This is a genomic window from uncultured Porphyromonas sp., from assembly GCF_900541275.1.
In the GTDB taxonomy this organism is placed as follows: domain Bacteria; phylum Bacteroidota; class Bacteroidia; order Bacteroidales; family Porphyromonadaceae; genus Porphyromonas_A.
In genome coordinates this window covers 1-171,375 of record NZ_UQJH01000002.1, presented here as the reverse complement: position 1 = coordinate 171,375, position 171,375 = coordinate 1, and the positions used below count along the sequence as shown (strand labels likewise).

Genomic DNA, 171,375 nt, shown 5'->3' with positions numbered 1-171,375 from the left:
CAAAGGTAATCTCTTTTTCCTCCCCCTCCCAGCACATCAAAATGCGAATTAGCCCTTTTGTGGCTCAGGGCGACAAAAAAGGGGTATATTTGTCCGTAGATTGAGACCTGCCGTAACTCCGACTATCAAACCAATACTTCAATACACCGTAACGATGAGTAGTAACTCTCTAAGCCACAAGATCGCTGACAATATCCGGATCCTTGCCCTCTCCATGGTAGAGAAGGCCTCATCCGGCCACCCCGGAGGAGCCATGGGTGGCGCCGACTTCGCCGCTGTGCTCTTCTCTGAGTACCTCCGGTATGACCCGGAGGACCCGGCGTGGATCGCCAGGGATCGCTTTTTCCTCGACCCCGGTCACCTCTCCTCCATGCTCTATAGCGTGCTGGCGATGCAAGGCTTCTTTACCACTGAGGAGCTACAGCGCTTCCGCCAGTGGGGCAGCCCGACACCGGGACACCCGGAGCTGGATATCAAGCGAGGGATAGAGAATGGCTCCGGCCCGCTCGGGCAGGGGCATACGATGGCGGTGGGTGCTGCCATCGCGGCAAAGAAGATGGGCGCCCACTTCGATGAGGCGCTGATGCAGCAGCGGATCTACGCCTTCATCTCTGACGGAGGTATCCAGGAGGAGATCTCGCAGGGGGCCGGTCGTCTCGCCGGGCACCTGGGGCTGGATAACCTGATCATGTTTTACGACGCCAATGAGGTGCAGCTCTCCACCCGCGTCGATGAGGTGGACAGTGAGGACGTGGCGATGAAGTACCGCGCCTGGGGCTGGGAGATATTTGACATCAATGGCAATGACCCGGATGAGATCCGTCGCGCTCTCGATGGTGCTATAGCGGTCAAGGGCAAGCCGTCGCTCATCATCGGTCACACGCTGATGGCTAAGGGGGCGATCGATAAGGAGGGCGGTCGCTCGCTTGAGGATCAGGTGTCTACCCATGGTCAGCCGCTCTCCAAGGCCGGTGCCGATGTCCGTCGTACCATTGCCGGTCTCGGTGGTGACCCGGACGATCCTTTCGTCATCTTCCCGGAGGTGCAGGAGTGCTTTGCCAAGCGGCGCGAGACGCTCATTGAGGATAAGAAGGAGTGGCAGGCACGCTTCGACAGCTGGCGTAAGGCTAAGCCTGAGGCCGCAGAGGAGCTGGAGCGGTGGCTTGACCCTGAGGTGAAGGGCGTAGACTGGTCGCAGATCGAGCAGGCACCGGACAAGGCGACCCGCAATGCTTCGGCAACCGTCCTCGGGCATCTTGCCGAGCTGGTACCCAATATGATCGTCTCCAGCGCAGACCTCTCCAACTCCGACAAGACGGATGGTTTCCTCAAGAAAACCACCCCCATCACACGGGACAACTACGATGGCCAATTCATCAATATGGGCGTCTCCGAGCTGACGATGGCGGTGGTGAGCATGGGGCTGATGCTGCATGGGGGGCTGATCGCCGCCTGTGGCACCTTCTTCGTCTTCAGCGACTATATGAAGCCGGCGATCCGCCTCTGCGCGCTGATGGAGCTGCCGGTAAAGTTTGTCTGGACCCACGATGCCTTCCGTGTCGGTGAGGATGGTCCGACCCACCAGCCGATCGAGCAGGAGGCGCAGATCCGCCTGATGGAGAAGCTGCGCAATCACTCCGGCAATAATGCGATGCTGGTGCTCCGTCCTGCCGACGTGGAGGAGACCACTGTCGCGTGGAAGATGGCTCTGGAGAATACGAAGAGCCCGACGGCGCTGATCTTCTCCCGCCAGAATATCAAGAACCTCCCCGAGAACGACTACACCAAGAGCCTCCGCGTCGAGCGAGGCGGCTACACCGTCATCGAGCGTAAGGCTCCAGAGGCGGTGCTGATCGCCTCCGGATCAGAGGTGAGTACGCTGGTCGCCGGTGCCGAGTTGCTTCGCGAGCGAGGCATCGAGGTCAATGTCGCCTCCATACCGAGTGAGGGACTCTTCCGTCGTCAGCCGGAGACCTATCAGGAGAGCGTGCTGCTCCCCGGCGTACCGCGCTATGGACTGACTGCCGGGCTGCCGGTCACCCTCGAGGGGATGATCTCCCACAGCGAGGGCCGGATCCACGGGATGGCGTCCTTTGGCTTCTCCGCCCCCTACACGGTGCTGGATGAGAAATTTGGCTACACGGCTGAGACGGTCTGCCGTGAGGTAATGGAGCTATTGGGAAAGAAGTAAACTATGATAACAGGAGTACATAAGATAGGTCTGGCCAGTGATCACGCCGGATACTATATCAAGATAGCGGTGAGGGACTTCCTCGCAAAGTGGGCTCCCGAGGTGGAGCTGACCGACTATGGGACGGACAGCGGGTCTGCCAGCTGCGACTATCCCGACTTTGCCCACAAGCTGGGCGATGCCCTCGACAGGGGCGAGGTGGATATGGGCGTCGGTGTCTGCGGCTCCGGTGAGGGGATCCAGATGGCGCTCAATAAGCACCACTCCGTCCGTGCGGGACTTGCCTGGATGCCGGAGATCGCATCGCTAATCCGGCAGCATAATAACGCCAATGTGCTGGTGCTGCCGGGACGCTTTGTGCCGGTGCAGGAGGCGCAGGAGATGGCGGAGATATTCTTCAGCACTGACTTCGAGGGCGGTCGCCATGAGCGTCGGGTCCGGAAGATAGCGATAGACTATGGAGAGACTCTATCCTGACTTCGAGCATCGGGATGCTGATACCCTTGTCGCTCGGGTGCGGGAGGATCTAGCGACCTATCGGGAGGAGCTGGAGGAGATCCGCTCCGTACCGATAGAGTCTGCCACCTTTGGCAATACCGTGCTGGCTCTGGAGCAGGCCGGTAGGGCGCTGGACGTGTCGTCGGCCACCTTCTACAACCTCCTCAGCTGCGATGCGGACGATCGCCTCATGGAGCTGTCGGAGGAGCTGACGGAGGAGCTGACCGATGTCGCCAATGAGATCTCTCTCGATCCCGACATTGCCGCCAAGGTGAAGAAGATCTACGAGGCACCACAGGATGCGCTCTCTCGGATCGACAAGAGGCTCCTCCTCCGTACCTACGAGTCCTACCGGGACAATGGGTCGATGCTGCCGGAGAGCAGCCGACAGGAGCTGAAGGGGCTCCGTAAGGAGCTGAGCTTGGCTACACTCCGATTTGGGCAAAACGTCCTGCGGGAGCAGAATGCCTATCGTCTCTCAGTCCTCGATGGTGAGTCTCTCCAGCGATTGCCCTCCTCAGCTCTGGAGCAGGCACGTAAGAGAGCGAAAGAGGAGGGTGTAGAGGGCTGGATCTTTGACCTAAGTATGCCGTCCTACAGTGCGCTGATGCGCTTCTGCAGCAATCGGGAGACCCGCAAGCAGATATACCTCGACCGCGGTACGCTCTGCTACGACACCTCGAGAGAGACGAGCAACATCGCCACGATATACGACATCGTCCGACTGCGGCACTCCATCGCAAAGCTCCTCGGTCACGAGACCTATGCTGATCTGGTACTCTCCAAGAAGATGGCAAAAACGCCCGAGGCGGTCTATCAGATGCTTAACAAGCTACGCGATGCCTACCTCGCCAAGGCGCATGAAGAGGTGGAGACGATAGCCAACCAGGCGGAGCGAAGGGATCAAATCTCAAAGCTGGAGCCGTGGGACTGGAGCTTCTATGCGGAGCTCTATCGCCAGAGGGCGCTGAAGTACGATGAGGAGCAGACGAGACCTTACTTCGAGCTGTCGTCCGTGGCGGAGGCGATGTTTGGCCTCGCCGGCAAGCTCTACGGGGTAGAGCTCCACCGCAATCCCGAGCTTCCGGTCTACCACCCCGATGTGGAGGCATACGATGTGCTGCGTGAGGGACAGCTGCTGGGGACACTTCTCCTTGACTACTTCCCTCGTAAGGGCAAGCGGTCCGGTGCCTGGATGACCAATTATGTGGAGGAGTATGAGGGGGTACGCCCGGTGATCAGCTTGGTGACCAACTTTACCCCGCCCAGCGACGATAAACCCTCGCTCCTCACCTTCGACGAGACGACGACGCTCTTCCACGAGTTTGGCCACGCCCTTCATGGGCTACTGACGACCGTGAAGTACGCCTCTCTCAGCGGGACCAATGTGGAGCACGACTTTGTGGAGCTGCCGTCGCAGATGAATGAGAACTGGATGCGCCAGCGCGACTTCGTGAAGTCCTTTGCGAAGCACTATGAGACCGGTGAGGTGATCGGGGACGACCTGCTTGATGCGATCGAGCGGAATGCGCTCTTCCTCGATGGCTATGGCTGTATACGTCAGCTCACCTTTGGCTACTTAGATATGAAGTGGCACGCCACCGACCCGGAGACCCTGCCCACCGACATTGAGGCGGTGGAGGCTGAGGCTCGCAAGGGGCTAGAGCTGCTCCCGCATGCAGCGGGGACGGCGATGAGTCCTTCCTTTACCCATATCTTCAGTGGTGGCTACGCTGCCGGATACTATGGGTATAAGTGGAGCGAGATCTTGGACGCAGATGCCTTTGAGGAATTCATTCATAATGGTCTCACCGACCGCGCCACGGCCGATCGCTTCCGGGAGAATATTCTCGAGAGGGGCGACTCGGAGGATCCGGCAGAGCTGTACCGAGCCTTTAAGGGTCGGGATGCAACGGTAGATGCGCTGCTTCGTCGCTCTCACCTGATCCAGTGATTCGCCCAAGGCGATCAGGATTACTTGAAAATCATGAAGGAATGCCCCTGCTCGTCAGGGGCATTCCTTTTATCCGTACAAGTCGGAGGGCAAGTACAGACTCCGGTATGGAGGCTTTTACCCAAAGTCCTGAGCCGGGCTAAGCGGGCTGTGATAAAATGACTACCTTTGCAGTGTCCTTCCGGGCGAAGCAAAGGTGCATCCGGAGGGCTGGTGTTTCCCATCTAATATAGTGCACAAGTTGTCTATGGCTATTCATTATTACTCAGAGGGCGAGGCGGTCCCCCCATTTCTCCGTCGAGAGGTGGGCGCTTGGATCACGTCTGTGGCCGAAGGCTATGGCAAGACCATAGGTGAGCTCAATTATCAATTCTGCAACAATGAGCAGATGCTCGAGATGAATAGCAAGTTCCTCGATCATCACTACTACACGGACATCATCACCTTCCCAAGTGGAGACGATGACGAGGTGCTGGTGGCGGACATACTGATCTCGCTCGATCAGGTCCGGCTCAATGCAGCAGAGCTTGGGGTCACGCCCGGGAGCGAGTTGCTCCGGGTGATGATCCATGGGGTACTCCACCTCTGCGGTCAGGACGATGTGACACTTGAGCTGGAGACGGAGATGCACCACGCCGAGGACCGCGCCCTTGCCCAGCTGCCTGAGAGGGTCTGGCGAGATATCCCGGCATCGGAGGCGTGGATGAGCGTCCGGTGAGCAAGGGGAAGGAATAAGGAAGAAGAAGTAGAGGGAGCATCTTGTTGTCGAGCTTAAGTGTAGAGATTCACTCTGCCTGGCCCGCCTTCGATGGGTATGAGGCGGCGCAGTACGTCGACTCGGCGCCGGACTATACCGACACCTTGCTGGCGATGACGCTGGTGCTGGTGGCGCTATCCCTACTGCTCTACCATATGCTTCTGAAGCCTCGAGGCAGAGGGCGTGCTATGCTGCTGCTCACTGCTCCGCCGAGGGCGATCCCGAGAGTGCGGGAGATGTTGCCGTCTGTAGGCTTTTTCGTCACGGGGTTGCTGGAGAGCCTCCTTTTGGTGGCTCTGCTGGTGACGCTCCTGCTACCGGAGACGAGTGGGGTCGCCTCGCTGTCAGTCACAGGCTTTTGGCTCAGCGTGGGGAGGGTCGCTCTCTGGCTGGCACTTCTTTTTATCATAGCCACCATAGCGCAGGCCTGGATGGTCTACACCTTCTGCCACTCCGACCAGATCTCGCTCTGGTGGGCGGACTACCTGATCCTGATGATCGTCGCTGCCAATACGCTCCTCCTGCCGCTCCTCCTGCGACTCTTCACGCCCCTGAGTACTACCGCTCTCGTGATCCTCTCGGTCGGTCTTTATGTGGTCTCGCGAATACTCTTGTGCTACAGAGAGATACAGATATTCAGTCACCTGAGACATTATCCCCTGCATATTATTTTGTACCTTTGCGCTTGCGAAATAGGCCCCTTGCTCTTTGGGCTCAAGGTCGCCTCCCTAAGTGTGAATCAGTAGCATATCACAAATGTCCACAAAGACACGTAAAGTTCTTGTTCCACAACCCGAGCCTCCTAAGAAAAACTCGCCCTACTATCAGCTGGCGGAGGAGTATGGGCTGGAGTTGGTATTCAAGCCACTCTTCCATTTTGAGACCCTGACGGCTCGACAATTTCGTGATCAGAAGGTAGATATCCTCAAGCATACGGCGGTGATCCTCACCTCAAGGACCATCACGACACACTTCTTCAAGCTGGTGAGCGACCTGCGCTGCACGCTGCCTGAGGACTTTAAGTATTTCTGCGCCTCGGAGCGTGTCGCTCTTTTCCTGCAGAAGTTTATCACCGTCCGTAAGCGGAAGATCTTTTTCCCCGAGAAGAATGGCTCCTCATCGGACTTCCAGACCATTATCAGCAAGCACGACAAGGAGAAGTATCTCGTGCCGGAGATAGAGGAGCGGGAGTCGGAGGTCGTCGCTATGCTGGCGGATACAAAGGTGAAGGTGAATGCCTGCGACGTCTGCCGGATCATTTACGCTGAGCTGACGCCGGAGGAGATTGACTCCTTTGATTTCCTACTTTTCTTTAGTCCCAATGGCCTCTCTGCCATTAAGGCTGCCTACCCCGAGTATCAGCAGGGGAAGCAGATCGTCGGCTGTCTCGGCGAGGGCACGCGTGATGACCTTGAGCAAGCGGGGCTGCAGGTGCACATCAGCGCTCCGACACGCGAGTACCCGAGTATGACTGCAGCCTTAGAGCATTATCTCCAGGAGGAGAAGAAGGGGGCAAAGTAATCCCATGAAGCAGTATGGGCTGACGAAGAGCGAGCGGCTCTATCTGAGGGAGGAGATCGGCGCACTCTTTGAGAGTCGGAGGCGCTTTGTCTGCTACCCGTACCGCGTCGTCTGGCGCTTCGAGGAGCCCTCGGAGGAGCCACTCAAGGTCCTTATCTCCGTCCCCAAGCGGCTGATCCGCCATGCGGTGGACCGCAATACGATCAAGCGTCGCACCCGAGAGGCGTGGCGACTGCAGAAGGGCCCCCTGAGGGCGCTTGCAGAGGAGCGTCAGGGTACACTGCTGGTCGGTCTGCTCTACATTGGTGATCACGTATCCCGCTCGGAGCGACTCTCTGCAGCTGTATCGAAGTCCATCGGACGGCTCTGCGAGGAGATGAAGAATGGTTCTGCCCTATGAGTCTCAAGTCTGTCATACAGAGCATCGGTGCCTTCGTCGGCAAGTTGCTGATCCTGCCGATCCGCTTCTACCAGAAGTATATCAGCCCTCACACGCCACCCGCCTGTCGCTTCACTCCCACTTGTAGCCAGTATGCGATCGAGGCGATCCGGAAGCATGGTCCGATCAAGGGTCTACTCTTGGCCATCTGGCGCTTGCTGCGGTGCAATCCCTGGGGCGGCAGTGGCTATGATCCGGTGCCATGAGACTCCTTGACTTCCACACCCACCTACCTAATATAGAGCGCTACCGCGGTGACTCCTCAGTCATCGCGGTTCGCTCGCTTATGCCGGACGAGGAGCTCGACGATCGATCGGACCTCTTCACTGTCGGGATCCACCCGATGGATAAGCAGCGGTACGCCGACCCGGATGGTCTGCTCCTCAGGCGGATCGATGAGCTGGGCGAGCGCTTCCTCGGCATCGGAGAGTGTGGATGGGATCGTCGATCGCAGCGCTCTATGGAGGAGCAGACCGCCCTCGTGCGATGCCATATAGCCCTTGCAGATCGGCTCTGCTGTCCCCTTATCCTACACGTGGTAGGCGGGTGGCACCTCCTGCTGCGAGAGCGGCGATCACACCCGGAGGGGGTCTGGGTGGTGCACGGATTTAGGGGCAAGCCCGCACTCCTGCGACAGCTGGAGGAGGCGCAGATACAGGTCAGCCTCCATCCCTTATACCGCTGGGATGAGGTGCCAAAACGGCCTTTTTTTATAGAGACCGATGAGAGCGACCTCCCGCTCCGGGAGATCTATAGTCGAGTGGCGAAGCAGCTCGGCGAGCCGTTAGCAGAGCTCAGTCAGAGGATCCTCTCCTCATACAGTAGGCTTCTGACCTCAGATAGGTGACACCGCATCGTCAGGCTCATCTCTCCCTCACCTCTGCCTGTAGTCTCGGAGGATAAGGTCAGCGGTGGCAGCGGGAGTCTCCGCGGGTGTGATCCGCGTAATGGTCAGCCCGCGCCGCTCCATACCTCGGATCCAAGTCATCTGTCGCTTGGCAAACTGGTGTATCGCCACCTCCAGGCACTGCTCCATCTCATCGTAGGTGAGCTTACCGGTGACGTAGTCGGTGACGTAGCGATACTCCAGTCCGTAGTAGGTGAGCTGCTCGGGGCGAAGGTGCTTCAGAAGCCCCTCCACCTCCTCCACCATCCCCTCACGAAGTCTCTTCCTGAGCCGCTCCGAGATCCGCCCTCGACGGGTCTCTCGAGAGATGTCGAGGCAGTAGATCGGCCCCTCTAATGGGGGACGGTCGAGGTATCGCTCACCATGGTCGCGGAAGTAGAGCGCCACCTCTATGGCCCGCTCCATTCGTCGTCTATTCTCCGGATCCTTCAGGTCCTCCAGTGCACCCAGCTGCTCCGCCCTCTCGCGAAGGGCATCGAGGCTCAGACGGCTTAGCTCCTCCCTCAGCACCTCATCCCGGGGGACATCGGGCAGGTGGTACCCTCGGAGTGCAGCCTCTATGTAGAGGCCTGAGCCTCCGCAGAGGATCCGTGGGGTACCCTCCGGCAGGGACTGCCATACCCGGTCAAAGTCCTCCAGGTACTGATAGAGGCTGTAGTGGTCACCCGCCTCGGCAATGTCGATGAGGTAGTAGGGGACCTGGTCCCCATCCACCACATAGTCCTCCAGATCCTTCCCCGTCCCGAGATCCATACCCCGATAGACCTGGCGAGAGTCGCCACTGAGCACCACCCCGCCCACTCGGTGAGCAAGGTGTGCCGCCACCGGGGTCTTCCCGGAGGCTGTCGGACCGATGATCGTCAGCAGCTCAGCCACTGAGTCGCTTACTTGCTTAGCGAGGCGAGTAGGCTGTCGGGGTACGTCCCGTCCTCGTGGAGGCGAGCAAATTTCTTGACCACCCCGGGACGATCCTCAGCGTAGGTGACGCCAAACCACCGTGCCGGCGTATCCAGCACCTTGCAGGTCGCCTTTCCCTCGTGTACGAGGTCATTCACCACCGTGGGGATATAAAATTCAGCCTTCGGCTTCTCTAAGTTGGCATCGAGGAACTTCCGGAACGCCTCCTGGCTGTGAGCGAAGTAGTCGGGTGTGAAGCCCCACATATTCATCGATACCGGGGTATTCTCCTCCAGCTCGACCTCCGTCCCACTCTCGTCCTTGAAGCTTATCCGTCCCTCATCATTGCGCCCGATGCTGGTCCGCTCCACCACCTCAGCGAGGTAGCCGCGGTCATCTGTGACACAGACACCGCGAGATACGGTGCCGCTCTCACTGAGGGTATTGCCACAGCGGTAGCCCACCATGGCATACTCACCCTCCTTCCCCTCCACGCTGCGGAGGAAGTCTGCCAGCGCCTCGAAGCTCTCACGACCATAGAAGTCGTCCGCATTGATCACCGCAAAGGGCTCGTGGATCACCTCCTCACCCATCATCACGGCATGGTTGGTACCCCAGGGCTTAGTCCGCTCCTCGGGGACCTTGTAGGAGTAGGGGATCTTGTCCACGCTCTGGAAGACCAGCTCTACCGGGATCAGCCGGTCGTACTTGGAGACGATCTTCTCCCTAAACGCCTGCTCGAAGTCCCTGCGGATGACGAAGACCACCTTGCCAAATCCTGCTTGGATGGCGTCATAGATAGAGTAGTCCATAATGGTCTCCCCGTGGGGGCCGAGACCGTCGATCTGCTTCAGACCTCCATAGCGGGAGCCCATGCCGGCAGCGAGTACAAATAATGTCGGTTTCATTGATAAGAGTTTTACCTGATTGATACTTTTCTTTCCCCCAAAGGTACCCATTTCCCCGCAAGCCACCCCCGTGCTCGCCATCGCTTCCGCATCCGGTCTTTATAGAAATCTCTCGCATCCGTGAGTGATCCACTCTCTTCTTAGCCCGCTCCTTAGGAAACCCTGTGGGCGAGTATGCCTCTGTATGACGGGCTTCATAGGGTTACCTTGGACGCATCACCTCTGGACTCTCAAGCTCTCCCTTTTTGGAGAAAGCGATAAAGTGGTACCTTTAGTGTCATAAGGGCAGGTATCAATAGGAGACCTTGCCCAAACCACAGTAGAAAAGAATTCGTATGGACACGTCAATAGGCGAAGAGAGAGCCCGCAGAACCGCTCAGTGGGAAGAGAAGCACGGAAAGAAGCTCAAAGAGCTGAGCCGAAACGAGTGGATCGAAGCAATGATGGAAATCGGAGCAATGACCCGACAAGAGGCAGAGGACTACTTGAATTATTTGATAATGAATAGGTAGGAAAGACCTCTGCTCCCAAAGCAGAGGATCTAATCTCCTTAGGGACGGAAGCGACGACCAACGAAAGGGCAGAAGCCTATCCAAGTTCGCAATAAAGACCATTTTGCAAAGGTCTTCTGACAGATAGAGGAGCGTCCCTGATGATCGGCTGATCATCGGGGGCGCTCTTGTGTATAAGGGGGATTACTTGCCGAGCGTCAGCCCATCGCCTTGCTTGTAGAGAGGCGGGAGGTCGACAGAGAGCTTGCCGGAGACAGGGCGCTCGCCTGTCAGCGCCCGACCCATGGCGCGCATCCCTTCCGGCCGGGTGTCGTAGGCAAAGCCGACAGCGGTCGCAGCCTTCATCGCCTCCATATAGTCGAGCGCAGCGTAGGGGGAGGTGTGGAAAAGGAGGACGCTCTTCGTCTCAGCGAGGAGCTTTGTCAGGTCCTTGCCGGGAGCGAAGCCCTTCCAAGTGACGGCGACCACTACCCTGTCGTACGAGCGGAGCTTGTCGAGGATGGTCCGGCGGGCGGCGGGGCCGGTGGAGCGACGGATCGTGTATCCATCGGTGTGAGCGACGCGGTTGATCGTGGAGCGAAGGAGCTCGGCTGAGTCGTCACCATAGGTGAGGAGGGCGACACGGTCCTCCTTATCGAGCGGGAGGATGCCTTGCTCACTCTTTACCAGAGTCATCGCCCCCTCGTAGATCCGCTCAAGGAGCTCCCGGGAAGCACTTGGGCGGAGGTCAGCATCGAGGTGCTTCGTCTCCAGTGGCTCACGGCTGTCGGCACCGAGGAGGTGCTTCCAGACGAGTACCTTGCGACAGCGACGGGTGATCTCCGCCTGGGAGAGGATCCCCTTATCGACCGCTGCGGTCACGTCGTCGAGTGCCTGGAAGGGGTCTGTCGGTGCCACGAGGATATCGGCACCGGCGAGGATCGTGGTGACGTAGACGCCCAGCTCTCCGGCGCCATTGACGATCCCCTTCATCCCCAGACCATCGGTAAAGATCAGTCCGCCGAAGCCCATCTCGTGCTGAAGCAGGTCGGTGACGACGGCAGGGATGGCACTGGTCGCCCTTACTCCCGTGCCGAGCGCAGGGACGCTGAGGTGCCCCACCATCATACCCCCGTAGCCCTCACGGATGTAGGCGCGGAAGGGGGCCAGCTCCACTTGCTCCAGCTGCGCTCGGCTGCGACTGATCACCGGGAGGGTCTTGTGGGAGTCGGTGGAGGTGTCTCCATGGCCGGGGAAGTGCTTTGCTGTGGAGAGGAGCCCATTATCCTCAAGTCCCTTGGCGTAGGCAAGACCCATACGTATCACGAGGTCGGGCGAGGAGCCGAGACTTCTGTTGCCGATGACAGGGTTGGCGGGGTTGCTATTGACGTCAAGGACGGGGGCAAAGTTAACGTGTATGCCTATGCGTCGAGCCTCGTCCGCTGTTGCCCGACCATACTCATAAGCTAGTCGAGGGTCGTCGGTGGCGCCGAGGAGCATATTGCGGGGCCACTTCATCGAGTCGGAGAGGCGCATTGAGAGTCCCCACTCGCCATCCATGGCCACCAGCATCGGGACGCGTGCCTCACGGCGCATCCAGTTGGCGAGCCGGACCACATTCTTGGGGCTCCCCTTCTGCCAAAGGACGCAGCCAAACTCCCCCTCCACCACCTGTCTGTGCCAGTTGTCGAGCCCGGCCTTATCCACCCTAGGCCACGTCATCGGCATGATCAGCTGGGCCGCCTGCTGTCGGGGTGAGAGGGTTGCGAGGACGCTGTCGGCCCACGCCTCTGCGGCTGCCTTACGCTCCACGTCTCTCATCATCCTCGGCTCGACGACCTGAGCGCTTGCCATCAGTGGCAGCAGCATCGCCACCACTCCATATAGTATTGCTTTCTTTCTCATCGGTATAGATTATCAAAATGTGCTGCAATTGAAGCGGCCGTCGGGGTAGAGGAGGTAGTGGGCACGCATGGCAATGTAGTCATGGAGGTCCGCCTGCCAGCTCTCTCGGATCACCTCGGGTGAGACGCCCGACTCCAGCTGTCGGCGGAGCGTGGGACCTCCCGCGAGGAGGTCAAAGAACTTCGGTTTGGTGATCAGACGGACGCCGGCAGCCTTGCTGCGGGCGGCGATGTCGGTGAGGATCTCCACATTGATCCCCGGCTCGATGGTATAGTCCGTGAGGTCGGGTCCGTAGCACACTTTCCCCTCGTGCTTAGGAGAGTGCGCCCCGGCAATGCTCTGTGGGGTAAAGGTGTGGCAGCCCATCCGCCGGTCGGGGTAGCCGGTCTGCTCAAAGGGCTGCTCCGTGCCGCGTCCCTCGCTCCAGCAGGTCCCCTCGATGAAGCAGAGGGTGGGGTAGAGCAGCAGGGCGCGGTCGCTCCGGAGGTTGGGGCTCGGACGGACGGGCAGGCTGTAGGGGTCGCCGTGCTTCCACCCGAGGAGGGTGACGATGGTCAGGTCTGCGGTGAGCCCCTTGCCGAGCCAGCCCTCGCCATTGATCATCTGCCCCAGTTCGCCCATGGTGAGACCATGGACGGCGGGGATGGGGAGCATCCCGACGAAGGAGCGGTACTTCATATCCCTTAGCACAGGACCATCGACCGCATCGTGGGGATTGGGGCGGTCGAGGATGATGATCGGCGTGCCGGTCTCGGCGCAGGTCTGCAGGACGTAGTAGAGGGTGCTGATGTAGGTAAAGAAGCGTACCCCTACGTCCTGCAGGTCAACGAGGATCACATCCAGCCCGGAGAAGTCCTCAGCGGTCGGCTTGCGGTGCTTGCCGTAGAGGGAGATGACCGGCAGGCCTGAGACCGGGTCCGTGGCGGAGTCAACCTTTGCCCCCGCATCGGCCATGGCGCGGAAGCCATGCTCGGGGGAGAAGAGGCGCTTCACCTTGACCTCGTGAGCTATCAGGGCATCGAGGAGAAAGGTGTGGGCTGAGTCTGTCTGCACAGCCGCCTGATTGGCGACCAGTCCCACGCTCCTCCCCTCGGTGAGGCGGACGATCTCGTCCATTCGGTCGGCACCCACCTGCAGCTGTGCAGAGGCAGAGAGCGCGGGGAGTAGAAGCAGCAGGGCGAGGGCGATGGATTGTCTTACTGTCATAGGTGGGGAGAAATCATTTAGCCGTAGGTGCAAAGGCTTGGTCCATATGAGAGATTTCTAATACCGATATTAGCTCCGTCTAATATCGGTAAAAGGATTTTCTTTTAGCGGTATTAGATTTCTCTAATACCGATATTAGCTCCGTCTGTCTTCTCCTGAAATTAGTTGACATGGTCGAGGGTTGTTTTCCTTTTCATCATCACTTGGCATACTTGTCCATAACGGCGCGGACCGAGCCCGCCTCGAGGAGCTCCGCCTGAGCCCGGTCGTGGGACCAGCTGTAGTAGTCCATCAGCATGCGGGTACCACGCTCGACTAATTTCTTATTACTCAGCTGCATGTCGACCATGCGATTGCCCTCCACGCGACCCATATGGATCATGAGGGAGGTGGAGATCAGATTGAGCACCATCTTCTGCGCCGTACCGCTCTTCATGCGGGAGCTGCCGGTGACGTACTCCGGCCCGACGATGGTGACGATGGGGTGCTTGGCGGTGAGGGCGATGGGAGAGCCGGGGTTGGAGGTGATGCCTCCGGTGACCAGTCCCCTGCGATTGGCCTCCCTGAGTCCGCCGAGGACGTAGGGGGTGGTGCCGCTGGCAGCGATGCCGATGACGGAGTCGTCCTCCCCGATGTCGTAGGCGGACATATCTGCCCAGGCTTGGTCAGCGATGTCCTCCGCATTCTCCACCGGGTGGCGGAGGGCGTAGTCGCCACCTGCGATCAGTCCGATGAAGAGCGTCGGTGGCATACCGTAGGTGGGCGGGATCTCGGAGGCATCGAGGACACCGAGACGCCCGCTGGTGCCGGCACCGATGTAGAAGACCCGCCCGCCTCGCTCCATACGTGGCAGGATGTCGTCTACGAGGTCGGCGATGGCGGGGATCACCTCCTCGACTGCGTCAGCGACCTTGTGGTCCTCACGATTGATGTCCGTGAGCAGCTCGAGCGTACTCTTCTCCTCTAAGTGGTCGTAGAGGGAGGCGGACTCGGTGATATTGGTGAAGTCGGTACTCATCTCTTGATCGTGTGATAGCGGACCAGACCCTCCATCGGTGCGGAGAGGATCTGACCCAGATGTATGCCCTCAGCCTCTGCTGCCTCCTTGAGGACCGCGTGGAAGTTGTGTGCAATGGAGCCGACGAAGTGTACCGGCGTGGTCTCCCAGCCGTCGTAGAGCTTCACATTTCTCCTAAAGAAGGAGCGGAAGCACTCCAGCGCCATAGACCGCACCTCCGGCACATCGATCTGCTTGCGGATGAAGGGGGCGAGTGAGGCGAGGAAGCGACTGGGCTGCGACTCCTTGTAGACCCGCTCGAGGACGGTGGCTGTGGTGATCTCAGGGTAGGTCTCCTCGAAGTCTCTCACGACGCTCTCCGGGAGTAGCCCCTTGAGGAGGTCGGCAATGAAGTGCTTACCGAGGACCGCCCCGCTGCCCTCGTCACCGAGGATGTAGCCGAGCGGAGGGACGTTGGATACGATCGTCTCGCCGTCGTAGCGACAGGAGTTGGCGCCGGTGCCGAGGATGCAGGCGATGCCCGGCTCGTGACCGCAGAGGGCGCGGGCGGCACCGAGCATATCTGTCATCACCGTCACCTCGCCCACCAGGAGACTGCCGATAGCCTGGCGGATCATCGGTTGCTTCTCATCCCTCGCACCGGAGCCGTAGAAGTAGATCCTCGTGAAGCAGTCCACGGGGAGCATCGGCAGGAGCTGTGTCCGGATCTCGTCACGGATCTCTTCCTGGGTGACGAAGTAGGGATTGAGCCCCTTGGTGTAGGCGTGTGCCACCACCTCTCCCGTCAGGTCATCCATAGCGGTCCACTCCGTCTTGGTGGAGCCACTGTCAGCGATAAGTATCATAGCTTGACGAATGTCTTTTTCTTGTATAGCATATAGGCGATCGGCCAATTGATCCCTAAGGATACCAGAGAGTAGGTGAGAGAGGCGAGGAGCGCATTGGCGCCAAAAGGGCGGAAGAAGGCGAGGATCCGTCCCTTGACCTGCTCCGTACTCATGCCTTCGCTGCCTTATGGCTACAGATTAGCAGCCCCAGCATCGTGAAGAGGGCGTTGATGATCAGGATCTCGTAGCTGAAGTGGTAGCCGCCGAACCACTCTACAGAGTGTCTGTCGAGGATGTAGCAGAGGATCGGCGACAGGATCACCACGATGGGGATCAGTCGGTCGCGCACCCGTCGCCCGGAGATGATGCCGAAGGTGAAGAGTCCCAGCAGCGGTCCGTAGGTGTAGCTGGCGAGGACGTAGACGGCATTGATCACCGAGGTATTATTGAGTATCTCGAAGGCGATGATGCAGAGACCCATCAGCAGCGCCATCCCCACGTGGACCCACTTGCGGGTCTTCTCGAGACGCTTTTCCTCTTTTTCCTTGGCCCCCAGGATGTCGATGGTGAAGGAGGTGGTGAGTGCGGTCAGCGCTGAGCCGGCTGCGGGGAAGGCTGCCGCCACGAGGCCGATGATGAAGAGGATCCCGACGATCTCAGGGAAGAAGTCTCCCGTCGCGAGGAAGGGGAAGACCTGGTCACTGCTCTCCGGTAGCCGGATGCCCATCTGCTCCGCGTAGGTGTAGAGCAGCACTCCGAGCATGAGGAAGAGGGCGATGACGAAGAATTGGAAGACCGAGCTGACGATCATATTTCGTCGCGCCTCCGTGTCGCTCTTGCAGCTTAGGTTGCGCTGCATCATATCCTGGTCCAGCCCGGTCGTCGCCACCATAGTGAAGGCACCGGCGAGGAATTGCTTCCAGAAGAAACGCTTGTCATTGATGTCATCGAAGAAGAATACCTGCGACATACGGCTCTCCCGGATCGTCGTCACCACACCGCCGAAGTCGAGACCCAGCCCCTTGGCGATGAATACGATCGAGAGAACTACCGAGGCGACGAGGCAGATCGTCTTGAGCACATCAACGCTGACGATGCTCTTGACCCCACCAAAGAAGGTGTAGATCCAGACAAAGAGGACCGTCATCAGGACATTGAGGAGGAAGGGTAGCCCCAGCGGGTCAAAGACCAGTAGCTGCATCGTCAGTACAACGAGGAAGATACGCACCGAGGCACCGAGCATCTTGGAGACAAAGAAGAGCCATGCACCGGTCTTGTAGCTCGTCATCCCGAAGCGATCCCGCAGGTACTCGTAGATGGAGAAGAGCTTGATGCGGTAGAAGAGTGGCACCAGGACAAAGGCGATCAGCGCCTGTCCCACGATGAAGCCAAGCGCCATCTGCAGGTAGGCCATACTGCTACTGGAGACCATCCCCGGGACGGAGACAAAGGTGACGCCACTGATGCCTGAGCCGATCATCGCTATCGCGACGATCATCCAGTTATTGGACCGGTTCCCAATGAAAAATCCCGCATTGTCCGCCTCGTGCCCCGCCCTATAGGAGACGAGGAACATAAGGAGGAAGTAGCCCAGTGTCAGACCAAGTACTAAGTAAGGTGACATAGTGTGGTGGCTTGAGGTTGGTGTCGATCTCTCCCCGAGTGGTGCCCGAGTGACGATCGGTGGTGTACTATTAGTGAGGACCTATGCTATTGGTCCAACGAACAGATCCCTATGGCGAAGGTCTGCTCTGTCGACTTGCCGATACAGTCGCCCTGCGACCTCTGTCTGATAAATCAAGTATAGCGGCTTATCCGGGTGCTAAGGTAGCTAGAGTTTTTGAATTGCAAATACTAAAATAATATTCTTGTCCGAGCGACCGAGAAGTTTCCGGCTTTATCAAATTGTTCCGAGGTTTGTAGGTATTTTCGGAATGGTCTAGGCTGGTTAGACTGAGAAACCTACAGCACTTGAATGAGAAGGGTGTGTGTTTTCACCCCAGGCTCATCGGATAAAAGGGTTGGGCAATGATTATTTGCTACATTTGTGGGAGATGTGGGGCGGGTCACTAATGTAATACAGTGTAGATACTACTATGGAGATAGCAATCATAGGTACCGGCTACGTCGGTCTGGTGACGGGGACCTGCTTTGCAGAGATGGGGGTTCACGTCCACTGCGTCGATACGGATGCCACTAAGATAGAGCGCCTCAGGGGTGGCGAGATCCCGATCTATGAGCCGGGGCTGGACGAGATGGTTCGTCGCAATACAGAGGAGGGACGTCTTTCCTTCCACACCGATCTCGCGGAGTGTGTCGATGACGTGGAGATCGTCTTCATCGCTGTCGGTACGCCTCCCACGGCGAGCGGGGATGCGGATCTGAAGTATGTCCGTGCCGTCGCTCAGCAGCTGGGGCAGCTGATCCGTAAGGATATGCTCGTGGTGACGAAGAGCACCGTGCCGGTAGGGACCAGCCCCAGGGTGATGGCCGAGATCCGGAAGGGGCTGGAGGCGCGCGGCTTGACCGATCTCAGGGTCGAGGTGGCTAATAATCCGGAGTTCCTCAAGGAGGGCAATGCGATCAAGGACTTTATGAGTCCCGACCGAGTCGTGATAGGTCTGGAGAGTGACTGGGCGAAGGAGTTGCTGACGAGACTTTATCGCCCCTTCTTGATCCGAAACTTCAGGGTCCTCTTTATGGACATACCAAGCTCGGAGCTGACAAAATATGCGAGCAATGCGATGCTGGCCACGAGGATCAGCTTTATGAATCAGCTTGCCAACCTTGCCGATAAGCTGGGTGCCGATGTGGATATGATCCGTCAGGGGATGGGTGCCGACCACAGGATCGGCTCTGCCTTCCTCTACGCCGGTAGCGGCTATGGAGGCTCCTGCTTCCCTAAGGATGTGCAGGCGCTTGCTAAGACCGGAGAGGAAGAGGGGGTCCCGATGACCATCGTCGAAGAGGTGCATCGGGTCAATGAAGCTCAGAAGAGGATCCCCTACGAGAAACTCACCCGCCTGATCGGTAGCGACCTGAGGGGTAAGCGGATCGCCGTCTGGGGGCTGGCCTTTAAGCCCGAGACGGACGATATGAGGGAGGCGACCTCTATCGTGGTGATCGGTCAGCTCATCGAGGCTGGGGCGGAAGTGGTCGCCTGCGACCCTATTGCGATCGAGACAGCTAAGCGAGTGCTCCCGGACGGGGTGCAGTACACAAAGGATCTCTATCGGTCGGTCGAGGGGGCGGATGCGCTGCTGCTCTTGACGGAGTGGAAGATCTTCCGACTCCCCAATTGGTCCCGGATCAAGGAGCTGATGAGGGGAGACGTGGTGATCGACGGACGTAATATCTACGATGCCTCCGAGATAAAGAGACTGGGTCTCCGGTACGATGGCATCGGTAGGAGGTAAACTATGCACGCCTATATATAATGAGTGAGATGATCATCCGAAGCATCCTGGACACGGACCTCTATAAGTTTACGACCGGGTATGCGTATATGAAGCTTTTCCCTAGAGCGTGGGGAAGGTTTGAGTTCGTCGACCGCAACGACCTGGTCTATCCTGAAGGCTTCGCTGAGAGCCTGCGGCAGGAGATCGTACGGATGAGTGAGCTGCGACTGACTCGTGAGGAGGCGGACTTCCTCCGACAGGAGTGCCCCTACCTGCCACCCCTTTATATAGATTACCTCAAGGGCTACACCTACGACCCTGAGGAGGTGACGATCGAGCAGGATGCTGAGGGACACCTCCACATATCGGCTGAGGGGTTGCTCTATCGCATCACGCTCTGGGAGACGCCGATCCTCGCTATGGTATCGGAGCTCTACTACCGGGAGACCGGTCAGCATCCCGACCTGGAGCTGACGCGCTCCAAGGCGCTCGAGAAGGCTCAAGCCATGCAGGAGCACGGGCTGCAGGTGAGTCTCTTCGGCATGCGGCGACGCTTCAGCAGCGAGGTGGAGGATCTGGTGACACGGATCCTCTGTGAGCATGGGGGGAAGTACTTCTTTGGCACCAGCAATGTCTACTACGCAATGAAGCACGGCATACGCGTCACCGGGACCCATCCGCACGAGTGGGTGCAGTTTCACGCGGCGATCTATGGCTACAAGATGGCCAATTATATGGCTATGGAGGACTGGATCGATGTCTATGACGGAGACCTCGGCACGGTGCTCACCGACACCTTCACGACCGACGTTTTTCTCCAAAACTTCTCGAAGAAGCATGCTGCCCTCTTTACCTCCCTCCGTCAGGACAGCGGTGACCCTCAGACCTTCACTGACAAGGTGCTGGCGAAGTATCGGGAGTTGCGGATAGATCCTAAGACGAAGTATCTCGTCTTCTCCGACGCCCTCGACGTGGATAAGGCTGCGACGATCAAGGAGTACTGTGGTGGCAAGATCAGGGCCACCTTCGGGATAGGGACCAACCTGACTAACGATGTTGGTCACGGGATCAAGCCGATGAATATCGTGATGAAGCTCTTTGCCTGCAAGCTCGACGAGAAGATGCCGTGGCAGGACACCATCAAGCTCTCCGACTCGGTCGGAAAGCATACCGGTGAGCCGGAGGAGATCGATCTGGCCATGCGAGTACTACGTATCGAGGAATAAGAGAAAATGAACATAGATAAGGAAATTGACCAGCTGGTCGACATCATAGGAGATGAGGTGAAGCAGCTTGCCGCTCGCGAGCCACACGGCCTCTACGAGCCGATCCGGTACATCCTCTCGCAAGGAGGGAAGCGTCTCAGACCGCTCCTCGCGCTACTGACGTACCGCGCCTTCCGTCCCGAGGGCACCGTGGAGGAGGTGGCACCGGTGATGAGGGCTGTGGAGACCTTCCACAACTTCACCCTCATCCACGATGACATTATGGACGACGCCCCGATGCGTCGCGGAGAGCCCACGGTCTATAAGAAGTGGGGCGCCAATGTAGGGATCCTCTCCGGTGATGCGATGCTGGTGGAGGCATACCGCTGCTTGGAGTCGATCCACCCGGAGTACCTGAGTCAGATCTTCTCACTCTTCAATACAATGGCCGATGCGATCTGTCGCGGGCAGCAGTATGACCTCGAGTTTGAGACCACGCTGCTTTCTGCACTATCTATATGGAGCTACCTCCGGATGATCAGCCTCAAGACCTCGGCCCTCTTCCGCGGAAGTATGGTGATGGGGGCGACCGTCGCCGGCGCCTCGGTCGAGGATCGGGAGCATATCGCCCGTGTAGCGGAGCTGATGGGGCTCGCCTTCCAGATCATGGACGACTACCTCGATGTCTACGGCGAGGCGAAGTTTGGCAAGCGCAAGGGGGGCGACATTATAGATAGGAAAAAGACTTGGCTCCTACTTCGCCTCTACGAGTGCGACCCGAAGCGCGCGGAGGAGGCGCTTGCCATTGAGAGTGAAGCGGATCGTATAGCGTCTGTGACCAACCTCTACGAGCAGTGGAATATCCACGCTGAAGCGCTGAAGCAGGTCGACCAGTACTCTGAGGCTGCTCTCGAGGAGCTGCGCGCCCTCTCTGTCGATACCTCAGCACTCGAGCATATTATCTCCACGCTGACCGGGAGAGCCGTCTGATGTATCCGCTCGTCGATACGCACGCTCACCTCTACTCAGAGGAGTTTGACGACGATCGCCCTGAGGTGATCCGTCGCTGTCGGGAGGCGGGTCTCGCTGCGGTCCTGCTTCCCAATACCTCACGCGAGTATATCGCTCGCCTGAGGGAGATGGTGTCTCTGGCCCCGCACCTCTTCGTCCCCATGATCGGTCTTGAGCCCACCGATGTGGGCGAGGACTGGGAGGAGCAGCTAGGTGCGCTCGAGAGGGAGCTACGGACAAGCCCAGGGTACTACCGGGGCATCGGTGAGATCGGGCTGGACTACTACTGGAGCATAGAGTGGAGGGAGCAGATGATCGAAGCCTTCCGCCGCCAGGTGGAGTGGGCGAGGGAGCTCAACCTGCCGATGAGTATGCACACGCGTGCTGCCGTGCCGGAGGCTGTGGAGCTCCTGCGGGAGTGGGGGCTTGAGGGGCTGCGGGGTGTCTTCCACTCCTTCTCCGAGTCAGAGGAGGATCTAGAGGCGATCCTGAGCCTCGGGGAGCGATTTATGGTGGGGATCAATGGCATCGTCACCTTCCGTAACTCCCGACTTCGAGAGGTGATCAAGGGTCGCCTGCCGCTCACTCGCCTCGTCGTGGAGACCGACAGCCCTTATCTCTCCCCCGAGCCAAGGAGAGGACGACGAAATGAGTCGTCTCACATCATCCATACTGTGAGGTGCTTAGCCGATATATACGATGTGAGCGAGGAAGAAATGCGGCATCAGCTTTTTGTCAATTCTCGTAAAATGTTTAATTTAGCACCTGTAATCGCCGATCCATAGGGCGAGTCAGGTCGAAGGACAAACTTTTTCGCCAAAAGCGCCCACTTTTTGGTGTGGTTGGAGGATTTAAGGTAGATTTGTACGATCGTTGAGTGATCGAGTAGCTCGGACAGTGGTCCGGAGCGTGCAGTCCGAGAGGGATAAATCACTGGAGGGGAGGAGATCATATATAATAATGGAGAGATGCTCGAGTGGCTGAAGAGGCACGCCTGGAAAGCGTGTAAACGTCAAAAGCGTTTCGAGGGTTCGAATCCCTCTCTCTCCGCAAAAGGGGGTATCCTTGCTACAGAATTAGGCAGAGGAGACTAACCGAAAGTACCTCGTCAGGGCTGAATGTAAGCGAAACCACCTAAAGATATTGTTTTACCAAAAATCACTAATCTTAAAAAGAACTTACAATGAAAAGATTTCTAGTAAGCATCGCCTTGGCCGGTCTTATGACGGTGGGGTTTGCCGGTGCATCTTTTGCACAGGACGAGGCTACGACAGAGCCTGCGGTTACCGAGCAGGCAGCTCCCGCTGTAACTGAGGCTGAGACTCCCGCTACGGAAGTACCTGTGGCTGCTGAGAGTGAGGGTTTCCACCAGGCACTTAAGACTAAGTTTATCGAGGGTGGTCCTGGCTTTATGGCCATTATCTCTCTCGTTATGATCCTCGGTCTGGCATTCTGCCTCGAGCGTATCATCTACCTGAATCTTGCCGATACCAATAGCAAGAAGCTCCTCGATGAGATCCGTGCCGCCCTCGATCGTGGTGACGTCAATGGCGCCCTCGCTATCGCTCGTGACACTCGTGGTCCTATCGCCTCTATCGCTTACCAGTCCCTCCTCCGTATCGACCAGGGTCCTGAGGCTGTAGAGCGCGCTATCACCGCCTATGGTGGTGTACAGGCCAGCCTCCTCGAGAAGAACATGTCTTGGATCACCCTCTTCATCGCCCTCGCACCGTCACTCGGATTCTTCGGAACGGTGATCGGTCTTGTACAGGCCTTCGATACGATCGAGCAGGTCGGTGATATCAGCCCTACGGTCGTTGCCGGTGGTATGAAGGTCGCCCTGATCACCACCATCTACGGTCTTATCGTAGCGATGATCCTCCAGGTGCTTTACAACTATATCCTCTCTCGCTATGAGAGCATCCTGAGTGATATGGAGGACGCCTCCATCACCCTCGTGGATTACATGATCGATTTCACAAGCAAGCGCGGAGTACAGCATCGTATCTAAACCATCATGGCAGTAAAGAAAATTCGTAAAATATCGAGCACTGTCCTGATCGTTCTGGCTCTCATCGGCGTCGTGGCCTTTGGCATGACCGTCTTCGGCGGTTACGTCGACCCCAATGCTGAGTACCCCGAGCCCATCTACACCAATGTACTCCTCTACACGGTGTATGGTATGACCGCTCTTGCCGTACTGGCAATGATTGTCTTCGGAATCATCGGATTTGCTCAGTCCTTTAAGACCAATCCTAAGGCAGCCCTCGGCGGCCTCGGTGCGCTTGTGGGACTGATAGTGCTCATGGTCATTACCTACTTCGTGGGTAGTGATGCTCCACTTCACGTGGGTGTGGATGCTCAGCAATTCAACACCCCGTCTTGGCTGAAGCTGGCTGATATGTGCATGTTTACCATCTATGCACTCATTGTGATTAACGTCCTCGCACTGGTCGTGACCTCGTTCATGTCTGCAGGACCCAAGCAGCACGCATCAGCATCTGAGAAGAAGGCTTAAGTAACATCGTAAAAGAACAATACTATGGCAGGAAAATCAAAGAAGGTGCCCGGCATCAATGGGTCCTCGACTGCGGATATTTCTTTTATCATGCTACTTTTCTTCCTTCTGACCACCTCTATGGGATCAGATAAGGGTATCGCTCGTCAGCTGCCCCCTGCACCCACCGAGGATCAGCAGGACGTCATGATCGACGTCAATAGGCGTAACATGCTGCGCGTACTGGTGAATAGTAATGGTCAGATCCTTGCCAATGGCGAGGTGATGACGATCGATCAGCTCAAGCAGAAGGTGAAGGACTTCGTGCTTAATCCCACGAACGACCCGACCCTCCCCGAGCTGACTCCGGAGGAATTCCCCTACATCGGCCAGCAGATGGTGACGAAGAATCACGTCATCTCTCTGACCAATAACGTGGATACCAAGTACTCCGACTATATCGCAGTGCAAAACATCCTCACTAAGGCTTATAACGAGCTGCGTGAAGAGTTGGCGCAGAAGCAATGGAACAAGTCCTTTGAGGATCTTCCCAAGGAGTACCAGGAGGTACTCGTGGATCGCTTCCCGCAGAAGATCTCTGAGGCTGAACCACGTGAGTACGGCTCGCAGAAGAAATAATCTTGAGCAGAACTAAAGAAGTAGTATGAGTAGATTTACCAAAAAAGGTGAGAAAGAAGTTCCTGAGCTGAACACTATGTCGCTCCCGGACCTGATCTTCTCTCTGCTGTTCTTCTTCATGATCGTCACCACCGCACGTGAGGTGACTCTGAAGGTACAGCTGCGTCTTCCCAAGGCTACCGAACTTACCAAGCTCGAGAGAAAGTCTTTGGCCACCTTCCTCTACATGGGGGTTCCGCTGAAGCAGTACCAAGCCAAGTATGGTACGGAGGCTGCTATCCAGCTTAATGATAAGTTTGCATCGCCTAATGATATCTTTGACTTCATCGCACAGGAGAAGAACTCCATGTCTGAGGCTGACGCCCAGTACATGACGACGATCCTGAAGATCGATGGAGACACAAAGATGGGTATCGTAACAGAAGTCAAGCAGAAGTTGCGTGAAGCTAACGCACTTAAGATATTCTACTCCAGTGTACCTGATACTGAGCTAGCTCAGTAAGGGCATATGGAGCCGCCGGAGCCAGTCTTCGGTCAGATAATTAGTCTTACTGCAGGGATCTCTCTTCGCCGAGAGGTCCCTGCTTTTTTTGTGATATGTTTTTGGCGATCCACGCAGGACTTTGATTTGTGCGGACTGAGACAATTCTAATACCGATATTAGAGATCACTAATATCGGTATTAGTTTTCTCCCACTCTCCTAGTGATTATAGCAGGGATTATGGGTGACGCAGTAGACCTTTACATCTAAGCAATACACTCCCGAGAGGGCTGACGCTTTTGAGCCTTACATAAGTCATTCAACTCATTGTGAAGAGTGGTGAACGATGCACCCCGACATGGGTGCTCGCTTTTTAGCCACTGGTCGAGGGGCGTAGCCCCGAAGACCCGTGGACCGGGTATCGCAAGCAATCTGCGACCCCGCTAGGGCGTTGCACTATCAAGCTCGCCCGGGGAATGCGACGCCCAGAGGGGGGCGCTGGGAAAGGTAATTTCTGCTCGGCGACCCGCAAGGGGTCGAGGGGATTAAGGCGGGTATTGGCACATCGGTCACCGCTTCGCGGATGATTGATGCCTATGGAGCGAGCACCCTTCGGGTGCCTCAGGGATAAGCCCTCTTCGGTACATGATTAACCTAATGCTCAAATGCATCACCCCTGTACACGCCCGAGAGGGTAGCTTTATTCCCGCTTCTTCTTAAAGAGCTAAATGATTTCCGTACCTCTCAGATGCCCCAGGCCTGTCGGTGAACTTATACAGATCGGTATCTTTTTGCAGCAGTGGAGCCTGGTATAGGACTTTATGATAGAGGATAGGGCACAAAAAAAGAGGGGACCACGCTCACGCGTAGTCCCGCTCGGAAAAACTTGTTTAATGAAATTAACGCATCTGATAAACAAAACCTTTATCCTGTAGGCCCGGCATGCAGGCCTGATTACACACTTCTCCTTTTAAGCTGGGCGGAGAACCCAATATGTAGTACCTACAACATTACTGCTGCTCTGTCCTCCTGTGATGGATGCAGTGGGGAATGGTTTAATCGTGTGCCATTGATTTTTCGACAAACGTCGAGCGCCCCACCATCTCTTGGAGTGGCAGGGCGCTCGACTGTCTTATGCAGTACCTCTACTTAGCTCAGTCCCAGGGATTGTCTCAGCTTGCGTCGGTGGTTGCCCCAGATTTTCTGCAGGGTGGTCGGCTCGAGGTGCTCGTCGTGGTCGTTGACTAAGAGCGACACTAAGTGCGAGAGCTCGGAGACGACGATCTCCATACGCACATAGCTATCCGGGTGGTCATTCCAGTTCCACTGGATATACTTCCCCTTCTCCAGGTCTGTCACGGTGGCGGTGCGGTCGTCGCCAGTCTCGTCCCAGAAGACATGGATGCTCCTCAGTGAGACGTCTACTCGGGGTGCCATCCACTCCGAGAGCCCTCTGGAGGTGGAGATCTGGTTCCATACACTCTGAGGAGAGGCGTTGTCCAGGTCTATCTCTATCTTGTAGCCCTCTCCATGTGTGGTCCTTGCCATAGCGTTGTATTCTTAGTCCTACTTACTTGTGCAATATAGTCATTTCTTCTTACCCGTGGAGCATATTTTCCGACTTTCATCTCCCAATGGATCGATTTGTGGGTGCAAATTGTCGCTCCGGAACCGCGTAGATTGTAAAGTATTAAGTAAATTTGCTTCGTTACTATAAGCACAATAATACGAGAACTATGATAAGGAGTAAGGACGCCAATCAGCCTGTATGGAGAGATATCACTGCACTCTCCGATCTGCCACAATCCCTGCAGCAGCTGGAGGAGCTCGCCAACAATCTCTGGTGGGTCTGGAATGCCCCCGCCCGTCACCTTTTCCGGGAGCTGGACCCCTTGGTTTGGTACCACTCTAAGGGAAACCCGGTGCACGTGCTCCACACCCTCTCGCAGAGCCGCATCGAGGAGCTGACGAAGGATAATGACTTCCTAGGGAGACTTGCCAAGGTCTATGACAGCTTCAGAGCCTATATGGATCAGCCGATGCGGGACGACCTCCCCTCTGTCGCCTACTTCTGCATGGAGTATGGGATCACCAATATCCTCAAGATCTACTCCGGTGGTCTCGGGATCCTGGCCGGCGACTACATCAAGGAGGCGAGTGACTTCGGCGCCAATATGGTGGGTGTCGGCTTCCTCTATCGCTACGGCTACTTTGACCAAAAGATCACCGCTGACGGACAGCAGGTGGCTGAGTATAAGGCACAGGACTTTGAGGACCTGCCCCTCACGCTGGTGCGTGACGACAATGGCGCTCCCCTGATGCTTCGTGTGCCCTTTAATGGCTACGAGGTGTCTGCTCAGATCTGGCGCGTGGACGTGGGGCGGGTGAAGCTCTACCTGATGGATACCGACATTGCTGAGAACTCTGAGTGGGATCGACAGATCACCCATCAGCTCTATGGCGGTGACTGGGAGAATCGTATGAAGCAGGAGTATATGCTCGGCATCGGTGGTGTCCAGATGCTTCGTCTCCTAGGCATCGAGACCGATGTCTACCATGCCAATGAGGGTCACGCTGCCTTTATGGGGCTGGAGCGTATGGCGCATATGGTAGAGGGCGGTCTCGACTTCGATCAGGCGCTGGAGCTGGTACGCTCCTCCAGTCTCTACACCTGCCACACCCCGGTACCTGCCGGTCACGACTACTTCGATGAGGCACTCTTCACGAAGTATTTGGGTCACTATGCCGATAAGCTCCACATTTCTCATCAGGAGTTGGTTGACCTAGGACGAGAGACCCCCGGATCGCATGAGAAATTCTCCATGAGCGTCCTCGCTCTAAATACTTGCCAGGAGGCTAATGGCGTCAGCAAGTTGCATGGTCAGGTCTCCCGGGAGATGTTTGCCCCCGTCTGGAAGGGATACCTCCCCGAGGAGCTCCACGTAGGCTACGTGACCAATGGCGTCCACCTGCCTACCTGGATGGCGTCCCCGTGGGCTGACCTTATGGAGAAGAGCGTTGGCGAGGGTATCCTTAGGGATCAGGATAGTCTCGAGCTGTGGGACAAGGTCTGGCAGACCCCCGACAAGGATGTATGGGAGAGGAGGCTGGAGCTCAAGAGTCGCCTCATTGACTACCTCCGTCGTCGCTACGAGGCACATATGGGTGACTTCAATCAGGACCCCACCATGCTGATGAGTTTCCTTGAGACACTTACCCCGAAGACGCTTCTTATCGGCTTTGGTCGTCGCTTTGCCACCTACAAGAGAGCGCACCTCCTCTTTACAGACCTCGAGCGCCTCTCCAAGATCGTCAATGACCCCGATCACCCGGTGATCTTTATCTTCACCGGTAAGGCGCACCCGGCTGACGGAGGCGGGCAGGGGCTGATCCGACATATCTTCCAGATCTCCAAGCGGCCCGAGTTCCTCGGCAAGATCCTCTTTGTCGACAATTACGACATCCGGGTGTCGCAATTCCTCATCCCGGGCGTAGACATCTGGCTCAATACCCCCACGCGACCGCTCGAGGCATCAGGTACGTCAGGTATGAAGGCATTGATGAATGGCGTGCTCAACTTCTCCGTCCTCGATGGCTGGTGGTATGAGGGCTACATCAAGGGGGGAGGCTGGTCGCTCACCGAGAAGATCACCTTCTCCGACACCAATCTCCAGGACAAACTTGACGCCGCCACCATCTATCGTATGCTGGAGGAGGAGATCATCCCGCTCTACTACGACAATGATAAGGAGCAGTCCTACTCAGAGGGCTGGATCCATGCTATCAAGACGGCCACCTCTCAGATACTGCCCCGCTTCACGATGCGGCGTATGATCCGGAATTACTTTGACCGCTTTTACACTAAGCTCGGCGAGCGCAGTGCCATGCTCCGAGCCGACGACTACCTGCAGCTCGGTCAGCTCCTCGACTGGGAGCGCCAAGTGGAGCAGTCGTGGTCTCACCTGGAGGTGGTCGACACCCAGCTGAGCAAGGACGATGGTACGCAGGTAGGCAACTTTACTGTGGGCGGAACCGCTCGCGTGAGTGTTACGGTAGACCTACACGATCTGCGTAGCGACCTTGATGTCGAGCTGATCATCGCTCGCGAGGACACCAAGACGAAGAAGCTTCACCTCGCCAGCAAGCAGACCTTCCACCTCGTCTCCGAGGAGGGGTCTCGCCGGCGGTATGAGCTGAGGGTGGATATTGACCTCCCCGGCACCTATAAGGTAGCCACTCGCATCACCCCGACGCATGAGCTGCTGGCGCACCCTATGGCTCTGGGATATATGAAGTGGGTCACCCTCTTCTGACGCACGCCACTACTGCACTGATAGCAGGATGAAGATCCACCACGAGGGCACGACCTTCTTAGTCGCTGCGGGGATATTCCTCGGCTTCCTCTGTCTCTACGTCTACTTAGTCGTGGAGCAGCGGTGGCCCTTTTGGCTCGCTGTCGTGGTGAGTGTGGTGCTGCTGGGTATCGCCTTCAATTTTTACCGCTCCCCACATCGCATCCATGGTAAGCCGACGGACGGGCTGGTGCTCGCCTCGGCGGATGGGCACATCGTGGCGATCGAGGAAGTGGACGAGCCGGAGGTATTGGGCGGTAAGTGCCTGATGATCTCCACCTTTATGTCCCTCTTCAACGTTCATGCTCAGTGGGTGCCGGTAGCGGGCGAGGTGACCTATGTGCGTCACCACCGGGGCAATGTCTACGCCGCCTATGTCCCTAAGAGCAGTACGGAGAACGAGCGCTCCACCGTCGAGATCGTCACTTCAGAGGGACACCACATCGTGGTTCGCCAGATCGCTGGGGCGATGGCTCGTCGCATAGAGACCTATCTCAGAGAGGGGGAGAGGTGTGAGATCGATGATCAGCTGGGCTTTATCAAGCTCGGCTCCCGCGTCGACATCTTCCTCCCCATCGGGAGTAAGCCCCTCGTGGACCTTGACGAACCGGTCACCGGCAATGTCACCATACTGGCGGAGCTGCCTCCGCGCACGTCGTGTAAGTAAATAGAATCTATGGCAAAGCCGATCTATAAATACCTCCCCAACCTCCTCACGCTCTCCAACGGGCTCTTCGGGGCGCTCTCCATCGTGATGTACCTCACGGTCTCGCTCCAGGCAGCGCTCTGCTGCATAGCTGTGAGCCTGATCGCAGACGTGCTCGACGGGATGACCGCACGGCTACTCCACGCCACGTCGGACATAGGGGGCGACCTCGACTCCCTCTCTGATGTCATCTCCTTCGGTGCTGCGCCGGCGATCTTGCTGACGCTGGTGCTCCGAGAGCTGGGCTGGGGTGTCGCCTGCTGGGCACCGCTGCTGGTCGTGCCCGCCTCGATCTACCGTCTGGCGAAGTTCAATAACGACCCTCGTCAGACCACCTCCTTCATCGGCCTTGCCACCACCGGCAACGCTGTGATGCTGGCTCCGCTGGCGCTCTTCTTCGAGGGGCATGGCATCGCCCCCACACCGCTCTCCCAGACCCTCTTTGTCCTCTTTATGGTCGTGGATGCCTGGTTGCTGGTGTGCGAGGTACCTTTCTTTGGACTGAAGCAGCTCTCCAAGGGCTGGCGAGCCAATATCGGTCTGATAATCGTCGTCATTGCTGCAATTGTGGCGCTGATCCTCTGCGGCATTGAGGGGATCGCCTGGGCGATGATGCTTTACATTTTGCTTAACTTAATCACGTGGCTGACGCATAAGTCAGGCGCAAAATCAACAAACCAATGAAGATAAACGATAAGTCCTACGTCCGCGTACAGTATAAGCTCACCGAGGTCGCTCCTGATGGCTCTGAGACATTTGTCGAGGAGACGACGGAGGATCGCCCTATGGACTATGTCCATGGTCTCGGGATCCTGCTGCCTGACTTTGAGAAAGAGCTAAGCGGCCTCGATGATGGGGATGCCTTTGACTTCACACTCGAGCCTGAGGCTGCCTATGGTCCCTTCCAGGAGCAGCTCCTGATGGATCTCAACAAGTCCATCTTCCAAGATCCGGAGGGAAACTTCGATAGCGGCTTTGTACAGGTGGGGCGCTACGTCCCTATGCGCACCGCTGATGGTCAGACTGTCAATGGACTGGTGCTCGACATCACGGATGATAAAGTGAGGATGGACTTCAATCACCCGCTCTCCGGCAAGACGCTCCACTTTGTCGGCCACGTACAGGAGGCTCACCCCGCCACGGATCAGGAGCTCAAGCGCTTCGAGCAGCTCCTCCATGGTGGATGCTGCTGTGGCTCTGACGATGAGGAGTGCTGTGGTCATCATCACGACGAAACGTGCCACCATGGGCGTGGCAACGACTGTCTCTGTCACAAGTCCCACTAAGCTTTTAGCTCAAAACCAAAAGCGCTGAGGTCTCTCCGCTCTTGTGGAGGGACCTCAGCGCTTTTGCACTACTATTTACTCAAAGGAGAAGACCTCGTGGAAGGCGTCCAGCAGAGCCGCTTTTGCCTCCTCCATAGGGACCTCGTGCCCCAGCTCACGAGCCAGACTGGTGACGCCTCGATCGCTGAAGCCACAGGGGTTGATCCAGTGGTAGGCATCCTCGTGGGTATTGACGTTGAAGGCGATCCCGTGCATAGTGACGAAGCGGCTGGCGCGCACGCCAAGGGCACAGACCTTGCGGGGGTAGCTGTCTGTATGCAGCCAGACGCCGGGTGCGTCGTCCATCAGCTCACCGGCGAGACCATACCGACGAAGTACGGTGCATGCCACCTCCTCGAGAGCAGCGACGTAGCGCCTGACGCCGAGGTGGAGCTGCTCGAGGTCGAGGATAGGGTAGACGGTCCACTGCCCCGGACCATGGTATGTGGCGTCGCCACCGCGATTGGTCCGGACGAGGTCGATACCTGCCCGGCGGATCTGCTCCTCGGGGTAGAGGAGACTCTCCTCCTTAGCATTAAGCCCAAGGGTGATGACCGGCTTGTGCTCGTTGAAGATCAGATACTGTCTCGGCACTTCACCGCGATGCTTTGCCTCGATCGCTTGGTCGAAGAGCTCTCGCTGCTGATGGTAGGAGCCAGCGTAGCTGATGCCGGAGGGATTGATGATGACTTGTAGATCGGTCATGGGTGGGATTACCATTTTTTAGGGATATACTTCTCACACAGCATGGAGGCGGGGCAGTAGTTACAGCCACTCGCATCGCCGGCCTCTACGGCAAAGCTGAAGTCATCGTCGAGGATCAGTCTCACCGCCTCTCGCAGCCACTCCTTTACGCTTGAGTTCACATTTGTCCGGTAGTCGCTGATCACGACCGGGTTCGGATCTTTTCCCTTGGGAAGCTTCAGTGTGATGATGCCATCATTAATGTCGGGCGCACCGGGCTTGAGGATCATCGGGCGGATGTTAAGGTTTTTATCTGACAAGAACCGGTTGAGCTCGCCCGACGTGAGTATCACGTCGCAGTAGTACAGGAGCTGGATGACTGCGCCGTTGATTTCCTTAGCCTGCTTGAGGCACTCGCTCAGATTATCCGACTCTGTAGGCCACTTAGATAGATCGCACTCGGTCTTGTCCCGCCCGGTCTTGTAGTCAATGATATTGACGGTGCCGTCCTGCACGTCTATGCGGTCGATGATGAGCTTGAAGTTTGCTCCCTCATAAGTAGTCTCTATCTCTATCTCACCGCCGACATAGGTGATGGAACCGCCTGTCTCAACCCGCTCGAGATCCGCCTTCACCATCCGCTCGACAAGGATCTTTGTCATCTCAACCTGGTTGTCGTTGTAGTCACTCGCCTGAAACTTGAGGTGGAGTTCCTTGGCACTTTCGTCTACAGCCTCGTCTATCGCATTGCTATTCAGGATTTCGGTGAGACTAATAAGCGAGAGACCATCCGTAATTCCCTCCTTCTCCTTATAGAGCAATTGCATCGCAGTGTGGAATAGGGTGCCGCTGTCTCTCTTGTCGAGGACACCGGACAGGTTCTCATCGTCCTTGATCCCCTCAATGGCGGTGTAGTAGAAGCGTCTCGGGCAGGTGTGGAAGTCCTTCATCCGTGAGGCCGAGAGGCGCTTTACCTTCTCTGTAGGCGTTTTGGCGCTTATGCTAGCCCTGTACCGGCTGACCAGCGTCTTGTCCTCAATGAGGTTGCCGCCAGTCTCTGCTCTGGTGAGGGGAAAAGAGGCCTCCGCTTCGTACATAGGCACGTGGTAGACGTCCCTGAGGAGCTGCACGTAGCGTGACGGCTCTCCCACGGAAGAGTCTCCGGTGCGTGAGTCGTAGAGGAAGACGACGCGCTTGGCGCGCGACATAAGGCGGAAGAAATTGTAGGCTCTTGTCTGCTCCTGCAGATCGGTCGTCGGGAGGTGGTACGCTGTCCGGAGAGAGAATGGGATGGTCGTATCGAGCCGGGTGGCAGTGGGGAGGATGCCCTCAGCTGCATCGGGGATGATGACAGTGTCGAAGTCAAGCCCGCGTGTCTCTAACAGCCCCATCACCTGTACGCCTCCCAGTGGCATGCCGCTGAAGGGGATCCTCGCCTGAGAGATCGTGGTGCGGAGGAGATCCACCACTACGGGGAAGGAGAAGGGGCTCGGACTGCTCTCGGCGTGGCGCTTATGGTAGCCCCTCTGAGAGGTGAGCTGTGGCCGGATGAGGTATCGACGGATGTACTTGATCATCCCCTGCTCGGGATCCTCATCCTCCTCTGTGGTTGCGCTCTCCGTGACGAGGAGCTCGAGGAGGTGGTCCACCTGCTCCGTCAGCGCAACCCCCGCGGGATAGCAAACCTTGTCAGCGGTGAGAGTCTCTGGTTCGCTGAAAATAGTCAGCAGTATATCCCGCGTGCGGTTCTTATCAGGAAAGTGCTTTTTGATCAGGTTCCGAAGTTCGCGGGTGCCGATGAAGTAGCTCTTCTCGTCGATCAGCTGATCCATCAGCTGTCGGCGTGCTTCTACCATCTTCTTATCGGAGAAAAACTTGGAGAGGGCGGTCAGCATGAGGATCTCGCATACCTCAGTGAGGCGGTACCGTTGCCCCCGCGTGTAGTAGTTGCTCCAGTACTTAAGCAGCAGGCTCAGCATCGCTGCGACGGGGATGCCCTTGATGGGGTAGCCCATGGTGACATTGATCTTGTCGATCCCCTTCGGCATATTGCTCAGGAGTGGTAAGAGGAGACTCTCATCGGGAAGGACGATTGCCGTCCGCAGTGGTTCGTGCGGGTCATAGAGTGGGGCGCTCTCGTCCGACTTGCTCAGTGACTGCACGATCTTTTTCCAGCCGTCCTCTTGCTTGTCTCTCTCTATCAGCTTGCGGATCGCTCCGGTCTGGGCGACAGCCGAGGCGGTAGATATGAGTGCGGTGCGGAGGTCGCGGGCCTGATCAGGGATGTCAAAATCAATGTGGTAGGCCCCTTCGGTCGGAGCGGGGTACTCCGAGGTATTCTGCTTGACAAAAGAACCGGCGAGTCCGGGAGAATTCACGATCGGGTCGGTGAAATAGTCCCAGTAGAAGATTGCCTTACCGGAGTCTCTGAAGTGGTCGAGGATCCTGTACATGGCGGGCGTCTGAGCATTGAGTCCCACAAAGACGGTGATCATCCCGTCGTCGGTGAGACTGAGCTTCCCCTTCTTGATCTGCCGGACCGCCTCCCGGAGCATCATCCCCTCGTAGGCGAGCCCCTCCTTCTTCAGCAGGCTCTTGGCACGACTGTAGATCCTGGGAAGCTTGATCCAGAAGTCGAGGAATCTTTTCTTCATCTCCTCCGACTTCTTCGTCTCCTTCTCCTCGGTCACCGTTTCCGTCTCGATCCCGCTCCAGTCGGCATCCTTGTCGTAGATCAGCTTGCTGACCGCACTCCACTGCCGGCGGGAGAGGAAGGTGGAGAGCTCCTCAGTGAGCACCTTGTGGTTGCGCAGGTTCTCTAAGAAGCTGCTGACCTTGATGAGGTGCTTGTCGATGTCGTCAAAGTCACGGAGCAGAGCCTGCCCCAAGTCGTAAAAGTCCTCAAAGGAGCGCTCCTCCGGTCCGAGACCCATCACCTCGAGGTAGGCGAGGTAGATCTTGTGGATCACCAGCAGTTCGTTATTGGGATCCTCCCCCCCGGAGAGGTGCAGCCTACGCTTGATGAGGCTATTCATCGTAGTACACTCCGGCAGCAGTAGCGGTCTCGCATTAGGGCACTGCTCCAGATAGTGGCAGAGGAAGATCCCCGCTCTCTGATTGTGAAAGATGAAGCGGTATTGATGCAGTGGAGTGGCACCGGGTTGCGAGGTTAGGCTGTGGAAGTGCTCAGCAATCTGCTGGAGGAAAGGCTTTGCCATAGTGTACTGCGTGAGGAGATGAGTGATGCTAAAGGAGCCCTCCTCCTCCATCGACTGATGAAGAGAGGAGGGCTCTCTGATGTAAAGTGCAGCAGTGGACTGCTTATCTCTTACGCTTGGTGATGGCGTTGTAGATAGCGATCAGGATGATGGCACCGATGACAGCTACGACGAGCTGTCCCCAGAAGCCACTTCCCTCAGCGACGCCAATGAGGCTGAATACCCAACCTCCGACGACACCTCCGATGAGACCGAGGATCGTATTCCAGATGATCCCCTTGGCGCCTCCGGGCATGATCCAGGAAGCGAGCAGACCGGCGACGAGACCGATGATAAGTGAATAAATGAGTCCCATAATGTTCTTTCTTTTTTGAGTTAGTGAAATGTATTAATGAGGTGAATTATTAGGTCTAAAAAAGGAGAAGTGAACCGCTCCATAGTGGCGCATCTCGATAAAGTCGGGATCGTCGCTGAAGTCCACCTCCTTGGGATGCTCCTGTACATAGAGTCCTCCCTCGGCGAGGATGTGCGCCTCCCGGATCAGTTGGGGCAACTCCGGTAGCTGCGCTAAGTCGTAGGGCGGATCCGCTACGATGACCTGATAGCTCGGCACCTCCGATGGCTCCTTGACGGCAAGTCGTCTGAGCCACTTGAGTACGTCGTAGTGAATGACCTTATACCCCGGGTCGCCCAGTGTCTCTGCCGTCTGGCGGATAAAGGCGGCATGCGCCTCATCGCGATCGATCGCGGTCACGCTATGAGCCCCTCTCGAGAGCATCTCGAAGCCGAGGCTGCCGGTGCCGGCAAAGAGGTCAAGCGCATCGCTCTCCTCCCAGTCGACGTAGTTGGCAAGGATGTTAAATAAATTCTCCTTCGCCATATCGGTTGTGGGGCGAGCCTTAAAGGTGCGAGGCACCTCAAAGCGTCGGCGACCGTATTTCCCGCTGATTATGCGCATATCAGAGCGAGACGGATGATCGGGGAGTGGATGTCTGCCAGCTCCTCGGGGTGGGCGCAGAGGGATCCATAGTCATTGACCCTCACGTTGGCCACCGCACCTCTCAAGAGTTGTGTGGCGGAGTCTATCTCGTCTGACTCCTCCCCAAAGATCAGGAGGTGATCCTGCTCCTTGTCGAGGCGGAAGTGCTCCCACACTGACGTGATGTAGTAGAGTAGGTCCACGCGGTCGGCTATGGTGTAGCGATTAGCGAGGCGAAGGCGCCCCGACTCGCAGTAGCAGAGATCCGTGTGCCCCTCTGAGACCAGTGCCAAGAGGGTCCGCGGGTAGCGCCGACGGCTGTAGGTCGCCCCTGCGAGTGCAAGAGCTGCGACGGGATGAGCGTAGGACGGACTCTGCAGAGCGCTCTGGCACTCGTCAAATGTCTCCTCCGTGGTGGTAAAGATCAGGTCTATCCCCAGATCACTGATCGTGGTACTCTGCAGGCAGTGTCCCTCAGGGAGATCAGCAAGCCAGTGCCGGGGTGACACGCCTCCGCTGGTGAAGTCTCTCGGCACCAGCGTGTAGCTCCCTCCCTCATCGATGTAGAGAGTGGTGGAGCCAAAGGGGCGAGCAAGCTCCCTCCGGCGGAGGAAGTCCTCTGCCGCCTCCTTGCCTCGTACGAGGATGTGGCTCCGGACCAGAGGACGATCGCCACTCTCAGCGATCACCCCCTCGAGCCCATTATCGCTAAGGGTAATGAGGAGTGAGCTCCGCTTGATGTCTGACTCTGTTAGGTCACGACCGGTGTGTCGGTCTCTGATCTGATCCATAGGGTGGGATAGTAGGCAAGAGAGCCGATCTCACACGGTCGGTACCGGTACAGATCGGCTCTCAGATTCATTCAGTAAGTAGCTGGGTCTATAGGTACTCAGTCCTCGTGGATTACTCCCAGTTACCTGCGTTATTATTGATCTCAGTCAGTGAGCCGACCTTCATGCCGGGATACTTCCCCATCTTCGTCTGGCGGTCCACTGCGTTATTCAGCTCCGTTCCATCGAGGTCGCCGAGGTAAGCGGCAAAGGGTGCGCTCGCCTGGAAGACGTTAATCGCATACTGATGACCCTCCGGACCGGTGATGATCGAGGCGGTGTCCATCTGGAAGTACTCACCGGTATTGGGGATCTTGCCGAAGGTGCTGAGGTCTACCTGACGCTCACCAAATACGGTAGTCAGCGCCGGAGCGATCACGGTGTCACGGGAGAAGACTACGGTCTCGCCATTGATATTCCTGACCAGTCTCTGCTCCTTGGCCTTCGTCCAGTCACCGGTCTTCTTGGCCTGAGCGACGATAGCAAGTGCATCCTGCTCGGTCATACCATCCTCGAGCTGCTTCTCGCTGAGCTCCAGCTGACGACGCACGGTCTTCACCTGACCATTCTGGAGCCAATTGATCAGCTCGTCAAAGGAGGGCGTGTGATGACCATTGGATGACTTGTAAGCCACCTGAGCCGTGCGGACGTCCTTGAGACGCTCGATGATGCGGAGCTCACGCTGAGTCTTCGTGTTCTTGAAGCGGATCGGGGTCTCTACCCTGGCGTAGCACACGTAGGCAAGAGCCAGTACTGCTGCGACAAGAAGGATCTTGAAGAGATTTTTCATAAGATGAAATATTGTGGTTGTTTTATGTCTAAAAGAAAACGTCCGAGAGGCCAGCACGTGGCACCTCACTGACAAAAGTAGCAAAGTTTATTGATATGACCCACATTGTAGCGTACAAATTTTTTCCCCGAGTCGCCTGCTGTGTCCTAAAGTAGCTGCTAATCTGCCTATTATACGGCGAAGCTCGCTGGGATGCCGTGCAGTCTCTCTGATCTATCGGTGACCCGCCAGGGGTGGTGGGTATCTCCACAACTCTACCTATTATTAGTGCTGTCCGGCAGGGTGTGTACTCTTGGTTGTGGTACCACAATGGACTGACTTCGGAAATGAAGTCAGCCCTTTCTTCATCCCCCGGACAGACTTTTATGGGACAGCATTGAAGTCTAATACCGATATTAGTGATCTCCTTTACCGGTATTAGTCGCGCCTAATATCGGTAAAAGAAAAACCTCAGATGAGACAGACCGGAGCACACTGATCTCAGGCGTTTCTCAAAGGCACGCCAACCCAATGTAAAAAGCGAGACCTTAGGACTCTTTTGGCTCAAGACCTCGGCACCAACTACTCCCACAATGACTTGACAGCGAGGAAAGATTGCACTGACCTGAGTAGAGGACTGACCTCGGCTGCTGAGTGGGGAGGGCTAATTCGCATTGTTTTCGGTGTGCTGAGAGGGGGATAGAGAATGAGGGAGTGGGCAGGAGTGGAGGGCGAGGAGCAGTTTTCTTACTCCTCTTACCTCATCCTATCCGCCCAGAAGGGAGGCTCCTGGATAGAGCGGCCGGTGTCGCCAGAGCACCGGCTCACGCTGGAGATAGACTGCATCCGCCACTACCTGCAGAGCAGGGTGGTGGCTGTGGGAAGACGGTACAAAATAGTACCTTTGTTGTGGCTTGAGCCGGTATGGCTCGTAGACTACGTTTGGCAACAAGAATTATTAGGATAGTAAAGAAAGACATGAGTAAGCTCGTTGGTAACCTTATACCTCGCACCTTCTTCATCACCAAGGGGAGTGGGGAGTCAGACCTTGAGATGCATGCGGGGTCTTATCATATGGCACTGCATGATGCCGGTATCTGTGACTTCAATATCATGACCTACTCTTCCGTCATCCCGGCCACGGCGGTCCTTACCACGATGGATGAGATCGACCTGCCTCCCTTTGGGTCCGAGATGAAGACGATCATGGCTGTTTCGCACGGGACGCAGGACGAGTTTGTCTCCGCAGGCGTCGTTTACTCGTGGATGTACAGCGATGAGAATTTTGACAACAAGGTGGGCGGTCTCGTCTGCGAGGTGAGTGGTCGCTACCTGATCGAGGAGCTGGAGAGCCGTCTCACCCGTGTGATCACCGATCTGCATGACAAGACCTACTCGCAGTACTTCCTCGGTGAGCTCAATTTCGTCACTGAGGGCATCACCATCGAGAAGCGGTATGGCACGGCTCTCGCCGGGCTCTGCTTCATCGACTTCGAGCAGCCTGAGATCAAGGAGGCTAAGTAACTCTCCGCATACTTTTATCGATCGAGGCTGCCGGAGCTCACGAAGAGGGGGTGTCGGCGGGCTCGATTCTTTATTTTACACATACCTGATATGTCGTACTTTAGTCAATTGACACAGCGCCGCCGGAGCATACGTAAGTATCGCGCTGAGGAGATCGATCCTGATCTCCTGACTGATATCGTGGAGTGTGCCCTCCGGGCGCCTACGTCGCGGAATAGTCGCAGTGTACGGCTCATCGTCGTAGATGATCCCGAGACGATCCGCTCACTGAGTGGCATAAGGGAGCATGGCTCCGCCTTCGTGGCCGGTGCCTCCGTGGTGATCGCTGTCTGTGCGGATACGGCCGAGACGCGTCGCCCGCTCGCTGATACAGCGATAGCGGCCTCTTACCTACAGCTGGCTGCCACCTCCAATGACCTCGGCAGCTGCTGGTGCCACGTGGAGGATACTCCCGGGGCTGTCGATGAGACGGCTCAGGAGACTGTCCACAGGCTGTTGGATTTGCCGGAGTCCTACCTCTGCCACTGTCTCATCGCCCTCGGTGTCCCTGAGGATGCCGATCAGCTGGAGCCGGTGGAGCGCTCCCTGCCGTGGGAGCATGTCTTTGTCGGGCGTTACTCGACCGATGAGGCAGAGGAGTGACTGCCGTGGCGACGTCTCGAGATAGCCATACCTTTGCGATCATGGGGAGCGGCAATGTCGCTTCTCATCTCGCCCCCTCGCTTACTCGGGCAGAATGGCGCTGCCGAGCGGTATGGAGCCGCTCTCCGGAGCATGCTGACGAGCTAGCATCACAGGTGGGGGCGGAGAGCACCTCTGATAGGGCTCTCTTTGCTCACCTGCTGCAGGGAGATCCCTCTGTGGAGCTGCTTCTCCTCTGTGTGAGCGATGATGGACTCGCCGAGGTGGCGGAGAGCCTCCCGCCCGACCTCCCAGCTACGGTGGTCCACACCTCGGGAAGCACACCGATGAGCGTGCTCTCCAAGCTGCGCTCGTATGGGGTCCTCTACCCGCTCCAGACGTTCTCTAGGTCGAGGACGCTGGATATGTCTCGTGTCCCCCTTCTCCTGGAGTGGAGCGATCCAGAGGCTGAGGATCGCCTCAGGACCCTTGCGGATGCTCTCGGGAGCGCGGATGTGCGTCACGTGACCTCCGAGGAGCGCGGTAGGCTCCACCTGGCGGCCTGCTTTGGCTGCAACTTTGTCAATCACCTGCTGGTGGTGGCGCAGGATCTCCTCCGGGGGACCCCACTATCGCTTAGCGATATGCGTCCACTCATCGAGGAGACGATCTCCAAGGCGCTGACGGCAGACGATCCGGTGGCACTGCAGACCGGTCCCGCAGTGCGCCACGATAAGTCCACACTACAGAGGCATGTGGCTCTACTGAGGAACGATCCGCGCCTGACCACAATCTATCAACTGATGACCGAATCCATCCAAGAGAGAGCAGAGAAATCATGAGCAGATTTTCCCAAGACCTATCCGGCTACAAGGCTGTGGTCTTTGATATCGATGGGGTCCTCTCGGGGAGGACCGTGGCGATGAATGATCGGGGTGAACTGATCCGCACGACCAATGTCCACGACGGCTATGCAATGAGACTGGCCGCTCGGGCCGGTATCGTCCTTGGCATCATCACGGGGGGGCATGGAGATGAGATCCGAAACCGCTTTGAGCCCATAGGCGTGAAGTACATCTACGAGCGGTGCCACCGTAAGGCGGAGAAGCTGATGGAGCTCTGCCAGACCGCTCAGATAGAGCCGTCGGAGGTGATCTACTGCGGTGATGACCTGATCGACATACCTGCGATGCGACTGGCAGGCTACAGCGTGGCTCCCGCCGATGCGGCAGAGGATGTGCTGATGGTGGCGGATCACGTCTGTGCCGTCGCCGGTGGTCAGGGCGTGGCGCGTGAGGTGCTGGAGGAGATGCTACGCGCTCGGGGAGAGTGGGGCATCGTCACGGACTTACCCACCTTTTGACCCCCCTCATACCCTATGAGACACCTGATACTTGGGTCGGCCTCTCCGAGGCGCAGGGAGTTGCTGGAGCGCTTGGGCATCAAGGACCTGGAGATCCGCCCTGCCAATATCGATGAGCCCCACCCGGAGGAGGTAGCTCCTCAGGATATGGCTCTCTTCCTTGCCCGACGTAAGTCCGATGCCCTTCAACCCAGGCTGTCAGCGGGTGACCTCCTGCTTACGGCAGACACTGTCGTGCTGCTGGATGATGAGATACTGGATAAGCCGGTCTCAGAGGAGGATGCGCGTGACCACCTCCGTCGCCTCTCCGGTCGATCACACCGTGTCATCACCGGTATCGTGCTTACCGACGGCACTCAGGTCGTAGAGCGGAGTGTGGAGACGGAGGTCTCCTTTGCCCCGCTGACCGAGGAGGCGATCACCTACTACATCAGCCACTGCCACGTGATGGATAAGGCGGGGGGCTACGGCATCCAGGACTGGATCGGACTCGCCGCTGTCGAGCGGATCAATGGATCATATACTAATGTGATGGGACTGCCTACAGCTGAGGTCTATAGCGCACTGTCCCACTTCTTGTAACATACGATATGGGAAAAATCTACAACACTCTGACCGCCCTCTTTATGCTCCTCGCAGTGGGAGCTGTCGTCCTCTACTTCGCCATACCGCAGGATAAGACATGGTTCTTCATCGTCGGTGGTGTCGCTATTGTCCTTCGTCTCGGACAGTATGTCTGGAAGCTGACCCATCCCGTGAAGCACCGGAGGCACACCGACTTCTGAGACCTCTACCTCGGAGGGACCCATAAGCAAGCATCACCCGCTCCTCGATCCTGAGGGGCGGGTGATGCTATATGAGGGGAGGCCGGTTAGTGCTTGCCGATACAGAAGAGGATATGCTCGATCTCCTTGTCCATGACTGGCACGGGGAGGCAGTAGTACCGGGAGAAGGCGGGATTGAGCGCCACAAGGTACATACTCTTCACCTCTATGCCATATCCCACTCGGAGAATGTGTCGGTAGAGGTTTTGCTGCAGACAGCCGATCACGTAGGGCGTGCTGTAGAGGTGCTCCAGCCCATTGAGTCCGGGTGAGTGGGGGTTGTAGGTATTGGGCACAAAGTCGTAGCCATCCTCCTTGCCCATCCTGCGGCTCCGCTTCCAGTCGAAGAGGACGAAGTCGCCATTGTAGTCCTGAGCCAGCAGGTCAAGGGTCCCGGCGAGATTATAGTCCCGCTCGAAGATCTGCCACTCGGTGCGGTAGGGGGTGGGGCGAACCTCATCGAAGAACTGCTCAAAGGCTCTCATCTCGCTCTCGATCGAGAGGTGCTGCTTACTCTTGTCGTCCAGCGTGATATCAAAGGAGTGCTCCACCGGCTGCTTGAGGAGGCTCCGCTCGATCTGCTCGTGCATAAAGGTCCCGAGGTGACGCGCCAGGAGGCCATTATGCTCCCACAGATCCAGCTGCTCCTGGACTGTCGTCCCGAGAGTTCGAGACTTATACTCAGCCCAGGAGCGGACGTTGAAGGGAGGGAAAAAAGAGGAGATGAGATTGGTTACCGAGTGGAGCTTCTCGCCTGTGTCCGCATAGGTGTACTCGTGGCTTGCAGGGTCAAAGAGTATTTTGTCATCCATTGGAGAGGCGTTCAGAGCGTTAAAGTCCGCAGGATAGTTTCTTTCGATCATAGTGTCTCGCTGAAGTGGGTCTTGGGGTGAGTCGAAAAAGGCATCCGACCGAGTCACCCTCGGGGCAAATTTAAGACTATTGCCATTCACTGCCAAGTCTTTTGACATTTTATCACCATTTCTGCAGGTCAATCGGGTTACAGCGGTTAATTGGTAACTTTGTGCCCTTGAGATGGGAAATGATATGGAACAGAGATTGTGCAGGCTGTTGTTGGCCTGTTTGGCGATGATGCCAATGGTAGGGGAGGTGACGGCACAGACGGCGGACACTTCCTGCCGACCGGTGAGGGAGTGGCTGAAGAGTAAACGGCAGAAGGCTAAGGAAGAGGCTGAGAAGCAGCCACAAGTGACGAAGAGTAAGGAGGAGCAGGCCTACGATGACTTAGTGAGTGAGGCAAGGGTGGACTCCGGGCTGGTCGTGACGATAGAGAAGGATGGGGACCTCTATTTCGAGGTGCCTGACAGCCTGCTGGGTCGTCCTCTCCTCTTCACCAGCCGCATCTCTCGCACGTCGGACCCCACAGCTGCGGTGGCGGGACAGATGATGATCACTCCTTTCATTGCCCAACTGGAGGCGAAGGGGGAGGATGAGATCCAGATGAAAATGGTTCCCACGACCCACTATGTGGATGAGGAGGATCCGATCAAGGTTTCTTTTGATCGCAATTTCGCTGCCCCTGTGGCAAGGGTCTTTGAAGTGGAGGCGAAGACGGATCACTCAAGGGTGATCGATGTGACGTCGCTATTCCTCGATGGGGAGTCCCTCTTTGAGAGCGAGGATCCACTTTCACCACCTCTTGGTGGATCTGTGAGCGGGGGATCGTACATTACCGGGGTGCGCGCCTTTGAGCGGAATGTGGAGGTGAAGAGTGTCGCTGCGTATGGGGGTGGCAGACACTTCACCACGCTTGAGATCCATCGATCGATGGTTCTACTGCCTGATCGCCCGATGAGATCCCGTCGTGCAGACAGCAGGGTCGGGTACTTCTCCTCAGGCAGGAGCCACTACTCCTCCGATAAGGATCGTATTGAGCAGTATGAGATCATCCACCGCTGGAGGCTGGAGCCGTCGGACAGTATCGCTTATGCTCGTGGTGAGGTGGTCGATCCAGTGGAGCCGATCACCTTCTACATCGACTCCGCTTTCCCGCCCAAGTGGCGTCAGGCTATCCTGGACGGCATATGCGACTGGGAGAGCGCCTTCCGGGCTGCAGGCTTCAGCAATGCCATCCGTGCCAGGATGTACCCTTCCAAGGAGGAGATGCCGGACTTTGATCCCGATGATCTGCGCTTCTCGTGCATCAAGTATGCCACCTCCCATGTCGCCAATGCGATGGGCCCCTCCTATGTCGATCCGCGGAGTGGGGAGATTCTCTGTGCGGATGTGATCTGGTACCACAATATCACCTCTCTGCTCTACTACTGGCGGCTGGTCCAGACCGGTGCCGTAGACCCTCGGGTGCGTGCGGATAAGCTACCGGACAGCCTGATGTGCGAGGCGATGAGGTATGTGGCGGCTCACGAGGTGGGGCATACGCTGGGGCTGGAGCATAATATGGGCGCCTCCTCAGCTTACTCCGTGGAGCAGCTGAGAGATCCCGCTTTTACCCAAAAGTATGGTACCACACCATCGATTATGGACTACGCGCGCTTCAATTATGTCGCACAGCCCGGAGACTTGGAGCGAGGCGTGCGCTTGGTGCCTCCGCTCCTCGGCCCCTACGACACCTATGCCATCGAGTGGGGCTATCGCCGCTATCCTCAGGAGCGTGAGGCAACGGCTCTCGCTGCACTGATCAGGAGCCATGCCGGGGACCGAAAGTATATGTATGGTCCGCAGCAGGATATGACTGTCGATCCCACGGCTCAGACGGAGGATCTCTCCGGTGATCAGATCGCTGCCAATACGCTCGGGGTGAAGAATCTGAGGTACATCACTCAACACTTCGAGGAGTGGCTCGGGGAGCCCGGCAAGTCCTCTGAGGACCTTAGGGCGGTCTATGACGCGATCATCGAGCAGATGCTTCGCTACCTCCGTCACGTCACGCCTATAGTGGGCGGACGGATCTACTACGATGAGCGACAGGGGGAGGGGCGTATGCCGCTCACCTACCTCCCTAAGGAGCGTCAGCAGGAAGCGCTGCGGTGGACCTTCGGTCAGCTGCGAGGGATGAGGGAGTGGCTCTTCACGCCCTACCTCGCACAGCGTTTCGATCGCTCCAATAGCTATAACCCCTATAAGAGTGAGCCCTTCTTCTTCTCCCTTGTCCTCAATGACCTCACTATAGGCTATCGGCTGAAGGGGATCATTGATGGCAGTGAGGCTCCCAAGGGCGGCTCCGACTATACCATCGAAGCGTATCTCAGTGACTACGTGGATGAACTGCTCCGCGAGGGGGGAGGTGGTCGTGCGCTGAGTCGCTCGGAGCAGAGTCTCCAGCGCACAGCGATAGAGATGCTGACCGGCTACGTCGAGTCCTCGGATCACTTTGGTGGAGATCATCTCGCTGCTGCAGAGCGATCGTGGGCAGACTCCCTCCCGTGTGAGACCTCTGCCGCTCGCTATAATTCGATGACCCCATTCGTCAAGAGTGAGGAGGTCGCCCCTTATATCCGTGTCGCCCTCGCCCGGATCCGCTCGGCATACCGCCTCCGTGCCTCTCAGACAACGGATGCGGCCACCAGAGCCTACTACGCCGGCTGGGAGGTGGCGCTCTCTCGACTCCTCGACAAGAAATAGCCTTATGAAGGAGGATAGAGTCAGGGGTCACTTGGCGATGCTGGTGGCGACCATAGCCTTTGGGCTCAATGGTCCTTTCTCCAATGCTCTCCTCATCGACGGCACTCTGTCGCCGTGGCTCCATATGGCGTGCCGCTTCGGGACAGCATGCATCCTCTTTTGGCTCACCTCTCTCGTCGTGCCTGCGGGGCGTCGTGTGGAGGCTCGTGATGCTTGGCTCCTCATCGGGGCGTCTCTCACGGGTGTGCTGGGCAATCAGGGACTCTTCGCCTTTGCCATCTCCATGACCACGCCGCTACGACAGTCGCTGATGACGACGATGGGACCGATCTTTACCATGCTGCTGGCTGCACTCTTCCTCAAGGAGCCAGTGACGTGGAAGAAGGTCCTCGGTGTCCTTGTCGGGCTGAGTGGGGTGCTGCTCCTAATGCTATCCAAGGGCGGTGATGCCGGCAGCGGTACTCGTGCGATCGTAGGGCAGATGATCGCCCTGCTCGCCACCTTTAGCTACACCCTTTACTTGACCGTATTCAAACGACTGATCGATAAGTACTCTCCGCTGGAGCTGATGAAGTGGCTCTTCCTCATCTCCTTCCTGATCGTGCTGCCCTTCAGCATCGGTCCCGCCATAGAGATGCCATGGCGGGAGATGAATGGCACCTTCTACTTCCAACTCGGCTTCATTGTCCTCGCCGCCACAGTGATGGCTTACCTGCTGGTGCCCTACGCCCAGCAGCGCCTTCGTCCCACCGTCATTGCCGTCTATAACTACGGCAATCCGGTCATCGCTACGACGGCCGGATTGCTGATGGGACTGGAGACCTTTACGGTCACCAAGATGGTTGCGGGTGTGCTGGTGATCCTCGGCGTCGTCATTGTGACGCAGAGCAAGTCCCGCCGCGACCTCAAGCGAGGTCGGTAGTGTCGCTATCGCTTATTCTGCTTCATGTTGGGGTTGATCCTCATAACTACCTGCGGGATAGGCAGCGTAAAGCGAGGATCATCTGCCGTGATTGACTCGGTCTGACCATCACCGGTATTGTGAGTTACGGTGACTGCTCGCTTGGGGTCCTTCGCGAAGCGTCGGAGATCGATGAAGCGGAACATTCCTCGGAGCGCAAACTCGCGTCTCCGCTCCAGAAGCACCTCATCAAGCACTTTCTCCCGATCCATTCCCGCCGCAGTCATCGGTTCATAGCCCTCGATGCGATTGGCGCGCAGCTTATTGAGCAACTCCATGGCGCGATCGACTGAGCCGATGCGAGCCTCGCACTCCGCTGCCGTGAGGTACATCTCGGATGAAGAGATGCCGATATTCTCTCTGAATCCGGATATGTAGATTCGTGTCGTGGGAGACTCAAAAGGCGTCCCCCAATAGTTGTCCACAAAATAGACTAAGCAGCGCTTGTCATGCTCCTCGTCGTAGATGCTGATGAGGTTATCAGAAGTCAGGACGCTGCCTGAGTTGCCAAAGGCATAAGAAGCATTTCGGATCAGGATAGCCTCTGGATCGTTGAGAGACTCGGGCATATCTGTTCGCCCAATAAAGCCATATGGGTCGAGGACGGAGATGGTCTTAAAGTCTAGGAGCGCATCATTGGACTTAAGTGCTTCATTGGCATAGGAGAGTGCCTTCTCGTAATCTCCGATGATCAGATAAGCCCTAGCTAGGATGCCGGCGCAGCCTCCACGAGACATTCGGTACTTGGACGGCTTGGCAACCTCGGGCAGGAGAGGAAGGGCGTCGGTGAGGTCGGTTAGGATTAGGTCATAGCACTCCTGTAGGGTGGCCCGCTTAAGGTCGCCTTGCATGATGTCAGCATGTAGGATCAGAGGGACTCCACTCTGATCAACTGTTGCTGTCTTCTTATCATACTGTGGGGAGTAGCAATTGACGAGGCATAGGTACTCGAGTGCGCGGCCCGCCTTTGCCTCTGCGATAACATTAGCCCTATGCTCCTCAGTTGCTTCCGTAGCTTCTGGGGAGCAGTCTATCACCGTATTGTAATAGTCAATGTTCTTGTAGCTACTGGTCCAGTAGTAGTCCTCCTCTGCATCAGAGAAGACATTCCCATGACTCAGCTTGTAGAGGGTCTGTGTGGAGTGCTCTACCATCGGCAGAGAGGGTGCGTCACCGAGAAAACCGGGGTCATCAAGGAGAAAGGCATCATCCGTCATAAAGGAGGGGAAGGTGGCTCCCGTCTTCATCAGCTCCGGATAATTGAGCAGATTCTCGTAGTCGGTGAGCGTCTTCGGATAGAGCGCATCCTTGGGTCGGATGCTCAGGAAGTTGTCGCAGGAGGAGCATCCTAGCGCGACAAGGAGGGCGGCGAGTAATATCTTATATGTGACTTTCATGGCTGTAGAAAAGAAGGATTAGAAATTGATCGTCGTCCCAAGTGAGATGGTCAGGGGTGAGGGGATTCCTCGCATACCCCATCCATAGGAGTACAAGCCCATGCTCTCAGCGTTGTAGCCGCGTCGATTGAATGAGATAGTCCCAAGGTTCTGCAGCTGTAGCACAAGGCTTGCTGTCGACAGTCCAAGCGTCTCGATCCGATCCTTGGGGAGCGTGTAGGAGAGACTGAGGTCCTGTACCTTGAGGTAATCTCCGGGAAAGACATGCAGGTTAGATGCACACCAAGCGTGAATTACAGCCGTGTCCCTTAGCGGCTTGCCGGTGATGACCGGTGTCATCGTCGGATCTTTCTCGTCCCCAGGCTTCTGCCAGTAGTTGAGATACTCCCTCGGGAGATTGGACCCGGAGGATCCGCCATCGTAGGGAGCGGTGACAGCGCGCAGGACATTACCGCCGCTGTAGTAGAGCATCAGCGATAGTGCGAAGCCTCTCCACTCGATGCGGTTGGTAAGCGATCCTGTCCGGGTCGGCATCCTATTGCCGGAGAAGACGAGGTCGTCCATAGTTATGTCAGAGACCTTCGCAGTCACCTTTCTCTCCCCGCTGCTTGGGTCGGTATGGTAGTAGATTGGCTTACCAGTTTCTGGGCTCAGCCCCGCAGATGGGTAACTGAAGACCGACAGGTATGGATACCCGACGGTGATGGCATTGCCCTGGGTGTAGGAGAAGGTAGTGCGATTGGACTCCTCGACGTTGAGCAGCTTATTTTTATTGACTCCGAGGACAAGAGTAGGCGAGTAGGTGAACTCTCCGAATCGGAAGGCTCCCGAGAGAGTCAGCTCGACACCCCTATTCTCCATCGCTCCGTAATTGAGCAGCAGTTTGTCCCAGCCGAGCGTCGGGTCAGCCGTGCGATCCGCCATCAGGTCAGTGGTGTGGCGGTTGTAGAAGTCGAGACTTCCCCAGAGACGATTCTGAAAGAGACCGAAGTCGATGCCGACATTTGTCGTCGCCGTCTTCTCCCAACGGAGGTTGGGATTTGGAGGGTTATTGATCATGGAGAATTGTCCCTTATTGGTGGGGTTGTAGGTCGGCGAGGAGAGGGTGAGGAAGGGGCCTGCATCCTTAGGAACATTACCTCCGATCCCGTAGGTGAGTCGGAAGACCAGGTTGCTGAGCCAGTCGGATGTGGATTGCATGAAGTCCTCCTTATTGATATGCCACATACCGCCCACCGACCAGAGCGGACGGTACTGGTTGCGCGGGTCAGTGCCAAAGAGATTGGACTGATCCACACGAATACTCCCCGTTAGGTCATACTTCCCCGCATAGGAGTAGGAAGCATTGCCGTAGAAGGAGACAAATCGGTCCTCGCGCTCGTAGAGGTAATTGTCGGTGTGGTAGTCGTAGCTGTAGTAGTTGCTGAGGGCGTAGGTGCCATAAAGCTCGGCGAGGAGGTTGTAGTCTACCGGCATAAAGCCAAGAGTATTGGGATCAAATCCGAAGTGACTCACTGAGGTGCTCATCTCCTTGAGGGCTCGGATCTCTGATCCTGCCAGAGCGGTGAGATAGTGATCCCCCTGCTCGAGTGTATAGTCCAGCTGACCACGGAGGGTATAGGCGCGCCCGTCGCCTCTCACCTGAACCATCTTGCCACCCTTAGGGATGTTATAGACGATCTCGCCGGAGGTCTGATCCTTCGTGGCTGCGTTCACGATTTCGGACATTGCTCCGTAGGAGTTGGGGTCATGCGTCTGCTCACTCTTGTCCTGACTGAAGTCCCCCGAGTAGCGGAGCGAGAGATTGAGTCCGGTGAGCAGGTTTACTGTCAGCCCCGCATTGATCCGATAGTAGCTGTCGTGAGTGGTAGAGAGCTCCAGCCCCTCGTTGCGTAGTGGGGAGTAGTGGAGGTCGTAGAGCCCCTCGTCGACGAGACGCTTCAGCTCTGCTTCTGAGCGCTGTCCGGGTATGTTGAGTGGGGTGCAATTTGCATCCCAGAGCATCGTGTAGGAGGGCAACGTACGATAGTATCTGTAGAAGTTTCCGACGCCGATGTCCTGTCTGCTATCGCTGTAGGATCCTGTCAGTCCGAGGTCGATGGAGAAGCGATCCGAGAGAGTGATGTCATCACGCATGGTGAAGCCATAGCGACGGGATGAGGAAAACTTGTCTGTCGGATTGTTGCCCACGTAATTAGCGGTAACAATGTATCGGTTGTTTGCTGAGCCTCCCGACAGTGCCAGATTGTGCTGGTGTTCGATACCTGTGCGGAGGTAGAAGTCCTCCAGCTGGCTTCTATTATCCAGCTGGGCATAGCGATCCAGAGTGCCATGAAGCTCCTCCTCTGAGATTTCTCCATGTCTGTACCTGAGGATTGTGAGCTGGATAGGAGAGGTGTAGTACTTGTAGTCTGCCGGGGGGATGATCTCCAGCGGGAATCTCTGCTGCACAGCGAGGGTGTGATCAAGCATCTCCCGAGTGTCCATCAGGTTGAGCGCACTCATCCGCGGCTTGGTGACGAAGCGGACCGAGCCATTGTAGGAAAAGGAGGGCTTCGACTCCTTACTACCCTGCTTAGTCGAGATGACGATCACGCCGTTAGCCGCACGAGCACCGTAGATGGAGGAGGCTGCAGCATCCTTCAGCACGGTGATGTTCTGCACCATAGAGGGATTGATTGCAGATAGGTCTCCCTCGAAGGGCATCCCATTTACGACGATAAGGGGCCGGGTATTCCCTCTGAGGGTGGAGATACCGCGGAGGGTCAGTCCCTTGTCCGTACTCACCAGTCCTGCCACTTGACCATTGAGACGGTCGATCAGGTTGACGTCCAGCTTCTCTTGCAGTGCCTTCGGCTCTATGACGGAGAAGGATCCCGTCGCGCGCTCCTTGGAGAGCGTCTGGTAGCCGGTGACCACCACTTCACCGAGCAGCTCGACGTCATCCTTGAGTCGGACCTTCACGGAAGTATTGGAGGGAGACACAGTGACCTCCTGGGCGACCATACCGATGTATGAGATCTGGAGTGTCAGGGGGCGCGAGTAGGGGATGTGGAGGGTAAAGGCTCCATTGACATCGCTGTAGCAGGCGATCTTGTGATCCTCCTTAGCGATGATGGTCACACCGGGGAGTGGCTGGTCGGTCTGATCTGTGACGAGACCGGTCACCTTGTATCCTTCGGCTTGCTCTCCAGCTATATCCTCTGCGACTGCACTCGGTAGAGGCAGGGCCAGGAGCAGTAGGAGCGCAGTCAGTAACGTGCTGTGTAGGTACTTCATAAAAGGATATCTGTGGCTTAGTGAGTGAACTGTAGGGCTGCCTCGACGGCATCGTATATGGCATCTCCTCGGAGATCACGGTGGAGTATCTTCCCCTCCGGATCGAGGAGCAGGATCTGAGGTATGCCGCGGATGTTATAGACTTTATTCGTGGGGCTGATCGCCTCTCTGTCGAGGAGGATCTGCGGCCAGTTGACCTTGTCCTCCTGTATCGCATGGAGCCACGGCTCGCGCTCCACATCCTCTGACACCCCGAGTACGGTGAAGAGATCCCCTGCAAAGGTCTCATAGACTCGTCTCACGCTGGGGGTCTCTGCACGGCACCAGGTGCAGGTGCTGCTCCAAAAGTCGACCAGGACAAACTTCCCCCTGAGGTCGCTCAGCGTGATCCTATCTCCCTCCGGCGTGGTGCCCGAGATCTCAGGAGCCTCGACGCCAACTGCACTCTGAGAGGAGTGATCCAGCATGGCGACGGCATTGCGGTACATGTCGCTCTCCTGCGTGGCAGGGTCGAAGTGTCCCAGCTCCTCACGGACCGAATTGATCTCATCGATCGTATTCAGAGAGAGACGTGGTAGGCGATTGGTGTAGAAAAGGTAGAGCCCGAAGAGATCGGTCGGCAGTTCGCTGCTCATCACGCTGTCGATGTAGGCCTGACGATCCTCCTCACTCTTGTAGAAGTAGGGGTCGGTCTTCTCCTTGATCTGCCGCATCGTCTCGTCATCGTCAAGGTTACGGACGCGATTAAATTCGTTCTCCAGCGAGTCCATCAGCTGCCTGTTGGCTGCTCTACTCATACCATCGGCATAGGTCTGATAGCGCTCGGCAAGGTCCGTCCCCTCTGCGTGGATGGTAAGGAAACGAGAGGGACTGACCCCCACGGTGACCTTATTGACACCGGGCTCCAAGAAGGCGTAGAGAATAGTATTATTATAGCTCTCGTCTGTCATCGGTACTAGTGCATAGAGTGCCGGCGGAAGCGTGTCGGATCGCATCTCGAAGCCTCCGTCCGTAGAGACTGACAGAGTATCTATCGGCTCGATGTAGTCGTACTGCTGGTCGAGGACCCGACCCAGGATGATCAGCGATACTGGCAGGTTATCCTCTACACTTCCACGGAGGACCAGGTCGGTCTCTGTCCGGGGAGCACATCCCGCAAGGAGAAGAAGTGCTGCCGTCAGGAGTAATCTCTTATTAGCTGGCATAGGAGTAATGAGTTAGGGTGTGATTTTTTTTAATTATGAATGGTCAAAACTACGAAAAAAGATTAATTGAATAGACGCATGTGGGAACTGGCTTTTACCTGAATTTCGTGGTGTGAACTAATACCGGTATTAGGCATCACTATTACCGGTATTAGTCATCACTATTAGCGGTAATAGATTTGACTGATAGACCGGGGGGGCTTTGTGCTGATCCTCAGACTGTCTCCATAGGGCGATTTATCGGTCTGCTTTTGTGCGGAAAAGGGGTACATTTGGGGAAATGAAATGTAAGAGACGATCGATATGACTAAGACTGAGGAACTGGTGGCAAAGCAAAGGGAGTACTTCCGGTCGGGAGTGACTCTCCCCTGCCGCTTTCGCTGTGAGATGCTGGACCGCCTGTATCATGTGATACGGATGAGTGAGTCGGAGATTGAGGCTGCGCTGCAGGCGGATCTGGGGAAGAACCGCTTCGAGGCTTATACCACGGAGGTCGGTTTCGCCCTGAGCGAGATCAGTTACCTGCGACGCCACCTCCCTCGGATGATGCGTCCGCGGAGGGTCTGCACCGACCTCTCCAATCTCCCCGGTCGGAGTCGGATCGTCCCGGAGCCGTATGGCAACGTGCTGGTGATGAGTCCGTGGAATTACCCCTTCCAGCTGAGTATCTCGCCCCTCGCCGGTGCTATCGCTGCGGGGAATACGGTGGTGCTCAAGCCCTCTAATTACTCCATAAATACCTCCCGGCTGCTCAGCCGACTCGTCCGAGAGACCTTCCCTCCCGAGTATATCACGGTGGTGGAGGGCGACCGGTATGTCAATCAAGACCTGCTGGATGCCCGCTTTGACTACATCTTCTTCACCGGATCAACTCGTGTGGGGCGGGTGGTGATGGCGAAGGCGGCGGCTCACCTGACGCCCGTCTCGCTGGAGCTGGGCGGTAAGAGCCCCTGCATCATCGACCCGACGGCTAAGCTGGACCTTGCGGCTCGGCGCATTGCCTGGGGGAAGTGCCTCAATAGCGGTCAGACCTGTGTCGCTCCGGACTATACACTGGTCCATCGGTCGGTCGTGGAGCCCTTCATCAGCGCCCTGAAGCGCGCCTTTGTCATGCAGGTGGGCGAGCATGCGGAGCTTAATCCGGACTATCCGCGGATCATCAATCGGAAGAAATTTGACCGGCTCCGCGACATGATTACTGCGTCTGATGTCCTGTGGGGTGGGGCAGTGTCGGAGGAGACGCTCCGGATCGCTCCCTGCATCGTGCGGGGTGACTGGGACTGTGCTGCGATGGGGGAGGAGATCTTCGGTCCCATCTTCCCTATTCTGATCTACGATAGTCTCGATGAGGTGATCCGTGAGGTGACCGATCGTCCCCGTCCGCTGGCACTTTACCTCTTTACTGAGGATCGGAGGGTGGAGCGAGAGGTGATCTCGCGGATTCCCTTCGGTGGGGGCTGCGTCAATGACACGATTATGCACCTCGCCTCGTCTCAGATGCCCTTCGGTGGAGTGGGGGAGAGCGGTATGGGCGGCTACCATGGGCGCTTCTCCTTCGAGACCTTCTCTCACCGGAAGAGCATCCTCCGCAAGGCTACCTGGCTGGATCTGCCGATCCGTTATGGTCGAAATCTCGAGCGGGATCTCCGGCTAGTGCGGCTGATGTTGCGGTAGTCTGACTTTTTGTCAGACCACTATTTTGGGTACCTTTGGACTTGACAAAGAGTGACCCAATATGAATAATAGCATACCCAAGGAGGAGATCCGCCGAGCTAAGCAGCGGCAGCAGATCGTCGGCGACTGTCCGGCGCTCAATCGTGCTGTCGAGGTGGCTCTCCTCATTGCTCCGACCGATGTCAGCGTCCTCGTGGGAGGAGAGAGCGGTGTCGGGAAGGAGGCGTTCCCCAAGATCATCCACCAGAATAGCCTCCGCAAGCACGGACCCTATGTGGCGGTCAATTGTGGAGCGATCCCGGAGGGGACGATAGACTCCGAGCTCTTTGGACACAAGAAAGGCTCCTTTACCGACGCGGTGACGGAGCGTCAGGGCTACTTCGAGGTGGCCGATGGGGGGACAATCTTCCTCGACGAGGTGGGCGAGTTGCCTATGGCGACACAGGCGCGTCTCTTGAGGGTGCTGGAGAGTGGCGAATTCATGAAGGTGGGCTCATCCGACGTCCAGCGCACCGACATCCGCGTCGTGGCGGCGACGAATGTCAATCTCCAGGAGGCGGTCAAGCGGGGCGACTTCCGTCAGGACCTGCTCTATCGACTCAATACCGTCACGATCGACCTGCCGCCCCTCCGGGATCGGGGTCGCGATGTGATCCTGCTCTTCAAGAAATTTGCTGCCGACTTTGCCGAAAAGTATCATATGCCCCCGATCCGTCTCGAGGAGGAGGCGGAGCAGCTCCTGCTGAGCTACGACTGGCCGGGGAATATCCGCCAGCTGCGCAACGTGGTGGAGCGTCTCAGCGTGATCGCCCCGGATCGGATGATCAGCCGCGAGGTGCTGCAGGACAATCTCCCGCATAATGCCGAGGTGCGCCATCCCGCACTAGTCTCTCCCACGATCGGCTATGAGTCGATGATGGATGAGCCGGCCGGGAGCAGTGCCGGGATGGGGGCGATTATGTCGATGCTCCGGGACGTCAAGGGGAGCGTGGGAGAGCTGACACAGCTCTTCTACCGGTTCCTCCAGACACAGGTCCGTCGCGAGCCTGTCGGCAGCCTGATGATGCCCGACCGGACTGCAGAGGTACCGGTGCAGGACCTGATGCACTCTTCTTCTCCCTCCTCATCCCCGTCTCAGGAGGTGCGAGGCGGTGACCTGCAGGCAGACTTCGAAGAGCTGACCAGCACCGAGGGGAAGATGCTCACTCTCGAGGAGATGAGCCAGAGGTATATCGACTTTGTCCTTGAGAAGAATAAGGGCTCCCGCAAGCAGACGGCGGAGGACCTCGATATCTCTGAGCGCACACTCTACCGCAAGCTCAATAAGCAGTGATGAAAAAGTCTATCCTCATATCGCTCCTCCTCATGCTCCTCCTTGCGGGCTGCCATGTCAAGTACTCGCTCAATGGTGCCAGCATCGACTACACGAAGATCAAGACGGTCTCCATCACAGACTTTCAGAACCTCGCCCCTACTGTCTATCCACCCCTTGCGCAGCGCTTCACGGAGGACCTGAAGGATCGCTTCCAGAGGCAGACGCGCCTACGTGACGTACCGACTAATGGCGACCTGAGCATCGAGGGAGAGATCGTCGGCTACGACCTCTCGGCGGAGGCGGTCCAGGAGAATGCCTTTGCCGCCAAGACTCGCCTCACCCTCCGGATCAACGTCCGCTTTACGAATAAGGTGAATGAGGAGGAGAATTTTGAGCGAGAGTTTACCTCCTTTGGCACCTTCGACAGCTCGCAGATGTTTGTCGACGTGCAGGATCAGCTTTGCGAGGAGCTGACCAAGGATATCATCAATCAGATCTTCAATGCTACCGTGGAGAATTGGTAGCCCCTATGGATAAAGCCCGACTATGACCTACGACGATCTCTCCCGTGCCCTTGCTGACCCGATGACGCTGACGGCGTACCACCTCGATGACCTCCTCGAGCTGAGCCGGCAATACCCCTTCTGCGAGGCACTCCATCGGCTGCTCCTCATCGACCTCTACCGTAGCGAGGATGTGCGCTTCCCCGCTGAACTGAAGCGCCGACTGATGTACCTGCACGACCCTTTCTCCCTCCTCTTGTCACTGGATGCTACCTCCGGAGGACCGCAGTCCCACTCTTACGACCTGATTGACCGCTTTGTTCGGAGCTATCGTCCTGAGGAGTCCGCTGTCTCCGATGAGACGACGGCTGCGACCCCCTCAGCCAAGTCACCGACTAAGACCGGGCGGACGAAGCGAGAGACTGAGGCTCAGATCGTCCAGGACTTCCTCGATGAGGGACCCGAGGCGGAGAAGATCCGCATCCGTCCCGACAGTAAGGAGGACGATGTGGCCCTCCCTCCCGAGGACGAGGATAATGGTCCACTCCCGGGTGAGGAGCTCTTCACGGAGAAGCTGGCCATGATGTACGCCTCCCAGGAGCGCTACTCCGAGGCGATGACGATCCTTAAGACCTTGAATTTGAAATATCCAGAAAAAAGTGGTTACTTTGCCGAGCGAATTGGTCAGCTTGAGCAACGTCGTAAGGGACTCGTGGCGGACTGATTTATTTGGATTTAATATGAGATCAGGGACGTGAGGTCCCTGCATACGAGTAAGTTTTTAAGAGAGGAAAATGTTTACGTTCCTTAATGTTTTAGGCGTTCTTGCAGCTATCCTGCTGATCTTCGTGGTCACCATACAGGATAGTAAGGGTGGCGGTCTCGCAAGTGGCTTCTCCAGTGCCAATAATGTGATGGGCGTCCGTCGCTCCACAGATATGATCGAGAAGGTCACCTGGTGGCTGGCTGGCATTATGTGCCTGCTCTGCGTCGTTGGAGCCAAGTGGACCCCCACCGTTCAGCACGCCATCAATAAGCAGGAGAGTGTCATCAATGACTATGTCGACCAGGCCACTATCCCTGCTCCCGCTGATGCACAGCCCTTCGGTGGCAACGCCGTAACACCCGCAGAGACGCCCGCTGCACCCGCAGAGGCACCTGCTACACCTGCTGAGCCTGCTACTCCCGCAGAGTAAAGGCTTCAAGTAGTGTCACCACTCCTGAGTAGCTCGCGAGAGTGATCAGAAGGTCTGAGTCAGCAGATTATCCGGCTGAAGGATTGCTATTTTGCCTAAAGAGTGGTACCTTTGCACCCTGAAACTTAAGTACACGAATACAATAATATAGAGACAAGATATTATGTCACGAGTATGTCAACTGACCGGCAAAAAGGCGATCAAGGGCAATAGCGTGTCTCACTCCCACCGCAGTGAGAGGAGGACATTCAATGCCAACCTTTTTAACCGCAAGTTTTACTGGCCCGAGGAGGACTGCTGGGTACACCTACGTGTCTCCGCCAAGGGTCTCCGCCTGATCAATAAGGTGGGTCTGGATGCTGCGCTCCGTAGTGCTGCATCGAAGGGATATCTGGACGACTTCATCATTACCGATAAGGCCTGATACTCTACGAGAGGATTTTGGACCACTACCCCTCACTTGTGATGCTGCGTGAGGCACTGTCCGTGAGAGTCCTTCCCTGATTTTTTGTAACCGCATAGATAGATCAATCACGATATGGCCAAGAGAAAGAAAGCCAAGAGAGCTAAAGGGAACCGTGTCCAGGTGATCCTGGAGTGCACGGAGATGAAAGAGAGTGGTCTGCCCGGTACATCACGCTACATCACTACGAAGAATAAGCGTAATACCACCGAGCGCCTTGAGCTGATGAAGTACAATCCCATCCTCAAGCGCATGACCCTACACAAGGAGATTAAGTAATCCTCAGATCGACTAGTACATTATGGCAAAGAAAGCGATATCAACCCTCCATGCCAGTGACGGCCGTACTTACTCCAAGGTAGTGAAGATGGTAAAGTCCCCCAAGACGGGTGCTTATGTCTTCTCGGAGCAGATGGTCCCCAACGAGATGGTCCAGGAGGCCCTTAAGGCAAAGTGACTTAGAGCTGACCCTCAGTCAGCCTATAGATAACAAAGCGAGCGCTAGCAGAGTCTTTTCTCTACTTGCGCTTGTTTTTTTTGCTCTCTGAGGATGGATCTAGCAGGAGTGATGCATTTGAGGGGTACTGAGTGACTCAGAAAACCATTTAGCTCATTGAGAAGATGCGGAGACGAAGTGTCCCTTGCGGTTCGCACCACCAGTCTATCAAAGTCCGCTCCTAAGAGTCTTTTCCTACAGCGCGAAGTATCCGATAGAGGATCTAGAACGCTCGTGGCTAGAGAAGCAGAGGCTGCCCTCTATCACCCCGGTGAGCGACGATCATCTCACTTGTCCGGAAGGTTCAGCAACACAAATATAGCACCCCTCCGGGCGGAGTTGTCTCACAGAGTCTTTTCGGGTCTCTTTCTGGCCAAAATTGAGTCTTCTGCGGTCTTCGCCACATAGTGAACCGGACGGCGAGATCGAACCCGGCTTGAGTGACCACTTCTTAACTGTAGCACTCAAGTGCGTCACCCCTGATGGATCTAGTACTGAGGAAGCTTCGTTTACCCTACTGCGGGCACATCAGATTCAATTGTCACTCACGAAAGGACGTTCTCTCTCGAACCACTTCTGATCGGATACTAAGCGGCGATCATAAAGAAGCGTATATTATCGGATCAGGAGGCTGTTGTTTTTCTACGTAGTACTCTAATGAACGTGAAGAGGTATAAAGACTCCAGACGATGTCCACATTGTGGACATCGCCAGTCTATACAGACATGCATGCCCTACCTTATACATGCATATGGTTACGCGATCAAGTGTGAAAAATGCGGCTGCGACCTCGTGCCGGACTATTACCCTATTCCCTTCCCTGTCGGTTTTTTTACTGGATTCGCAACCGTCGTCGTCGTCGCCAGCTTTTGCCTCTATATTCTGCATTGGTCATTACTAACGTCGGCAGTAGTGTCGATGGCGGTTCTGTTGATTCCTCTCCTTTTAGCGTGCTACATAGTCCTCCAGAGGATCACATTCAAGAAATTGTAACTCCCAAACTAAGAATCAGTGCAGCTGTCAGACTAAGTCTCAGACCTTTCGTCCCTTTCACTGACTGGCGAGGCGTCAGAGGTCGATGGTCAGGCCGTCGTAGGCGGGGGCGATGCCGGAAGGACAGAGGGCGGAGATCTCCTCGTGGGTGCCGAAGTCGTGGTCGATGTGGGTGAGGTAGGTCTGCTCCGGGCCGATGCGGCGGATCACCTGCAGTGCCTCATCGAAGCTTAGGTGCGAGGGGTGCTCGCGGATCCGCAGGGCGTTGATCACCAGTGTGCGGACGCCCCTGAGGATCTCGTAGCTCTCCTCGGGCAGGGTCTTGCAGTCGGTGATGTAAGCGAGGTCTCCGATGCGGTAGCCGAGGATCGGGAGCTGTCCGTGGAGCACGGTGAAGGGCAGCACATCTGCATAACGATCGTCCGCCACAGGCTCCCCCGGGGTGAGCGGGTGGAGCTCCAGCGTAGGCGAACCTGGATACTTCTTCGGTCCGAAGGAGTAAGGCATCACCCGGTGAAGCGTATCGATCACTCGCGGGAGGGCAAAGATGGGGAAGGTGTGGTGGTGATTGGAGAAAGCCCTCACATCGTCCATCCCACCGATGTGGTCGTAGTGCTCGTGTGTGATGAAGATTGCATCCAGGTGATCCAGATCCTCACGAAGCCCCTGCTGCCGGAAGTCCGGACCCACGTCGATCATGATCAGTCGTCCGCCCGATCGGAGGAGAACGGCAGAGCGCAGTCGCTTGTCATGCGGATCGGCAGACCGGCAGACCGGACAGCGGCACCCGAGCTGAGGCACCCCGCGAGAGGTACCGGTGCCGAGGAAGGTGAGCGTACTCTTCTCCATATCTCTCTACTCCTCTATCATCTGCTTCACCGAGCGCATCAGTATGCTTCGGACATACCGCACCTCGGGGCGTATCTCTATCCCAAAGCGCTCATTCACCTTAGCAATGATCAGGTCAGCGAGCCGTCTGATGTCCGCGGACTCGCCGTGGCTGTGATTGATCAGCACGAGGGGCTGCTTGTCGTAGGTCCCCACCTTCTCATTTCGATACCCCTTCATCCCCACCTGCTGGATCAGCCAGGCAGCGGGAATCTTGTGTCGGGTGCCGTCCTCACTGTCGTAGTGTGGCACATCGGGGTACTCGCTCTGCAGCTCCTCCAGCTTCGCTGTGGTGACAAAGGGGTTCATAAAGAATGATCCCGCATTGGGCAGCTCGGCTGGGTCGGGGAGCTTCGACTGGCGAATGGCGATCACCTCCTCTGCGACACGGGCGGGGGTAAGACCCTGCTCCTCTCTCAGGCCGCTGAGCCCCTTGTACTCCAGCCGGGGCTTGGGGACCTTGGAGAGCGTCAGCTCGATCGCCGTGACGACGGCAGAGACCATACTCTCCTCCTTGAAGATCGAGTGGCGATAGCTGTACTTCGCCTCCGTAGCGGGGAGGTCGTGTGCGGAGCCGTCCCTTAGGTCGATATAGTGGATCGTGTCGAGTACGTCACAGATCTCTGCGCCGTAAGCACCGATGTTCTGCACCGCTGCGGCACCGCTGTCGCCCGGGATGAGGGCAAGGTTCTCGATTCCCCACCAGCCCTTCGTCGTCGTCTCCGTGACCAGTGCGTGCCACCTCTTCCCCGCCTCCACACGGAGCCGGACAGTCTTGTCGTCCTCTGAGACGATCGCGACATCGGACCCGGTATAGCGGAGGACGGCGCCCTTGAAGTCGCCATTGAAGAGGAGGTTGCTCCCCCCTCCGATGGTGATAAAGGGGATGGTCCGGAAGTACTCGTCCCGAGCCAGTGTCCGGACATCTTCCTCACTCTCCAGGGTGATGAAGAAAGCGGCTCGGACATCGAGACCGAAGGTATTGTGCTCCTTGAGCGGTTGATCCTGGGTGATGCGCATAATTAGACTATAGTGATGTATATCTTCCTCAAAGGTACCCAAATTCTTTGCCGTCGTTGCTATCCGGAGCTGTCGGCTGGGGATTGAGTGCAAAGTGCTACCTTTGCGGGATAAAACTCCTTTATTTTTGTCTTGACAATATAACTTGCTTTTCGGGAATGGGTGTCCTAAGGATACGCAATAGGTGGGTCGCTATGCTGGCTCACACCGGTCTGGCAGTGGTGCTGATGACACTCTGCAGGCTGCTTTACTACTTCTTCAATAAGAGTCTTTTCAGCTTCATCGCGATGCCACATCTGCTGACGCTCCTTGCCGGAGGGCTTCACTACGATGTGGCAGTGATCCTCTACGGCTGTATCATCTACTATCTGATGATGATAGCGGGAGCGCTTCTGCCACCACGAGTGGAGCAGCGTCGCTGGTGGCAGGTGGTGAGGGCGGTCGGCTTCCTTCTGCCGATGGGCCTGATGCTGGTGATGAATGTCTGCGACACAGGTTACTATCCCTATATCCTGAGCCGTGCCTCAAGGCACCTCTTCTACGAGTTTGGCGAGGAGGATATGGTTGGTCTTGCGGGAGGCTTCATGGTCCAGTTTTGGCCACTCACCTTGGCATTCTTCGCCCTGATGTCTCTGCTGGTCTACGGCTTTCTCCATTTCTCCTTTGCCCCCGTGGTCGAGCAAAAAAGGAGTCCGCTGGTGCGCCGGATAGCAGGTGCTCTCGTCGCTGTCGGACTCATAGTGGTCGGGATGCGCGGCACCCTCCGATCCCATGAGCGACCACTCAGTGAGACGATAGCCGACAGATACATCGAGGACTATCGGGAGGTGGCGCTGGTGCTGAATACCCCTTACTCGCTCTCCCGGAGCTCCGGTGCGCGCTTCGTCCGGTACCGGTTTTACGACCCGACTGAGCTTAGGCGGATCTTTGACCCCGTCTATCAGGCTGAGCCACTCGAGCCGGGAGATACTCTCTTCGGATCGTTACGGGGATACAATGTGATGATCGTCCTGATGGAGAGCATGGGGAGGGAGTACATCGGTGCGCTCAATACGGACATCCCCGGCTACGAGAGCTACACCCCGTTCCTCGACTCGCTCATCCCTCATACGCTCTACGCAAAGTACGGCTATGCCAATGGGAAGCGCTCCGTCGAGTCTTTCCCATCGATCTATGCATCGCTCCCTACCTTTGGCGCCACTTTTAATGATAAGGAGTTCCAGATGAATAGCTATCAGCAGTGTCACGCCTTTACGTCGGGGCTGCCGCTGATGCTGAGGGATGAGGGGTATGACCTGAAGTTTTACCACGGTGACGAGCCGGGGGCGATGGGCTTCTATGACTTCCTCCACCGGATGGGGCTTGAGCGCCAGTACACGGCGGAGGACTTCCGTCAGGAGGTGCCGGATGCCGATCGGTACTTCATGAAGTCGTGGGGCGTCTTTGACGATCCCTTTGAGCAGGCGATGGCGCGGGACATGAAGCGCTCCCTCAGAGAGCCCTTCGGAGCCTTCTTCTTCTCCCTCACCAATCACCACCCCTTCCAGCTCCCTCGGGGGTACGAGAAGAGGTATAAGCCGGGCACGCTCCCGATCCACCGCACAGCGCAGTATGCCGATGAGGCGCTGCGAGACTTCTTCGACTCCATCAAGGATGAGCCGTGGTACGATCATACGATCTTCGTCATCACGGGCGACCACACCAATCAGAGTGACCGCCCCGAGTACGACTGCCCTGCAGGCAGGTCGATGGTGCCGATCTGCTTCTATGTCCCCGACGGATCCCTCCGGGGTGAGATCTCCGATCGCGTTGTCCAGCATCTCGACATCTATCCCACACTGCTCTATCTGCTGGGGATAGACCGAGCGATCTACTCCTATGGTCACAATATCTTTGATGACCGGGTGGATCACTATGCACTCAATAACTTCTTTGACCGGTACTTCCTCTTCACAAAGGAGCTGACCGTGGTGATGCGGCGGGATGGGGAGGTCTCTCTCGAGGCCCCTCGCGCACCGGTGCAGACGGATCATCCCGACCCAACACTGCCGAGCGACTCCATCCGGGATCACTACAGCCACCTACTGAGAGCGATTGCGCAGGACTATAGCGAGCGGCTCTTCTCCTCGGGCTTTGTGCTGAACGACTCTGACGCCACTGAGGCGAGCGCACAGCATTAGTTCCCCCCTTCGTAAGGCTGAAGTCTAATACCGATATTAGATCGATCTAATATCGGTATTAGACTTCACTAATATCGGTATTAGGTATCCGCTTGTAGGACTGGGCTCTAATGCGCTTGGTCTGAGGTGGTGGATAGGTGGGCTATTTGTCGTATCTTTGTGATCAGTGGTGTGGCATCGTTGCCGGCTTGCCGGGAGCTGTCGCCGCCCTGTCTTTTACCCTATTAAGAGCCTTGTATGAGCGAGATAGTAGAACCAGTAAAAAGCGGCGAGGAGAAGTCGCTCAACTTTATACAGCAGATCGTGGAGCGTGACCTCAGGGAGGGACTCCACAACGGACGCATCCAGACCCGCTTCCCACCGGAGCCCAATGGCTACCTCCACATCGGCCACGCCAAGGCGGTTTGTATGGACTTCGGCATCGCCGAGAAGTATGGCGGTGTCTGCAACATCCGCTTCGATGACACTAATCCCGTCAAGGAGGATCAAGAATATGTCGATGCGATCCTGCGGGATATTGAGTGGCTGGGCTTCCACTGGGGCAGCGTCTACCACGCCAGTGACTACTTCGATAAGCTCTATGACTTTGCCGTCGATCTGATCAAGCGGGGCCTCGCCTACGTCGATGAGCAGACGTCCGAACAGATCGCTGCTCAGAAGGGGACGCTCACTGAGCCCGGGACAGCCAGCCCTTACCGGGATCGCCCGGTGGAGGAGAATCTCCGGCTCTTCGAGGAGATGCGTCACGGTAAGCACGCCGAGGGGTCGATGACCCTCCGGGCGAAGATTGATATGGCTCACCCCAACCTCCTCTTCCGCGACCCGATCATCTACCGCATCATCAAGAAGCCGCACGCTCGCACCGGGACGGACTGGTCGGTCTACCCGATGTACGATTTTGCACATGGGCAGAGTGACTACTTCGAGGGAGTGACCCACTCGATCTGTACGCTCGAGTTTGTCCCCCACCGCCCACTTTACGATTACTTCATTGACCTCCTCAAGCCTGAGGATAGTGAGTATCGACCTCGCCAGTATGAGTTTAATAGGCTCAATCTCACCCACACGGTGATGAGTAAGCGGAAGCTACTGGAGCTGGTGCAGCGCGGTCTCGTCCACGGCTGGGATGACCCCCGGATGCCCACCCTCGTCGGTATGCGCCGGAGGGGCTACACCCCTCAGAGCATCCGAAACTTCATCGGGGCCATCGGCTACACGAAGTACGATGGCACCATCGAGGAGGAGCACCTGGAGCACTATGTCCGGGAGGATCTGAATAAGGTAGCCACCCGTGCCGCTGTGGTCCTCGACCCGATCAAGCTGGTGATTACCAATTACCCCGAGGGAGAGACGGAGGAGATGGAGTGCGTCAATAATCCGGAGGACCCGGATGCCGGCACCCACACACAGACCTTCGGTCGAGAGCTCTGGATTGAGCGGGAGGACTTTATGGAGGATGCACCCAAGAAGTACTTCCGTCTCACGCCCGGGCGCGAGACTCGACTCCGCTCCGCCTACATCGTCACCTGCACCGGCTGCGAGAAGGACTCCACCGGACAGGTCACCACGGTCTATGCCGAGTATGACCCGGATAGCAAGACCGGTGGTGCCACAGCCGATCGCAAGGTGAAGGGGACCATCCACTGGGTCTATGCTGCCGGGGCGCAGCCGGTAGAGGTCCGTATGTACGACCACCTCTTCTCTGCCGAGGATCCGATGGCGGAGGAGTACGAGGACATCAGCGAGCTGATCAATCCTCAGAGCGAGACGATCCTTTACCCATGCTATGCTGAGAAGTTTATCACAGAGGCTCAGGTGGAGGACCACTACCAATTTGTCCGCAAGGGCTACTTCACTAAGGACAAGGACAGCACAGACGAGCTGCCGGTATTCAATCAGACTGTCTCCCTCCGCGACTCGTGGAAGAAGATGGTCAGTAACGACAAAGCCAATAAGTAATAGGTCATGCTAATGAGTACGCAACCCCATACCCGGTCCCATCAGTGGCAGATCCTGAGTTCCCTCTGCCTGCTCTTCCTCGCTCCGCTCACGATGCTCGCCCAGAGCCGCAAGAATGTGGTGGATGAGGTGGCCTGGGTCGTGGGTGATGAGCCGATCCTGCTCTCCGACATTGAGCGACAGAGGATGTACTACGAGAGTATGGGGCAGCCCTTCCAGGGTGATCCGCGCTGCATCATCCCCGAGCAGATGGCGATCTCAAAGCTCTTCCTCAATCAAGCTAAGATCGACAGCATCGAGCCCAATCAGCAGATGATCAATGCCAATGTCAATCAGTGGCTGGAGCAGGTGACTAATCAGCTGGGGAGCAAGGAGAAGCTCGAGGAGTACCTCGGTCAGAAGTACTCTCAGATACGGGAGGAGCGCCGTAAGGTGGTGGCTGAGCAGTACACCGTTATGCAGATGCAGCAGAAGATTGTCGGAGAGGTGATGGTCGCCCCATCGGAGGTCAATCGCTTCTATGAGCAGATCAATAAGGACTCCCTTCCCTTTGTCCCCACGACGGTGGAGGTGCAGATCCTTACCCTTCAGCCCAAGATCTCTATCAAGGAGATCGATGCGGTAAAGCAGCGGTTGGTCGACTTCACGGAGCAGGTCAATAGCGGTAAGTCGGACTTTGAGACCCTGGCTCGTCTCTACTCCAAGGACAATGAGACAGCCCTTAGGGGTGGTGAGATCGGCTTTGTCGGTCGTGCGGAGCTGGAGCCGGAGTTTGCTAACGTCGCCTTTAGCCTCAATGACCCAAAGAAAGTGTCACGCATCGTGGAGACGAAGCGTGGCTACCACATCATCCAGCTGATTGAGAAGCGGGGCGACCTGATCAACGTGCGTCACATTATGCTGAGTCCGGAGGTCAATCAGGAGGAGCTCCTCGCAACCAATAGCCGGATGGACTCCATCGCCGGCATCATCACGAGGGACAGTGTCCCCTTTGCCACTGCTGCGCTCTACTACTCCTCGGATGAGGATACCCGGCTGAGTAACGGACAGATGGTGAACGCCAATCAGCAGAGCTCTCTCTTCGGTACCTCTCGCTTCCAGATGTCCGACCTGCCTCAGGAGATGTCCCCGCTCGTATCGGAGCTTGGCGAGGGAGAGATCACCAAGCCTTTTACTATGACGGATAAGAATAACCACCTCGTGGTGGCGATAGCCCGCCTCAAGAGCCGTAAGCCGGGTCACCGCGCCAATGTCGTCGACGACTATCAGGTGATCAAGGATATGGTGGAGGGAAAGAAGCGCGAGGAGCTGCTCGATGAGTGGATCCGCGAGAAGCAGAAGACCACCTACGTCAGCATCGCACCCGCCTATCGGCAGTGCACCTTTCAGTACCCCGGCTGGGTACTCCGTGAGGGCACGGAGAAGGAGTAAGCTTGTCCCAATACTGCAAGAGTAGTCTCGTATGAACGAAGGTGACCCTCGTCATCCCATTCTCATAGCTCTGGCACTGACGATCCTGTCGGTGGCTGGGCTTCTGGCTACTCAGGCTCGGCCATCGGCTCCCGGGACTGCCGGCTTGCTCTCCTCCCTGCAGACGACGCCCCCCGATACGACCGGCAAGGAGCGGATCATCATTGAGCACGTGGACCTGTGGCGCTTCGATAAGGAGGTCAACCCCGATGCGCAGATCCTGACGGGGAACGTTGTCTTCAAGCACGACAACGCACTGATGTACTGTGACAGTGCGCTCCTCTATAGGGAGACCAATCGATTTGAGGCTTTTGGCAACGTCCACATCCACCAGGCTCAGGATACGGTCGATATCTACTGCAACTACCTTGACTACGACGGCTATACGAAGCTGGCACGACTCCGAGAGCTGGTACAGATGGAGCAGGGTGAGAATACCCTCCTCACTGATAGCCTGGACTACGATCGTATGTCGGGGATCGCTTACTACTTTGACTACGGCTCGGTCGCCGACAGCCTCAATGTCCTCTCGAGCGTCTACGCGGAGTACTCCACGGTGGATAAGACTGCGGTCTTCTACAACGATGTCGTGCTACAGAATGACAACTTCACCCTCTACTCCGATACGCTGCACTACGACACCAATACCAAGATCGCTACCATCCTCGGTCCCACAACGATCGAGGGCGACAGCGGCATCATCTACGCTACACGCGGCACCTACCGGACGGAGGAGGACGTGGCGACACTCCTTGATCGGGCCGAGATAGTCTCCGGCAGCCGATGGATGACGGGTGACTCTCTCATCTACGACCGCCCCGCACACTTTGCCGACCTCTATGGTAGCGTCATCCTCAGGGATACGGCTGAGAGTATGGAGCTGAGGGGCAATCATGTGATGTACAACGACTCTACCGAGTGCGGTGAGGCGATAGACCATGCGTATATCTACGAGTACTCCGACTCCGACCACCTCTTTACCGGTGCGGATAGGATGCAGCTGATCAAGGTCGACTCCGTCAATAATATCGCTAAGGGGATAGGCAATGTCCGTACCTGGCGCAGAGATGCACAGGCTGTCGCTGACTCGATGGTCTACCTCACTCAGGACTCGGTGATGAAGATGTATGGTCGCCCCTTCGTCTGGAGCGGTCTCTCACAGGTCACCGGTGACTCGATCCGCCTTTTTATGAAAAATGGCTCCGTCGAGCGTGCCCTGATCGGAGAGAATGCCTATATGTCCCAGCATCTGCGGAAAAAGTACTACAATCAGATGCGAGGACGAGAGGTGGAGGCCTACTTCCACGAGGGCGAGATGGACTCCGTATGGACGCGAGGCAATGCGGAGACGATCTACTTCAGTGAGAATAAGGACTCCATCCAGACCGAGCAGACGCACACGCAGAGTAGCGAGATACTGACGCAACTGGAGAATCGAGAGGTGGTGCGGATCCTCCTCCTTGGACAGACAAAGGGACGCACGAAGCCGATCTTCCTCGTCGAGGAGAGCGATCTGGTCTATCCCGACTTCGTCTGGTTCCCCGAGGGGCGCCCGGTCGACTCGCTGGATATCTTCCGTCGCACCCCGACACCGGGCGAGAGTGGAGGCGACTTGGTGCCGCGCCCACCGACGACAGGTCTCCTGCAGGACCTCCCGACGCCTAAGGAGGAGAAGCCTCAGCAGGCTGTGCAGACCTCGCTCCCATCGGACTCGCTCGTGACAGCGCTGACCGACTCGATCATACGGACGATGGCGGACACCACCGGCATATCGATCGACTCGATCAGGAGTCACGTGATGGACTCCCTTGCTGTCTCTCTGCCACAGGCGGGTCGTGAGATCCTGCAAGGTGCAGCCGACAGCACCCTCAGGGCCATCTCCGGACAGCGGGTCACCGAGTTCCTTGACGGGAGACAGCGCCCCGCCGAGGTGACCGACTCCCTCCGTCGCATGGGTACCGCTCAGCTCGACTCACTCGGACTGACACGTAAGGCTGTGACCGATGAGGCAGAGACCAAGGCGCGTGAGGTGATCACAGGGCTCAAGAGAGAGCGACAGGCCACGATCCGCAAGGAGGACGAGGCGACACAACCTAAGAAGAAGTGACCGTACTATGGGATGGGGAAGTTTTTTTAAGTCTAAGAAGCCAAGAGGATTCAGGTACACCTACCTCACCTTTGACCCTAAAAAGAAGGAGCTGGAGCGCAAGATCCGGCTCTCCAAGCATAGGGTCGACCCGGAGGCGAATCCCCTCACGGAGGAGGACTTGAAGGAAAACCTCAGAGGACGCTTACGGCGCAACTCCGAGCGTCTTGCCAAGTATGGCGACCCGGAGGACTTCTCGGAGAGTATCAGTAAGAAGAATAGGCAACTTGTCTTTGTCCTCGCTATCCTCTTTGCCTTTACCTACTGGATCTTCGAGAGCTTAGGCATCACCACCTGGGCTGACTTCGCACAGCTTTTCATCTTCTGGTAAGCCATCGCGTGGATAGCAGAGTACATCTATTACCGGATAATATTGCCAATCAGATCGCTGCCGGTGAGGTGATCCAGCGTCCCGCTTCTGTCGTCAAGGAGCTGGTCGAGAATGCCATTGACGCCGGAGCCACCGACATCCAAATCATCATCAAGGATGCCGGCAAGACCCTGATCCAGATCATCGACAACGGATCCGGTATGGGAGCCGTCGATGCCAGGATGGCCTTTGAGCGGCATGCGACGAGCAAGATCCGCGAGGCGGCCGACCTCTTCTCCATCGTCACTATGGGCTTCCGAGGAGAGGCACTCCCCTCCATCGCTGCGGTGGCACACGTGTCCCTCCAGACGCGTATGGAAGATACGGAGCAGGGGACGAAGCTCGAGATAGAGGGCTCTAAGGTGATCTCTCAAGAGCCGATCGCCTGCCCCGTGGGGTCCAATTTCCAGATCCGCCATCTCTTCTTCAATGTCCCTGCGCGGCGGAAGTTCCTCAAGGCGGATACGACCGAATTTGCCCACATCCTCACCGAGCTGCAGAATATTGCCGCTGTACGGCACCGGGTCGCCTTTACCCTTGTCCACAATGACAAGATCCAGCTCCAGCTCTCTGCAGCACCGCAGAAGCAGCGGCTACTCGACCTCTTTGGCAGCCGGCTCTCCAAGCACCTCCTCCCGCTCCATATCGAGACGCCCTTAGTCACCATCGAGGGCTTTGTGACGGAGACGAGGTATACCCGCAAGCGCGGAGCCTGTCAGTACTTCTTCGTCAACGATCGCTTCATGCGGCACCCCTACTTCCACCGGATGGTACTCAATGCCTATGGCGAGATGATACCTAAGGGGGAGAAGCCGGAGTACTTCCTCTTCCTCTCCTGCGACCCCGGCTCCATAGACGTCAATATCTCGCCCACAAAGACGGAGGTCAAGTTTGAGGCCGAAAATGATATCGGCACCATCCTCTTCTCCGCCATCCGTGAGGTGCTGATGAAGGGGGCAGCCATGCCTACGCTCGACTTCGACGAGGATCGTATGGAGATCCCCGTCGCTGATACCAGCAGACGCGATGCCCCCGAGCCACCCACGTCGGGCAATTTCTTCGAGGTGGGGAGTAGGCTCAATGACAGCGACGAACTGATGCTGACGCCCAAGATCGGTGACACCTTCCCTGCCGTGGGGGGGGAGACGGCTATGCCCGATATAGCAGACTGGGATAGCTTCTACGAGGACTTCCAGAAGAGTCGTGAGGACATGCCGAGGCAGGTTCCTCTCTCCGATAGGGAGGATCCTGTGCAGACTATGCCCTCCTCGCTCACAGAGGAGAAGTCCGAGCTGAGATCCGGGTACGATGTCCCACCGCTCGTCTATGGCGATTATGGCGTCGCTCTACGCCCGGAGGGTATCACCGTGGTCAGCCTCTCCCGGGCAAGGGAGAGGGTCCTCTTCGAGCAGTATATGACCTCCTTTAGGAGCGGGCATGTGGTCTCATCGCGCCTGCTCTTCCCGGCACTCCTTGAGCTCTCTTCCGAGGACACTGCTCTCCTGAGGGAGTACCGTCAGGATCTGACCGGGATAGGCTTTGACATCTCCGATATGGGGCAAAATGCGATCGGCATCAACGCTGTGCCCGAAGGTCTACCCGCAGGCGGAGAGGAGGAGATCCTCCATGAGCTCCTCCGTGAGTGCGAGCAGACCGGTCGCTCCGGTGGGGAGGTCTTGTCGAATAGACTTGTCCGGACCATCACCACCTCGCGCCTACGGTCCCTCCCACGCCAGATGACCCCGGCGCAGGCGCAGCAGCTCCTCGAGCAGCTCTTTGCTCTCCCAGAGTATCGGGTCACACCCTCGGGTCGGCAGATCCTCTTCTTCCTCACCCCTCGAGAGCTCGCCAAGCACCTTCCCTGATACAAAAAAAGAAGTCCCACCTCACATCGTGAGGCGGGACTTCTTTTTCTCTCAGACTGATATCTCCCAGCTGTATCAGTTACTTAGCCACTCTACCCGCAGGTCGGAGAGGGAGCCGGTGAAGTGGCCAGTTCGCTCCAGCGGGAAGACCAGTGTCTGTACCCAGTAGCGAGGTCCCTTGAGCTCACGGTCTTCCGGATGTACGATGATGCCGAGCGTCTCCTGCAGCCGACCATCGATGTAGAGTCGGGTCTCCCGATTGGTCCCCTCTATCGTCACCTCAGTCTCGCGACCTATCGGCAGGCGGTAGTCCCAGTGGTATCGGTAGCCGTCCCGCTCAAAGCCCAGCAGCCCCTCCTCCGGGGTGGATAGGTAGACCACTGCATCCTTAGAGGAAAAGAGGACCGTACCGCGGGGATTTTCTCCTGGGGTGATGCGGAAGGAGACCCGGTAGTCGTACCCAATCTCCGTGATCGGCAGACCAAGCGGGAAGTCCACCTTGGGCGATGAGACGAAGTAGGAGCGCCTGTCTTTCTCCGGTCTCGCAAGCAGGTTTACTCCAGGTGCCTCAGATAGACTTCGACGCTTTCGGTCAAAGGCGTCGTAGGGCACAGTGCTACTACGTCCTTGCCAGGTCTTAGCTGCAATGGTCTGCACGGCGGGGAAGATCCGGTGGTAGACATCCTGCTGGCTGATACCGTTTCCGCAATGGTCGTTCCAGACGGCAAACATCCCTCCCTTGATCTGCGGGTGGTGCTCCTCCAGCGTCTCGCTATTCATCGTTGCCGGGGTCCACTCCCTATAGAGTTTCTCAATATCAAGGTAGTCGTAGTAATAGCCGGCTGCCGGCACGATATAGACCCACCGGTCCGGCATGCTCACCACGTCGTACCCCATGTCGATCATCTCTCTTGCGAGCGAGTAGTCCATACTCCAGCAGTAGAGTAGGACGTCGTCCACCTTCACTGGCGTCTCGCCTCGCGCATGGGTGAGCGATCCCCAGACGGCGGCGCGCTTCCCATACGACTCCACCTTGCGGATGTAGCGGTCGGTGAAGGCTCTGAATTGCTCCACCACCTTCTGATCCTTATTGCTGTACTCATCCGTCCCTATATGGACGTAGGGGGAGATGAAGGTGGGGTCGGCCGGGTCCAGATACTCTTCGAGCAAATCATCCAGCACCCGATAGGTGTCGGGACTGAAGAGGTCCATATGATCCGCGCCATACTCCTTGCTCCCTATTGACGGCATATAGTGGGTAAAGGCGAGCGTATGCGCCGGCACATCGATCTCCGGGATGATCGTCACCCCGAGCGATGCCGCCTCCAGCTGCAGCTGCTTGAAGTCGGCCTTGCTGTAGTGCCCATCCGTTGCTGTCAGCCCCGGATGGGTCTCGCTCTCGAGGCGGAAGGCAGCGTAGGTCTTGTCCCAGTCGTCACCGTAGAATTTCTTGAAGCCATTGTCGTTGAGATGAATGTGGAAGGCATTCATCTTGTAGTACGCCATCAGCTTGACGGTGGCGCGGAGGAAGTCGAGGGAGAAAAACTTTCGTCCCACATCCAGCATCATGCCGCGTATCGGGTAGTCCGGGTAGTCCTCTATCACGCCGCAGGAGAGCTTCTGCCCCTGCTCGAGCAGCTGGAGCAGCGTCCGCGTCGCCCAGTAGAGTCCCTGACGGGAGTTGCCCGTGAGAGTGATGTGATCCGGTAGGATCTCTATCCGATAGGCTTCGCTCCCCTTGTCGGAGAGTAGGGTGGGGCGGATCGCAAGGGAGATGGTTCCTGTGGATCCTGCCTTGACGGTGTCGCCTAGTAGCTCTCGGAGGTCCTGCCTAAGCAAAACGGCGACCTCCGCCGCCTCCTCCCCCTCGGGGGTGAGACGACAGAGGTCACTGTAGTGGAAGGATTCCTCCGCCCCGCTCCAACTCTTGACCTCAGGGATGGTAAAGGGCTTGTTGCTCTGAGCGAGCCCCCGCACCGGGCTGAGGAGGATAGAGAGAAGGAAGGGGATTAGGAGTCCATACTTCATTTAGAGTGCTGCGATAGCCTGATCGTAATTGGGCTCGTGGGTGATCTCCTCCACCTGCTCGGTGTAGAGCACCTTTCCCTCCTCGTCAAGGACGACGACGCAGCGAGACATCAGCCCCTTCAGTGCACCGGAGGTCAGCAGGCAGCCGTAGTCCTTGCCGAAGTCCGGGCTCTTGAAGGTGGAGAGCGTCACGACGTTCTCCAGACCCTCAGCACCGCAGAAGCGTCCCTGCGCAAAGGGAAGGTCAGCACTGATGCAGAGGACGACGGTATTGTCGAGCGAGGAAGCCTTCTTATTGAAGGTCCTGACGCTCTGAGCGCAGACGCCCGTATCGATCGATGGGAAGATATTCAGCACGACCCGCTTGCCCTCATAGTCGGATAGCTTTGCATCTGATAGGTCGCCCTTCGTCAGGCAGAAGTCAGGTGCCTTGCTGCCCACCTCAGGCAGCTTACCGATCGTCTCTACAGTCTTTCCCGAAAACTTTACTTTAGCCATAGTTTCTTGTGATTGTTGTTATGTGATGTGTGAAAAAATAGATTAGTCTCTTACTCGCTCCTGCGGATCGTCAGTGATCCACCGGCGCTATTGCCTGCATACTCCGGGGCGTAGAAGCTCTGCACCTCGGCAGGACCGTAGCTGAAGTGTCCCGCCACGTTGGCGGTCGCCTCCAGCTCGATCACGTGCTTCCCCCTCTGGAGGTAGTCGATGAAGATGTAGTCCGCCGTCTCTCGTCGGCTGTATCCGTACCACGTGCGGTCCGACATACCGTAGCCGGCAAAGTCATAGCCCGGCTCGGCGCCTGCCGCCCGGTCATCCCGTATCGTCACGAGGCTCAGGTCCTGCTTCGTCTCGATCAGGTAGCGCACCACCAGCTGCTCGCCGGCTACCGCCTCTCGCTCATCTGTCAGTCGGACGAGTGACGACTTGCCGTCGATGATACGCCGGGCGTAGACCTCCTTGCCGATCGTCAGCTTCTCACCTGTGGGTGTCGCTTTTGCCGCCGGCTCCGTCACCCGATACCGGATGCCACCGAAGGCAAAGTCTGTCGTCACCCCCTCCCACCGGATCACCGTCTTGGTCTCCGGCTTCGGCAGGCCGAGGACGATGTGTCCCGTCGCCTTATCGAGTGCCGTGGGGCGGTAGGTCACCTCTCCGAGATGGAGCGTCGCATCGGGCGCAAAGCGCGTCGGCGTCACCGTGCGCAGCAGAGGCTCCACCGCCTCCAGCGTCATCGGGTTGCGCCACAGCGTCCCCTGCTTGAGGCTCAGCATAAAGCGTGTCACCTCCGGAGAGAGTGCCTCGTCCTGCTGATCGTGGTGGAGGAAGAGGGTCAGCGCCAGCAGCTCAGCATCGCTCTGAGTGTAGCTGCTTCGGTCGCGGATGAAGTCCCGCACCTCGCTGTACGCCGCCTTGGTGTCAAAGGCACGCGAGTACTCCCCAAAGTTGAGCAGGTATGAGGTCGATGCCGTCCGGTAGTTCTCTCGAGCGCCCTTCACCTGCTTCTCGAGCAGCTTCTTCACCTCTCCGGAGAGGGAGGGGGCCTTCCGTCCCAGCTTATGGACCAGTAGGCGATACTCCATCGCAGCCTTGTAGTAGCTTCGCTCCTTGGAGAGCTGACCCTGCAGGTACTTCAGCGACTGGTCGATCGCATCATCCAGCTTTGCTGACCGGGTGGGGGTAAAGGCAAGATTCTCCAGGACCACATGGGTCAGCCAGGGAGAGGGCTCCGGCAGTAGGGCATCGTAGCGGAAGCCGCCAGTGGGGAAGGTAAAGGCAAGGATCCTCTTCTCCAGCCCTCCAAGCAAGTCGCTCATCCGCTCCTCACTCAGGAGCAGATCGTAGAAGTCTGCCAGTGTCCTCGGGTCGGCCTGCCTATTGAAGGATGACCTCGGCTCCGACTCCCGATCACGTATCGCTGCCCGCAGTTGGGTGCGAGACATAGAGAGACTCCGCTTCAGCTCCGGTGTAGAGGCGATCAGCGCCCTCAGGCGACTATAGACCGCATACTTCGTGCTAGCCTCGAGGAGAGAGAGCTCCTCTGCCGGTGCCTCTGTAGCGTAGGTGTCGGCGAGGGTGGTGAGGAGGAGGTGGATCGGGGAGAAGTAGATCTCCGCCACAGCCTGGCTCCCACCGAGGTCCGCCTTGGGCAGTGTCAGGCTCACCTGCGACTGCTTATAGGACGAGAAGGGGACCGCCACCGTATACTCCGCCAGGTCGCTCCGGAGAGGGATCACCCGCTCCAGCGCATCGGTATAGTGCGCCCCCGCTGCCGTGGCACGCAATATCAGCGAGTCGCCATCGGTACGCTTCGCCTCCACGACGAAGGGCATCGTGCCTGTCTGACCACCGGCCACCGACAGCTCCGCCTCGGATAGCTGCGCCTGACCCTCCGTGACGGTTGCACGGATGGTTGCGGGCGACTGCTCCGCATTCTGCACCCGAGCGAGTCCCTCCAGCCGGTCGCCCCATCTCAGGTATCGGGGCAAGGACAGCTCTACGGAGAGCGGGGCAAAGACGCTGAAGCTATGATCCTCCAGCAGCTCCTCCTCAAAGTCGGGGGCAAAGGAGTAGACCTTCAGGACATACTCCGTCTGGGTATCGGGCAGCTTAAAGTCCAGCTGTACCTGTCCCTCCCTGTCGCTCCTAAGGAGCGCACTGAAGTAGGCGGTCTCAGCAAAGTTTTGCCGCAGCCTCGGCTGCCCGTCTGATCCGGCACCCTCAGCCACAATCACCACCTCATCATTGACGACGTTGCTCTGCTTCATCATCGCCCTCGGGGATGCCACTGCACTCTCCATCAGGACAGCGCCATACAGATTGCCATCCAAGGCTTGGTACAATACCGGTGAGTCGCCGATCTTGCTCCAGTGCTGCTCGTTGCCCGAGGCCTCGGTGAGGGCCTTGTCAAAGACCGCCACAAGTACCGGCACCTCAGAGAGCGGCTTGCCCGCGCGACTCACGATGGTAAAGCGTCGAGAGAAATCCGCTCCCGGCACAAAGCGACCCTCTCCCTCCTTCATCTCCAGTCCATCGGTGTGGGTCTTCTCCTTATCACCCGACTCCTCACTATACTCTGTCAGGTCAATGCGTGCGGAGGACTCCTCCCCTCTGTAGTAGGCGGAGAGTACCACGGATAGCGTCCCCTCCATCGGGCGTAGGCGATAGAGCTTACCCGGCTCCACGGGGAGGAACTGGTGTACGCTCTCTTTCCCCTCCCGGACCATCAGCAGAGAGAGCGTCCCGCCATGGCTCGAGCCGTAGAGGATCTCTCCCTCCTTCGTCATAGTGGCAAAGAGGGGCACCTCGCCCTGGAGCCGGTCATCGGTCGGGCTGTAGAGGTAGAGTGGGTCGCTCTCGTCCCTCACCACCTGACCCCAGTAGTCGGTCGTCTCTATCCTCAGTCGGTAGCTCCCGCTGGGCAGACTTGCCAGGCTCAGCTTCCGCTTCCCCTTCATCGGTAGCTCGATCGGCTCTCCGACCTGCTTCCCCTTCGCATCGATCCAGGTGGCCGTGAGCTGATACCTCGACAGGTCCCCCAGCCTCATCCGCTGGTATGGCTGGCTCTCAGTGCTCAGCGTCAGGTCGAGGCGATTGAGTCTATGCTTACCGCCCAGAAGTAGGTTTGCCGACAGGGGGAGGTTGGTCGTATCCTTCTCCATCGCCAGAGACTCGTCCGTCACATCCCCTATCGCGTCAGCGGCAGAGAGTGTGATCGGGTGATTCCAGTAGTAGCCACCCGTTGCGGACTTCGTCAGAGGCTCGGTCTCCAGCATGAAGTGTCCGTCCGAGCCGCTCCGACCCGTCATCCGCTTGCCGTCCACATCGTACTGCAGCGTCAGTCGTGCCGCCACGGGGTGACCATTCAGGTCCTCTGTCCGACCATAGATCCGCATCGGTCGACCGGAGACATAGCCGGTCGGTATGCTGTCAATGGTGAGCGACAGGTGCATCAGCTTATAATCCTCGACTCGTAGAGACTCATCGCCATAGGGCGTGTCGAGGGTAAAGTCAGATAGGTGCTCGTCCTTGGGGAGGGTAAAAGTGGCCTCCGCCACCCCACGATCGTCGGTGGTGATCGTCTGTGTCTCGATCACCTCCTCCACGCCATCCCTCAGGGCGACCAGCTTCACCTGCTGAAGTGTGTTCGGCTCAGCCTTCACCACCTCCCCCTTGCGGGTAACGGTGACGATGCCGACCTTCACCATCTGCCCCCTCTTGTAGATCGGTCTATCGGTGTAGAAGTGTGTCTCTGCCTGTCTCTTCGGATTAGCTGTCCCGGCAGGCCACTTTTGCGCCCCGTAAATGGTGAAGAACCGCTCCTCAAGCATTCGGGGATCCTTGACGCTGATGAAGAGGTATCCCCCTCTCGGCGGGGTCTGGCGAACCACCACCTCGCCCCCTTCATCGGTGTAGAGGGTGGCGATGGGGCGTCTCCGCTCATCACCGCGGAAGACCTTCACCTCCACGCCGGAGACCGGACTGCCGTCTTGTCGGTCAAGGGCGTAGATGATCGGATCGTACTGATCCACCGTGATCTTGTCCAGTAGAGCATTGCCCTGACGGACCACCCCCTCGCGATCGTTGTAGAGTGCCAGCTTGTAGTACCCCACTCTCGGCAGGCGGAGGGATACCTTGTCGCTGATCCAGCGCGCCTTCCCCGCCGGAGCTGTATAGGATGCCAGCTTCGTCGCACGACCATTTCGGATCTGTTGCTCCACCTTACGGTCACTGCTGATGAGGTAGAGGTCGAGCGCCTGTCGCGTCGGACCCTCTATCTCGATGGTCGCCTCCCCCGTGTGGAGGTCGATGTAGGTCACATCACCGATGGAGGGGCTGTGATCAAAGAGCTGCTTGCCCATCTCCCTCAGCCGCTTCTCGTAGGGGTTCCCCGATATTGAAGGCTCTATCCTAAGGTACTCAGCGTAGAGCTTATCCTCCTCTCGGAGCCACTCCTCGGTCTTGCGCTCCGACCTGAGGGGCTCGAGCAGGCGTGAGCTCTGCTCCCGGAGGTCCAGCATCCGGACCACCGGCTGCTCGGGGCGACCGGCAAAGCGCTCTATATAGGCCGGGTAGATATTCTCCTCCGACCGTCTTGCTTCCCACTCCAGCATGGAGAGGGCTTGGTCGCTATAGCCTGCCTTCAGAGCTTGCCCCAGCTCCCGGAGGTGAAGCTCGCGGAGGGCATCGAAGCCCTTGTCCGCCAACTGCTCCATTAGCTCAGCGAGGAGAGAGTACCCGTTTCCCTCGGAGGGCACACCCAGGCACCAGCGGCGGACCTGCCACTGATAGCGGAGTCCGCTCAGATCGGTGGTGGCGCGCCACAGCTCCCGACGCTCCAGTTCGCGAGAGATCATCCGGACCAGCTCCTTCTCAGTCCGCTCCTTACTCCAGAGGAGTGTGTCGGGCGACTCGTCGGAGGTGTCGTACTCCTCAATGGTGCGACCGGCATTGGCTGCCAGCCGACTTAGGTGATCGAGGAGAGAGAGCATCTCCTCCTCGGGGATCTTCTGTTCCTCTGCCATGGCTACTTTATCTATGGATCGGTGGCCAGCGATACCGGTCCCGGTCAGCAGACCTGCACCGACAAGTGCCGGCAGCAGCAGTGCTGCGAGTCGGGTCCAGAGGGCCGTATGAGTGATATGCTTCATGGTATATTATTTATGATTTTTTCTTGATCTGATAAACTTCCTCCCTCGCCTGTGCCACCCTAGAGGGTGTTGCTCCCGCCTCTACCGCACGGGCGAAGTCTCTCTCTGCCTCCTCTTCCTCCCCATAGAGCAGCCAGATCTCCCCCCTTAGGAGATACTCCTCCGCACCGATATGCTCGCCGCTGCGGCGTATGATCTCCCGCACATCGGCAAGGGCGTCCGACTTACGCCCCTGACGCATCAGGAGCCGAGCCCTCGCCCGGTAGGCCGGTGCCATCACCGGCTGCTGCTCGATTAGGTAGCTCAGCAGCTTCTCCGCCTCGAGAGGGCGTCCCTCCCTCTCATACACCTCGGCGAGCTTCACCCGCGGGAGGTAGGCATCTGGGTTGTGAGCAAGGATCCGCTTCAGGTCCTCCTCGGCGGCACTCCAGAGTCTCAGCTTCTCGTAGGTGAGTACCCGTTTGTATCGGTAGATCTCGCTGGAGGGTGTCGTAGAGACAAGCTCGTCATAGTCAGTGAGGGCGCTCTGCAGTTGCCCCAGGTCGCTGAGCAGGTCTGCCCGTCGCTCCCTCAGCTCCGGCACAGCCGGCTGACGGCTCAGCGCCTCGGAGAGGAGCTCCAGAGCCTCTATGGAGTCGCCCCGCGCTACTACCAGCTCAGCCAGATTGCCGAGGAGGAGGAAGTTCCCCTCCGCCTCCGGACTCAGCTCCAGAGCCTGCCTAAGCATCAGCTCAGCGCTGTCCGGTTTGCCTGCCTCGTAGTAGTCAAAGTAGCGCTCAACGCAGCCGGCATACGCCTCTCCCCCCTCCTTATCCGACTGAGCGGAAGCAAGAAGCAGGGGCATCAGGGCTACGATAATCGTTGCTAAGGGTCTGGCGAGGACATTCATTGGTGTACTTCTTCCATGCTTTTGATTATGAAAGGTACCCATTTTTCCCCACCTGACCAATCCCGATTGTTAAAGAATGTGGAGACCTCAGCTCCGTAGATTATTGGGGAAAAAAGAAGAGACGACTCGTCCTGCCTCCTCAGTGCAGGGGGAGACTCCGCAGTCTCACCATACTTGGCCGAACCTGGATGACAATGGCGGATATCCGTAGGACGCGAAAGGAACCGTATACGAGTCGTCTCAGTAAAGTTTCTTGCTGCAAAGATACGACAATCCCAAGACCTCATTGTCTCTTGTCTGCACCATCTGGAGGGGTGACGCATTTGAGTTGTACAGAAGCCACTCAACTCATTCCGAAGAATAGGAAACGAAGCACCTGCAAGGGTGTCGCACCATCAAGCCTTCACACCGATTGCGTCACCCCCTGCCCGATCAGCCCGCACCGCAGTGAAATCTCTAATATCGGTATTAGGTCGAGCGCCTATCCACCGGGCATTGGACACCCCTCCCTTATGGGCTCTCCGCAGCAAAGGTAATAGATAGTGGATGAGGAGGTAGTTAGAGCCTATGGGAATTTTGTAACCTCCGACACTATCTGTTGATTACTCTCTCATCACGTCAGCAGTGGGACAAGTCAAGGGAGCTCAGCGGGCTCATACCGAGGTTTAATGATGCTCTGTGTAGAACAATAGTTAAAGGTGTGGCATATATCGTTAGTCAAATCTGCAGACAGACCGAGTGGATATTTAACTTGTGCTTAGCTTAGCGTCTACGACCAATTGTAACTTCATGCAGGAAAGCAGTGATGACCTAACACCGGTATATGGAATGCCTCACAAGACAACTCAGTCTCTGCCTCGATCACCAGTCGCCCTCCTCTGTCAGGGAGTGACTAAATAATCTTCCTTGTGGGTGAAAGAAGCAGAGAGACGGTACACCCACTTGGATGTACCGTCTCTCAATGAGTGCAGAGTAGTTCCTACTCGCTTACTTACTTGTTATATGTAGGATAGGTGCTGGTAATCGGCCACCCCGGGTTCTGATAGAGGTTGCTCTGGGCGGGGTCTCCCGTGGGAGAGCAGAGCTCCATCTCCCTCACCGAGAAGGGCGAGAGGTAGTAGACGGGATAGAAGGTGTATCCCTCATAGAAGGGGTTATTCGCCTTGATCACCTGGTAGGGGCGGTGATACTTGCTCAGCTCCTTGGAGGAGATATTGGCCTTGTCACTTCCATCGGCAAGTACCTTGGAGGTGGTGCGCTCTTTGGTCTTCTTGTCTACGTTCCAGTAGATATCCCAGTTCCACATCTCGGTCCAGAAGTTGACCCCCTCGATCTGATAGTTTGTCACCTGATCCATGGCAGACCAGCGCACGAGATCATCCCAGCGGTGACCCTCACCGGCAAACTCGCTACGGCGCTCACGGCGGATGCTGTAGAGGGTGGCATCGATCGGCTTTCCTGCGGAGAAGGCACCCCAGTCGTAGGAGTCACGATTGACGTTTGCCTCGTAAGCCATGTCTGTGGCATCGATCGTAACACTGATTGGTGCAGTGATGCCGGCACGGGCGCGGAGTGCAGTCCAGTAGGCCTTCGCCGTGTCGTCGATCCTGTGGGTGAGCTCATAAGAGGCCTCCATATAGATGAGGTATGCCTCGCTGAGCCGCAGAGTGACGGCACCGGTCTGACCGCCCTGGAGAGCGTCCGGGCTGTAGCTGAAGAACTTCCGCGGGTGATATCCGGTCACGTCACGATTTTGCGCCACCTCAAGCATAAAGGGAGCCTTACCGGTCTTACTGGGAGTCACTATAGTGCCCATATCACCCGTGCCAAGTCTGATGGGCGTGGTCTCACCGGCAACGAAGAGCTGGAGTCGCTCATCACGATCCGTCCTAGCCTTATCGACTGTCACATCACCATGGTAGCCGGAAGCAGGGCTGTAGATGGGCAGACCGTTCTTCATCAGGAAGCTCTCCACGAGACCGCGTGTCCACCCCATACCGGCACCTGTGGCTACCATCTGGCTCACGTCGTGTGTGATGTCGTACTTCTTGCTGTACTCACGCCAAAGCATCACCTCGGATACCTTAGAGAGGTTGTTGCTTCCAAACATCTCGAAGTAGGGATTCCACCCCGAGGTCTGACCGGCATCAGGATCGATCTTGTGACTGCTCGCCGTCAGGGAGAAGTGGCTTTCCGCTGCCGCCTTAGCAGCGTTCATTGCCTCAGTAAGGAAGAACTTGACCTCTGCTTCCTGGTCAAAGGTCTTACCCTTATTCCACTCCTTATCCTTACCCGGCCATGTGGCATCACCAGGTACGCGTCCGGTCCCGCGGTGATAGCGCTCAAACGTTCCCTCGTAGAGGGCAATGCGTGCTTTCAGCAGCTGTGCCACGGGCTTTGAGATCCGCTGATTGCCTGGAGTCTGATCCTTTAGCATGGGGATCGCCTTATCTATCTCCTTTAAGATAAAGCGCGCCACCTCGTTACGAGGCTGTCTCTTAGAGAGGCCGACAAGATCAGCCGTGTCGTCAATATAGTCTGTGAGGATCGGGTAGTCCCCGAAGGCCACCAGCTTGTCGTAATAGAGGAGTGCGCGGATCACATAAGTCTCTGCGAGGTAACTCTTGGCGAGATCCTCCTCACCGGTGTAGACACCGTCTTTCAGGCGCTTCTCCACTTGGGCGCAAAACCAATTGCAGTTACGGATGTTCTCGAAGCCGATGCCACCGGTTGAGGGGACCTGCCATCTGTCCTTGACGAAGACATTGCTCCCATTGACTCCGGCTTGATTGTCCGTGCCATTATCGAAGCTGCCAATACCCATATTCCATCTCCCATGAGAGGCGAAGACGGCGGGGTAGTAATTGATGGGAAATGTCCCTACCTGCTCAGCAGTCTGGTAGAATGTATCAGACCCGACCTGGTCAAGTGGCTTCCTGTCAAGGAAGTCGCAGGAGGTCGCGACGAGGCATACCATCGCAACGGCTGATGCTATCTTTATATAGTGATTCATAGGATTCATTCTTGATTAGAAGTTGAGATTGAGTCCGACGGAGACGGTCCTCATAAGGGGATAGAGCTTACCGGGACCCCAGTCGCCGCCAAGTCCCTCCGGGTCGTAGATCTTGGTCATCTTGGTAAAGGTGACGAGGTTGTCTGCCGAGACATAGACTCTGGCGCGAGACATACTAAGCTTGGAGCTGATGCTCTCCGGCAGGGTGTAGCCGAGCTGGATATTCTTGATGCGCATATAGGAAGCATCCTGGAGGTAGCGTGTATTGGGCTTGAAATTCTTCCACCCATCGCCAAATAGGGGTCTCGGGTAATAGCCACCGGGGTTGGCGCCAAGCGAGCTACCCTCAGGACGCCAGTAGTCGAGATGCTCAGTAAAGGCAACACTCTGCCACATACCGGTGTTGGCTCCAATGGAGTAGACGGAGCCGTCCCACCAATCTCTCTTACCGACACCCTGCAGGAAGATGCGGAAGTCTATTCCCTTCCATGCAACGTCAGCGTTGATTCCGAAGCGGAAGTGGGGCATGCTGTTACCGATGATGGACAGATCCCCATGGTCATCAGCGGTGTTTTTCCCATCGTTGATCAGCCCCTTCTGAGACGCGATGATCTTGCCATTCTCATCCACGGGGTCTACCTTATTGATGTACATCACATCGCCGGCACCCCAGTTGCCACCCCAGCTCGGACGATTGTCAGCAAGATGCTTGTCCATCTCCTCCTGAGTCTGAGCCAGTCCCTTCACCTCGTAGCCCCAGATGTCGCCATTGACGCGACCGGCATACCAGGTGTTGAGCGACTTAGTCGGATTATTGAACCTCGTAATCGTCTGCTTGTCGTCCGAGAGGACAAAGCGGAGACCATAGTTGCCATCCTTGAAGTGGTCTCTCCAGCGAAGCTCCAGCTCCCATCCCTGAGACCTCATGTCAGCGTTGTTGATTTTAGGCATCTGGGCTCCGAGAATGGAGGGTTGCTCCGGTGCCGGGGCAACCATATCCTTGGTGTCACGTACGAAGTAGTCAAAGCTACCCTGCAGACGGTTGTCAAGTACGGCAAAGTCGAGACCGACATTCCAATTCTGGATCCGCTCCCAAGTGAGAGCACCGGAGACCAGACCGGGAGCGTTGGAGGTATTCATGCGATTGCCCTGGACAAGCCAAGCCGAGTTGGCCACCCCGGTGGGCATGCTTTGGAACCATGGGTAAAGGGCTTTCGTATTGGTGTTGCCAAGCGCACCCCAAGACCCACGAAGCTTCAGCTGCCCCACATACTTCTGCGCCTCAGCAAAGAAAGCCTCGTTGGCAATGTTCCATCCGAGTGAGAAGGAGGGGAAGGTTGCCCAGGTTTTGTCTCCGATGAAGCGGGAGGAGCCGTCCCGTCGGATTGAGATCTCTGCCAGGTATCGGGAGTCGTAGGCGTAATTGACGCGGCCGAAGAATCCCATGGTGGCCCAGTGATTGTATCCGCCCCAGACCCCCGGCTTATCGTAGCTAGAGGTATTGATCGTGGGGACATCCGGCGAGATCAGGTTTTGAGTATCGATCCCGAGATCACGGTTCTTGCTAAGCTCCATATCGAGACCACCGAGGACCTTCATCTCCGACTTTCCTACGGTAAAGTTGTACTCCGTGTAGAATCGACCATTAAAGTAATCTCTCTTCCACCCACTCTCCGACACCGCACTTTTGCCACGGTCATCAGCGTCTTGATTCCACTTCGATAGCGTGGGGCGATTGTCCATGTCGTAGTAGTAGACGGGCAGTTTATCCCAGTGGGTAAATCCGGTCTCGGTATTGTAGTTACCCTCAAGTCGGATGATCCAGCCGTCCAGTGGCTTGATCTCAGCCACCAGCTGCTGGTAGAGTGCATCCTTGGTCTCCTTATGGAGTCCTCCGGTCTCCATCTGGATGATCTCGTTGTAGGGGACAAGGTGTCCATGAGGATCGTAGACAGGGTTGGTCGGCCAGCGACGTGCGATGTTATGGAAGAAGAGACCGGTCATATAGGACGGGCGAGAGTAGTCGCTGCGAGACCACTTGGTGCTGTAGGTGAGATTGAGCCAGGAGTAGACGTCTACGCTGACCCTGCCATTGAGGTTGTATCTCTTGAAGGTGTCACGCCCATGACGGATTAGTCCATTCTGGTCGAGAAGTGAGCCACTGAGGTAGTAATTGACACTCTTGGATCCTCCGGTGAGGGAGACATTGTGCTCCTGAGAGGGGACGTTGGTACGGTACATTTCGGCAAACCAGTTGGTATTGCACCAGCTGCCTGTGTACATAGACCAAGGCTCATTAGCGGCATAGCCGTTCCAGCGTGTACCCCAAGCTTCTTCACCGGTGAGTGTACCATCCTGGAAGCCCTTGATGAGTCTGAGCATCTCGTCGTTGAAGGCCGGACCTTGACCGGAGTTGGAGGAGGCATCATTCCAATATTGCGCAAAGGTGTACGAGTCCATCTGCTGGGGTACCTGTGTGGCCGTGGAGAAGCGGACATTACCATTGTAGCTAACACGAGCTTTCCCCTCTTTACCACTCTTGGTGGTGACAAGGATCACACCGAATGCAGCGCGGGATCCATAGATGGCAGAGGAGGAGGCATCCTTGAGCACAGAGATGCTCTCGATATCGTTGGGAGAGAGAGCGTAGAGGTTCCCCTCAGTTCCGTCGATAAGTACCAATGGACTAGAGCTTGACCCATCACCAATGGTGCCTGCACCTCTGATGTTTAGGCTCATCCCTCCATTAAGCTCACCACCGGCGTTGGTGGTGCCGAGGTTAAGACCCGGGACTGCACCTTGCAGTGCCTGAGCAACGTTGGCTACAGGTCTGGCCTCTAGTGTTTTTCCGTCGAGTGCGGATACAGACCCGGTCAGGTTGACTTTCTTCTGCGTACCGTAGCCGACGACGACGACCTCGTCGAGGAGCTCGGAGTCCTCAACGAGGACGATATTTAGGTGCAGAGGATTATTCTGCCCCCCCCCGTTTTTCAGGGTAATCTCCTGCGTCTTCATGCCGACGAAGGAGACGCGGAGTGTCGCACCTGCAGGCACGGCGGGGATGGTGAAGTTGCCGTCCAGGTCAGCGGTGGCTCCCTTACCGGGGACGCCGACGACTGCCACGTTGGCACCGATGACCGGCTCCCCTGTGGTGTCCTTGACGGTACCGGTGACGGTGACCGTCTGGGCCTGGGCAACAGTGGTGAAGAGTAAGACCAGCAGCGAGGCAATGCTTGCCAGCCTTAGTGATCTGATAACATTCATGCTGTCACTTGTGATTATAAAAGGTTCGTGGTCAAGAGCTTCGACACCTTACCGGTGCAGTCGTCGCTCATGCGTAACTCTCGAGGAGCGGGGTAGAGGAGTATGGCTTTACCTCCTGCTCACGTAGCAAAGATAATAAATTATTAAATGTTTTGCGATGGTTTTGTGAATCACTGTTAGGGTCGGCATATCAGAGGGTGCTATCAGGGGTGACGCTCTTGAGCTATACTGCAAAGAAGTGATAATACCTGTCGCATTGCAATCCCGTCGATCAATCCCTCTTGATGCTCCCGACTGTCGATCCCGTAGGGGCGTAGTCCCTGAGGGATCATCGCTCCATAGCCCCAAGCCGAGGCACGAAGTGTTGAAGAGTGCGGGAGAGGACGCCTTCTCTTAATCTACGACCCCGCCAGGGTGTCGCACTTACCAGTTAGGCAAGCAACTTGTGTGGCACCCCGGCAGGGGTGCTCGCTCCATAGGCATCGGTCATCCGCGAAGCGGTGACCGATGTGCCGAGATCCACCTCTATCCCCCTCGACCCCTTGCGGGTCGCCGAGCAGGATCCCCCTCCCCGCAACCCCGCCAGGGTGTCGCAACTTAAGCCTGCTATCAAGCCCAAAGCGTCACCCCTTACACTTGGTCAAAAGCTTGACCTTGGTGTCCTGTATCTGAGCGGAAAGGGAGAGGTGTGTCTTCTTAGTCAAAAAAATGAAGAAGAGACTCTCCGAGCGTGAGGGCGGGCAATTCCTCATACTGCCTCCGGAGGCAGTTGCTGACTCCGGAGAGGATGGCGCCCTTTCCATCCGTACGCCCGGATCGTCTCTTCATCCCAAAGGTATAAAAAGTCTGATGCGCAACCATAGCCCCACTCAAGAGAACCCAACTCTCTGACACCTCCCGGCATCGGAGCTCTCCCGGGGATCGTCAGTTGAGTGTAACCTTTCCCAAGTAGTGTTTGTCTTGGTCATGTCTATGGGGGAAGGTGTCCTCGGGGATGCGTATGGCGGTGCCTGATGGATTTCTAATGCTGCCACCAATAGACCTGGAGACGACATCCTGGGACTGCTGACTGTTTCTTGTGAATCCCTTCTGCGTCTCTCCCACCCAAACATTGCCCTTCCATCGGGGGCGCTTTCGGATAATTCTTTTACCGATATTAGAGAAGTCTAATACCGGTAAAAGAATTCTCTAATATCGGTATTAGACAACTCTAATATCGGTATTAGATCGAGGGGTCCGCATCGCGCTGATAGACATACCTTTGCAAGGCGCTCGTAATTGGGATGGTGCGTGACACATATTCCACGGGTCGTCGGAGTTGGGACCCCTTGGCTATCTGGTAATTACGCGGACATCTGTGACGGGTGCTTCTTAGCCTAGCTCTTCGCGGTCATCCGAAGGGGTTTCTGTATGATCCTCATGCACCACCCCGACGACATCTGGAGGTGAAATGTCTAAATAAATGGATAGCTTTGGCTATATATGGGTACCCCACTGTGATAGAACTAATCTGTAGAGATGTCTTATGAGAGACTTTGCCGCAATAGACTTTGAGACCGCCAATAGTGAGCGGTCATCCATATGCGCCGTCGGGGTCGTTGTGGTCCGAGGGGGCGAGATCGTCGACTCCTTTTACTCTCTCGTGCAGCCGGAGCCTAATTACTACAGCTACTGGTGCTCTCAGGTGCATGGCCTGTGTCACCGCGATACGGACGAGGCTGAGGTCTTCCCCTACGTGTGGTCGCAGGTGGAGCCTCTGATAGAGGGCCTGCCCCTGGTGGCTCACAACAGACCCTTCGACGAGAGTTGCCTGAGGGCTGCCTTTCGGACCTATCGTATGGAGTATCCGGACTATGACTTTTACGACACCCTCTGTGTCGCTCGGCGTGTGCTCCCCTGCTTGGAGGACCACCAGCTGCAGACTGTGGCTGAGGCGTGTGGGTATCACCTGAGAAATCATCACCACGCCCTGGCTGATGCGGAGGCGTGTGCCTGGATAGCAAGAGAGATACTGTGACGCTGCCTGTCGATCGATAGAGACTGTTGCACGAAGGCGATCTGCTGCGTTGCTTTCGGAATTCGGTCTCGGTCACGTACGTGAGTACGCTCCCTTCGACCTCATCCTCAGCGCCTTGCATCTCATCCTTCGTGCAAAGTCTCAGCACATTTGAAACAAATGTGCGAGAATGGCACTTCGTGCAACATTCTCCGGTAATTGTCGGTCGGAGGGAATGAAAAAAGGGCTGACCCCGTATCACGGAGTCAGCCCTTGCTTCATTTCTTGCCCTGAAGGCCTACAGCTCGAGGGTGATGCTGCCGTAGACGCCTATGCCGGGGCTGTAGTAGTGGCTCCAGCGCTGGATCTTCTGATTGAGGAGATTCTCCACCGTGAGTGAGAGCCCAAGGTTCTTCAGCACCTTGTAGGAGACCTGAGCATCAAGCTTGGTGGTGAAGGGTAGGGTGTAGACCATCTCCTCTCCCTCACGGACAATGTCCCTCGGGAGTAGCTGCTGCATCTTGATCCCTCCCAAGCCGAGGAAATTGGCACTCAGTGTCAGGTCCTTGATCGGGCTGTAGGTGAGGTCTGCCGTCAGCTCGAGAGCGGGTCTGCCGAGGATGCTCTCCATCAGCTCGTGATCAGGCTTAGAGCTCTCCTCCTCTGTGAGTGCCGGGCGGGCAAAGTGATTGTACTTCACACCGAGCGAACCGCTAATCCCCTCCGCTCCCTTATAGCGGGCACCGAGGCTGAAGTAGCCGTGACGGACCGAACCGAGATTGCGAAGGTCAAAGAGTGCCACCTCGGCATAGGGCTCTCCCTCATAGCCCTCCGGTGTGGGGGTGGAGGCGCTCTTACTTGCGAAGTCGTAGAAGTCTCTGTAGTCGGCATACCCGCCCCTGAGGTCGAGGGCAAAGCCGTTCCAAGAGCCCAGCTCCAGCCCGAGGGAGACATCGTAGGTCGAGGACTCGATGCCGCGCGAGATGCTCATCGGATCGGCATACCTATTTATCCGGTAGAGGTCGCGCATCGAGAGCATCGTCATGCCTCCGGTGGCGGAGAGTAGGAGCGAGGCTTTGTCGTGCATCCGCCAGCGGAGCAGCACATCGGGGGTGATGAGTAGTTGCTTGGCACCCATAGTGGGGAGCTGCACCTTTACCCCCGCCCGCACCTGGAGCGATGGGATGATGTAGTCAAAGTGTGGGATGAGGGTGATGATCTGTGACGCCTTGCCTCCTGCCACCTCCTTGTCGAGGGAGAAGCGATTGATCTCGTAGCCGGCATTGACGCCAAACCTGAAGTCATTGATCTTAGCACCGTAGGTGAGGCTCCCCATCACTCCGGCGTGGAGGGCATCGCCCCGCCCGGATATGTAGACCCCGATCGGCTCACCCTCGCGATGGGCGTTGACGTCGGCATTGCGATTGCCGTAGTCGATCGTAGCGCTCAGGCTGTACTCCCAAGTGGAGAGGGCGCTGAGGGGTGCCGGTGAGAGGGAGACGCTAAGTCCCGTGCCATAGTAGCTCATCAGCTCGGGCTTCTCGGGAGTGGCGGTGATGAAGTGGTACGGCAGCTCGCCTGACTTCACTGAGCTCAGCAGGTGTCCGTAGAGTGAGTGGGCGTGCCCAAAGCCGAACCCCTCGATCTCCAGCATTCGGTCGCTCTCGGGTAGTTTCTGAGAGTATCTCACCAGCCCCTCCGTGTCGTGGGTCTCATTGATCGGAGCAGCATCGAGCTTGCCCATCTCCCCCGTGGCGTGCCGCGAGGTGTGGTCGAGGGCTACGGTGATCGTCCCGTAGTCTCCTACCCTGAAGTGTGCACCGATATTGCCTCCCGCCTTGACCGGGTAACCGCCAAAGAGGCGGGCGTAGAAGTGGTGACTCCCGTACTCCGGGAGGAGTAGATTATCGCTCGGGGTGAAGAGACGGGGCCTTGCCTTCATACTCAGGCTGTAGCTATTTCGGGCAAAGTCCAGCGGATGGAGCTGGCGGGGAGTTTGATTAGCGAGGGGATTGAAAAACTCCTTCCTTGCCTGACCGGTCTCCGGTATGTAGGCTCTCTGCAGGGTCATAGACCGGCGGAGCGTATCTGCCGGGGTCTGGGCGCTCAGACCGAGGAGCATTGACGAAGCTGCGAGCGTGACTAAGAGTTGTCTGATCTTCATATGTAGTGGTAGGATCTTTCTTTAGGTAAAAATGAGTGCGGTGAAGTCAGAGGCGTGAGAGACGCTCATCGATCTGATTGATGATGCCGTCCTGCTGCTCCTTGTACCCGGATCGCAGGCTCTCGAGGTATGTCTTGGCTGTGCTCTTGTCGCCCAGACGGACATAGCTGTCACTCAGGAGGAGGATGGCTCGTGCAAGCCAGTAGCGGCTGTCGGACTGTCCGCCGACTACCTTCTCCATCCGGTCGCGGACCGTTTGGAACTGGCCCTGCTCAAAGAGCTCCTCAGCCACCAGCACGCGGGCTGCCGTCGTCTGGGCAGAGGTGGGCAGCTGAAGCACCGCCCGTGCATAGAGCCGCGCCATGTCCTTCTTCCCCACTTGGTCGTACCGTGTGGCGGCTGCCGTCATCACCTCGGAGCGGGTCTGTGGTGTGAGGTCCCACTTGCTCCGAGAGACATCATCGGCAAGGGCGAGGAGGAAGTCGTAGCTCTTGCTCTTCTGCGCGTGGGCCGCTGCAGCGGAGATGTAGCGGCTGCGGTCGGCCTGTGTGCTGCTCTCGTTGGCGAGCTGGAGGGCGACCTCGGCTGCCCGGGCGGAGTTGTCCCTTCGCTCATAATTCTCCAGAAGTAGCAGCCGCACATCGTGGCTCATCGTGGGCTCGAGCTGCATCGCTGCGAGACGCTCAAGGATCGGTGTAGCCTCCTTGTGCCGTTTATTGGAGGAGAGGATTAGCGCCTTGCTGTAGAGGGCCTTGTCGAGGTACGCTCCGGCGGGGAAGCGGGTCAGATAGTCGTCAAGTGCCTTGACCGCCTCAGCGGGCTTGCCCTCGGAGACGATCTTGTCAGCCGCAAGGTAGGTCATCTCGTCCATCTCGCGGTCGGAGATCGCTCCAGAGCCACCGATGGAGCGGACTAAGCTATTGTACTCATCCACGCGATTGAGCTGGATGCTGAGTGCCTTAAGGTTCTGCAGTGCAGTCTTGGCCGCATCGGACTTGGGGTAGCTGCGGATCACCGCCACATAGGCATCCGCTGCCTCGGAGAAGCTCTCCTCACTCATATAGGTGAGAGCCTTCTGCACTGCGGCAGAGGGGGCCAGCTCGTGACGGGGGTAATTGGTCACCACGCGGTCGTACGCCTGTCGGGCGAGGGACTGTCTGTCGAGCATACTATAGGTCTGTCCCAGCTCGTAGAAGCCCTCCGGAAGGAGCGAGGAGTAGGGGAAGGTCTGCTGCATGCGGGAGAGGAGGTTGATCTTGCCCTCGTAGTCCTTCTGTAGCCCGAGGACAATACCGCGGTGGAGGAAGCCGTAGTCTGACTCCGCTCCGCCGGCTCGCGCTGCCTGGTCGTAGTAGTCGGCTGCCTCGCTGAGTCGGCGCTCCTGTACAGAGATGTCGCCGAGGCGATTGAGTACAGCAGTGCGCTCATTGGTCGACGGGGTGGACTGAGAGAGGTAGGACCGGAAGGCGCTCTTCGCCTGGTCGTAGCTCTTATTATTGAAGTAGGCGTAGCCTAAGGTGTAGTAAGCCTGAGGATTGAGCTTAAGGCTCTCGGGACGATTGTCGAGATAGGCACGGGTATCGCTGATCGCGCCGGTGTAGTCTCCCTTGCGGTATGCCGCCTCTCCACGCCAGAGGTAAGCCTCTGCGACGCTCTCCGGGTCTTCATTCTTCCCGATGATACGCCCGTACTGCTCGGTTGCCTTACGGAGGTCACCGCCCGCGAGAGACTGATTGGCCTCACCGAGCTTCACCTTCTCCCTCACCCTCCTCAGCTCAGGAGGAAGCGGGCTGATAGTGGAGATCTCCCGCAGTACATCGGCTCGCTTGGGGTCATTGAGGAAGGCGTCACTGAGGTAGGTGATCACCTTGGGGCGGTAGGCTCCGGTGGGATAACGCCTGAGATAGGAGGCGAAACGCTTCGTGCCGGCGCCGAGACGTCCCTGATGCCCGGCATAGGCAGCGAGGGCGCCATTGAACTGTGCATCCTCAGTCAGAGGGGCGTAGACGTCGATCTCAGCCGCCCGGTCAAAGGACGCAAGTGCACTGCTGCTCTTTCCGCTGCTCAGATTAGTGAGCCCGAGGTAGTAGTGCGAGAGCTGAGACATAAAGTCGGGTGTGCCGTCATCGACCCGCGTGAGGTAGCCGATGGCCTCGGTCTCGTGGCCCAGCTCGTAGAGGTTTTTCCCGAGGACAAGTAGGTCAATCCGCCCCGGTTGCTCTGCCTGCCTCATATACTGTCGCAGGTAGTCGGTGGAGAGGTCGATACGCCCGGTCATCGCTGCGGCAAGGCCTGCGGTATGGAGGAGGGAGTGACGGGCACTGCTCTCGGAGGCATCCCTCTTGAGCCCCCTCTGTGCCAGTGTCAGAGCCCCCTCAAAGTCCTCCTGCGAGAGACGTGACTCAGCCACATAGGCGAGTGCCTCGGTGCCGTAGGTGGTATTGCTGTAGAGTCCCGAGAGTAGCCTCTCTCCCTCGCTCACCCGGTCGGCCTTGAGGAGGAGGTAGCCACCATAGAAGGCTGCGGCGTTGTGGAAGTCTCGGGAGTAAGTCAGCGGGAGGAAGAGCTTGAGTGCCGCCTCCTCGGAGCCGGTCTTCATCAGAGAGTAGGCGTGGTAGTAGTCGATCGCCTGCGCTCTCTCCTCCGGCAGGGCAGACACGTCTGCTCGCTCCAGCCAGTAGACGGCACCGGAGTAGTCTCCCCGCACGTAGTACCACTCGCCGAGCCGGCTCTGAGCATAGGGCAAGAGGGCGCTGTGAGGATGCTGCTCGATGAAGTGGAGGAGCTTAAGGTCCGCCTCCTCAGCGCCCATACAGCTGCGGGCAATGGCATCGAGGTAAAGGGCCTCCTCGCCCATGATGGGCATACTCCAGGTCTCCTTGTATAGCGGTGCCAGGCTCTCCACCACACCGGTGTAGGCCTGTAGCGACATCGCCTGACGGGCGTGTAGGAGGTGCGTCAGCGGTGAGGTGGGCTCCTGACCAACGACCGTGGCAGAGAGGCCGAGGGCTGCCGTGACTAAGGCTAGTATTTTCTTATCCATAGGATCGGAAATGTCTCTTGAGATATAAGTTCTCTCAAAGGTACCAAATTCTCCAAGAGCAAGGGGAAGGCAGGCGATGATGCTCTGGGTGGCGCAGGTGAATAGCACAGAAGCCCTTCAACTTATTAGTGAAGAGTGAAGAACGAAGCACCCCTTGCGGGTGCCCGCTCCTTAGCCACGAGGACCCGTGGGTCAGGCATCACACACGATCCCGAGACCCCGCAAGGGTGTCGCACCGGTTGCCTGACTCCCTGATAAGTGCGACACCCTACCGGGGTTGTATATCTTTCTTGGCATCCTCTCCCGCGGTCTTCGGCTCTTCGCGCCCTCGACATGCGGACTAAGGAGCGAAGATCCCGCAGGGGGGGAGCCTTAGAGTGGTCATCGCTCTTTAAGCGTACATTGAGCCACGAGGTGGCGAGGACCGCAGATGACGCAATTTTGGTCAGGAAGAGACAGATAGAGACATATAGAGACAATCCCTCCCCGCGGGGGTGTTATATTTGCACCGCTGAAGCTTCCGGATAAGTGAGGTGATCGTTGCTCAGGTGGGGTAGTGGGGCGGCCTCTGCTTCTCCTGCTACGTGCATTCTACATCCTCTGCCGGGTATTTCAAGCCGTAGGAGGAGACCCTTAGGAGCGCACTTTGATAGGCTGATGGTGCAAATCGCAGGGGGCGCTTCGTCTCCGCATCTTCACAAAAAAAGAAAGGCAGCTGCGAGAGTGATCTCACAGCTGCCTTAGCTAGTCTGTCTGCCTATGTGGGCAGATCTATCTATTACTCGCCGTAGTAGGGACGGATGTCGACACGGCGGGCATCAGGGTACTGAACGGATGTCTCCTTGATCGTGTCCTCGCCTGAGGGTATGATGTGGAGGTACTCGTCAGCGATCCCCTTAGTCCGGAGGTAGTCGGCAGCGGCATTGACGCGGCGACCGGAGAGACGGTTGTTGTAGCGCATGTTACCCTCGGGAGAGGCGTATCCTCTGAGCTCTACAGCCATCTTATTCTCCTTGATCCAGCCGGCGACGTTGTCGAGCACGACCTTCGCCTTCGCGTCCAGCTTGGAGCTATCAAAGGCGTAGAAGACCTGGCTCAGGAAGTGGTCCCAAGAGTCAGCCTTGGCACCAGGTGCGAGCGGAATCGTACTCTGCTGACCGTTAGCGCCCGGGAGGACAGCTGTCGTGCTATTGCCGGGAGTGGTACCCGGAGCAGCACCTCCGGTGAGGAGGGAGGCGAGGTCACCATTGCCGAGGAGGTAATTCACCAGCGCGGGGTCAAGCTTCCCGCCGTTTTGCTGAGCGAGAGTGATCAGGAGGAGGGTCTCGAGGCGGTCCATCCGCTCCTCGTAGTCCTTGGTGTAGACGTTCCTCAGGGCCGACTCAAGAAGCTTATTCTTCAGAGTCTCGACCTTGAAGTCGTTAAGCACCTCCGCCTCCGTGAGCTTACGCTGAGAGTCGGCTCGGCTGGCTACGATCATCTTGGTGATGAGCTCCTCAGCCTGCTTGGACGTGATGGGGAGGAGGGCGTTGTCGTCCACCTTATCCCAGTCCTTGATGCCTAAAGCACCGGCATAATCCTCGGAGGACAGGACAGGAGCATCTGCTCTCGTCACGTCTACTGTGTCTGCCGGAGCGACCTGAGTGGTCTGAGCCACTGCAGGGACTGCGGTGGCAAGACCAATGGTCAGCAGAAGTGTGGTAGTCATCTTATTCATATCTAAATGGATCTACTCTTATTGATAAAACGAAAGAGGGGATTTCTTTAGAAGATGAATCGATAGCCTACAGCGATCTGGTTATTCTTGAAAAGACTGCGTGCGGTGTAGTCAACGAACATCTCGCCATTGGTGCCGAGATTGATATTGGTACCGGCGATGATATTGGTGCCAAAGTTGGTACCAAGACCGTGCTGGAAGATGCCAACGCCGAGACCTACATAGGGAGTAAAGCGGCTCTTGATGTCGATATTGTAGACAAAGTTGCCGGCGAGATCAAAGGAGGTACCTCCCTGGCGGAAGCCAAACATGATCTCAGGCACGAAGTCAAAAGAGCTGTCGCTGATCTGCATGTAACCACGCATACCGAGTGCCCAAGAGGTGGACTCACCGAGGCTGACGCCGGTGACGGCAGCGAGGCGGTTGAGCTTCAGCCAGCCGCCATTGGGGTGCATAGCTACGGGGCGCTCAGAGGGAGCTACGTCGTAGGAGCCACGGGGAGCGGGCTGCGGAGCATTGTATCCGGTGCCGGGAGCGATGATCGTCGTGGAGGGAGCCACGCTACCATTGTTGTCGCTGCGGGCATCACGCTCAAGTGAGCCTACGCGAGCCTGGAGGTCCTTAATGGCACGGTCGTCAGAAGTTACGGTCGTAGTCGTGGTGGAGGTAGAGGTGCCGGCACTCTGAGTGGCGAGGGCGCGGAGGATCACGTCGGTCTCGTCTGCGGTGTAGAGGGAGGCACGCTTGCTCTCCTCCTCGTGGATGCGAGCCATGATGCGATCAACCATCTCCTCAAACTCCTTCTTGGTCATCATCTTATTCTGGAGCCTCTCCACATCGGCGCGGTTCACTCTTGAGCGATCACTGCGGAGCTCATTGGTGCGCTCGTTGTAGGCCACGGTCTCAGTGTCGTCCATGAGCTCACTCTGGAGCACGGGGTCGCCAAGGTTAATGCGGAGACCAGCGGTGTAGCCGATATTGACAGCAATATCCTCGGGGGTGCTCACGCTCTCGACCTTCTGGTCATTGGCGGTCATCAGGAGCGCATCAGCGTTACCGAAGAGGGCAAACCAGCGAGAGATCGGGATCTCGATACCTGCACCGAGCATACCGAAGAGGTCGTGAGACTTGAAGTTCTCCTTAGCCTGCTCCTTGTCCTTAGACTCGATCAGGTTGTTGCGGTCGAGGTAGCCGGCACCGAAGCGGAGATAGGGGACGATACCACGCGGGTAATTGAGACGTGCGATGAAGTTGGCACCGTACATCTTCAGGTCCTTATTGAAGTCGAAGCTCAGCTTATTGGGCTCCTTGGTGGCCTGGTAGTAGAAGGCACGGAGACCAACGAGAGAGGAGAAGTCAACACCTGCGCTTCCACCGAGGAACCACTGATCGCTCAGACCGGTCTTGTTGCGGAAGTCCACGTACTGTACGCCGGGCTCAAGGACAAACTTCATGCCGCGGAAGCCGTCGCTGAAGAGGCTTGCATAGCGACCACCCAGCTGGTGGGTGCCGGGGGCAGCATTGCCACCGAGGTAGAAGTCGAAGGAGGCAAGGGCAGACCAGTTGCCATACTTCTTCTTGTCCAGGTCCTTCATATCACCGTAGTGGTTGATGAAGGAGTTGTTGGCGTTCATATTGAAGCCCAGGTTACGAGCCTCCATAGAGAATGCCATACGATCGGTGATGCGGAGCTTGACACCGGCACCGAGGGTGTAGTAGAGCTGCTTGTCCTTGACCTTAGCCTCCTCGATGATCGCATCCTTATTCTCTACCTTGAAGGGATTGTAGTCGAGCACCTGGACACCGGCACCTGCAGTAAGGTAGGGAGTTACGGCGGAATTGCCGAGGAGATTGACCTTAGCCTCACCACCTACGCGGGAGATGGTCATATCCATACCCTCGAGCTTCTGGAGGGCCTCCTCATTGAGGGGATTCCAGTCCTTGTCCTGGAGGGCATTCTTGAGGTTGATGGACTGCTCGTAATTAGCACGGATCTCGAAGAAGGGACCGAATCCGAAGCCTACACGGGCTCCGACGAAGGGTGAGTTCTTGAGGGCGATGTTGGAGTTCCACCAATTGTATGAGGCGTATGGAGATACCATAACGCTCACATCGCGAACCTGTGCATTGGCATTACTGCCTGCAAGGGCAGAAGCCATAAGACCCGCCACAGCGAGTACCAGTTTCTTTGATTTCATAAGTGTTAAACGATGAACTTAGTATAAGTTGTATAAATATGATGCCATTCCAAATGAGGACCCGCATAGTAGTCCACACGCAAAGGTAATCAAATATTACTGCTAATTAAAATTATATTACATCCCTAAGTATTATTGTATCCCTCGCCTGAGTTTTTGTCAGGGTGGACATCCTCTCGGGTCGGGATTAAGAGATAAAGTGGTATTCCGTAGGATTTCTTTACATATATAATAACGACGCCCCTCCCGGACCCGAGCAAGGGTCTGAGAGGGGCGTGAGTGTCTTAAGTGGATCTCAGAGGGCAGCTCGATCAGATTCGGTCAAGGACCATATCGATGAGACCGTCCAGCGTATCCTTGTAGGACGTATTCATATCCTGCTTCTTTCGCCCTGCGATGATGGTGCAGACGGTGAGGCAGCGGTGACCAAGGATGGTCCCGATGCCGGCAAGGGCAGCGCCCTCCATCTCGAAGTTGGTGATCTTGTGTCCGCTGTACTCAAAGTCCATGATCTTGCGATTGAGGTCGGGGTCAAGTGGCTGAGAGCGCACCTTCCTCCCCTGGGGAACGTAAAAGCCGTTAGCCGAGATGGTGACCCCGTGGATGATGTCGGTTCCATCGGTGATCTGGCGGAAGAGACTGTCGTCATTCCGGACCACATAGGGCTTAAGGCCGGTGAGCTTCCAGTCAAGCCCCTTCAGCAGCGCCTCCTCGAAGTCCCTGTCGCAGACCTTCCCCTCATCGGCGTAGAAGTGGAGCACGCCGTCGAAGCCAATGGAGTACTCCGAGGCTACGTAAGCGCCGACCGGGTCCTCCTCCTGGAGTCCGCCGGAGGTACCTACCCGGACGATCGTGAGGGACTTGTGCTCCGGCTTCACCTCCCTCTTCTTGAGATCGATATTGGCGAGCGCATCGAGCTCATTCATCACGATCTCGATATTATCCCCTCCGATGCCGTGGGAGAGGACGGTGATGCGCTTGCCCTTGTAGCTGCCGGTGATGGTGTGAAACTCTCGGCTACTCACCTCGCACTCCTTGGAGTCAAAGCGAGAGGCAATCATATCGACGCGTCCGGGATCACCGCAGACGACGATCTTATCTGAGAGCTGCTCGGGGCGGAGGTGGAGGTGAAAGATAGAGCCATCCTCATTGACGATCAGCTCGGAGTCGGGTATTCTATTGGTAGTAGTCATGTGTTATTGGGTTAGGATTAGTTCGTCTTATTCTTTCCATCCTTCTCTCCGCTCTTGCGCGTCACATCCTCGGATGGTGCGGAGAAAGGCTTAGCGATATTCTCTCTCATAGAGGTGTCGGCCTGGATGTTGCGCATCTGGTAGTAGTCCATGACGCCGAGGTTGCCACTCCGGAAGGCCTCAGCCATCGCCAGTGGCACCTCTGCCTCGGCCTCTATCACACGGGCACGAGCCTCCTGCGCCTTCGCCTTCATCTCCTGCTCGGTGGCCACCGCCATAGCGCGTCGCTCCTCAGCGTGAGCCTGGGCAATATTCTTATCCGCCTCCGCCTGATCCATCTGCAGCACTGCACCGATGTTGCGACCTACGTCGATGTCAGCGATATCGATGGAGAGGATCTCAAAGGCGGTCCCCGAGTCAAGTCCCTTCTTAAGCACCAGCTTGGAGATGGAGTCAGGGTTCTCGAGTACGGAGGAGTGCGCCTCAGCGGAGCCGATACTGGAGACGATACCCTCGCCCACGCGGGCAAGGACGGTCTCCTCACCCGCACCACCGACCAGCTGAGAGATATTCGCCCGCACGGTGACGCGTGCCTTGGCGATCAGCTGGATACCATTCTTGGCGACGGCGGTGACCGGCGGGGTGTCGATCACCTTAGGGTTCACGCTCATCTGTACGGCCTGGAAGACGTCACGCCCCGCGAGGTCGATTGCGGCTGCATCACTGAAGCTCAGGTTGATCCCTGCCTTATTGGCTGAGACGAGTGCATGGACCACCTGCTCCACATGTCCTCCGGCGAGGAAGTGTGCCTCCAGCTCGTCTCGAGTCAGTGCGATGCCCGCCTTATGCGCCTCGACCATAGCACGGACGATGACCTGCGGCGGGACGTTTCGGATCCTCATCATAAAGAGCTGGAAGAGGGAGATATTCACTCCAGATGCTTGGGCACTCACCCAGAGCATAACGGGGAAGTAGCGGAAGATGACGGTCAGGATGATCAGTGCGATGATCACCACTACGCCCCAGAATATTAGTGTCGGTGTCATAAGATTATGTGTAGATATTGGTTGTGCTTACTCTGCTGATGGCTTCGCCGTGCCCCGCTTGTCGAGGCTGACGTATATGGTGTCCTTGTCTATGCGCGACACGTAGATCGGCATATCCTCATCGATGAAGCCCTGCTCTGACGTGGCCTCAAAGATCTTCCCCTCGACCTCCACCGTCCCCTTGAGGGCGAGGCGGCTACGGGCGATCCCGGTGGCGCCGACGCTGACATCCACCTGCTGGCGGGCTGAGGAGGAGATCTCGCTCGAGAGAGCGACCTTGCGGACCACCTTCCTCCGGCTCATGAAGTAGGCGGCTATGCAGAAGAAGACGATCGTGAGGAGGGCAAAAATGACCGCCATGGTGTCGTATCCACCCAGGATGAGGTAGTACTCGGCGCCTGCCACCGTACCCACCCCGAGCAGACCAGCGAAACCCACTCCCGGGACTAAGAAAACCTCTCCCACCAGGAGTGCTGCCGCCACTATGGCGAGCAGTACGATGATGATGACTAATCCTATCGACATAATTATATAAGCGTAAAATCGTGGTTACTTTGCCTTTTTCTCACGTGCGATCACCTTATTACGGAGGTCAAAGAGCTCCCTGCCGAGTACCTGCTCCTGCCTCTCCAGCTCAAGTATCTCGCCCCTCACGGATCTATCCGTCTCGAAGCGCTTACGGAGAGACTCCAGCTTGGTCCGAAGAGTGGAGAGTCGCTCCGCTCTCTCGGTATATTGCTCGAGGAAGTGCCGTGACTCTCTGCCGGTTAGGCTGCTCTGGTCATAGACGGGCGTCTCCCCCAGCCAAAATAGAGGCTCCCGTGCGTCTCCTGCTCCTTTTGCCTCCGCCCCACGGACGGGTGGAGGTAGGGCGATGCCGGACTGCATGATACTGTCCCCCATCATCCACGCCAGCTCCTTCGTCACCACGTCCTGTCGCTCCGTGCGGTGAGAGAGGGCGTAGAGAGCGAGCACCTCGGGGGCCGATGTGCCTCGGTCAGTGAGCAGCCAGTCTACCCCTCGCTCCTCATCGCGAAGCAGCAGGTAGTCGCCCGCCAGTGTATTGTAGGGGGCCGGGAGCTGCTGAGGTACCAGCAGGCGCCCTCCCTCACGATCGTACCTTGATATGAAGAGGTCATAGCCCCCGAGCGACTCGGGACCATTGTAGGCAAAGCTTATCGTCTCCCCATCAGCCAGCAGGTACGGATAGGCTATCCGACCGCCCTCCAACCCGAGGATCTCCACCTCTCTCTCACTCTCGCTATCCCATGTGCCATCGCCCAGTCGTCCGGTCACCACCAAGTGATCGTGCCCAAGGGTGTCGGAGACCACCTGCCAGCGCTCTCTCCCATCAGCACTCACAAAGGTGGCTCGGCTGAGCTGACCGACCGAAGGCGCCTCGCGACTTAGGTCCGACAGTAGCCCCTCCTCACTTCCCGTGCGGTAGGTATAGAGCTGCATCCTGACGAGACCGGAGGAGGTGCGCTCTGCCGCCTTGAGTCTCATCGTCAGCTCCTCGACAGTGCTCTGCTGAGCATCAGACGCCCGGAGTGACTCTATCCCTGCGAGCTGGTCTGACGCCTCGCTCAGGTCGTAGTGAGCGAGGGCAATCTCGGTGAGCAGGGTGCGATTGGGGAGGGCCCTTCGCTTGGCTTTGCTCAGACCCTTGATGTAGCTCTCCATGCCGGAGGTATTGCCCCGCATCATCTCACTCCTGAGGCTGTCTGTCTGCGCCTTGCCGGTAAGGCTGAGCGTCAGAAGTCCCAGGAGGATGCCGAGAAGTGCTAATTGTCTATGCTGTCTCATTTCGATACTCATCATTAATGGGATAAATATAGCGAAATAAATGATGCGAAAGGCTTTTTGGACTGGATCCTCTCCCTCTATATTCTTTCAGTGGCAGGGGTCAGTCCTATCTGAGACTTTTCTAAGACCGATATTAGTCGCACCTAATATCGGTAGAAGAGCTCACTAATATCGGTATTAGATTTTGGTGCAAAAAAATCCCTACCGAGAGTGCTGGACTCCCGGTAGGGACTTATCTGGTAGTGGTGGGGGAGGGATTCCCGGTCCTGATGGGTGGGGCTTATTGCGCTGGTGCTTACTGAGGAAGGCGGTACTTCTCCTCGCTGTCCTCGTAGAGCATACTGAGGTAGCTCTTGTAGCGCGATGGTGCTATCAGTCCGTCCCGCACAGCACGGAGTACGGCACACTTGGGCTCGTGGGTATGGCTGCAATTGGCGTAGTGGCAGTCCTTTGCGTAGGCAAAGATATCCGGGAAGTAGCCGTCTATATCCCCCTTATCGAAGTCAAAGGAGCCAAACCCCTTGATGCCCGGTGTGTCAATCAGAAATCCATCCTCTGTGCCATCGATGGGATACATCTGAGAGTAGGTGGTGGTGTGGACCCCGAGATTGGTCTGCTCAGAGACCTCCATCGTCCGGCGATTAGCGCCTGGGCAGAGGAGGTTGCTGATCGTGGACTTGCCGGCCCCGGAGTGACCAGCGAGGAGTGTGACGCCGTGCGTTAGCTCCTTCCTCAGCTCATCCATTCCGGTACCCTCCCGAGCCGAGATGATGAGGCAGCGGTAGCCGATGCTCTCGTAGAGCTCCTTCATCTGAGCCATCTCGGCACTCTCGGAGGAGTTGTATCGGTCGGTCTTATTGAAGACTATGATGGTCTCCACATCGTAGGCCTGAGCAGTGGCGAGGAAGCGGTCGATGAAGGTCGTCCCGGTGACTGGGTAATTGATCGTCACTAAGAGTATCGCCCGATCCAGGTTGGCTGCGAGGATGTGCGACTGCTTGGAGAGGTTGACGGATCGCCGTACAATATAGTTGCGTCGGTCTGCCACCTCGGTGATCCAGCCGAAGTCGCCGTCCTCGGTGACGGGGGGCGTAAAGGTGACGAAGTCGCCCACCGCGATGGGGTTGGTCGACTTGATGTCAGCCGTCTTGAAGTGCCCCCGTAGGTGACAGTGGTACTCCACGCCGTCAGCTACGATCGTGTAGACATCTCCCTGGCAGCAGGTGACAACTCCTTCCATGGACTCTCTGCCGGAGTGTGACCTCAGACGGTCATGATCTCCTTCTCCTTAGTATTATAGCACTCCTCGATCTGCTTGATGTGCTTGTCGTGGAGCTTCTGGACGTCATCCTCAGCATCACGCTCGACATCCTCGGAGAGACCATCATTGAGTAGCTTCTTGAGCGAGTCGTTGGCATCGCGGCGAGCGTTACGCACGCTGATGCGTGCCTCCTCGCACTCTGCCTTGACCTGCTTGGCCAGCTCTTGGCGACGCTCACCGGTCAGCGGGGGGATAGTGATGCGGATGTTCTCTCCGTTATTGCTCGGGGTGATGCCGAGGCTGGAGTCGATGACCGCTTTCTCGATGTCCTTCAGGATCTTCTTCTCCCACGGAGTGATGATCATCGTGCGGGCATCAGGCACAGTGACGGTGGCGACGTTCTTGAGAGGAGTGAGGTTGCCGTAGTACTCCACGCGGATGTCGTCGAGGAGCTTGGGATTGGCACGTCCTGCGCGGATCTTGTCGAGACGATCTTGCAGCGAGGAGATGGAGTCTCCCATCATCTTGCCGGCTTTGGTGAGGATATTGTCTAAGTCTTCCATAATCTGGTTTGTATCTGTATGGTCCGCCGGAGGCGGTGGTTGATTATTCGGTGACGAGTGTGCCGACGCTCTCTCCTGAGAGGAGTCGCATGAGGTTGCCGGGCTTATCCATATTAAATACGACGATCGGCATCCCATTTTCCCGGCACATGGCTGTGGCGGTGAGGTCCATCACACGCAGGTGCTGAGCATAGATCTCGTCGTAGGTGATGGTGTCGTACTTGGTGGCGGTGGGATCCTTCTCAGGGTCAGCGGTGTATATGCCGTCGACGCGGGTCCCCTTTAGCATCGCATCGCACTCCAGCTCCACAGCTCGGAGGGAGGCACCGGTGTCGGTGGTGAAGTAGGGGTTGCCGGTGCCACAGGAGCAGATCACTATCTTTCCCTCCCGCAGTGCTGAGAGGGCGTCCCACTTATTGTAGAAGCGACCTACAGGGGCCATCTGTATGGCGGTGAAGACCACGGAGTCCAGCCCGGCAGTCTCCAGTGCGGCTGATAGACCGAGGCTATTGATCGCCGTGGCGAGCATCCCCATCTGATCGCCCTTGACGCGATCGACTCCCTTGCCGATGCCGGTCAGTCCCCTGAAGATATTGCCTCCACCGATGACGATGGCGATCTCGGTACTGGTGGCGTCTGCTACCTCCTTGATCTCCTTGGCGTAAGCGCTAAGTTTCTCAGAGTCTATGCCATAGCCCTGATCTCCCTGAAGGGACTCTCCGCTGAGCTTGAGCAGAACTCGCTTGTATTTGGACATAAATGATTTTTCAAATGAGTTTTACCACTGACAAACCTAATAAAAAAAGCTGTATACACAAGACTTGGGACCCAATTTCCTGCTCCGGGTACCCACCGCTTTTTCCTTATAATATATGGTGTCTGTATCGAGAAGAGGGGCTCCATACAGGCGGCTTCCGGTCGGGTAGCGTCATCGGAGACGTTTTCGAAGGGGACCAAAAGGGAGCATGGCGGGGGGAGATTTGCGAAGCAGTGTAGAATTACCGATATTTGTCCTCGACTTTGTGTGGGTGCTATAGCTCGCATGAGTGGACTAACAAATCATCATCACGTATGCTATCCCCGAGGATAAGACTTTACTCGACTGTCTTCACCATACTCACCCTGACCGGTCTCGCTGGCGCATCGCTGCAGGCCCAGGATATGCAGTCCTCGCCTACCACTCGGTATGGCTATGGCATCCCTGCCTACGCTACCCCTACACTCTGGCGAGGTATGGGCGGTGTCGGTATTGCCATGAGTAGCCCTAAGGCGATCAATTTTACCAACCCTGCTGCCTTTGCATCCACAGACTCCCTCTCCTTTATCATGGACGTGGCGACGTCGGCTCACTTTGGGTTCTATCGGGATGACACCGTCAGCAAGCCCTCTCTGCAGGGCGGGCTGGACTATCTGGCTGTGCAGTTTCCTCTCTACGGTGACCGTGTGGCGCTTAGCCTCGGACTGATCCCCTCCTTCTACACCGGATATGGTATGTCCTCTACTCAGAGCGTCGAGGGTGACACTGACGGGGTGAAGTATCTCCAAAGCTTTTCCGGCAGGGGCTCCTTCCAGACCGCTTATCTCGGCATCGGTGCCGAGGTGGTGCGAAACCTCTATCTCGGAGTCAGTGCGAAGTACCTCTTCGGGTCAGAGACTCACACCTGGACGATGGTACCCAATTTCTCCCAGCTCACACAAAGTATGGAGACCCATCGGCTGAGGATTAGCTCCTTCCAGGCTGAGGCGGGACTGCAGTATAAGCTCCTCCTGCCTGCTCGCTCGGCAGCGACCCCCGACGCTGCGCGGGATCAGATCGTCCTCGGAGCCACCTATAGCCCCGGTCTGCCCCTCAAGCCTGAGGCTACCCTGATCGTCAATCGGAATGTCAACTCTCAGACTCGCCCCGACATCGAGAATAAAGATGTAGTCCTGGAGACCTCTACTCCTCATACCATCGGGGTGGGACTGGCATGGGTGCGACCGATGAAGTATGCCGTGTCAGCGGACCTCAAAACCTCGCTCTGGAGCAGCGTCCCCAATATCTTTGCCGGGGATGGACTACAGCTGAGGAGTAGCTACTACGCTGCAGCGGGATTTCAGATCCTCCCCGACCCCTACTCGAGTAACTACGGCAGGCAGATCACCTACTCCGGTGGCGTCAATTTCTCCACCTCCTACTACGAGGTGGCCCCCATCGGGCAGATGAAGTATATCGGTGCCTCCGTCGGTGTCGGGCTACCGATCCTCCTCTATGGGCTCGAGCGCAACTCAGCCCTCAACCTCTCACTCGAGTACAAGCACGGCTTGGCAGCTAAGGAGAGTGGCTTTAGCAGCGATATGCTCCGGCTCACTCTGGGCTTTGCCTTCAATGAGACTTGGTTCCGCAAGCTCAAGATCTATTGATAAAGTAAACCTATCCCGGATATTTTCATCATACTTGTACCGATGAAGTATTCGGAACACAATATCGAAAACTAAAAATCAAACCCATATCAATGAAATCATTACTTTTCACACTCGCACTGGGATTAGGTCTCTCGGCTTATGCCGGCACCTATGTGGCCCCCTCCACGACAGCTGAGCCTGATACGGCCGCTTGCGCCAAGAACACGAAGTTCTACAAGATCTACCTTAAGAGTAAGAATTACGTAGATGCCTACACCTTCTGGAAGCGCGTCTATGATGAGTGCCCTGCTCAGTCCAAGGATCTCTACATCCAGGGTGCTGAGATCTACACTTGGCAGATCGATAACGCCAAGACCCCCGAGGATAAGAAGAAGGCTTACGATGGGCTGATGGATATGTACAATAGCCGCATCAAGTACTTCGGTGACGATGAGGAGACCGGTGAGGACTACATCCTCGGCAGTATGATCTCCGATCAGCTGAAGTACTACCCTAATGAGGTGGACTACGTCAAGATGTACGACCGCCTCAAGCCGGTGATCGACAAGCGTGGCGCTAAGACCGACCCCTTAACGCTCTACTACTTCACCTACTCATCGATGCTCCGCTCCTCACTGGACCAGAATTTCAAGGCGCAGTATGTGAAGGATCAGACCTTTGTCGACAAGCTCTATGCCGAGGCTAAGGCTGCCGCTGAGGCCGAGGGCAATACGAGTCGCGCGGAGGCAATCGCAAGCTATCAGGCTACCTCACTGCAGGCCTTTGCCGCCAGCGGTGCTGCTAGCTGTGATGTGATGGAGTCGATCTATGGTCCTCAGATCAAGGAGAAGAATACCGACAAGACTTTCCTCAAGGAGACGATTGCCCTCTTTCAGAGTGTAGGTTGCACCGAGAGCCCCTCCTACTATGCTGCCTCTGAGGCGATGTTCAATCTCGAGCCGAGCTCCTCTGCCGCTCTCGGTGTGGCACGTAAGGCGCTCGCTGACAAGAATTATACTAAGGCCGAGGAGTACTACAAGAAGGCTATCGACCTCAGTACCGATGCGGATGAGAAGGGTGAGGCCAACTATGCCCTCGCAGTGATGTACTACGATCGTCACAGCTACGGCACCTCCCGTCAGTACTGCAATGCTGCGATGGCTGCCAAGCCGGGCTTCGGCGCACCGATGCTCCTCATCGCCAGTATGTACGCCTCCAGCGCAAGCAGCATCTACCCGGATGATCCGGTGAAGCAACGTGTCGTCTACTGCCTCGTCGTCGACAAGGCCGCTCGCGCAAAGGCTATCGATCCCAGCGTGACTGCTCAGGCGAATAAGCTGATCGGCACCTACACGGCTGCCTATCCCGCCAAGGAGGATATCTTTATGCACCCCGACCTGCAGGAGGGTCAGTCCTTTACCGTAGGGGGGTGGATCGGTGAGACGACCACCATACGCGTACGTTGATCGCCGGTCGATCCTTGCGCTCATCGTACCCTTTCATCACTAAGTCCTCATGGAGGAGCCTGAAATAGGATCCTTATCGATACATAGTCAGAGCAAGAAGCCGGTGTACTCCACCTTGTGGGGTCGCACCTGCTTCTTCTTTGTCTTACTCTCGGCTCTGCTGATGACCGGATGTAAGGGACGTAGATCCGACTTGGCCAGTCGGTCCATCGATAGCCTGGGGTACACCTCGATCACGAAGGATGTGGTGACCTTCATCTCCGACAGTGGAGTGACGAAGTATAAGATGGTGACCGACCTCTGGCTGACCCGTAGTGATCCTGAGGAGCAGTGGGTCTTCCCTCAGGGGATCTATCTGGAGCAATTTGACACCCTCTTTCAGACGCAGGCATCGATCGTCGCCGACACCGCCTACTACCACGTGTCGCGTCACCTCTGGGAGCTGAAGGAGAATATCCATATCCTCAATCGGGAGGGGACTCAGTTCTTTGGGAACCACCTCTTCTGGGATGAGGACAATGAGCTGGTCTACTCCCACGACAGCATCCGGATCCTGAGAGGGCCGGGTGAGGAGCTGCGGAGTCGCTTTGGCTTCAAGAGTAATCAGTACATGACGATGTACGAGCTGTATGATACAGCAGGGCATATGGATGTCAATGAGGATGGTGAGGTGACTTCGTCACCCGCTGCGCCCTCCACGACCGACTCAGTGATGCCTCCGGATAGTCTGGCGACTCCTCCCTTACGGCCGCGAGACTCTCTCATGATGAGGCGATCCCCTGCGCGGACTAATCCCTATAGACCATCGAGATAGAGGTGAGGGTTATGTATCTTTGTCTATCTCGCCTCTATAGTGAGGTGGAAGCTACGATAAGTCGATGATCTACTTCTTCATAGTACTCTGTGTCTTGCTCTCGGCCTTCTTTAGCGGGTCGGAGACCGCTTTCCTCGCATCCGATCGGCTTCAGGTGGAGCTGGATAAGGCCAAGGGGGGGGTGGGGAGTAAGGCTCAGACCTTCCTCTTTGACCGCCCCGGGAAGTACATCACCACTGTCCTCGTGGCGAATAATGTGATCAACGTCATCTACGGGCTGCTCTTTGCTGCGCTCCTCGAGCCGCTGCTGCGGCAGTGGATGACCAATGCCTTCCTGATCGTGCTGATCCAGACGCTGATCTCCACAGCGGTGGTGATCATCTTTGGGGAGTATGTCCCGAAGTCTGTGGCTAAGGCGAGACCCAATGAGTATATGCAATTTGCCTCGCTCCCCCTCACCTTTGCCTATGTCCTCTTCTACCCGATCACGATACTGGCAGGCGGGCTGACAAACCTCTTCCTACTCCTCTTTGGGATCAAGGGAAAGACCAATGACCAGAGCCCTCTCGGTAAGGTCGACCTCGATTACTACATCCGGCAAAATACCTCATCGGAGGACGACCCTACGGTGAGGCACGAGGCTATGCTGCTGCAGAATGCCCTAGAGTTTCCAGACATACAGGTCCGCGACTGCCTCATCCCTCGCAACGAGCTCTCTGCGGTCGAGGAGGATACCTCTATGGAGGAGCTGCTGGACCTCTTCATCAAGACCGGCTACTCTAAGATCATCGTCTACCGCGAGTCGATAGATAATGTGATCGGTTACATCCACAGCACGGAGATGTTTCGCTGCCACAAGGACGGAAGTCGCTGGCAGGAGCATATCAAGGAGACGATCTATGTGCCTGAGACGCTAACGATAGAGAAGGTGATGCAGAGCCTCCTGCTGCGCAAGCGAGGCCTTGCGATCGTAGTGGACGAGCTGGGAGGGACCTCCGGGATCGTCACCCTCGAGGACATCGTGGAGGAGATCTTCGGTGACATCGAGGACGAGCACGATACGGTGCATATCGTTATGCGTAAGGTGAGCGAGGAGGAATACATACTCTCAGGTCGTGCCGGGCTGGATGATATTAATGATAAGTTTGACATCGGACTGCCTGAGGAGGAGGACTTCAAGACTATAGCCGGCTATATCATGTCGGTCAGCCAGTCTATCCCCCGTCGGGGCGAGGTGGTGGAGCTTTCTCCAAAGTTTAGCGCAGAGATACTGAGAGCATCAGAGAATAAAATAATCCTCGTGCGGCTGCTCGTGCGGAGTTAGTCGCACATAGTGTGAGATATCATGTATAGAACAAAGACTTGTGGAGAGCTTCGCGCCTCCGATATTGGCTCCGAGGTGACGCTGGCCGGATGGGTGCAGCGGATACGTAAGATGGGAGGAATGACCTTTATCGATCTGCGTGATCGGTATGGGATCACCCAGTTGGTCCTCGCTGAGAGCAGTAGCCATGAGCAGCTCGAGAAGGCATCTGAGATCGGTCGAGAGTATGTGATCCAGGCAGTCGGTACCGTCGTGGAGCGCTCCTCGAAGAACCCCAAGATGCCTACCGGTGACATCGAGATCGATGTCCACTCGCTCAATATCCTTTCAGCCTCCGAGACCCCTCCATTCACGATCGAGGAGGAGTCTGATGGCGGTGATGAGCTACGGATGAAGTACCGCTACCTCGACATCCGCCGACCCAGTGTGGTACGTAATCTTGCCCTCCGCCACCGGATGGCACAGCTGATCCGTCGCTACCTCGATGGGCAGCAGTTTATGGAGGTGGAGACGCCCTTCCTGATCAAGTCCACTCCGGAGGGGGCACGAGACTTCATTGTCCCCTCGAGGATGAATCCTGGACAATTCTACGCCCTCCCACAGTCCCCTCAGACCTACAAGCAGCTGCTGATGATTGCCGGTATCGACCGGTACTTCCAGGTGGTGAAGTGCTTCCGCGACGAGGACCTGCGTGCCGATCGTCAGCCGGAGTTCACCCAGATCGACTGCGAGATGAGCTACGTCCATCAGGATGATGTGACAGACACCTTTGAGGGATTGAGCAAGTACCTATTCAAGGAGATCCTCGGCATTGAGCAGACGGAGCCCTACCTCAAGATGGACTGGCAGGATGCGATGAAGTACTACGGCTCAGATAAGCCGGACATGCGCTTCGATATGCGGATCGTGGAGCTCAAGGAGACGATCACTGAGACCGGATTTGGGGTCTTCGATGAGGCCTCCTACATCGGAGGTATCTGTGTCAAGGGCTGCGCCGGCTATACCCGCAAGCAGCTCGATGAGCTGACTGACTACGTGAAGAGCCCGCAGGTGGGTGCCAAGGGACTGATCTACGCACGCATCAATGAGGATGGCAGCGTCAAGAGCAGTGTCGATAAGTTCTACTCCGAGGAGCAGAGAGCTTCCCTGCGCGATGCCATGAAGGCAGAGCCGGGTGACCTGATCCTGATCCTCTGTGGTGACGATGCGATGAAGTGTAGGACTCAGCTGGGACGTCTCCGTCTCCAGATGGGGCGCCGTGAGGGCCTGATGGACCCGATGAACTTCAAGTGTCTCTGGGTGGTCAATTTCCCGCTCTTCGAGTGGAGCGAGGAGGAGGGGCGCTATATGGCGATGCACCACCCGTTCACCATGCCGGTGGAGGAGGATATCCCGCTGCTGGAGACCGATCCCGGGAAGGTGCGAGCCTACGCCTACGATATGGTGATCAATGGTGTCGAAGTGGGTGGCGGCTCGATCCGAATCCACGACACCAAGCTTCAGGACCGGATGTTCCATGCCCTCGGCTTTACTGAGGAGCGTGCACAGGAGCAATTTGGCTTCCTGATGAATGCTTTCAAGTACGGTGCACCGCCCCACGGAGGCATCGCTTATGGCTTTGACCGCTGGGTCTCCCTCTTCGCCGGCTTGGACAGTATCCGCGACACGATCGCTTTCCCGAAGAATACCTCCGGTCGCGATGTAATGGTAGATGCTCCTGCCATTGTGGACCAGAAGCAGCTGGATGAGCTGCACATTGCGCTTAAGAAGTAAATCTCTATAGTATGCAAGAGGAAGATCAGCTGTCTCTGTCGGACGCAGATCTTCCTCTTTTTTATTTCACAGTCTCTATGCTTGTCCGAAGAGCTCTCCTTGCCCTCTCTCTGCTTGCCCTCCTGCCGTCGCTCACTGCTCAGATCGTCCTGAGTCGCTTCGACCTGACGGAGGAGGGGCAGCCCGACTCCACCTCTGTCGCCGTGGAGATCCCCTCCATGGTGCAGCGAGACTTGCTCCATCAGGGGCTGATCCCTCATCCCTTTGTCGGCACCTCCGAGGATAGCATACAGTGGGTGAGCGATAGGGAGTGGGTCTACCGGACCACCTTTGAGCTGTCGGGTGCGGAGCTCTCCGGCTACCGGTTGCGCCTCAGGTGGGTCGATACTTTTGCGGAGGTCTATCTCAATGGCGCGCTGCTTGGTCGTACAGAAAACTTCTTCCGGACCTATACCTATGACCTCGATGGTCATCTCCGCCCAGGGACCAATCGGCTGGTGATCCGTCTCCTCTCACCGACGAAGATCGGTCAGCTCCTCTACGAGAGCAATGGATTCAATTATCCTGCCGATAATGATCGTGCAAAAATATTCTACAGCCCATACATCCGGACAGCCCCCTACCACTACGGGTGGGACTGGGCACCTCGGCTGATCTCTATGGGTCTTTTTGCGCCGCCCGTTGTGGAGCGAAAGGAGCGTCTTCATCCGGAGGACTTTTACGTCCGCAGTAAGATCGAGTGGAGCGGTACGGAGCCGACCTCAGCCACGCTCACTGTGAGTGGCAGCCGGAGAGCGCAGGGGGCATCCCTCACGCTCCTCGATCCGGATGGCGTGGAGCTAGAGTGTGCGGTGATGACGAGTGACTCGGTCGCTTTCTCCATCCCGAGGCCACGACTCTGGATGCCACACGGATGGGGTGAGGCTGAGCGCTATACGCTGGTCTATCAGGACGCAACGGGAGAGAGGAACAGTCTCCGGGTGGGGCTGCGGGAGGTGCGCCTTGATCAGACGGACGGGGCGTTCCGCTTCGTGGTCAATCGCCGACCCTTCTACGCTAAGGGGGCCAATTACCTCCCGCACGACCGCCGTATGGGCGACCACGGGAGGAGCCTCGAGCAATTCTTCGTGGAGGACGTGCTGCCGGCGCACTTCAATATGCTGCGTGTCTGGGGTGGAGGGATCTACGAGACGGAGGAGTTTTACGAGCTGGCAGATCGCTACGGGATCCTTATCTGGCAGGACTTCCCCTTTGCCTGCACCACCTATCCGAGCGACCCCGCCTTTATGGAAAACGTGCGGTGCGAAGTGGCGGATCAGCTCTCGCGCCTCCGCAATCACCCCTCCCTGGCACTCCTCTGCGGAAACAATGAGGTCCGCGAGGGTATGCGCCACTGGGGCTGGAAGTCAAAGTACAGTCCCGAGGTCTGGCAGGAGATGACGACAGGGTATGAAAAGCTCTTCCGGAAGCTCCTCCCCGAGAGCGTCGCTCACTACGCCCCGCATGTGGACTACATACACGGCTCACCGTATGACTCCAACTGGGGCGACCTCGAGAGCCTCTCCCGCAGCGATGCACACTACTGGGGAATGTGGTTTGGCGAAGAGGACTACACCACGTTTGATCACAATCCTGGGCGATTCGCAAGCGAGTACGGGCTGCAGTCCTTCCCCGAGATGAAGACCGTCAGAAGCTTTGCCCCGGAGGCGGGCTCCCTCAGCCTCGATCACCCTCTCGTGACGCATCGGCAGCGCTCCCCGGGAGGCAATGAGCGGTTGCGGCTCTATATGGAGCGCGACTACCCGGCGCCCGAGAGCTTTGCCGACTTCACTTACCTGAGTCTCCTCGAGCAGCGAGATGCTACCGGCTATGCCATCCGTGCCGTCCGTCGCGCCTATCCCGACAATGCCGGCTCGCTCTACTGGCAGATCAATGATGTCTGGCCCACGGTCAGCTGGTCCTCCGTCGATTACTGGGGTAATCACAAGGCACTCCACTATGCAGTGGAGCGCGCCTACCGACCCACGATCGTCGACCTGGTGGAGCGGGGGGACTCGCTCGCCCTCTGTCTCGTCTCTGATGACCCGTTGCTTAGGGGCTCTGTCGATGTGGAAGTGACCTGGATGCGGACAGACGGGAGCCTCCTTGCGAGTCCTTCCCACTATGCCTGCCGGGTGACTGAGACGCCTCTCTCTGTGGAGCTTACCCAACTCCCGAGACCGCTCTCCTCCGATACAATCCTTGCACAGTTGATCGTGAGGCAAGGTGAGGGGAAGGAGATCGCTCGCCAGCTCTACTATAGCGTCCGTCCCCGGCAGATGAAGCTGCCCCGCCCTCGCTATTTGGTCGAGGAGCGACTGACAGAGAGAGGGCTGACGGTTACCATTACCGCCGAGACCCTGATCAAGGATCTCTTTATCGAGTCCCCCTGGCAGGGTGCTCTCTACTCGGATAATTTCTTAGACCTGCTTCCGGGGGAGACGAAGACGATACAGATCTCGCATCCTGATGTGGAGAAGGGCAGGCTGACCTTTCACACCCTTAATGACCTGCTGAGAAATGAAGAAAAGTGAACTCGTCATCGAGAATTGTGCCGGTGATGTCCCATCGTGCCTTGAGGCTGAGCGGGGTGGGGCGAGCCGAATAGAGCTCTGTGCCGCCCTCTCGGAGGGTGGTACCACGCCTTCCTACGGCACTGTGGCGGCAGCTCTCCGGTGCTGTCATCTTCCCATCATCCCGATCATCCGTCCCCGCTCGGGCGACTTCCTCTACTCTGAGACCGAGGTGGATGTTATGCTGGAGGATATCCGGGTTTTGCGTCGGCTGGGTGTGGCCGGTTTCTCGCTCGGAGCCCTCACTCCGGATGGAGACTTAGACGAGGAGCTCTGCCGCCGGCTGATCCGTGAGGCAGAGGGTCTTCCGGTCACGCTTCATCGGGCTTTTGATCGGGCGGCATCGCTGGAGACGGCTCTGGAGCAGGCGGTAGCTCTCGGCTTTGCCTGCATTCTCACCTCGGGCGGCACCCCCTCGGCAGTGGACAGTCTGGATCGGATCCGCCACCTGGTGGAGCAGGCCGATGGACGCATCAGCATCATGGCGGGCAGTGGCATCACGGCCGATAATGCTCGTCATGTGATCCGGTCCACCGGTGTCTCTGCGATTCATGGTACCTTTGCAAGGCTGAGGGGCAGCTCGATGCGTCACTCCTCAGTGGCATTTCCACCCTCGTCCTCGGCTCAGATCCCTGAGAGAGACATCAGAGTCACCGATGCCGAGGCTATTTCATCTATACGTCAAAGTCTTTTATCATGAATACGATCGATATTGTTCTCTCCCCCGAGTTGCTTGATGTCTACAGACCTACTGAGCCGACCACCTTTGTGGTGGTCGATATCCTAAGAGCCAGCTCGACGATGGTCGCTGCCTTCGACAACGGTGTCCGGCGGATCTTTCCCATCGAGACCATCGAGGAAGCAAAGGCGGCAGCTGCAGCGGGTCACCTCGTCGGAGCGGAGCGGAAGTGTGTCAAGTGCGACTTCGCTGATCTCGGCAACGATCCGCTCGAGTATGGTCCCGAGCAGGTGCGAGACAAGGAGATCTACTTCACCACCACCAATGGCACCCGCACGCTGAAGAAGTGTATGAGCTTCGGACCGGAGCATAGTGTGGTCGTCGGGGCATTCACCAACATCGGCACCGTGGCTGAGTACTGCCTGGGACGCAATGTCCTCTCCGTATGTGCCGGCTGGGAGGGGCACGTCTGCATCGAGGATGCTCTCTTCGGTGCTGCCCTTGCTGACCGCCTCTCGGATAGCCACACGCTCGGTAGTGACGCAGTGCGGATGGTACTCGACTACTACCGCAGCCACTCGTCCGACATAGTGGGCGCCATCAAGCAGAGCGACCACTACCAGCGCCTCCTCCGTGTGGGGAAGGCGGAGGCTCTCTCCTACTGCATTGACCTCGACTGCTCCACAGCTCTCCCCATAGCCGGCACGGATGCTCAGGGACGTATCGTCTTAGATAATAAGTAAGCTGCCATGACCCGTAAAGTCCTCGCCCTCCTCTTACCGCTCCTGCTCCTCACCGGCTGTGGCAGCACCCGAAATGCTGCCAATCAGCAGGTGAGCCGTATGCCTATGCCGGGGAAAAACCCCTCATACAACGCCTACATCCGACAGTACGCCCCCGCTGCGCTGCAGAGTCAGCGAGAGTTTGGCATCCCTGCCTCCATCACTATGGCTCAGGGTCTGCTGGAGAGTGGGGCCGGTGGTAGTGCTCTAGCGCAGAACTCCAATAATCACTTCGGCATCAAGTGCCACAATGGCTGGAACGGTGCCCGCACCTACCACCGCGATGACAACCCTCGCGACTGCTTCAGGGTATACGACGATCCGCTCGACTCCTACCTCGACCACGGGCAATTCCTCACTGGCAACCGCAGGTACAGCTCACTCTTCCGTATAGATATGGCGGACTACAAGAGCTGGGCAAAGGGGCTACAGCGAGCCGGCTATGCTACCGACAGAGGCTACGCCAATAAGCTCATCAAGATCATCGAGGACTATCAGCTCTACCTGCTGGTGGACGGCAACGTGGAGCGAGACTACGCCTACAACCGACCTGAGCAGCCACGACGAACCGTCAGCAGCAAGCCTCCCATGAGATACGAGAAGCCGGCATCGAGGGAGACGACCCCTATCGGCGTCCGTGAGATCTACAAAAGCTATGGACTCCTCTACGTCCTTGCTAAGAAGGAGGACGATCTCGCCAGCATCGCTCGTGACCTCGATATCTCGGAGAAGAAACTCACTGACTACAACGACTTCCCGCCCGGCTACCCGATCGAGGAGGGAGACATCATCTACCTCCAGAGGAAGCTCCGTCGTGCTGATCCGCCCTACTACCGCCATGAGGTGAGGGTAGGGGAGTCGATCCACGGCATAGCACAGAGATACGGTATCCAGCTACGCTCTCTCTATCAGATGAATAAGCTCGACCCCGCCTATATCCCCGAGGAGGGCGATATCCTGATCCTTCGCTAAGTAGCTCAGCCACCCTCGCTACAGAGACTGCACTACTCCCTGTCCCATCGCTACCCGGTCTCAGGACTTCTCTCCGAATATCTATCTCGGAATAGTAGAGTGTGCAAGGGCTGTGGCTCGTCGCAATAGCTCCAATAAGTCGTACAATCATCACTTCGCCGGGTAATACGCTTCCGGAAGGTCTCAGTCGGAGGAAAGAAGGACGATCGTCACCTTTTTTCTGCCTCGTATAGAGATTAGGATAAAAAAGTGCTGCATCACAGGAAAACTCTTGTGATGCAGCACGAAAGAAAGACTTGTGTGCCGAGGGTACTATCGGATCCTCAGACGATAATCCTCTACTTCGCCGTAGTCGAAGATTTCGTCAGGCTGCGGGTAGCCACCATTGACCTTCATACTCACACGGACGCGATATAGCCCCGGATCCATACGATAGGGGAGGGTGAACCAACCGCTCACATAGCTGTTGCCATACCTAGAGGCGACCAGCTCGGAGGAGCTGAATTGTCCGTCCTTATTGTAGTCAATCCATATTCGCCAATAGCACCAGTAGACCCGTGTGGTCCCAAAGGAGGGAGAGAGCTGGAAGGCGAGGGCGCGACCGGGATAGCCGAGGATGTGGTGTGTGGTGATGTAGGAGGCATAGCCGTCACCGCCTGTACCGCTATTGCCCATATCCCCGATCTTCACCTCACTGATGTAGGCATATCGAGAGTCCTTGCCATAGGAGGTCGGATAGGGATCATCCTTCGGCTGTGGGTCAGGGTCCGGCTTCGGATCCGGCTTCGGGGTCACCTTGCTCTTGATAAGCACGGGATAGTCCTCCACCTCACCGTGATCAAAGGTCTCGCATACCTCAGGCGCGGAGCCCCACTTCATCGATACCCTCATGCGGGTGGTCACGTCGCGAGCACTCGCAGGGATGGTGATCGTCTTGACGACCGGGACATTGGACTGTGTGGTGGTGAAGTCTAGTGCCAGCTCATCAGCGCCAAAGTCCTTGTCTCCATTGAGATCGATCCAGACACGCCAGTACTCCGGGTAGCTCCCGGCGGTGGATCCGGGCTTGAGAGTGATCCTATAGGTCTCCCCGGGGGTCAGCTCCACCTGCTTGTGATCGAAGTAGGTGTAGCCGCCGGCATTGGCGGTCGTGACGTTGCTCACGTTGCTGATGCTCACCTGAGCGATATAGGTACTGCGGGCATATCGACCCATCGAGGGACAATAGTCACCGGAGGGGACAGGATCGTCGCCGCCCTCGTCGAGGAGCTGTTCCACATAGGGGCGGAAGATACGTGCGCCCTCACTCGGCACCGAGGTCTCTATGACTCCATTCTTGAGGGTATAGGTGCCCTCCTTGGTGATGAAGAGGAGCTGAGGTACGGTCTCTATACCGAGCACTCTCTGGATATAGTCCCAGTTGGCTCCCCACTGTCCATTGGTCACGACATCGAAGCCGTAGAAGGGGATCCTGTCGCCATACTCCTTGGCCAGGAGCTCTACGGCAGGTCTGGTGCGCTCACAGTGTCCGCAGCCGGTAGCCTTGAGGAAGAGGACCATCGGGCCGCTATAGCCACTGCCAAAGAATACTCGCCCACTCTGCCCGAAGGAGAGCATCCTCCGGAGCTGGTCGAGAGTCAGGTAGGTGATCGATCCGGAGTCGGGAGTGGGCTTGGGATCGGGTCTCTGTGCCGGCTCGATGCCTATGACGATGTCCTGACCGTAATTGAAGCCTCCATTGCCTCCACCCGTGCCGAGGGAGGAGGGATCAAGGGCGTGGAGGAGAAAATAGCCGTCTGACATACCTCCCCATCCCCAATTGATGTGGAAGTAGCCATTCATATATCCGTCGCAGACAAAGGAGTGTCCTGCTCCGGTCCTTCCTGAACCTGCATACTGGACGGGGCGACCATTGGCCAGCTCGTTGTAGACGATGGAGGCCCAGTCGGAAGCATTATAATTGGAGCGATAGATGTCTCTGACTGTATTCTTGTAAAAGAAATGATCCGCCAGGAGAGACGGCACGTAGTACTGCCAGGTGCCGCTGCCGTAGGCGGAGAATTGCATGTTGAGTCCCACAGCCACATCGTAGCATAACTGAGCCACATCGTCATTGTACTGACGGAGCGTAGCTGCCGGCATATTGTCCCAGTTGTAATACTTATTGAAATTAGCATACTGACCATCCGACGTGGAGGTGTGGGAGCCGGTGCCGCGAGGAGGATATTTCCAGTATCTCATGATCTGTGAGGTAGCGGTGGCTACACAGCCGACAGGGGTCCCCGTGGGGCAATAAGCGTTGTAGTAGGGAGACTGATTCCACTTAATGCCTCCGAGGAGGGGCTCAATGTTCCCGGAGGCTCTGAGGGCCTGTCCCGTCACATCTCCCCTGAGGGCACACTCATAGTGCTTTCGCAGCTCCGGTGTCACCGGAAGCACGCGACGTAGAGAGTCGATCCCGGAAGCATAGGAGCTGAGGAAGCTCATCACATTCTTCACCTCGGAGCTACCCTGTGTCTCCGCTACATTCTTGCCGAAGAAGCTTCCCTCGTAAGAGAAGCCTAAAATCGGAAACGTATTATCCCATGCCGAGACGATGACATAACCGCGCCGGCCGATATTGAAGACATAGTAGGCGGGGAGGGATGAGCGGTCGTCCATAGTCTCGTCATCAGAGACGGCGCGAAGACCGATCATGCTTGCAGGCTCGGCAAAAGCGAGCTCCAGACCCTCATCGGCTACGGAGCGGAGGGTAGTCATCGGAGTCTCACTCTCGCTCAGGAAGCGAAGGACCACAACCTCCGCCTCCTCAATTGTGAGGTGGTGCGGCTCGGTCGACTCCGCCTGCTCAGGGTCAGTGGGGCGGGGATCTCTCTCAGCCTGACAGCCTCCGAGGAGGAGTGTCAGTGCGAGGAAGAGTCCCGCCAGACCCGCAAACCAAAAGAAATTTTTCCTATTCATAATGCGATGTTTCTTGTCAGGCGAATTGCATCATAGACTGCCATATCACAAGCCATGGTCATCATTCCGTCGACTCAGAGTGCCCCGCGAGATCTCGGCGATCAGCAGGAGGCGATCCGTTGTCTCTGCCTCCGGTGACAAACCTCGCACTAACACCGAATATTAGTCGATCTAATTTCCGAATTAGTCCGAGGCTGCTACCATTGATCGAGACACTCTGTCTCGAGAAAGACTCAAGACTTACCGAATCATACTGACGACGGGCGTCCCGTACCGGAAGCCATATATCTGCCGTGTCGAGAATATGGCACCGATGACTTTATGCGACCGGGTCCTGATGCTCTAGCCATGGTTACTTTTTGGAGATGGAGCCACTGATGACTCTGATCCCGCTATTCGTATCGATATTCATTACCAGGTTAGCCTCGCGCTGTCCGGAGCGCTTCTCCTGGGTAAAGACATTCATCGTGCCTCTCATGGCAGCCATCATCAGCTCGCGTACGGTGCAGTGACTTGTCGCATCTCCGAGGTTGTAGATATTGGCTGTGCCGGCGGAATTGGTGTGACCGAAGTAAGCGTAGATGGTCAGCTTCATCTTGAGGAAGTCCTCCATGCTCATCCCTTTCGGTCTGCGGATGGTGATCTCGGACACATTACCCTCACCTAGATTGACCTCTTGCTCGGGGTCATCGATGCGGACGTACTCCTTCATATCCCTATTGAAGATCATCTGATCCTTCTGTCCGTCTACTGAGATGGTGACATTACCATAGACATAGAGCGGCTTGACGTTGTCCGCCTTGGCTCTCAGCGTGCGAGGAGTAAAGCGCAGGGTAAGCTCGTCCATCTCAGGAATGAAATAGGACTCGTTGCGGATAAAGTCGCTGGTGAGGACCACGCGCGCAACAGAGTTGTCGTGGACATAGCGTAGCGTGTAAGCAACAGGACGAGCGGAAGACGGAGTGAGGGGTGCGGAAAGACACTGCTTGAAGCCCTCCCAGCCATTGGAAAGACCAAGTCCATGCTCCTGCGAGGTGCCGCCAATGATGCGGGACTTGGATACAGAAGCATCAAGGATCTCCTTGTACTTCGTCTCCAGCTCGACATTGACTTTCTCTGTCGGGAGATTGAGATTAAGCGCGGCGACCACATCATGATACTCGTGATTGCTTGAGATGACGGCGAAGCCCATGCGGCCATAGAAGACCTCAGAGACATAGACGGGCATCACTCCATCCATTTTCGCCACATTGGCACTCTTGAGAATAAACTGATCCGGGATGTCCACAGCGATGCTGAAAGCCTTCTGGATCGCCTTGACGAGGACGTGGGTCTTCATCTTCTGGTGCGATGTGTTAAGGTTGAGCTGAGCGATGAGATCCTCCTTCTGATACCCGATACCCAGCTTGGCACCAATCTCTGTCGAGTTGGACACCTCATTGACCTCATACATGGTGGTGGCGGAGAGAGGATGGCTCGGCATGCCTAACCACTGCTGTAACGTCATATTATAGTCGCTCGACTTAGGGTTTTCGAAATGGGCGACAAAATTCATCGGCGTGCTTGGGATCAGATCCTTGGCACTCCACACCAGCTCACCGGTGGTGCCGGGCAGCCTGAGATACTTGCCATTGGTGATCGAGCTGCCGACGAAGACAGATCCGGGGTAGATCTGATTCTCCGAGGGGTTAAAGATGGAGAGCTCATCGAAAGCAAATCCGGAGTTGTAGACCTTTCGCATGTTGACAAACACTCCCTTGAGCCCGTTAAAGGTCCCTTCCTCAATGGACTCTTCGTTGACCTGAGGCGCGATGGGAGCCAACTGAGGCAGTACCAAGCCGCCCTCCTCTCCTGTGGTCATGCCATTGGGCAGGGGCAGTGCACGAAGCTGAGTGAGGAGTGCAGAAGCGTCTCCCTCAGTGGGGGTGTCGGTGGATTGTGTCGGCTCAGCAGAGTGATCCCGGCAGCCGGTGGATAGCATCATTGCCCCTGCGAGAAGTGCGGAGAAGGGTGCAAGCGAGACTATGTGGCGAAATAACTTATTCATGACTTTTGGTTCTTTATTAGGAAGGGGTTCAGTGATTGGTCAGGTATGGCTCAGGCTCACTGCCGAAGCATCTGGTCAGAGTCCGGGTGCCGTCTGCACTAGTGACGGAGCGGAGCGAAGTGGGAATCTCCTCGATCTCCTTGGCCTCGTGGAAAAGATCAAAGAGGACCGTCGCAGAGTAGTCGTTGTATGCATTCTTCCGCGTAGTGACGGAGAGACTGTTATGGATTGCATTGAAGATCAGATCCTGGAGTCGGATGCTGTACTTGCTCTCACCGAGATCGTCACCGGTAATGGTTCCGGCAGAGTTGGTATTATGGAAGTGAGTGTCGATGTAGATCCTCTGATTGAGGAAGTCCTGCATGGACATTCCCTTGGGGCGATGCAGAGTGACGTTGATAGTCTCGGCATTGGGCATACTGGCTTTCTTTTGCTTATCCAGCTTGACATACTTGCTCATCCCTAACCATACGAGACGATAGTCCTCAGAGGCAGTGCCATCTTTGGTGAGCTCTGCCGGTACGGTGAGGATGGTGTGACCCCAGACTTGGAGCTCCTCCTTATTGCCTGCGTTAGCCCTAATCTCCACGGGGCGGAAGCTAAAGGACATCTCGTCACTCTCCTTGACGAAGTAACTCTCTGTGATGGGGTACTGACCGGTCTGGACAACGCGGGCAACTGAGTTGTCATCCGCATATCGGAGCGTGATGGCCACCGGGACAGCCTCGGCAGGATTGAGTTCCGTACTGAGTGCTTCCTTGAAGCCGTCCCAACCCTTCTTGACAGAGAGGCCATGGTCACCCGACTTGCCGCCGGTAAAGACGTACTGAGTAAAAGACTCATCCAGAATCTTCTTGTAAGTGGATGAAAGCTCAAACTTGAAAGACGGAGCCATCACCTGCAAGGCGGCCATCAGCTCTAAGTAGTCATGGTCCGTAGAGATGAGCGCAAAGCCCATACGCCCATAAAACACATCCGAAATGTATACCGGCATGACACCCTGCAGAGCCCCCGGAGCTGCAGAGAGCAGGTGCTGGCGATCGGGCAGATCCATGGAGACGGAGAAAAGCTTCTGCACAAACTTCACCAGCATATGGGTCTTCAGATCCCCATTCTTGCCCTCAAAGGTGATTCCCGCCTTGACATTCTCAGTCTCAAAGCCAAGTCCCAACTTGGCACTGAACTCCTTGAGATCTTTCACTTCAGTCAGCTCAAAGGTGGTAATGGCGGAAGTGGGTAGAGTTGGCGTGCCACGCCATTTCTGCATTGTCGCCGAATAGTCGCTAAACCGTGGATCCATAACCCGCTGGACAAACTTATCCACTTGCGGATCGGCAGGGACCAAGTCGGGAGAGGACCAAGTGACATCACCGACTTTTTGACCCATGACAGGGAGATAGCGACCATTACTGATAGAGTTTCCCACAAGCACATTACCGGGGTAGATGAGGTTGCTCATGGGATTGAAGAGTAAATACTCGTTGTAGACCGATCCGGAGCTGTACATCGTACTCCGGCTGATGATTACACCGTGGAGGTCATCCTTGGTGGTAGGCACTACGGGGCCACCCTTTCCGGGATCTCCAACGATCTGAGGATCCGGTATGGGATCATTGCCTCGGAGCATTCCTGCAGCCAATGGCAGGCTTCCGAGCCGGGTCTCCGGTGACACAGCGGGCTCACCCGGGACTTCGCTCTTGCTGCAGGAGCTGAGAGAAAGTCCCAGAAAAGTCAGCCATCCGCCGATGAGAAGACACGTTCGCTGTAGGTTCATAGCTTTTTAATAAAAAAAGTGGAACATATAAATACTAACCTTGCCTTCATGCTAACTCCGTGACTATACCATATGTAAGTCTCCGAGGTTGCCATTCTGGCAGTATTTCGATGACCGATTTTACCAATTATCCCACATGTTTCAAAATATTGTAAAAACAAACTTGGTTTTGTATTTTAGGCTGTAATCTGATCCCTATAGGGGTTGCATTTTGATGTGCTGGGAGGGTGAGGAGGATGAAAGGGGGTTTGATGATGTGAGGGATTTAGGAGAAGTGGAGGGCGACTCAATTGTGGTGTCCAGAAAAAGTATCCAATAGACGAGTGAGCGGAGCCTAATATCGGTAAAAGAAATGCGGGCTGTGCCATACTGAGAGTCAGTCTTCTCCTGTGTCGCCACTGAGGCCACTCTGCCGGGGTGCAGTGCCAGTGCACTCTGCTGCCGGATGGAGCGATGGTGGAGCCTTACTGTCCCTTGGGTCTCTGCCGGTGAGGATAAAAAAAGCACGTCCTTGGGGGATACCCAAGGACGTGCTTTTGGATAAAATGGATAGGTCGTGCGTTACTTGCGGAAGGGGAGTTTGATTACCTCAGCCTCTACCTCCTTGCCACGGATCTCGATGGCGACCTCGGTCTCAGGCTTCTTATAGTCGGAGAGGACGTAGCCGAGGGCGATGCCCTTCTTGAGCGCGGGAGACATGGTACCGGAGGTGAGGTGGCCGATCTCCTTGCCATTGCCATCGGTCACCTTGTAACCCTCGCGAGGTACACCGCGTCCCTTCAGCTCGATGCCGACGAGACGGTACTTGGTGCCATTGGCCTTAGCCTCCTCAAGGATCTTGCGACCGGGGAGATTCTCCTTGCCCTCGATCAGCTTCGTTGTCCAGCCGAGGCCGGCGGCGTAGGGATTGGTGGTGTCGTCGATGTCGTTGCCGTAGAGGCAGAATCCCATCTCGAGGCGGAGGGTGTCACGGGCACCGAGACCGACCGGCTTGATGTCAAATTCCTTTCCGGCCTCAAAGAGCTGGTTCCAGAAGTTCTCCGGATCCTTGATGTCCTGGATGTAGAGCTCGTAGCCTCCGGCACCGGTGTAGCCGGTATTGGAGACCAGCACCTCCTCGCCGTGGAACTTCCCTCTGTGGAAGCTGTAGTAAGGGATCGCATCAACGTCGATGTCGACGAGCTTCTGTATCGTCTCCTTGGCCTTGGGTCCCTGGACGGCGAGGATGCTCATCCGCTCAGAGCGGTTCTCCAGCTCCACGCCATCGATCTTGTGGTCGGAGATCCACTTGAAGTCCTTCTCGATATTGGCGGCATTGGCGACCAGCATATAGTGGTCCCCAAAGCAGTAGGCGATGAAGTCATCGACGATACCACCCTTGTCATTGGGGTAGTAATTGTACTGCGCCTTGCCGTCCGTAAGCTTGGAGATGTCGTTGGAGCAGACATTCTGGAGGAACTCCACTGCCTTGGGGCCGCTGACGAAGAGAGCGCCCATGTGGGAGACGTCGAAGACGCCGACGCTCTCGAGGACTGCCATATGCTCAGCGACGATGCCGTCGGGGTACTGGATCGGCATGTCGTAGCCGGCGAAGTTGGTCATCTTGGCTCCGAGCTTGACATGGATGTCATGGAAGGGGGTTTTCTTTAGTTCCATAGATTGATTGTTTGTATTGAGTTTTGTATAAAAAGGTTGCTTACTATGATCTCACCTCTGTCGTGACGATCTCGAGAAGGGTCTCGGCAGCCATCACGAGCGAGGGGATTGGTAGGTACTCATAGATGCCGTGGAAGTTGAGCCCTCCGGCAAAGAGGTTGGGGCAGGGTAGTCCCCTGTGGCTGAGTGTGGCCCCATCGGTGCCGCCTCTGATGGGCGAGGTGATCGGCTCGATGCCGAGCCGCTTCATCGCCTCGGCGGCGTGATCGACGATCTCCATCCGGTAGAGCAGGCACTCCAGCATATTGCGATACTGGTCGTGGACGGTGACGGCGATGCGCTCCTCGCCATAGCGGGAGTTGATCGCTGCCGCAGTGCGGAGTAGCGTGTCCTTGCGCTCCTCGAGTGCTTCGCTATCGAAGTCCCTGAGGATGTACTCCAGCTCTGCCTCCTCTACGGTGCCACTCATCGCAGTGAGGTGGTAAAAGCCCTCTCTCCCCTCGGTCGTGGAGGGGCGCTGGTCGGGTAGGGCGCTGTCGAAGTCCATAGCGAGGCGCATGGCGTTGATCATTTTGCCCTTGGCATCGCCGGGGTGGACATTGAGCCCGTGGCAGTGGATGGTGGCTGAGGCGGCGTTAAAATTCTCGTACTGCAGCTCTCCGAGAGCTCCGCCATCTACCGTATAGGCAAAGTCGGCAGCGAACCCCTCCACATCAAAGAGTGAAGCTCCTCTGCCGATCTCCTCATCGGGTGTAAAGCCGATCCGGATCTCTCCGTGAGCAATCTCGGGGTGAGATGTCAGGTAGTGCGCCAGCTCCATAATGGCTGCGACACCGGCCTTGTCGTCCGCCCCGAGGAGCGTGGTGCCATCGGTGACGATCAGCTCTTGGCCCACGTACCGTGCCAGCTCGGGGAATTTCTGAGGAGTGAGAGTGATAGAGCCCGACTCATTGAGTGGGATCTCTCCGCCATCGTAATGGACTATCCTTGGCTTGACGTCCCGTCCGGAGGCGTCCGGAGAGGTGTCCATGTGGGCGATCAGACCGATCACCGGCTGGCTTGTCATCCCTACGGCAGGGATGGTCGCCGTGACGTAGCAGTGATCGTCTACGGATGCTGCGAGACCCATGCTGCGCAGCTCGAAGCAGAGGAGGTGCGCCAGATCCCACTCCTTATCCGAGGAGGGAGTCTCCTCGCTCGAGGGGTCAGACGTGGTCTCGAGAGAGACGTAGCGTAGAAATCGCTTGACGATGCTCTCCTTACTTATACGCATCGAGATTGGTCTCGTGGGGAGCAAAGTGTGAGATGATCTCCTCGGCTATCGCATCAGCCTCGGCCTCTGTGTGCGCCTCGGCATAGATCCGCATGATCGGCTCGGTATTGCTCTTGCGGAGATGGACCCAGCGGTCGGCAAAGTCTATCTTCACTCCGTCGATGGTGGTAATCGACTGATCCTTATACGCCCTCTTGATATCGTCAAAGATCCTGTCCACGTCGAGACCGGTGAGGTCCTGACGCTTCTTCACCATGGCATACTGCGGTAGGAGCGCCTTGATCTGGGTCGGCTTGAGGAAGCGCTTTGCCATCATGGTGAGGAAGAGGGCGATGCCGACGAGTGCGTCCCGGCCGTAGTGAGCCTTGGGGTAGATCACTCCGCCATTGCCCTCGCCACCGATGAGTGCGCCCACCTCTTTCATCTTTGTCACCACATTCACCTCGCCAACAGCGGCCGGCGTGTAGGTGCCTCCATGAGAGATGGTGACATCACGGAGGGCGCGGGTGGAGCTGAGATTGGAGACGGTGTCGCTACCCGGATAGATGCTCAGCAGGTAGTCGGCGATGCTGACGAGGGTGTACTCCTCACCGAAGGGGGTACCGTCCTCGCAGAAGATCGCCAAGCGATCCACATCGGGGTCGACGGAGAAGCCGACATCGGCCTTTTTCTCCTTGACCAATTGCCCCAGCTCGATAAGATTTTGTGGCAGAGGCTCAGGGTTATGAGCAAAGTCCCCGGTAGGCTCGCCATGGAGCAGGTAGGCACTCTTGACACCGAGTGCGTCGAAGAGGCGGGGCAGTGCGATGCCGCCGACGGAGTTGATCGTGTCGGCGCAGACGGTGAGCCCTGCCTCGCGGATCGCAGCAGCGTCCACCTCGGGGAGGCTCAGCACCATCTGCACGTGGGCATCGGTGTAGTCCTTGTGCTCCACATGTCCCAAGTGATCCACCTCGGCGAAGGTGAAGTCCTCCGCATCAGCCATCCTGTAGACCTCCCGTCCCTCAGCATCGGTGAGGAAAGTGCCCTCGTGATTGAGGAGCTTCAGGGCATTCCAGTGCTTAGGGTTGTGGCTCGCCGTGATGATGATGCCGGCATCGGCGCCCTCCTCGGTGACGGCAAACTCTGTCGTCGGGGTGGTGGCGAGACCGATATTCACCACATCAAAGCCGACAGCCTGTAGCGTGCCGATCACGATCCGCTGGATCATGTCTCCGGACATACGGGCATCGCGACCGACGACGATCTTATTGGACTGTATGGGAGAGTTTTTCCGTGCCTGGGTGGCAAAGGCTGCGGTGAAGTTGACAATGTTGATCGGATTGAGACCCTCGGAGGCGCTTCCTCCGATGGTGCCTCGGATCCCGGAGATGGACTTGATAAGGCTCATGATATGATCGATTTTCGGTTATTTCTTGTACTCAAAGCGGACATCCTTGAAGTAGAGGGCGAAGCCGTCCTTGGAGAAAGCTATCGGCCCGTGGCGGAAGGAGGTGATGACCTGCACTCGAGAGGGTACGCCGGCGAGACGGACCGCCTCGAGGAGAGCCTCGCACTGGAGGTTGTTATTGGCACTCTCCTGTGCGTCTTGATTGGGGTCAAGGACCACATCCTCGCCCTTCGGCGTGTAGACGAAGGTGAGGGCTCCGGTGCCGCCGCTGTAGGGACCGCCATTGCTCATCCGCTTGATCGACTCCTTGGAGATGCGAGGTCCGATGCCCTCAATCTCCATACGGGTAGAGATGACCCGCTGGCTGCCGGTCACGGGAGTCCCCTTCTCCACCACGCGAATGAGGAGTCCCTCCTTGATCTTGACAAATGTCCCCTCGGGAGTGATCAGGTCAGCAGGGAGATCCTTGATGGTCCGGATGCCGAGGGAGTCGGTGAAGTGCTTCACCTCCGCCTCCTCTTGCTTGATCATATCGACGTAGGACAAGCGTTTCTTGTCGCACCCGCTGACTAACAGCAGACTGGAGAGCAGGATCAGGATCGTCAGATGAGTGGGTCTGAGTAGATGTCTCATATTGGGGGATATAAAAGTGTCTAAGAGTGTAACGCCAAAATGGTAGTGGCAGGGTCAATGGCGACCCCCACCACTATGCCATACAAATGTAGCAAAATATCGGCTTAAGTCGCTCCTCTTTTCCTCCTTCGCTATCGTATTGTGGTCTTGGGCGCCGGTGTCGTATGGGCAAGCAGGCCGTTGTGGCTCCTGCTGAATGAAGACACGGGGAGCGGCATCACTGAGGGTGGCTTGTGCTGCACAGTGCCGGGTGAGCGTTGCTGAGGAGCGAAAGTAATAGGTATATTTGTGCAATAATACTAACGATCACACACGACTGAGCGAGATATGTACGGACTTTTCAATGACAGCTTCCAGCCGGCGGTAGATGGGGTGGGTACCGTTGTCTACAATAATGCGATCCAGATGTATAAGATGGGGCGAGACGTGCACGTCGTGGTCCCGTACTCTAAGGGCGAGCCTGAGTTGCCCGAGCCCTTCCCCATCACTCGCATCCCCTCAGTGCCTGTGCCTCCTCGCCCTCCCTACTCGGTGGGGCTGCCCTTCATCCCCACCAGTGCGTCTCGCGAGGTGTATCACCTGCCCTTTGATCTCATCCACTGTCACGCCCCCTTCACCACTGGGCGGATGGGTCGGGTGATCGCTCGTACGCGGGGCATTCCTTTCATCGCCTCGTTTCGCTCCAAGTACCGGGACGACTTCTATGGCGCGACCAAGAGCCGCTTCCTCTCTCATCTGGCGCAGGACTGGATCATGGAGTTTTACCGCCATGCCGATCAGGTGTGGATCACCGATGAGTCGATCCTCGAGACGATGCATGAGTATGGGTTTAGGGAGAAGCGGGGGCAGATCGCTGTGGTGCCCAATGGCGTGGAGACGGTCAGCGAGGACTGGTCCGTACTCCGTGAGCGGAAGCGGCGTGAGCTGGGGCTGGATGATGAGACGCCACTCTTTCTCTTTGTCGGTCAGCAGATCCGGATCAAGAATATCGGGATGATCCTCGATAGTCTTGCGTTGCTGGGTGATCGGAAGTTCCTCTTCTACTCCCTCGGCAGTGGTGCGGCGCGTGGGAAGTTTATTGAGAAGGCGAAGAGCTTAGGCCTGCAGGATAAGGCGATATTCCCCGGCACGATCAAGGATAGGACCGAGCTCTTCTCGTACTATGCGGCGGCGGATCTCTTCCTTTTCCCCTCTCTCTATGACACCTATGGCAATGTGATCCGCGAGGCAGCGCTGATGCACACACCGAGCCTGCTGCTGGAGGGGACCACCTGTGCTGCGCCCTTCCAGGATGGGGTCAACGCCTTTATCGCCAGGCAAAATGATCCGCGCGTCTATGCGGAAAAGATCATCGAGACGATCCGTGATGTGGAGGGACGGCAGCGTGTGGCGGATCGGATCCCCCACACGATCTCCCGCACCTGGGAGGATGTGGTCGGGGAGGTGGTCGATCGGTACGATCAGCTGATCGCGCACCACGAGAGTCGGGGGCGATTTAGACTATGAAGAGAGGTTAAAAGTGCTATTATCCAAAAAGATTTCAGTAACTCGCGCTGCATAGGTCGGAGAAAATTTGTATCTTTGAGGATAGAAAGGGATCAGTCCCTGCAGTGACAAGACATTATTACAGCTCCAATCAATTTATATTAAGGTAAAAAAGAGATGAACAAGGAACAGCTAGAACAGATGAAAAACGGCAAGGGCTTCATTGGTGCCCTTGACCAGAGTGGTGGCTCTACGCCCAAGGCCCTGAAGTCCTACGGTCTGACCGAGGATGCCTGGAGCAATGAGACGGAGATGTTTGAGCTCATCCACGAGATGCGCACCCGTATGATCAAGAGCCCCGGCTTTGCTGAGCACAAGATCATCGGTGTGATCCTCTTCGAGCGCACCATGCGCGGTGAGATCGATGGCAAGAAGACGCCCGACTACCTCTGGGAGAACCTCCACATCGTACCTTTCCTCAAGGTCGACAAGGGTCTCTGCGAGGAGAAGGACGGCGTACAGCTGATGAAGGACTTCCCCGGTCTCGATGACCTCTGCGAGGATGCTGTGAAGCACCATATCTTTGGTACCAAGGAGCGCAGCGTCATCAAGCAGGCCAATGAGGAGGGTATCAAGGCTATTGTGGCACAGCAGTTTGAGTGGGGTAAGAAGATCCTCTCTCACGGCCTGATGCCGATCCTCGAGCCTGAGGTGGACATCCACTGCCCCGATAAGGCTAAGGCTGAGGAGATCCTCAAGCGAGAGATCCTCGCTCAGCTCGACAAGATGGATCAGCCCGTGATGCTCAAGATCACTCTCCCGACGGTAGACAACTTCTACAAGGAGATCATCGAGCACAAGAATATCGTCCGTGTCGTAGCCCTCTCCGGTGGCTACAGCCGCGAGCACGCCAATGAGCTGCTGGCTAAGAATCACGGCATCATCGCTTCCTTCTCTCGCGGTCTCGCTGAGGGACTCTCTGCACAGCAGAGCGATGAGGAGTTCAATAAGACCATCGGTGCCTCTATCGATGGCATCTACGAGGCCTCTATCAAGTAAGCTGTAGGTCTAAGACCTATAAAAAGAGAAGGTCTCCATCCGGATAGTCCGGGTGGAGACCTTCTCTTGCTATAAATATACTATCGGGTAGGTTATTTATTGACCACAACGATCGGCTTGATCAGGTCTGCAGGCTTATCGCGCATAAGCTGCAGTGCCTCGGGGAGCTTATCCCAGCCCTCGAAGACGTGGGTGCAGAGCGGCTTCAGGTCGAGACGACCGAAGGAGACGAGGCGGGCAAGCTTCTCCATACGGAGACGACCGCCGGGCATCAGACCGCCATTGATCTGCTTGTGACCCATACCGACGCCCCACTCGACGCGCGGGATCCCGATGGTGTCACCCTTGCCGAGGTAATTGACGTTACCGATCTTGCCACCGGGCTTGAGCGCCTTGACTGCCTCAGAGAAGGTGTCCACCGTGCCGCCGGCCATACAGATCTTGTCCACTCCCTTACCGTCCGTCATGGCAAGTACCTGCTCGGAGATGGAGCCATCCTTGTAGCTGATGAAGTCGGTCGCACCGTAGCCCTTGGCTGCCTCGACGCAGACGGGTCGGGTGCCGACAGCGATGATCCGGGAGGCTCCGCGAAGGGCGCAGCCGGCAACGGACATCAGACCCACAGGACCGATACCGATCACCAGCACCACGTCGCCAAATTGCACATCCGCCAGCTCCACAGCATGAAAACCTGTCGGCACCATGTCGCTGAGCTGGGTCGCCTCGACGGGGTCAAAGTCCTCGGGGAGGTGTGCCAGGTTGCCGTCCGCGTCATTGACGTGGAAGTACTCGCCGAAGACACCATCCTTGAAGTTGGAGAACTTCCATCCTGCCAGCATCCCACCGCTGTGCATAGAGTAGCCGGCCTGAGCCTCGAGAGAGTTCCAGTCGGGAGTGATGGCCGGCACGATGACCCGGTCGCCGGGCTTGAAGTCCTTGACCAGCTCGCCTACCTTGACCACCTCGGCACTGCACTCGTGACCGAGGATCATATTGTGACGATCGCCTATGGCGCCCTCCCAGAGGGTGTGTACGTCGCTGGTGCAGATTGCTACAGCGAGCGGCTTACAGATGGCGTCCATGGGACCACACTCGGGGACCGGCTTCTCGATCCAGCCTGCTTCCCCGATCCGGAGCATTGCGTATCCTTTCATGATGATAGATAGATTGTAAAAGTTAGGAAATAAATGGTTTGACTTATTTGATGAGGTAAATGTAGCGAAAAAGAAAGTTCGATGTATCGATTATCGGGCGAATTACAGAATTGCTTCTGCAATTAACACTTCCCCTCACTCCTCCACCGTGAAGATGGTGATCCGGTGCTCCTCGGAGTAGTCCGGGGCGATCCGATGGCGGCTGAGGTAGGCGATGATCGCCTCCTCGGAGGTCAGGTGCTCGTCCTTGACCCTCGACTTGTCCCCATAGGAGTATACCGATGCGGCATAGCTGCTGAGTGCCACCTTGTAGGTGCGGTCAGGGTCGAGGGGCTGATCGTTGTCGTCCAGGATCGTGACCCCCTCGAGGGTCCCGTCGGCCCTGAGGGCGTAGGTGACGTGCAGCCCGGAGGGGACGATCGGTTGCCGGTCATCGAGCTGGTCAAAGCCGCTCTCAAAGAGCCGGTGTAGCTCTGCGGGAGTGAGCTCGACGGTCATCATCTGATTGGAGAAGGGATCCAGGGTGTAGACATCCAGCATCGAGATCGGACCGGGAGCGATGGAGTCGATGCGGATGCCTCCGGGATTGGTGAGGGCAAAGTCAGCTCCCGTCACCTCGCGGAATGCGTCGGTCATCAGGTAGCCCAGCTCCTCCTTGCTCAGCAGACCCTCCTCCGTAGTGGCGAGTGTCTTGTGCATCTCAGGATTGGCGAAGATCTTGTCGACGAGTGCCCTCATCGCAGGCTGCTCCTTGCCACCCTCCTCTATCGGGATGAGCCTGGAGCTTCGGGCGATGACTCTCCGATCCGGTCCGAGGGTGAGGTCCGTCAGGGTGCAGTAGTGGAGCTTGGAGCCGGCCTGAGTGATTAGGATACCATTCTCATACAGCTCCCTGTCGATCTTGGTGTGCGAGTGTCCGCCGACGATCAGGTCCACCACACCGGACGGCAGTGCCTTGGCGAGAGCTTGGTCGTGCAGGACACCATAGTGATTGAGGAAGAGAAGTACATCGACGCTGTCCCGCATCCCGAGGTAGCGCTCGTAGCTCTCCATCGGCTCGTGGAAGGTAAAGGGGCGTACCTTGTCGGGATGAGAGTCGGGGATGCCCAGCTCGTTGATGAAGAGGAGCGAGATGATGCCCACGGTGTAGCCGTTCTTCGTCCTCAGCGTCATCCTCGGGTGTATCGGCAAGTCGGCCGTCGGCTCCATATTGGCACAGAGGAAGGGGAAGGTGGCGTGGCTCACTAAGTAGGCGAAACCCTCCCGCCCGGTGTCAAACTCGTGATTGCCCACCACGGAGGCATCGAAGCCGATCGCATTCATCATCTCTATCATCGGCCACCCCTTGGGGTCGTACTGGTCGTTGAAGGGATTGCCGGTCTGGTTGTCTCCGCCCGAGAGTATCAGCAGCTCGGGGTACTCCCTCCGGAGACTGTCGACGATGAAGGCGAAGCGGGGCATGCGCTCCATCCCTGCGTGCATATCATTCACCGAGAGGATGCGGATGTGGTTGCCTGACTTGTGATGCGACGAGACACCGCAGCCTGCGAGGAGCAGGGTGAGCAGGGCACCGGTGATCACGGTGAGTGTATTGATGTGTTTCATTGCTTGTACTCAGCTTTGTTGGGTTACGGTCAGTCTCATTCCCTCCTCCAGTGGTCCATCTGGTGCCACCTCTAGTCCATTCTCGTCCCTCGCGATCCATCCGGATGTCTTTTCGCCCGCCTCGGTTGCCCAAGCCCGGATCGCATCGGCTACGACAGCTCCTGCAAAGAGGGTGACCGGTTGTCCATTGACTACTACTCTCATGATTACAGACCTAGCTCGGTGATTTTCTCCTGAAGCTTTGCCGGCTGGTAGCCGCGGAAGACGATCTCGCCCTCAGGGCTGATCAGGATCAGTGTCGGGATGCCGAGGACGCCATAAGTATCGTAGGAGACATTGTCCTTGTCGAATATCGTCTCCCAGCTGAGCCCGAGGCTCTCCTTGGCGCGGTCGTTGTCAGCCTTTGACTTCTCTCGCACGCCGATGCTTAGCACGCGGAGGGTCTTGCTGTGCTCCTCGGAGAGCTGCCTCAGCTCCGGCATAGCCTGTCGGCAATAGACGCACCAGGAGGCCCAGAAGTCCAGTAGCAGGTACCTCTTGCCATCCATATAGTCGCTGAGCTTGACGCTCTTCCCCTCCCCATCGGGGATCTCAAAGTCTCCCTTGTAGGGCTTGCCGACGGAGGTCTCCAGTGCGCTCTTTGCCTTGCTGTACCGCTCTGTATTCTTAGCGTCTCTCTGCACAAGGTCTGATGCTCCCTCATAGAGAGACACATACTCCGCCTCATCGGCATAGTCCAGCTCACGGAACATCAGCGCCCCTACGAGGTCATCATGGTGGCTCTCGTAGTACTTGGCGGCGATCGCACTCCGCACTCCGGCGCGCTCCACACGTGCTTGATCGATCTGCGCCTGGATCTCGTGAGACGCCTTAGGGTCACTCGTCTCCTTGAGCTGCTGCTCGAGCGACTCCTGCTTGGATGCGAGAGCGGCCGTCTGCTCCTCTACCTCTTTGGTAAAGGAGGTGAGCGCTCCATTTAGGCTCGCGGGATCCTCTGACGTGATCGTGATAGCGCCGCTCGGGGTCTGAGTGAGGGTAAAGTCGCCACTCTCCGGTATGAAGGGCAGCTCAATATCGCCCTGAGGGATCGAGATCATCCCCAGCAGAGTGTCGGAGGGGGTGCTGCTATTGAGAGTGAAACTATTGTTGCTGATGCGGGCTGAGTCGGTGCCAATGGGGTCGGTGACGAGGTAGACCATGGCGCCCTCCAGCTCGGCCGGTAGCTCGCTACCCTTGATGGTGCAGGTCTCGGTATGGCTCTGACAACCGCAGAGTAGCGCCACAAGAGCGAGTGATGTGAGGTATTTCTTCATGACTTTGAGAATATCCTTATGCGTGATACAAAAAAGAGGGACCGCCTCTCCTGCTGAGAAGCGATCCCTCAAATGTACTATTTTTCTTAGGAGAAAAGGTCCGGCTTAGAGACCGAGCTCCTTGATCTTAGCGTCCAGATCTTGCGGGCTGTGGCCACGATAGACGATCGTCCCCTCAGGATTGACGAGCAGGAGGGTCGGGATGCCGAGGATGCCGTACTCCTTGACGGACTGGCTCTCCTTGTCGAAGGCGGTATTCCAGGTGATGCCCAGCTCCTTGCGAGCGGAGTCGTTATTCTCCTTGCTCTTCTCCCACACACCGACGCTCAGCACGGTGATGGTCTTGCTGTGATCCTTCACGATGCCGGCGAGGTGTGGCATGGCCTGGCGGCACGGTCCGCACCAGGAGGCCCAGAAGTCCACCAGCAGATACTTGCCCGCCTCCATATAGTCGGAGAGCTTCACTGTCGTACCCTCACCATCATCGATGACGAAGTCACCCTTGTAGGGCTTGCCCTCAGAGGTCTCGAGGGCGAGCTTCATAGAGTCGTACTGGTTCTTGAGATTCTTATCCTCCTTCACCACGTTTGAGGCGCCCTCGTAAGCGGAGATGAAGTCCTCATCACTGTCAAACTGGAGCTGAGAGAAAGCTACGGCACCGATCACGTTGTCCTTATTGGATTCGTAGTACTTACGGGCGAGCTTATTATTGGCATCGGTATACTCCTTCTCGAGCTCCTGGATCTCTGCCTGCAGCTTGTCGGCAGCCTCGGCACCGATATCCTCCTTGGAGAGCTCCTGATCCTTGGCTCTGTAGGCCTGAGTGATCGGAGCCAGCGTCTCGTCCATCTCCTTAGAGAAGTCCCTGTATACTGCGTTGAGCGACTTGGCTTCGTCAGCTGCGGTGATGGTATACTTGCCATCCTCGCCTCGAGTGAGGGTGAAGTCTCCTGCCTCGCGGATGATCGGGGTCTGGATCTGAGCGTCCTTGGAGACGACGTACCAGATCTTCGTCACGTCGGTGCTGTCGGAGGTGAAGGCAAAGGAGCCATTGCTTACCAGTACGGAGTCCTTGTTGTCCTCGTCCTGTATGAGGTAGAGGTACTTGCCCTCCATCTCCTCGGGGAGGTTGCTCCCCTTGAGGGAGAACTTTGGACTGCTCTGGCATCCGGCTACAAGTACGAGCCCGGCGATCAGTGCGACCGTGTGCTTTAGTTTATTCATGCTATTGGTACAATGTGTATAAGTGTGATAAAAATGTCGGTAATAGGGGACCAGACCTCAGAGGTCCAGTTCCTTGATCTTGCTCGAGATCTCGTCGGGCCTATTGGTCTTCAGCACGATATTACCCTCGGGGCTGATCAGTATAAGGGTAGGGATGCTCTTCACTCCGTAGGCATCAGCCAGCGAGGACTTGCTGTCGAAGAAGGTACTCCAGGTCATCCCAAGCTCCTCCTTTGCCTTCGCATTCGCCTCGGGCGTCTCGTTGAGCCCGCCGACGCTCAGCACGGTGATGGTGCCGGCGTGGTCCTTGGCGATCTCCGCCAGGTGAGGCATCGCAGCACGGCAGGGACCGCACCATGAGGCCCACACGTCGACTAAGAGGTACTTGCCCTCCTCCATATAGTCGCTCAGCTTCACGCTCTTGCCGGTCTCGTCCGTCATCGTCACATCGGTGTAGGGACTACCGGCAGCGGTCTTCAGCTCGCCCTTCTGCATCGAGTAGAGCTTCTGCATGTCGGCATTCGACGTGATCGCCTCGCCTGCCGACTCGTACATCTCCACGAAGCCCTTGGGGTCGGTCATTGGGTAGATGGAGAGGGCCAGGAGACCGAGAGGATTGTCCTTATTTTGGTCAAAATACTCCCTTGAGAGTACACCGACCTTGGCATTGAAGTCCTCCGAGAGCTTCGTCCCCTTGGCGGAGAGCTCCTCGGTGATGGTCCCGCCATTTGCCTGCACCTCCTGCATCAGTTGATGGTTGGCGGCCATAAAGTCGCCGTAGAGGGCGTCGAAGCGGTTGTAGAGTGTGGTGACCTTCTTATTAAGCTCTGTAGATGAGGGGTCGTAGGCAAAGCTGGTGCTGTCCACGACTAAGGTAGAGGTCCCCGGCTCGGAGAAGAAGGGCATACCCTTACTTCCCATCAGGATGGTGAAGAGCTTGACGGGAGTATCCTTGGCCATCTTGAGCTCAAAGGAGCCGTCCTTGACTGTCACGGAGTCCACCTTGTCCTGCCCATCGTAGAGGTAGACGTACTGCCCCTCCATCGATGAGGGTAGGTCGGTGCCACGGAGTGTCGAGGTCTTGTCCTGCGAGCAGGCGCTGAAGCTCATAGCGGTGAGCGTGAGTGAGAGAATTAGGAGTGATCTCTTTTTCATTTGTCTTTATTGTAAATGTGATGTCATCAGGCTGTCGAGGCTCATCCTCTTACAGGTCCATCAGGTAGGTATTCATGCCGGCAGCTGCGGTGCGTCCATCGCCCATGGCAAGGATCACGGTGGCTCCACCGCGTACGATGTCCCCACCGGCAAAGACGTCGCTGAGCTGACTCTGATGCCTCTCCTCATCCACCTCGATGGTCCCATGGCTGCTGATCTTGAGTCCCTCGAAGTGGGTCGGGATGATGGGATTGGGCTGGACGCCGATGCTGACGATCACCTCGTCCACCTCCACCTCGATGATATCCCCCTCGATCGGTACGGGACGGCGACGGCCACCCTCGTCAGGCTCACCGAGACGCATATGCTGGAGTCTCATCGTGGTGACGTGACCGCTCTCATCGGCAAGATACTCGATGGGGTTGTAGAGGTTCATAAAGTCCACGCCCTCCTCCTTGGCGTGCTCGATCTCCTCCCGGCGGGCAGGCATCTCCTCCTCGCTCCGGCGATAGACGATCATCGCATGCTCTGCTCCGAGGCGTAAGGCTGTGCGGACGGCATCCATGGCGGTATTGCCGCCACCGATGACGGCTACGCGCTTGCTGTGGTAGATCGGTGTATCTGCCCCGGGGGTGTTGGCGTGCATGAGATTGACGCGCGTCAGGTACTCGTTGCTCGACATGATGCCGATGAAATTCTCTCCCGGGATACCCATAAAGCGAGGCAGACCGGCACCGCTACCGACGAAGATCGCCTTGAAGCCCTGCTCCACCAGATCCTCGTAAGAGAGGGTCTTGCCGACGATCACGTTGGTGTGGAAGTCGATTCCCATCTTCTTCAGCTTATCAATCTCGAAGTCTACGATCTCATTGGGGAGCCGAAACTCTGGGATCCCGTATCTCAGCACGCCTCCCAGCTCGTGGAGAGCCTCGAAGACGGTCACCGTGTAGCCCATCTTGGCGAGGTCACTGGCACAGGCGAGTCCGGCAGGACCTGAGCCGACGACAGCCACCTTGATCCCCTTCTTGTCGGCACAGATCTGCGTCGCAGGGATCTTGCCGGCTGTGATCTGCTCCCGCTCCCAGTCGGCGACAAAGCGCTCCAGGAAGCCGATCGCCACCGCGGGGTCACCGCTCTTGGTGTGGATGCATCTCGCCTCGCACTGTCTCTCCTGAGGGCAGACACGACCGCAGACACCGGGGAGGGAGCTGGTCTCGTGGATTACGTCGATCGCTTCCTTGAAGTCTCCCCTCTCGATATTCTTGATGAAGGTGGGGATATTGATCGCCACGGGGCAACCCTCCATACAGGTGGGCTTAGCGCAGTCGATGCAGCGCCTTGCCTCCACCATTGCGGTCTCGCTAGAGATCCCGAGAGCTACCTCCTCATTGTTGTGAGCGCGAGTCTTCCCCTCCTGTGTCGGCATGACGGCACGCGGGATAGCCATCCGCTCCTTGGTCTTCAGCTGATTGCGCAGATCAGCACGCCAGGCGGCCTTGCGCCGCTCTTTTACCAGTTCGTAGTCTACGTTCATCTCCTGCTAAAGTCTAAGTTTGCCTCTCTATTTTTCTGCTCCTCGATGGGCTTGAAGGCCCTCAGGCGCATCATCAGTTCGTCAAAGTCCACTTGGTGGGCGTCAAACTCCGGCCCATCCACGCAGACAAACTTTGTCTCCCCACCCACGGTGACGCGGCAGGCACCACACATACCGGTGCCGTCGACCATGATCGAGTTGAGGGACGCTAGGGTTGGGATCTTGTGCTTCTCCGTCGTGAGGGCAACAAACTTCATCATGATGGCCGGACCCACACAGATCACCAGGTCGACCGGCTCGCGCTCGATCACCTGCTCCAGTCCGAGGGTGACCACCCCCTTCTGTCCCATCGTCCCGTCATCAGTCATGACGATCGTCTCGTCAGCCACCTCACCGATCATATCGTCCATAAAGATGAGGTCCTTTGTGCGGGCACCGAGGATGGCGATCACCTTATTTCCCGCCTCCTTCATCCCCTTGATGCTGGGGAAGAGCTCCGCGATACCCACTCCGCCACCAATGCAGACGACGGTGCCGTACTTCTTGATCTCCGTCGGCTTGCCGAGGGGACCTACGATGTCAGTGATCTCATCACCTACGTTGAGGTGAGTGATCTTCCAGGTCGAGACGCCGGCCGCCTGTATGATCACCTCGATGAGACCCTCGTCAGGCCAGGTATTGGCGCAGGTCACGGGGATCCGCTCACCCATCTCCCCGACGCGGAAGATGATGAAGTTGCCCGGTCTGCTCGACCGCGCTATCAGTGGCGCCTCAATGGTCAGCGCGACCACACGCTCGGAGATCTGCTCCTTCTTGACTATCTTATACATAATCGGCACATTAATGATACTACATTCACAGAGATGGGATCTCGACTGCTGTCGGCACACTCGGGAGACCTCATCGCGAGAGCGACGCACGACCCCTGACTGTCAAGCCCCGGAGTTTCCGTCACCTCTATGCGACAAATGTAGCTAATTGTTTGGTAAATTCTTTTACCGGTGCCGTCACCTCTGCACATAAATTTAATCCCAAGAAAAACCATGTTTGCCAAGGATACTGTTTGCCGAGCATAATTAGGCTAGCTCGCATTTTGATGGAGGCCGGGAGGGGGAGGAAAAAGAGATTGCCCTTACTGTGGTGTTCATAAGGGAGAGGTGTCTAATGCCCGATGGATAGGAGCTCTATCTAATACCGATATTAGTGAAGTCTAATATCGGTATTAGGCTTCACTAATATCGGTATTAGAGATTTCCCTGAGGAGTGGGCTACTTGGGTAGGGGTGATGAATTTGAGCTTCACAGCTATGAAGCGTGCACCCGCAAGGGGCGCTTCGCTCCCCACTCTTCACAATGAGTCGAGTGGCTTCTGTACCACTGTGCGTCACCCCTGCCGTCACTCTTGCTTGCCTTTTTGGGGTGGACGGATCCTCGGTGAGGGGGTGCCTCTGCGGGCGGATAAGCATTTGCAAAGGTTTCGAATAGTGGTATATTTGTGTCAGATAAGCACATTCATGAATACGCGACTATGAATCAAAACAGTCTCTATTCGATCAATCAACTCTCAGAGGAGGAGATTCTTCGGATCCTTGATATGGCGGAGTGCTTCGAGCGTCAGCCCAATCGTGACTTTCTGCAGGGTCGCGTGGCGGCGACGCTTTTTTTTGAGCCTTCCACCAGGACGCGTCTCAGCTTCGAGACCGCTGTCAATCGCCTTCGCGGTCGGGTGATCGGCTTCTCCGATGCGCGTGCCAGCAGCACGTCAAAGGGCGAGAGCCTGCACGACACCATCAAGATGGTCTCCAACTACGCCGACCTGATCATCATGCGCCACTTCCTCGAGGGGGCGGCCAAGTATGCCAGCGAGGTGACTGAGATCCCGATCATCAATGCCGGCGACGGGGCCAATCAGCACCCCTCGCAGACGATGCTCGACCTCTACTCGATACGCAGGACGCAGGGCGGGCTGGAGGACCTCACGATCACGATGGTGGGGGATCTGCGGTTTGGGCGCACGGTCCACTCACTGATCGAGGGGATGAATTACTTCCACCCCCACTTCATCTTCGTCTCTCCTGATATGCTGGCCCTGCCGGCGGAATATAGGGACTACTGCGATGAGCACCATATCCCGACCGAGTACTCGCACGAGTTGACGCCTGAGATCATCGCCCAGACTGACATCCTCTATATGACGCGGATCCAGCGGGAGCGCTTTACGGACGATGAGGACTACGAGGCAGTGAAGGACTCCTTTATCCTCCGCGCCGAAATGCTACGGCCGGCCAAGGAGACGATGCGTGTCCTTCACCCCCTCCCCAGGGTCAATGAGATCGCCATGGATGTGGATAGGACGAAGTACGCCTACTACTTCACTCAGGCGCAAAATGGTCTCTATGTCCGTGAGGCTCTGATCTGTAGGGCTCTCAATATTCCTGTCACCGAGTAACCAATGCACGAGTACTATGACTAAAGTAGAGAAAGGTCAGCTGCGGGTCAATGCGATCAAGAATGGGTCGGTCATCGACCATATCCCTGTGGAGCACCTCTTCAAGGTGGTCCGTCTCCTCCACCTTGACAGCCTCGATGTGCCTATCACCATCGGGCAGAACCTCCGCAGCAAGCGGATCGGACAGAAGGGGATCATCAAGGTGGAGGATAAGTTCTTCACCGAGGAGGAGCTTAATCGCCTCGCTCTCGTCTCGTCAGAGATTGTGATCAATGTGATTCGTGAGTACGAGGTGGTGGAGAAGAAGTACGTCACCCTGCCGGATGACATTCGCGGTCTCGTCCGGTGCCCCAATCCCAAGTGTATCACCAATAACGAACCGATGAAGAGCGCCTTCCGACTCCTCAATCGGGAGCAGGAGATCATGCAGTGCGAGTACTGCACCCGCAAGGTGCATCGCGGCGAGATCGTCCTTTGCGATGAGTAATAAGACTGAGTATAAACCCTATCAATAGAGTAATCATGAGTAAGAGTAATAAAGGTAGCCTGATAGCCATTGTCGTCCTCATCCTGCTTGTCCTCTGGGCGGTCGTCGCCGGCATTAGCTTTAATAATAAAGCGGTGCAACAAGAGGAGGGCGTGCGCCAGGCGTGGAGCCAGGTGGAGAATCAGTATCAGCGCCGTGCTGACCTGATCCCCAATCTTGTCAATACGGTAAAGGGCTACGCCACCCATGAGCGGGAGACGCTGGAGGGTGTCGTGGAGGCACGTGCCAAGGCGACCCAGATGACTGTCGACCCGACGAAGATGACCCCCGAGGACCTTGCTGCCTATCAGCAGGCTCAGGGTGAGCTCTCTCAGGCTCTCGGTCGACTCCTCGCCGTCTCGGAGCGCTACCCGGATCTAAAGGCGAATGAGAACTTCAAGGCTCTCCAGGTACAGCTCGAGGGAACAGAGAACCGCATCTCCACGGAGCGGAAGCGCTTCAACGAGGTGACACAGGAGTATAATACCTTTGTCCGCAAGTTCCCCAATAACATCTTTGGCTCTATCTTGGGCTTCAAGGCTAAGCCTTACTTCGAGTCCGTCGCCGGTGCGGATCGTGCCCCTGAGGTGAAGTTCTGACCGTGAAGCGGTTCTTTCTCCTTCCCCTTACCCTGCTCCTGCTGCTCCTCTCCGGGGTGGCAAGAGCTGAGGAGCGGGACTATCGCCCTGAGGATGTACCTAATGTCCAGAAGCAGGACTACCGATGCTTCGTCAGCGACCCGGAGGGGTACTTCACGCCGGATGAGCGGTCGGAGATTGACCGAGCTCTCTACGACCTGAGAGAGCGACACACTGTGGAGGTGGTGCTGGTGGTGCTGCCGGCGATTGAGAATGATGACCCGGAGACCTTTACGGAGGAGCTCTTCCAGCTATGGGGACTTGGTAAGGCCGAGGATGATAATGGTCTGCTGATCCTCTATGTGACCCAGAGGCGACGGCTGATCCGCTTCGAGACCGGGTATGGTCTCGAGGGGGCGCTACCCGACGCCGCCACCTACGGCATCTCTCAGCGGATCCTCATCCCGGGGATCAAGGAGGGAAGGTCCAAGGATGCCTTCCTCGCAGGGATCGGTCAGATAGATACCTATCTCAGCGAGGGCTATGACCCGTCCAATGATGGGAACGTCGACTACACCGACGATGAGATGAGCGACGAGGATCTGCTGACGATCTTCGCCGGCTATGGGATCCTCTCTTCAGTGGTGGCGGTGCTGGCTCTGCTGGGGCTCTTCGGGCGGGTCCGTCTGGGAGGGACTCCGGCGGAGAAGTACTCTATCATCAGGCGAAGAGGGTCGGAGGTACTTCCGATGGCGATAGGTTTCCTGCCGGGATTTCTCCTGATATTCCTCCCTGTATACCTTTGGCTGAAGTCGAAGTGGCAGCGCCGCCTCAAGGACTGTCCCTACTGTGGCTCTCACGGTACCATCACCAGACTGAGGTATCCCAATAACCTCTCCTATCTCAATGCCGGAGAGGCTCTTGAGGAGAAACTTCGGAGTGTCGCCCATCCGGTGCTGGTCTGTGATCAGTGTCACAGGTCGCAGGTGATGAGCCTCGACAGAGACTCTCGGGAGTACTATCGCTGTCCATCCTGTGGCGTGAAGGCTTACCACGCTTCTGTCTCTGTCAATGCTTATGGCAGGCAGGTGACGGTCGGTAAGTGTGAGCACTGCGGTCATACCGATCGGGCAGAGCGTATCCGCCGTCGGGGTAGTGGCTTCGGACCGGTGATCTGGGGTGGGGGCTTCGGTAGCGGTGGCTTCGGCGGAGGAGGTAGCTTTGGCGGTGGTTTTGGTGGTGGCGCCTCCGGTGGCGGTGGCTCTACAGCCGACTTCTGACCCCTATCTCTACTACTGCATCCGACATCTCGTGTAATGACCTAAGGCTCATTGTGCGAGATGTCGGATGCGGTGTTTTTACTCATGGGTAAAGCCGCCGAATGAAACTCTCCTTGTACGGCTAATACGGTCATATATCATTGTGCTGTATGGAGCGAAAGATCTGGTCAACTCACTTGATCAGGTCTTTCGTCTGTTCTATTGGTCACGCAATCTTAACATCGAGTACACCTCATAGAAATACAATTAACATACTTTTGCCGTGTAATAAATAGAAATAATTACTAACGTTTACTCGGCAATTTATTTTGAAACAATGAGTTACAGCACCAGATCTTTCCTCAAGTGCTTCTTGTCAGGACTGCTTGTCTCCGCTCTTAGTTCCTCTGCAGTACTGTCATACGCAGAAGAGAAGGAGCTCCTAAGGGGAGTGGTCCGTGACGCGACAGGGGGTACACTTCCCGGTGTAAGTATTGTCGTGCAGGAGACTAAAGAAGGCACGGTCACGAGGGCAGATGGGGAGTATGCCATCAAGCTACAGGTCGGGCAGAGAGTCAGGTTTTCCTACGTGGGCTTTGAGGATATCACCGTTGTATGGGATGGGACATCTCCACTCGACATCACTCTTAGGGAGAATACCGACCTGCTCGACGAGCTTGTTGTAGTGGGATATGGTAGTCAGAAGAAGGTCAATCTCACTGGTGCTGTGAGTCAGGTCGGTGGAGATGTCCTTGAGAATAGACCCCTACCTAATCTCGCCAGAGGACTACAGGGGATGATCCCAAATCTAAACATATCAATGCCCGATGGTAGCCCCACTCGCTCAGTGTCCTTCAATGTCCGAGGTAGGACTTCCATCGGCGCTGGCGGTTCGGCCCTTGTACTCATCGATGGCGTAGAGGGAGACCCGTCGATGATCAATCCAAATGACATAGAGAGCATTTCTGTACTCAAGGATGCGGCCTCATCGGCGATCTATGGATCTCGTGCTGCCTTTGGGGTAGTCCTCATAACCACAAAGAAAGCTGCCGAAGGGAAGATCCAAGTGAACGTATCAAGTAACTACTCGATCAATCAGCCCACCGTTGTCCCCAAGCTCAATACTGATGGGTACTCATGGGCAAAAAACTTTGCTGATGCCTTCAACGCCTGGTATGACTATAAGTCCTTCCCTATATCGGTGAATAACATATATCCCTTTTCGGTAGAGTATCTGGACGCACTCAAGGAACAGGACATAAATCCTAATGCACCCGAAGCAATCTACAATGAGAGTAAGGGGCAGTACTGGTACTTCGGGGATACAGACTGGTACAAGATGATATATAAGAGCCGATCCTTCGCGACGGAGCAGGCCGTATCAGTCAGCGGTGGGTCAGAGAGAGTCCGTCTGTACTCCTCTGCCAGATATTACTTCCAAGACGGGATCTTTAATTACAATGCTGACAAATTTCATAAGTACAATCTTAGGCTGAAAGGCTCAGTAAAGATCACCCCATGGCTAACATTTGATGAGAATGTGGAGTACAATAAGTACTCGTATAAGTATCCGATGCTATCAGACGGGGACGGGAATATCTGGCGTCAATTTGAGCACCAGGGCTATCCGATCGCAGTGCTACGTAACCCGGACGGGACCTATACACACTCAGCGGTATATAATGGTGTGGCTGCATTTATCGAGCAGAAGAATAAGTCCCTGACAGACTATGACTCTACAAAGTCCATCAGCAGCCTGACAGGGTATGCACTTGACGATAAGCTGATGGTCAAGGCGGACTTTACATTCTCTAAGTCATTTAGGGAAGAGATGCGATCAAATAACTACATCGACTACAGCATACGTCCGGGCGAGGTCAGGCGCTTCGGGAAGAGTCAGCTCAGATCATATAATGAGCGCATATCATACCTCGGCGGGAACGTCACAGCCCAGTACAAGGACACGTTCCGGGATATGCACCACCTTACGGCTCTCCTTGGCTACAATATCGAGAAGCAGTCATCACGCCGACTGAGTACGTCCAGAGACGGACTCTTGTCAGAGCAATTGCCTGACTACGATCTGATGGATGGCCTCAATTACAGTATAGGAGGAGGGGGCAGCGACTGGTCGTTTATGGGTCTATTCTACAGACTGTCGTATGACTATCAGGGGCGTTATCTGATCGAGACTAATGGCAGGTACGATGGGTCTTCAAAATTCCCTGCGAGTCAACGCTTCGGATTTTTCCCGTCACTCTCAGTGGGATGGAGGGTCAGCGATGAGCCCTTCATGTCCGCAAGTCGCAGCTGGATCGACAACCTCAAGATACGTGCATCTTATGGCTCACTCGGCAATGGTAATGTCCCTCCCTATAGATTTCTGGAGACGATGGGAGTGGGTCAGACCTCTGTGCTGCTCAATGGTGTCCGGAAGACCTATACCTCTATGCCCAATGTCATACCTGACGGGCTCACCTGGGAGACTGCCAATACGATCGATATTGGGCTGGATGCCAACCTTTTCAACAATCGATTGGAGGTTGTCCTGGACTGGTATGATCGGCAGACGAAGGATATGTTTACTGAGAGCAAGCCTTTGCCGAGCGTCTTTGGTAATAAAGTCCCCTTCGGCAACTATGCGGATATGTCGACGACCGGCTGGGAGGCATCCCTCTCGTGGAAGGACCAATTTGATCTTGGAGGGAAGGACTTTCTCTGGAGTATCAGAGCGTCTGTGTGGGACAGCACGTCTAGGATTACGCGGTACAATAATGATGAGATGATACTGGGGAAGCACTACAAGGGCGAGGTCATAGGCGAGATATGGGGGTACGAGACCTTGGGCTTCTTTAAGGACGAGATTGATATCAAGACTCACGCTGACCAGAGCTACCTGCAGAACTCCAATAACAGGGTCTGGCTCCCCGGCGATCTGAAGTTTGCGGACCTAAATAATGATCACGTCATCAATCAGGGCTCAAACACTGTTACCCACCCGGGAGACAGGAGGATCATCGGGAACAGCTCTCCACGATACCAATTTGGACTCAATATGTCAGTCAATTGGTCCAATATTGGACTCTCACTTTTCTTCCAGGGCGTAGGGAAGAGAGACTGGTATTTCTCGCCGGAGGCGGGGCTCTTCTATGGTCCTTACAATAGACCGTATGGATACCAGCCTACCTATCTTATCAATAATCACTGGACAGAGGAAAACCCTGACGCCTACTTCCCCCGATTTAGAGGGTATACAGCTCTGGGGACTAAGAGATCACTAGGGGCACCTCAGACCAGATATCTGCAGGACGCCAGCTACATCAGACTAAAGAATGTCACCCTTACGTATAACCTCGACTCCTCTGTCCTAAGCAAGCTCAAGCTCACACGTGCTCAGCTGTATCTGACAGGTCAGAACGTACTGACATACTCTAATCTCTCCAAGCACGCTCCAAACTTCGATCCCGAAGTGATCGAGAATCCAAAGAAGGAACTCACTAATGGACAGGGGCAGGGCTACGCTTACCCGATGCTGAAATCCTGGACTGTCGGTCTCCAAATCACCTATTAAGCACCATACAATGAATAATCTAAAGAGAGCAGGCTGTGTCCTATCCGCTCTGATATGCCTGGCGTCCTGTACTGACTTCCTGGATCTGTCCCCTATAAATAAGCTGTCCCCAGAGGATTACTTCAAGTCGGAAACAGAGCTGGAGCTGTACGCCAATTCCTTCTACCAGACTATGTTGCCTAGTGGACTGTCCGTTGTTAATAGGGATGGGATGGGGGACTTTACGTCAAAGACCAGTTCGCCGACCTTCATCGCAGGAGCCTATAGCCCAGTTAACGAGGAAAAATGGGACTGGACTAGCATACGTAACATCAATTACTTCATAGCCCAAGCCACTGCATCCCCGGTTGAGGAAAAGAGCAAGCGCCACTTTATAGGTGTAGCGAGGCTCTTCAGAGCCAAGGAATACTTCGACAAAGTGGTCACCTATGGAGATGTCCCATGGTACAGTGAGCCTATAGACCCTGATGACGAGGAGCAGCTGATGCGGCCACGAGATCCGAGGGCAATGGTGATGGACTCGATCATGGCAGATCTAGACTACGCCGTTGTCAACCTCCGAGACATCAAAGATGAGAGTGCAACCACCATCACGAAGCAAGTAGCTCTAGGACTAAAGTCCAGGATCAGTCTATTTGAGGGTACGTACAGAAAGTACCATCCTGAGCTTGGTCTGCAGGAGTCCTCTAAGCATTTCCTAGAGGAGGCCGCCGTCGCAGCGAAGCAAGTCATGGATTCCGGTAAGTATCGTCTCTACTCCACAGGACATCCAGACACGGACTATCGTACACTCTTTATCAGTGAGAAGCCGGTTGTAGAGGAGATACTCTTCGCCGTAGAGTACAATAACGCTCTGAAGCGATGGCATAACATCACGTGGAAGTACAATAGTGCCACTTACGGAGCCAGATGGGGACTCAATAAGCAATTCGTCAATACCTATCTGATGAAGGATGGCTCTCGCTTTACTGATCGCCCCGATTATGATAAGATGCTATTCGTGGACGAGATGAAGGATCGTGACCCAAGGCTATCTCAGACGATCAGATCCTTAGGGTACAAGAGAAGTGATGGAACTCCGGCACCGCCCAACTTTGGCTACACCTTCACCGGGTATCATATCCTCAAGTTCAGTCTTGACGATAAGCGACTGGATGGCGTAGGTGAGTCTTACAACTCAGTCACCCTACTTCGTTACGGAGAGATCCTGCTCAACTATGCTGAGGCGATGGCTGAGCTGGGGAAGTTTGATCAGACGATATGGCAGCTTACCATAGCTCCACTTCGCGAGCGTGCCGGCGTAAGTCCGGAGATCCCCTCCTCGCCAGACCCATATATGCGGGAGACCTACTTCCCCGAGATCCATGACAAGTATCTACTCGAGATCAGACGTGAGAGAGGCATCGAGCTCTGCTATGAGGGACTGCGGTATAGAGATCTCCTCAGATGGCATAAGGGGGATCTGCTAGAAATGCCATGGAAGGGTATCTATGTCCCATCTATGGATACTCCCATGGATCTGGATGGCAATGGGACACCTGACGTCTCCTTTGTCAAGAAAGCTCCGTCCAAGAAGACACCGGGGGTCATCTACTATGTCATCGATGGCACCTCAGCTGTCCTGTCAGAGGGAGACAAGGGAAACGTCCTGTGGAGAAATGAGGAGAAGAGAGTATTCAGTGAGAAAAAATACCTTCATCCCATCTCCGAGGAAGATATGGTGCTCAATCCTAATCTCAAGCAAAATCCCGGGTGGAAATAATCAATGTGAGTGTTTTATATAAATCCAAGTAAACGACATGAAGATCAGAACACTAATCGTAGCCCTGATGATGTGCAGTAGCCCTCTGTACGTTTGGGCTCAGAATGTAGAGGGTGACGGCATGCTCTACTTACAGGAGCAGAGACGTCCGGAGATGAGAGAGCTGATAATGATCCCAGCTGTGGGAGAGTATACTGTCCTCAAGTGTGACTTCCATATGCATACTATCTTCTCAGACGGGCTGGTATGGCCTACGATCAGGACGCAAGAGGCATGGGAGGAGGGACTTGATGCTCTGGCCATTACAGACCATATCGAGTACCATCCCCACCACGATGACGTCTCCACGGGACACAATCGTGCTCATGAGATCGCTCAGGAGGACGCCCTGCGGAGGGATCTAATACTGATCAGGGGGTCAGAGATCACACGAGACACCCCTCCGGGTCACTTCAACGCTATCTTTACGACCGATAACTCTCTCTTTAGCGAGGACAAGAGCAGCGAGCAGGACATAGAGAGCATCAGGGCAGCGAAGGCGCAGCGAGCATTCATTTTCTGGAATCACCCCGGCTGGAAGCCCAATATCGAGGGCTCCTATACCTGGCTCCCATTTATCGATCAGATCTATCGTGAGGGAGCTCTAAGGGGGATCGAGGTGATCAATGGCTTCGGCTTCCACAAGCGTGCCCTGGACTGGTGTGTTGATCACAATCTCACCGTGATGGGTACGTCTGATATCCATAACCTGGTACGACATGACTACGATCGTACAAGAGGATTCATTCATCGCACGATGACATTAGTGCTTGCAAAGGATCGCTCCGCAGATGGCATCAGAGAGGGGCTGGAGGCCGGTCGTACGATCGCCTGGGCCGGTAAGCTCCTTGCCGGAAGGGAAGAGAATATACGGGCAATCTTCGATGCTTGCGTCTCTATCAGCGGATCGTATCACTGTGCCTCGGGGAAGAAGGCGACCACCAATTACTACACGATCAGCAATAATAGCGATCTCTACTTTGAGCTCAATCTCCTATCCGATGAGGGTACCAAGAGAGTCGTACTCTACCCGAGATCCTCTCAAATACTGACTGTAAGAGCAGGTCAATCCTCGGTATCCTATGAAGTAAGCAATACATACATCAGGAGCGATAAGCACTTGACTGTAACTTTTGATCTGTGATCGATCGGACGAGGTCACTAAGAGAAGAAAAAGGGGTGTGCCGGGTGTATTGATCTCTGGCACACCCCTTTTGATAGGCTCCTGCTCCATCGCTGAGGTAGTGTGATCTTTCTGGGGTGAACATGCGGACAATGAGTCCTAAAAAAGTCTCCTTGTCGGACGAATCTCAGTAGGATGTCATTTAAACCGATCTCGCTAGGTAGAGTAAAGGCTCGTATGGCTTATGCGTGAGGGAGATAATTTTTGCAGTAAGGAGACCATAGGAGAAGTATGAGACTTTGACTCCTTCCAGAGGTGTTTCTTTGCAGCTGCACTCAGAGTGCTGGTCATTGTCACTGATCGGTGAGAGATCAAGATATGATACTCGTGACTCCTTAGGGAGGGCTTGACTGGAATCGTCAGCCAATGTGGACGATCGTGATGCCTGCTCCTCCGAGATCAGCACGCTCGTCCTCGTAGGAGGCGACGTGCGGGTGATCCGATAGCAGTTCGCGGATCGACTGACGCAGCGCTCCCGTGCCGGTGCCGTGGAGGATCCTGACGGTACTCATGCCGTAGCTCACCGCCTCGTCAAGAAATCCGGTCACTGCCCGGAGGGCTTCATCCACCCGTTGTCCACGACAGTCGAGGAGGGGCTTGAAGGCTAACCGACGCTCATCGGACTGCATCTCCACCACCTTGGGTGGCTCCTTGAGGATGATCGTCTGCTTGCGGATCGTGGGAGTGAGCTTGGAGAGTGGTACGGTGACGGTGATGCTTCCGAGGGAGACGCGTGCCTCCTTGCCCTTGATCTCGGTCACCTCGCCCACTGTATTTCCCCCCTCGAGTGTCACCCCGGTGCCGATGGTGATCGCCTCTCTTGATACGTTGCTCTTTTTCTGCTCCCGCTTCTCCTTTGGCTGCACCCTCTGCTCAAGTGAGGTGCGCTTATTGTCCAGCTTTTGCCGAGCCTTCCTTGTCCGCTCTTTATCTGCCTTGGCTGTCTTGATGTCGCGGATCGTCTTCTCCACCGCAGCGTTGGCTGATGAGACGATGTCCAGAGCTTCCTGATGTGCCTTTGAGAGGACGCTCTCACGCTTGGACTGGAGGGCGTCGAGCTTCTGCTGGAGTCGGATGCGCTCCTCCTCGAGCTCTCTCTCCCGCTTGTGTACCTCCGACCGCTTACGACCCCAGTAGGCCTTGTCGCGCATAATGTCCTGGAGGTACTTGTCCTGCAGCATAAAGTCCTCCCCCACCTGCTCTGAGGCGTAGTCAAGGATCACCTCCGGCAGTCCGATGCTCCTGGCGATCTCTATGGCAAAGGAGCTCCCCGGCTGTCCGATCACCAGCTGGTACAGTGGCTGGATCCGCTGTCGGTCAAAGAGCATCGCTCCATTGATCAGTCCGTCGTGGGTCGAGGCGTAGTCCTTCAGGTTGCCGTAGTGGGTCGTCACCACACCAAAGGCGCCCATAAGGCGGAATTGCTCCAGTGCACCCTCAGCAATAGCCCCACCGATGGTCGGCTCTGTGCCGCTCCCAAACTCGTCGATCAGCAGTAGCGTCCTGTCCGTGGCGTTGCGGGTGAAAAACTTGATATTCGTCAGGTGGCTCGAGTAGGTGGATAGGTCGTCCTCAAGCGACTGCTGGTCACCGATGTCGATGAAGATCTTGTCAAAGAGCATCATCACGCTGTGGTCCTGCATCGGCACAGCGAGACCACACTGTAGCATATACTGAAGCAGCCCTACAGTCTTAAGGGTAATCGACTTGCCTCCTGCATTTGGTCCTGAGACGATGAGGATCCGATCCTCCGGAGAGAGCTTGATGTCCAGCGGGACAAGAGATCTCCCCTCCTCCCTCAGGTGTCTCTCGAGGAGAGGGTGGCGTGCCTTCCACCACTCCATACGCTGCTCTCCCGTCTCGATCACCGGTACCACCGCATCCATTTCCCCGGCGAGGAGTACCTTGGCGTGGACAAAGTCGAGTATCCCGAGGATTGTGATGTCATCTCGCACCGTGTCGAGCCATGGCCGTAGTCGGTCAGCGAAGGCGTGGAGGAGTCGGAGGATCTCCTGCCGCTCCTCGCCCTCCTTCTCCCTTATCTCATTGTGCAGCAGCACCACCTCCTCCGGCTCTACGAAGAGAGTCTTGCCGGTCGCCGACTCCTCGTAGACGATGCCTCGGATGTCGCGCTTATTGCCGGGGTTGATCGGGAGGAGGAGACGACCGTCTCGCATCACGGCGGAGGCATCCGCGTCGACCCAGCCCTGCTGTCGGGCATAGCGAAGGACCCGCTGCATCGTGGCCCCAAGGGAGCTCTCGAGAGAGCGGATCGCCCGACGGATGCTCCGCAGCTCGTCCGATGCGCCATCAGAGATCTCCCCATCGTCACCGATCAGCCGATGGAGCTCCCGCCTCAGCTCCTCGAGTGGCTCCAGTCGCCCGATCAGTCGGTGGAGGAGCGGGTAGTCCTCCGCCTCATCTTCCGTGAGTAGCTTGGCGGTGTCTGCCGTGGCATCCAGCATTTCGCGGAGAGCGCGTAGCTGCTCCGGCTCCAGGTAGGACCCCTCCGGCCGCACGCCCTTGATCGCTGAGCGCAGTGTCCCGAAGCCCCAGGAGGGTAGGGCACGACTGTCGCAGAGCTCCTGCATCTCGGTCACCCGCCTCAGCTCCGTCCTCAGCTCCCTTGACGTGGAGTCCATAAAGTGCATCTGCGACACCAAGTAGCGGGACACTTCATTTGAGCAGTGGTGGAGTAGTCTCTCCCTGAGGGCGGAGAAGCCGAGCTTGGTCGACTCCACCTCCTCCACTGAGGGATAGATGGGAGACTTATCGTCGGTACGCTTGCGCATGGTCAGAAGAGGAATCGGATCACATCAGCCACATTGGCATAGATCATAAGGAGGAATAGCAGCCCGATGCCGACCAACTGAATGTAGTACACATACTTATAGGGGATCTGCCGCCGCGTGATCATCTCGATGAGGAGGAAGAAGATATGCCCTCCGTCGAGCCCGGGGATGGGGATAAGATTCATCACTGCGAGTATGATCGAGAGGAATGCGGTCATGGTCCAGAAGGATAGCCAGTTCCATACCGGCGGGAAGAGACTTCCGATGGTCCCGAGACCACCTATGCTCTTCGCTCCCTGAGGCGTAGCGACATACTTGAGCTGGTCCACGTACCCGGTCAGGAGCTGCCAGGAGCGGGAGACGCCCTTGGGCAGTGCCTCAAAGAAGCCGTACTCCTCATGTATTTTCCCGAAAGCCTTACCCGGATCGGCGGAGAACATGATCCCAAGCCCGTCCTCCGGATCAGCATAGACCGGTAGCTGGAGCATCTCCCCATCTCGCCGCAGGGTGAGGAGGAGCGTGTCTCCACGGAGCTCCTTCACGGCGGGCAGCAGACCGGAGAGCTTCATCGGTGTGCCATTGAGTGCCACCACCTCGTCTCCCGCCATGACTCCTGCGCGGGCAGCGTTGGATCCGGTAAGGACGGAGTCGGCTACACTCGGGAGGTCGATGTAGAAGAGTGCGCTATCGGTCTCCAGCATCGCCGGGATCAGGTCTACCGGTACGGCGAGGTCGACCCGACTCCCCTTTCGCACCACCGTCAAGGTCTCTGCATTGGCGATCTCCTGGACGAGAGTACCATCGAAGTACTTGATCTCCTTGCCGTCCAGCGCGTATGGGCGGTCACCATCCTGCAGTCCCATGCGGTGTCCTACGCTGGAGTAGGTGAGCGCATCGCCAACGCCCTCCATCGGTATGTGATCCACGCCATAGTGGTAGGAGAGACCCCAGTAGATCAGGATTGCCATCAGGACGTTGTTCAGTATGCCACCTGCCAGCACGAGGAGCCGCTGCCACTTTGGCTTCGCTCTAAACTCCCACTCCTCCGGCTCGCTTGGCACGCCTGTCTCAGCCTCCTGCTCATCGATCATACCCTCAATGGCACAGTAGCCCCCGAGGGGTAGCCAGCCTATGCCGTACTCGGTCTCGGACCCCTTTGGCTTCCACTTCCAGAGAGCAAATTTCCAGTCAAAGAAAAGGTAAAACTTGGAGACGCGGATGCCAAAGAGCTTGGCCCACAAGAAGTGTCCCAGCTCGTGAAAAAATACCAGCAGTGAGAGTGAGAGGAGTAGCTGAAGTATGCGTATGAGGATTCCCATATATGGATCTATGTGTGATTAATGTCGGGGGCTCCAGCCCTCGGCCAGCTTGCGAGTCTCAGTATCGCAGCCCTCGAGCATCTCGAGAGAGACGGCGTTACGCTGTGGCATACGGTCGAGACAGTGGCTGATCAGCTCGGGGATGTCCGTGAAGCGAATATCACCGCGGAGGAAGCGGCGGACGGCCACCTCATTGGCAGCATTGAGGACACAAGGCGAGGTGCCCCCCTCTTCGATGGCGCGGTACGCGAGGTCGATGCAGGGGAAGGCATCCCGTCGGGGACGCTCAAAGGTGAGACTGCTCAGCTGATCGATCGTCGGGAGATCCGTCAGGCTGCGGAGTCGGTGCGGAAAGAGTAGGGCGTAGGCGATCGGCACCCGCATATCCGGCAGTCCCAACTGTGCCTTGACCGCTCCGTCGCGGAAGCCCACCATAGAGTGGACGATGCTCTGCCTGTGGACACAGATGTCAATGTCACGGGGCGCTACGCCGAAGAGGTGGTGCGCCTCGATCATCTCCAGCCCCTTATTCATCATAGAGGCGGAGTCTATCGTCACCTTGTTGCCCATGTCCCAATTTGGGTTCCGGAGCGCCTGCTCTGGAGTCACCTCACGGAGTTGCTCCATAGTGAAGTCGACAAATGGTCCCCCCGAGGCGGTGAGGTAGATCTTAGCGACATCGCCATGCCTCTCGCCGACAATACACTGGTAGATGGCGGAGTGCTCTGAGTCTACCGGGAGGATTACGCCTGCATTCTCCCGCGCCATGCGGCTGATCAGCTCGCCACCGACGACCAGCGACTCCTTATTGGCGAGAGCCACCAAGCGACCATTCTTGATCGCCTCGATGGTGGGGTGAAGCCCCGCAAAGCCGACAATGGAGGAGAGTACGACATCGGTGTCGTAGGAGCCGGCTACCTCCAGTACCGCCTCACGACCCGCCTTTACCTCAGTGTCGGTGTCGCGGAGAGCCTGCTTGAGCTCCTTGTAGAGTCTCTCCTCACCGGTCACCACGACACGAGGACGGAAGCGGAGTGCCTGCTCCACAGCCACCCGCACGTTGGATCCAAATACAAGAGCCTCCACAGCCAGCTCATCGTGGTGTCGGTCGATCACCTCAAGTGCCTGGGTGCCGATCGATCCGGTACTCCCCAGCAGCGTAACTTTCTTCTGCGCCATATCTCTCTTATCTATAATACGGTCGCAAAGTTACCAAAAGATACCGCTCTCCAGTCCACTTAACCGTCGGCCGGGAGGGAGCCGAACGAATGCCCCTCCACACAAGCATCAAATTATTACCGGTACTAGTGATCACTATAGTCTGTATTAGTCCAAACTAATACCGATAATAGTCGAAGCTAATACCGGTATTAGAAATGATGGATTACTTCCCTCTGAGAGGCAGCCTATTAGGGCCTCTCAGAGGGATAGTGATTTTGGCACTCTGAGGGCTGTTTATTAGCTGTTGTTCTGCTGATTGGTTTGACTCTAAGTGTAGCTTAGTCGAGGAGATCGAGGGGAAGCCTCTTGTCCTCGGATCCTGAGTCCTCTTTCCTATCCACCGTTGTCTTGGACTTGGCGGGCAGCTTGACGTAGAATACCAAGTCCTCTTGGTCGATCCCACACTCGTCGAAGAGAATCTGCAGCTGGAAGCGCTTGCTGGTGTTACTTAGAGCAGTCTTCAGATAAACATTTGGACCAAGTCTCCTGAAGTCCAAGGGGTACTTCTGTCCCTCCAACGAGTCTGTGAAGTAGCTAAACTTATTCTCCGCACATAGTCTGCGGAGTTTCTCCGGGTATTGAGCATACAGCAGCTCGGCAACCTTGGTCAGCATCTCAACCCATAGACTGCACTCGTGTGTCTCACCTTGGTAAGAAAAGGCGGTGAGTATCTTGTACGTGAGACTCTCATCGTCACTGAGCCTGATCTCTACCACGTCGTCCTCCCTTGGGACAAACTCGGTCTCCGGCATCGGCCATAGCTGTATGAGTCGATCGTAGATCCACTCCTGCCTCCTTTGGATCGATGCCTCATCCAAGTGATCATAGGTGCAGACCTCTTGGGTGATGGCAAACTTGCTGTCCCTGTATCCCTTTACCAGCTCCCCCTTTGCCGTGACGTACCCGTTCTTTTTCTCGTCAAAACTCCGATTGCCGTAGTCTGAGTTGTATCCGGTGAGGGTGATATTTGCGAGAGTATGGAGGTACTCCGCATGTACTCTCTCGTAGTCCTCGCCCAGACTCTTCCGCCAGTCGGGGGTAAGCTTCTGAGGCATGATGTGCTCTATCGAGATCGTCCCCTCGACTAAGCCGCGGATGATGTCGATGCTCTCCTTCCCATCCTCGTTCTCCAGTCTCTCGAGGAGGAAGTTCCGGTAACTCTTCGTGATGAGATAGACCTGTCTCTTCCCGAGCTGATCCTTTAGCTCGGTGTCGTCCGGGAATTTCGCCTTCCCCGTCTTTGACAGGACGATATACTTGAGGACCTCATGGTAGGGTACCTGGCGCTCATCAGACTTCTCCCGCATACGGTAGACATCGCGGTGGAGCGTGCAGAAGATCTTAGTCATCGAGTTGGCCGGGTAGTCGCATATGATCCTCCTCGCCCACCAGTTCTCTATGATACTCAGCGCCTGGTACGCTTCTTCTGTCGATATAAGACCTTTGCTCCGATCGCTGAGGAGATCCATGTAGTAGGAGGAGCCAACCTCAGATCCAATATTACCCAGGTGCTGCAGCTTGGTGTTGAGAGACTTGTCACCCGTGTCGGCGTTAATGACCTGTCGGTAGTACCTCGAGTAGTACTCCATTTCTCTCATCTCCTCCTCCCTGCTGTTACTCTCAGAGCTGAAGTAATGCTTGAAGTCGTAGTACAGCCCCGACAGGCTGGCGATCCTTCCTGTCCTGATACTTAGGTAGTCTCTGATAAATCGTGTGGGATCAGAGCCGGTGTTATACTCGATCACTCGCCAGTACTTACGGTAGCACCGCTCCTGCTCCTCTGTAGAGAGGGACATAAGGAGGAAGTTGCGCACCTTATCTGCCTCACTTAGGTCGAGACCGGTAGAGTTGAGACTCTCAAAGATCATCTGAGGATCATCCTTGTCACTAAGGTATATGAAGATGATTGTCAGCCTAAAGAGTGCCTCCTTGATATCCTCCAGGGAGTGCTCTGCGGACTTTATACGCTGATAGAAGTATCTGTAGTTGGCTGTGAGATTGGACTCCTGGACAAACAGATCCTCAGGCATCGAGGCCAGAGCCCGCAGCGCTTGCCGGTCTTTCTCTATGGGGATCAGACGGAGCTGGTCCTTATTGTAGTCGATGAAGATATTATTGACCTCCAGCTCATCTATCTCTCGGGCATCGCAGTACGTGATGTCACCATTCTTGGCAGCTCTGCATAGTGCGATGATGATAAGGGTTATGGTGGTGATACGCTGCTGACCATCAATGATCAACCAGTCATCATTCTCTCCCTTGGCGACGATACTCCCAAAGAAGTGAGACGGGCGGTCAGGGTGCTTGACGAGATCCATCAGGTCCTTCCATAACTGCTCGCACTGATGCTCACCCCAGTCGTAATTCCTCTGGTATACAGGTATCCTGAAGGTCGAGTGATAGTTCCTCAGGCGCTTCATAATCTGCTCTGCGTTACCATCCATAGTTGTTGTTAAGTGTAAGTTGATGTAAGTGGCTATGCAAATGTAGTTATTTGTTGATTAGCCTCTTTCAGCCCGATGGTGCACGGATTGTGGTGTCCTCTATATTTCGAGTGCAATGACGGACTTAGCCATATCCTTGGCTCTGTTTCTGCTTAGATCAAAATGGATATTAGGGTGTTGAGGATATGGAGGAATAGGAAAATTGTAGTACATTTGCGGTCGCAAGTCATAATTAGTGCGATAACATTTACTTAAGACGATATAGCAATGAAACAGGGTATTCATCCGGACAACTATCGTGAGGTAGTATTTAAGGATATGTCTAATGGCGATATGTTCATTACTCGCTCTACTGTCGATACGAAGGAGACGATCGATGTAGAGGGTGTGACCTATCCTCTGGTCAAAGTCGAGATCTCCAGCAGCTCGCACCCCTTCTATACCGGTAAGGCTAAGCTCGTCGACACGGCAGGTCGTGTGGACAAGTTCCTCAATCGTTATGGTAAGCGTGCCGCCAAGAAGGAGGATCAGGCTGATAAGTAAGACCTCTTGCGATGTAGCTCATCGCACGCTTTTTTTCTAAAGCAAGACACCATAAGCGCTGACGGAGGCCGCAAGCCTTTGTCAGCGCTTTTTTGCACCCTATAAAAATATGCCTATCCACGATACCATCTGTGCCGTCACCACGCCTGCCGGAGTCTCCGCAGTCGGGATGATCAAGGTGTCCGGCCCCTCTGCCCTCTCGCTGGTGGACAGGATCTTCGTCCCTAAGCACAGGGACGCTGTATCACTCGCTCAGACGGAGGGTTACCAAATGGTCTATGGTCATCTTGTCGACCATACGACGGGTGAGATGATCGATGACGGGATGGCGCTCGTCTATCGTGCGCCTCACTCCTATACCGGTGAGGAGATTGTGGAGCTGACTTTGCACGGCTCGCCGCTGATCCTCTCGCTGGTGATCGAGCAGCTCTGTGCTGTCGGGGCGAGGGTGGCAGAGCGGGGCGAGTTTACCCGCAGGGCGGTACTAGCCGGGAAGCTGACGCTTGGTGGCGCCGAGGCGGTCAAAGATGTCATCTTGGCGACCAATCGATCTGCCCTCAGGATGTCGCTCACCCAGATGACCGGGCGCTTTGGCACCCGTGTCGCAGAGCTGCGTGACGGGCTGATCCGGATGGCTTCCCTGCTGGAGCTGGAGCTGGACTTCTCTGAGGAGGATGTCGACTTTGTCTCCCGCCCGGAACTGCTGCAGAGCTGCGAATTACTGCGGGCGGAGGTGCTCGCCCTCTCGGAGAGCTACCGGAAGGGGGAGGCGGTCAAGCGCGGCATCCCGATCGCTATCGTGGGCAGCCCTAATGTCGGCAAGTCTACCCTGCTCAATAACCTGCTTGGCGAGGACCGTGCTATTGTCTCCGACGTGGAGGGAACCACCCGTGACACCATCGAGGGACACTTGTTTATTGACGGACAAGAGTTTCGCCTCATAGATACCGCCGGACTGCGTGAGACGGATGACCCGGTGGAGAGCCTCGGTATCGGTCGGACGATCCGCGAGGTCGGCTCTGCACTGCTCGTCCTCTGGATGATCGATCCGCGGGAGACGACCGAGGCGGTGAGTGAGGTGTGGAGAAGGCTTCCCCCAGAGGCGCCCGAGGTGGTGGCGCTGCTCAATAAGTCCGATGAGACCACGGCTGAGGAGCGCCATCGGATGTCGGACCACCTCTCTTCGCTGGGCATCCAAGAGGTGATCGACATCATCGGCAGGGACCCCGGAGAGGCGAAGAAGGTGACCGACCTCCTCCACCGCCACTTTGCCAACCTCGTTGTCGCAGAGGGTGAGGTGGTGGTCAGCAACCTCCGCCAGGCGATGGCGCTCCGCCGTGCAGCTGATGGACTGGCGCGAGTGGAGGAGGGGCTAAGGGCCGATCAGCCCACTGTGCTGCTGGCTCAGGACCTGCGGGATGCCACGGCTGCGATGGGCGAGGTGATCGGGGATGTCGTCACAGAGGACCTCCTTGACTCCATCTTCTCCCACTTCTGCATCGGCAAGTAGGGACTACTGCCCATCCCTCGGAAATCATCACTAAGGCACTCTCAGATAGAGTGCCTTTTGTTTTGCCCAAACGCTCGTCCGTCACTGATTTCAGTCGCTTCTACGCCTATACTATCATCGGTCATTTCAGGGGTTACGCATTTGAGCATTAGGGTAATCATATATCAAGATCGGCTTATCCGTGAGGCACCCGAAGGGTGCTCGCTCCATAGGTATCGGTCATCCGCGAAGCGGTGACCGATGTGCCGAGACCCGCCTCAACTGCCTCGACCCCTTGCGGGTCGCCGAGCAAAAATCCCCCCTCCCTACGCCCTAGCAAGGGGTGCTTAGTTCCCCACTCTACACGATGAGATAGATGGCTACTGCACTCCTCAAGTGTGTCACCCCCTGTCGGTCATTTGTGTAGAGTATCAATCAATGCGAATAGCAGGTTCACTCAAAATGGTCGATGCCCCCTTCCTCTATGCTTTGCTCTTACTCTTGGAAAATACGTCACTTAGTATCTCGTCCATCCATCCATCGGAAGGGCGATAAAGGCGTTGAGCTCTGTGCGGCGCTCCTGCCACATAGGCAATCGCTCTGTTAGCAGCCGGATAAAAAGTTTATTATGATTAGACACTGTGAGGTGGCACAGCTCATGGATTACTACATATTCAATGCAGGGGACAGGTACTCGAGCCAGCTCCAGATTGAGTATCAAGTGACGCCTCTTAGTGATGCAGCTCCCCCACTTACGCTTCATTAGTCGGACCTCCCAGGTTAACCCCTCCTCGCCAAACTGCTTAGCCAATCGAGGCACCATCTCATCCAGTAAGGCTTTAAGTACGTCACGATAGTACTCTTGTAGCAATAGCTCTCTATTCCGCTTTGTCGTCAGCGGCTGCACACGCATCACCAGCCACTCTCCTCTTCGCTCCACGAAGTGTACTGTATTGGGCATCTCCTTTATCCTCAGGCGATACCTCTCCCCCAGTAGATAGTGGCTCTCACTACTCTTATACTCCCGCTTGTCTTGCCGTGCCTGCGTGGCGATCTCCTCCCTCTGTCTGCATACCCACTCCCATTTAGAGATGACAAAGGTATGTATGTCCTTTTCATCCAGATAGCTGGGTGCAGAGACATGCACCCTCCCATCAGGAGGATATACAGAGAGGTGAAGGTTCTTGATCTCCTTCCTCGTCACCTCTATCTCTACGCCATCAATGATCATCTTGCTTTTTCTTGATTTCCTCCGGGTGGGCTGCAATGATTCCGTAAGCTTTGACCGATTGTTTCTTATCTCCATGTAGCGTATCATCAAGCTTCTGCATCAGTGTTCTACTAAAGTTAGGATTGTCCTCAAATCCCGGTGCGGCATACCTTACAGCTGTCTCATATACCTTCAGTGCCAGATCCACATTATTCTCAAGATTATCATAAAGAGCCTTCTTCAGGTCACTATTTATCCGAGGATCAATGGACTCCTCACCATGCCTTAGAGCCTCGTTGATCTCCACTATCTGCTTCAGAAAATCCTTATACTCCAGTATTCCCTCCCTCATCTCCTTGAGCAATCGCTTGAGCTGATCAGAGAGACGCGCATACTCAGCGGGGTTTTGCTCCCGCTTGCGATTGATTACCCTACGGCTGTTGGCTACCAGAGTTTCCGCAACACCCTCCTGACCACCAAGTGCCTTTTCGTTCTTTTCATCCACTGTGTAATCCCCCTCCTTCTTGACAATCAAGTCAAGGAAAGAGAAGTCGTTCATCTCCTCCAGCACCTCACTTCGGTCAGCATCGATATACTGATCCAGTAGATAGCGCATCTCTGCATCATACCTTGCCATATCCACATAGTCGCTGCTGCGAAGTTGCACCGCCTTCAGGAGGTTGTAATAGTCCTGTACCTCCTGATGGATGGATTTACTCTCGACTTCGCTATATCCGGCATCCTCCATCACAGTTGCCAGGTCGGTGTATCTACGTATTAAACGATGGGTCATGTCATAGAAAGTGTCACGCCTCGTCCCAAACTCTATCACTTGGGCCTGCCTCTCTTCCTCATCGGCATCCGGCTCATAGCAGAAGTAAGCAAAATACTCCTCCTGCTTGCCTGTGGGCGAAATCCCCTGCAGGAGCATCTGCTCAGCTTTCAGCGCTTCATCCAGCTCTTTCTTGCCCTGCTCCAGCCGCCCCTTCATCAGCGTAGCAATCTCACTCTTTTCAAATCCACCTTCCGTGCTCTCACCATTCGTATAGTCCTCGATGGCTTGATTGATGAAGTCAAAAAGCTTCTTGTAGTCAATGATAAAGCCGTAGCTCTTCCACTCCCCATCCACTCTATTGACACGGCATATTGCCTGGAAGAGATTATGGTCCACCAGCTTCCTATCCATATAGAGATAGGTGGCGCTGGGAGCATCAAATCCTGTTAGCAGCTTATCGCAGACGATCAAGAGTTTCATCTCCCCAGGCTCCTCGATAAACCTTTTCTTCACAAGCTCTTCAAAGTCCGCCGGCTGTCTTCCACCCAACATCCTCAAGCAAGTGTCGTACTTAAATTGCTCCTCCGTCTTCCTCTCCCCGGTAAAGCTATTACTTAGCCCTGCTATTGGTTCGTAGCTCGTGACGACAGCACACTTCTGACCATATCCCTTTTGCTCAAAGACCGTCCAGTACTTAAAGCACTCGTAGATACTGTCACACACCAGCATCGCATTGCCATACCCCTTTTCCAGAGCGGGCTTAGTGCCCATGTCAAAGAGGATATCTCCTACGATCCTTTTGATTCGCTCCTCGCAACTATAGATGCCTTTCAGGTTGGCCCACCGCTTCTTTAGCCTCTCTTTTGCCGATGGATTAAGCCCCTTGGTCTTTCTCTCAAATTCCAGCTCCATCTTCACCTCGTCGCCAAGCCGCTGTGGCACATCACGAGCCTCGTACCTCAGGTCCAGCACGACACCATCCTCTACAGCCTCATCAAAGCGGTACGTATGGATATACCTGCCAAATGTCTCCTGACTGCTGATCCGTCTCTTCTCCTCAACCGACAAGAGCGGCGTACCGGTAAAGCCTATCAGCATCACATCGTCGCCCATGATCTTACGCATCGCCTTGTGTAAGATACCCCCCTGGGTACGGTGGCACTCATCCACAAAGACATAGAGGTTTCCCCTGGGGCGAAAGTCCCCGCCAAAGAGCTGTTCAATGTTGTCGCTCACCTCTTCCATCCACATCTCAGGCGACCGCTTGATCTTCCTTTCCCACTCGCTCTTAGCCTCATCGTCTCGCACTACGGAGGGGACAAACTTATGGATCAGCGTCGTGATAATCCATGGAGTAGGACTATTGAGCTTCCGGAGGAGATCGTTGCCACTGGTTGCTTGGTAGTCGCTCGTCTGGTAGTTCTCCGGTATCTGACCACTCTTTCGTAGCCCTTGGGTAATCTGCTTGTCGAGCTCATCGCGGTCGGTAATGATGACCACACGGCTGTCGCCAATATTCTCTCTTATCCACCGAGCCAGCCAGACCATCAGTAGGCTCTTGCCCGAGCCTTGAGAGTGCCATATAATGCCACTCTCGCCTCCTCTGTATATACGTTGCTGGGCTGCCTTGATGGCAAAGTATTGGTTGGGTCTGCATATCTTCTTGATACCACCATCATAGATGATTAGATCATGGATCAGCTCCAGGAGTCTCCACGGTGTCACCATCTGCAGCCACCCGCGGAGCAAGTCATCCTCCACCTCCCCATACATAGGGAATATTCCCTTGAGATCTTTGCTCTCTCCTGTCATCTCCTTCCACCTGAGGAAGTACTTCTCTTCCGTGGCTGTCGTGCCATAGTAGAGTCCCTCACTGCTGTTGCCGGCCAGCACCAGCTGAACTGTCGTGAAGAATTGTGGTATCTCGCCCGTTTGCTGATTGCGATAGCTCTGTCGGATGCCCTCCCTCACAGAGACAGACGAGCGCTTCAGTTCCAGCACCACGAGTGCAATGCCATTGACATACAGCACTATGTCGGGTCGGCGTGTGGAGCTGCTCCCACCACTGCAGCGTACGGTCACCTCCTCCGCCAGCTCGTAGATATTATTCTTCGGGTGCCTCCAGTCAATGTACTCCACCCGCTCACTCTGCTTACCTGCTCCGCCATACACCGAGATCCCATATCGGAGCAAATTATAGACCGCCTCACCGGCATCCTTCAGGTTTTCCCATCGATCACAGCCGCAAGCCTCTTTTTTCAGCTCTTTGATGGCTCGCTCAGCAGTCTCTTGGCTCTTCTCCTGATGAGATACAATCCACTGCTTCAGCACCTCCTCGCGGATATTTCCATTCTCCACCCCACCGAGGTCTCCGATATACTTCACCTCCGGTAGATACCAAGCAGTGATCTGCTTCACCTGCTCCTGAGATACTCGCTCCGGGTCAATGATTCTCTTCATATTAGACGCACCTTACCCGTTAATAACTCCTCTATGGCTCCTTCTTTCATCTGCCGATACTTTTCTATCTGCTCTTCCAGTGCCTCAATCCCTTGATCCATATTGCTCAAAATATCCGCTATCGCTGATTGTTCTTCTACTGATGTTGGTATCATAACATCCAAATTTAGCATACGTTTTCCACTTATATGAACAATTGTAATACCTTGAGCCAAAGCGGTTATTTCATCCTTTAATAGTCTTATAATATATGCCATAAATAAGCTATCCATCACTTGTTTAGGGCGTAAAACTATTATGTCGCCTCCAAGTCTTACTCCGTCATATTGCAGTGCTGAGGCAGTTGCTAGATCTTCACCAGATGTTGTCGTAGATGCAGGCATTAGCACATCTCCTTTCTTAGAAAGGACCCCTTCTTCTAGATCAGTATACGAGACTACTAACTGAATATTCTCTTTATATGTTGTAAACAATTGTCCATATAGGATACAAGGATACTCCCCCTTGTCACCCACGGCTGACTTTGACAGACCATTACCTCTGACAAATGAAAACAGCTCGGACAATGACCTTTCTTGCCAAGGGGCGGTGAAGCCGGGGAGGCGGGTAGAGCCTGATAGAAGGGCGTGCATAGTGGCGGCCTTGACCTGCTTCTTCTTCTCCAATAGAGCGACGAGGTTATCAATATGCTCATCAAAATGGCTTAGAACTTCCGCTATCCGCTTTTGCTCCTCAATTGGAGGTTTTAGCACAGCAGTTCCTTTGAGGTCGCCTTTTGTGACTGAATATACCTTGGTTCCTTGTATAAGGGGTAATAACTGACTATGGAATGATTTGGAATTAATAAAATATCCCAGAAACTTAGGCGCATATTTCTGCGTTGGTCTCAAGGCAAAGGTGTGGAGACCTGCCTCCACTTTCCATTCCCCAATATTTTGAATCTCACAAGACTTTCCAACTGTTTCGTCCTCGGCAGTATCTGCCATGACTATATCACCATCGATTAGATATGGCTTCGCATTACGTCTTATGCCCGTATTAATGAAAGGCAATGTTGATTTTTCAAGATTCAGCACTTCGGAGAATCTAACATGCACATCACCATAATGAACATTTAAGACAGATCCCTTATTTGTTAATTGACCTCGAGACAAAGTATTATTAGTAATAAACTTAAATCCGTCACCAATCGTTGCTATCTCCCAGTCGTGTGGTATAAGCCCTATGTCGGTCTGCTTAAAGTTAGTCTCTTTTCGTGCCATAGCCTTAGATGTCAAAACCCAGTTTACGTAAGTCATTAAGCATAGCCTGCTGAGACTCCTCCACAACTTTCTCCAGCTCGGGCAGGGTAGTCTTGTATCGATCAGTTAGCTCATGCAGCTTTGCGATAGCACTTTGGAGGCTTGAGTCCATCAGAGAGTCCAGTCTTTCCCTGATCTCAGCCAACCACTTGTGGTATAGCACCGTATCCCGCACTTGTGACTCTGAGAGCTTAGGGTAGAGAGACTCTATCTCCCGGGTTAGTTCTTTTATCGTCGCCTTTAGAGCATCATTATACTTTTTCTTCTTGTCAGCCAGTGCAATATATCGTTTCCACGCCCTCAGCTCCTCCGGGGTCTGCTCCTTCTCCATCCCCTTCTTTGATTCCTCCTTATAGAGTGCACGGACGTTTTTCTCTACCACCTGATCTTTGTCATTGAGTGCGCGGGCAAATAGCTCTTCATCCTCAGCAATCAATTGGGATATCTCCTCCTCTTTCTCTCCTGTCTGTCGCTCTGCCTCCTCTATCTTCTCCAGTAATTGCGGGAAAAACACTCTTGCCACCACAGAGGTAGGCAATAGATCGCACTCCAGCTGGTCGTAGGTATAGGTCTTACGGGGGGTGTTATTCTTGCCAAGTGGCACCTCTGCCGAGACTCTCCAGCCATCACGACTAATCAGGTAGAGATCATCCTGCATCGTCTCCGCCCAGTATTCCATCAGCGCTTCGTATACCTCATAGGGATCCACAAGCGTAGGGTGTGCTTGGAAAGTCTCAAGGATCATGTCGCTAAGCTGTGAGATGATCTGCCCGGGCATACACCCTTGCTTTATCTCCGTCATTAACTTCTCGAGCACGTCTTTCCACTCGTCAAAGGCAGTCGCGTAGCGAGCCTCCTGAGACTTGTAGGAGCTGTCCGTAGTGATGGCCCTCTCTATGTCCTCGCTTGCCAATGGCGTGGGCTCTACATAGCCCTTCACGGCTGCAGGCTGAAGCAATCTGTCGTACAGTGTGGGGCACACTTCCCACAGCCGCTCCAGCACGGCAAGGTCAGCCTCCGGGATGCCGCCATGCAGGTGAGCGTAAAGGTCATGTGGCACATCGCGCTCTCGAGGAGTGATGTAGCGCGTGATATTGAGGTTGTACTCTTGATCGGCTATCTCCTCATAGCTCACCATACGTGAGAAGTGTGGTACATCCTCTTTGGCACGCCACACATCAATGATCCTGCGGATATCCTCTTCCCGAAGTCGATTCTTGGCCCCGTCCTTCCGAAAGCCATCCTTGGCATCTACCATATAGATACCCTTAGACTCCTTAGTCATCGACTTGTCGATGACGATGATGCAGGCAGAGATCCCGGTGCCATAGAAGATATTGGGAGGCAGTCCGATGATGCCTGATATGTAGTGGTTGTTGATGATGTTTTGACGAATCTTGGCCTCCTCTCCACCTCTGAAGAGCACGCCGTGAGGGAGGAAGCAAGCAGCCTTGCCATTGGGCGCTGTGGAGCGGATCAGGTGTAGCAGGAAGGCATAGTCACCATTGCCATTAGGAGGCAATCCTATTTTCTCATCATTTTTGCTCCATCGACCGAAGAGGTCATCGTCCTGTGCCGACTTTTGCCACCCCTTGACCGAGAATGGAGGATTGGCGACACAGTAGTCAAAACCGTCTCTGGTATTACTGTCCTCAAGGTGGTGTGGTGCATTGAGCGTATCTCCCAGCCTCAGGTCGTAATTATCCATGCCGTGGATGATCATGTTCATCTTGGCCATATTGAGCGTGGAGAGGTCTTTTTCCTGCCCGTAGAGTGCCGTCATGCCTGCTCGCGACTCATCAGCGGCTCTCAGGAGTAGGGATCCGCTGCCCGCCGCCATATCGTAAATGGTGATGAGTCGCCTAGAGTCCGCCTCAATATTGAGGAGCTTAGCTGCGAGACGGCTCGCCTCTGCCGGGGTGTAAAACTGTCCCTTGGACTTACCACTCTGTGTGGCAAAGTTACGCATCAGATACTCGTATGCATCGCCAATCAGGTCGTCATCTGCTGCACGATTGCTACTGAAGTCAAGCTCGGGCTTCTGAAAGATCCCGATCAGATTGCTCACGGTGTCTACGAGGTCCTTCCCCTTACCCAGCTTATCCTCATTATTAAAGTCCGCATTGCTGAAGAAGCCGATCCCGAGGTGGTACACCTTGGCGATCTCCTCGAGCTTCTTATTGAGCTGATCACCGATACCTACTTGATTCTTAAGCTTAGCGATGTCATCAAAGCTACATCCCTTGGGTACCTTTATGGCGTAGGGATCACTTTTCTGCTTATCGCTAATGTATTTCCAGAAGAGCATCACCAATACATAGTCCTTGTATTGCGATGCATCCATACTCCCCCTCAATTCGTCACAGCTCTTCCACAGCGCGCTATATATTGCAGACTTCTTTACCGCCATAGTTATCTCTTTTCCCGTTGGGTATTCAGTAGCTGCCTCCCCACCTACAAACTTACCAATACAGCCGTTCTCCTACACAAAAAACAGCGTGTTGCGAAAGGAGGACTGTAAGATGCAGTTGTGATTTGCCCATCGCCTAAATTGCGTGCCGCTCTCGCTCCGCACTCGGAATCCTATGGCTAATACCATATCAAGGGCATAGAAAGTTGTCTGATAATTCTTGCCATCGGAGACAGTTGTCAAGTAATCTTTGACAACTGAATTCTCTTGTAACTAACAATCCTTCAGGATGTTAGATGTGTGCGTGTTGATGTCGGGGATAGAGGTGGCAAAAAAACTCTGCCTGTTGGGTCGTAGAAGGGGGGGCTCGGCGACCCGCAAGGGGTCGAGGGAATAGGGGCGGGTATCGGCACATCGGTCATCCGCGAAGCGGTGACCGATGCCTATGGAGCGAGCACCCTTCGGGTGCCACACGGATGGCACACCTATGATTACCCTACTGCTCAAATGCATCACTCCTGATGTGTTCTATCCCATCAGTCGCCGGACATTGCCATAAATTGACTAATTTTGCGAAAGACAGAGGGGGAGACGGAGCTAACACCCGATGCTACATTCATCAAACCACTTAACTATAATCAAAATGAATCTTAGGAAGATCATCCTGACGGTAAGCGTTGCCCTCACAGCAGCGACTATGCTCTCCGCTCAGGAGCAGAGACCTCTCTGGATGCGCTATCCCGCCATCTCGCCCGATGGCAAGGAGATCGCTTTCTCCTACCAGGGGGACCTCTTCAGCGTCGCCACGCAGGGTGGCACGGCACGGCGCCTCACCACATCAGAGGGATATGACTACAGACCCATGTGGAGCCCCGACGGCTCCAAGCTCGCTTTCGTCAGCACCCGCACCGATGGCCGAGAGGACATCTATGTGATGGATGCCCGTGGCGGTCAAGCGAAGCGTGTCACAACGCACAGCACCTCCGAGACGCCTATCTCCTGGTCACGGGACGGCAAGTATATCCTCTACGCTGCCCACATCCAGGACCCCGCCTCCAGTGCGCTCTTCCCCGCCCGGTACTACAACGAGCTCTACCGCATCCCTGCCGAGGGGGGACGGACAGAGCTGGTGATGCCCACCCCGCTCTCCGCCGGTGTACTCCTCCCCGATGGATCCGGTCTGATCTATGAGGATCATAAGGGAATGGAGAATGAGTGGCGCAAGCACCACACCTCCTCCGTCACGAGAGATCTGATCCGGTACGACTTCAAGTCCCGGAAGTATACGCCCATCGTCACCTGGAAGGGTGAGGATCGCAATCCGGTCCTCTCGCCAGACGGCCGGACGCTCTACTTCCTCAGCGAGCGTGGTGAGAAGAGCTGCTTCAACGTCTTCTCTGCCAGCGTTGACGGACAGAATGTCAAGCAGCTCACCTCCTACACCGACCACCCGGTACGCTTCCTCTCCTCTGCCGCCGACGGCACCCTCTGCTACGGGTATGACGGCGAGATCTACACGATGAGAGCAGGTGGTCAGCCACAGCGCGTACAGGTGAGCATCCTCAGCGACTACGTCGAGGAGCCCGAGCAGGAGATTGCACTTCGCTCAGGCATCACCTCCGCCTCCATCTCGCCTGACGGCAAGCAGGTCGCCTTCGTTATCCGCGGTGAGGTCTTCGTCACCTCAGCCGACTACACCACCACGAAGCGCATCACCAATACCCCCGCCGCCGAGAGTAGTGTCACCTTTGGCGACGACCGCACGATCGTCTATGCGAGCGAGCGCAATGGCAAGAGTGACCTCTACGTCGCCACGATCAAGCGGAGTGACGACCCGGACTTCCCCCACAGCACGCTGATCGATGAGAAACTCTTCATCCCCGGTGACAAGTCGGAGAAGACCTGCCCCCAATTTGCCCCCAATGGCAAGGATCTCGCCTATCTCAAAGACCGCAGCCGCCTCGTGATCTACAATACCGAGACGAAGAAGGAGCGCGAGATCACCGACGGACGGCATCAGGTGGAGCGCGACGGTCAGATCGACTTCACCTGGTCGCCCGACAGCAAGTGGATCGCCATGAGCATCGTCGACAATGGACACAACCCCTACTACGACGTCGCCCTCGTCAGTGCGACCGAGGCTAAGCCTGTGATCCACAACCTCACCCAGTCCGGCTACTTCGCCATGAGTCCCCGCTTCGTGATGGACGGCAATGCGATCATCTACACCTCCGAGCAGTACGGTATGCGCAACCACGCCTCCTGGGGCTCGATGAATGACGTGATGATCGTCTTCCTCAATCGCGAGAGCTACGACAAGTTCGTCCTCGACGAGGAGGAGTACAAGCTCCTCTCCGAGGCGGAGAAGAAGGCTAAGGAGCAGGAGAAAGAGCAGGCTAAGAAGGACGACAAGAAAGCCGATAAGAAGGATGACAGCACGAAGGATATCCGTGTCGAACTCGAGAATATCGACCACCGCATCCTGCGCCTCACGCCCGTCTCCTCAGAGCTTGGCGACGCCTTCATCACCTCTGACGGAGAGACACTATACTATATGTCTGCCTTTGAGGGTGGATACGACCTCTGGAAGAAGGATCTACGCAAGGGCGACGTAGAGCTGCTCAAGAAGCTTGATGGCCCCTACTACAAAATTATGCCCGACCGCAAGGGCGACAAGATCTTCATGATCGGCTCAAGGGATATGAAGAAGATGTCCCTCCCGGGCGAGAAGATAGAGTCCGTCGCCTTCGACGCACGCATGAAGCTCCGTCCCGCCGATGAGCGTCGGTATGAGTATGACTACGTCCGTCGCGAGGAGGGCGAGCGGATCTTCTACGAGGACATCACCAATATCAATGGCGCCAACTGGCCCAAGCTGACCGACCACTACGAGAAGTTCCTGCCCTACATCACCAATGATCAGGACTTCTCCGAGATGCTCTCCGAGCTCCTCGGCGAGCTGAATGTCTCCCACACCGGCAGCGGCTACAGAGGTCCTGTCAGCGGACCCTCTACGGCCGAGCTGGGACTCTTCCTCGACTGGACGCCCTCCGACAAGGGACTCAAGATCGACGAGGTGGTCATCGGTGGTCCCTTCGACACCTTCCGCTCCAAGGTCGAGGCCGGTGACTACATCACCGCCATCGACGGTGAGGAGATCGGTGCCAAGACCGACTTCTTCCCCCTCCTGAGTGGCAAGATCGGTCGCGAGACCCTCATCTCCCTCTACTGCCCGGAGAGCGGTGCACGCTGGGAGGAGACGATCAAGCCCATCTCCTCCGGCAAGCTCAGCGACCTGCTCTACAAGCGGTGGGTGGCTCAGCGTGCCGATGAGGTGAAGAAGCTCTCCCAGGGCAAGCTCGGGTACGTCCACATCCCATCGATGGACGATGAGAGCTTCCGCAAGGTCTACTCTGATGCGCTCGGTAAGTACTACAATTGCGACGGTATCGTGATCGACATCCGCAACAATGGCGGTGGTCGCCTCCACGAGGACATCGAGGTACTCTTTACCGGGACGAAGTATCTGGAGCAGATGACGAAGGGTCGCGACTACTGCCCCATGCCCTCGCGTCGCTGGACCAAGCCGAGTGTCATGGTCACCTGCGAGGCCGACTACTCCAATGCCCACGGCACTCCCTGGGTCTACCAGACGATGAAGATCGGTAAGATCGTCGGCATGCCGGTACCGGGGACGATGTCGAGCGTCAATTGGATCACCCTCCAGAACCCCGCCATCTACTTCGGCGTACCCGCCATTGGCTATATGACGAAGGAGGGCTACTACCTCGAGAACCATCAGGTAGAGCCGGATGTCAAGCAGCCCATGGACTTCACCGAGGCACTGCAGGGTCGTGACACCCAGCTCAAGCGCGCCGTCGAGGTACTTCGCTCCGAGATGAAGTAACCTCACACCCCACATACCTCAGGAAGCCCTGTCGGAGACCCCTCCGGCAGGGCTTCTGTCGTATACTGAGGAGTGTACTCATAGTTAAAAAAATGCGGTGTGGGGGCTCTTGTATGGCTCTGAGGGGTGGCAGGGAAGGTAGTCGAGCTTTCTCGGGCAACACTAATACCGATATTAGAGATCACTAATATCGGTATTAGTGAAATCTAATATCGGTATTAGAGAATTCTTTTATCGGTATGCGATTCCTGGAAAAAGTACACAGTTGATTGAATATTACTAGGACTGTATACCGGTCATTGGATTA

Annotated in this window: 128 protein-coding genes, 1 tRNA gene and 1 pseudogene; 67 read left to right on the top strand and 63 right to left on the bottom strand. The window is 56.4% G+C overall.

Features of this window, described 5'->3' with window-relative positions; genetic code table 11:
* Nucleotides 1-154: 154 nt before the first annotated feature.
* The 9 genes from QZR17_RS02960 (at nt 155) to QZR17_RS02920 (ending at nt 8,207) form a co-directional block, all read left to right on the top strand.
* Nucleotides 155-2,191 (top strand): transketolase, encoded by a 2,037-nt coding sequence (locus tag QZR17_RS02960; RefSeq protein ID WP_297127505.1) that lies wholly within the window; start codon nt 155-157, stop codon nt 2,189-2,191.
* Between the two features lie 3 nt (nt 2,192-2,194).
* The gene (locus tag QZR17_RS02955; RefSeq protein ID WP_297127502.1) at nt 2,195-2,668 is read left to right on the top strand and encodes an RpiB/LacA/LacB family sugar-phosphate isomerase; all 474 of its coding nucleotides are present in this window, start codon (nt 2,195-2,197) and stop codon (nt 2,666-2,668) included.
* On the top strand, nt 2,649-4,643 hold the full coding sequence (locus QZR17_RS02950; protein WP_297127498.1) for a M3 family metallopeptidase: 1,995 nt from the start codon (nt 2,649-2,651) through the stop codon (nt 4,641-4,643). Before QZR17_RS02955 ends, QZR17_RS02950 begins: the two co-directional genes overlap by 20 nt.
* Before the next feature lie 247 nt (nt 4,644-4,890).
* Nucleotides 4,891-5,361: an rRNA maturation RNase YbeY gene (ybeY, locus tag QZR17_RS02945; protein ID WP_297127495.1), complete on the top strand. Its 471-nt coding sequence runs from the start codon at nt 4,891-4,893 to the stop codon at nt 5,359-5,361.
* Between the two features lie 44 nt (nt 5,362-5,405).
* On the top strand, nt 5,406-6,146 hold the full coding sequence (locus QZR17_RS02940) for a DUF4271 domain-containing protein (protein ID WP_297127492.1): 741 nt from the start codon (nt 5,406-5,408) through the stop codon (nt 6,144-6,146).
* Nucleotides 6,147-6,156: 10 nt separating this feature from the next.
* Complete coding sequence (locus QZR17_RS02935) at nt 6,157-6,921, top strand: uroporphyrinogen-III synthase (protein WP_297127489.1); 765 nt, start codon at nt 6,157-6,159, stop codon at nt 6,919-6,921.
* A 4-nt stretch (nt 6,922-6,925) separates the two neighbouring features.
* Nucleotides 6,926-7,321 (top strand): ribonuclease P protein component, encoded by a 396-nt coding sequence (locus tag QZR17_RS02930; protein WP_297127486.1) that lies wholly within the window; start codon nt 6,926-6,928, stop codon nt 7,319-7,321.
* Entirely contained in the window at nt 7,318-7,566 is a 249-nt protein-coding gene (gene yidD, locus QZR17_RS02925; protein ID WP_297127482.1) for a membrane protein insertion efficiency factor YidD, read from the top strand. The genes QZR17_RS02930 and yidD overlap by 4 nt, the downstream gene beginning before the upstream one ends.
* Nucleotides 7,563-8,207 (top strand): TatD family hydrolase, encoded by a 645-nt coding sequence (locus tag QZR17_RS02920; protein ID WP_297127479.1) that lies wholly within the window; start codon nt 7,563-7,565, stop codon nt 8,205-8,207. Before yidD ends, QZR17_RS02920 begins: the two co-directional genes overlap by 4 nt.
* A gap of 27 nt (nt 8,208-8,234) precedes the next feature.
* On the opposite strand, the gene QZR17_RS02915 is transcribed toward QZR17_RS02920, so the two are convergent.
* Nucleotides 8,235-9,143, bottom strand: coding sequence for an isopentenyl transferase family protein (locus QZR17_RS02915; protein WP_297127476.1), 909 nt, complete (start codon nt 9,141-9,143; stop codon nt 8,235-8,237).
* A gap of 8 nt (nt 9,144-9,151) precedes the next feature.
* Nucleotides 9,152-10,072, bottom strand: coding sequence for a nucleotidyltransferase (locus tag QZR17_RS02910; protein ID WP_297127472.1), 921 nt, complete (start codon nt 10,070-10,072; stop codon nt 9,152-9,154).
* A 335-nt stretch (nt 10,073-10,407) separates the two neighbouring features.
* On the opposite strand from QZR17_RS02910, the gene QZR17_RS02905 reads away from it, so the two are divergent.
* Nucleotides 10,408-10,584, top strand: coding sequence for a hypothetical protein (locus QZR17_RS02905; RefSeq protein ID WP_297127470.1), 177 nt, complete (start codon nt 10,408-10,410; stop codon nt 10,582-10,584).
* Between the two features lie 183 nt (nt 10,585-10,767).
* Here QZR17_RS02905 and QZR17_RS02900 read toward each other — a convergent pair whose 3' ends face one another.
* The 6 genes from QZR17_RS02900 to QZR17_RS02875 all read right to left on the bottom strand — a co-directional run bounded on the left by QZR17_RS02900 (nt 10,768) and on the right by QZR17_RS02875 (nt 17,143).
* On the bottom strand, nt 10,768-12,468 hold the full coding sequence (locus QZR17_RS02900; RefSeq protein ID WP_297127467.1) for a glycoside hydrolase family 3 N-terminal domain-containing protein: 1,701 nt from the start codon (nt 12,466-12,468) through the stop codon (nt 10,768-10,770).
* Nucleotides 12,469-12,480: 12 nt separating this feature from the next.
* Entirely contained in the window at nt 12,481-13,674 is a 1,194-nt protein-coding gene (locus QZR17_RS02895) for a DUF1343 domain-containing protein (RefSeq protein ID WP_297127462.1), read from the bottom strand.
* Nucleotides 13,675-13,873: 199 nt separating this feature from the next.
* Nucleotides 13,874-14,692 carry an N-acetylmuramic acid 6-phosphate etherase gene (gene murQ / locus QZR17_RS02890; RefSeq protein WP_297127459.1) on the bottom strand — a complete coding sequence of 273 codons (819 nt, stop codon included), beginning with the start codon at nt 14,690-14,692 and terminating at the stop codon, nt 13,874-13,876.
* The gene (locus QZR17_RS02885) at nt 14,689-15,537 is read right to left on the bottom strand and encodes an ATPase (protein ID WP_297127456.1); all 849 of its coding nucleotides are present in this window, start codon (nt 15,535-15,537) and stop codon (nt 14,689-14,691) included. The genes murQ and QZR17_RS02885 overlap by 4 nt, the downstream gene beginning before the upstream one ends.
* On the bottom strand, nt 15,534-15,692 hold the full coding sequence (locus QZR17_RS02880) for a hypothetical protein (protein WP_297127453.1): 159 nt from the start codon (nt 15,690-15,692) through the stop codon (nt 15,534-15,536). Before QZR17_RS02880 ends, QZR17_RS02885 begins: the two co-directional genes overlap by 4 nt.
* Nucleotides 15,689-17,143 carry a sodium:solute symporter gene (locus QZR17_RS02875; RefSeq protein ID WP_297127450.1) on the bottom strand — a complete coding sequence of 485 codons (1,455 nt, stop codon included), beginning with the start codon at nt 17,141-17,143 and terminating at the stop codon, nt 15,689-15,691. The genes QZR17_RS02880 and QZR17_RS02875 overlap by 4 nt, the downstream gene beginning before the upstream one ends.
* A gap of 472 nt (nt 17,144-17,615) precedes the next feature.
* Between QZR17_RS02875 and QZR17_RS02870 the strand changes: the two genes are divergently transcribed.
* The 9 genes from QZR17_RS02870 (at nt 17,616) to QZR17_RS02830 (ending at nt 24,771) form a co-directional block, all read left to right on the top strand.
* Entirely contained in the window at nt 17,616-18,935 is a 1,320-nt protein-coding gene (locus tag QZR17_RS02870; RefSeq protein ID WP_297127447.1) for a UDP-glucose/GDP-mannose dehydrogenase family protein, read from the top strand.
* A 29-nt stretch (nt 18,936-18,964) separates the two neighbouring features.
* Nucleotides 18,965-20,143, top strand: a complete 1,179-nt coding sequence (pncB, locus tag QZR17_RS02865; protein WP_297127512.1) for a nicotinate phosphoribosyltransferase — start codon at nt 18,965-18,967, stop codon at nt 20,141-20,143.
* A 6-nt stretch (nt 20,144-20,149) separates the two neighbouring features.
* Nucleotides 20,150-21,112 (top strand): polyprenyl synthetase family protein, encoded by a 963-nt coding sequence (locus QZR17_RS02860; RefSeq protein WP_297127444.1) that lies wholly within the window; start codon nt 20,150-20,152, stop codon nt 21,110-21,112.
* Nucleotides 21,112-21,918 (top strand): TatD family hydrolase, encoded by an 807-nt coding sequence (locus QZR17_RS02855; RefSeq protein WP_297127441.1) that lies wholly within the window; start codon nt 21,112-21,114, stop codon nt 21,916-21,918. The genes QZR17_RS02860 and QZR17_RS02855 overlap by 1 nt, the downstream gene beginning before the upstream one ends.
* Before the next feature lie 177 nt (nt 21,919-22,095).
* Nucleotides 22,096-22,183 (top strand) — tRNA-Ser (locus tag QZR17_RS02850).
* Nucleotides 22,184-22,316: 133 nt separating this feature from the next.
* On the top strand, nt 22,317-23,144 hold the full coding sequence (locus tag QZR17_RS02845) for a MotA/TolQ/ExbB proton channel family protein (protein WP_296164336.1): 828 nt from the start codon (nt 22,317-22,319) through the stop codon (nt 23,142-23,144).
* Between the two features lie 6 nt (nt 23,145-23,150).
* Nucleotides 23,151-23,651, top strand: coding sequence for a hypothetical protein (locus QZR17_RS02840; protein ID WP_297127438.1), 501 nt, complete (start codon nt 23,151-23,153; stop codon nt 23,649-23,651).
* 24 nt (nt 23,652-23,675) lie between these two features.
* Nucleotides 23,676-24,269 carry a biopolymer transporter ExbD gene (locus tag QZR17_RS02835; RefSeq protein ID WP_297127435.1) on the top strand — a complete coding sequence of 198 codons (594 nt, stop codon included), beginning with the start codon at nt 23,676-23,678 and terminating at the stop codon, nt 24,267-24,269.
* Between the two features lie 25 nt (nt 24,270-24,294).
* The gene (locus QZR17_RS02830; protein WP_288966201.1) at nt 24,295-24,771 is read left to right on the top strand and encodes a biopolymer transporter ExbD; all 477 of its coding nucleotides are present in this window, start codon (nt 24,295-24,297) and stop codon (nt 24,769-24,771) included.
* Nucleotides 24,772-25,900: 1,129 nt separating this feature from the next.
* On the opposite strand, the gene QZR17_RS02825 is transcribed toward QZR17_RS02830, so the two are convergent.
* On the bottom strand, nt 25,901-26,299 hold the full coding sequence (locus QZR17_RS02825) for an START-like domain-containing protein (RefSeq protein ID WP_297127432.1): 399 nt from the start codon (nt 26,297-26,299) through the stop codon (nt 25,901-25,903).
* 188 nt (nt 26,300-26,487) lie between these two features.
* Between QZR17_RS02825 and glgP the strand changes: the two genes are divergently transcribed.
* The 4 genes from glgP to QZR17_RS02805 are packed head-to-tail and all read left to right on the top strand — an operon-like array spanning nt 26,488 to nt 31,095.
* Nucleotides 26,488-29,064: an alpha-glucan family phosphorylase gene (glgP, locus tag QZR17_RS02820; protein ID WP_297127429.1), complete on the top strand. Its 2,577-nt coding sequence runs from the start codon at nt 26,488-26,490 to the stop codon at nt 29,062-29,064.
* 28 nt (nt 29,065-29,092) lie between these two features.
* Nucleotides 29,093-29,770: a phosphatidylserine decarboxylase family protein gene (locus tag QZR17_RS02815; RefSeq protein ID WP_297127426.1), complete on the top strand. Its 678-nt coding sequence runs from the start codon at nt 29,093-29,095 to the stop codon at nt 29,768-29,770.
* 9 nt (nt 29,771-29,779) lie between these two features.
* Nucleotides 29,780-30,493 (top strand): CDP-alcohol phosphatidyltransferase family protein, encoded by a 714-nt coding sequence (locus tag QZR17_RS02810; protein ID WP_297127422.1) that lies wholly within the window; start codon nt 29,780-29,782, stop codon nt 30,491-30,493.
* The gene (locus tag QZR17_RS02805; RefSeq protein WP_297127419.1) at nt 30,490-31,095 is read left to right on the top strand and encodes an FKBP-type peptidyl-prolyl cis-trans isomerase; all 606 of its coding nucleotides are present in this window, start codon (nt 30,490-30,492) and stop codon (nt 31,093-31,095) included. The genes QZR17_RS02810 and QZR17_RS02805 overlap by 4 nt, the downstream gene beginning before the upstream one ends.
* A gap of 75 nt (nt 31,096-31,170) precedes the next feature.
* On the opposite strand, the gene lipB is transcribed toward QZR17_RS02805, so the two are convergent.
* The 6 genes from lipB to QZR17_RS02775 all read right to left on the bottom strand — a co-directional run bounded on the left by lipB (nt 31,171) and on the right by QZR17_RS02775 (nt 37,635).
* The gene (gene lipB, locus QZR17_RS02800; protein WP_297127417.1) at nt 31,171-31,839 is read right to left on the bottom strand and encodes a lipoyl(octanoyl) transferase LipB; all 669 of its coding nucleotides are present in this window, start codon (nt 31,837-31,839) and stop codon (nt 31,171-31,173) included.
* 8 nt (nt 31,840-31,847) lie between these two features.
* Nucleotides 31,848-35,087 carry a PD-(D/E)XK nuclease family protein gene (locus tag QZR17_RS02795; RefSeq protein WP_297127415.1) on the bottom strand — a complete coding sequence of 1,080 codons (3,240 nt, stop codon included), beginning with the start codon at nt 35,085-35,087 and terminating at the stop codon, nt 31,848-31,850.
* Nucleotides 35,088-35,139: 52 nt separating this feature from the next.
* Nucleotides 35,140-35,391, bottom strand: a complete 252-nt coding sequence (locus tag QZR17_RS02790; RefSeq protein ID WP_296160701.1) for a GlsB/YeaQ/YmgE family stress response membrane protein — start codon at nt 35,389-35,391, stop codon at nt 35,140-35,142.
* 33 nt (nt 35,392-35,424) lie between these two features.
* Nucleotides 35,425-35,994 (bottom strand): RsmD family RNA methyltransferase, encoded by a 570-nt coding sequence (locus tag QZR17_RS02785; protein WP_297127411.1) that lies wholly within the window; start codon nt 35,992-35,994, stop codon nt 35,425-35,427.
* Nucleotides 35,985-36,806, bottom strand: coding sequence for a DUF3822 family protein (locus QZR17_RS02780; protein ID WP_297127408.1), 822 nt, complete (start codon nt 36,804-36,806; stop codon nt 35,985-35,987). The genes QZR17_RS02785 and QZR17_RS02780 overlap by 10 nt, the downstream gene beginning before the upstream one ends.
* 112 nt (nt 36,807-36,918) lie before the next feature.
* Nucleotides 36,919-37,635: a hypothetical protein gene (locus QZR17_RS02775; RefSeq protein WP_297127405.1), complete on the bottom strand. Its 717-nt coding sequence runs from the start codon at nt 37,633-37,635 to the stop codon at nt 36,919-36,921.
* Nucleotides 37,636-38,592: 957 nt separating this feature from the next.
* Here QZR17_RS02775 and QZR17_RS02770 point away from each other — a divergent pair.
* The 6 genes from QZR17_RS02770 (at nt 38,593) to QZR17_RS02745 (ending at nt 41,907) form a co-directional block, all read left to right on the top strand.
* Nucleotides 38,593-39,138 (top strand): pyruvoyl-dependent arginine decarboxylase, encoded by a 546-nt coding sequence (locus tag QZR17_RS02770; protein WP_297127402.1) that lies wholly within the window; start codon nt 38,593-38,595, stop codon nt 39,136-39,138.
* Nucleotides 39,139-39,228: 90 nt separating this feature from the next.
* Nucleotides 39,229-39,780, top strand: coding sequence for a nitroreductase family protein (locus QZR17_RS02765; protein WP_297127399.1), 552 nt, complete (start codon nt 39,229-39,231; stop codon nt 39,778-39,780).
* 5 nt (nt 39,781-39,785) lie between these two features.
* Nucleotides 39,786-40,601 (top strand): Rossmann-like and DUF2520 domain-containing protein, encoded by an 816-nt coding sequence (locus tag QZR17_RS02760; protein ID WP_297127395.1) that lies wholly within the window; start codon nt 39,786-39,788, stop codon nt 40,599-40,601.
* A complete protein-coding gene (locus tag QZR17_RS02755; protein WP_070467616.1) occupies nt 40,598-41,122 on the top strand; it encodes an HAD-IIIA family hydrolase in 525 nt (174 codons plus the stop codon). The genes QZR17_RS02760 and QZR17_RS02755 overlap by 4 nt, the downstream gene beginning before the upstream one ends.
* Nucleotides 41,123-41,137: 15 nt before the next feature.
* Nucleotides 41,138-41,704, top strand: a complete 567-nt coding sequence (locus tag QZR17_RS02750; RefSeq protein ID WP_297127392.1) for a Maf family protein — start codon at nt 41,138-41,140, stop codon at nt 41,702-41,704.
* Nucleotides 41,705-41,712: 8 nt separating this feature from the next.
* Entirely contained in the window at nt 41,713-41,907 is a 195-nt protein-coding gene (locus tag QZR17_RS02745; protein ID WP_296159186.1) for a hypothetical protein, read from the top strand.
* Nucleotides 41,908-41,993: 86 nt separating this feature from the next.
* On the opposite strand, the gene QZR17_RS02740 is transcribed toward QZR17_RS02745, so the two are convergent.
* Nucleotides 41,994-42,809, bottom strand: coding sequence for a hypothetical protein (locus QZR17_RS02740; protein WP_296159196.1), 816 nt, complete (start codon nt 42,807-42,809; stop codon nt 41,994-41,996).
* A 184-nt stretch (nt 42,810-42,993) separates the two neighbouring features.
* On the opposite strand from QZR17_RS02740, the gene QZR17_RS02735 reads away from it, so the two are divergent.
* Complete coding sequence (locus QZR17_RS02735) at nt 42,994-45,549, top strand: zinc-dependent metalloprotease (RefSeq protein WP_297127387.1); 2,556 nt, start codon at nt 42,994-42,996, stop codon at nt 45,547-45,549.
* Between the two features lie 4 nt (nt 45,550-45,553).
* On the top strand, nt 45,554-46,471 hold the full coding sequence (locus QZR17_RS02730) for a DMT family transporter (protein ID WP_297127384.1): 918 nt from the start codon (nt 45,554-45,556) through the stop codon (nt 46,469-46,471).
* 5 nt (nt 46,472-46,476) lie between these two features.
* On the opposite strand, the gene QZR17_RS02725 is transcribed toward QZR17_RS02730, so the two are convergent.
* The 3 genes from QZR17_RS02725 to QZR17_RS02715 are packed head-to-tail and all read right to left on the bottom strand — an operon-like array spanning nt 46,477 to nt 52,391.
* Nucleotides 46,477-47,907 (bottom strand): RagB/SusD family nutrient uptake outer membrane protein, encoded by a 1,431-nt coding sequence (locus QZR17_RS02725; RefSeq protein ID WP_297127381.1) that lies wholly within the window; start codon nt 47,905-47,907, stop codon nt 46,477-46,479.
* Nucleotides 47,908-47,925: 18 nt separating this feature from the next.
* Nucleotides 47,926-51,186, bottom strand: a complete 3,261-nt coding sequence (locus tag QZR17_RS02720) for a SusC/RagA family TonB-linked outer membrane protein (protein ID WP_297127378.1) — start codon at nt 51,184-51,186, stop codon at nt 47,926-47,928.
* A gap of 17 nt (nt 51,187-51,203) precedes the next feature.
* Complete coding sequence (locus QZR17_RS02715) at nt 51,204-52,391, bottom strand: TlpA disulfide reductase family protein (RefSeq protein ID WP_297127375.1); 1,188 nt, start codon at nt 52,389-52,391, stop codon at nt 51,204-51,206.
* A 303-nt stretch (nt 52,392-52,694) separates the two neighbouring features.
* On the opposite strand from QZR17_RS02715, the gene QZR17_RS02710 reads away from it, so the two are divergent.
* The 8 genes from QZR17_RS02710 to QZR17_RS02675 all read left to right on the top strand — a co-directional run bounded on the left by QZR17_RS02710 (nt 52,695) and on the right by QZR17_RS02675 (nt 57,999).
* A complete protein-coding gene (locus tag QZR17_RS02710; RefSeq protein WP_297127373.1) occupies nt 52,695-54,065 on the top strand; it encodes an aldehyde dehydrogenase in 1,371 nt (456 codons plus the stop codon).
* 73 nt (nt 54,066-54,138) lie between these two features.
* Nucleotides 54,139-55,398: a sigma-54 dependent transcriptional regulator gene (locus tag QZR17_RS02705; protein ID WP_297127509.1), complete on the top strand. Its 1,260-nt coding sequence runs from the start codon at nt 54,139-54,141 to the stop codon at nt 55,396-55,398.
* Complete coding sequence (locus QZR17_RS02700) at nt 55,398-55,904, top strand: LptE family protein (RefSeq protein WP_297127371.1); 507 nt, start codon at nt 55,398-55,400, stop codon at nt 55,902-55,904. Before QZR17_RS02705 ends, QZR17_RS02700 begins: the two co-directional genes overlap by 1 nt.
* A 22-nt stretch (nt 55,905-55,926) precedes the next feature.
* Nucleotides 55,927-56,607 (top strand): hypothetical protein, encoded by a 681-nt coding sequence (locus tag QZR17_RS02695; protein WP_297127368.1) that lies wholly within the window; start codon nt 55,927-55,929, stop codon nt 56,605-56,607.
* Between the two features lie 70 nt (nt 56,608-56,677).
* Entirely contained in the window at nt 56,678-57,079 is a 402-nt protein-coding gene (secG, locus tag QZR17_RS02690) for a preprotein translocase subunit SecG (RefSeq protein ID WP_297127365.1), read from the top strand.
* Between the two features lie 163 nt (nt 57,080-57,242).
* Nucleotides 57,243-57,503, top strand: coding sequence for a 50S ribosomal protein L28 (gene rpmB, locus QZR17_RS02685; RefSeq protein WP_018107832.1), 261 nt, complete (start codon nt 57,243-57,245; stop codon nt 57,501-57,503).
* A gap of 114 nt (nt 57,504-57,617) precedes the next feature.
* Nucleotides 57,618-57,821, top strand: a complete 204-nt coding sequence (gene rpmG / locus QZR17_RS02680; RefSeq protein WP_297127362.1) for a 50S ribosomal protein L33 — start codon at nt 57,618-57,620, stop codon at nt 57,819-57,821.
* Nucleotides 57,822-57,843: 22 nt separating this feature from the next.
* Nucleotides 57,844-57,999: a DUF4295 domain-containing protein gene (locus QZR17_RS02675; RefSeq protein WP_297127360.1), complete on the top strand. Its 156-nt coding sequence runs from the start codon at nt 57,844-57,846 to the stop codon at nt 57,997-57,999.
* Between the two features lie 1,107 nt (nt 58,000-59,106).
* Here the strand turns inward: QZR17_RS02675 and QZR17_RS02670 are convergent.
* Nucleotides 59,107-59,880: an MBL fold metallo-hydrolase gene (locus tag QZR17_RS02670; protein ID WP_297127356.1), complete on the bottom strand. Its 774-nt coding sequence runs from the start codon at nt 59,878-59,880 to the stop codon at nt 59,107-59,109.
* A 6-nt stretch (nt 59,881-59,886) separates the two neighbouring features.
* Nucleotides 59,887-60,939: a UDP-N-acetylmuramate dehydrogenase gene (murB, locus tag QZR17_RS02665; protein ID WP_297127353.1), complete on the bottom strand. Its 1,053-nt coding sequence runs from the start codon at nt 60,937-60,939 to the stop codon at nt 59,887-59,889.
* Nucleotides 60,940-61,097: 158 nt separating this feature from the next.
* On the opposite strand from murB, the gene QZR17_RS02660 reads away from it, so the two are divergent.
* The 6 genes from QZR17_RS02660 (at nt 61,098) to mutL (ending at nt 70,929) form a co-directional block, all read left to right on the top strand.
* Complete coding sequence (locus QZR17_RS02660; protein ID WP_297127350.1) at nt 61,098-63,119, top strand: LTA synthase family protein; 2,022 nt, start codon at nt 61,098-61,100, stop codon at nt 63,117-63,119.
* 237 nt (nt 63,120-63,356) lie between these two features.
* Entirely contained in the window at nt 63,357-65,078 is a 1,722-nt protein-coding gene (locus QZR17_RS02655) for a glutamine--tRNA ligase/YqeY domain fusion protein (RefSeq protein WP_297127347.1), read from the top strand.
* A 12-nt stretch (nt 65,079-65,090) separates the two neighbouring features.
* Entirely contained in the window at nt 65,091-66,509 is a 1,419-nt protein-coding gene (locus QZR17_RS02650; protein WP_297127343.1) for a peptidylprolyl isomerase, read from the top strand.
* A 31-nt stretch (nt 66,510-66,540) separates the two neighbouring features.
* Nucleotides 66,541-68,655 (top strand): OstA-like protein, encoded by a 2,115-nt coding sequence (locus QZR17_RS02645; RefSeq protein ID WP_297127340.1) that lies wholly within the window; start codon nt 66,541-66,543, stop codon nt 68,653-68,655.
* Between the two features lie 7 nt (nt 68,656-68,662).
* Nucleotides 68,663-69,025 carry a hypothetical protein gene (locus tag QZR17_RS02640; protein WP_297127337.1) on the top strand — a complete coding sequence of 121 codons (363 nt, stop codon included), beginning with the start codon at nt 68,663-68,665 and terminating at the stop codon, nt 69,023-69,025.
* 8 nt (nt 69,026-69,033) lie between these two features.
* Nucleotides 69,034-70,929 (top strand): DNA mismatch repair endonuclease MutL, encoded by a 1,896-nt coding sequence (mutL, locus tag QZR17_RS02635; RefSeq protein ID WP_297127334.1) that lies wholly within the window; start codon nt 69,034-69,036, stop codon nt 70,927-70,929.
* A gap of 75 nt (nt 70,930-71,004) precedes the next feature.
* Here mutL and QZR17_RS02630 read toward each other — a convergent pair whose 3' ends face one another.
* The 7 genes from QZR17_RS02630 to QZR17_RS02600 all read right to left on the bottom strand — a co-directional run bounded on the left by QZR17_RS02630 (nt 71,005) and on the right by QZR17_RS02600 (nt 86,602).
* Nucleotides 71,005-72,957 (bottom strand): family 20 glycosylhydrolase, encoded by a 1,953-nt coding sequence (locus QZR17_RS02630; protein WP_297127331.1) that lies wholly within the window; start codon nt 72,955-72,957, stop codon nt 71,005-71,007.
* On the bottom strand, nt 72,958-73,455 hold the full coding sequence (tpx, locus tag QZR17_RS02625; RefSeq protein ID WP_297127328.1) for a thiol peroxidase: 498 nt from the start codon (nt 73,453-73,455) through the stop codon (nt 72,958-72,960). It lies immediately after the preceding gene.
* A gap of 50 nt (nt 73,456-73,505) precedes the next feature.
* The gene (locus QZR17_RS02620) at nt 73,506-78,608 is read right to left on the bottom strand and encodes an alpha-2-macroglobulin family protein (RefSeq protein ID WP_297127325.1); all 5,103 of its coding nucleotides are present in this window, start codon (nt 78,606-78,608) and stop codon (nt 73,506-73,508) included.
* Nucleotides 78,609-78,618: 10 nt separating this feature from the next.
* Nucleotides 78,619-79,497: a tetratricopeptide repeat protein gene (locus QZR17_RS02615; RefSeq protein WP_297127322.1), complete on the bottom strand. Its 879-nt coding sequence runs from the start codon at nt 79,495-79,497 to the stop codon at nt 78,619-78,621.
* A gap of 991 nt (nt 79,498-80,488) precedes the next feature.
* A complete protein-coding gene (locus tag QZR17_RS02610; RefSeq protein ID WP_297127320.1) occupies nt 80,489-82,510 on the bottom strand; it encodes a RagB/SusD family nutrient uptake outer membrane protein in 2,022 nt (673 codons plus the stop codon).
* A 15-nt stretch (nt 82,511-82,525) separates the two neighbouring features.
* Entirely contained in the window at nt 82,526-85,774 is a 3,249-nt protein-coding gene (locus QZR17_RS02605; RefSeq protein WP_297127317.1) for a TonB-dependent receptor, read from the bottom strand.
* Between the two features lie 696 nt (nt 85,775-86,470).
* Nucleotides 86,471-86,602: a hypothetical protein gene (locus QZR17_RS02600; protein WP_297127314.1), complete on the bottom strand. Its 132-nt coding sequence runs from the start codon at nt 86,600-86,602 to the stop codon at nt 86,471-86,473.
* A gap of 697 nt (nt 86,603-87,299) precedes the next feature.
* Here QZR17_RS02600 and QZR17_RS02595 point away from each other — a divergent pair.
* Nucleotides 87,300-87,791 carry an exonuclease domain-containing protein gene (locus tag QZR17_RS02595; protein WP_297127311.1) on the top strand — a complete coding sequence of 164 codons (492 nt, stop codon included), beginning with the start codon at nt 87,300-87,302 and terminating at the stop codon, nt 87,789-87,791.
* 277 nt (nt 87,792-88,068) lie between these two features.
* Here QZR17_RS02595 and QZR17_RS02590 read toward each other — a convergent pair whose 3' ends face one another.
* From QZR17_RS02590 to pyrH, 11 genes are all read right to left on the bottom strand, one after another.
* Nucleotides 88,069-89,934, bottom strand: coding sequence for a TonB-dependent receptor (locus QZR17_RS02590; protein WP_297127308.1), 1,866 nt, complete (start codon nt 89,932-89,934; stop codon nt 88,069-88,071).
* A gap of 46 nt (nt 89,935-89,980) precedes the next feature.
* Nucleotides 89,981-92,977: a tetratricopeptide repeat protein gene (locus QZR17_RS02585; RefSeq protein WP_297127305.1), complete on the bottom strand. Its 2,997-nt coding sequence runs from the start codon at nt 92,975-92,977 to the stop codon at nt 89,981-89,983.
* Nucleotides 92,978-93,755: 778 nt separating this feature from the next.
* Nucleotides 93,756-94,694 (bottom strand): OmpA family protein, encoded by a 939-nt coding sequence (locus QZR17_RS02580; RefSeq protein ID WP_297127302.1) that lies wholly within the window; start codon nt 94,692-94,694, stop codon nt 93,756-93,758.
* Between the two features lie 47 nt (nt 94,695-94,741).
* Nucleotides 94,742-96,892, bottom strand: a complete 2,151-nt coding sequence (locus QZR17_RS02575) for an outer membrane beta-barrel protein (protein WP_297127300.1) — start codon at nt 96,890-96,892, stop codon at nt 94,742-94,744.
* A 311-nt stretch (nt 96,893-97,203) separates the two neighbouring features.
* On the bottom strand, nt 97,204-98,085 hold the full coding sequence (locus QZR17_RS02570; protein ID WP_297127298.1) for a nucleoside phosphorylase: 882 nt from the start codon (nt 98,083-98,085) through the stop codon (nt 97,204-97,206).
* A gap of 17 nt (nt 98,086-98,102) precedes the next feature.
* Nucleotides 98,103-99,131 (bottom strand): flotillin-like protein FloA, encoded by a 1,029-nt coding sequence (floA, locus tag QZR17_RS02565; protein WP_296163918.1) that lies wholly within the window; start codon nt 99,129-99,131, stop codon nt 98,103-98,105.
* 27 nt (nt 99,132-99,158) lie between these two features.
* The gene (locus QZR17_RS02560; RefSeq protein WP_297127295.1) at nt 99,159-99,656 is read right to left on the bottom strand and encodes an NfeD family protein; all 498 of its coding nucleotides are present in this window, start codon (nt 99,654-99,656) and stop codon (nt 99,159-99,161) included.
* 24 nt (nt 99,657-99,680) lie between these two features.
* Nucleotides 99,681-100,937, bottom strand: a complete 1,257-nt coding sequence (locus QZR17_RS02555) for a hypothetical protein (protein WP_297127293.1) — start codon at nt 100,935-100,937, stop codon at nt 99,681-99,683.
* 295 nt (nt 100,938-101,232) lie between these two features.
* A complete protein-coding gene (rsgA, locus tag QZR17_RS02550) occupies nt 101,233-102,177 on the bottom strand; it encodes a ribosome small subunit-dependent GTPase A (RefSeq protein ID WP_297127287.1) in 945 nt (314 codons plus the stop codon).
* 23 nt (nt 102,178-102,200) lie between these two features.
* Entirely contained in the window at nt 102,201-102,761 is a 561-nt protein-coding gene (frr, locus tag QZR17_RS02545; RefSeq protein ID WP_296164990.1) for a ribosome recycling factor, read from the bottom strand.
* A gap of 43 nt (nt 102,762-102,804) precedes the next feature.
* Entirely contained in the window at nt 102,805-103,518 is a 714-nt protein-coding gene (gene pyrH / locus QZR17_RS02540) for a UMP kinase (protein ID WP_296164988.1), read from the bottom strand.
* Between the two features lie 314 nt (nt 103,519-103,832).
* Here pyrH and QZR17_RS02535 point away from each other — a divergent pair, with 314 nt between their 5' ends.
* The 9 genes from QZR17_RS02535 to QZR17_RS02495 all read left to right on the top strand — a co-directional run bounded on the left by QZR17_RS02535 (nt 103,833) and on the right by QZR17_RS02495 (nt 115,568).
* A complete protein-coding gene (locus QZR17_RS02535; protein WP_297127283.1) occupies nt 103,833-105,164 on the top strand; it encodes a hypothetical protein in 1,332 nt (443 codons plus the stop codon).
* Between the two features lie 92 nt (nt 105,165-105,256).
* Complete coding sequence (locus QZR17_RS02530; protein ID WP_297127280.1) at nt 105,257-106,612, top strand: tetratricopeptide repeat protein; 1,356 nt, start codon at nt 105,257-105,259, stop codon at nt 106,610-106,612.
* 49 nt (nt 106,613-106,661) lie between these two features.
* Entirely contained in the window at nt 106,662-107,426 is a 765-nt protein-coding gene (locus QZR17_RS02525) for a hypothetical protein (protein WP_297127277.1), read from the top strand.
* A gap of 64 nt (nt 107,427-107,490) precedes the next feature.
* The gene (locus tag QZR17_RS02520; protein ID WP_297127274.1) at nt 107,491-108,750 is read left to right on the top strand and encodes a hemolysin family protein; all 1,260 of its coding nucleotides are present in this window, start codon (nt 107,491-107,493) and stop codon (nt 108,748-108,750) included.
* A 21-nt stretch (nt 108,751-108,771) separates the two neighbouring features.
* Nucleotides 108,772-110,523, top strand: a complete 1,752-nt coding sequence (aspS, locus tag QZR17_RS02515; RefSeq protein ID WP_297127271.1) for an aspartate--tRNA ligase — start codon at nt 108,772-108,774, stop codon at nt 110,521-110,523.
* Between the two features lie 77 nt (nt 110,524-110,600).
* The gene (locus QZR17_RS02510; RefSeq protein WP_297127268.1) at nt 110,601-113,096 is read left to right on the top strand and encodes a glycoside hydrolase family 2 protein; all 2,496 of its coding nucleotides are present in this window, start codon (nt 110,601-110,603) and stop codon (nt 113,094-113,096) included.
* Nucleotides 113,083-113,835 (top strand): copper homeostasis protein CutC, encoded by a 753-nt coding sequence (locus tag QZR17_RS02505; protein WP_297127263.1) that lies wholly within the window; start codon nt 113,083-113,085, stop codon nt 113,833-113,835. The genes QZR17_RS02510 and QZR17_RS02505 overlap by 14 nt, the downstream gene beginning before the upstream one ends.
* Nucleotides 113,832-114,557, top strand: a complete 726-nt coding sequence (locus QZR17_RS02500) for a 2-phosphosulfolactate phosphatase (protein WP_297127260.1) — start codon at nt 113,832-113,834, stop codon at nt 114,555-114,557. Before QZR17_RS02505 ends, QZR17_RS02500 begins: the two co-directional genes overlap by 4 nt.
* A gap of 6 nt (nt 114,558-114,563) precedes the next feature.
* A complete protein-coding gene (locus QZR17_RS02495; protein WP_297127257.1) occupies nt 114,564-115,568 on the top strand; it encodes a glucosaminidase domain-containing protein in 1,005 nt (334 codons plus the stop codon).
* 312 nt (nt 115,569-115,880) lie between these two features.
* Here the strand turns inward: QZR17_RS02495 and QZR17_RS02490 are convergent, their stop codons facing one another.
* The 7 genes from QZR17_RS02490 to QZR17_RS02460 form a co-directional block, all read right to left on the bottom strand.
* Nucleotides 115,881-118,529: a C10 family peptidase gene (locus QZR17_RS02490; protein WP_297127254.1), complete on the bottom strand. Its 2,649-nt coding sequence runs from the start codon at nt 118,527-118,529 to the stop codon at nt 115,881-115,883.
* A gap of 352 nt (nt 118,530-118,881) precedes the next feature.
* Nucleotides 118,882-120,576 (bottom strand): thiol-activated cytolysin family protein, encoded by a 1,695-nt coding sequence (locus QZR17_RS02485; protein WP_297127251.1) that lies wholly within the window; start codon nt 120,574-120,576, stop codon nt 118,882-118,884.
* 28 nt (nt 120,577-120,604) lie between these two features.
* The gene (locus QZR17_RS02480; protein ID WP_297127248.1) at nt 120,605-122,350 is read right to left on the bottom strand and encodes a thiol-activated cytolysin family protein; all 1,746 of its coding nucleotides are present in this window, start codon (nt 122,348-122,350) and stop codon (nt 120,605-120,607) included.
* A 561-nt stretch (nt 122,351-122,911) separates the two neighbouring features.
* Entirely contained in the window at nt 122,912-124,006 is a 1,095-nt protein-coding gene (gene gcvT, locus QZR17_RS02475; protein ID WP_297127245.1) for a glycine cleavage system aminomethyltransferase GcvT, read from the bottom strand.
* A gap of 43 nt (nt 124,007-124,049) precedes the next feature.
* Nucleotides 124,050-125,279 (bottom strand): peptidase T, encoded by a 1,230-nt coding sequence (gene pepT, locus QZR17_RS02470; RefSeq protein WP_297127242.1) that lies wholly within the window; start codon nt 125,277-125,279, stop codon nt 124,050-124,052.
* The gene (glmM, locus tag QZR17_RS02465; protein ID WP_297127239.1) at nt 125,266-126,669 is read right to left on the bottom strand and encodes a phosphoglucosamine mutase; all 1,404 of its coding nucleotides are present in this window, start codon (nt 126,667-126,669) and stop codon (nt 125,266-125,268) included. The genes pepT and glmM overlap by 14 nt, the downstream gene beginning before the upstream one ends.
* Before the next feature lie 18 nt (nt 126,670-126,687).
* On the bottom strand, nt 126,688-127,302 hold the full coding sequence (locus QZR17_RS02460) for a hypothetical protein (protein ID WP_297127236.1): 615 nt from the start codon (nt 127,300-127,302) through the stop codon (nt 126,688-126,690).
* Nucleotides 127,303-127,629: 327 nt separating this feature from the next.
* On the opposite strand from QZR17_RS02460, the gene QZR17_RS02455 reads away from it, so the two are divergent.
* Together QZR17_RS02455 and QZR17_RS02450 are read left to right on the top strand one after the other, a co-directional pair.
* Nucleotides 127,630-128,808 (top strand): glycosyltransferase, encoded by a 1,179-nt coding sequence (locus QZR17_RS02455; protein ID WP_297127233.1) that lies wholly within the window; start codon nt 127,630-127,632, stop codon nt 128,806-128,808.
* 156 nt (nt 128,809-128,964) lie between these two features.
* Entirely contained in the window at nt 128,965-129,846 is an 882-nt protein-coding gene (locus tag QZR17_RS02450) for a fructose bisphosphate aldolase (RefSeq protein WP_296164002.1), read from the top strand.
* 92 nt (nt 129,847-129,938) lie between these two features.
* Here QZR17_RS02450 and QZR17_RS02445 read toward each other — a convergent pair whose 3' ends face one another.
* The 8 genes from QZR17_RS02445 to QZR17_RS02410 all read right to left on the bottom strand — a co-directional run bounded on the left by QZR17_RS02445 (nt 129,939) and on the right by QZR17_RS02410 (nt 138,661).
* Entirely contained in the window at nt 129,939-131,000 is a 1,062-nt protein-coding gene (locus QZR17_RS02445; RefSeq protein ID WP_296164004.1) for an NAD(P)-dependent alcohol dehydrogenase, read from the bottom strand.
* A gap of 135 nt (nt 131,001-131,135) precedes the next feature.
* Nucleotides 131,136-132,605 (bottom strand): bifunctional UDP-sugar hydrolase/5'-nucleotidase, encoded by a 1,470-nt coding sequence (locus tag QZR17_RS02440; protein ID WP_297127229.1) that lies wholly within the window; start codon nt 132,603-132,605, stop codon nt 131,136-131,138.
* A 9-nt stretch (nt 132,606-132,614) separates the two neighbouring features.
* A complete protein-coding gene (locus tag QZR17_RS02435; protein WP_297127226.1) occupies nt 132,615-132,809 on the bottom strand; it encodes a hypothetical protein in 195 nt (64 codons plus the stop codon).
* 2 nt (nt 132,810-132,811) lie between these two features.
* Nucleotides 132,812-133,918 carry a TlpA disulfide reductase family protein gene (locus QZR17_RS02430; protein WP_297127223.1) on the bottom strand — a complete coding sequence of 369 codons (1,107 nt, stop codon included), beginning with the start codon at nt 133,916-133,918 and terminating at the stop codon, nt 132,812-132,814.
* 105 nt (nt 133,919-134,023) lie between these two features.
* Complete coding sequence (locus QZR17_RS02425) at nt 134,024-135,142, bottom strand: TlpA disulfide reductase family protein (RefSeq protein WP_297127220.1); 1,119 nt, start codon at nt 135,140-135,142, stop codon at nt 134,024-134,026.
* Between the two features lie 57 nt (nt 135,143-135,199).
* The gene (locus QZR17_RS02420) at nt 135,200-136,297 is read right to left on the bottom strand and encodes a TlpA disulfide reductase family protein (protein WP_297127217.1); all 1,098 of its coding nucleotides are present in this window, start codon (nt 136,295-136,297) and stop codon (nt 135,200-135,202) included.
* 49 nt (nt 136,298-136,346) lie between these two features.
* Nucleotides 136,347-137,831, bottom strand: coding sequence for an NADPH-dependent glutamate synthase (gltA, locus tag QZR17_RS02415; protein ID WP_297127214.1), 1,485 nt, complete (start codon nt 137,829-137,831; stop codon nt 136,347-136,349).
* A complete protein-coding gene (locus QZR17_RS02410) occupies nt 137,828-138,661 on the bottom strand; it encodes a sulfide/dihydroorotate dehydrogenase-like FAD/NAD-binding protein (RefSeq protein WP_297127212.1) in 834 nt (277 codons plus the stop codon). The genes gltA and QZR17_RS02410 overlap by 4 nt, the downstream gene beginning before the upstream one ends.
* A gap of 697 nt (nt 138,662-139,358) precedes the next feature.
* On the opposite strand from QZR17_RS02410, the gene pyrB reads away from it, so the two are divergent.
* The 7 genes from pyrB (at nt 139,359) to QZR17_RS02375 (ending at nt 149,158) form a co-directional block, all read left to right on the top strand.
* Nucleotides 139,359-140,279 carry an aspartate carbamoyltransferase gene (pyrB, locus tag QZR17_RS02405; RefSeq protein WP_297127209.1) on the top strand — a complete coding sequence of 307 codons (921 nt, stop codon included), beginning with the start codon at nt 139,359-139,361 and terminating at the stop codon, nt 140,277-140,279.
* Between the two features lie 16 nt (nt 140,280-140,295).
* Nucleotides 140,296-140,766, top strand: coding sequence for an aspartate carbamoyltransferase regulatory subunit (gene pyrI, locus QZR17_RS02400; protein WP_297127204.1), 471 nt, complete (start codon nt 140,296-140,298; stop codon nt 140,764-140,766).
* Nucleotides 140,767-140,801: 35 nt separating this feature from the next.
* Nucleotides 140,802-141,404, top strand: coding sequence for a LemA family protein (locus QZR17_RS02395; protein ID WP_296164709.1), 603 nt, complete (start codon nt 140,802-140,804; stop codon nt 141,402-141,404).
* A 2-nt stretch (nt 141,405-141,406) separates the two neighbouring features.
* Nucleotides 141,407-142,663: a TPM domain-containing protein gene (locus QZR17_RS02390; RefSeq protein ID WP_297127200.1), complete on the top strand. Its 1,257-nt coding sequence runs from the start codon at nt 141,407-141,409 to the stop codon at nt 142,661-142,663.
* 316 nt (nt 142,664-142,979) lie between these two features.
* Nucleotides 142,980-146,213 (top strand): TonB-dependent receptor, encoded by a 3,234-nt coding sequence (locus QZR17_RS02385; RefSeq protein WP_297127197.1) that lies wholly within the window; start codon nt 142,980-142,982, stop codon nt 146,211-146,213.
* A gap of 10 nt (nt 146,214-146,223) precedes the next feature.
* A complete protein-coding gene (locus QZR17_RS02380; RefSeq protein WP_297127194.1) occupies nt 146,224-147,975 on the top strand; it encodes a RagB/SusD family nutrient uptake outer membrane protein in 1,752 nt (583 codons plus the stop codon).
* A gap of 37 nt (nt 147,976-148,012) precedes the next feature.
* A complete protein-coding gene (locus QZR17_RS02375; protein ID WP_297127190.1) occupies nt 148,013-149,158 on the top strand; it encodes an Sb-PDE family phosphodiesterase in 1,146 nt (381 codons plus the stop codon).
* Nucleotides 149,159-149,556: 398 nt separating this feature from the next.
* Here the strand turns inward: QZR17_RS02375 and QZR17_RS02370 are convergent, their stop codons facing one another.
* The 4 genes from QZR17_RS02370 to QZR17_RS02355 all read right to left on the bottom strand — a co-directional run bounded on the left by QZR17_RS02370 (nt 149,557) and on the right by QZR17_RS02355 (nt 156,973).
* On the bottom strand, nt 149,557-151,989 hold the full coding sequence (locus tag QZR17_RS02370) for a Smr/MutS family protein (protein ID WP_297127187.1): 2,433 nt from the start codon (nt 151,987-151,989) through the stop codon (nt 149,557-149,559).
* Nucleotides 151,990-151,991: 2 nt separating this feature from the next.
* Nucleotides 151,992-153,308 carry an RIP metalloprotease RseP gene (gene rseP / locus QZR17_RS02365; protein WP_297127184.1) on the bottom strand — a complete coding sequence of 439 codons (1,317 nt, stop codon included), beginning with the start codon at nt 153,306-153,308 and terminating at the stop codon, nt 151,992-151,994.
* 18 nt (nt 153,309-153,326) lie between these two features.
* Nucleotides 153,327-154,487 (bottom strand): 1-deoxy-D-xylulose-5-phosphate reductoisomerase, encoded by a 1,161-nt coding sequence (gene dxr / locus QZR17_RS02360; RefSeq protein ID WP_297127181.1) that lies wholly within the window; start codon nt 154,485-154,487, stop codon nt 153,327-153,329.
* A gap of 320 nt (nt 154,488-154,807) precedes the next feature.
* Nucleotides 154,808-156,973 carry a DUF262 domain-containing protein gene (locus QZR17_RS02355; protein WP_297127178.1) on the bottom strand — a complete coding sequence of 722 codons (2,166 nt, stop codon included), beginning with the start codon at nt 156,971-156,973 and terminating at the stop codon, nt 154,808-154,810.
* Nucleotides 156,974-157,240: 267 nt separating this feature from the next.
* Here QZR17_RS02355 and QZR17_RS02350 point away from each other — a divergent pair, with 267 nt between their 5' ends.
* Both QZR17_RS02350 and mnmE read left to right on the top strand, forming a co-directional pair.
* A complete protein-coding gene (locus QZR17_RS02350) occupies nt 157,241-157,516 on the top strand; it encodes a type B 50S ribosomal protein L31 (protein WP_070465111.1) in 276 nt (91 codons plus the stop codon).
* A 109-nt stretch (nt 157,517-157,625) separates the two neighbouring features.
* Nucleotides 157,626-159,026 (top strand): tRNA uridine-5-carboxymethylaminomethyl(34) synthesis GTPase MnmE, encoded by a 1,401-nt coding sequence (mnmE, locus tag QZR17_RS02345; protein ID WP_297127175.1) that lies wholly within the window; start codon nt 157,626-157,628, stop codon nt 159,024-159,026.
* Nucleotides 159,027-159,522: 496 nt separating this feature from the next.
* Here mnmE and QZR17_RS02340 read toward each other — a convergent pair whose 3' ends face one another.
* From QZR17_RS02340 to rhuM, 5 genes and pseudogenes are all read right to left on the bottom strand, one after another.
* Nucleotides 159,523-160,236: a SprT family zinc-dependent metalloprotease gene (locus QZR17_RS02340; RefSeq protein WP_297127172.1), complete on the bottom strand. Its 714-nt coding sequence runs from the start codon at nt 160,234-160,236 to the stop codon at nt 159,523-159,525.
* A complete protein-coding gene (locus QZR17_RS02335) occupies nt 160,226-163,450 on the bottom strand; it encodes an HsdR family type I site-specific deoxyribonuclease (protein WP_297127169.1) in 3,225 nt (1,074 codons plus the stop codon). The genes QZR17_RS02340 and QZR17_RS02335 overlap by 11 nt, the downstream gene beginning before the upstream one ends.
* Complete coding sequence (locus QZR17_RS02330; RefSeq protein ID WP_297127166.1) at nt 163,447-164,712, bottom strand: restriction endonuclease subunit S; 1,266 nt, start codon at nt 164,710-164,712, stop codon at nt 163,447-163,449. Before QZR17_RS02330 ends, QZR17_RS02335 begins: the two co-directional genes overlap by 4 nt.
* Nucleotides 164,713-164,716: 4 nt before the next feature.
* Nucleotides 164,717-167,161: an N-6 DNA methylase gene (locus QZR17_RS02325; protein WP_297127163.1), complete on the bottom strand. Its 2,445-nt coding sequence runs from the start codon at nt 167,159-167,161 to the stop codon at nt 164,717-164,719.
* A gap of 72 nt (nt 167,162-167,233) precedes the next feature.
* A pseudogene (rhuM, locus tag QZR17_RS02320) lies at nt 167,234-167,410 on the bottom strand (RhuM family protein); the annotation flags it as partial.
* Nucleotides 167,411-167,804: 394 nt separating this feature from the next.
* On the opposite strand from rhuM, the gene QZR17_RS02315 reads away from it, so the two are divergent.
* A complete protein-coding gene (locus tag QZR17_RS02315; RefSeq protein ID WP_297127160.1) occupies nt 167,805-171,068 on the top strand; it encodes a S41 family peptidase in 3,264 nt (1,087 codons plus the stop codon).
* The last annotated feature ends 307 nt before the right edge of the window (nt 171,069-171,375 follow it).

Coding starts and splice junctions, on each gene's coding strand:
- QZR17_RS02905 (WP_297127470.1), top strand. CDS start 10,408: ATGGACACGTCAATAGGCGAAGAGAGAGCCCGCAGAACCGCTCAGTGG.
- QZR17_RS02560 (WP_297127295.1), bottom strand. CDS start 99,656: ATGTCGATAGGATTAGTCATCATCATCGTACTGCTCGCCATAGTGGCG.
- frr (WP_296164990.1), bottom strand. CDS start 102,761: ATGGAAGACTTAGACAATATCCTCACCAAAGCCGGCAAGATGATGGGA.
- QZR17_RS02700 (WP_297127371.1), top strand. CDS start 55,398: ATGAAAAAGTCTATCCTCATATCGCTCCTCCTCATGCTCCTCCTTGCG.
- floA (WP_296163918.1), bottom strand. CDS start 99,131: ATGACACCGACACTAATATTCTGGGGCGTAGTGGTGATCATCGCACTG.
- glgP (WP_297127429.1), top strand. CDS start 26,488: ATGATAAGGAGTAAGGACGCCAATCAGCCTGTATGGAGAGATATCACT.
- QZR17_RS02350 (WP_070465111.1), top strand. CDS start 157,241: ATGAAACAGGGTATTCATCCGGACAACTATCGTGAGGTAGTATTTAAG.
- QZR17_RS02880 (WP_297127453.1), bottom strand. CDS start 15,692: ATGAGTACGGAGCAGGTCAAGGGACGGATCCTCGCCTTCTTCCGCCCT.
- QZR17_RS02810 (WP_297127422.1), top strand. CDS start 29,780: ATGGCAAAGCCGATCTATAAATACCTCCCCAACCTCCTCACGCTCTCC.
- QZR17_RS02500 (WP_297127260.1), top strand. CDS start 113,832: ATGAATACGATCGATATTGTTCTCTCCCCCGAGTTGCTTGATGTCTAC.
- QZR17_RS02510 (WP_297127268.1), top strand. CDS start 110,601: ATGCTTGTCCGAAGAGCTCTCCTTGCCCTCTCTCTGCTTGCCCTCCTG.
- QZR17_RS02640 (WP_297127337.1), top strand. CDS start 68,663: ATGGGATGGGGAAGTTTTTTTAAGTCTAAGAAGCCAAGAGGATTCAGG.
- QZR17_RS02960 (WP_297127505.1), top strand. CDS start 155: ATGAGTAGTAACTCTCTAAGCCACAAGATCGCTGACAATATCCGGATC.
- QZR17_RS02825 (WP_297127432.1), bottom strand. CDS start 26,299: ATGGCAAGGACCACACATGGAGAGGGCTACAAGATAGAGATAGACCTG.
- QZR17_RS02420 (WP_297127217.1), bottom strand. CDS start 136,297: ATGAAAAAGAGATCACTCCTAATTCTCTCACTCACGCTCACCGCTATG.
- QZR17_RS02335 (WP_297127169.1), bottom strand. CDS start 163,450: ATGAAGAGAATCATTGACCCGGAGCGAGTATCTCAGGAGCAGGTGAAG.
- QZR17_RS02815 (WP_297127426.1), top strand. CDS start 29,093: ATGAAGATCCACCACGAGGGCACGACCTTCTTAGTCGCTGCGGGGATA.
- QZR17_RS02750 (WP_297127392.1), top strand. CDS start 41,138: ATGAGACACCTGATACTTGGGTCGGCCTCTCCGAGGCGCAGGGAGTTG.
- QZR17_RS02570 (WP_297127298.1), bottom strand. CDS start 98,085: ATGACTACTACCAATAGAATACCCGACTCCGAGCTGATCGTCAATGAG.
- murQ (WP_297127459.1), bottom strand. CDS start 14,692: ATGAGTACCGACTTCACCAATATCACCGAGTCCGCCTCCCTCTACGAC.
- QZR17_RS02885 (WP_297127456.1), bottom strand. CDS start 15,537: ATGATACTTATCGCTGACAGTGGCTCCACCAAGACGGAGTGGACCGCT.
- QZR17_RS02355 (WP_297127178.1), bottom strand. CDS start 156,973: ATGGATGGTAACGCAGAGCAGATTATGAAGCGCCTGAGGAACTATCAC.
- QZR17_RS02490 (WP_297127254.1), bottom strand. CDS start 118,529: ATGAATAGGAAAAATTTCTTTTGGTTTGCGGGTCTGGCGGGACTCTTC.
- QZR17_RS02775 (WP_297127405.1), bottom strand. CDS start 37,635: ATGAAAAATCTCTTCAAGATCCTTCTTGTCGCAGCAGTACTGGCTCTT.
- QZR17_RS02600 (WP_297127314.1), bottom strand. CDS start 86,602: ATGAAGAGACGATCCGGGCGTACGGATGGAAAGGGCGCCATCCTCTCC.
- QZR17_RS02630 (WP_297127331.1), bottom strand. CDS start 72,957: ATGAAGTATGGACTCCTAATCCCCTTCCTTCTCTCTATCCTCCTCAGC.
- aspS (WP_297127271.1), top strand. CDS start 108,772: ATGTATAGAACAAAGACTTGTGGAGAGCTTCGCGCCTCCGATATTGGC.
- rpmG (WP_297127362.1), top strand. CDS start 57,618: ATGGCCAAGAGAAAGAAAGCCAAGAGAGCTAAAGGGAACCGTGTCCAG.
- QZR17_RS02380 (WP_297127194.1), top strand. CDS start 146,224: ATGAATAATCTAAAGAGAGCAGGCTGTGTCCTATCCGCTCTGATATGC.
- gcvT (WP_297127245.1), bottom strand. CDS start 124,006: ATGGAACTAAAGAAAACCCCCTTCCATGACATCCATGTCAAGCTCGGA.
- QZR17_RS02615 (WP_297127322.1), bottom strand. CDS start 79,497: ATGAATGTCCTCGCCAGACCCTTAGCAACGATTATCGTAGCCCTGATG.
- QZR17_RS02555 (WP_297127293.1), bottom strand. CDS start 100,937: ATGAGACAGCATAGACAATTAGCACTTCTCGGCATCCTCCTGGGACTT.
- QZR17_RS02495 (WP_297127257.1), top strand. CDS start 114,564: ATGACCCGTAAAGTCCTCGCCCTCCTCTTACCGCTCCTGCTCCTCACC.
- QZR17_RS02795 (WP_297127415.1), bottom strand. CDS start 35,087: ATGGAGGAGGAGGGCTCCTTTAGCATCACTCATCTCCTCACGCAGTAC.
- QZR17_RS02710 (WP_297127373.1), top strand. CDS start 52,695: ATGACTAAGACTGAGGAACTGGTGGCAAAGCAAAGGGAGTACTTCCGG.
- QZR17_RS02325 (WP_297127163.1), bottom strand. CDS start 167,161: ATGGCGGTAAAGAAGTCTGCAATATATAGCGCGCTGTGGAAGAGCTGT.
- QZR17_RS02530 (WP_297127280.1), top strand. CDS start 105,257: ATGAAATCATTACTTTTCACACTCGCACTGGGATTAGGTCTCTCGGCT.
- mnmE (WP_297127175.1), top strand. CDS start 157,626: ATGCCTATCCACGATACCATCTGTGCCGTCACCACGCCTGCCGGAGTC.
- QZR17_RS02675 (WP_297127360.1), top strand. CDS start 57,844: ATGGCAAAGAAAGCGATATCAACCCTCCATGCCAGTGACGGCCGTACT.
- QZR17_RS02735 (WP_297127387.1), top strand. CDS start 42,994: ATGGAACAGAGATTGTGCAGGCTGTTGTTGGCCTGTTTGGCGATGATG.
- QZR17_RS02875 (WP_297127450.1), bottom strand. CDS start 17,143: ATGTCACCTTACTTAGTACTTGGTCTGACACTGGGCTACTTCCTCCTT.
- rseP (WP_297127184.1), bottom strand. CDS start 153,308: ATGGGAATCCTCATACGCATACTTCAGCTACTCCTCTCACTCTCACTG.
- QZR17_RS02430 (WP_297127223.1), bottom strand. CDS start 133,918: ATGAAGAAATACCTCACATCACTCGCTCTTGTGGCGCTACTCTGCGGT.
- QZR17_RS02725 (WP_297127381.1), bottom strand. CDS start 47,907: ATGAAAGTCACATATAAGATATTACTCGCCGCCCTCCTTGTCGCGCTA.
- QZR17_RS02900 (WP_297127467.1), bottom strand. CDS start 12,468: ATGAGAAAGAAAGCAATACTATATGGAGTGGTGGCGATGCTGCTGCCA.
- QZR17_RS02840 (WP_297127438.1), top strand. CDS start 23,151: ATGGCAGTAAAGAAAATTCGTAAAATATCGAGCACTGTCCTGATCGTT.
- QZR17_RS02950 (WP_297127498.1), top strand. CDS start 2,649: ATGGAGAGACTCTATCCTGACTTCGAGCATCGGGATGCTGATACCCTT.
- QZR17_RS02730 (WP_297127384.1), top strand. CDS start 45,554: ATGAAGGAGGATAGAGTCAGGGGTCACTTGGCGATGCTGGTGGCGACC.
- gltA (WP_297127214.1), bottom strand. CDS start 137,831: ATGAACGTAGACTACGAACTGGTAAAAGAGCGGCGCAAGGCCGCCTGG.
- QZR17_RS02805 (WP_297127419.1), top strand. CDS start 30,490: ATGAAGATAAACGATAAGTCCTACGTCCGCGTACAGTATAAGCTCACC.
- QZR17_RS02830 (WP_288966201.1), top strand. CDS start 24,295: ATGAGTAGATTTACCAAAAAAGGTGAGAAAGAAGTTCCTGAGCTGAAC.
- QZR17_RS02455 (WP_297127233.1), top strand. CDS start 127,630: ATGTACGGACTTTTCAATGACAGCTTCCAGCCGGCGGTAGATGGGGTG.
- QZR17_RS02785 (WP_297127411.1), bottom strand. CDS start 35,994: ATGCGCATAATCAGCGGGAAATACGGTCGCCGACGCTTTGAGGTGCCT.
- QZR17_RS02340 (WP_297127172.1), bottom strand. CDS start 160,236: ATGATCATTGATGGCGTAGAGATAGAGGTGACGAGGAAGGAGATCAAG.
- QZR17_RS02930 (WP_297127486.1), top strand. CDS start 6,926: ATGAAGCAGTATGGGCTGACGAAGAGCGAGCGGCTCTATCTGAGGGAG.
- QZR17_RS02650 (WP_297127343.1), top strand. CDS start 65,091: ATGAGTACGCAACCCCATACCCGGTCCCATCAGTGGCAGATCCTGAGT.
- QZR17_RS02655 (WP_297127347.1), top strand. CDS start 63,357: ATGAGCGAGATAGTAGAACCAGTAAAAAGCGGCGAGGAGAAGTCGCTC.
- QZR17_RS02695 (WP_297127368.1), top strand. CDS start 55,927: ATGACCTACGACGATCTCTCCCGTGCCCTTGCTGACCCGATGACGCTG.
- glmM (WP_297127239.1), bottom strand. CDS start 126,669: ATGAGCCTTATCAAGTCCATCTCCGGGATCCGAGGCACCATCGGAGGA.
- QZR17_RS02620 (WP_297127325.1), bottom strand. CDS start 78,608: ATGAAGCATATCACTCATACGGCCCTCTGGACCCGACTCGCAGCACTG.
- QZR17_RS02595 (WP_297127311.1), top strand. CDS start 87,300: ATGAGAGACTTTGCCGCAATAGACTTTGAGACCGCCAATAGTGAGCGG.
- QZR17_RS02645 (WP_297127340.1), top strand. CDS start 66,541: ATGAACGAAGGTGACCCTCGTCATCCCATTCTCATAGCTCTGGCACTG.
- QZR17_RS02330 (WP_297127166.1), bottom strand. CDS start 164,712: ATGGCACGAAAAGAGACTAACTTTAAGCAGACCGACATAGGGCTTATA.
- QZR17_RS02605 (WP_297127317.1), bottom strand. CDS start 85,774: ATGAATGTTATCAGATCACTAAGGCTGGCAAGCATTGCCTCGCTGCTG.
- secG (WP_297127365.1), top strand. CDS start 56,678: ATGTTTACGTTCCTTAATGTTTTAGGCGTTCTTGCAGCTATCCTGCTG.
- QZR17_RS02745 (WP_296159186.1), top strand. CDS start 41,713: ATGGGAAAAATCTACAACACTCTGACCGCCCTCTTTATGCTCCTCGCA.
- QZR17_RS02450 (WP_296164002.1), top strand. CDS start 128,965: ATGAACAAGGAACAGCTAGAACAGATGAAAAACGGCAAGGGCTTCATT.
- pepT (WP_297127242.1), bottom strand. CDS start 125,279: ATGCGTATAAGTAAGGAGAGCATCGTCAAGCGATTTCTACGCTACGTC.
- QZR17_RS02485 (WP_297127251.1), bottom strand. CDS start 120,576: ATGAATAAGTTATTTCGCCACATAGTCTCGCTTGCACCCTTCTCCGCA.
- QZR17_RS02435 (WP_297127226.1), bottom strand. CDS start 132,809: ATGAGAGTAGTAGTCAATGGACAACCGGTCACCCTCTTTGCAGGAGCT.
- QZR17_RS02375 (WP_297127190.1), top strand. CDS start 148,013: ATGAAGATCAGAACACTAATCGTAGCCCTGATGATGTGCAGTAGCCCT.
- QZR17_RS02315 (WP_297127160.1), top strand. CDS start 167,805: ATGAATCTTAGGAAGATCATCCTGACGGTAAGCGTTGCCCTCACAGCA.
- QZR17_RS02715 (WP_297127375.1), bottom strand. CDS start 52,391: ATGCCAGCTAATAAGAGATTACTCCTGACGGCAGCACTTCTTCTCCTT.
- QZR17_RS02935 (WP_297127489.1), top strand. CDS start 6,157: ATGTCCACAAAGACACGTAAAGTTCTTGTTCCACAACCCGAGCCTCCT.
- QZR17_RS02410 (WP_297127212.1), bottom strand. CDS start 138,661: ATGTATAAGATAGTCAAGAAGGAGCAGATCTCCGAGCGTGTGGTCGCG.
- QZR17_RS02740 (WP_296159196.1), bottom strand. CDS start 42,809: ATGATCGAAAGAAACTATCCTGCGGACTTTAACGCTCTGAACGCCTCT.
- QZR17_RS02520 (WP_297127274.1), top strand. CDS start 107,491: ATGATCTACTTCTTCATAGTACTCTGTGTCTTGCTCTCGGCCTTCTTT.
- QZR17_RS02835 (WP_297127435.1), top strand. CDS start 23,676: ATGGCAGGAAAATCAAAGAAGGTGCCCGGCATCAATGGGTCCTCGACT.
- QZR17_RS02440 (WP_297127229.1), bottom strand. CDS start 132,605: ATGAAACACATCAATACACTCACCGTGATCACCGGTGCCCTGCTCACC.
- QZR17_RS02370 (WP_297127187.1), bottom strand. CDS start 151,989: ATGCGCAAGCGTACCGACGATAAGTCTCCCATCTATCCCTCAGTGGAG.
- yidD (WP_297127482.1), top strand. CDS start 7,318: ATGAGTCTCAAGTCTGTCATACAGAGCATCGGTGCCTTCGTCGGCAAG.
- QZR17_RS02535 (WP_297127283.1), top strand. CDS start 103,833: ATGCTATCCCCGAGGATAAGACTTTACTCGACTGTCTTCACCATACTC.
- QZR17_RS02395 (WP_296164709.1), top strand. CDS start 140,802: ATGAGTAAGAGTAATAAAGGTAGCCTGATAGCCATTGTCGTCCTCATC.
- pyrI (WP_297127204.1), top strand. CDS start 140,296: ATGACTAAAGTAGAGAAAGGTCAGCTGCGGGTCAATGCGATCAAGAAT.
- QZR17_RS02855 (WP_297127441.1), top strand. CDS start 21,112: ATGTATCCGCTCGTCGATACGCACGCTCACCTCTACTCAGAGGAGTTT.
- tpx (WP_297127328.1), bottom strand. CDS start 73,455: ATGGCTAAAGTAAAGTTTTCGGGAAAGACTGTAGAGACGATCGGTAAG.
- QZR17_RS02920 (WP_297127479.1), top strand. CDS start 7,563: ATGAGACTCCTTGACTTCCACACCCACCTACCTAATATAGAGCGCTAC.
- QZR17_RS02460 (WP_297127236.1), bottom strand. CDS start 127,302: ATGAGACATCTACTCAGACCCACTCATCTGACGATCCTGATCCTGCTC.
- QZR17_RS02610 (WP_297127320.1), bottom strand. CDS start 82,510: ATGAATCACTATATAAAGATAGCATCAGCCGTTGCGATGGTATGCCTC.
- QZR17_RS02770 (WP_297127402.1), top strand. CDS start 38,593: ATGAGTAAGCTCGTTGGTAACCTTATACCTCGCACCTTCTTCATCACC.
- QZR17_RS02480 (WP_297127248.1), bottom strand. CDS start 122,350: ATGAACCTACAGCGAACGTGTCTTCTCATCGGCGGATGGCTGACTTTT.
- QZR17_RS02910 (WP_297127472.1), bottom strand. CDS start 10,072: ATGAAACCGACATTATTTGTACTCGCTGCCGGCATGGGCTCCCGCTAT.
- pncB (WP_297127512.1), top strand. CDS start 18,965: ATGATCATCCGAAGCATCCTGGACACGGACCTCTATAAGTTTACGACC.
- lipB (WP_297127417.1), bottom strand. CDS start 31,839: ATGACCGATCTACAAGTCATCATCAATCCCTCCGGCATCAGCTACGCT.
- QZR17_RS02385 (WP_297127197.1), top strand. CDS start 142,980: ATGAGTTACAGCACCAGATCTTTCCTCAAGTGCTTCTTGTCAGGACTG.
- ybeY (WP_297127495.1), top strand. CDS start 4,891: ATGGCTATTCATTATTACTCAGAGGGCGAGGCGGTCCCCCCATTTCTC.
- QZR17_RS02585 (WP_297127305.1), bottom strand. CDS start 92,977: ATGGATAAGAAAATACTAGCCTTAGTCACGGCAGCCCTCGGCCTCTCT.
- pyrB (WP_297127209.1), top strand. CDS start 139,359: ATGAATCAAAACAGTCTCTATTCGATCAATCAACTCTCAGAGGAGGAG.
- QZR17_RS02590 (WP_297127308.1), bottom strand. CDS start 89,934: ATGAAGATCAGACAACTCTTAGTCACGCTCGCAGCTTCGTCAATGCTC.
- QZR17_RS02505 (WP_297127263.1), top strand. CDS start 113,083: ATGAAGAAAAGTGAACTCGTCATCGAGAATTGTGCCGGTGATGTCCCA.
- QZR17_RS02765 (WP_297127399.1), top strand. CDS start 39,229: ATGTCGTACTTTAGTCAATTGACACAGCGCCGCCGGAGCATACGTAAG.
- QZR17_RS02425 (WP_297127220.1), bottom strand. CDS start 135,142: ATGAATAAACTAAAGCACACGGTCGCACTGATCGCCGGGCTCGTACTT.
- QZR17_RS02845 (WP_296164336.1), top strand. CDS start 22,317: ATGAAAAGATTTCTAGTAAGCATCGCCTTGGCCGGTCTTATGACGGTG.
- QZR17_RS02445 (WP_296164004.1), bottom strand. CDS start 131,000: ATGAAAGGATACGCAATGCTCCGGATCGGGGAAGCAGGCTGGATCGAG.
- QZR17_RS02790 (WP_296160701.1), bottom strand. CDS start 35,391: ATGGGACTCATTTATTCACTTATCATCGGTCTCGTCGCCGGTCTGCTC.
- murB (WP_297127353.1), bottom strand. CDS start 60,939: ATGCGCATCACCCAGGATCAACCGCTCAAGGAGCACAATACCTTCGGT.
- dxr (WP_297127181.1), bottom strand. CDS start 154,487: ATGGCGCAGAAGAAAGTTACGCTGCTGGGGAGTACCGGATCGATCGGC.
- QZR17_RS02780 (WP_297127408.1), bottom strand. CDS start 36,806: ATGGATCAGATCAGAGACCGACACACCGGTCGTGACCTAACAGAGTCA.
- QZR17_RS02580 (WP_297127302.1), bottom strand. CDS start 94,694: ATGAATAAGATGACTACCACACTTCTGCTGACCATTGGTCTTGCCACC.
- pyrH (WP_296164988.1), bottom strand. CDS start 103,518: ATGTCCAAATACAAGCGAGTTCTGCTCAAGCTCAGCGGAGAGTCCCTT.
- QZR17_RS02860 (WP_297127444.1), top strand. CDS start 20,150: ATGAACATAGATAAGGAAATTGACCAGCTGGTCGACATCATAGGAGAT.
- QZR17_RS02660 (WP_297127350.1), top strand. CDS start 61,098: ATGGGTGTCCTAAGGATACGCAATAGGTGGGTCGCTATGCTGGCTCAC.
- QZR17_RS02755 (WP_070467616.1), top strand. CDS start 40,598: ATGAGCAGATTTTCCCAAGACCTATCCGGCTACAAGGCTGTGGTCTTT.
- QZR17_RS02525 (WP_297127277.1), top strand. CDS start 106,662: ATGGAGGAGCCTGAAATAGGATCCTTATCGATACATAGTCAGAGCAAG.
- QZR17_RS02575 (WP_297127300.1), bottom strand. CDS start 96,892: ATGAAATCAAAGAAACTGGTACTCGCTGTGGCGGGTCTTATGGCTTCT.
- rpmB (WP_018107832.1), top strand. CDS start 57,243: ATGTCACGAGTATGTCAACTGACCGGCAAAAAGGCGATCAAGGGCAAT.
- QZR17_RS02955 (WP_297127502.1), top strand. CDS start 2,195: ATGATAACAGGAGTACATAAGATAGGTCTGGCCAGTGATCACGCCGGA.
- rsgA (WP_297127287.1), bottom strand. CDS start 102,177: ATGGAAGGAGTTGTCACCTGCTGCCAGGGAGATGTCTACACGATCGTA.
- QZR17_RS02720 (WP_297127378.1), bottom strand. CDS start 51,186: ATGAAGTACCTACACAGCACGTTACTGACTGCGCTCCTACTGCTCCTG.
- QZR17_RS02895 (WP_297127462.1), bottom strand. CDS start 13,674: ATGACAGTAAGACAATCCATCGCCCTCGCCCTGCTGCTTCTACTCCCC.
- QZR17_RS02670 (WP_297127356.1), bottom strand. CDS start 59,880: ATGGAGAAGAGTACGCTCACCTTCCTCGGCACCGGTACCTCTCGCGGG.
- QZR17_RS02870 (WP_297127447.1), top strand. CDS start 17,616: ATGGAGATAGCAATCATAGGTACCGGCTACGTCGGTCTGGTGACGGGG.